The sequence below is a fragment of the Prochlorococcus marinus str. MIT 9515 genome, from assembly GCF_000015665.1.
In the GTDB taxonomy this organism is placed as follows: domain Bacteria; phylum Cyanobacteriota; class Cyanobacteriia; order PCC-6307; family Cyanobiaceae; genus Prochlorococcus_A; species Prochlorococcus_A marinus_P.
Genome location: NC_008817.1, coordinates 57,672 through 286,308 on the forward strand (window position 1 = coordinate 57,672; position 228,637 = coordinate 286,308).

General features: G+C 31.3%; 258 protein-coding genes and 5 tRNA genes (2 of these 263 only partly in view). 123 read left to right on the forward strand and 140 right to left on the reverse strand.

What is annotated here, in order from left to right:
- Positions 1-836 carry the beginning of a biosynthetic arginine decarboxylase gene (gene speA, locus P9515_RS00255; protein ID WP_011819378.1) on the reverse strand. 1,111 nt of this gene lie to the left of the window's left edge, so the window shows 836 of its 1,947 coding nt (coding positions 1-836); the start codon lies at positions 834-836; the stop codon falls past the left edge of the window.
- 120 nt (positions 837-956) lie between these two features.
- Here speA and ndk point away from each other — a divergent pair, with 120 nt between their 5' ends.
- Positions 957-1,415 (forward strand): nucleoside-diphosphate kinase, encoded by a 459-nt coding sequence (gene ndk, locus P9515_RS00260; RefSeq protein WP_011819379.1) that lies wholly within the window; start codon positions 957-959, stop codon positions 1,413-1,415.
- Between the two features lie 12 nt (positions 1,416-1,427).
- Here the strand turns inward: ndk and thiO are convergent, their stop codons facing one another.
- Positions 1,428-2,531, reverse strand: coding sequence for a glycine oxidase ThiO (thiO, locus tag P9515_RS00265; RefSeq protein ID WP_011819380.1), 1,104 nt, complete (start codon positions 2,529-2,531; stop codon positions 1,428-1,430).
- An 82-nt stretch (positions 2,532-2,613) separates the two neighbouring features.
- On the opposite strand from thiO, the gene gatB reads away from it, so the two are divergent.
- A complete protein-coding gene (gatB, locus tag P9515_RS00270; RefSeq protein WP_011819381.1) occupies positions 2,614-4,086 on the forward strand; it encodes an Asp-tRNA(Asn)/Glu-tRNA(Gln) amidotransferase subunit GatB in 1,473 nt (490 codons plus the stop codon).
- Positions 4,087-4,089: 3 nt separating this feature from the next.
- Here gatB and coaE read toward each other — a convergent pair whose 3' ends face one another.
- Positions 4,090-4,704 carry a dephospho-CoA kinase gene (gene coaE / locus P9515_RS00275; protein WP_011819382.1) on the reverse strand — a complete coding sequence of 205 codons (615 nt, stop codon included), beginning with the start codon at positions 4,702-4,704 and terminating at the stop codon, positions 4,090-4,092.
- A 75-nt stretch (positions 4,705-4,779) separates the two neighbouring features.
- Here coaE and argJ point away from each other — a divergent pair, with 75 nt between their 5' ends.
- Positions 4,780-6,018 carry a bifunctional glutamate N-acetyltransferase/amino-acid acetyltransferase ArgJ gene (gene argJ, locus P9515_RS00280; RefSeq protein WP_041710671.1) on the forward strand — a complete coding sequence of 413 codons (1,239 nt, stop codon included), beginning with the start codon at positions 4,780-4,782 and terminating at the stop codon, positions 6,016-6,018.
- Between the two features lie 168 nt (positions 6,019-6,186).
- Here the strand turns inward: argJ and P9515_RS00285 are convergent, their stop codons facing one another.
- Positions 6,187-6,858, reverse strand: coding sequence for a nucleotide-binding protein (locus P9515_RS00285; RefSeq protein ID WP_011819384.1), 672 nt, complete (start codon positions 6,856-6,858; stop codon positions 6,187-6,189).
- Between the two features lie 153 nt (positions 6,859-7,011).
- Between P9515_RS00285 and P9515_RS00290 the strand changes: the two genes are divergently transcribed.
- Entirely contained in the window at positions 7,012-7,974 is a 963-nt protein-coding gene (locus tag P9515_RS00290) for an aldo/keto reductase (RefSeq protein ID WP_011819385.1), read from the forward strand.
- Between the two features lie 19 nt (positions 7,975-7,993).
- Here the strand turns inward: P9515_RS00290 and P9515_RS10010 are convergent, their stop codons facing one another.
- A complete protein-coding gene (locus tag P9515_RS10010; protein WP_263969687.1) occupies positions 7,994-8,128 on the reverse strand; it encodes a hypothetical protein in 135 nt (44 codons plus the stop codon).
- 482 nt (positions 8,129-8,610) lie between these two features.
- Here P9515_RS10010 and P9515_RS00295 point away from each other — a divergent pair, with 482 nt between their 5' ends.
- Positions 8,611-9,735 (forward strand): THUMP domain-containing class I SAM-dependent RNA methyltransferase, encoded by a 1,125-nt coding sequence (locus tag P9515_RS00295; RefSeq protein ID WP_011819387.1) that lies wholly within the window; start codon positions 8,611-8,613, stop codon positions 9,733-9,735.
- Between the two features lies 1 nt (position 9,736).
- Here the strand turns inward: P9515_RS00295 and P9515_RS00300 are convergent, their stop codons facing one another.
- From P9515_RS00300 to P9515_RS09560, 3 genes are all read right to left on the reverse strand, one after another.
- A complete protein-coding gene (locus tag P9515_RS00300; RefSeq protein ID WP_011819388.1) occupies positions 9,737-10,123 on the reverse strand; it encodes a phage holin family protein in 387 nt (128 codons plus the stop codon).
- Positions 10,124-10,585 carry a hypothetical protein gene (locus P9515_RS00305; protein WP_011819389.1) on the reverse strand — a complete coding sequence of 154 codons (462 nt, stop codon included), beginning with the start codon at positions 10,583-10,585 and terminating at the stop codon, positions 10,124-10,126.
- Positions 10,586-10,765: 180 nt separating this feature from the next.
- Complete coding sequence (locus P9515_RS09560) at positions 10,766-10,909, reverse strand: hypothetical protein (protein WP_187146031.1); 144 nt, start codon at positions 10,907-10,909, stop codon at positions 10,766-10,768.
- 91 nt (positions 10,910-11,000) lie between these two features.
- Between P9515_RS09560 and P9515_RS00310 the strand changes: the two genes are divergently transcribed.
- From P9515_RS00310 to P9515_RS00320, 3 genes are all read left to right on the forward strand, one after another.
- Positions 11,001-11,363, forward strand: a complete 363-nt coding sequence (locus P9515_RS00310; protein WP_011819391.1) for a hypothetical protein — start codon at positions 11,001-11,003, stop codon at positions 11,361-11,363.
- A gap of 76 nt (positions 11,364-11,439) precedes the next feature.
- Positions 11,440-15,030, forward strand: coding sequence for a chromosome segregation protein SMC (gene smc, locus P9515_RS00315; protein ID WP_041710531.1), 3,591 nt, complete (start codon positions 11,440-11,442; stop codon positions 15,028-15,030).
- Positions 15,031-15,075: 45 nt separating this feature from the next.
- Positions 15,076-16,095 carry a PRC-barrel domain-containing protein gene (locus P9515_RS00320; protein WP_011819393.1) on the forward strand — a complete coding sequence of 340 codons (1,020 nt, stop codon included), beginning with the start codon at positions 15,076-15,078 and terminating at the stop codon, positions 16,093-16,095.
- Between the two features lie 11 nt (positions 16,096-16,106).
- On the opposite strand, the gene P9515_RS00325 is transcribed toward P9515_RS00320, so the two are convergent.
- Entirely contained in the window at positions 16,107-17,384 is a 1,278-nt protein-coding gene (locus P9515_RS00325) for a glycosyltransferase family protein (protein WP_011819394.1), read from the reverse strand.
- Between the two features lie 16 nt (positions 17,385-17,400).
- Positions 17,401-17,482 (reverse strand) — tRNA-Leu (locus P9515_RS00330).
- Positions 17,483-17,790: 308 nt separating this feature from the next.
- On the opposite strand from P9515_RS00330, the gene accC reads away from it, so the two are divergent.
- Positions 17,791-19,140 (forward strand): acetyl-CoA carboxylase biotin carboxylase subunit, encoded by a 1,350-nt coding sequence (accC, locus tag P9515_RS00335; protein WP_011819395.1) that lies wholly within the window; start codon positions 17,791-17,793, stop codon positions 19,138-19,140.
- 18 nt (positions 19,141-19,158) lie between these two features.
- Here accC and P9515_RS00340 read toward each other — a convergent pair whose 3' ends face one another.
- On the reverse strand, positions 19,159-19,464 hold the full coding sequence (locus tag P9515_RS00340; protein WP_041710532.1) for a YggT family protein: 306 nt from the start codon (positions 19,462-19,464) through the stop codon (positions 19,159-19,161).
- 89 nt (positions 19,465-19,553) lie between these two features.
- On the opposite strand from P9515_RS00340, the gene psbX reads away from it, so the two are divergent.
- Both psbX and P9515_RS00350 read left to right on the forward strand, forming a co-directional pair.
- Entirely contained in the window at positions 19,554-19,742 is a 189-nt protein-coding gene (psbX, locus tag P9515_RS00345) for a photosystem II reaction center X protein (protein WP_011819397.1), read from the forward strand.
- 78 nt (positions 19,743-19,820) lie between these two features.
- Positions 19,821-20,747, forward strand: coding sequence for a Ycf66 family protein (locus P9515_RS00350; RefSeq protein WP_011819398.1), 927 nt, complete (start codon positions 19,821-19,823; stop codon positions 20,745-20,747).
- On the opposite strand, the gene P9515_RS00355 is transcribed toward P9515_RS00350, so the two are convergent.
- Genes P9515_RS00355 through def form a run of 5 tightly spaced genes read right to left on the reverse strand, consistent with a single transcriptional unit; the run spans position 20,748 to position 24,316 of the window.
- Positions 20,748-20,981, reverse strand: coding sequence for a chlorophyll a/b-binding protein (locus P9515_RS00355; RefSeq protein ID WP_011819399.1), 234 nt, complete (start codon positions 20,979-20,981; stop codon positions 20,748-20,750).
- 9 nt (positions 20,982-20,990) lie between these two features.
- Positions 20,991-22,973 (reverse strand): ABC transporter ATP-binding protein/permease, encoded by a 1,983-nt coding sequence (locus P9515_RS00360; protein ID WP_011819400.1) that lies wholly within the window; start codon positions 22,971-22,973, stop codon positions 20,991-20,993.
- Positions 22,974-23,012: 39 nt separating this feature from the next.
- Positions 23,013-23,300: a hypothetical protein gene (locus tag P9515_RS00365; RefSeq protein ID WP_011819401.1), complete on the reverse strand. Its 288-nt coding sequence runs from the start codon at positions 23,298-23,300 to the stop codon at positions 23,013-23,015.
- A gap of 47 nt (positions 23,301-23,347) precedes the next feature.
- On the reverse strand, positions 23,348-23,689 hold the full coding sequence (locus tag P9515_RS00370) for a histidine triad nucleotide-binding protein (RefSeq protein ID WP_011819402.1): 342 nt from the start codon (positions 23,687-23,689) through the stop codon (positions 23,348-23,350).
- Positions 23,690-23,704: 15 nt separating this feature from the next.
- The gene (gene def, locus P9515_RS00375; protein WP_011819403.1) at positions 23,705-24,316 is read right to left on the reverse strand and encodes a peptide deformylase; all 612 of its coding nucleotides are present in this window, start codon (positions 24,314-24,316) and stop codon (positions 23,705-23,707) included.
- Positions 24,317-24,396: 80 nt separating this feature from the next.
- Between def and P9515_RS00380 the strand changes: the two genes are divergently transcribed.
- The gene (locus tag P9515_RS00380) at positions 24,397-26,325 is read left to right on the forward strand and encodes an alpha/beta hydrolase family protein (protein ID WP_011819404.1); all 1,929 of its coding nucleotides are present in this window, start codon (positions 24,397-24,399) and stop codon (positions 26,323-26,325) included.
- Here P9515_RS00380 and P9515_RS00385 read toward each other — a convergent pair.
- The 4 genes from P9515_RS00385 to sufB are packed head-to-tail and all read right to left on the reverse strand — an operon-like array spanning position 26,322 to position 31,068.
- Positions 26,322-27,599 carry a SufS family cysteine desulfurase gene (locus P9515_RS00385; protein ID WP_011819405.1) on the reverse strand — a complete coding sequence of 426 codons (1,278 nt, stop codon included), beginning with the start codon at positions 27,597-27,599 and terminating at the stop codon, positions 26,322-26,324. The genes P9515_RS00380 and P9515_RS00385 overlap by 4 nt on opposite strands.
- On the reverse strand, positions 27,599-28,816 hold the full coding sequence (locus P9515_RS00390) for a SufD family Fe-S cluster assembly protein (RefSeq protein WP_011819406.1): 1,218 nt from the start codon (positions 28,814-28,816) through the stop codon (positions 27,599-27,601). Before P9515_RS00390 ends, P9515_RS00385 begins: the two co-directional genes overlap by 1 nt.
- Positions 28,817-28,823: 7 nt before the next feature.
- Positions 28,824-29,606, reverse strand: coding sequence for a Fe-S cluster assembly ATPase SufC (gene sufC, locus P9515_RS00395; protein WP_011819407.1), 783 nt, complete (start codon positions 29,604-29,606; stop codon positions 28,824-28,826).
- 19 nt (positions 29,607-29,625) lie between these two features.
- Positions 29,626-31,068 (reverse strand): Fe-S cluster assembly protein SufB, encoded by a 1,443-nt coding sequence (sufB, locus tag P9515_RS00400; RefSeq protein ID WP_011819408.1) that lies wholly within the window; start codon positions 31,066-31,068, stop codon positions 29,626-29,628.
- 99 nt (positions 31,069-31,167) lie between these two features.
- Between sufB and P9515_RS00405 the strand changes: the two genes are divergently transcribed.
- From P9515_RS00405 to P9515_RS00425, 5 genes are all read left to right on the forward strand, one after another.
- Positions 31,168-31,530, forward strand: coding sequence for a hypothetical protein (locus P9515_RS00405; RefSeq protein WP_011819409.1), 363 nt, complete (start codon positions 31,168-31,170; stop codon positions 31,528-31,530).
- Positions 31,531-31,795: 265 nt separating this feature from the next.
- Entirely contained in the window at positions 31,796-32,902 is a 1,107-nt protein-coding gene (locus P9515_RS00410; protein WP_011819410.1) for a DUF4912 domain-containing protein, read from the forward strand.
- Between the two features lie 12 nt (positions 32,903-32,914).
- Positions 32,915-33,085 (forward strand): hypothetical protein, encoded by a 171-nt coding sequence (locus tag P9515_RS09460; protein ID WP_011819411.1) that lies wholly within the window; start codon positions 32,915-32,917, stop codon positions 33,083-33,085.
- A gap of 33 nt (positions 33,086-33,118) precedes the next feature.
- Entirely contained in the window at positions 33,119-34,756 is a 1,638-nt protein-coding gene (locus P9515_RS00420; protein ID WP_011819412.1) for an alpha-D-glucose phosphate-specific phosphoglucomutase, read from the forward strand.
- A gap of 33 nt (positions 34,757-34,789) precedes the next feature.
- The gene (locus P9515_RS00425; RefSeq protein WP_011819413.1) at positions 34,790-36,076 is read left to right on the forward strand and encodes an AAA family ATPase; all 1,287 of its coding nucleotides are present in this window, start codon (positions 34,790-34,792) and stop codon (positions 36,074-36,076) included.
- On the opposite strand, the gene P9515_RS00430 is transcribed toward P9515_RS00425, so the two are convergent.
- Positions 36,073-36,729: a 4'-phosphopantetheinyl transferase family protein gene (locus tag P9515_RS00430; RefSeq protein WP_011819414.1), complete on the reverse strand. Its 657-nt coding sequence runs from the start codon at positions 36,727-36,729 to the stop codon at positions 36,073-36,075. The two genes, P9515_RS00425 and P9515_RS00430, sit on opposite strands and share 4 nt — an antisense overlap.
- Here P9515_RS00430 and bcp point away from each other — a divergent pair.
- Positions 36,729-37,196 (forward strand): thioredoxin-dependent thiol peroxidase, encoded by a 468-nt coding sequence (bcp, locus tag P9515_RS00435; RefSeq protein ID WP_011819415.1) that lies wholly within the window; start codon positions 36,729-36,731, stop codon positions 37,194-37,196. The genes P9515_RS00430 and bcp overlap by 1 nt on opposite strands.
- 5 nt (positions 37,197-37,201) lie before the next feature.
- Here the strand turns inward: bcp and P9515_RS00440 are convergent, their stop codons facing one another.
- Together P9515_RS00440 and P9515_RS00445 are read right to left on the reverse strand one after the other, a co-directional pair.
- Positions 37,202-37,882, reverse strand: a complete 681-nt coding sequence (locus P9515_RS00440) for a type III pantothenate kinase (RefSeq protein ID WP_011819416.1) — start codon at positions 37,880-37,882, stop codon at positions 37,202-37,204.
- Positions 37,883-37,899: 17 nt separating this feature from the next.
- Positions 37,900-38,622, reverse strand: a complete 723-nt coding sequence (locus P9515_RS00445; protein WP_041710533.1) for a phosphoadenylyl-sulfate reductase — start codon at positions 38,620-38,622, stop codon at positions 37,900-37,902.
- Positions 38,623-38,716: 94 nt separating this feature from the next.
- Between P9515_RS00445 and P9515_RS00450 the strand changes: the two genes are divergently transcribed.
- Genes P9515_RS00450 through P9515_RS00465 form a run of 4 tightly spaced genes read left to right on the forward strand, consistent with a single transcriptional unit; the run spans position 38,717 to position 43,905 of the window.
- Positions 38,717-39,904 (forward strand): NAD(P)/FAD-dependent oxidoreductase, encoded by a 1,188-nt coding sequence (locus P9515_RS00450; RefSeq protein ID WP_011819418.1) that lies wholly within the window; start codon positions 38,717-38,719, stop codon positions 39,902-39,904.
- A gap of 56 nt (positions 39,905-39,960) precedes the next feature.
- Positions 39,961-41,769: an SLC13 family permease gene (locus tag P9515_RS00455; RefSeq protein ID WP_011819419.1), complete on the forward strand. Its 1,809-nt coding sequence runs from the start codon at positions 39,961-39,963 to the stop codon at positions 41,767-41,769.
- 9 nt (positions 41,770-41,778) lie between these two features.
- Positions 41,779-43,182: a TrkH family potassium uptake protein gene (locus P9515_RS00460; RefSeq protein WP_011819420.1), complete on the forward strand. Its 1,404-nt coding sequence runs from the start codon at positions 41,779-41,781 to the stop codon at positions 43,180-43,182.
- A gap of 18 nt (positions 43,183-43,200) precedes the next feature.
- Positions 43,201-43,905 (forward strand): potassium channel family protein, encoded by a 705-nt coding sequence (locus P9515_RS00465; protein WP_011819421.1) that lies wholly within the window; start codon positions 43,201-43,203, stop codon positions 43,903-43,905.
- On the opposite strand, the gene P9515_RS00470 is transcribed toward P9515_RS00465, so the two are convergent.
- Positions 43,902-44,213 (reverse strand): ribbon-helix-helix domain-containing protein, encoded by a 312-nt coding sequence (locus P9515_RS00470; protein WP_011819422.1) that lies wholly within the window; start codon positions 44,211-44,213, stop codon positions 43,902-43,904. The two genes, P9515_RS00465 and P9515_RS00470, sit on opposite strands and share 4 nt — an antisense overlap.
- 117 nt (positions 44,214-44,330) lie before the next feature.
- On the opposite strand from P9515_RS00470, the gene P9515_RS00475 reads away from it, so the two are divergent.
- Both P9515_RS00475 and P9515_RS00480 read left to right on the forward strand, forming a co-directional pair.
- Positions 44,331-44,669 (forward strand): hypothetical protein, encoded by a 339-nt coding sequence (locus P9515_RS00475; protein WP_011819423.1) that lies wholly within the window; start codon positions 44,331-44,333, stop codon positions 44,667-44,669.
- A gap of 35 nt (positions 44,670-44,704) precedes the next feature.
- Entirely contained in the window at positions 44,705-44,935 is a 231-nt protein-coding gene (locus tag P9515_RS00480) for a hypothetical protein (protein ID WP_011819424.1), read from the forward strand.
- On the opposite strand, the gene P9515_RS00485 is transcribed toward P9515_RS00480, so the two are convergent.
- A complete protein-coding gene (locus P9515_RS00485; RefSeq protein ID WP_011819425.1) occupies positions 44,903-45,085 on the reverse strand; it encodes a hypothetical protein in 183 nt (60 codons plus the stop codon). The genes P9515_RS00480 and P9515_RS00485 overlap by 33 nt on opposite strands.
- 69 nt (positions 45,086-45,154) lie before the next feature.
- Here P9515_RS00485 and P9515_RS00490 point away from each other — a divergent pair, with 69 nt between their 5' ends.
- Positions 45,155-46,777 (forward strand): ABC-F family ATP-binding cassette domain-containing protein, encoded by a 1,623-nt coding sequence (locus P9515_RS00490; protein ID WP_011819426.1) that lies wholly within the window; start codon positions 45,155-45,157, stop codon positions 46,775-46,777.
- A 159-nt stretch (positions 46,778-46,936) separates the two neighbouring features.
- A complete protein-coding gene (locus P9515_RS09565; protein ID WP_187146032.1) occupies positions 46,937-47,080 on the forward strand; it encodes a hypothetical protein in 144 nt (47 codons plus the stop codon).
- 7 nt (positions 47,081-47,087) lie between these two features.
- Here P9515_RS09565 and P9515_RS00495 read toward each other — a convergent pair whose 3' ends face one another.
- The gene (locus P9515_RS00495) at positions 47,088-48,182 is read right to left on the reverse strand and encodes a trypsin-like peptidase domain-containing protein (protein WP_225867089.1); all 1,095 of its coding nucleotides are present in this window, start codon (positions 48,180-48,182) and stop codon (positions 47,088-47,090) included.
- Between the two features lie 195 nt (positions 48,183-48,377).
- Between P9515_RS00495 and P9515_RS00500 the strand changes: the two genes are divergently transcribed.
- The 3 genes from P9515_RS00500 to P9515_RS00510 all read left to right on the forward strand — a co-directional run bounded on the left by P9515_RS00500 (position 48,378) and on the right by P9515_RS00510 (position 49,274).
- Positions 48,378-48,641 (forward strand): DUF2973 domain-containing protein, encoded by a 264-nt coding sequence (locus P9515_RS00500; protein ID WP_011819429.1) that lies wholly within the window; start codon positions 48,378-48,380, stop codon positions 48,639-48,641.
- A 31-nt stretch (positions 48,642-48,672) separates the two neighbouring features.
- Entirely contained in the window at positions 48,673-49,056 is a 384-nt protein-coding gene (locus P9515_RS00505) for a hypothetical protein (RefSeq protein WP_011819430.1), read from the forward strand.
- Positions 49,057-49,127: 71 nt separating this feature from the next.
- Positions 49,128-49,274, forward strand: a complete 147-nt coding sequence (locus tag P9515_RS00510; protein WP_011131731.1) for a high light inducible protein — start codon at positions 49,128-49,130, stop codon at positions 49,272-49,274.
- Positions 49,275-49,302: 28 nt separating this feature from the next.
- On the opposite strand, the gene P9515_RS00515 is transcribed toward P9515_RS00510, so the two are convergent.
- The 5 genes from P9515_RS00515 to P9515_RS00535 form a co-directional block, all read right to left on the reverse strand.
- Positions 49,303-49,629: a hypothetical protein gene (locus tag P9515_RS00515; RefSeq protein ID WP_041710534.1), complete on the reverse strand. Its 327-nt coding sequence runs from the start codon at positions 49,627-49,629 to the stop codon at positions 49,303-49,305.
- Between the two features lie 32 nt (positions 49,630-49,661).
- Positions 49,662-50,573 (reverse strand): YihY/virulence factor BrkB family protein, encoded by a 912-nt coding sequence (locus tag P9515_RS00520; protein ID WP_041710672.1) that lies wholly within the window; start codon positions 50,571-50,573, stop codon positions 49,662-49,664.
- Positions 50,574-50,661: 88 nt separating this feature from the next.
- Positions 50,662-51,462: an inositol monophosphatase family protein gene (locus P9515_RS00525; RefSeq protein WP_011819433.1), complete on the reverse strand. Its 801-nt coding sequence runs from the start codon at positions 51,460-51,462 to the stop codon at positions 50,662-50,664.
- A gap of 2 nt (positions 51,463-51,464) precedes the next feature.
- The gene (locus tag P9515_RS00530) at positions 51,465-52,895 is read right to left on the reverse strand and encodes a TolC family protein (RefSeq protein WP_011819434.1); all 1,431 of its coding nucleotides are present in this window, start codon (positions 52,893-52,895) and stop codon (positions 51,465-51,467) included.
- The gene (locus P9515_RS00535) at positions 52,888-54,300 is read right to left on the reverse strand and encodes a TIGR03279 family radical SAM protein (RefSeq protein WP_011819435.1); all 1,413 of its coding nucleotides are present in this window, start codon (positions 54,298-54,300) and stop codon (positions 52,888-52,890) included. The genes P9515_RS00530 and P9515_RS00535 overlap by 8 nt, the downstream gene beginning before the upstream one ends.
- A 228-nt stretch (positions 54,301-54,528) precedes the next feature.
- Here P9515_RS00535 and P9515_RS00540 point away from each other — a divergent pair, with 228 nt between their 5' ends.
- Positions 54,529-55,254 carry a DUF3120 domain-containing protein gene (locus P9515_RS00540; protein WP_011819436.1) on the forward strand — a complete coding sequence of 242 codons (726 nt, stop codon included), beginning with the start codon at positions 54,529-54,531 and terminating at the stop codon, positions 55,252-55,254.
- Entirely contained in the window at positions 55,254-56,921 is a 1,668-nt protein-coding gene (gene nadB, locus P9515_RS00545; protein ID WP_011819437.1) for an L-aspartate oxidase, read from the forward strand. Before P9515_RS00540 ends, nadB begins: the two co-directional genes overlap by 1 nt.
- On the opposite strand, the gene P9515_RS00550 is transcribed toward nadB, so the two are convergent.
- Positions 56,911-57,846, reverse strand: a complete 936-nt coding sequence (locus P9515_RS00550; protein WP_011819438.1) for a vitamin K epoxide reductase family protein — start codon at positions 57,844-57,846, stop codon at positions 56,911-56,913. The two genes, nadB and P9515_RS00550, sit on opposite strands and share 11 nt — an antisense overlap.
- Before the next feature lie 107 nt (positions 57,847-57,953).
- Between P9515_RS00550 and rimO the strand changes: the two genes are divergently transcribed.
- Entirely contained in the window at positions 57,954-59,318 is a 1,365-nt protein-coding gene (rimO, locus tag P9515_RS00555) for a 30S ribosomal protein S12 methylthiotransferase RimO (RefSeq protein WP_011819439.1), read from the forward strand.
- An 8-nt stretch (positions 59,319-59,326) separates the two neighbouring features.
- Here rimO and petL read toward each other — a convergent pair whose 3' ends face one another.
- The 5 genes from petL to P9515_RS00580 form a co-directional block, all read right to left on the reverse strand.
- Positions 59,327-59,419: a cytochrome b6-f complex subunit PetL gene (gene petL / locus P9515_RS00560; RefSeq protein WP_011131741.1), complete on the reverse strand. Its 93-nt coding sequence runs from the start codon at positions 59,417-59,419 to the stop codon at positions 59,327-59,329.
- A 66-nt stretch (positions 59,420-59,485) separates the two neighbouring features.
- Positions 59,486-59,872 carry a DUF4346 domain-containing protein gene (locus P9515_RS00565; protein ID WP_011819440.1) on the reverse strand — a complete coding sequence of 129 codons (387 nt, stop codon included), beginning with the start codon at positions 59,870-59,872 and terminating at the stop codon, positions 59,486-59,488.
- 52 nt (positions 59,873-59,924) lie between these two features.
- Positions 59,925-61,091 carry a GNAT family N-acetyltransferase gene (locus P9515_RS00570; RefSeq protein WP_011819441.1) on the reverse strand — a complete coding sequence of 389 codons (1,167 nt, stop codon included), beginning with the start codon at positions 61,089-61,091 and terminating at the stop codon, positions 59,925-59,927.
- A 12-nt stretch (positions 61,092-61,103) separates the two neighbouring features.
- Positions 61,104-61,766 carry a RibD family protein gene (locus tag P9515_RS00575; protein WP_011819442.1) on the reverse strand — a complete coding sequence of 221 codons (663 nt, stop codon included), beginning with the start codon at positions 61,764-61,766 and terminating at the stop codon, positions 61,104-61,106.
- The gene (locus P9515_RS00580) at positions 61,763-62,689 is read right to left on the reverse strand and encodes a 6-pyruvoyl trahydropterin synthase family protein (protein WP_011819443.1); all 927 of its coding nucleotides are present in this window, start codon (positions 62,687-62,689) and stop codon (positions 61,763-61,765) included. Before P9515_RS00580 ends, P9515_RS00575 begins: the two co-directional genes overlap by 4 nt.
- A gap of 50 nt (positions 62,690-62,739) precedes the next feature.
- Between P9515_RS00580 and P9515_RS00585 the strand changes: the two genes are divergently transcribed.
- Positions 62,740-63,297 (forward strand): shikimate kinase, encoded by a 558-nt coding sequence (locus P9515_RS00585; protein WP_011819444.1) that lies wholly within the window; start codon positions 62,740-62,742, stop codon positions 63,295-63,297.
- Here the strand turns inward: P9515_RS00585 and P9515_RS00590 are convergent.
- Positions 63,294-63,551, reverse strand: coding sequence for a CRR7 family NDH-1 assembly protein (locus P9515_RS00590; RefSeq protein WP_011819445.1), 258 nt, complete (start codon positions 63,549-63,551; stop codon positions 63,294-63,296). The genes P9515_RS00585 and P9515_RS00590 overlap by 4 nt on opposite strands.
- Between P9515_RS00590 and P9515_RS00595 the strand changes: the two genes are divergently transcribed.
- A complete protein-coding gene (locus P9515_RS00595; protein WP_011819446.1) occupies positions 63,550-64,260 on the forward strand; it encodes a DUF6816 family protein in 711 nt (236 codons plus the stop codon). The genes P9515_RS00590 and P9515_RS00595 overlap by 2 nt on opposite strands.
- On the opposite strand, the gene P9515_RS00600 is transcribed toward P9515_RS00595, so the two are convergent.
- A complete protein-coding gene (locus P9515_RS00600) occupies positions 64,247-64,972 on the reverse strand; it encodes a glutathione S-transferase family protein (protein WP_011819447.1) in 726 nt (241 codons plus the stop codon). The genes P9515_RS00595 and P9515_RS00600 overlap by 14 nt on opposite strands.
- 54 nt (positions 64,973-65,026) lie before the next feature.
- Here P9515_RS00600 and P9515_RS09255 point away from each other — a divergent pair, with 54 nt between their 5' ends.
- The 3 genes from P9515_RS09255 to P9515_RS00615 are packed head-to-tail and all read left to right on the forward strand — an operon-like array spanning position 65,027 to position 66,418.
- On the forward strand, positions 65,027-65,230 hold the full coding sequence (locus P9515_RS09255; protein ID WP_011819449.1) for a DUF751 domain-containing protein: 204 nt from the start codon (positions 65,027-65,029) through the stop codon (positions 65,228-65,230).
- Between the two features lie 5 nt (positions 65,231-65,235).
- Positions 65,236-65,634 carry a 30S ribosome-binding factor RbfA gene (gene rbfA / locus P9515_RS00610; protein ID WP_011819450.1) on the forward strand — a complete coding sequence of 133 codons (399 nt, stop codon included), beginning with the start codon at positions 65,236-65,238 and terminating at the stop codon, positions 65,632-65,634.
- On the forward strand, positions 65,621-66,418 hold the full coding sequence (locus P9515_RS00615) for a uroporphyrinogen-III synthase (protein WP_011819451.1): 798 nt from the start codon (positions 65,621-65,623) through the stop codon (positions 66,416-66,418). The genes rbfA and P9515_RS00615 overlap by 14 nt, the downstream gene beginning before the upstream one ends.
- On the opposite strand, the gene P9515_RS00620 is transcribed toward P9515_RS00615, so the two are convergent.
- Positions 66,411-66,881, reverse strand: a complete 471-nt coding sequence (locus P9515_RS00620; RefSeq protein WP_011819452.1) for an SRPBCC family protein — start codon at positions 66,879-66,881, stop codon at positions 66,411-66,413. The genes P9515_RS00615 and P9515_RS00620 overlap by 8 nt on opposite strands.
- Positions 66,882-66,883: 2 nt before the next feature.
- Positions 66,884-68,338 carry a 9,9'-di-cis-zeta-carotene desaturase gene (gene zds / locus P9515_RS00625; RefSeq protein WP_011819453.1) on the reverse strand — a complete coding sequence of 485 codons (1,455 nt, stop codon included), beginning with the start codon at positions 68,336-68,338 and terminating at the stop codon, positions 66,884-66,886.
- A 98-nt stretch (positions 68,339-68,436) separates the two neighbouring features.
- Between zds and P9515_RS00630 the strand changes: the two genes are divergently transcribed.
- The 4 genes from P9515_RS00630 to P9515_RS09945 are packed head-to-tail and all read left to right on the forward strand — an operon-like array spanning position 68,437 to position 70,731.
- Positions 68,437-68,829, forward strand: coding sequence for a HesB/IscA family protein (locus tag P9515_RS00630; RefSeq protein ID WP_011819454.1), 393 nt, complete (start codon positions 68,437-68,439; stop codon positions 68,827-68,829).
- A gap of 9 nt (positions 68,830-68,838) precedes the next feature.
- Positions 68,839-69,267, forward strand: coding sequence for a tetratricopeptide repeat protein (locus P9515_RS00635; RefSeq protein WP_011819455.1), 429 nt, complete (start codon positions 68,839-68,841; stop codon positions 69,265-69,267).
- Positions 69,268-70,458: a lipid-A-disaccharide synthase-related protein gene (locus tag P9515_RS00640; protein WP_011819456.1), complete on the forward strand. Its 1,191-nt coding sequence runs from the start codon at positions 69,268-69,270 to the stop codon at positions 70,456-70,458. It abuts the gene before it with no gap.
- A gap of 3 nt (positions 70,459-70,461) precedes the next feature.
- The gene (locus P9515_RS09945; protein WP_011819457.1) at positions 70,462-70,731 is read left to right on the forward strand and encodes a hypothetical protein; all 270 of its coding nucleotides are present in this window, start codon (positions 70,462-70,464) and stop codon (positions 70,729-70,731) included.
- Here the strand turns inward: P9515_RS09945 and P9515_RS00650 are convergent.
- Positions 70,682-71,614: a TIGR01777 family oxidoreductase gene (locus P9515_RS00650; RefSeq protein ID WP_011819458.1), complete on the reverse strand. Its 933-nt coding sequence runs from the start codon at positions 71,612-71,614 to the stop codon at positions 70,682-70,684. The genes P9515_RS09945 and P9515_RS00650 overlap by 50 nt on opposite strands.
- A gap of 137 nt (positions 71,615-71,751) precedes the next feature.
- Between P9515_RS00650 and P9515_RS00655 the strand changes: the two genes are divergently transcribed.
- Positions 71,752-71,994: an NAD(P)H-quinone oxidoreductase subunit O gene (locus P9515_RS00655; protein WP_011819459.1), complete on the forward strand. Its 243-nt coding sequence runs from the start codon at positions 71,752-71,754 to the stop codon at positions 71,992-71,994.
- 4 nt (positions 71,995-71,998) lie between these two features.
- On the opposite strand, the gene P9515_RS00660 is transcribed toward P9515_RS00655, so the two are convergent.
- Positions 71,999-72,676 (reverse strand): J domain-containing protein, encoded by a 678-nt coding sequence (locus tag P9515_RS00660; protein ID WP_011819460.1) that lies wholly within the window; start codon positions 72,674-72,676, stop codon positions 71,999-72,001.
- A 16-nt stretch (positions 72,677-72,692) separates the two neighbouring features.
- Positions 72,693-73,661, reverse strand: a complete 969-nt coding sequence (gene cysK / locus P9515_RS00665; RefSeq protein ID WP_011819461.1) for a cysteine synthase A — start codon at positions 73,659-73,661, stop codon at positions 72,693-72,695.
- 158 nt (positions 73,662-73,819) lie between these two features.
- Here cysK and P9515_RS00670 point away from each other — a divergent pair, with 158 nt between their 5' ends.
- From P9515_RS00670 to P9515_RS00680, 3 genes are all read left to right on the forward strand, one after another.
- Entirely contained in the window at positions 73,820-74,089 is a 270-nt protein-coding gene (locus tag P9515_RS00670; RefSeq protein WP_011819462.1) for a UPF0367 protein family, read from the forward strand.
- 1 nt (position 74,090) lies between these two features.
- Entirely contained in the window at positions 74,091-74,774 is a 684-nt protein-coding gene (locus P9515_RS00675) for an ABC transporter ATP-binding protein (RefSeq protein WP_011819463.1), read from the forward strand.
- 48 nt (positions 74,775-74,822) lie between these two features.
- Positions 74,823-74,894 (forward strand) — tRNA-Asn (locus tag P9515_RS00680).
- A gap of 326 nt (positions 74,895-75,220) precedes the next feature.
- On the opposite strand, the gene P9515_RS00690 is transcribed toward P9515_RS00680, so the two are convergent.
- The 8 genes from P9515_RS00690 to P9515_RS00725 form a co-directional block, all read right to left on the reverse strand.
- Positions 75,221-75,628 (reverse strand): hypothetical protein, encoded by a 408-nt coding sequence (locus tag P9515_RS00690; protein ID WP_011819464.1) that lies wholly within the window; start codon positions 75,626-75,628, stop codon positions 75,221-75,223.
- Positions 75,628-75,861 (reverse strand): hypothetical protein, encoded by a 234-nt coding sequence (locus P9515_RS00695; protein WP_041710538.1) that lies wholly within the window; start codon positions 75,859-75,861, stop codon positions 75,628-75,630. Before P9515_RS00695 ends, P9515_RS00690 begins: the two co-directional genes overlap by 1 nt.
- Entirely contained in the window at positions 75,858-76,043 is a 186-nt protein-coding gene (locus P9515_RS00700; RefSeq protein WP_011819466.1) for a hypothetical protein, read from the reverse strand. The genes P9515_RS00695 and P9515_RS00700 overlap by 4 nt, the downstream gene beginning before the upstream one ends.
- The gene (locus tag P9515_RS00705; RefSeq protein ID WP_011819467.1) at positions 76,040-76,243 is read right to left on the reverse strand and encodes a hypothetical protein; all 204 of its coding nucleotides are present in this window, start codon (positions 76,241-76,243) and stop codon (positions 76,040-76,042) included. Before P9515_RS00705 ends, P9515_RS00700 begins: the two co-directional genes overlap by 4 nt.
- 39 nt (positions 76,244-76,282) lie before the next feature.
- Entirely contained in the window at positions 76,283-76,639 is a 357-nt protein-coding gene (locus P9515_RS00710) for a hypothetical protein (protein WP_011819468.1), read from the reverse strand.
- A 90-nt stretch (positions 76,640-76,729) separates the two neighbouring features.
- The gene (locus tag P9515_RS00715) at positions 76,730-77,047 is read right to left on the reverse strand and encodes a hypothetical protein (protein ID WP_011819469.1); all 318 of its coding nucleotides are present in this window, start codon (positions 77,045-77,047) and stop codon (positions 76,730-76,732) included.
- A 6-nt stretch (positions 77,048-77,053) separates the two neighbouring features.
- Positions 77,054-77,242 carry a hypothetical protein gene (locus P9515_RS00720; RefSeq protein WP_011819470.1) on the reverse strand — a complete coding sequence of 63 codons (189 nt, stop codon included), beginning with the start codon at positions 77,240-77,242 and terminating at the stop codon, positions 77,054-77,056.
- Between the two features lie 29 nt (positions 77,243-77,271).
- Positions 77,272-77,487, reverse strand: coding sequence for a hypothetical protein (locus P9515_RS00725; RefSeq protein ID WP_011819471.1), 216 nt, complete (start codon positions 77,485-77,487; stop codon positions 77,272-77,274).
- 84 nt (positions 77,488-77,571) lie between these two features.
- Between P9515_RS00725 and P9515_RS09570 the strand changes: the two genes are divergently transcribed.
- Entirely contained in the window at positions 77,572-77,730 is a 159-nt protein-coding gene (locus tag P9515_RS09570) for a hypothetical protein (protein ID WP_011819472.1), read from the forward strand.
- A 23-nt stretch (positions 77,731-77,753) separates the two neighbouring features.
- On the forward strand, positions 77,754-77,900 hold the full coding sequence (locus P9515_RS09575) for a hypothetical protein (RefSeq protein ID WP_011819473.1): 147 nt from the start codon (positions 77,754-77,756) through the stop codon (positions 77,898-77,900).
- Positions 77,901-78,096: 196 nt separating this feature from the next.
- Here the strand turns inward: P9515_RS09575 and P9515_RS00730 are convergent, their stop codons facing one another.
- Entirely contained in the window at positions 78,097-78,402 is a 306-nt protein-coding gene (locus P9515_RS00730) for a hypothetical protein (protein ID WP_041710676.1), read from the reverse strand.
- Between the two features lie 115 nt (positions 78,403-78,517).
- Here P9515_RS00730 and P9515_RS09470 point away from each other — a divergent pair, with 115 nt between their 5' ends.
- Positions 78,518-78,748: a hypothetical protein gene (locus tag P9515_RS09470; RefSeq protein ID WP_144038773.1), complete on the forward strand. Its 231-nt coding sequence runs from the start codon at positions 78,518-78,520 to the stop codon at positions 78,746-78,748.
- Between the two features lie 201 nt (positions 78,749-78,949).
- The gene (locus P9515_RS00735; protein WP_011819475.1) at positions 78,950-79,579 is read left to right on the forward strand and encodes a cation efflux transmembrane domain-containing protein; all 630 of its coding nucleotides are present in this window, start codon (positions 78,950-78,952) and stop codon (positions 79,577-79,579) included.
- 3 nt (positions 79,580-79,582) lie between these two features.
- Here P9515_RS00735 and rfbB read toward each other — a convergent pair whose 3' ends face one another.
- Entirely contained in the window at positions 79,583-80,656 is a 1,074-nt protein-coding gene (gene rfbB / locus P9515_RS00740) for a dTDP-glucose 4,6-dehydratase (RefSeq protein ID WP_011819476.1), read from the reverse strand.
- Between the two features lie 107 nt (positions 80,657-80,763).
- Between rfbB and P9515_RS00745 the strand changes: the two genes are divergently transcribed.
- Complete coding sequence (locus P9515_RS00745; RefSeq protein WP_011819477.1) at positions 80,764-81,906, forward strand: glycosyltransferase family 61 protein; 1,143 nt, start codon at positions 80,764-80,766, stop codon at positions 81,904-81,906.
- A 72-nt stretch (positions 81,907-81,978) separates the two neighbouring features.
- Here P9515_RS00745 and P9515_RS00750 read toward each other — a convergent pair whose 3' ends face one another.
- Both P9515_RS00750 and P9515_RS00755 read right to left on the reverse strand, forming a co-directional pair.
- Positions 81,979-83,637: an ATP-binding cassette domain-containing protein gene (locus P9515_RS00750; protein WP_011819478.1), complete on the reverse strand. Its 1,659-nt coding sequence runs from the start codon at positions 83,635-83,637 to the stop codon at positions 81,979-81,981.
- A gap of 600 nt (positions 83,638-84,237) precedes the next feature.
- Positions 84,238-84,597 (reverse strand): DUF7326 family protein, encoded by a 360-nt coding sequence (locus P9515_RS00755; RefSeq protein ID WP_011819479.1) that lies wholly within the window; start codon positions 84,595-84,597, stop codon positions 84,238-84,240.
- Positions 84,598-85,018: 421 nt separating this feature from the next.
- Here P9515_RS00755 and P9515_RS00760 point away from each other — a divergent pair, with 421 nt between their 5' ends.
- Positions 85,019-85,801, forward strand: coding sequence for a response regulator transcription factor (locus P9515_RS00760; protein WP_011819480.1), 783 nt, complete (start codon positions 85,019-85,021; stop codon positions 85,799-85,801).
- Between the two features lie 3 nt (positions 85,802-85,804).
- Here P9515_RS00760 and P9515_RS00765 read toward each other — a convergent pair whose 3' ends face one another.
- The 3 genes from P9515_RS00765 to P9515_RS00775 are packed head-to-tail and all read right to left on the reverse strand — an operon-like array spanning position 85,805 to position 89,698.
- Complete coding sequence (locus P9515_RS00765; protein ID WP_011819481.1) at positions 85,805-86,764, reverse strand: DNA polymerase III subunit delta'; 960 nt, start codon at positions 86,762-86,764, stop codon at positions 85,805-85,807.
- Between the two features lie 3 nt (positions 86,765-86,767).
- On the reverse strand, positions 86,768-87,400 hold the full coding sequence (tmk, locus tag P9515_RS00770) for a dTMP kinase (protein WP_011819482.1): 633 nt from the start codon (positions 87,398-87,400) through the stop codon (positions 86,768-86,770).
- The gene (locus P9515_RS00775) at positions 87,401-89,698 is read right to left on the reverse strand and encodes a heavy metal translocating P-type ATPase (RefSeq protein ID WP_011819483.1); all 2,298 of its coding nucleotides are present in this window, start codon (positions 89,696-89,698) and stop codon (positions 87,401-87,403) included.
- A 119-nt stretch (positions 89,699-89,817) separates the two neighbouring features.
- Between P9515_RS00775 and P9515_RS00780 the strand changes: the two genes are divergently transcribed.
- On the forward strand, positions 89,818-90,339 hold the full coding sequence (locus P9515_RS00780) for a photosystem I assembly protein Ycf3 (RefSeq protein ID WP_011819484.1): 522 nt from the start codon (positions 89,818-89,820) through the stop codon (positions 90,337-90,339).
- 10 nt (positions 90,340-90,349) lie between these two features.
- Here P9515_RS00780 and radA read toward each other — a convergent pair whose 3' ends face one another.
- Positions 90,350-91,702: a DNA repair protein RadA gene (gene radA, locus P9515_RS00785; protein WP_011819485.1), complete on the reverse strand. Its 1,353-nt coding sequence runs from the start codon at positions 91,700-91,702 to the stop codon at positions 90,350-90,352.
- Positions 91,703-91,807: 105 nt separating this feature from the next.
- Between radA and rpaB the strand changes: the two genes are divergently transcribed.
- The 5 genes from rpaB to P9515_RS00810 are packed head-to-tail and all read left to right on the forward strand — an operon-like array spanning position 91,808 to position 96,592.
- A complete protein-coding gene (gene rpaB, locus P9515_RS00790) occupies positions 91,808-92,554 on the forward strand; it encodes a response regulator transcription factor RpaB (protein ID WP_011131773.1) in 747 nt (248 codons plus the stop codon).
- On the forward strand, positions 92,555-94,009 hold the full coding sequence (plsX, locus tag P9515_RS00795; protein WP_011819486.1) for a phosphate acyltransferase PlsX: 1,455 nt from the start codon (positions 92,555-92,557) through the stop codon (positions 94,007-94,009). It begins immediately after the preceding gene.
- 53 nt (positions 94,010-94,062) lie between these two features.
- Positions 94,063-95,070 carry a beta-ketoacyl-ACP synthase III gene (locus tag P9515_RS00800; RefSeq protein ID WP_011819487.1) on the forward strand — a complete coding sequence of 336 codons (1,008 nt, stop codon included), beginning with the start codon at positions 94,063-94,065 and terminating at the stop codon, positions 95,068-95,070.
- Between the two features lie 18 nt (positions 95,071-95,088).
- Positions 95,089-95,967, forward strand: coding sequence for an ACP S-malonyltransferase (gene fabD / locus P9515_RS00805; protein WP_011819488.1), 879 nt, complete (start codon positions 95,089-95,091; stop codon positions 95,965-95,967).
- A 4-nt stretch (positions 95,968-95,971) separates the two neighbouring features.
- Positions 95,972-96,592, forward strand: coding sequence for a lysophospholipid acyltransferase family protein (locus P9515_RS00810; RefSeq protein WP_011819489.1), 621 nt, complete (start codon positions 95,972-95,974; stop codon positions 96,590-96,592).
- A gap of 4 nt (positions 96,593-96,596) precedes the next feature.
- Here the strand turns inward: P9515_RS00810 and P9515_RS00815 are convergent, their stop codons facing one another.
- Positions 96,597-97,247, reverse strand: coding sequence for a molecular chaperone (locus tag P9515_RS00815; protein ID WP_011819490.1), 651 nt, complete (start codon positions 97,245-97,247; stop codon positions 96,597-96,599).
- 6 nt (positions 97,248-97,253) lie between these two features.
- Complete coding sequence (locus tag P9515_RS00820) at positions 97,254-97,505, reverse strand: Ycf34 family protein (protein WP_011819491.1); 252 nt, start codon at positions 97,503-97,505, stop codon at positions 97,254-97,256.
- Between P9515_RS00820 and P9515_RS00825 the strand changes: the two genes are divergently transcribed.
- Positions 97,492-98,739, forward strand: a complete 1,248-nt coding sequence (locus P9515_RS00825; RefSeq protein WP_011819492.1) for a tRNA nucleotidyltransferase/poly(A) polymerase-related protein — start codon at positions 97,492-97,494, stop codon at positions 98,737-98,739. The two genes, P9515_RS00820 and P9515_RS00825, sit on opposite strands and share 14 nt — an antisense overlap.
- 60 nt (positions 98,740-98,799) lie before the next feature.
- Positions 98,800-99,219 carry an RNA recognition motif domain-containing protein gene (locus tag P9515_RS00830; RefSeq protein ID WP_011819493.1) on the forward strand — a complete coding sequence of 140 codons (420 nt, stop codon included), beginning with the start codon at positions 98,800-98,802 and terminating at the stop codon, positions 99,217-99,219.
- Here P9515_RS00830 and P9515_RS00835 read toward each other — a convergent pair whose 3' ends face one another.
- Positions 99,220-100,128: a phytoene synthase gene (locus P9515_RS00835; RefSeq protein ID WP_011819494.1), complete on the reverse strand. Its 909-nt coding sequence runs from the start codon at positions 100,126-100,128 to the stop codon at positions 99,220-99,222.
- A gap of 22 nt (positions 100,129-100,150) precedes the next feature.
- Positions 100,151-101,572, reverse strand: coding sequence for a 15-cis-phytoene desaturase (pds, locus tag P9515_RS00840; RefSeq protein WP_011819495.1), 1,422 nt, complete (start codon positions 101,570-101,572; stop codon positions 100,151-100,153).
- 88 nt (positions 101,573-101,660) lie between these two features.
- Between pds and ndhM the strand changes: the two genes are divergently transcribed.
- Both ndhM and P9515_RS00850 read left to right on the forward strand, forming a co-directional pair.
- Positions 101,661-102,008 (forward strand): NAD(P)H-quinone oxidoreductase subunit M, encoded by a 348-nt coding sequence (gene ndhM, locus P9515_RS00845; RefSeq protein WP_011819496.1) that lies wholly within the window; start codon positions 101,661-101,663, stop codon positions 102,006-102,008.
- Positions 102,005-102,625, forward strand: a complete 621-nt coding sequence (locus tag P9515_RS00850; RefSeq protein ID WP_011819497.1) for a DUF3172 domain-containing protein — start codon at positions 102,005-102,007, stop codon at positions 102,623-102,625. Before ndhM ends, P9515_RS00850 begins: the two co-directional genes overlap by 4 nt.
- Here P9515_RS00850 and P9515_RS00855 read toward each other — a convergent pair.
- On the reverse strand, positions 102,622-103,575 hold the full coding sequence (locus tag P9515_RS00855; protein ID WP_011819498.1) for a LysR family transcriptional regulator: 954 nt from the start codon (positions 103,573-103,575) through the stop codon (positions 102,622-102,624). The genes P9515_RS00850 and P9515_RS00855 overlap by 4 nt on opposite strands.
- A gap of 83 nt (positions 103,576-103,658) precedes the next feature.
- On the opposite strand from P9515_RS00855, the gene P9515_RS00860 reads away from it, so the two are divergent.
- From P9515_RS00860 to P9515_RS00880, 5 genes are all read left to right on the forward strand, one after another.
- A complete protein-coding gene (locus P9515_RS00860; RefSeq protein ID WP_011819499.1) occupies positions 103,659-104,387 on the forward strand; it encodes an NnrU family protein in 729 nt (242 codons plus the stop codon).
- A 33-nt stretch (positions 104,388-104,420) separates the two neighbouring features.
- Positions 104,421-106,457 (forward strand): NAD(P)H-quinone oxidoreductase subunit 5, encoded by a 2,037-nt coding sequence (locus P9515_RS00865; RefSeq protein ID WP_011819500.1) that lies wholly within the window; start codon positions 104,421-104,423, stop codon positions 106,455-106,457.
- An 84-nt stretch (positions 106,458-106,541) separates the two neighbouring features.
- Positions 106,542-108,182, forward strand: coding sequence for an NAD(P)H-quinone oxidoreductase subunit 4 (locus P9515_RS00870; protein WP_011819501.1), 1,641 nt, complete (start codon positions 106,542-106,544; stop codon positions 108,180-108,182).
- Between the two features lie 110 nt (positions 108,183-108,292).
- Positions 108,293-109,126, forward strand: coding sequence for a segregation/condensation protein A (locus P9515_RS00875; protein WP_011819502.1), 834 nt, complete (start codon positions 108,293-108,295; stop codon positions 109,124-109,126).
- Positions 109,127-109,174: 48 nt separating this feature from the next.
- Complete coding sequence (locus P9515_RS00880; protein WP_011819503.1) at positions 109,175-110,353, forward strand: nucleotidyltransferase family protein; 1,179 nt, start codon at positions 109,175-109,177, stop codon at positions 110,351-110,353.
- Here the strand turns inward: P9515_RS00880 and P9515_RS00885 are convergent.
- Complete coding sequence (locus tag P9515_RS00885) at positions 110,337-111,227, reverse strand: methylenetetrahydrofolate reductase (RefSeq protein WP_011819504.1); 891 nt, start codon at positions 111,225-111,227, stop codon at positions 110,337-110,339. The two genes, P9515_RS00880 and P9515_RS00885, sit on opposite strands and share 17 nt — an antisense overlap.
- Before the next feature lie 76 nt (positions 111,228-111,303).
- Here P9515_RS00885 and pedR point away from each other — a divergent pair, with 76 nt between their 5' ends.
- On the forward strand, positions 111,304-111,582 hold the full coding sequence (gene pedR / locus P9515_RS00890; protein WP_011819505.1) for a photosynthetic electron transport-dependent transcriptional regulator PedR: 279 nt from the start codon (positions 111,304-111,306) through the stop codon (positions 111,580-111,582).
- A gap of 222 nt (positions 111,583-111,804) precedes the next feature.
- Here pedR and P9515_RS00895 read toward each other — a convergent pair whose 3' ends face one another.
- The 8 genes from P9515_RS00895 to P9515_RS00930 all read right to left on the reverse strand — a co-directional run bounded on the left by P9515_RS00895 (position 111,805) and on the right by P9515_RS00930 (position 118,719).
- Positions 111,805-112,281: a CYTH domain-containing protein gene (locus P9515_RS00895; protein ID WP_011819507.1), complete on the reverse strand. Its 477-nt coding sequence runs from the start codon at positions 112,279-112,281 to the stop codon at positions 111,805-111,807.
- Positions 112,282-113,196, reverse strand: coding sequence for an NAD(+) kinase (locus P9515_RS00900; protein WP_041710540.1), 915 nt, complete (start codon positions 113,194-113,196; stop codon positions 112,282-112,284).
- Between the two features lie 10 nt (positions 113,197-113,206).
- Positions 113,207-113,527, reverse strand: coding sequence for an NADH-quinone oxidoreductase subunit NuoK (gene nuoK, locus P9515_RS00905; RefSeq protein WP_011819509.1), 321 nt, complete (start codon positions 113,525-113,527; stop codon positions 113,207-113,209).
- A 1-nt stretch (position 113,528) separates the two neighbouring features.
- Positions 113,529-114,128 carry an NADH-quinone oxidoreductase subunit J gene (locus tag P9515_RS00910; RefSeq protein WP_011819510.1) on the reverse strand — a complete coding sequence of 200 codons (600 nt, stop codon included), beginning with the start codon at positions 114,126-114,128 and terminating at the stop codon, positions 113,529-113,531.
- 12 nt (positions 114,129-114,140) lie between these two features.
- Positions 114,141-114,767 (reverse strand): NAD(P)H-quinone oxidoreductase subunit I, encoded by a 627-nt coding sequence (ndhI, locus tag P9515_RS00915; RefSeq protein ID WP_011819511.1) that lies wholly within the window; start codon positions 114,765-114,767, stop codon positions 114,141-114,143.
- Between the two features lie 69 nt (positions 114,768-114,836).
- Positions 114,837-115,955 (reverse strand): NADH-quinone oxidoreductase subunit NuoH, encoded by a 1,119-nt coding sequence (nuoH, locus tag P9515_RS00920; RefSeq protein WP_011819512.1) that lies wholly within the window; start codon positions 115,953-115,955, stop codon positions 114,837-114,839.
- 75 nt (positions 115,956-116,030) lie between these two features.
- Positions 116,031-117,176 carry a citrate synthase gene (locus P9515_RS00925; RefSeq protein WP_011819513.1) on the reverse strand — a complete coding sequence of 382 codons (1,146 nt, stop codon included), beginning with the start codon at positions 117,174-117,176 and terminating at the stop codon, positions 116,031-116,033.
- Between the two features lie 85 nt (positions 117,177-117,261).
- Positions 117,262-118,719, reverse strand: coding sequence for a hypothetical protein (locus tag P9515_RS00930; RefSeq protein ID WP_011819514.1), 1,458 nt, complete (start codon positions 118,717-118,719; stop codon positions 117,262-117,264).
- A gap of 82 nt (positions 118,720-118,801) precedes the next feature.
- On the opposite strand from P9515_RS00930, the gene P9515_RS00935 reads away from it, so the two are divergent.
- Complete coding sequence (locus P9515_RS00935; protein ID WP_011819515.1) at positions 118,802-119,152, forward strand: rhodanese-like domain-containing protein; 351 nt, start codon at positions 118,802-118,804, stop codon at positions 119,150-119,152.
- A 3-nt stretch (positions 119,153-119,155) separates the two neighbouring features.
- On the opposite strand, the gene trpB is transcribed toward P9515_RS00935, so the two are convergent.
- Positions 119,156-120,400, reverse strand: coding sequence for a tryptophan synthase subunit beta (trpB, locus tag P9515_RS00940; RefSeq protein WP_011819516.1), 1,245 nt, complete (start codon positions 120,398-120,400; stop codon positions 119,156-119,158).
- 47 nt (positions 120,401-120,447) lie between these two features.
- On the opposite strand from trpB, the gene P9515_RS00945 reads away from it, so the two are divergent.
- Both P9515_RS00945 and cysC read left to right on the forward strand, forming a co-directional pair.
- Positions 120,448-120,759 (forward strand): SUI1 family translation initiation factor, encoded by a 312-nt coding sequence (locus P9515_RS00945; RefSeq protein WP_011819517.1) that lies wholly within the window; start codon positions 120,448-120,450, stop codon positions 120,757-120,759.
- Between the two features lie 42 nt (positions 120,760-120,801).
- Complete coding sequence (gene cysC, locus P9515_RS00950; protein ID WP_011819518.1) at positions 120,802-121,428, forward strand: adenylyl-sulfate kinase; 627 nt, start codon at positions 120,802-120,804, stop codon at positions 121,426-121,428.
- Positions 121,429-121,442: 14 nt separating this feature from the next.
- On the opposite strand, the gene purE is transcribed toward cysC, so the two are convergent.
- A complete protein-coding gene (gene purE, locus P9515_RS00955; RefSeq protein WP_041710541.1) occupies positions 121,443-121,979 on the reverse strand; it encodes a 5-(carboxyamino)imidazole ribonucleotide mutase in 537 nt (178 codons plus the stop codon).
- Positions 121,980-122,070: 91 nt separating this feature from the next.
- On the opposite strand from purE, the gene bchM reads away from it, so the two are divergent.
- Positions 122,071-122,769 (forward strand): magnesium protoporphyrin IX methyltransferase, encoded by a 699-nt coding sequence (gene bchM / locus P9515_RS00960; RefSeq protein ID WP_011819520.1) that lies wholly within the window; start codon positions 122,071-122,073, stop codon positions 122,767-122,769.
- Between the two features lie 4 nt (positions 122,770-122,773).
- Here the strand turns inward: bchM and P9515_RS00965 are convergent, their stop codons facing one another.
- Positions 122,774-123,502, reverse strand: coding sequence for a response regulator transcription factor (locus P9515_RS00965; protein ID WP_011819521.1), 729 nt, complete (start codon positions 123,500-123,502; stop codon positions 122,774-122,776).
- A 58-nt stretch (positions 123,503-123,560) separates the two neighbouring features.
- Here P9515_RS00965 and P9515_RS00970 point away from each other — a divergent pair, with 58 nt between their 5' ends.
- Entirely contained in the window at positions 123,561-124,706 is a 1,146-nt protein-coding gene (locus tag P9515_RS00970; RefSeq protein WP_011819522.1) for a cysteine desulfurase family protein, read from the forward strand.
- Positions 124,707-124,713: 7 nt separating this feature from the next.
- On the opposite strand, the gene rsmH is transcribed toward P9515_RS00970, so the two are convergent.
- On the reverse strand, positions 124,714-125,616 hold the full coding sequence (gene rsmH / locus P9515_RS00975) for a 16S rRNA (cytosine(1402)-N(4))-methyltransferase RsmH (protein ID WP_011819523.1): 903 nt from the start codon (positions 125,614-125,616) through the stop codon (positions 124,714-124,716).
- 38 nt (positions 125,617-125,654) lie between these two features.
- Between rsmH and P9515_RS00980 the strand changes: the two genes are divergently transcribed.
- Together P9515_RS00980 and P9515_RS00985 are read left to right on the forward strand one after the other, a co-directional pair.
- Positions 125,655-126,842 (forward strand): NAD(P)H-quinone oxidoreductase subunit H, encoded by a 1,188-nt coding sequence (locus tag P9515_RS00980; protein ID WP_011819524.1) that lies wholly within the window; start codon positions 125,655-125,657, stop codon positions 126,840-126,842.
- Positions 126,843-126,850: 8 nt separating this feature from the next.
- Positions 126,851-127,303 carry an acyl-CoA thioesterase gene (locus tag P9515_RS00985; RefSeq protein WP_011819525.1) on the forward strand — a complete coding sequence of 151 codons (453 nt, stop codon included), beginning with the start codon at positions 126,851-126,853 and terminating at the stop codon, positions 127,301-127,303.
- Positions 127,304-127,310: 7 nt separating this feature from the next.
- Here the strand turns inward: P9515_RS00985 and P9515_RS00990 are convergent, their stop codons facing one another.
- From P9515_RS00990 to menA, 3 genes are read right to left on the reverse strand one after another with little or no spacing between them, the layout of a single operon-like run.
- On the reverse strand, positions 127,311-128,519 hold the full coding sequence (locus P9515_RS00990; protein ID WP_011819526.1) for an AMP-binding protein: 1,209 nt from the start codon (positions 128,517-128,519) through the stop codon (positions 127,311-127,313).
- Positions 128,516-129,481, reverse strand: a complete 966-nt coding sequence (locus P9515_RS00995) for an o-succinylbenzoate synthase (RefSeq protein WP_011819527.1) — start codon at positions 129,479-129,481, stop codon at positions 128,516-128,518. Before P9515_RS00995 ends, P9515_RS00990 begins: the two co-directional genes overlap by 4 nt.
- The gene (gene menA, locus P9515_RS01000; protein WP_011819528.1) at positions 129,478-130,395 is read right to left on the reverse strand and encodes a 2-carboxy-1,4-naphthoquinone phytyltransferase; all 918 of its coding nucleotides are present in this window, start codon (positions 130,393-130,395) and stop codon (positions 129,478-129,480) included. Before menA ends, P9515_RS00995 begins: the two co-directional genes overlap by 4 nt.
- A 101-nt stretch (positions 130,396-130,496) precedes the next feature.
- Between menA and P9515_RS01005 the strand changes: the two genes are divergently transcribed.
- Positions 130,497-131,894: an isochorismate synthase gene (locus P9515_RS01005; protein WP_011819529.1), complete on the forward strand. Its 1,398-nt coding sequence runs from the start codon at positions 130,497-130,499 to the stop codon at positions 131,892-131,894.
- Here P9515_RS01005 and gshB read toward each other — a convergent pair.
- Together gshB and grxC are read right to left on the reverse strand one after the other, a co-directional pair.
- Entirely contained in the window at positions 131,887-132,810 is a 924-nt protein-coding gene (gene gshB, locus P9515_RS01010; RefSeq protein WP_011819530.1) for a glutathione synthase, read from the reverse strand. The two genes, P9515_RS01005 and gshB, sit on opposite strands and share 8 nt — an antisense overlap.
- A gap of 5 nt (positions 132,811-132,815) precedes the next feature.
- Positions 132,816-133,070, reverse strand: a complete 255-nt coding sequence (gene grxC / locus P9515_RS01015; RefSeq protein ID WP_011819531.1) for a glutaredoxin 3 — start codon at positions 133,068-133,070, stop codon at positions 132,816-132,818.
- Positions 133,071-133,145: 75 nt separating this feature from the next.
- On the opposite strand from grxC, the gene prfB reads away from it, so the two are divergent.
- The 6 genes from prfB to P9515_RS01045 all read left to right on the forward strand — a co-directional run bounded on the left by prfB (position 133,146) and on the right by P9515_RS01045 (position 136,799).
- Positions 133,146-134,268, forward strand: a protein-coding gene (gene prfB, locus P9515_RS01020) for a peptide chain release factor 2 (RefSeq protein WP_144038774.1) whose coding sequence is annotated in 2 segments (ribosomal slippage) — positions 133,146-133,220 and positions 133,222-134,268 — 1,122 coding nt in all. Because the reading frame shifts where the segments join, the coding sequence is not laid out codon by codon here.
- 4 nt (positions 134,269-134,272) lie between these two features.
- Complete coding sequence (locus tag P9515_RS01025) at positions 134,273-134,455, forward strand: DUF3285 domain-containing protein (protein WP_011819533.1); 183 nt, start codon at positions 134,273-134,275, stop codon at positions 134,453-134,455.
- Positions 134,456-134,461: 6 nt separating this feature from the next.
- Positions 134,462-135,004: an rRNA maturation RNase YbeY gene (ybeY, locus tag P9515_RS01030; protein WP_041710542.1), complete on the forward strand. Its 543-nt coding sequence runs from the start codon at positions 134,462-134,464 to the stop codon at positions 135,002-135,004.
- A gap of 24 nt (positions 135,005-135,028) precedes the next feature.
- Positions 135,029-135,439 (forward strand): diacylglycerol kinase family protein, encoded by a 411-nt coding sequence (locus P9515_RS01035; RefSeq protein ID WP_011819535.1) that lies wholly within the window; start codon positions 135,029-135,031, stop codon positions 135,437-135,439.
- 12 nt (positions 135,440-135,451) lie between these two features.
- Complete coding sequence (locus tag P9515_RS01040) at positions 135,452-136,048, forward strand: anthranilate synthase component II (RefSeq protein ID WP_011819536.1); 597 nt, start codon at positions 135,452-135,454, stop codon at positions 136,046-136,048.
- A 22-nt stretch (positions 136,049-136,070) separates the two neighbouring features.
- Entirely contained in the window at positions 136,071-136,799 is a 729-nt protein-coding gene (locus P9515_RS01045) for an MBL fold metallo-hydrolase (protein WP_011819537.1), read from the forward strand.
- On the opposite strand, the gene P9515_RS01050 is transcribed toward P9515_RS01045, so the two are convergent.
- The 4 genes from P9515_RS01050 to mnmE all read right to left on the reverse strand — a co-directional run bounded on the left by P9515_RS01050 (position 136,796) and on the right by mnmE (position 142,070).
- Positions 136,796-137,905 carry a pyridoxal phosphate-dependent aminotransferase gene (locus P9515_RS01050; RefSeq protein ID WP_011819538.1) on the reverse strand — a complete coding sequence of 370 codons (1,110 nt, stop codon included), beginning with the start codon at positions 137,903-137,905 and terminating at the stop codon, positions 136,796-136,798. The two genes, P9515_RS01045 and P9515_RS01050, sit on opposite strands and share 4 nt — an antisense overlap.
- Positions 137,905-139,713 carry an arginine--tRNA ligase gene (gene argS / locus P9515_RS01055; protein ID WP_011819539.1) on the reverse strand — a complete coding sequence of 603 codons (1,809 nt, stop codon included), beginning with the start codon at positions 139,711-139,713 and terminating at the stop codon, positions 137,905-137,907. The genes P9515_RS01050 and argS overlap by 1 nt, the downstream gene beginning before the upstream one ends.
- Before the next feature lie 27 nt (positions 139,714-139,740).
- Entirely contained in the window at positions 139,741-140,607 is an 867-nt protein-coding gene (gene nadC / locus P9515_RS01060; RefSeq protein WP_011819540.1) for a carboxylating nicotinate-nucleotide diphosphorylase, read from the reverse strand.
- 77 nt (positions 140,608-140,684) lie between these two features.
- Entirely contained in the window at positions 140,685-142,070 is a 1,386-nt protein-coding gene (mnmE, locus tag P9515_RS01065) for a tRNA uridine-5-carboxymethylaminomethyl(34) synthesis GTPase MnmE (RefSeq protein WP_011819541.1), read from the reverse strand.
- Positions 142,071-142,136: 66 nt separating this feature from the next.
- Between mnmE and P9515_RS01070 the strand changes: the two genes are divergently transcribed.
- Positions 142,137-142,589 (forward strand): DUF2062 domain-containing protein, encoded by a 453-nt coding sequence (locus P9515_RS01070; RefSeq protein WP_011819542.1) that lies wholly within the window; start codon positions 142,137-142,139, stop codon positions 142,587-142,589.
- Positions 142,590-142,607: 18 nt separating this feature from the next.
- Here the strand turns inward: P9515_RS01070 and P9515_RS01075 are convergent, their stop codons facing one another.
- Positions 142,608-144,917 (reverse strand): RelA/SpoT family protein, encoded by a 2,310-nt coding sequence (locus tag P9515_RS01075; RefSeq protein WP_011819543.1) that lies wholly within the window; start codon positions 144,915-144,917, stop codon positions 142,608-142,610.
- 55 nt (positions 144,918-144,972) lie between these two features.
- Between P9515_RS01075 and P9515_RS01080 the strand changes: the two genes are divergently transcribed.
- Positions 144,973-146,568, forward strand: a complete 1,596-nt coding sequence (locus P9515_RS01080) for an ABC transporter ATP-binding protein (protein ID WP_011819544.1) — start codon at positions 144,973-144,975, stop codon at positions 146,566-146,568.
- On the opposite strand, the gene P9515_RS01085 is transcribed toward P9515_RS01080, so the two are convergent.
- Both P9515_RS01085 and ylqF read right to left on the reverse strand, forming a co-directional pair.
- Positions 146,561-147,523 (reverse strand): RluA family pseudouridine synthase, encoded by a 963-nt coding sequence (locus tag P9515_RS01085; protein WP_011819545.1) that lies wholly within the window; start codon positions 147,521-147,523, stop codon positions 146,561-146,563. The two genes, P9515_RS01080 and P9515_RS01085, sit on opposite strands and share 8 nt — an antisense overlap.
- Complete coding sequence (gene ylqF / locus P9515_RS01090) at positions 147,520-148,386, reverse strand: ribosome biogenesis GTPase YlqF (RefSeq protein WP_011819546.1); 867 nt, start codon at positions 148,384-148,386, stop codon at positions 147,520-147,522. The genes P9515_RS01085 and ylqF overlap by 4 nt, the downstream gene beginning before the upstream one ends.
- A gap of 227 nt (positions 148,387-148,613) precedes the next feature.
- Here ylqF and P9515_RS01095 point away from each other — a divergent pair, with 227 nt between their 5' ends.
- A complete protein-coding gene (locus tag P9515_RS01095) occupies positions 148,614-149,822 on the forward strand; it encodes a phosphoglycerate kinase (protein ID WP_011819547.1) in 1,209 nt (402 codons plus the stop codon).
- A 1-nt stretch (position 149,823) separates the two neighbouring features.
- Here the strand turns inward: P9515_RS01095 and P9515_RS01100 are convergent, their stop codons facing one another.
- A complete protein-coding gene (locus tag P9515_RS01100; protein WP_011819548.1) occupies positions 149,824-150,555 on the reverse strand; it encodes a hypothetical protein in 732 nt (243 codons plus the stop codon).
- 35 nt (positions 150,556-150,590) lie between these two features.
- Between P9515_RS01100 and P9515_RS01105 the strand changes: the two genes are divergently transcribed.
- Positions 150,591-151,685, forward strand: a complete 1,095-nt coding sequence (locus tag P9515_RS01105; RefSeq protein ID WP_011819549.1) for a UDP-N-acetylglucosamine--N-acetylmuramyl-(pentapeptide) pyrophosphoryl-undecaprenol N-acetylglucosamine transferase — start codon at positions 150,591-150,593, stop codon at positions 151,683-151,685.
- Here P9515_RS01105 and P9515_RS01110 read toward each other — a convergent pair.
- The 10 genes from P9515_RS01110 to P9515_RS01155 form a co-directional block, all read right to left on the reverse strand.
- Positions 151,664-152,749, reverse strand: a complete 1,086-nt coding sequence (locus tag P9515_RS01110) for a pyridoxal phosphate-dependent aminotransferase (RefSeq protein WP_011819550.1) — start codon at positions 152,747-152,749, stop codon at positions 151,664-151,666. The two genes, P9515_RS01105 and P9515_RS01110, sit on opposite strands and share 22 nt — an antisense overlap.
- Positions 152,750-152,799: 50 nt before the next feature.
- Entirely contained in the window at positions 152,800-153,969 is a 1,170-nt protein-coding gene (locus P9515_RS01115) for a quinone-dependent dihydroorotate dehydrogenase (protein WP_011819551.1), read from the reverse strand.
- A gap of 14 nt (positions 153,970-153,983) precedes the next feature.
- Positions 153,984-154,703, reverse strand: coding sequence for a ribonuclease HI (rnhA, locus tag P9515_RS01120; protein ID WP_011819552.1), 720 nt, complete (start codon positions 154,701-154,703; stop codon positions 153,984-153,986).
- 47 nt (positions 154,704-154,750) lie between these two features.
- Positions 154,751-155,146, reverse strand: a complete 396-nt coding sequence (gene rplL, locus P9515_RS01125) for a 50S ribosomal protein L7/L12 (protein ID WP_011819553.1) — start codon at positions 155,144-155,146, stop codon at positions 154,751-154,753.
- A 28-nt stretch (positions 155,147-155,174) separates the two neighbouring features.
- Positions 155,175-155,702 carry a 50S ribosomal protein L10 gene (gene rplJ, locus P9515_RS01130; RefSeq protein ID WP_011819554.1) on the reverse strand — a complete coding sequence of 176 codons (528 nt, stop codon included), beginning with the start codon at positions 155,700-155,702 and terminating at the stop codon, positions 155,175-155,177.
- 191 nt (positions 155,703-155,893) lie between these two features.
- Positions 155,894-156,601, reverse strand: a complete 708-nt coding sequence (gene rplA, locus P9515_RS01135) for a 50S ribosomal protein L1 (RefSeq protein ID WP_011819555.1) — start codon at positions 156,599-156,601, stop codon at positions 155,894-155,896.
- Positions 156,602-156,667: 66 nt separating this feature from the next.
- Positions 156,668-157,093, reverse strand: a complete 426-nt coding sequence (gene rplK, locus P9515_RS01140; protein ID WP_011819556.1) for a 50S ribosomal protein L11 — start codon at positions 157,091-157,093, stop codon at positions 156,668-156,670.
- 63 nt (positions 157,094-157,156) lie between these two features.
- Entirely contained in the window at positions 157,157-157,768 is a 612-nt protein-coding gene (gene nusG, locus P9515_RS01145) for a transcription termination/antitermination protein NusG (protein WP_011819557.1), read from the reverse strand.
- 77 nt (positions 157,769-157,845) lie between these two features.
- Positions 157,846-158,055 carry a preprotein translocase subunit SecE gene (secE, locus tag P9515_RS01150; RefSeq protein WP_225867111.1) on the reverse strand — a complete coding sequence of 70 codons (210 nt, stop codon included), beginning with the start codon at positions 158,053-158,055 and terminating at the stop codon, positions 157,846-157,848.
- Between the two features lie 110 nt (positions 158,056-158,165).
- Complete coding sequence (locus tag P9515_RS01155; protein ID WP_011819559.1) at positions 158,166-160,913, reverse strand: ATP-dependent Clp protease ATP-binding subunit; 2,748 nt, start codon at positions 160,911-160,913, stop codon at positions 158,166-158,168.
- 286 nt (positions 160,914-161,199) lie between these two features.
- On the opposite strand from P9515_RS01155, the gene eno reads away from it, so the two are divergent.
- Complete coding sequence (gene eno, locus P9515_RS01160) at positions 161,200-162,492, forward strand: phosphopyruvate hydratase (protein WP_011819560.1); 1,293 nt, start codon at positions 161,200-161,202, stop codon at positions 162,490-162,492.
- A 13-nt stretch (positions 162,493-162,505) separates the two neighbouring features.
- Here the strand turns inward: eno and P9515_RS01165 are convergent, their stop codons facing one another.
- On the reverse strand, positions 162,506-164,173 hold the full coding sequence (locus P9515_RS01165) for an ABC1 kinase family protein (RefSeq protein ID WP_011819561.1): 1,668 nt from the start codon (positions 164,171-164,173) through the stop codon (positions 162,506-162,508).
- The gene (locus P9515_RS01170; RefSeq protein WP_011819562.1) at positions 164,173-164,490 is read right to left on the reverse strand and encodes a hypothetical protein; all 318 of its coding nucleotides are present in this window, start codon (positions 164,488-164,490) and stop codon (positions 164,173-164,175) included. Before P9515_RS01170 ends, P9515_RS01165 begins: the two co-directional genes overlap by 1 nt.
- Before the next feature lie 253 nt (positions 164,491-164,743).
- Here P9515_RS01170 and P9515_RS01175 point away from each other — a divergent pair, with 253 nt between their 5' ends.
- Positions 164,744-165,700 carry an NAD(P)/FAD-dependent oxidoreductase gene (locus P9515_RS01175; protein WP_011819563.1) on the forward strand — a complete coding sequence of 319 codons (957 nt, stop codon included), beginning with the start codon at positions 164,744-164,746 and terminating at the stop codon, positions 165,698-165,700.
- Positions 165,701-165,720: 20 nt separating this feature from the next.
- Here P9515_RS01175 and P9515_RS01180 read toward each other — a convergent pair whose 3' ends face one another.
- The 3 genes from P9515_RS01180 to P9515_RS01190 are packed head-to-tail and all read right to left on the reverse strand — an operon-like array spanning position 165,721 to position 168,666.
- Complete coding sequence (locus P9515_RS01180) at positions 165,721-166,002, reverse strand: DUF3240 family protein (RefSeq protein WP_011819564.1); 282 nt, start codon at positions 166,000-166,002, stop codon at positions 165,721-165,723.
- Positions 166,003-166,005: 3 nt separating this feature from the next.
- Entirely contained in the window at positions 166,006-167,004 is a 999-nt protein-coding gene (locus tag P9515_RS01185) for a sodium-dependent bicarbonate transport family permease (protein ID WP_011819565.1), read from the reverse strand.
- A gap of 6 nt (positions 167,005-167,010) precedes the next feature.
- Complete coding sequence (locus P9515_RS01190; RefSeq protein WP_011819567.1) at positions 167,011-168,666, reverse strand: SulP family inorganic anion transporter; 1,656 nt, start codon at positions 168,664-168,666, stop codon at positions 167,011-167,013.
- Positions 168,667-168,893: 227 nt separating this feature from the next.
- Here P9515_RS01190 and hemB point away from each other — a divergent pair, with 227 nt between their 5' ends.
- From hemB to P9515_RS01215, 5 genes are all read left to right on the forward strand, one after another.
- Positions 168,894-169,895: a porphobilinogen synthase gene (gene hemB, locus P9515_RS01195; RefSeq protein ID WP_011819568.1), complete on the forward strand. Its 1,002-nt coding sequence runs from the start codon at positions 168,894-168,896 to the stop codon at positions 169,893-169,895.
- Between the two features lie 55 nt (positions 169,896-169,950).
- Entirely contained in the window at positions 169,951-170,343 is a 393-nt protein-coding gene (locus P9515_RS01200) for a VOC family protein (RefSeq protein WP_011819569.1), read from the forward strand.
- Between the two features lie 14 nt (positions 170,344-170,357).
- A complete protein-coding gene (locus tag P9515_RS01205; protein ID WP_011819570.1) occupies positions 170,358-172,769 on the forward strand; it encodes an endonuclease MutS2 in 2,412 nt (803 codons plus the stop codon).
- Positions 172,770-172,809: 40 nt separating this feature from the next.
- The gene (gene cgtA / locus P9515_RS01210; RefSeq protein WP_011819571.1) at positions 172,810-173,793 is read left to right on the forward strand and encodes an Obg family GTPase CgtA; all 984 of its coding nucleotides are present in this window, start codon (positions 172,810-172,812) and stop codon (positions 173,791-173,793) included.
- Positions 173,794-173,880: 87 nt separating this feature from the next.
- Positions 173,881-174,063 carry a hypothetical protein gene (locus tag P9515_RS01215; RefSeq protein ID WP_011819572.1) on the forward strand — a complete coding sequence of 61 codons (183 nt, stop codon included), beginning with the start codon at positions 173,881-173,883 and terminating at the stop codon, positions 174,061-174,063.
- A gap of 50 nt (positions 174,064-174,113) precedes the next feature.
- Here the strand turns inward: P9515_RS01215 and P9515_RS01220 are convergent, their stop codons facing one another.
- The gene (locus P9515_RS01220) at positions 174,114-174,332 is read right to left on the reverse strand and encodes a CP12 domain-containing protein (RefSeq protein WP_011819573.1); all 219 of its coding nucleotides are present in this window, start codon (positions 174,330-174,332) and stop codon (positions 174,114-174,116) included.
- 132 nt (positions 174,333-174,464) lie between these two features.
- Complete coding sequence (locus tag P9515_RS01225; protein ID WP_338048800.1) at positions 174,465-175,346, reverse strand: glutathione S-transferase family protein; 882 nt, start codon at positions 175,344-175,346, stop codon at positions 174,465-174,467.
- A gap of 87 nt (positions 175,347-175,433) precedes the next feature.
- Between P9515_RS01225 and P9515_RS01230 the strand changes: the two genes are divergently transcribed.
- Entirely contained in the window at positions 175,434-176,330 is an 897-nt protein-coding gene (locus tag P9515_RS01230; RefSeq protein ID WP_011819575.1) for an aspartoacylase, read from the forward strand.
- Positions 176,331-176,493: 163 nt separating this feature from the next.
- On the forward strand, positions 176,494-177,576 hold the full coding sequence (psbA, locus tag P9515_RS01235; protein ID WP_011131862.1) for a photosystem II q(b) protein: 1,083 nt from the start codon (positions 176,494-176,496) through the stop codon (positions 177,574-177,576).
- A gap of 553 nt (positions 177,577-178,129) precedes the next feature.
- Here the strand turns inward: psbA (P9515_RS01235) and P9515_RS10015 are convergent.
- Complete coding sequence (locus P9515_RS10015) at positions 178,130-178,258, reverse strand: hypothetical protein (protein ID WP_011819576.1); 129 nt, start codon at positions 178,256-178,258, stop codon at positions 178,130-178,132.
- A gap of 188 nt (positions 178,259-178,446) precedes the next feature.
- Between P9515_RS10015 and psbA (P9515_RS01240) the strand changes: the two genes are divergently transcribed.
- Positions 178,447-179,529, forward strand: coding sequence for a photosystem II q(b) protein (psbA, locus tag P9515_RS01240; RefSeq protein ID WP_011131862.1), 1,083 nt, complete (start codon positions 178,447-178,449; stop codon positions 179,527-179,529).
- Between the two features lie 111 nt (positions 179,530-179,640).
- Complete coding sequence (gene aroC, locus P9515_RS01245) at positions 179,641-180,735, forward strand: chorismate synthase (protein WP_011819577.1); 1,095 nt, start codon at positions 179,641-179,643, stop codon at positions 180,733-180,735.
- A gap of 10 nt (positions 180,736-180,745) precedes the next feature.
- Here aroC and P9515_RS01250 read toward each other — a convergent pair whose 3' ends face one another.
- The 6 genes from P9515_RS01250 to P9515_RS01275 all read right to left on the reverse strand — a co-directional run bounded on the left by P9515_RS01250 (position 180,746) and on the right by P9515_RS01275 (position 187,036).
- The gene (locus P9515_RS01250) at positions 180,746-181,417 is read right to left on the reverse strand and encodes a bifunctional 4-hydroxy-2-oxoglutarate aldolase/2-dehydro-3-deoxy-phosphogluconate aldolase (protein ID WP_011819578.1); all 672 of its coding nucleotides are present in this window, start codon (positions 181,415-181,417) and stop codon (positions 180,746-180,748) included.
- The gene (ftsH, locus tag P9515_RS01255) at positions 181,401-183,260 is read right to left on the reverse strand and encodes an ATP-dependent zinc metalloprotease FtsH (RefSeq protein WP_011819579.1); all 1,860 of its coding nucleotides are present in this window, start codon (positions 183,258-183,260) and stop codon (positions 181,401-181,403) included. Before ftsH ends, P9515_RS01250 begins: the two co-directional genes overlap by 17 nt.
- Positions 183,261-183,306: 46 nt before the next feature.
- Positions 183,307-184,482: a sulfate adenylyltransferase gene (gene sat, locus P9515_RS01260; RefSeq protein WP_011819580.1), complete on the reverse strand. Its 1,176-nt coding sequence runs from the start codon at positions 184,480-184,482 to the stop codon at positions 183,307-183,309.
- Positions 184,483-184,556: 74 nt separating this feature from the next.
- Positions 184,557-185,351 carry a photosystem II manganese-stabilizing polypeptide gene (locus tag P9515_RS01265; protein WP_011819581.1) on the reverse strand — a complete coding sequence of 265 codons (795 nt, stop codon included), beginning with the start codon at positions 185,349-185,351 and terminating at the stop codon, positions 184,557-184,559.
- A gap of 217 nt (positions 185,352-185,568) precedes the next feature.
- The gene (coaBC, locus tag P9515_RS01270) at positions 185,569-186,825 is read right to left on the reverse strand and encodes a bifunctional phosphopantothenoylcysteine decarboxylase/phosphopantothenate--cysteine ligase CoaBC (RefSeq protein ID WP_011819582.1); all 1,257 of its coding nucleotides are present in this window, start codon (positions 186,823-186,825) and stop codon (positions 185,569-185,571) included.
- 10 nt (positions 186,826-186,835) lie between these two features.
- Positions 186,836-187,036 carry a DUF2555 domain-containing protein gene (locus P9515_RS01275; protein ID WP_011819583.1) on the reverse strand — a complete coding sequence of 67 codons (201 nt, stop codon included), beginning with the start codon at positions 187,034-187,036 and terminating at the stop codon, positions 186,836-186,838.
- 132 nt (positions 187,037-187,168) lie between these two features.
- Between P9515_RS01275 and P9515_RS01280 the strand changes: the two genes are divergently transcribed.
- Both P9515_RS01280 and P9515_RS01285 read left to right on the forward strand, forming a co-directional pair.
- On the forward strand, positions 187,169-187,360 hold the full coding sequence (locus tag P9515_RS01280) for a hypothetical protein (protein ID WP_011819584.1): 192 nt from the start codon (positions 187,169-187,171) through the stop codon (positions 187,358-187,360).
- Between the two features lie 28 nt (positions 187,361-187,388).
- The gene (locus tag P9515_RS01285) at positions 187,389-187,730 is read left to right on the forward strand and encodes a DUF565 domain-containing protein (protein ID WP_011819585.1); all 342 of its coding nucleotides are present in this window, start codon (positions 187,389-187,391) and stop codon (positions 187,728-187,730) included.
- 2 nt (positions 187,731-187,732) lie between these two features.
- Here the strand turns inward: P9515_RS01285 and P9515_RS01290 are convergent, their stop codons facing one another.
- A complete protein-coding gene (locus P9515_RS01290) occupies positions 187,733-188,749 on the reverse strand; it encodes an aspartate carbamoyltransferase catalytic subunit (RefSeq protein ID WP_011819586.1) in 1,017 nt (338 codons plus the stop codon).
- Positions 188,749-189,387 (reverse strand): DNA-3-methyladenine glycosylase, encoded by a 639-nt coding sequence (locus P9515_RS01295; protein ID WP_225867112.1) that lies wholly within the window; start codon positions 189,385-189,387, stop codon positions 188,749-188,751. Before P9515_RS01295 ends, P9515_RS01290 begins: the two co-directional genes overlap by 1 nt.
- Before the next feature lie 181 nt (positions 189,388-189,568).
- On the opposite strand from P9515_RS01295, the gene gatC reads away from it, so the two are divergent.
- Positions 189,569-189,862, forward strand: coding sequence for an Asp-tRNA(Asn)/Glu-tRNA(Gln) amidotransferase subunit GatC (gatC, locus tag P9515_RS01300; protein WP_011819588.1), 294 nt, complete (start codon positions 189,569-189,571; stop codon positions 189,860-189,862).
- On the opposite strand, the gene P9515_RS01305 is transcribed toward gatC, so the two are convergent.
- The gene (locus P9515_RS01305; protein ID WP_011819589.1) at positions 189,863-190,762 is read right to left on the reverse strand and encodes a fatty acid desaturase; all 900 of its coding nucleotides are present in this window, start codon (positions 190,760-190,762) and stop codon (positions 189,863-189,865) included.
- Positions 190,763-191,055: 293 nt separating this feature from the next.
- On the opposite strand from P9515_RS01305, the gene P9515_RS01310 reads away from it, so the two are divergent.
- From P9515_RS01310 to ileS, 3 genes are all read left to right on the forward strand, one after another.
- A tRNA-Leu gene (locus tag P9515_RS01310) sits at positions 191,056-191,137 on the forward strand.
- 83 nt (positions 191,138-191,220) lie between these two features.
- Positions 191,221-191,748: a hypothetical protein gene (locus P9515_RS01315; RefSeq protein ID WP_011819590.1), complete on the forward strand. Its 528-nt coding sequence runs from the start codon at positions 191,221-191,223 to the stop codon at positions 191,746-191,748.
- A 43-nt stretch (positions 191,749-191,791) separates the two neighbouring features.
- The gene (ileS, locus tag P9515_RS01320) at positions 191,792-194,689 is read left to right on the forward strand and encodes an isoleucine--tRNA ligase (RefSeq protein ID WP_011819591.1); all 2,898 of its coding nucleotides are present in this window, start codon (positions 191,792-191,794) and stop codon (positions 194,687-194,689) included.
- Positions 194,690-194,698: 9 nt separating this feature from the next.
- On the opposite strand, the gene P9515_RS01325 is transcribed toward ileS, so the two are convergent.
- Both P9515_RS01325 and P9515_RS01330 read right to left on the reverse strand, forming a co-directional pair.
- Entirely contained in the window at positions 194,699-195,007 is a 309-nt protein-coding gene (locus P9515_RS01325; RefSeq protein ID WP_041710544.1) for a hypothetical protein, read from the reverse strand.
- Positions 194,994-195,617: a DUF3177 family protein gene (locus P9515_RS01330; RefSeq protein ID WP_011819593.1), complete on the reverse strand. Its 624-nt coding sequence runs from the start codon at positions 195,615-195,617 to the stop codon at positions 194,994-194,996. Before P9515_RS01330 ends, P9515_RS01325 begins: the two co-directional genes overlap by 14 nt.
- 126 nt (positions 195,618-195,743) lie before the next feature.
- Between P9515_RS01330 and trmB the strand changes: the two genes are divergently transcribed.
- Positions 195,744-196,373: a tRNA (guanosine(46)-N7)-methyltransferase TrmB gene (trmB, locus tag P9515_RS01335; RefSeq protein WP_011819594.1), complete on the forward strand. Its 630-nt coding sequence runs from the start codon at positions 195,744-195,746 to the stop codon at positions 196,371-196,373.
- 1 nt (position 196,374) lies between these two features.
- Here trmB and P9515_RS01340 read toward each other — a convergent pair whose 3' ends face one another.
- On the reverse strand, positions 196,375-197,733 hold the full coding sequence (locus P9515_RS01340) for a phosphohexomutase domain-containing protein (RefSeq protein WP_011819595.1): 1,359 nt from the start codon (positions 197,731-197,733) through the stop codon (positions 196,375-196,377).
- Positions 197,734-197,869: 136 nt separating this feature from the next.
- Here P9515_RS01340 and P9515_RS01345 point away from each other — a divergent pair, with 136 nt between their 5' ends.
- Entirely contained in the window at positions 197,870-198,415 is a 546-nt protein-coding gene (locus P9515_RS01345) for a thioredoxin domain-containing protein (RefSeq protein ID WP_041710683.1), read from the forward strand.
- 2 nt (positions 198,416-198,417) lie between these two features.
- Here the strand turns inward: P9515_RS01345 and thyX are convergent, their stop codons facing one another.
- From thyX to P9515_RS01360, 3 genes are read right to left on the reverse strand one after another with little or no spacing between them, the layout of a single operon-like run.
- Positions 198,418-199,056, reverse strand: coding sequence for an FAD-dependent thymidylate synthase (thyX, locus tag P9515_RS01350; RefSeq protein WP_011819597.1), 639 nt, complete (start codon positions 199,054-199,056; stop codon positions 198,418-198,420).
- A gap of 1 nt (position 199,057) precedes the next feature.
- Positions 199,058-199,651 carry a dCTP deaminase gene (gene dcd, locus P9515_RS01355; protein ID WP_011819598.1) on the reverse strand — a complete coding sequence of 198 codons (594 nt, stop codon included), beginning with the start codon at positions 199,649-199,651 and terminating at the stop codon, positions 199,058-199,060.
- Positions 199,652-199,656: 5 nt separating this feature from the next.
- On the reverse strand, positions 199,657-200,235 hold the full coding sequence (locus P9515_RS01360; RefSeq protein WP_011819599.1) for a cob(I)yrinic acid a,c-diamide adenosyltransferase: 579 nt from the start codon (positions 200,233-200,235) through the stop codon (positions 199,657-199,659).
- Positions 200,236-200,421: 186 nt separating this feature from the next.
- Between P9515_RS01360 and ntcA the strand changes: the two genes are divergently transcribed.
- Genes ntcA through P9515_RS01375 form a run of 3 tightly spaced genes read left to right on the forward strand, consistent with a single transcriptional unit; the run spans position 200,422 to position 202,618 of the window.
- The gene (gene ntcA, locus P9515_RS01365) at positions 200,422-201,156 is read left to right on the forward strand and encodes a global nitrogen regulator NtcA (RefSeq protein ID WP_011819600.1); all 735 of its coding nucleotides are present in this window, start codon (positions 200,422-200,424) and stop codon (positions 201,154-201,156) included.
- A 52-nt stretch (positions 201,157-201,208) separates the two neighbouring features.
- A complete protein-coding gene (locus P9515_RS01370) occupies positions 201,209-202,180 on the forward strand; it encodes a DUF3084 domain-containing protein (protein ID WP_011819601.1) in 972 nt (323 codons plus the stop codon).
- Complete coding sequence (locus tag P9515_RS01375) at positions 202,181-202,618, forward strand: hypothetical protein (RefSeq protein WP_011819602.1); 438 nt, start codon at positions 202,181-202,183, stop codon at positions 202,616-202,618.
- Here P9515_RS01375 and P9515_RS01380 read toward each other — a convergent pair.
- From P9515_RS01380 to psbH, 3 genes are all read right to left on the reverse strand, one after another.
- On the reverse strand, positions 202,599-202,856 hold the full coding sequence (locus P9515_RS01380) for a DUF3146 family protein (RefSeq protein ID WP_011819603.1): 258 nt from the start codon (positions 202,854-202,856) through the stop codon (positions 202,599-202,601). The two genes, P9515_RS01375 and P9515_RS01380, sit on opposite strands and share 20 nt — an antisense overlap.
- 13 nt (positions 202,857-202,869) lie before the next feature.
- Positions 202,870-203,469, reverse strand: a complete 600-nt coding sequence (pth, locus tag P9515_RS01385) for an aminoacyl-tRNA hydrolase (RefSeq protein WP_011819604.1) — start codon at positions 203,467-203,469, stop codon at positions 202,870-202,872.
- 167 nt (positions 203,470-203,636) lie between these two features.
- Complete coding sequence (gene psbH / locus P9515_RS01390; RefSeq protein WP_011131889.1) at positions 203,637-203,837, reverse strand: photosystem II reaction center phosphoprotein PsbH; 201 nt, start codon at positions 203,835-203,837, stop codon at positions 203,637-203,639.
- 79 nt (positions 203,838-203,916) lie between these two features.
- On the opposite strand from psbH, the gene psbN reads away from it, so the two are divergent.
- From psbN to P9515_RS10020, 4 genes are all read left to right on the forward strand, one after another.
- Entirely contained in the window at positions 203,917-204,069 is a 153-nt protein-coding gene (gene psbN, locus P9515_RS01395) for a photosystem II reaction center protein PsbN (protein WP_011819605.1), read from the forward strand.
- A gap of 131 nt (positions 204,070-204,200) precedes the next feature.
- Positions 204,201-204,329 (forward strand): photosystem II reaction center protein I, encoded by a 129-nt coding sequence (locus P9515_RS01400; RefSeq protein WP_002805124.1) that lies wholly within the window; start codon positions 204,201-204,203, stop codon positions 204,327-204,329.
- A 22-nt stretch (positions 204,330-204,351) separates the two neighbouring features.
- Positions 204,352-206,136, forward strand: a complete 1,785-nt coding sequence (locus tag P9515_RS01405; protein ID WP_011819606.1) for a DUF3769 domain-containing protein — start codon at positions 204,352-204,354, stop codon at positions 206,134-206,136.
- The gene (locus P9515_RS10020) at positions 206,097-206,345 is read left to right on the forward strand and encodes a DUF3769 domain-containing protein (RefSeq protein ID WP_080513407.1); all 249 of its coding nucleotides are present in this window, start codon (positions 206,097-206,099) and stop codon (positions 206,343-206,345) included. The genes P9515_RS01405 and P9515_RS10020 overlap by 40 nt, the downstream gene beginning before the upstream one ends.
- 3 nt (positions 206,346-206,348) lie before the next feature.
- On the opposite strand, the gene leuD is transcribed toward P9515_RS10020, so the two are convergent.
- From leuD to P9515_RS01430, 5 genes are all read right to left on the reverse strand, one after another.
- Positions 206,349-206,969, reverse strand: a complete 621-nt coding sequence (gene leuD, locus P9515_RS01410) for a 3-isopropylmalate dehydratase small subunit (RefSeq protein WP_011819607.1) — start codon at positions 206,967-206,969, stop codon at positions 206,349-206,351.
- A complete protein-coding gene (leuC, locus tag P9515_RS01415) occupies positions 206,966-208,375 on the reverse strand; it encodes a 3-isopropylmalate dehydratase large subunit (protein WP_011819608.1) in 1,410 nt (469 codons plus the stop codon). Before leuC ends, leuD begins: the two co-directional genes overlap by 4 nt.
- A 12-nt stretch (positions 208,376-208,387) precedes the next feature.
- Complete coding sequence (locus tag P9515_RS01420; RefSeq protein WP_011819609.1) at positions 208,388-209,689, reverse strand: competence/damage-inducible protein A; 1,302 nt, start codon at positions 209,687-209,689, stop codon at positions 208,388-208,390.
- A complete protein-coding gene (gene glyA, locus P9515_RS01425) occupies positions 209,658-210,929 on the reverse strand; it encodes a serine hydroxymethyltransferase (protein ID WP_011819610.1) in 1,272 nt (423 codons plus the stop codon). Before glyA ends, P9515_RS01420 begins: the two co-directional genes overlap by 32 nt.
- A gap of 77 nt (positions 210,930-211,006) precedes the next feature.
- Positions 211,007-211,080: transfer RNA gene (locus tag P9515_RS01430), tRNA-Arg, on the reverse strand.
- An 89-nt stretch (positions 211,081-211,169) separates the two neighbouring features.
- Here P9515_RS01430 and P9515_RS01435 point away from each other — a divergent pair.
- Positions 211,170-211,421 (forward strand): hypothetical protein, encoded by a 252-nt coding sequence (locus P9515_RS01435; protein WP_011819611.1) that lies wholly within the window; start codon positions 211,170-211,172, stop codon positions 211,419-211,421.
- A 9-nt stretch (positions 211,422-211,430) separates the two neighbouring features.
- Positions 211,431-211,712 (forward strand): DUF3181 family protein, encoded by a 282-nt coding sequence (locus P9515_RS01440; protein ID WP_011819612.1) that lies wholly within the window; start codon positions 211,431-211,433, stop codon positions 211,710-211,712.
- Between the two features lie 7 nt (positions 211,713-211,719).
- On the opposite strand, the gene murJ is transcribed toward P9515_RS01440, so the two are convergent.
- Positions 211,720-213,300, reverse strand: coding sequence for a murein biosynthesis integral membrane protein MurJ (gene murJ / locus P9515_RS01445; protein WP_011819613.1), 1,581 nt, complete (start codon positions 213,298-213,300; stop codon positions 211,720-211,722).
- Between the two features lie 72 nt (positions 213,301-213,372).
- On the opposite strand from murJ, the gene sfsA reads away from it, so the two are divergent.
- The 4 genes from sfsA (at position 213,373) to P9515_RS01465 (ending at position 217,691) form a co-directional block, all read left to right on the forward strand.
- Positions 213,373-214,122, forward strand: coding sequence for a DNA/RNA nuclease SfsA (gene sfsA, locus P9515_RS01450; protein ID WP_011819614.1), 750 nt, complete (start codon positions 213,373-213,375; stop codon positions 214,120-214,122).
- Positions 214,123-214,287: 165 nt separating this feature from the next.
- A complete protein-coding gene (locus P9515_RS01455; protein ID WP_011819615.1) occupies positions 214,288-215,748 on the forward strand; it encodes an ammonium transporter in 1,461 nt (486 codons plus the stop codon).
- Between the two features lie 93 nt (positions 215,749-215,841).
- Positions 215,842-217,038 (forward strand): 4-hydroxy-3-methylbut-2-enyl diphosphate reductase, encoded by a 1,197-nt coding sequence (locus P9515_RS01460; protein WP_011819616.1) that lies wholly within the window; start codon positions 215,842-215,844, stop codon positions 217,036-217,038.
- 92 nt (positions 217,039-217,130) lie between these two features.
- Positions 217,131-217,691, forward strand: coding sequence for a DoxX family protein (locus tag P9515_RS01465; RefSeq protein WP_011819617.1), 561 nt, complete (start codon positions 217,131-217,133; stop codon positions 217,689-217,691).
- Position 217,692: 1 nt separating this feature from the next.
- Here P9515_RS01465 and purH read toward each other — a convergent pair whose 3' ends face one another.
- Positions 217,693-219,246, reverse strand: a complete 1,554-nt coding sequence (gene purH, locus P9515_RS01470; protein WP_011819618.1) for a bifunctional phosphoribosylaminoimidazolecarboxamide formyltransferase/IMP cyclohydrolase — start codon at positions 219,244-219,246, stop codon at positions 217,693-217,695.
- A 33-nt stretch (positions 219,247-219,279) separates the two neighbouring features.
- On the opposite strand from purH, the gene P9515_RS01475 reads away from it, so the two are divergent.
- Positions 219,280-219,897, forward strand: coding sequence for an alpha/beta hydrolase (locus P9515_RS01475; protein ID WP_011819619.1), 618 nt, complete (start codon positions 219,280-219,282; stop codon positions 219,895-219,897).
- Here the strand turns inward: P9515_RS01475 and P9515_RS01480 are convergent.
- The gene (locus P9515_RS01480; protein ID WP_011819620.1) at positions 219,894-220,262 is read right to left on the reverse strand and encodes a DUF3155 domain-containing protein; all 369 of its coding nucleotides are present in this window, start codon (positions 220,260-220,262) and stop codon (positions 219,894-219,896) included. The two genes, P9515_RS01475 and P9515_RS01480, sit on opposite strands and share 4 nt — an antisense overlap.
- Before the next feature lie 255 nt (positions 220,263-220,517).
- On the opposite strand from P9515_RS01480, the gene P9515_RS01485 reads away from it, so the two are divergent.
- A complete protein-coding gene (locus P9515_RS01485; RefSeq protein ID WP_011819621.1) occupies positions 220,518-221,654 on the forward strand; it encodes a sensor histidine kinase in 1,137 nt (378 codons plus the stop codon).
- On the opposite strand, the gene P9515_RS01490 is transcribed toward P9515_RS01485, so the two are convergent.
- Positions 221,632-222,381 carry an adenosylcobinamide-GDP ribazoletransferase gene (locus P9515_RS01490; protein ID WP_041710545.1) on the reverse strand — a complete coding sequence of 250 codons (750 nt, stop codon included), beginning with the start codon at positions 222,379-222,381 and terminating at the stop codon, positions 221,632-221,634. The genes P9515_RS01485 and P9515_RS01490 overlap by 23 nt on opposite strands.
- An 89-nt stretch (positions 222,382-222,470) precedes the next feature.
- On the opposite strand from P9515_RS01490, the gene tgt reads away from it, so the two are divergent.
- Positions 222,471-223,589 carry a tRNA guanosine(34) transglycosylase Tgt gene (gene tgt / locus P9515_RS01495; protein WP_011819623.1) on the forward strand — a complete coding sequence of 373 codons (1,119 nt, stop codon included), beginning with the start codon at positions 222,471-222,473 and terminating at the stop codon, positions 223,587-223,589.
- Between the two features lie 33 nt (positions 223,590-223,622).
- Positions 223,623-223,763, forward strand: coding sequence for a photosystem II reaction center protein K (locus P9515_RS01500; RefSeq protein WP_011131909.1), 141 nt, complete (start codon positions 223,623-223,625; stop codon positions 223,761-223,763).
- Positions 223,764-223,778: 15 nt separating this feature from the next.
- Here P9515_RS01500 and P9515_RS01505 read toward each other — a convergent pair whose 3' ends face one another.
- The 3 genes from P9515_RS01505 to P9515_RS01515 all read right to left on the reverse strand — a co-directional run bounded on the left by P9515_RS01505 (position 223,779) and on the right by P9515_RS01515 (position 226,193).
- On the reverse strand, positions 223,779-224,783 hold the full coding sequence (locus P9515_RS01505) for a Gfo/Idh/MocA family protein (RefSeq protein WP_011819624.1): 1,005 nt from the start codon (positions 224,781-224,783) through the stop codon (positions 223,779-223,781).
- A 50-nt stretch (positions 224,784-224,833) separates the two neighbouring features.
- On the reverse strand, positions 224,834-226,102 hold the full coding sequence (locus tag P9515_RS01510) for a hemolysin family protein (protein WP_011819625.1): 1,269 nt from the start codon (positions 226,100-226,102) through the stop codon (positions 224,834-224,836).
- A gap of 18 nt (positions 226,103-226,120) precedes the next feature.
- Positions 226,121-226,193: transfer RNA gene (locus P9515_RS01515), tRNA-Ile, on the reverse strand.
- A gap of 138 nt (positions 226,194-226,331) precedes the next feature.
- Here P9515_RS01515 and pyrE point away from each other — a divergent pair.
- The gene (gene pyrE / locus P9515_RS01520; RefSeq protein ID WP_011819626.1) at positions 226,332-226,910 is read left to right on the forward strand and encodes an orotate phosphoribosyltransferase; all 579 of its coding nucleotides are present in this window, start codon (positions 226,332-226,334) and stop codon (positions 226,908-226,910) included.
- Positions 226,897-227,745 carry a CAF17-like 4Fe-4S cluster assembly/insertion protein YgfZ gene (ygfZ, locus tag P9515_RS01525; protein ID WP_011819627.1) on the forward strand — a complete coding sequence of 283 codons (849 nt, stop codon included), beginning with the start codon at positions 226,897-226,899 and terminating at the stop codon, positions 227,743-227,745. Before pyrE ends, ygfZ begins: the two co-directional genes overlap by 14 nt.
- Here the strand turns inward: ygfZ and P9515_RS01530 are convergent, their stop codons facing one another.
- On the reverse strand, positions 227,746-228,637 hold the 3' portion of the coding sequence (locus P9515_RS01530; protein ID WP_041710685.1) for a TM0106 family RecB-like putative nuclease. 521 nt of this gene lie beyond the right edge of the window; the window shows 892 of its 1,413 coding nt (coding positions 522-1,413); its start codon lies off the right edge, out of view; the stop codon is at positions 227,746-227,748. It lies immediately after the preceding gene.

Below are 228,637 nucleotides of genomic sequence, written 5' to 3' on the forward strand. Positions count from 1 at the left end.
ACAAATATTTGACTCGCTTCTTGCAATGCGTCTTTTATTACTGAAATATCACTTATTTGGCTTCCAATATGGAAATGCAGCAACTTCATTTCATTAATTAAGCTTGCTTCTTTAAGTTCTTTTATGGTTAACATTATTTCCGGAATTGATAATCCAAATTTGGAGTTATCTCCAACTGATTTACCCCATCTCCCACTACTTTTGCTTGATAACTTTGATCTGATGCCAAGTATAGGTGTTGATCTGAGATTTTTGACAGCTTCAATAATTCTTTGAACTTCATCTATTTGCTCAATAACTATAATTGGCTGTTTACCAAGTTTTCTGGCTAGTATTGCGATCTCAATATACTTTTTATCTTTATATCCATTACAAATTAAAAGTGATTTTTTATTTTCTAGCAATGATAATCCAATTAATAATTCTGACTTGCTTCCTACCTCTAAACCAAAGTCCCAATAATCTCCATATTCAATGATTTTTTCTAATACATTTTTTTGCTGATTACATTTGATAGGAAAAACTCCTTGAAAAATATTTTTATAGTTATAAGTTTCTATTGCTTGGGAGAAGGCATTATTTAATTCTGTGATTCGGTCTTTTAAAATGTCGTTAAATCTTAATATTAAAGGAGTATTTATTTCTCTACTTTTAATTTCATTAACAAGTTTAAAAAGATCAATTGTTTTTTTAGAGTTTCTATTTGGGGTTATCGATATATTGCCTAATGAATTTATTGAAAAATACTGATCTCCCCATTTATCAATACCATATGTAGAAATACTATCTTCTATGGTCCAATGTTTATTTAATTTTTTTGAGTCAAAATTTGTCAAATCTGTCTCTGTGAGTTATAAAAGTTTTGAAAATTAATCAAGACAATATCTATTATTTTAATGATTACTTGCCAAGTTAGCACCTAAAAGAAGAATATACATAGAGAGATTACTAATTAAATGATCAAAGAGAGAACGTTTCTTGCAATTAAACCAGATGGTGTTCAAAGAGGATATATTGCTGAGATTATTGGAAGGTTTGAAAAAAAAGGCTTTAAATTGGTAGGCTTAAAACAATTAATTCCATCAAAGCAACTTGCTCAAGATCACTATGGGGTTCATAGAGAGAGACCTTTTTTTAAGGATTTAGTTAACTTTATTTCGAGTGGCCCTGTTGTTGCGATGATTTGGGAAGGAGAGGGAGTAATTCTAAGTGCAAGAAAAATAATTGGTGCGACAAAACCTCTTGAGGCGGAACCTGGAACTATTAGAGGGGATTTAGCTATAGATATAGGGAGAAACATAATTCATGGTTCAGATGGAGAAGAAACTGCTAAATTTGAAATTAATTTATGGTTTGATCAACATGAAATATGTGATTGGGAGACTTCAGATTCTGAATGGCGAGTAGAAAGTTAAAGCAATTTATAATTAAAATCTGTTGAAACTAAATTTTTCTAGAAAATTAGTTTCAATTTTGTCTAGTGTTTTGTCTTGAATTAATTTGAACATAATATCGCTTGTAATTGCTGAAAAGAGTACTCCATTTCGATAGTGTCCGGTAGCTAAATAAAGATTACAGATGTCAGATTTTCCAATAATTGGCTTAAAATCTGGTGTACAAGGCCTAAATCCCCACCAATGTTCCATTTGTGGCCAGTTTAATGCTTCTGGTAATAAAGACTTTATACCTTCTTGAAGTTGTTTTATTCCCGTGGGAGTATTCCCTTGATTAAATTCAGCTTTATCCTCAACAGTTGCACCAACCACTATAAGACCATCATCTCTTGGAACTAAGTAGGTATTAGGACCAAATAGAACCCTTTTAATAGAATTTTCTGGACCTTGTATTGACAACATTTGTCCCTTAACAGGAAAGATTGGTAAATTATTTAAAAGTTTTTTACTCCAAGCACCGCAGCATAGAATTACTTTTTCCCCAAAAATATTTTTAATTTTTCCTGTAGCATTTAAAACTTTTGCACCAAGAATTGTATTTCTTTCTAATATCAATTCTTTTACATCTGCTCCCTCTTGAAATTTGACTCCATGCAAAGAACATGCACGTTCAAGAGCGCGCATAAGCCTCCTTCTATTATCTATTTGGCCATCTTGTTCAAAAAGTAATCCATGCTCCCAATTTCCATTGATTCCTCTAATTTCTTTCCTTAGGGTTTGCTGATTCAAATATTTTCCATACTTATAAGTTTTGAATTTCTTCAAATTTTTAATATTTTTAAACGGCACTATTATCCCACATTTTTTTAAACCACAATCAATACCACTATCTTGTTCGATATTTCTAATCCATTCTGGAATTAAATTTTGACTTTGTTGTCCAAATACAAATAATTCATCTTCAAGTCCCTCAGCATGGGTGGCTAGCATTCCTGCTGCAACGAAACCAGCAGATTCTCCTCTGTTTTTGCTTAAAACTTCAACTTTGAATTTGTTACGTGCAAATTCATAAGCAATAGATAAACCTATTAGTCCTCCACCAATAATTAAAATTGAATTTTCAGGTTCTGATTTCATTTAATTATTTTTATGATTTAAAGACGTAGTCTTATCATCTTTTACCTTATATCTAATAATATTAAGTGAAGAACATTTCATAATGAAAAATTTAGACCCTTGGGAAGCTGTGATTGGTTTGGAAACCCATGTCCAGCTTAATACTAAAAGTAAAATATTTACATCAGCATCAACTGCTTTTGGTGATGAACCTAATACTCATGTAGATCCTGTCGTTTGTGGATTACCAGGTACTTTACCAGTTTTAAATGAAACTGTTCTTGAGTATGCAGTTAAAACTTCTTTAGCTTTAAATTTGAATGTCGCAGAGCATTGTAAATTTGATAGAAAACAATATTTTTACCCTGACCTGCCTAAAAATTATCAAATTTCACAATTTGATGAACCTTTAGCAGAAAATGGTTGGCTTGAAGTTGAAATAGCAGAAAAAGATAAAGAAACGTATTTAAAAAAAATTGGGATAGAGAGACTTCATATGGAAGAAGATGCTGGTAAATTAGTACATGCAGGAAGCGATAGATTGGCTGGCTCTAAATATTCATTGGTTGATTACAACCGCGCAGGTATAGCACTAGTTGAGATTGTAAGTAAACCAGATATTAGAACAGGTAGAGAGGCATCAGAATATGCTTCAGAAATAAGAAGAACCGTTAGATATCTTGGTGTTTCAGATGGAAATATGCAAGAGGGTTCACTGAGGTGTGATGTGAATATTTCAGTAAGGAGAGGACCTGATAGCCCTTTCGGTACTAAAGTTGAAATTAAGAATATGAACTCTTTCTCTGCTATCCAAAAGGCTTGTGAGTATGAGATTAAAAGACAAATTGATGTATATGAGAATGGAGGAGAAATTTTTCAAGAAACTAGGTTATGGGACGAAGCTAAGCAATTAACAAAAAGTATGAGATTAAAGGAGGGTAGTAGTGATTACAGATATTTCCCGGATCCCGATCTTGGTCCCATTGAAATATCAAAAGAACAAAAAGATCAATGGCTTAATGAATTACCTGAACTACCTTCTAAGAAAAGACACAAATATGTCAAAGAATTTGGCTTGTCACCATATGATTCAAGAGTGATTTCTGATGAAGTTTTTATGGCTAATTTCTTTGAGGAAACTGTAGCAAACGGAGCCGACCCTAAACTTGCCTCAAATTGGATAACAAGTGATATTGTTGGTTATTTGAAATCAAATAAACAAATATTTGCTGACTTAAAGCTTAGCCCTATTTACCTTGCAGAGATGATTAATTTGATTTCTGAAAAAGTTATTAGTGGAAAAATTGCAAAAGATATATTACCAGAATTAATCAAGAAAAATATTTCTCCTCAAAAACTAGTTAAAGAAAAAGGCTTGGCGATGATATCTGATTCTGATAGTATTCTGCCAATTATTGAAGATCTTATTAATGAATTTCCTAAAGAAGTTGCCTCTTTTAAGGAGGGAAAAACTAAACTTCTTGGTTTTTTTGTAGGACAGCTTATGAAAAAAACTAAAGGTAAAGTAGATCCCAAACTTGCTAATAAACTTCTTGCGGAAAAATTAAATAGTTAATTTCTAGAGAAGCTTTTGTATTGTCTTTATCCACAACTTTTGATCTTTTGAATTGTCTAAAATTACATTTGATAGTTTGGATTTATCTTCAAAATTAAATTGAAGATTTATAATTTTTTCAGCCTCATTATTTTCTATATTATCCCTCTTCATAAGTCTTTTCTTTTGGATTTCTCTTGGACAACTTACTAACCATATTTCACTACATAAATCCGTAAATTTCGCCTCAAATAGTAAAGGGATAACTAAAAGTAAAATTTTATTCTTTCCAAATTGATTACATTTTTCTATCATTTTTTCTTTAATCAGTGGATGAAGAAGATTCTGAATCCATTTCCTATGTATAGAATCGTTGAAAATGATTTTTTTTAATAATTGCCTGTTTATTTCTTTCTCAGAAGAATAATTATCAACTATTTGATGTCCAAAATATTCTAAAATTTTTTTATAGCTGTTACTTGTAGGCTTGATTAGTTCTTTTGAATATTCATCAGCATCCAATATTGGAATACCTTTATAGTTTTTTATGTAGTTAGCTATTGTAGATTTTCCACTTGCAATTCCTCCAGTAAGACCTATCCTTCTCTGATTCTTTATTAATTTTTGTTGGATGCTCATAAATTTAATAAGAATCTGTATTGCTGTGTTTTATATCTACAGAATAGTTAGTATAGGTTTAATTTATTGAGAAAATTGAGTCAGTTTGACACTAATTGGTCATTGGTAAGTGATGGGAAAGAAACTCCTAATGGTTTTTCTTTTGCAGGAATCTCTGCAGGGTTAAAGGATTCTAAGAAGAAAGACTTGGCATTAATAGTAGCCCCAAAAAATAGCATTTGTAGTGGTTTGTTTACACAATCACGTGTCCGAGCATCCTGTGTAGATATTTGTGAACAAAGGATTAAAAACTCATCGGGTCAGATAAGAGCAATATTAATAAATTCAGGACAAGCAAATGCATGTACAGGAGATTTTGGTATAAAACATACTTTAATTGCTACTAAGGAGGTTTCTCAATTACTAGGAATAAAAGATGAAGAGGTTTTAATGTGCTCAACTGGTGTAATTGGGATACCTATACAAATAAAAAAATTAGTTGATAATTTATCTGGTTTGGTCAAGGATCTAAAAATAAATAATTTGCAGAATGCTGCAGAAGCTATTTTGACTACTGATTTAGTTGAAAAAAAAATAACTCTAGAAACATTGATTGAAGGTAGAAAGATTAAGATATCAGGTTTTGCGAAAGGATCAGGAATGATTTATCCAAATATGGCTACGATGCTTGCTTTTCTCACATGTGATGTTGGTGTTGAGAAAAAAGAATGGGACAAGATGATTTCTCTTGCTGTTAAAAAATCTTTTAATGCTATTTCGGTGGATGGAGAGACAAGTACTAATGATTCATTTATTGGAATAAATGCAGGAAAAAAAATTGATAAGAAATATTTGTCAAAGATTCAATTAGGAGTTGATATAGCTTGCCAACATTTGGCAAAAAACATCGCTAGAGATGGAGAAGGAGCAAATTGTTTGTTAGAGGTATTGGTTGAGGGGGCAAAAAATAATTCAGATGCAATTAAAATGGCCAAATCGATATGTAATTCTTCACTAGTGAAAACTGCAATACATGGTTGCGATCCAAATTGGGGCAGAATTATTTCAGCCGCAGGCAACTCTGGAATTGATTTTAAATTAGATGTCGTTGATTTATATATTGGAAATTTTCAGATTTTAAAAAAGGGTAAGTTAAATCAATTTGATTCTGATAAAGTTGAAAATTACATGCGAACAAAAATGAATGGGAAATATTTAGTTGAGGATATAATATCAATAGTTCTTAAACTTAATTTAGGCAAAGCAAAAGGAACCGCTTGGGGTTGTGATTTATCTAAAAAGTACGTTGAAATAAATAGCGAATATACTACCTGATTTTAAGCAGCTCAATTGGTAAATATTCGTTTACATAAAGAAAGAGTATTGAAATAGTTCCTATTACTGAACCAATAAAACTTCCAATAAAATAATTAAATATTTTGGGTTGAATAATTTGTGAATTTTCTCCATTTTCTATATCGAAATCAGGGGAATCAACTACTTTTAGGCGCTGATTAGTTTTTGGTTGTTTAAGTTGTTGGTGTCGGATGAGTGCTTCGAAATCAGGCATGGAATTTGAGATGCAATGGAACAGTAGGCAGACCAGCCCGCCATTCGACGAGGATCTGATCTTCCTAAATCGTCTACAGCTTCAAATACTGCATTTCCCGAGGCCTCTGCCTTATCAAAGGCTGAAAGTAAAGGAATGAATGTATCAAAAACGTGTAAACCGAAATTTTCTAACGCGGCCTTGGCCTGTTTTGCTGCTTTTTGTTGTCTGAAATCTACTTTTACAATAGTGACTGCATGGTTAACTTTGAGACTATTCAACAAGCTAGCTAATTCAACTGTTAATTCAACAGACCTTGCTTTGGCAGTAGTTGGGAGAATCACTAAATCTGATCCGTAAGCAAGATGTTTAAGTTCTTCTTTATCACTGCTTGCTTGTCCGTCAGTTATTACAATTTCGGAAGATCTTGAAGCTTTTGCGGCTGAACTAACTGGAAAAACAGGAAATGGAAGGTTGCCTCTGGATGAGTAGGCTAATGCAGATCTATTTTTATCAGCATCGACTATACATACTTTTTTGCCTTGAGAATGCCAAACACTTGCAAGGTGAATACTTGTACAAGTTTTAGCAACTCCTCCTTTTTGCCCGCAAACAGTAATAAACAATTTTTTACTAATATTTACTTTACTTTGGAGAATAATTTCTTAATGTCAATAGGTAATTATTTGAAAAGTTTTAAAACTTATATTTCATAAATATTCTTTTATTGAATATATACTTTCAAGTAATCTTAAAAAGTATATTTTTAAGAAGATTAAGTGAACAAAAGAATTGGATTAGGAACATGGTCTTGGGGGAATAAAGTTTTTTGGGACTATCAAGCTTGTAATGATAATTCTTTACGGGAGACTTATAACGAAGCCTTACAAAGGGGGTTTAAGTTAATTGATACTGCAGATTCTTATGGGACTGGAAAACTTAATGGCAGAAGTGAGGAACTTTTAGGAAAATTTCTATTAGATACTTCTTCTTATCAAAAAAGAAGAATTAAGATAGCAACAAAACTCGCTCCTTATCCATGGAGAGTTGGGAATAAAGGTTTTACGAGACCGTTTCTTAATAGCTTAGAAAGATTAAATAATAAATTAGATATAGTTCAAATCCATTGGTCAACTGCAAAATATAATCCTTGGCAAGAATTGCAATTATTAAATAACCTTTGTGATTTAATTGATCAAGGTTTTAATTTTGAAATTGGATTATCTAATATTGGACCTCAAAGATTAGAGACAATTATTAAATATTTATCTAAAAGAGGTAAGAAGGTTAAAAGTGTTCAGGTTCAGTTTTCTTTATTATCTCCGGATTACCTCAAACAGATCAATGTAAAAAAAATTTGTGAAAATAATGATATTGATTTCTTGGCTTATAGTCCTTTATCTTTTGGGATATTATGTATAGATCCTGAAAAAAATGAAGACAATCAAAGTTCTTTTATACGTAATTTGATTTTTAAAAACTATAAAAAATCAACTATCCAATTAAGGAAATGCCTAAAAAATATTGCTGTCTCTAGATCAGTTTCACAAGCTCAAGTGGCAATTAATTGGTGTTGTTATCAAGGCGCCATACCACTTGTAGGAATGAGAAAAAAATCTCAAGTTATAGATATTTCGAATGTATTTAAATGGAACTTAAATAAAAAAGAATTTGACAAACTTCAAAAAGCCTCTAAACATTGTTTAAGAAAAATGCCTAGAAATCCATTTTCAAGTTTATAAAAGAGAAATTATTAGATATTTATGCAGAAATTTTTTTATTTTTTTTAAAATGATTATTGCCCCAAAGTTCTGTAGGAAAATTGGAACCTGTAAACCTTAAAACTTTTGGTTTAAAGTTTATCAATAAGTCATTAATGTTATTTTTTGTACTCATTTTCAAAATTAACTCTAAACAGACTAAAATATTTTTTCTCTAATCTTCTCGGTATTTATACTTAATAATATTTTGCAAATAATTTCTTATACGTCTTATTGAGCTAAATTTTACAAATTAATAAATTATCTAATACTAAATTTTAGTCAATTTAAAAAAGGTGGAGCCCTTCCAGGCTCCTTGGATCATTTGGTTGATAAGGCTGATATCACCCCATCTCCTTTGAAATCAAGCAGCAACTGGTGCTGTTTGACGGGAGAAACTAACGATTTTGTTAGCGTTTGTGTTTTTGCTCTAACCGAGCAGGCTTCAGTCATCTTCCTTACGCCCCGTCGAAACCATTACAACCCCAAAAAAATGGAGTTGAGCGGAATCGAACCGCTGTCCGAAACATCGGTTGAGATCACCTAGTCCAATTGGACATTTATATTCTGGCAGGCAAAATGGGTATTGAATAGTTATTTCATTAATTTTTTAAATATATGAAAGTAATTGCATCATCTCCTGAAGGTTTAGAGAAATATCTAGCAAGTGAAATTAATGATTTGGGTGGATTCAATATTAAAACTTATAAAAGATCAGTTTCGTTTGAATGTGATGATGCCACTTTTTATCGAATTCATTTTTTTTCAAGACTCGCCTTTCGTTTTTATCGAGAAGTTGCATGTTTTGCCTGCTATGACAGGCTTTCTTTATATGAAGGAGTGAGAGATTCATTTGATTGGTTGGCATGGTTACCTTTTGAAAAAACATTCAATGTTCAAGTCACTGGCAGAACTTCATCTTTAAGTCATTCACATTTCACTGCTCTAGAGGTCAAAAATTCAATAATAGATCTTCAACAATCGGCTTGGAATAAGAGATCAAATATTGCTTTAGATAATCCTGATTTGATAATTCATTTACATTTGAACAATGATCGAGGAGTGCTTAGCTTGCAGAGTAGTTTTGAAAGTCTTCATAAAAGAGGTTATAGACCTGCTATTGGAAATGCTCCACTTAAAGAAAATTTAGCTTCCGGATTATTAAAGATGACTGAGTGGAAAGGAACTAAACCTCTAATTGATCTTATGTGTGGTTCAGGAACGTTTCTGATAGAGGCCATTAACCAAACTCTTCAAGTTCCACTTAAATCTCAGCACTTTTATCTCTTTGAAAATTGGCTCGATTTTAATAAAGATATTTATCTAAAGGAGAAAACCAAGGCTCAGCAAAAAGTTTTTAGCTTTGACAAATTATCAAAAGTAATTGGCTGTGAGATTAATAAAGATGTCTTTAACCAAGCAAAAGCGAATATATCACTTGCAGGACTTGAAAATTATATTGAATTGCAAAATGATAACTTTACAAACATTAAATTTAAATCTTCAGAAGGATTAATTGTATGTAATCCACCTTATGGAAAAAAATTAGGTCAGGAAAACGAATTAATTACTTTATACGAGAATATTGGTGACTTTTTGAAGGGCAATTATTCTGGTTGGGAATTCTGGTTACTAAGCGGGAATCCAAAACTTACAAGATATTTAAAAATGAAATCTTCTTTGAAGATCCCTGTAAGTAATGGAGGTATTGATTGTAGATGGATTAAATATTTAATAAGATGATTTATTTTTTACCTAATACTGCTTTCGTTGTTTTACCTAAACCTTCTAGTGTTTGGGGTAAATAAGGTCCTTTAGCTAGTTTTCCTCCAAGTTTTAGACTTAAACCTGCAAGAAATAGATCAACAAAGATTATTAAAAGTAAATTATATTCGGTGGCCCAATTATTAAACTTACTAAGAGTTAGATAAAAAATAATGTGCATACAAATTAAAACTAATAATAGTAATATTCCACCAATAGCAATAAATATCCCTCCGCTTATCAGTCTTCTTTTTTCTCTGTCAACTTCTTGAAGTGCTATCCTTACATGCAAATCCATAACAGAACTCGCAATTGCAGAGATTCTTGAAGCGGTATTAGCAAAGTTTTTGCTTTTGGGTTTATCCATTTATTTTCTTCCGCTATTTATTAAAGTACCTATAAATAATCCTATACCAGCAGCAATAGCAATAGATAAAATTGGTTTTCTTCTTATTGGATTTTCTATTTTTGGCCTCAATGTATTATTCAATTCATCTAGTAACTCTTCCAATTGGCCTTCGATTGGTTCAATTTTCTCTGCAATTTCCCAATTATTTTCTTGAATTGAATCAATGATGTCAAATAATTGATTTTTAATACCACTAGCAGACGATCCAGTATGACTTGCTATTACTCCTACCAAGTCATCAAGGCTTCCTTTCGCAGTTTCAAGAGTTTGTTGTGCAATGGTAGGCCATTTCTCTTGAATTATGGGAATTAAACTATCGATTTTCTCACGTAACCATTTTTCTGACATTGCTTCTGCCCCTCGTGGTGCAGAAGAATTAACTGTTTCTTTAACTTCTTTTGGAGGATGAAAAGCTTCCATTGATCCACCTTCATTTCTTCTAGAGTAGTCTGTATTTTCTTAATTTGAAACCCTTCTCGTTAGATTTGTTTTTGATAATAAAATAATAGACATATAAAATTTTATTTACATTTCATTTATCTCCCATGTTCTGTAATAAGGTTTTGTTAAGCTTTTACTGACTTTATTAAATTAAGTTTTTTATTTCATCATGGATATCACACATACAGCAATTATTTTTGCATCTCGTACAATCCCAACTGATTTTGGATTGGTAGCAGCAGCTATTGCAGGAGCTGGCAGTTTGCTATTTATTGCTTTGAGATTTGTTCCTGATGCGGGCAATTAGGTTTTTCCTTTTTTAATTTGAATTACCTTGGCAATTCATTTTTATAACTGATCATAGAAATACAATAATTTATTGATGTACTAGATAATGAATCGATGGGTTTTACTCGAACATAAGATTCTAGGTAGTAAATTAATTGATGTTCACTATGATTTCCTCGTTGAAGATCAATTAGATTGTTTAACCTGGAAGTTTCATGAAATTCCATTACTCAATAAAGGTTTTATTAAAATAGGGAAACAACCAAATCATAGATTGATATGGCTTTCTAGAGTCGAATATCAGCTTTCTAATAATAGAGGTCTAGTAAAAAGAATTGATCATGGTACTTTTTCTTCTGTTCTTAATCAACAAAACTCTCAAGAGCTTAAATACTTATTGAATGGAACGTTATTAAAAGGTTTGTTAATAATAGATGGTAACTTTTGTCAATTAATAAATAATAATTAATTTGTTTTTATAAATAATCTTAATAATTCTCTTGAGATTTTTTGAAAAGTAGCTATTCTTACTTAGCTGTTGTGACTTGAGATTGGTACACATCAATCAGGTCGAGTTTGAAAATTTTAAATCTTTCGGAGGATGCGTAAAAATTCCTCTTGAAGAAGGTTTTACAGTGGTTACAGGTCCAAATGGATCTGGTAAAAGTAATATTTTGGACGGAATTTTGTTCTGTTTAGGTTTGGCAAATAGCAGAGGAATGAGAGCAGATAGATTACCAGATTTAATAAATAATTCGAAAGTAAAAGAAGGTAAAGCCTCCGAGACCTTTGTTTCTGTCAGATTTAATATTGAAGATTGGTCGCCAAGGGAAGATATTCCACCTTTGGAGTTAGAGGAAGATGATATTTCACTTAATAAAAATCAAAAAGAATGGGTTGTGACAAGAAAATTGAGGCTAATGCCTGGCGGATCTTACTCATCAACTTATACCTCCGATGGACGCCAGTGTACTTTACAACAAATACAGAGAGTTCTTAGAGATATAAGTGTAGATCCAGAAGGCAGCAATGTTGTGATGCAGGGAGATGTCACAAGAATAGTATCTATGAATAATAAGGAAAGAAGAACACTGATTGATGAATTAGCAGGTGTAGCTCTTTTTGATAGCAGAATTGAACAAACGCATTCAAAACTGAATGATGTGTTTGAGAGGCAAGAACGATGCGAAATTTTAGAAAATGAGTTGCAATCTAGCAAGATAAAGCTTGAAAAGGAATGTGAAAAAGCAAAAAAATATAAAGAGTTAAAGGCAAAACTATTTCATATTAAGGAGATTGAAAAAGTACTTTTATTCGATAAACAAGTTCAGAATATTCAATTAATTAAGCAAAAAAATACTAACTTACTCAACAGTAAGATTTTACTTAATCAACAAAAAGAATCTCTTAGTAAAGAAATAAACGTTTTGCTAGATGCAATGAAAGTAATGATTGCAGAATTAAAAGAGAAAGGAGAAGATACTTTAATCAAAGTAAATTCTGATATTGGCAGTATTAATTCAAATTTAAGAGAATTAGAAAGAGTAGCTATTGTTAACAAAGAGGAAGGAATTAAATTACAAGAGCAACGGGATAATATTGCAATTTCTAAAAAAAATACTGAGTTAGAAAAGAATCAGCAAGAAAAATTTAATGATAATTTTCTAGAAAAATTAAACTTGAAGATTCAAGATTTAACGCTAAAGCATAAGTTATCAAGAAAAAAACTTTCTGATGCGGCAGGAGAATCAGGTGAATTTTCGAAGCAAAGCATAAAGTTGAATAATGAATTAGATTATCTAAAATCTTTAATCCAACCTCTCGAATCTAGTAAAAGAAATATTGAAGAGGAGATCATACAAATTAATATTCAAAGAGACGAAATATCATCTCAAATAGAAGGTTTCAAGTTAGAAACAAAAAAACTATCAGAATTTAATCAAATCAATGGAAAATCAACTGATGCAAAAAATCGTATTTTGAGCAGTATTAGATCTGAAATTGATACTTTAAAACTTGAAATAGAAGTGTTAAATAAAACTAAAGTAAGGCTAAACAATGAACAATTAAGGCTTGAAAAGGATCTATCAAGATGTGAAAGTAGAAAAGAAGCTCTTAATGAAACAAGAGGATCATATGCATTAAGAGTACTTTTAGAGGCGGGTTTAGAGGGTATACATGGATATGTTGCTCAATTGGCCGCAGTTAATGAAAAGCATAGGTATGCCTTGGAAATTGCAGCTGGGAATAGACTGGGACAAATAGTTGTGGATAATGACACTATTGCTTCAAGATCAATTGAAATTCTTAAAAAAAAGAAAGCTGGAAGATTAACCTTTCTCCCACTTAATAGAATCAAAATTCATAGAAAAAATTTTGCACTGACAAGATTTGAAAATTCTAAAGAAAATGGATTTGTTGATAAGGCTTTTAATTTAATTGATTGTGATGATGTTTATACTGATGTTTTTAGATATGTTTTTGGGGAAACAGTAGTCTTTTCCGATTTAGAGTCAGCGAAATTATCTAATCAAAAAATTAGAATTGTTACTTTAAGCGGAGAACTCTTGGAAGTTAGTGGTGCAATTACTGGAGGTAGTAAAGTTAATAAAGATCTAGCTTATAGGTTTGGAACTAATAATGATATTGATGAGGCGCACCCCATTAAACAAAGGCTTTCACTAATTGATGAAGCTTTGAGAAAATCAGATAATGATGTTGTAAATAAAACTAATAAGTTGAATAAATTAAATTTTAATCAAAGGGAAATATTAGAAGATTGCGTATCCTCTAATAAAGAAATCGAAGTAAATAATAATTCCTTAAAAGTTTCGATGCAAAGAATCGATGATAATACTCTGAGGCTAAAAAAGCTTACTAGTCAAAATAATTTACTAAACGAGAAATTGGATCATATTCAGAGCGAAATAAAACCATTAAAAAGTAAGTTGAATGAATTGGAGATAGTTCTAAAAAAGAATTATGAAGATAATCAAAGATCTTCTTTAATGACTCATAATAATGATTTTGAAAAACTAGATAAAGAACTTGAATTATTAACTCAAGAGAAAGATGAATTATTAAATAAAAAGAACCAATTTGTGTTAAATCAAGAACGTATTAAAAATCAATTAAATCTAATATCTTTACAAGAAAAGAATCTTCAAGAATCAATTAAAGAGCTTTCAAATGCACATAATGAATGGATAAAGAAAAGAGATGGTTATAAAAAAGAGCTTGCAAGTCTTGATGATCAAAAATCATTACTTGAAAAGGATCTTGGAATATTAAGAAGAAAAAGGGATGAGTTGAATTCATCTATTTCTAATAAAAGACAAGAAATCAATGAGTTCACTCTTAAGTTGGAATATCTCGAAAGAGATATAAGTTCTCTAAATGAGGAAATGCGTAGCGAAACTATAAAGTTAGAAAACTATAAAAAAGAGCTACCAGATCCTTTGCCCAGCTTTGGAGAATATGAAAGTATAACTCTTGATTCGTTACAGTCAGAGATCGTAATTCTTAATACGAAATTGGAAAGTTTAGAACCGGTTAATATGTTGGCCTTAGATGAATTAGAGGAATTGACAGAAAGATTAAATAATTTAATAGAGAGACTGGAAGTGTTATCTAATGAAAGATCCGAGTTGTTATTAAGAATAGAAACTGTTTCAACCATGCGACAAGAAGCCTTTATGCAGGCATTTAAGGAAGTTGATAAGCATTTTAGAGAGATCTTTGCCAATTTATCTGATGGAGATGGCTTCCTTCAGCTTGAAAACTCCGATGCTCCTTTGGAGGGAGGTTTAACTTTAGTGGCTCATCCTAAAGGAAAAAATGTTAGAAGATTAGCTTCAATGTCAGGTGGTGAAAAATCGTTAACGGCTTTGAGTTTTTTATTCGCTTTGCAAAAATACAAACCTTCTCCATTTTATGCATTAGATGAAGTAGATAGTTTTTTGGATGGTATTAACGTTGAAAGGTTATCAAAATTAATAACAAGTCAGTCATCAAATGCTCAATTTATAGTCGTAAGCCATAGAAGACCTATGATAAGTGCATCTGAACGAACAATTGGTGTTGCTCAAGCAAGAGGTGCTAATACTCAAGTTGTTGGATTACCAAATGCTGCATAATCACACTTTTGCAAAATTTTACGTCAGAATAGCAGAAAGATATTAATGAGTTTGTCGAACACATCCACAAATAATAATGGTCGTAATTCCGTACCTAGCGAACGTCTATGGTTAAGATCGGAACTTATGGGGACGCAGGTTATTACTACTGATACTGGTAGGAGATTAGGTGTTGTAGGTGAAGTAGTCGTTGATATTGATAGAAGAGAGGTAGTTGCTTTAGGCCTTAGAGATAATCCTCTTACAAGATTTTTACCTGGTTTACCTAAATGGATGCCTCTTGAAAGCATAAAGCAGGTTGGCGATGTAATTTTGGTAGATTCTTTAGATTCATTAAGTGATGGGTTTTCTCCTGAAAGATATGGGAAAGTTATAAATTGTCAGGTAATTACGGAATCTGGCCAGCTTCTTGGAAGAGTTCTCGGATTTTCTTTCGATATTGAGACTGGAGATTTGATTTCTCTAGTTACGGGTGCTGTGGGAGTCCCCATTCTCGGTGAGGGTGTTTTAAGTACTTGGGAAATCCTTGTGGATGAAATAGTCAGTAGCGGTACTGACAGAATAATTGTTTATGAAGGGGCAGAAGAAAAACTGAAGCAACTCAGTAGTGGATTACTCGATAAACTTGGAGTAGGTGGTTCTTCTTGGGATGAAAGGGAATCGAATAGATATTCAGCAAATCTTGTTCCAGTAGAGAACCAACTACTATCGGGTTCTGAATCAGAAGAACAAAACAATTTAATAGAAGAATTTAAAGAAGAAGATATAGAAGAGGAAGAGTATGAAGAAGAACTTGAATATGTAGAAATTGAGACAGCAAAAGAAAAAATCAATAATAAGAAACAACTTTATTTAGATAATGACTCCTCTGAACAATTAGGTAATCAAATTAAAAAAGAGAATATGAAAGAATTTGTTGTTCAAAGACAATCTATATCAAATCGGGCTTCAAAGAGACCAATTCAAAGATCTCAAGAACCTTTAGATATTGAACCTGTTGAAGACAAAAAAATAGTCATAGATAATGATCAATCAGAGTCTTTTGAAATTGATGATCCTTGGTAATTACTTTTTATTTAACTGAGTTTTTTGATTGAATTAAAAATAATATAAGCTAATTTTTTAACTGCACCAGTTTTGCCTCGATGTTTTGTTAAATTATTTTTTTGCTCTTTTAAATATTTTTTATTTTTTATTAGAAATAGAGCTTCATTTGCGATTTGTCTGGGTGAAATGTTCCCGATCCTTTCTGGAATAATTAACTTATTAGCTTTTATATTTGGCCATGCAAAAAATTTTTTTTTCTTTAAATACCAATTTTTAATTATAAATGTAAAGAATTTATTGATGAAAGAGATTTTCCCAATTATTCCTAAGATACCGTCCCAAGCATTCATTACATTTAAATGTTGAGTAGGGAGAATAACTATCATAGGTAAAGCAAGTGAAGCTAATTCAGCAGTATTTGCTCCAACTGTGGTAATTGCGAGATCACATTTTTTTAGTACTTCATAGCAAGGGTGTTTATTAATTAAATAAATTTTTGTATTATTTGAGGTTTCAATGACAGAATCAAAAATAGAATTTTTAATATTCCTAATTCGTTTTATTCTCGATGAATAATGTTTTGTAATAGGATTCTTGTAACTTTGAAAGTATAAATATTCGCTTGTACTTGTAGTTGGTGCGATAGGAATAATTAAATTAATATTTTTATTATTTTTATGAATATGATCAGCTATTTCAAGAAAGTACGGAATACCAACAGATAGCTTTGGTTTTTTAGAACCTGGTAATAATGCAATCCAATCCTTTTTTTCAGTATTCAAAGAATCTGATTTGTTTTTTTTGATGTCTGCCATTAAATCGCCAACTACTTTACATTTATATCTATGGTTTGAAGGAATATTTTTCTTAACGTTTTTATTCATTGCTGCAATTATGTTGTTCCAACGTGGCCATCTTGAAATCCATTCGGCATATGTGATATTCATATAACCTAATCTTTTTGCTAGTAAAACACTCCAAAACTGATCACCTCCAAGAAAAATAACTATCCCTTTTTGAGGCCATTTTGCAAATTTTGAGGGCCTGATTAATAATTTCCAAAAACTCTTTGATTTTGTAATTAATTCAAATATTTTCCATGATTTGGCAACTGAATATTCTTTCCCAGTAGCATTAGGACAAGGTACAAGAACTAATCTTAAGGAGAAATTCAATTTTTCAATATCTTTAGAACAATTATTTATCTGATTTAGATAATCAACTACTGGCTTTACCCAAGTTGATAATTCTCCTGGCCCATTGGATATAATTACGACTGCAATTGATTTTTTTTTCATTGCAGTCATTCCTAATCACATGAAATGCGGACGGCGAGACTTGAACTCGCAAGGCCTAAGCCACACGCTCCTTAGACGTGCGCGTCTACCAATTCCGCCACGTCCGCAAAGGGTTTTCGAGAACAGGGGTGTTCTTAAACCATTAGGTCATCATACATTAATCGCATTAATTTGTGATAGTGTTTTTGTTAATAAGCTAGGATAAACTCTTTAAAAGATTTATTTTTAATTAATTAGGTTTTAAATACTTATAAATACTGCTTTTTCTTTTGCATAATTAAATAATTATCCATATATAACGTTCTAGGTTGTATTGTTAATCAATGCATTCTTGAAATTCAAAAAGATTTATTGAATACTTGTTAAAGTATTTTCAATTTAAATTCATTTTTCATTTCTTCAATTTAATTTTGTAATGGTTGAAAAAGTTTTAATTGCTAATCGTGGAGAAATAGCTTTACGAATTATCAGAAGTTGTAGAGAGCTTGATATTGCAACTGTTGCTGTTTATAGCACCATAGATAAAAAGGCGTTACATGTGCAATTAGCAGATGAAGCAGTTTGTGTTGGGGACTCACTCAGTAATAAGAGTTATTTAAATATTCCTAATATTTTGGCTGCTGCCACATCAAGAGGTGTTGATGCTATCCATCCAGGTTATGGTTTTCTTGCTGAGAATGATAAATTTGCGGAAATGTGCAACGATCATGGCATAACTTTTATTGGGCCATCTCCTAATGCAATTAGATCAATGGGAGATAAATCTACTGCTAAAGAAACAATGGAGAGAGTAGGAGTTCCCACTGTTCCAGGAAGTAAAGGTTTATTATCCAGCGTTGAGGAGGCCTATCAAATGGCTAAAGAGATTGGATATCCAGTCATCATCAAAGCTACTGCTGGAGGAGGAGGTAGAGGAATGAGATTGGTTGAAAATAAGGCCAATTTAGAAAAAATGTTTAAGGCAGCACAAGGTGAAGCAGAAGCTGCATTTGGTAATGATGGATTATATATGGAGAAATTTATAAAAAAGCCAAGACATGTAGAGATTCAAATCCTTGCTGATAGGTCAGGTAATGTAGTTCATCTTGGAGAGAGAGATTGTTCTGTACAGAGGAGACACCAAAAATTATTGGAAGAGTCTCCTAGTCCAGCCATTAACCGTTCTCTTAGAGAAAAAATGGGTAATGCAGCAATTGCTGCTGCAAAAAGTATTTCTTATGAAGGAGCGGGAACAGTTGAATTTCTAGTTGATGATGAGAATAATTTTTACTTTATGGAGATGAATACTAGAATTCAGGTAGAACACCCTGTAACTGAAATGGTCACTGGGGTTGATTTGATTGCAGAACAAATCAAAATAGCTGGAGGTGATAATTTAGGATTTACTCAAGACGATATTCAATTAAATGGTCATGCTATTGAATGCAGAATTAATGCTGAGGATCCCTCACATAATTTTCGTCCATCGCCAGGGAAAATAACCGGATGGCTACCCCCCGGGGGCCCTGGAGTAAGAGTTGATAGTCATGTTTATACTGGTTATGAAATTCCTCCATTTTATGATTCACTTATTGGTAAATTAATAGTTTGGGGGAAAGACCGTAATACTGCTATAAAAAGAATGAATAGAGCTTTAAATGAATGTGCCGTAACAGGAATTCCAACAACAATAAACTTTCATTTAAACCTTCTAAATAAAACGAAATTTATGGAAGGAAAAATTCATACAAAATACGTTGAAGAAGAATTATTACCTAACTATTAAATATAATATAGTGCTTTCTTAACTAATACTTTTTTGTATCGCTAATTTGATTAGACCTTGTTGCCCAACAAGTATTTCACGTAAAAAACTTATTATTCCTATCCAAATGACGGGACCTACATCGACTCCCCCAATAGGAGGGATTAGTTTTCTAGTAAAATTTAAAATAGAACTTGTTGGGATTGCGACCAATAACCAAAAACCCTTATTTAAATCAATTTTCGGGTACCAAGTTAGTATTAATCTTATTAAAAAAATCAGCGTTAGAAATGATAGAAGAATTCCTAGCGTTAAATCTAAAACGGTTAAATAGTTTTGAGACAATGAAATGACAATTATTTAATCCATCTTAATAAACATCCCATAAGTTAGGATTTAATTCGTATTATAAATTCAGAATTTAATTTAAAAAAGTGATTCAAATTTCAGACCTATTACTAATCGCTAATGTTTCGCCAGAAGTGGCAGGTAGTTCCGGTTTTAATATGATAGCGAGTTTTTTCGCTGCAGCCTTGCTTATAGTAATACCAGCAGCAACATTTTTGATATTTGTTAGTCAAAACGATTCACTAGATCGTACTTCAGCTACACGTAGACGCTAGTTTTTATAAAAGTTTTAAGTAAACTATATATAGAGGTGTTTTAATTCACCTTAAAAAATAATTTTTTGGAGAAAAAAAGTGGTCAATGCTAGTCTAAATTGGGCGAGTATTGTAGGCATCGTACTAGCTGTATGTGGGGGTGGCCTATATTTTTTGAGATCCTTTAAACCTGCCCTGGCTAGGGATTATGATGTTTTCTTTGCAGCAATAGGACTCTTGTGTGGAGGGATTTTATTTTTTCAAGGATGGCGGTTAGATCCTATTTTGCAATTTGGGCAGTTTTTATTAGCAGGAACGACTGTATTCTTTGCATATGAAAGTGTTCGATTAAGAGGTGTTGCAACTGATCAAGCAAGAAGATCCTCTTATTTTGAAGATGATCAGATTCCTGACATGCCTAGGAATTCTTCTAGAAATAGATTTAATGATGATTATGATCGATTTGATGATTCCGATAGAATAGCCAGAAGATTTAAACCTCAAGAAGATGATATAGAAGAAGATTATATAGAAGGTAGATCGCAAAGGAGAAATATATCAAGAGCTATTCCGGAGTCTGCAGTAAGCAGAAGGCGTCCTCCTCTAAGAGAATCTAATAAATTTGAGAATGAGGAACCAAAGAGAAGAAGAAATCGGTCTGAAGATAGGATGCCTAATGAGGAAAGAAGAGCTAGTTTTGGAGAAAGGCGAGCATCAAGAAGTGATGTTAAAAGAGGTTCGCGACCATTACCAAATAAAGAAGTTTCGAGAAAATTAAATAATTCCTCTCTTAAAGATTCTTTCTCCTCTACAAAAACGACAAGGCAATCTATAAGATCTCAAATTCCAAGAGAAAAAGTAGAAGATGCATCATTTTCTCAGAATATTAATGAAGAAAAGAAAACTCGGCAAGCACGAAGATCCTCATCTAATGACAGATCAACTTCCAAAAATCAAGCTGGAAGATATACAGTTGGCACCAAAAAAAATAAATCCAGAGATAACAGTTCTAGATTTGATGATTAATTAAAATATCCCAACCCAGTTAAAAAATGATTTCTGACTAATTAGTTCAATTAATATTATTGCTAAAAATCCAAGCATTGCGAATCTTCCATTTGTTATTTCTGAATAATTGCTCCATCCAAACTTATAGGTATCTTCAATTTCAGTTGATTGCTCGTCAACTTTAATTTCTTCAGAATTTATTTTTTCTACATCCATAGATTCTTTATTATATTGTTCTTGATTTGATGTCATGATTTTAAACTAATTTTTAAAATTATACTTATCTGTAGTAAATAATTTCCAGTCTCCTTTTCCATTTAACTCTAGAATGTTCTCATGAAATTCCTTTAAACTAGGTCTATGTCCAACACTTATTAATGATAATTCTCTATTTCTTAATAAGTTATATAATCTTCTTTCGGTTTTAATATCGAGTGCACTAGTTGCTTCATCCAATACAGCAAATCTCGGAGAATTTAGTAATAATCGCGCAAAAGCTAATCTTTGCTGCTCTCCTAGTGAAAGTATTCTTGGCCAATCTTGTTTAACGTCAAGATTGGGATATCTATCAACCATTGATTCTAAATTTACTTCATTAAGAACAGAAATTAAGTGGTCATCACTAAATTTATCAACTTCTGTTGGGTAACATAATTGTTCCCTTAAAGAACCTAGTAACATATAAGGTTTTTGAGGAATAAATAGTAAATCTCCTGTACTTGGCTTTTTAATCGATCCTTGATTAGGTTCCCATAAGCCACTTATCATTCTTAATAAAGATGTTTTGCCACAACCAGAGGGCCCTACCACTAATAATGATTGATTTGTTTCAATACTTAGATTTAAGTTTTTTATAACAGCTTTATTAGATCCAGGAGGAAATAGGTCAGCATTATTGATAAGGATAGAAGAATAATTAGAAATGATATTTTGATTATCTATTGGCTTGGTTTGACTGATACTTTCAACTTTTGACTGGAATCCTTCTAATCTCCCAATTCCAGCGGTGAACTTTGCTAGTTCCTCTATTTGATTAACAATAAAAAACAACGAACCTTCCACCATTCCAAATGCGAAGCTTGCTTGAATAAAACGGCCATAATCAATATCTCCTCGAAAGTAAGGGATTGCCATTATTAGATACGGAAAGAAGTTACCAGCATAATTAATAGAGCGTCTCATAACATCAATGATCACCCTCCAAATTATTAATAAGTTGAAGTTTTTAACTACTGCCCCCAATCTTCTCTCTGTTTCACTTTTTTCTGGTTTTTCACCTGCATAAAAAGCTATTGATTCAGCATTGTCTCTAATATGCACTAATCCATATCTGAAATCTGCTTCATATCTAAGTTGATCAAAATCAATTTTTACAAGATTTTTTCCAGCAATCAACAGGATAGTAGTTGCAAATAAAGCGTATCCGAATAATGAAAAGGTTAATGTTGTACTAATGCTCCATAATATAAGAATATTCAGAGAAAAAGTAAGTAGTGCATCAAAAACTCCTAAAGTAAATGATAAACTTTGACCAGTGAAAGCTCTGGTATCATCAGTTATTCGTTGGTCAGGATTATCTACGTCAGTTTGTTCCTCATCATTTGGATTTAGTTGGTAATATGCTTTATTTGTCATGTAGTCTTTAACTAAGCTTTTCGAAAGCCAATCTCTCCAAATTATTCCTAATTTATAGGTAAAGAATATTTGAGAAACTCGAATTGGCAGAGCGACAGCAAAACAACAAGCATAGATTCCCAGGATTCTATAAAATCCATCTTGTTGTTTTTCTACTAAAGCATTGGTTAAGTCCCTAGCAATAAATCCTATTCCTGCATTAATTCCATTTACAGCTAAAAGCATTAATACTATTACTGCGAGGAATAACCAATGTAACCATCTACGGTTCTTTAGTTGACGTCTTAAACTAAAAAAACTTCCTGAACCAATCAGAAATAATCCTGAAAATAATAAGCCCCATAAACCAGACCATATTGTATTAACAGTATTGACCACTCCTCCAAAGTATTTTTCAAGAAAAACAGGTTGAATGCTTTCAAAAAAACTAATGATGCCTGTAAGGCCGACCAGAACAATTCCTCCAACACAGAACAAAAGGGATATTAAAAGCCATATAAATTGAAATCCATTACATTGATCAATAGGGAGAAAAAATGGCTGAGCTAACCTTCTTAACTTCTGTAATTGATTTATTATTTTAGATTTATTTTGTACTACATTATTCATATTTATTAATATACCTTTTATTAAATTAGATTATATCTTTTATGAAGATGATTGCCCAAAACCTATTAGCGATAGTGCCCAATCTGGAAGGTTAAGGTATGACAATAACCTTAAATCAAATTCATGAACTTTTAGAATCGAAATATCCATTAACCACCATATTAAAAAAGGTAAATTGAACAGAATTTGCAATTGCCATTTGTAAGTTAAAACTTTCCAAATTTTGATTAATACTGATTTCTGAGAATCTTCTAATCCTTCCCAATTTTCGATGATTAGATTTAAGAAATTATTAGGCTTACTATTTAAAGATTCAGGAGTCTTCATATTCTTTTATTCTTACTTATAGCTAAAAATTAACTTTTTTGAGAGTTTTATCCTGGCGGCCAACTCATTTTTCTGCCGGCTAAAAAATGTATATGTAAATGAAATACTGTTTGTCCGGATTCTTCCCCAGTATTAATCACTGTTCTCCAATTCTTTAATTTCTTCGATCTAGCAATATTTTTTCCTACCAAAAGAAGATGACCTAATAAATCTTTATCCTCTTCTAAACATTCATATAAACTAACTAGCGGTTTTTTAGGAATTACTAAAAAATGAACTGGAGCTTGAGCGGCAATGTCATCAAATGCTATACAAAGCTCGTCTTCATAAAGCTTTTCACAGGGAATTTCACCATTGATTATTTTGCTGAAGATTGTGGTTTGAGTCATTAATAATTTTGATTATTAAGATTGACTTATTGGAAACACATCTTTCATTTGGAATCCTTCTTTTTTTAGTTCAGTTTTTAAATCTTCTTTGGATGTAACTCTGTCTACAAAAAGAACCCCCCTTAAATGGTCCACTTCATGTTGAATGCATCTTGCTAAAAGTCCATCAGCATTCATCTTTCTTGGTCTTCCCATCTCATCACTAAATCTTAATTTAATTGTTGATGGCCTGACTACATTTAAATATACACCAGGTATACTCAAACAACCTTCTTCATAAGAATTAAGAGTGTTACCAAAAGCTGTTATTTCTGGATTTATCAAAATAAGAGGCTCTGCTGCAGAGTCTTCAAAATTTATATCAATTACAAGTAATTCTTTACTAATACCAACTTGTGGAGCGGCTAAACCTATTCCTTTCGCAGAATACATACTTTTTAGCATGTCTTTTGCTAAATTTCTTGTATCTAAATCAACCTTTCCAATTCTTTTGGCATTAGTTCTTAAGACATCATTACCTAATTTAAATATTTCTAATGGAGGGTTTTCTATGACCTCCTTCTTAACTTTTGAGGAAGAAAGTTCATTGCGAGATTTTTTTGCTAACTGTGAAAAATTATTTGCCACGATATCTATTAGGGTGTTATTAAAAAGTTAGAATATAAAAATATTAACACTTATTTGAAACTTTGAATGCAATAAAGTAAATGATAAATCACAAAACTTTGCCCATTAATAATGTTTTTAAGAAAAAGCCAGTTTTTAATCAAATATCATTTTGTAAAAATATTATTTTTTGGATAGATATAGTTAAAAAAGGAAAAACATATAGCAACTCTATTTTTGCAAGACCATTTAATCAAGAAGAGGCAGGTATTCAAAAATTAACTGGAGATGAGTTTAATATTAAAAGTCATTTTCATGGTTATGGAGGTAAATCTTATCAATGTATAGAGGTTGATGAAAAATTATATTTAGTTTGGATAGATGAGATTTCTGAATCACTTTGGATTCAAGTTTTTACAGTTAATAAATCAGAAACTATAAATAATAATCAATATCTTTTATGTAAAAATAAACCAAGGCAATTAGTGGAATCATTAAAGGGTAATTTTGATTCTTCTTTTGCGATAACTAATCAAAACATTTTACTTGGATTATATGAGTTAAATAATAAGGACTATTTATTCTCTGTTGATATACGAAAAAGTAAACAAGAAATACGAATATTGAGAGAGTTTGATGATTTTGCTGGAAATTTATCTTTAAGTAAAAATGGAAAAAATTTGTCTTGGTTGGAATGGAAAACACCATTTATGCCTTGGGAAAAAAATGAATTATTTTTCGCAGTAATTAATCAAAATGGAGTATTGGATAAGATCAAAAAGTTTAAAAATGATAGTATTAACTTAAATAAAAATGTATCTTTTTTCCAACCTTATTGGATACATGAGGACATCATCGTTTGTTCTGAAGACAGCTCAGGATGGTGGAATTTATTATTTATAGATGTAAGTGATATTAACAATATAGTTATCAAAAAAAGAATTTTAAAAGAGTTTTTTGAATATGGAATTCCTCAATGGATTTCTGGCTTGTCATTATTTTCTGGATCTTTTAATAATTTATTTTGTTTAGCTAAAAATAAATGTTCTTGGGTATTGGAACAATATATCGATTTTTCATTAGTGAGAACAATAGATTTACCTTATGATTTATTGAGAGATTTACATGCTGTAGATGATAACTTAATTTTAATAGGTTCTAGTAATACTTGTAATGAAAGATTATTGGAACTGGAATGTAATAATAAAAGGCTTATTAAGCTCTCTAAAAAGTCGTTTTTTTTATCTCAAAATAATTGTTCAAAACCAGAATCTTTTTGGTTCAAAGGTTTTAATAATCAATCCACACATGCATTTATCTATAAGCCACTTTATGAAAGATTTGTAAACTCACCATTAATCGTTAAAGCACATAGTGGGCCCACTTCTTGTTTTGATGGATCTTTAAATTCGGAAGTTCAATATTGGACTTCCAAAGGATTTATGGTTGCAGAACTTAATTATGGTGGTTCCTCTGGTTTTGGTAGAGAATATAGAGAAAGATTAAATTATAAATGGGGAATCCTTGATTCTTTTGACTGTAAAGCATTGGTACTCGATTTAATTAGATTACATCTTGTTGATAGTTCTAAAGTCGCAATCTTAGGTAATAGCGCTGGAGGTTTAACTGCAATTAATGCTTTATGTGAAGGTGATCTTTTTAAAGTGGCAATTTGCAAATACCCTGTTATTGATTTAAATGATATGCATCATAAAACTCATAGATTTGAGAAAGGGTATTTAAATTCTCTCATAGGTGAATATTCAACTTGTCTTGAAAAGTATCAAATTCGATCACCAATTAATAAAATAAATCAATTGAAAAAGCCAGTTTTATTATTTCATGGGAAGAAAGATTCAGTGATTTCATATAAAAAAACATCACAAATAAAAGATTTACTTATCGGAAATAATAAAAATTCAGAAGTTATATTTTTTGATAATGAAGGGCATGGTTTTAAAAATTTAGATAATAAGCAACAGGTTCTTATAAAAACTCAGAAATTTTTAGAGAGAACTTTAAATATTTAAGAATTAAGTCTTAAAAAACTAATAGTTTCTTTCAGTTTTTCGATAAAAGCATTTATATCGTCTTTCGTAGTTGTGAAGTTCATGCTAACTCTTGCTGTTGAATTAACTCCGATATGTCTATGCAATGGTTGACAACAGTGATGTCCGCTTCTTATACAAATACCTTTTGAATCCAGAATCTCAGCGATATCGTTTGAATGTATTCCCTTTATATAAAACGTTGCTAGTGAAGCTCTATTAGGGTCTATCTTTGGTGGAGGTCCTATTATTACAAGATCTTTAATTTGACTTAGTTGTTCAAATAAATATTTTGTAATTTGCTTTTCGTATTCACTGATACGATCTAAGCCAATATTGTTGATATATTTAATTGCTTCCGCTAATCCTATAGCCTCTGCAATAGCAGGAGTACCTGCTTCAAATTTGTGAGGAAGCTCTGCCCAAGTACTTGTATCTTCAAAAACATCTTGAATCATTTCACCTCCACCAAAAAAAGGAGGAATTTCCTCTAATATCTCTTTCTTTGCCCATAAGAAACCTATACCTGTTGGTCCACATAATTTATGTCCTGAACCTGCTAAAAAATCTATACCTAATTCATCAATATCTAACTTTTGATGAGCTAAACTTTGACAAGCATCAAGCAGAACTAAAGAACCCTTAACCTTAGCTAATTTGGTTATTTCTTTTATTGGATTACAGCAACCTAAGGTATTGCTTATGTGCAATAAACTGACTAGTTTTGTTTTATTTGTTAATTTGGACTTGAAATCATTTATATCTAATTTTCCGTCTTGATCAATTCCGACAAATTTCAGTTTGCATTGGTTTTTAGCAGCTACCATTTGCCAAGGAACAATATTACTATGATGCTCCATTACTGACAAAATAATTTCATCATTCTCTTTTAACGTGAATTCTCCCCATGATCTTGCAACTAGATTGATAGCTTCAGTTGCATTTCTTGTAAAGATTATTTCTTGCGTTGAATTTGCATTAATGTATTTAGCAACTAAAGATCTTGAATTCTCAAATTCTTCTGTTGCTTTCGCACTTAATTGATGAGCACCCCTATGAACGTTTGCATTGAATTTTTTATAATATTCTTCAATTTTTTCTAGAACTTGGCTTGGCTTTTGTGTTGTTGCAGCGTGATCTAGATAAATAATTTTATTTTTGCTTTTAAAATTATTCTCTAATAAAGGAAAATCTTTTTTATCTACCAAATTAAAGTTTTTTTTGACTATTTGCGGGAAATTTTTAATTGTTTCCATTAATTTTCTTTTAAAAGTTTATCAAGTAAATCCCATCTATCTTTAGAAATAGGAATACTTGAGATTATTTCTTGAATGTAAGAACTTAATTGTAGTTTACTGGCTTCTGCGAGTGTGAGTCCTCTTGATCTCATATAGAAAATTTCTTCTTCGTTTAATTGTGAAATAGTTGCACCATGTTTGCATTTTACGTCGTCAGCGATTATTTCTAACTGAGGTTTAGTATCTATTTTTGCGAATCTTGATAAAAGTAAATTTCTGCTTAATTGGGACGCATCTGTTTTTTGGGCAATTTTCGGAACAATGATTGACCCTTCAAAGACAGCATGTGATTTATCATCTGCTAAGGATTTATTAATTTGATCTAAGAAACCATTGGGGCCGTTAAAATTCATGTTTGTATAAGTTGCTATTTGGTCGTTGTTTTTCGTTATTTGTATTCCTTTTATGTTTGTTTTAGCATTCCCATCTAATTGATTAATATTGATTTCAAATCTTGCATAATTAAATTTGAAATGTAATGATCCTAGGCTGTATTCACTTTTTGCTTTTTGAATTACATTTAAAGAATTCAATAAATTAGATTTGCTTTCTCCATAGGAAACCACACCATGATTTACCGAAGTATTTTCCTCTAAACAGAAATAAGTTGATTGAGATAATGAAGAATTTTCGTTCCCTAGATTAATTTGTAATAAATCGATTTTAGAATTTTTATCAAAGAATAAAATAAGTGTTTTAGCGTTAAAAGATTCCGGTGATGAAGCACTAAATATTTCAATAGGAGGAATTTTATTCCCAGATATACTTAAACCTAAGATATTTTTTTTAGAACTTAAACAATGATTTAGGAGGTCACTCCAATGATTATTTTGATCAAAATTAGAGATGTTTTTTTTGATGTAATCAGCTATTTCGGTTTCTCGTAATTGTTTTATTGAAAAGTTTTCTTCTTCATAATTGATTGAACTATCTTCACCTATTATTAGTCTAATTATGTTTTGAGATGTATTCGTATATGGGAGATTAATTTTAGATTCTTTATTTTTATGAATATGATCTAACAAGCTTGAAAATTTCGATTTATTGGAAAGTCTCCAATATTCACTTTTGACATTTGGTAATGGATTTAATTTTAATTTGTTGAGACAAAATTTTTGAATCTCAGATGGGTTACTAAATAATTCATTTTTTTTGATCTCTTCAATAATTTGCATTTATCTATCACTCTTTTATAAATTTATCAGTCCATTCATAACCATATTTTTCCAGTTCTAAGGCCAGATCGCTTCCTCCGGTTTTTATTATTTGACCATCTGACATGACGTGAACATAATCGGGTTGAATTTCATCTAATAATCTTTGGTAGTGTGTGATTAATATGATTCCTGTTTTTTCATTAGATATCTTTTTAATACCTGAAGCAACGATTCTAAGAGCATCAATATCTAAACCTGAGTCAGTTTCATCCAATATTGCTATTTTGGGTTCTAATAATGCCATTTGCAATATTTCATTCCTTTTCTTTTCCCCACCTGAAAAACCTTGATTAATACTCCTTGATAAAAACGCAGAATCCATTTTTACTAAGTCAAGTTTTTCTTTTACTAAGTCCTCAAAATCAAAGGTATCGAGTTCCTCTTTATTCAGAAATTTTCTTCTTGCATTTGTTGCAACTCTTAGAAATTCCAGATTACTTACTCCTGGAATTTCAATTGGATATTGAAAACCGAGAAAGATACCAGATTGAGCCCTCTCTTCTGGTTCTAAAGATTGAATATCATTTCCGTTGAATTTTATTTCTCCTTTAGTTACTTGGTATGACGGATGACCGGCAATAATCTTGGAAAGAGTACTTTTGCCACATCCATTTCTTCCCATTATTGCGTGAATTTCTCCAGGTTTTACTGAAATTGTCACCCCTTTTAAAATTGGAAGATTCTCTATAGATGCAAATAGACTATTGACTTCTAATATTGGATCTAATGCTTTTGATTTGATTTGCATCACAATTTAATAAATTAATTTAACCTACCGACCCTTCCAATTTGAGGGCAAGTAGCTTGTCGGCTTCAGCTGCAAATTCCATTGGTAGTTGATTAAATACATCTCTACAAAAGCCACTTACCATCATTGATACAGCCTCTTCAAATTCAATCCCTCTGCTTTGTAAATAAAAAAGTTGGTCTTCAGAAATTCTACAAGTACTTGCTTCATGTTCAATTTCTGAATTTGGTTGTTGAGATTGAATATAAGGAAAAGTATTTGCAGCAGCTTGATCTCCTATCAACATTGAGTCACATTGACTGTAATTTCTTGATCCAACAGCTTTTGAACCCATTTTCACAAGACCTCTGTAACTATTTGCCGACTTACCAGCGCTAATTCCTTTACTAACTATTGTTGATTTAGTTTTAGGACCAATGTGAATCATTTTTGTGCCAGTATCGGCTTTTTGAAGATTATTAGTAAGTGCTACAGAATAAAATTCTCCTACAGATTCTTCTCCTAAAAGAAGACAGCTAGGATATTTCCATGTTATTGCAGAACCTGTTTCAACTTGAGACCAACTTATTTTACTTCTTTTTCCTAAACATTTACCCCTTTTGGTGACAAAATTAAAAATTCCGCCAACTCCGTCTTCATTGCCAGCATACCAATTTTGTACCGTAGAATATTTAATTGAAGCATCGTCTAGGGCTACAAGTTCAACTACGGCTGCGTGCAAAGTATTAGTATCAAACATTGGAGCTGTACATCCTTCTAGGTAGCTAACTGAGCTGGCTTCTTCTGCGATAATTAGAGTTCTCTCAAACTGACCGGAATCCCCGCTATTAATTCTGAAATAAGATGAGAGATCCATAGGACATTTAATTCCTTTTGGTATATAAACGAATGAACCATCACTAAAAACAGCAGAATTTAATGCTGCAAAGTAATTATCATTAGCTGGAACTACAGAACCTAAATATTTTTCTATTAAATCCGAGTGATCTTTAACTGCCTCACTTATAGAACAAAATATTACTCCATGCTCTGCAAGTTCTTTTCTGAACGTTGTTGCTATAGAAACACTATCAAAAACTGCATCTACAGCAACATTTGTGAGCTTTTTTTGTTCAGTAAGAGGGATGCCTAGTTTGTCAAAGGTTTCTAATAGTTTAGGATCGACTTCATCCAAGCTTGAAATTTTTTCTTTTTGTTTTGGTGCAGAATAATAAATTATATCTTGATAATCAATTTTTTTATAACCTAGCTCTGCCCAATTAGGCTCTACCATTTTTTGCCATTTTTTAAAAGCATTTAATCTGAAATTAAGTAAATATTCAGGCTCTTCTTTTTTGACTGAAATTAATCGAATAATATCTTCATTTAGACCTTTGGAAATCTTTTCAGTTTCAATATCTGTAACAAAACCATATTTGTATGGTTCTGAAACGACATCTTTAACTAGATTCTCGCTTACCATGATCGTATAAAGTTAATCTATTTCGATTTATCCTTCTATACTTTAACTAAATATGTGACAAATATTGCGTTTTGATCCTTAAATTAAATTAAAAAATTAATGCCTAATCAAACTAATTCTTTTTCAAGCCCTTTAAGTTATGAGATTGTTGAAGATATAGAACAATTGAATTTATCAATAATCCAAAAACACCATATAAGATTACTTGCTCATTGTCTTGCGATTTTAAAAGAGATAGTAAAAGAAGATATATCTCCGCTGGAAGAAGATGAGCGCCTTAGAGAATGGTGTGAAAAACAATCCAAGAAATTTAATGATGAAAATTTTAATCAACTTTTTTACGAACAAATGTCTTCTGCTTCTCAAAAATTAAACGCTTATTCCCAGAGCATTGAAAAAAACCTCAAAGAATTGGATCTCGAGGATTTAATTCTATTAGTCGCACAAAATCAAGAATATTAATTATGAAGTGATCCCGAAGAAAAAATATATTTTTGTTGAGTTCTTAACAATTCAAGGTAATAAAATTTAAAAAATAAGAAAATTAATTTAGAACGTATAATTTCCAAGATTTGTCTAAAACTCTTTTGTAGCAACTATTTATAAAGAAGTTGTAAATTTTAAAAAATTGAAAGTAGTCAGAAGATCCTGACGACTGCCTCTAATAACCCGCAATCAGCCCAAAAAAAGAACATACTTACTCCATGCAATTTATGGAGTTTTAAAAGTGGTTGATGGGATCAAGAATAAAGAAAATTTACTTAGTTTAACCCTCAGACAACTGCGTAAAGAAGCAAGTAAATTATCTGTCCCCTTATATAGTAGAAAAACAAAAGCCGTATTAGTTGATCTTATAATCAAATATCAAAAGAAAGTTGATGATAAATCTAATCAAACCAAAGATAATAAAATTTTTAAAAAAATATCAAATCCTATTGATCAACCATCAAAAGAATCAGTTGATACAAAAGTTGTATTTTTGCCTAGAGACCCTGAATGGGCTTATGTTTTTTGGCAAATCTCAGAAAGTGATCGAGAAAAAGCTCAGTCTTTGGGTGCTAGTAAAATATGTCTTCGCTTGTATGATGCTACTGGTCTCGGAGAAGGGGAATTTAATCAAGGAACTCTAAGAGAAATTAATGTCGATAGTCATAGCACTGAATGGTACTTGCCAATTCCTCTGGCAGATAGAGACTACAAAGTCGAATTGGGCTATAAGTATGGGTTTAAGTGGATGTCTCTAGCTTTTTCTTCAGTTAGTCATGTACCAGGCTCTCTTCCTTCAGAACAGATTTTAGATAAATTTGTTCCTTTTAACCTTGATTCACCAGCGGTATCCGACTCTTCTCCAGGGATACAAAGTCCCATGGGACAAGAAGCTAATGCATTACATGAACGCTTATATCAGGCAGCTACAAGTTTTTCTACTAGAAGAAAAGTAGGATCTGAGGAATTCATGGAAGATTTAAATTCTACAAATTTAAATTCAAACCTTTCCGATTCTGGAGCAGGACAATGGTCTTCAGGTTTAAATGAATCTGGTAGTGGAATAGTTAAAAATAGATCTTTTTGGTTGGTTGCTGATGCGGAGTTAATTGTTTATGGAGCGACAGATCCAACTGCCAAGCTTACAATTGGCGAGGAAGAGGTTCCTTTAGCTGCTGATGGCACGTTTAGACTTCAAGTTCCTTTTAGAGATGGCTCTCAAAAATATGAAATTAAAGCTGTTGACTTTTCTGGTGAACAAGAAAAAAATATAACTATGAAATTTGATAGGGCTACGCCACATGATGATACAAATGAAAAAGATAATGCAGAGACTGAATGGTTTTAAATAATTAAATCAATGTTGAAAAAAATTGTTGCTTTTACGCCTTTATTTGGAGCTTTAACTTTTCCTCTTATAGTCCCTATTACAATTTCTAAGTTTGGAGTTAATTATGGCATTCTCAGTGCATTAGTAATTTCTTCCTTATGGTTTATCGCTATGTTAAGAACATCCGAAATGCCTCATTAATTTAGTTAGATTTTTTTAAGTTTTATAAAAATCATGACTGAAGTAAAAGTAATTCATATAAATAACCCTTTTCAAGATCAAAAGCCAGGTACCTCAGGTTTGAGAAAAAGTACTATAAGGTTTCAAGAAGAGCATTACTTAGAAATATTTATAGAAGCAATTTTTAAATCACTTAAATCTTTGCAAGGTTCAACTTTGGTTGTCGGCGGTGATGGTAGGTATGGAAATATCGCAGCAATTAAAAAGATCATTCAAATTTGTGTCGCTCATAAAGTCAGAAAAGTTATTATCCCCAAAAATGGTTTATTATCAACACCTGCGACCTCTCATTTGATTAGAAAAGAAGGAGCTATTGGAGGTATTATTCTTTCAGCAAGTCATAATCCTGGAGGACTTCAAGGTGATTTCGGAGTGAAATTAAATATTTCGAATGGTGGACCTGCACCTGAGTCGCTAACTAATCAGATATATCAATGTTCTCAATCACTCAAAAGTTATAAAATTAGCAAAATTCAAATACCAGACTTAGATAAGTTTGGTGTGTTTTCATTTGGTGAAACCTCATTAGCAATAATTGATGGATTAAAGGATTATTCAGATTTAATGGAGAGTATTTTTGATTTTGATCAAATAAGTGATTTTTTAAAAAGAGATTTCTCGTTAATTTTTGATGCTATGAATGCAGTTACTGGTCCATATGCAAAAAATATTTTTGTCGAAAAAATGGGTCTTGGTGATGATTGTTTAATGAACGGAGTTCCATTAGAGGATTTTGGAGGGTTACACCCTGATCCCAATCTTACTTATGCCTCTAAGTTAGCGGACTTATTATTAGTTCAAAAATCTTATAGTTTTGGAGCTGCCTGTGATGGTGATGGTGATAGAAATATGATTTTAGGTCAGGGATGTTTCGTAAACCCAAGTGACAGTCTTGCAGTTATAACTGCTAATTCAAATTGTATCCCCGGATATAAAGATGGGATCTCAGGTGTTGCAAGATCTATGCCTACGAGTTCAGCTGTTGACTTTGTGGCTAGTGCTTTAAATATTCCTTGCTTTGAAACACCAACAGGATGGAAATTTTTTGGAAATCTCTTGGATTCTAATTTAATTACAATTTGTGGAGAAGAAAGCTTCGGAACTGGTAGTAATCATGTTAGAGAAAAGGATGGCTTATGGGCGGTTTTATATTGGCTGCAAATTTTAGCTGTGAAAAATTGTTCAGTAAGTGAATTAATGCAAAACCACTGGAAACAATATGGAAGAAATTATTATTCAAGGCATGATTACGAGGCTATCCCTTCTAATGTTGCGAATCAAATATTTAATAATCTATCTTCTATGCTTCCAAATTTAAAAGAAAATAGGTTTGCTGGAAATTTGGTAAAACGAGCTGATAACTTTTCGTATTTAGATCCAGTAGATAATTCTATTAGTAAAAATCAAGGATTAAGAATCATACTTGAGGATAATTCTAGAGTAATCTTACGTTTGTCAGGGACTGGTACTAAAGGTTCAACTTTAAGATTATATTTCGAAAAATTTGCAAGCTCTGAACAAAATTTAGATTTAAATCCTCAAATAGCTCTAAAAACTTTAATTAATGATTTAGATCATTTATTGAATATTTCAAAACTTACCAAAATGGAAAAACCTACTGTCATTACGTAGATTTTAAAAATGATTTATTCTTAGGTAAAAAAGATGTCCGATAATTTATTTAGTAATGCTTTTCAAATTCAAAGTAACGCTCCATTAGCGGACAGATTGAGGCCGAAGACTCTGGATGACTTTTTCGGTCAAGAATCAATCTTAGGAAATAATTCTTTATTGAGAAATGCAATATTGAACGATAAGGTTGGAAATATAATTTTTTCTGGTCCACCTGGAGTAGGTAAAACAACTTTAATTGAGATAATATCTTCTAATACTCGTTCCGCATTAATAAAGTTGAATGCTGTTTTGTCTAGTATTAAGGAGTTACGAACTGAAATAGCTAACGCAAAGGAAAGGTTACTTAGTTCAAATAGAAAAACAATTTTATTTATTGATGAGGTTCATAGATTTACTTCAATACAGCAAGATGCTCTGCTTCCCTCAATTGAGAACGGGACCATTACTTTTATTGGTGCTACGACAGAAAATCCTTTCTTTGCTGTAAATAAAGCTTTAATAAGTAGAGCTCGTGTTTTTTCATTAATTCCTTTGAATACTAATGATTTGAGGAAAATAATTGAAAAAGTAGTAAATTATTACGCTTGTCTTGAAGATCCAAAAGCTATCGAAATAACCGAAGAGGCAATTAGTCATTTAATAAAATATTCTGGAGGCGATGCGAGGAATCTCATAAACGCTTTAGAATCAGGTATAAGCATTACGAAGGAAAATAAAGATAAATTAGTTTTTATTGATCTCTCTATAGCTGAAGATTCAATTCAAAAGAAAAATATTGTTTATGACAAAAATGGACAAAATCATTTTGATGTCATTAGTGCATTTATAAAATCTATTAGGGGTTCAGACCCAGATGCGACCTTATATTGGCTTGCTAATATGGTTGAAGCAGGTGAAGATCCAAATTTTATTTTTAGAAGACTTTTGATTTCTGCTAGCGAGGATATTGGTCTCGCAGATCCTAATGCAATAGTTGTTGTACAGTCGTGTTGTGATGCTTTTGATCGAGTTGGTTTGCCTGAAGGATTATTTTTTCTTTCTCAAGCCTCTTTATACCTAGCAATTTCTCCAAAGAGTAATAGTACTAAATCAATTTTTAAAGCAGTAGAAGCAATTAAGACTACTAATGTATCGTTGGTTCCCAATCATCTTAAAAATAATGCTAGTAATTACTTAAATCCGCATAATTATCATGAGAACTTGTTATCACAAGAATATCTTCCAACTGAGTTAAAAGGAATAAAATTTTGGCAACATAAAAATTCTGGATGGGAAAAAAATAAATATGATGATTTAGTTAAAAAACGAAAAAGTTAGATTATCTTCGAGCTGCAAATAATATTAGATATTAATTGAGATATATCTTTATACGCTAAGGAGATAGTCCATTTGTAAAAAGTAATTTGGGTGAATTTTAACTTCAGTTTCTTCGCATTATGAAAAAGTGTTTTTTCATTTTCATAATATTGCCATTCTTTTAGGTCTTCAGATAATTTGCCATGATTCCATTTTATAGCGGCTTCAATTGCACACCATTGATTTAATATTGATTTTTTGTATGATTCGCTCGTTTGATTGGATTTTTTTGAGGTTAAGAAATATTTTTTTGCTAATTTCATATAACTAAAATCTCTATCTACTCTTTCGATATCAATTCCGATTTTTTTTTCATGCCAAACTAATATAATCGCATCACAGCAATGACTAAAACTCAAATAGCCCATCCCTTTCGGTAATTTAGGAGGCTCTCCAGGATCTGCAATTATGGGTATTTCTAATGGATTTATATTAAAAAGAGTTCCTAAAGACTGTCTTATGTAAGCTCTGCTTTCTAAAAAAATATTTGCTCGTTGCTTCGAAAGCTTATTTGCGATTTCTAGTTCTTTCAGTGTTGCGACATCTTGTACACCTTTTATCTTATGAAACCAGATTTTTGGTATTTTAGAATCATAGTTATTTAATAATGTCAATGGCTCTTAGGGTTGGTGATGTGGCACCAGAATTTAAATTAAAAGACTCTTTTGAAAAAGATGTATCTTTAAAAGATTTTAAAGGTAAAAGAATAATACTATATTTTTATCCAAAAGATAATACTCCAGGCTGTACTAAAGAAGCTTGTAATTTTAAGGAAAATTGGGATTTACTTAAGCAAAATAATTTTGTAGTTATTGGAATTAGTAAGGACAGCTCTGCTTCACATCTTAAATTTATTGAGAAATTTGACTTGCCTTTTGTTCTTTTGACTGACCCTGAACCTTTTAAAGTTTCTTCTGATTATGACAGTTACGGTCTTAAAAAATTTATGGGAAAGGAATACATGGGAATGATGAGAAATACTTTTTTAATTGATGCTGATGGTAAAGTTGAAAAAATTTACTTAAAGGTTAAAGCAGCTATCATGGCAGACCATATTATTTCAGATTTAGGATTAAGATAAATATTTCAGTGATTGAAATGTGTAATCATACCTTGCATAACTAAATTCGGGGCGATAACAATATCTTTATTCTTTTGCTTTAATCTACTTCCAATTAATTCAGAGTCACCTCCGCATATAATCAAAATGTCTTTTGCGGGTTCAAATGATGAATTAATTACACCCATTAGAGAATTAGATACACCTTTTAACATTGCATCTTCTGTATTAATTAAAAAATCTTGAATAGGGATATCATATTTTTTAGGAGCTTTGAGATTCTTGGTAAATTTTTCCATAGATCTCAGTTGCGTAAGAAAACCAGGTGCAATTTGCCCACCGATAATAGAGCCCTCCGCAGTTAACTTCGTAAGTGATAAAGTCGTCCCACAATCTGCTACTAATAGGTTTTTCTTGGAGGGATTTTCAATTATTTTTGAAGCTTCCAAACAACCAAGAGCTCTATCAACTCCAAAATAATGCGGAAGGTTTTGTAATTTAATATCTTTAGTAGTTATTTCATTTTCTTGTTTAAGAGACAAATCAGTCAGTTCCCCAACTGATGCCCAAACTAAACTCTTTAAATTGATATTTTGCGGTATTTTACTATTCTTTTGTGTGTGAAAGAACCTATACTGATTTTTTAAATTTTCTGCCCAGTGAAGTCTGCTATTGCCAACTAATAAAAAATGATTTCTTTCGAACATGATCCTGAAAGAAAATTTTAATTTTCAGTATGAATTCCACACTCTTGCTTCATCCCCCTAAATCTTGTTGACCTGCCTTCATTCTCTATACTATCAGGAGAGCTAGAATGCCAATCACCTACAGTTGAATAACCTTTTGAAAAAAGTGGGTGAGAAGGTAATTGATTTTCTTTCATGTAATAATAAATATCTTTGTTTTTCCAGTTCAGTAATGGCCTTAAAGAAAGTCGGTTTCGTATTACATCAACAAATTTCATTTTATTTCTATTATTCGTTTGTTCTGATCTCACACCACTAGCCCAGCAATTAATGTTATGACTATCTAAAGCCTTTTCTAAAGGTTTGACTTTTCTTATGTCATGGTATTTATCTAAGTCACTAGATTTATTAGTTTCCCAAAGTTTGCCATATAGCGATTCCATTCTTGCCGGCGATATTTCACTTTGTAAAACCTCAATCTCTAAAGATAAATCATTAATAAGTCTCTCTGCATATTTATATGTCTCTGAGGGTAAGTAACCTGTATCTATCCAAAAGATTTTAATTTTCTTTTGTAATGAGCATTCATTCACCATATGCAATATCACTGATGACTGTATCCCAAAGCTTGTAGTAATAGCAAAGTGATTATCAAAGTTTCTATAACCCCATAACATTATTTCTTTTGAGGTCATATCTTTTAATTTTTTATTTTGCTCTTCTAAATTAAGTTTTATACTTTCTAGAGTTTTCTCAATCATCATCAAAGGTAGTTAGGATTTTGAGGTTATACGCTCAGTTTGAAGATTATTCGTTTAATTTAATAATACATTTAGTATTAACAATATAGCCTTCATGAAATCAATAAAAAAACCAATAGTAATAGTTGGCGCAGGCTTTGGAGGTATGACAGTTGCCTCAAATTTAAAGCGACTTAATCCCTCTTTGCCAATTCTAGTCGTTGATTCTGAAGCTAGGTTTTTATTTAAACCTCTAATGTATGAGGTTATAAGCGAAGAATTGTCAATGTGGGAGACTACTCCTGAATTTTCAAAAATATTTTCAGACTTAGGTATTACTTTTTTGAGAAATTGTTTAACCAAAATTAGATTTGATGAAAAAATTCTTGAATTTAATGATGACTTACATATAGGTTATGAATTTTTAATTCTTTGTACAGGCTCAGTATCTAGTAATTTCTCGGTGAAAGGTGTTGATGAAAACTGTTATTTTTTTAATAACTTAAAGGACCTTACAAAGTTAAAGTCTTTTTTGAAACAATTTCAAAATAACAAAATAAAGAAGAACTTATTTGTAATTGGAGCGGGTCCTTCAGGAGTAGAGATTGCTTGTAAAATTCATGATACGTATAAAGATAAATTTGATATTTCTATTGTTGAAAGATCTAATGAAATTTTAGGTCAAAATAAGATTTTTAATCGTGAAGAGGCTGAAAAAGCTTTAGAGAGAAGAAAAATAAATATTCTGTTAAATTCAACTGTTCAAGAGATTTCAGAAAAAAAAATTAGTATTTTGAATGATTCTGAGATTAAAAAGTTAGAACAAGATGTTGTAATTTGGACTGCTGGTATTAAACCTAACCTGCCTTATATTGACGAACAAGTAAAACAAATAAAGGGAAGAATTTTAGTAAATAACAAATTTCAGATAGAAAATTATTTGAATTCTTTTGCTATTGGAGATATTTCAATCATTCAAGGCATGGAGGAATTGCCTTTGACAGCTCAAGTTGCAATGCAACAAGGAGACCATCTCGCTAAAAATATCGAACGAATCTTTCTAGAACAAGATCTTTTGCCTTTTGATTTTCAAGATAATGGTGAAATGATTAGTTTAGGAATGGGTGAAGCCTCTATCTCCGCTTTGGGTGTAACTTTATCCGGGAAGTTAGCATTCGAGGCAAGAAGGTTGATATACGCTTCAAAAATGCCTGACATTAGCAGAAGTTTAAAATCTACCGCTTCTTGGTTATTTCAAAAAAAATCTATTATCAATAAATTTGTTAACAAAAGACCAAAATAAAGGTTTAACTTTTTTGACATATTGTTTATAGGTATATTTAGTTAAATAAGTTTGATATGAATCTATTTTCTTTATTTAGTAATAATTTTGATGCTCTCATAACAGTATTAGTTTTGTTGCTTTCATTAATTTTATTTATAAGAAACACAATAGCCCCAGAATTGACTGGTTTATTATGCGTTGGAATATTTATTGTAACTGGAGTTTTAACTCCTGAAAAAGCCCTAGCTGGATTTGGAAGTCCATCGCTAATTACTTTGATGGGTTTATTTGCAGTTTCATCTGCATTATTTAAAAGTGGCGCATTAGATAGAGTCAGGGAACTTATATCCTCTGAAAATATAAAAACGCCTAGAAGATTAATTACGCTTATAACTTTTTTAATAGCGCCAATATCTGGAATAGTTCCTAATACGCCAGTTGTAGCATCCCTTTTACCCTTAATTGAAGGCTGGTGCGAAAGGCGAAATATTTCTCCTTCCAAAGTCCTTTTACCTTTATCTTTTGCGACTCTGTTGGGAGGAACACTCACATTATTAGGGAGCTCAGTAAATCTTTTAGTAAGTGATATTAGTCAGCAATTAGGCTATGGCTCTCTTGAATTATTTAGCTTGACTTCAATAGGTATTCCAGTGTGGTTAATAGGTACAACATATATGATCATGGTTTCTGATGTTCTTTTGCCTGATAGAGGAAGAAATAAAGATTTTATTAAAAAAGGTAATATGAATATTTATTTTACAGAAGTCACCATTCCTTCCTCTTCTGAATTAGTTGGTCAATCAGTAAGGAATAGTAGATTACAAAGAAGATTTGATGTTGATGTTCTTGAGTTGCAAAGAAACGGAGAAGTCATACTACCTCCGCTTGCAGATCGGAAATTTGAGCCTGAAGATAGATTGATAGTCCGTGTTACGAGGGCGGATTTATTACGTTTACAACAAGAACATACAATTTTATTAGCTGAAAATAGGAGATCTTTAAGCGGTACTAATCTTCTTTCTACTGAAGAAGGTACGAAAACTTTTGAAGCTTTGCTGCCTGCAGGATCTACTTTGGCAGGAGCAAGCTTGAGAGAATTAAGATTTAGGCAACGCCATAACGCGACAGTTTTAGCCCTTAGAAGAGGACAACAAACTGTCCAGGAAAGATTAGGTCAAGCCGTTTTAAGAGCTGGAGATGTTTTACTACTTCAGGCACCTCTTGACTCAATAAGAGGTTTGCAATCAAGTAATGATTTATTGATTTTGGATCAATTTGAAGATGATTTACCAGTTTTAATTAGAAAACCAATTGCAATTGCAATTGCAATTGGTATGGTTATTTTGCCTTCTTTAACTAATATTCCATTAGTGGGAGCAGTTCTATTGGCAGTTATCGCGATGGTTGCTTTTGGATGTTTACGCCCAGCTGAAATTCAAAGATCAATTAGGCTCGATATTATTCTATTATTAGGTTCACTTTCAAGTTTTAGTGTGGCTATGCAAGTCACTGGGTTGGCTGATCTAATAGCTATAAATTTGGATTTTATTTTAAATGGTATGCCACTATATTTTGCTTTAATGGTAATTTTTGTGGCGACTGTAATACTTACTCAATTTATAAGTAATGCCGCTTCTGTTGCGTTAATATTGCCTGTAGCTATTCAGTTTTCAATTGTTTTAGGGATATCACCAAATGCCCTAATAATGCTTGTTTTGTTCGGTGCAAGTCAATCTTTCTTAACTCCAATGGGTTATCAAACAAATTTAATGGTGTACGGACCTGGACGATATAGATTCTTTGATATTGCAAAATATGGTGCTGGTTTAACACTTATAATGTCACTGACTGTCCCAGCATTGATAATCTTAAATTTCAAATAAATAATTAAAGTGAATATAAATAAAACTGTTTATAAATTCAAGGAAGTATATAGAAAGTTATCTGTACCTCAATTCACAATTGTCACAGGATTAATTATTGTTTTTTTTGGGACCTTAATTTTAAGTTCTCCATTATGTTCTTCATCAGATGTGGGCTTGTGGGAAGCATTCTTTACATCTACTTCTGCCATAACTGTTACAGGTTTAACTATTATTGATATAGGGGTTGATTTAAATATTTTTGGGCAGATATTCTTGGCGTTTATGCTTTTATCAGGTGGTTTAGGTTTAATGGCTATTACTACTTTCTTACAAGGATTTGTTGTCAAAGGAACTCAGCTTAGAACCAGATTAGACAAAGGTAAGACTCTAGATGAATTTGGGGTAGGTGGTATTGGAAGGACTTTTCAAAGTATTGCTATAACTGCTACGACTATTATTTCTTTTGGGGCAATTATTTTATATTTCTTTGGATTTTTAGAAATTCAAAATAATTGGGAAAGACTTTGGTCCGCAATTTTTCACAGTATTTCTGCTTATAACAATGCAGGTTTTTCTTTAAGGTCTAATAGTCTCCAAGAGTATAGATCTAATTTTGTTGTCAATATTGTATTTATCTTTTTAATTGTTATGGGAGGACTAGGTTGGAGAGTAATTGATGATCTGTGGAGGAATAGAAAAAATCTTTCATATAAGAAATTGAATCTTCATTCTAAATTAGTTATAAGGACAAGTTTTTCCTTAATATTTTTTGGATCATTAGGTTTTTTTATTACAGAGACATTATTGAATAGTCAATTTTTTAGTGACTTAAACTTCTTTGAGAAAATTTTATCCTCTATTTTTGAAACTGTTAGTGCAAGAACTGCTGGATTTACAAATTTTCCAATATCTTTAAATTCAATCTCAGATACTGGTCTTTTGTTATTAATGACTTTGATGTTTATTGGAGCAAGTCCTGGTGGTACTGGTGGAGGAATAAAAACTACAACTTTTATTGCTTTAATGGCAGCAACTAGATCAACATTAAGAGGACAAAAAGATGTAATTATAAGTAACAGATTAATTTCAGATAAAGTTATTTTGAAAGCAGTTGGAATAACTGTTGCTTCATTACTTTTTGTTCTTTTGATGGCGATGTTATTAAGTACTACGAATACTTTTATTAAAAAAGAATCATTTACGTTTCTAGAAATTCTTTTCACTTGTATTTCGGCATTTGCAACAGTAGGTTTTGATATCGGTTTGACAGCTAAATTAAATCATTTTGGTCAATTTATTCTAATAATTGGTATGTTCGTAGGAAGACTTGGGATTCTATTGCTTTTAAGTGCACTTTGGCAGGCACTATATAAGAGTAGAATAGAAAAACAAAAAAGAATTGGCTTTCCGAAAGCTGATCTTTATGTATAGCTTTTACTTACATTAATTATGGCTGATTGGTGGCAATGGTCTCCACACAAAGAAGAGGAAGCTTTAACTTTTGCAGTTGTAGGAGTTGGCCGATTTGGTACGGCTGTTTGTAGAGAACTGATTAGTAATGGCGCAGATGTATTAGCTGCAGATTCTTCTGAGAAGGCTATTGATGATTTAAGACAATTAGAACCTTCTATTGAGGCAAGAGTTATAGATTGTACTGATGAAGAGTCAATGAAGGAATCTGGTATTTTAGAGATGAATACAGTTGTGGTTGGCATTAGTGAGCCTATAGAAGCAAGTATTACTACTACTCTTATTGCTAAGGATAGTGATGGAACAAAAGTAAAAAGAGTAATTGCAAGAGCTACGAGTGATTTACATGAAAAGATGTTGAAAAGAGTAGGAGCGGATAAAGTTGTTTTCCCTTCTAGAATGCAAGGGGAAAGATTAGGCTTAGAACTTGTCAGACCCAATTTGATTGAAAGATTAGAATTGGATAATCAAACTGGTATAGATGAAATTACTGTTCCAGAGGAATTTATTGGTAGATCTTTAAGAGATTTAAATTTAAGAAAAAATTATTTAGTTAACGTTCTTGCTGCTGGTCCTCAAGAGCAATTAACAGTAAATCCTCCTGCCAAATATATTCTTGAGAGAGGAAATATTTTGGTGGTTATGGGAAAAACGGTAGATTTACAGAAATTACCTCAAAATTAATCATTTTGGGTCTGGTTTTTTGAATATCTAATCCTTTGGGGAGCTCCTTTTAATCTTTTAATACTGTGTCTTTCTAATGTATCTCTAAAGTTATCGGTATTTATTTTCGTATCTGATATCAGAGATTGAGCTTCTTTCTCAAAATAATTTTTTATACCTTCCTGAATCAACACTTTTGCCATATTACTTACAGTTCTTGATTCACTCTCAGCTAAAGTAGTTAGCTTTTCACAAATCGATTCTGGAAGAACCACTTGTATCCTAGGAGATTTTGGCCTCCCGTTAGTAGAGTTTTGGCGGGTTGCCATGAGTCTAACTGCATAACTGTTACTTCTAAGTATACACAGTTAGTCAAGGGTAGTATCTTTGTGTATATTATTAAGTAGGGTTATATGCCTTTGATCAATTAGTTCCTTGCTCACATCATGAAAAATTCAAGAAAACTTGATTCGTCTCAAAGACCAATAATTGATAAAAAGAAAAAAAAATTTATACAGTCTGAGTCTCTAAACAATGAAAATAGTGATGTATTAGTATCTGCAGTGATCAGTCCGTATTTATTGACACATCTTCATCAAATTCTTCAGCGTTCTGAATATTATGCTCAGAAAGATGGAAGGATATCGCATGCAGCAAATTTTGCGAAGCTAAGAAAAGTTCTTTGTTTAGATGCTAGAAGTATGGCAGATGCCTCCGCTAAAGAAATCAAGGATACTGATCATGATTTATCTATAAATAAATATAATGAACAAAATGTAGCTTGAGGTAATACTCTATTGATATCGACAAACAAAAACTTATGACTAGAAATGTTGAAAAACTCTATAATTTGATTGCAAATGACTCTAAAAAAAAACAAAGTTTATTTTTGATGGCTCTAAATAATCCAAAATCAGCACTTGAAAAAATTTGCGAGATTGGTAGAGAATTAGATATACACGTTACTAAAGAGGAGGTGATTGAATACTTGGAAACAGTTGATGATGAAGCAACAAAATTATGGTTGATTAAGGCTCGAGGAGGACTTTAGTAGAGGTTTTATGACAGCTTCTTCAGTTGTTATTGGTTTTGATCTTTTGTTATATCCACCACCACCAGCTAAAGTCCAAAAAAACCAATAACTGGGTATTGCTAATGCTGCAGCTATGAAAATTACTACAATTTGTTCTATTCTTTTCATATCATAATTTTATTCCACATTTCTTTTTTTTGTATAAAGTCTCTATTTTTGTAAATTCAATTTTTTAAAGTGATTAGATTTGATAACGTAAGCAAAATTTATTCTACCGATACTGTTCTCAAAAATATCAATTGGGAGATTAAGAGGGGAGAAAAGATAGGCTTAGTTGGTTCTAATGGGGCAGGCAAATCGACCCAATTTAAAATCTTAATTGGAGAGGTAGATCAAACCAGTGGAGTAGTTCTTAAAGAAGGCAGTCCAAAAATTTCTCACTTAAAACAGGAATTGGATTGTAATTTAAGTCGAACAGTTAGAGAGGAATTAGAAAGTTCTTTTAAAGATATTCAATTAGTTTCAAATAAACTTCTAGAAATTGAAAATGAAATGAAACTTTTAGAGTCTAGAAAAGACACTGCAAAACTTAATCATCTTGTACATCAACTATCAAAATATCAAGAAAAATTTGAAGTTTTAGGTGGCTATCAAATGCAAGCAGAAGTGGAGAAGATACTACCAAAACTAGGATTTTCTCAGGAAGATGCAGATAAATTAGTAGGTAATTTTTCAGGTGGTTGGCAAATGAAAGTAGCTCTTGGCAAAATTATTTTGCAAAAACCTGATTTGCTTTTACTCGATGAGCCAACTAATCATTTAGATTTGGATACAATTTTTTGGCTAGAGGAATATTTGATATCTCTGAAAATAGCAATAATATTAATTAGTCATGACAGATATTTCCTAGATAAATTATGTAAGAAGATTATTTTTATAGAAAGAGGTATTTCTGAAACATACAATGGTAATTATTCTTTTTTTGTTGAGCAAAAGTCTTTAAATGAAGAATCTCAAAACAAAGCTTTTGCGTTGCAGCAAAAAGAGATTGCAACACAAAGAAAGTATATTGAAAGATTTCGCGCTAGTGCTACAAGGAGTACTCAAGCTAAAAGTAGGGAGAAGCAATTAAAAAAGATTACAAAAATTGATGCGCCTATTTCAAGATTAAAAACTCCTTCTTTTAGTTTTCCTGAGTGTCCTCGTTCCGGTAAATCAGTTCTCCAAATTAAGAATTTATCTCATAGCTTTGAGGATAAAATACTACTTTTTGATGTTAATCTAAAGGTTTCTGCGGGAGAAAAAATAGCAATTTTAGGCCCTAATGGATGTGGTAAATCTACTTTGCTTAAGTTGATTATGAAAAAAATAGAACCTGAGATTGGAGAAGTTAATCTAGGTAAACACAATATAATTACAAGTTACTATGAGCAAAATCAGGCTGAAGCCCTTGCTATTGAAAAACAAGTTATTGATTTAATATATTCAAAAGCACCAGATTGGACTCAACAAAAAGTAAGAACATTCTTAGGAAGTTTTGGTTTTCATAATAACGCGGTTTTTAAATATGTTCAACAACTTAGTGGTGGCGAAAAAGCCAGATTAGCATTGGCTTTGATGATTATGAATCCAAGTAATTTTTTACTTCTTGATGAACCTACAAATCATTTAGATTTACAATCTAAAGAAAATCTAGAACTTGCAATTAATAATTATAAAGGTACAGTATTTGTGATTTCTCATGATAGATATTTTATTTCCAGAGTTGCAAATAGAATTATTGAAATTAAAGAATCTAAATTATTATCTTTTAACGGTAATTATGAATATTTTTTAGAGAAAAAAAGGATTAAAAAATAGTTATTCGTAATTACGATTAAGTATTTTTTCTTATTTTGGAAGCAATTAATCTTTTTAGAAAACTTTACAATCCTCTAGGCAAGATCACTTATTTATCTTTACATATTTCTAGTCATTGTTTAATGTAATAATTATCAATTTATGTTATTTAAAATACTTATGAAAAAGTATGATTATAAAGAAAATAATTATGTTACAAGTGATCCTGTAGAAAGTTATTTTGAATGTATTTCTAGCTGTGATATTACTGATGGTATTTGCATCTCAAAATGTGTAGAAATACTAAGAGATGATGAAAGTTAAAAACTTTTTATTTTCCTGATAAATTACTTATATCAGTTGGTTTAACTTTTAATTTAATAAGTTTATTTTTTCTTTTGATGATTATATTTAAATAATTATTAATTCCATTATTAGTTATTTCATTTATAACATCTGAAGAATTTTGAACATCTTTTTTACCCACTTTAATAATTACGTCATTAATATAGAATCCACTTTTATCGGCAGGACTATTTGGGACAACATATCCTACTTTCACAATATTTTTTTTAATCTCAAAAGAATTTTGATCTATTAAATTAATTCCAATCATAGGATGAATTACTCGCCCATTGTTGATTAGTTGTGAAGCGATATCTTTAGCTTTATTTATTGGAATGGCAAAACTGAGACCTGCTCCAGGTCCTGATCTAATCAAAGTATTAATTCCAATGACCTCTCCAGCACTATTTAATAATGGTCCTCCAGAATTGCCGGGGTTAATTGCAGCATCTGTCTGGATTAATTCAAATTTTTTATCGTATATTCCTAATTCTGAGACATTTCTATTTAAATTACTAATTATTCCTAGAGTGACTGTATTTTCGAGTCCAAAAGGGTTTCCCACAGCTATGGCCCAATCACCGACTTCTATTTTTGAAGAGTCACCTAATTTTGCTTTTGGCCAAGGACCTCGACCTTGGAGCTTAATCACAGCTAGATCAGTAAGTGAATCTTGTCCTATTAACTTCCCTTCATATTTTGTCCCATTTGATAAGCCAACTATTACTTTTTTAGAGCCATTAACAACATGCGCATTTGTCATTACTAGACCATCTTCGAATATAAATCCACTTCCCTGACTCTGTTCTATTCTTGGTTGATATTCGCGAGGTAATTGTAATCCAAAAAATCTTTCGAAATATGGGTCAATGAAAATTCCTGAATCTCTGGAAAATTGTTTATTTTTTACTAATCTTTGAGTGTCAATAGTTACTACAGATGCCCCTGTTTTCTTAATTGCTTTTGTTATGAACGATATATTTGCAATTTTAGATTTTTCATCAAGAGTTTGATTTCTTATCGGCTGTGATATTACTTGCGGTTTATTTAGTAAACCAAAAGTTAAATAGGATATAAACATTAGTCTATTAAAAGAGTATTTCCTTGTTTTTATTTTTCTTAATGCCTTAAAAAACATTCTTTGTATTTTTATATTGATTGTTAATCATAATTATATAAATAGGCATAATTATTTGGAATAAAGAAGATATTGTTGCATAAAAATAACTAAATTTATTTTTTTCGAGCTATTATAGTTTCTATATAGCATAGATAAATGTCTCTTTTGTTCCCAATTATTTATTCAGCTGCTCTTACGTATCTCGTATGGAAAGCTTTTAGAGTGATGTCAAATGGTTGGGGATTATTCGATAAAGAACAAAACAGATCTTATAATACTAAAATTAGACAAAATAAATATACTATTCATCCAGAGCTTCTCGATAAATCTGGAAATATAACTCAGGAAGAATTACTAACTGTAAGGTTTTCTAACGATACAGACTCTACTCTTGAAGAAAAAGGAACTACAACTGACTAAATTCATTTTATAAATTTATAAGGAAAAAAAATTGGAATCAAGAACTAAAATTGTTTCGGGAGTTATAAGATCATTAAAACTGCCACCTAGATTTCTTCTTAAAATGGTTAAAGATGATCCCGTGAGATTAGAGTTAAGCTTAACTCCTTCTTATGGTAAAAACCCGGTGATAGTAGGTTTAGTCGAGTCTCTAGATCTAGTTGCGAGAAGAGATAGAGAAGGCAGAATGCCTAGAGATCTACAAGGCACTTGGGATTGGACTGTTAGGCATGGAAAAGTAAGCACTGGAGGTTGGAACCCAATGCTCAAAGAAGCACTTCAAACAATGTTTGAAACAGGATTGCCTGCCATAATATACGAAGAATTAACTGGAGATGAATATAAACCAGTCGATGGAATCAGACATGTTAGATAATTAACAATTAATTTTTCCATAAATCCAACCGCCAAACGCTAAAATAATAAAGATACTCACAATTATTTATTATGAATGAGGATAATCAACCAAGATTTGGTTTTGTAAATTTTGCAGAAACATGGAATGGCAGAATGGCCATGATGGGTATATTAATAGGTTTAGGAACAGAATTGATTACAGGTCAAAGTATTTTAAGACAAATTGGGATTGGTTAAATTTTACTAAGGAAAAATCAAAATTCAGTCAGTTAATTTCTTCTGCTTTTACTTCAATAGTAGCTTCACTTGGTTTTTTAAATTTTTCGAAATTTTTTGAATTTATATCACTTAAATCTGCTCCACATCTTGAGCAATCATTATTTATTCCTAATGATATATTCCCACATTGATCACAAATATTAATTTTAGACTTCAAGGAATTAAAGCTTATTAATGTAGTTAACAATATTAAAAGAGGTACTAAAAATATAAGCAGTAAGATATTTCCTAATAAATTAAATAAAAAATTAAATCCAAAAACTGGAATAACTATTAGAAACATAAGAAAATAAATTACTAATTGTTTATTCATTTTATTAAGCAAATCATATCACTATTGTTCATTTACTTATTTCTCCTTCTATTTATTAAACTCATACTTGCTATAACAACGCTCCAGCATTGTCCAAAATATAAAATAACTCCTAATAGCCATACCCATAAAGTTAGTACTAAAAATCCTCCAATAAAACCATATGCCTGAAATCTCACTCCAAGGGAAAGAATACTTTTACTAACTGCAAGATTAAGAGTTGTCAGACCAATTCCAATTAGTATGGAACCAGGAATTAATGGTTTTAAAGGAACTTTTCTACTTGGTAAAAGAGCTTGAAGTAACAGAGCCATTAATGAAAATCCTATAAGTGGAAAAGCAAATTTGCCAACTTGTAAGAGTGGTAATTTCATAAATAAATCAGAAAAAATATTACTAGACTTTGATAAGTTTTCTAAAACTGTTGTGGGAATCATTCTGAGATTTGCACTTATTTGATCTAATACCATTAAAAAACCTACAAAAAACACTATCAAGAAAGCTTCAATTCTATTTCTAAGAAATCTTGAGGCTTGCTCTTGCCACGCAGAGTTTACTCGCCTAGAAGGCAGTTCGTCTTCCCATAGCCTATCTGAACCTCGTTGAAGTGATAAGTAAGCGTTGCCTGCAGTGAATAGTAAAAACATTGCTCCTAAAATTCCTGCTCCAAAACCTTGATCAATTAATTTGAATAATGTTGTTTCAACTAATTCAACAACGGATGGAGGTAAAATTTGAGCGGCAATAGATATAATTTCTTGATCTAAGCCTTCTTGTTTGCCTAGAAACCAAGAAGCTATTGAAAGAGAAATAAGAAGTATAGGAAAGAATGACTGAAGTGTGTAATATGCAAAAGCAGCGCTTAAATCAATACAATCTGATTTACTCCATCTTTCACAGGCTCCCCATAAACTTTTAATAATCCATGTTGAGCTGCGCTGCATATCAATTCTCTTCAAATACTCCTCCAATATCATATTTATTGTATCTAATAGGGATATTTTTCAAGTCTTTTATATATTTATGATTCAACTATTTTTCAATTAATAAATCACCCCATGGCCTTAAAACTTTAATTTTTTCTTGGTTCCAAGAAGCAATTAAGGGGAAATTAGTATCTTTTAAGTCTTGTTCTGCAGACAAATGCATTGGATTCGTTTCTAACCATTCGATAGAACAGTTAAGCTCCTCGAGTATTAGCCATGCTGCAGCAATATCCCATATTTTTGGAGTTGATTCTATGGCTCCAAAAGTCTGTCCCATTGCTACGCTCGTTAAATTTAAACTAGACACACCAAGAAGTCTTATTTTTCCGGGAAATATAGAATCAGGTTTCTTTTGTAAAATCTTGATAGATCTACTGCATAAGGATACACATTCACTGTTTTGCTTATGGCTGTTAACTTCTATTTTCTTGTTATTGAGCCAAACACCCCTTCCTTTGATTGCTACAAATTTTTTCTTTAATGTAGGAATAATTAGAAAAGAGGATTGAGGGTTGCCATTTACAAATCTTGCTATTGATATAGACCAATATGGTATTCCTGCAGCGAAATTTGTCGTACCATCTAAAGGATCTACTATCCAATAAGCATTTGTTTTAGGAACTAACTTACCTCCCTCTTCACTGAGCACTCCCTCATCAGGAGCAATTATAGATAGAGCCTTTACAATCGTTTTATCGCTCCATAAATCACAACTTGTAACTAATGAACCGTCTGACTTGTTACTTGCACTAATGTTCCCAAAGTCTTTTAATTGGCGATCACTCACCAGTTCAAATAATGAATCTAAATCTTTTAACTGTTGATCGGTTAAATTATTTTTATTCATATTCAAATATTGCAAATAGATTTAATATCATTATTTATGAAACCATTGCTTTCATCACAAATATTACTTATCTCAAGATAAGTCAATCTCTCTAATTCATCCAAATTTAAATTGTAATTATAAATTGCATCAATATTTTTTGAATTAGCATTACTCAATTCTTTTTGTCTTACAAGAACATCTTTCAATGTCGATATTCCTACCTCATATCTTAATCTTGCTAGTCTTAGAGATTCTTCTGTAGAAGATATTTCTTCTAGAGAGGATATAATTTTTTCTTCATTTAATTTTAAATTCAAATAAGCTTTACTAATTTTGGATTTAATAACATTTTCAAGATTTCTATAAGAGTAATCTTCTGATTGAGCATCGGCTATGCTTGATTTATATAAATTTTTATTTTGCCCACCATCAAAAATATTCCAACCAAAGTTTAAGCTGACAGTATTTGTATAGGCAGATCCAGATTTTCCAGAATCTATTTGGACTGCTAAAGAATCACCCTTTGAAAATGAAGTAGTTAATACATTACTTATATAAACATTTGGTTTATAAGTGTTTAGATAATTTTTTGCTTGATTTTCTTTGATTGCTTTTTGAAGAGTAATATTTTTCAGAGAAAGACTCTTAAGTAAACCTTCATTTATGTTCTTATTTAATTTGTGGTTCCAGAAACCTATTAATTTTTGCTTTTTATTTATGTCGAAATCACCATTTATATTTAAGATTTCTTTAAGTGCAATTTTGTTGATCTGATTTTGAATTTTTTTTTCATTTAGTGTTTGCCTATCTCTAGATAATTGTGCATTAGCTTCTAGAACTTCAAATTTAGTGCCTATACCCGCATCAAATTTAGACTTAGCATCTTTCAAACTAGTAACTGATAAATCAAGAGAGGATTTTTTGTTTTTAATATCTTGATAAGATTTTTGTAGTTTGTGGTATCTAGATTTTGCTTCTTGAATGAGGTCTTTCTTTTTAATCTCATAATTATTTCTTGCTATCGCATAATTATTTTTAGCTATTTGAATTTCAGATCCTCTTAAAGGATCTATTAAGTCTAATCTAATATTAAGGGATGGATTTGCAGAGAATTGAGAGGTCTTCGTAGTTGATGAGGTACTGTTATAGTTTTTTCCTGAAACATATTTTGGAAATCCACTGGCTTGCAAATCTAATGAAGGATATCTTTTAGCAATTTTACTCGAAAGAGTAAAAGTCGATGAATCGACTAGATTTTCTAATGCCTTAAGTTCTTGATTATTTTTTAAAGTAATATTTTTTATTTCTGAATAATTAAGGAATATTTGGGTTTCGTTTTCTTCTAGGATTGCTTCAATATTATTGTTAGAGCCACTTAATACTGCTTTTTGAGAATTAATAAATAAAAAAAGTGGAAAAAATAAGACTGGATGTATAAGTTTTCTAAGCATAATCAAGTATTTTATAAGTATTAGATATACCAATTAGATTATTAATAATATCATTTGTATCATCAAGAACGTGAATATTAGTTTTCAGTTTATTTGAAACTTCAGTTATATTTTTGTCATCTAAAAACAAATCACTATTAAGTTTTAGCATGATTGATGGTATGAAAATACTTTCTCCTAAATCCTTATTCTGTAGTCCAGCAATTAAATCTTCACCAGTTAAAAGCCCTGTCACAACTTGATCTTGACCCCAATAAATACTTGGTAAGCCATATAGATTTATTGTTAGTCCATTAATTTTATTAAGTTTTCGTACTGTTGGAAGTAGTGCTTCGTAAACTAATTTCCCAACAATCCAACTGACTTTTCTTTGTTTATCTATTTTTTCAGGCAGAGATTTTGTTTTAGTTTCTAATATTTTAAGAAAGCTTCGTATTGAGCCTACTCCATTAGATTCTTGGGGCATATTTTCATATGTTGTATAACTTGGTAATTTGCGACCAGCTATTAAGTACCATTCGTCTGCAAGCCAACAAAAGCGAGTACCAATTCTTTGTTGAAGAGAGGTTTGAATTTTTTCCACTTGTTTAATAATTTCTTTTGCATATTCTTTTCCTATTGGTAATAAGCCATCATTTTCAGGCCTGAACTTAGTAAGACCTACTGGAACTATTGCTGTAGAAAGTACTGTTTTAAAACTTTTTTTATGAAATTTTGCAAGATCATAAATAGATTTTTCTAAGATCTTACCATCGTTAATTTTGGGACATACAACTATTTGAGCATGTATTTGAATTGAATTTTCCTCTAACCATTCAATTTGATTTAGAATTTGACTTGCTTTTTTATTTTTTAATAATTGTTCTCGGGTTTTTGGGTCGGTAGCATGTATTGAAATAAAAAGCGGGGATAGTTTTTGAGTAGATATTCTGTTCCAGTCATCTTTGTTTAGATTTGTAAGTGTTAGATATGAACCATACAAAAAACTCAATCTATAGTCATCATCTTTTACATAGAGACTTTTTCTTTTGCCATTTGGTTGTTGATCGATAAAGCAAAACGGACACTTATTATTACACTGTTTTATTGAATCAAACAATGCTTCTTTAAAATTAATGCCTAAATTATCGTCTTGATCTTTTTCAATACTAATATTGTGGATTTTCTTATATTTATCTAATACCGATATATCTAAAATTTCTTCACTAATTAGGATTTGGTAATCAATCAAATCTCTTGGTTTCTTCCCATTAATACTAATAATTGAATCACCTGATTCGAAGCCTATTTCTTCAGCAATAGAATTATTCTCAACACTTTCTATTTCTGCTGGATTAATTTGGGATTTAATTTCTGGAATCAAAAAATCATTAGAATTTTCCTTAGAATTAATTTCTTTCCACACAATTAAAGGCCAAACTTTTAACTTTATACTTATTGTAAACTCATATAAGACTCAAAGTATATTAAATACTCTTAAAATACTAAATATGTTTAATTTATTTCAACTATTAAATTAATAAAATATGTCATCTGCAGTTTTATTAAAATAGATCGAAACTAGTTTACGAATTTTAAAAGCTTTAATGCATTGGAAGAATTAATTACTAAAAATTCAGATGTGAAAACCAATATGAAACCCAGCTTTCATGATGAATTTGATACCCCTAAAAGTACTTTTTTATCTAGACCAATTGCTTTGAGGCTATGGGCGTCTTTTTTTGTGATTTTACCAATTTTTGTTCAGGCACCATGGGTCAGATTCGAACCTATTAGTGCTCTTTGTGCTACTTTTATTATCCTTTTTGTATCTTTTTTATTATCCAGAAAAGAGGCAGATAAATGGTTTATTGTAGGCTCTTTATTACTGGGAGTGTCTGGGAGTTGGCTTGGAGGTTGCTTATTTTGGGGATGGCTGAGTGCTTATCCTATTCTCCATATCCCAGTTGAGGCTGTAGCATTGCCTCTTGCGATGGTGGGACTTGGAACAAAATGGAAAATCGGTTCAAGTTTTTATATATCGTCTTTATTCGGAACAGCGATTACAGATTTATCAATTTTTTTGACAGGAATAATGGATCAATGGAAGGAGGTTATTACTGCGGACTCAGATAATGCTCCATTAATACTTCAGAAAACTTCCGAAAATCTAATTCAGTTAAAATCTTTGTCCATTATAATTTTGGCGGCATTTATATTGTGGTTCATATCAAAAGAAATTTTTAATGCTGCTATACCTAATTCGAAAAATGAGAAAGCTCTTTTAGTATCAAGTTATGTAATTCAAACCACTTTGATTGTTGATGGTATTTTTATTATTCTCGCAATTATTCAACCAACATTTAGTGGTTTAGTTTAATGTTAAGGCAACCATTTTCGCAAGAAGCAATATCTATTGATAAGTGGGACGTGATCGTTATTGGTGCAGGAGCAGCGGGTTTAATGACTTGTTTGGAATTGCCAGAAAATTTAAATGTTCTTCTTTTAAATAGAAATACAAGTAAAAGATCTTCGAGCAGATGGGCCCAAGGAGGGATTGCATCAGTAGTAAGACCTGAAGATTCTTTTGCTCTTCATGTAGAAGATACCTTAAAAGCTGGAGATGATTTGTGTGATAAATCTGCAGTTGAAATGCTTGTTAGTGAAGCTCCCGGCTGCGTTGATAGGTTGCAAAATTTAGGTATGATTTTTGATCAGAGCTCTGATCAATTGGCAACAACTTTAGAAGCTGCCCACTCTTGTAGAAGAGTTTTACATGTTAAAGATCGAACAGGTAGAGCACTTGTAGAGGTATTAGAAGATCATATCGAAAACAAAGAGAATATTTTGCATTGTAGAGGTGTGAGAGTAACAGAATTGCTTATTGAAAACCAAGTATGTACTGGAGTTCAAGTATTAGATGGATCTAATTTATATTGGATTACTTCTAAAGCTGTTGTTTTAGCTACGGGCGGAGGCGGACACTTATTTACCAATACTACAAATCCTGCCCAATCTTCAGGAGAAGGAATTGCTCTCTCATGGAAAGCTGGAGCTGCAATTGAGGATTTAGAATTTATACAATTTCATCCTACAGCTTTAAAGTTTTATGGCTCTCCTTGCTTTTTAATATCTGAAGCCCTTCGAGGAGAGGGCGCAGTTCTTGTTGATAAGAATGGCGAAAGCCCAGTAAGGCATTTACAAAATGGCGATTTGGCAACAAGAGACCAAGTTAGTAGAGCAATTATGAATAGTATGCAAGAAAATGATATTGATCATGTTGGCCTAGATTTAAGATTTATTGATCCAAAAAAAATTGTAGAAAGATTTCCTACAATCATTAGTAGATGTCAAGATTATGGAGTTAATCCTTTGACGGAGGTCATTCCTGTTGCGCCGGCGGCTCATTATTGGATGGGAGGCGTTCATACTGATTTGGATGCATCTTCTACAGTCAAAGGCTTATATGCCGTAGGAGAAGTAGCCTCTACAGGCGTGCATGGTGCAAACAGACTAGCTAGTAATTCGCTGATGGAATGCCTTGTATTCGCACGAAAATTGTCTTCAATTGAGTTGAATTCTCCTTTCAACTTGAGAAGGCTAGATAGACATAATAAGGAAATTTATATGGATAGTCCAAAGGAGGATTTTATCTCAAGTATTTCAGAGAAAATTAATAGTTTAAGAAAATCATGCTGGTCTCATTTAGGGGTCTCCCGCAATAAAAAAAGTATGATCGAACTATTAAAAATTCTTCAAGAAGAGAAAGATGAAATACAAAAAAATCCGTTGCTTGAGTGTCTTAAGAAAATAGAAATTGATCAGAAATTGAAATTAAGTGAACCAAATAGGCGAGCTCTTAATCTATTGCTTGATTTGAATAATAGACAAATTACGACATTATTATTATTAAAAGCTTGTCTTTTTCGAGAGGAAAGTCGAGGTGGGCATTATAGGGACGATTATCCTTCTAAAGAAAAAATTTGGGAATGTCATACTAGGCAGCAATTAAATCACAAAATAATTAAAAGGTTTATTAAAAATTAGAATCTCCTTCATATCCAGTAATGGTTGCCAATTCATTTAAATCTTTAACACCACTATATATCTCACCGTTAATTTCCCATGATGGAAACCCTTCAATCTGTTTTTCTCTGCAAAGTTTATATTGATTATCTTTTCCATCTTTGGCGCACTCTATAACTGTTAATTCTTTAACTGCTTTTTTGCCAAATAATTTTTTTTGATCAAGGCAATGAGGACACCAATATGCACTAAACATTTTAATGTTATTATCACTAAGAAATTTAGCAAACTTTACTTTTTGGGGAGAGCTTAATGTGGTGATTGCAGGGGATACTTTTTCTGAGCTATTAGAAATATCAATTGCATTAGAAGGGTCAACATTATTAGACCATATCAATCCACCTATAAGAACTGTTAAAAAAACAATAAATCCACGAAAAAACATAGGTTCCCGACTTTCAAACTTTGCACCAATCATAGAGAAAATAAAAATGGAAATAGATATAATTGCCGAAAGTATACAAAAAAAACAATAAGCCTTGATTTTAAAAAACATTATATTTATCAATAGGATGCTAAAAACAGAAGAAGCACAAGAGATTAAAAATATTAACCACCATAGAAGCTTGTTTAATTTTTCTTTGTGAGAAATTATATTCAGTGATAAAAATATTGAAAATCCTAGTATCAAACTATAAGTAATAACCCCTGCTAATGAGAGGGGAATATTAAATTGACTATTCTCAAATAATGTACCCCAAGGGCTATTTAAAACTTTTTCACAACCATTATTAATTCCAGGACATGAAAGAGATTTCAATACTCCCCAATTTTTTAATGTAATTGAACCTGTATCAACTAATCCAATGGTGCTAATAACAGCAATTATAATTTTTGGCCATTTTAAATCTTTTTTATTTCTACTTTTTAAAGTCTTAATAGCCATAGATTTTAAATGTTTGTATTTTTCAGAATCTGTCCTAATATTATCTTTGAACGGGACTTATAAACAAATTTCTTTGTTAATTATTTCTTATATAATATCTAAATTACGTGAAGCAAAGTAATAAAAATGTAAAGGATAAAAATATTACAAAGGTTGCTTTTAGTCATGTGGGGTGTGAAAAAAATCTTGTTGATACTGAACATATGCAAGGTTTATTAGACAAAGAGGGATATGAGGTAGGTAATAATTTAGAGGATGCGAAAGTGGTAGTTGTTAATACTTGCAGTTTTATAGAAACAGCTAGAGAAGAATCTATAAGGAAGATACTTGAATTTACTGATCAAGGCAAACAGGTAATAGTAGCTGGTTGTATGGCGCAGCATTTTAAAGAAGAACTTTTAAAAGAAATTCCTGAAATCAAGGCTTTAGTAGGAACAGGTGATTATCAGAAAATTGCAAAGGTTATGAATCGAGTAGAAAAAGGTGAAATTGTTAATGAAGTTTCAAAGGTACCTGAATTTATTGCAGATGAAAAAATCCCACGTTTGATAGATCAAAAAAAATTTGTTGCTTATCTTCGTATCGCTGAAGGTTGCGATTATAACTGTGCATTTTGCATCATTCCCAAATTGAGAGGACCTCAACGAAGTAGGACTATTGAATCTATAATCTTAGAAGCAACAAATCTTGCAAATCAAGGGATTCAAGAAATAATACTTATTAGTCAAATTACAACAAATTATGGTCAAGATATTTATGGTAAACCCTCTTTAGCAAGACTCTTGAAAGAACTTTCTAAAGTTTCAGTTCCTTGGATACGAATTCATTATGCATATCCAACTGGATTAACTGATGAAGTGATAAAAGCTTTTAAAGATTCAAATAATATAGTCCCCTATTTTGATCTACCTTTACAACACAGTCATTCAGATGTTCTTAAGAGTATGAATAGACCTTGGCAGGCCTCTTTAAATGAATCAATTTTAAGTAAAATAAGAGATCAAATACCATCCGCTGTATTAAGAACAAGCTTAATTGTGGGTTTTCCTGGAGAAGAACAAAAACATTTTCTACATCTTTTAGATTTTCTGCATAAGCATAAGTTTGATCATGTTGGAGTTTTTATTTTTTCTCCGGAAGAAGGAACAAGTGCGTTTGATTTGCCAAATAGAGTACCATCGGAAATAGCTGATGCAAGAAAAGATAATATAATGTCAATCCAACAAAATATTTCAAAGAAAAAAAATCAATTATATGTAGGTACTAAAGTCAAAGTATTGGTAGAAAAAATATCTAAGAATAACGAACTAATAGGACGCTCTTATCACTTCGCACCGGAAATAGATGGAAATGTAATTTTATCTATTAAAAAAAATGTGATTGAGAACAATTATGTCGGTAAATTTGTTGAAGCAAATATTTGCTTTGCAGATGAATATGATTTATATGGGGAAGTAATAAATATCTTATAAATTTTCCTCTAAATTAATTTAACTGCTCTTAAAAGTTTATCTAATAAAAAAGCGGCACCGAATCCGAAACCAAGAAATGCAAAATAGAAAATAATGTTCATTTATCTCTTTATGTTTTTATTTAATTTAGCATCCCAATAAAAATTAGAATTTTTTCGTTTAATTTCTTAATCTTGGACATAGGTTAACTGTTTGTACAAACATTCTTCGGCTTTTTGTAATTCTCGTCCTAAATATAAAGCATGATCAAATCTAGATATTAGATCATTACGCTTTTCGGTTATTGCTATCCCAATCTCTTTAGCACTTATTCCTGTAAAGGTCTCATTACAAGTTTTGATTTCTCTTGAGTCACATTTAATAGGTTCATTAGTTTTTGGATCTAGTGCATACCCCTCTTCATTAATAGTATTCAAATAATGTTCCAAGATAATATGTTTTTTCTCTATATCTATCTTTATTATGAAATATCCATTTGGGTCTAGCTCAATATATCTATTAGATAAATTATTATCTATTTCTATTTTTTTCTCCAATATTTTAATAAAATCCATCTTCACATTTTTAATAAAGTTACATTATTAATATAGGCAAAGATCTAGTCATTTAATTTTTATTTTCTTTAAAAGGGATAGAATTATTTTCCAATTTAATTTCTTGCATAGTTTGAAAATTAACTTTATCTAACCAAGGGGTAATTATATCTTCCATATTTTTATTGAACCATTTGTGAAAACTTTTAGTACCTTTTGCATAAAAACCTCTTCTTCTTTTGTGTTTACCCCCTGCACCAGGATCAAAACTTTCAATCTTATTTGTTATGGCCCACTCAATAGGTTGGTAATAGCATAATTCAAAATGTAAGTTAAGTATTTCTTCTTGACTACCCCAATATCTACCCCAAATATTTTTTTTATTTTTCACACACATTGACATTGCAATTGTTCTTTCAGAATCATTTCTTGAAGCACTAAAAAATAATAGATTTTGTTTGTTTTCAAGAATTTTTTCGAAAAACTCGGATGTGAGATATTTGCTGCCCCATACTCCCCATCTCAAACAATGTTGTTCGTAGAAATTATGCATTTTTTGAACTATTTCAAGATTTATACTCTCTTCTGTATGAATTTTAATCTCGAGATTTTGTTTTGAAATTGATTTTCTTTCTTTTTTGATATTTTTTCTTTGATTAGAGTTGAACCTTAATAAGAAATCATCAAATGATTTTTCTCCATTAGTTTTCCATTCACTACTTGTATTGATCCATTCTTTATATCCTAAGGATTTGAGATGTTTGCCCCAATTTTCGTTTACGTATAAAAAATTGCAACTTAAGATATTATTTTTTAAAGCAAAGTTATCAATATGTTTGATTAATGAATTTGTAATCGGCGCTTTGTTTTTAGTCTCTTTGTATAGAAATTCATATCCATTAATAGGACTATAAGGACTCATCCCAATTAGCTTAGGATAATAATTCAAATTTAAATCTTGAGCTAATCTTGCAAAGGATTGATCAAAAATAAATTCTCCGTAACTATGATTTTTAAGAAAAAGTGGAGCTATTCCGCAAATTTGTTCATTTTGATAAGCAACAAAATATAAAGGTTGCCATCCAGTTTCTCTTGAAACACTTTTCGATAATTCAAGGTTATAGAGCCATTCCCATTCATAAAATGGGTTATTAATTTCTTTTCTTAATTCATTCCAAGTTTTTTTATTTATTTCTTGAATAGATAGTTTAATTTCAACTTTGTGCTCAATATGATTCATATTTTCTTTACTTTAATCATCTTTAATGTTTCTTGTGTAATGAATATATATTTCATTTTTATCCAATTCTTGAATTGATTTTATTTTCCAAAATTGCTTCAAATTAAAAATTTTACTTGTTTGTTCAGCAGGTATCCATGTAAATTTTCCTCCGATTATTCTTGGAGCTATTGTAATTTTAATTTCATCAATCAAATCTTCTTTTATAAAAGAATTTATCAGCTTTGCTCCACCAAGAAGTGCCAGACGATTGATTCCAGCTTTTTTAATACTTAACAAAGTTTCACTCCAAGAATTATTGTAGAAAATTTCTTTTTCAAAATCTATATTTTTAAGTACATCTTTTTTATTAGAGCTGATTAACCATCTTTTAATTGGTTGTTGAAAATAACTCCAATCTTTTTCAAATGTTTTGCTATTAGAAGCGACTATAGAAATAGGCTGAGTTTTTGAAATTTTTATTTCGCCATTTTTACAATAATTTTTTACTAAATATGTACTTTGGTGAGCTTTTAATGTTCCCAAACCAAAAATTGTAGCGTCAACTTTTGATAAGTGTTCGTCTAGCATTTTTTTATCTTCTTTACTTCCAAGATGAGATTCACCTCCAGTTGGGAAGGCAATTCTTCCATCTAAACTAGAAGCGATAATGATCGCTACGCTTGGAGTGTTCAAGCTTGAGCAACTAAAGCGTTCGCAATATTTTTTTGCAAAGAATTTGGTAAGCTTTGCTCAACATAAATTTCGGCGGCATTATTCGGACTCTCTTGCAGTTTTATCTTGTGTAGATTTGCTCCAATGTTTTTAATCGGAGATGAAAGAATATCAGAAATGTGTAGTGCAATATTTTCACATGTTGGGACGCAAGTTTTAAAATATTCGATATCTTTGTTTAAAAAAGTGTGGTCAAACTGTTCAACTACAAGATCATCAATAATTGTTTGTAATGAGGGTAAATCACAAATCATCCCCGTTCTTGGATCAATTTGCCCTCGTACAGTAACATCGAGAAAATAATTATGTCCATGTCCATTAACTCTGGCACATTTACCATATATTTTCTTGTTTTCATCAAGAGAAATCTCATCTTTAGCTAATCTGTGAGCAGCATTAAAGTGACTTTGAATTGTTAATAAAGCTTCCATGTTTTTTCCAGAATAATCTGCCCATAAAGTTGGGCTTTCATAAAGTCTTATATTTGTGAGAGGTAGGTCATCTTTTAAACGATTCCAAATAACTTTAACTAGAGCCTCAGTAGTTGGAAGAATGCCATCGTGACTATGAATATTAAATTCAGGCCATACATCATTTAAAAAACGAAAATCTAATTGTTCAGTAACCTTATTCTTAATAGAATGTTTTACATCAGAAAGATTAAGGACCATTCCATACGAGTCAAGTTCCCCACCCATTGATACAATGAGTTCATAATTATGGCCATGTCCTGGAGCTATACTACATTTCCCAAAAAGAGAGAAATTATCCTCTAAGCTTTTTTCAGGAAGCCAATAACGATGACTCGAACTAAAACAGGCACGTCGAGTTATAACGCATTCACGTCCCTGGCCATGTAATGGTTTGGTATGTGTAAAAGTCATAAATGTCTGTAATAATACTATCTTAAGGTTTTATATACGCTTTTGTCTGTATGGAAAAATCGATTATTGATAAAACAAACAAAATAATTAAAGGAAGAAGTATATTTTTGATAGGTATGATGGCTAGTGGTAAATCTCAAACTGGCCCAGTATTAGCTAAATTTTTGAGGTACAAATATATTGATTTAGATAAATTAATAGAGAAAATCGTAAAAAAAACAATTATTGAAATGTTCCACGAAGATGGTGAAGAAAAATTTCGAGAACTAGAGACAAATTGCTTAAAAGAAACAATCAAAATTCCCTCTTTAGTAATATCTACTGGTGGAGGTGTTATTGCTAAACCAGAAAACTGGGGAATATTAAGGCAAGGTATTATAATTTGGATTGATACAAAGCAAGAGATTGCTCTTGAGAGACTGCAAAATGATATTGATAATAGACCTTTACTTCAAGGAAAAGATTTAAAAGAATTATATAGTCGTATTTTTCAATCAAGAAAAAATTTATATTCGCAGGCTGACTTAAGAGTTGAGGTTGATAACGAAAACGTTGAAGAAGTTGCAAAAAAAATAATTTATCAAATTCATAACAAAATTATTAATTAATCAGGTTCAACTCGTACAGCAAACCATTTAATAATAAATCCAAATTTTATTTCTAATTCATAAGTGCTTTCTAATAATTCTTCGAGAAATTTCTCATTGGAAAAATCTTTTTTTTGATATATTGTGGATGAATCAATCTGAGTAAGCCAATTTTTCAACCATAAGATTGCTTCTTTTTTAGTTACTATTTTTTCTTTTGAATCTGGTTCAAGTAATACAAAATGGTCTTCAGATCTTATTAATGGATTTGACATGATTAAAAATTTTTTGGGATTAATTATTTTTCTAATTATTCAAGTGCTTTGTGTAAATAATGCATACGCTTTAAATGATAATAATGTAAGAGGATTTTTGGAGGAAAGAGAAAATTCATGGCCAGAGCTATACTTGCCCATTTTTAAATATTCAAATACTTCTAAAGATTTAATTTATCCTAAATGGTTTGAGGGCAATTGGCTTGTAACTTCTCAGGATTTAGAAGATGAATCTCAAGCACCAGTAATATATAAAGTAAATTTTTTTAAAAATAATTTAAATGAAGTTGTTGGCAATCGTTCCAAAAATTCTGAGTCAATTGGAAAGGCAATATTTGGTGAAAATTTGATCAAAGTTGTTAATGATCCTAAATCAATTAATAAACAAATAACTTATTTGAAGGATGATTTATACATTGATTCAAGGATTACAGGAAGAAATCAAATTCAAGATGATGATAAGTTTTTTGCAGATGAATTAGTTATTCAAACTGTTCATAAACCTGGGGCCTCTAGGGTGAATCAGGTCGAAACAATTAGTAAATTTCAAAAATGTAATTCAGGTAATATGAATTCACAAGATCCTCTTAAACCTTATATCTGTGGTGTTCAATATATTGCTACATATGGTTCTAAAGTTGGAGATAGGTCAGTGCATGCAATTAAAACTGGTAAATATAAATTATCGTTTAAATTTATTGAGAGTTAGCACTAAAAATATATTCTTCTATATTATTCCTCCAGATAAATATATTTTCTAAATACGGATTATTTATATATTCTTGACAACCTTCTCCTGAAAGAATGGGTCCTGATGATTTTGGAAATTTAAGAAGAGATAATTGTGCAGCAATTGCAATATCAGCTATTGAGAAGTTATCACCTATTAAATATTTTTTGTTAATTAGGGATTTTGATATTGCCTCTAATATTTTCTGCAGTTCTAAATTGTCTTTAGAAGATAAAACAACATTAGAAATTTTACTAAGATTTTTAAAAGGTAATTTATCAACTAATCCTTTTAATGAGGATGGGATTTCATCTGGAAGTAAAGCAGTACGCAGTTTTGGATTCTCTATTGCTGATTTAATAAGAGCTTTTTTACAAGTTGAGGCCATTGTAGTATCAGCCCAATTTTCTACTAATTTGCATTGTGCAAACAGTAAAGGATCTTCGGGGAAAAGTGGATTGTGATCATTTTTCTTATTAATATATTCGCAAATAAGTGAAGAATCACTAATAATTTGATCGTTATCATCAATGATTACAGGGACTTGTTTTTGACCTGATAACTTAAAGATTTCAAACTGGCCTATGCCTGGTGTAACTTCTTCAACTCTATATTGTAATTTCTTGGCGTGAAGAGCCATTCTTGTCTTTAAGCAAAAAGGGCTATGTCTAAATTGATATAATGTAATCATGCTGTTTAATGTTTGTTAAAACTTAGCTAAAAAAGTAATCTAATTGTGGAGCTAATGGGCCAATTCTTCTCTAATGTTGCAAGATATCCTAAGTATTTAATTTCTATTATTGCAGGAGGATTAGTTGCGCTACTTGAACCTTTGTTTAAAAACAGGTCAAATCCATTTATATTGATCGGTTTAATATCTTCAGTAATAAGTGCCTTCATAACAGTATATTTCGTCTTGCAAGCAATGACTAATCCAATCAACTTATAACTATAATGCCAAATAATTATCGGATTGCAAAAGTTTCTTCTCTGCTGAAAAAGGAGATAACTCTTATTTTACAGAATGACTTGGAAAATGATTTATTAAGGAGTAATTTCATTAGTATTTCAAAAATAGAAGTAACAGGAGATTTGCAATTTTGTAAGATTTATATATCATCAGCTGCTGAAGGAAACATAAGAAAAGAAATTATTGAAAATTTAAATCTTGCTAAGAACTATATAAAACATATTTTAGGTCAAAGAATTGAGATGAGAAGAGTGCCGGAATTAACTTTTAAGGACGATACAGCATTGGCAAAAGGATTGTCAGTTCTAAAGCTCCTCGAGGAATTAAACAATAAAACTCACAATCAAAATTCACAAGTTGAGGAAAATAATGATAACGTCTGAGTTCTCTTTGAAGCAAAAAAATATGATCATTACTCGATCAAAAGATAAGATATCTGATATAAAAAAATTATTCACTAATGAAGGTGCTCAAATATTTGATTTTCCTGCAATTGAGGTTGGATATCCTGATGATTTTAATCCTCTAGATGATGCATTAAGCGAAATTAATGATTTTCATTGGATTATTTTTTCTAGTAGTAATGGAATAAAATTCGTAGATGAGAGATTAAGAAATTTCAATACTTCTCTAAAAGAATGTTCGAAGAAAATTAAAATTGCTGTAGTAGGGGAGAAAACTTCTTTAACTCTAATCGAGTTAGGTATTGAGGCTGATTTTGTGCCCCCAGAATTTGTAGCAGAAAGTTTAATTGAAAATTTTCCTATATCAGGATATGGACTCAGAGTTCTTTTGCCAAGAGTTCAAACAGGAGGAAGGAATTTAATTGCAGATCAATTTAGGAATTCCGGTTCACGTGTTGTGGAAGTTGCTGCTTATGAAACAAGATGTCCTGCTTCAATTCCTAAAGAAACAATCAATGTTATTACTAAAAGAAAGGTTGATGCAATGCTTTTTTCTAGTGGTAAAACAGTATCAAATTCTTCTTTCTTGCTTGAAAAAGAATTTGGAAAAGAATGGTTAACTTTCCTTGATGATGCGAAATTATTAACTATTGGTCCTCAAACTTCAAAAATATGTGAAAAATTTTTTGGCAGAGTTGACGGAGAGGCAGTGAAATATACCTTTGAAGGATTATTAGATGCTGCTATTGATATTTTTAGTTAGTTAATTCATTTTTGTAATTTTTTTCTACCAGATCTCGAAATCTATCAATATTTGCTTGTAATTCATTAGTTACCATTTTGCCTAAGATTTTTTCTTCCATAAAGCGAGCAAGCATTTTAGGTAATTCATAGGTAACAGCTAAGTTTACTGAGGTAAATTTGTCTCCTTTTGATTCGAAAATAACAGATCCTTGAGTTGGTAATCCTCCTATAGATTTCCATTTTAATTTATTTTTCTCTATCCTTTCTGTTATCTGTGCTTTCCATTTAAATTTGAATCCATTAGCAGCTAAAGTCCATTCAGTTAAATCAGGTAAAGTAGATGTTTCTTGATCAACTGTTTTCACGGATTCAATCCAGCTCATCCAGAGTGACATGGAGTCTAAATCACTCCATGTATTCCAAACGTTATCTAATGGCGCATTTACAGTTGTAATTACATCATGCTTAAGCCAAGTACCCATAGTTAACTAACCGCACGATTTTTTGCCAATTCGACTTTCTTATCTAGAATTGCTGCTGCTGCTAGATGACCGCTCATAGTAGCCCCCTCCATTGAATCTATATAGTCTTGTTTTGTATAACTACCTGCCATAAAGAAATTTGATATTGAAGTCCTTTGATCAGGTCTATATGGTTCCATACCTGGACTTTCTCTATAAAGTGATTGTGGAATCTGTACTATATTACTCCAAAGTAATTTAAGATTTTTTGAAGAAGGAAATAGGCGACGGACTTCAGCATCAATTTCTTTTGTGACTTTTTCTTTTGATCTACCCATCCATCGATCACCAGGAGTTAAAACACATTGGAGTAAAGATCCCATTCCTTCCTTTCTATAATCGATGGGACTTGCTAAAGCTAAATCGGCGAAACAGCTGAAAGATGCATCTGCTGAATATAAAAGATTATCCAAACCAGAAGGGTTCTGACTTTTGTTATCATTATTTAGTTCAGTAACCCACCCATCATATCTTAATTGTATTGTTGCAACTGCAACTGCTCTGAGTTTTTTTAAACCTTTAAACTCTTTGAATTGATACCACTCTTTAGGAACTATTTTTTTAATTCCAGGTACATCACAAGCAGCGAGAAATGTATCAGCGAAAACTACCTTATCCCCTTCAGGAGAGGAAATTTTTAGCTGCTTAACCGAATAGGCGGAAGATTCCTTTTCAAAAATAATTTCATCTACCTTATGATTTAGGTGAATTAGGCAACCTTTTTTTGTAATGTAATCAACGATAGGTTGCGTTAGCCATTTATGAGGCGATCCCTTTAAAAGATTAAGTTTAGAGGCTTCAGTCTTAGATGCAAACATCATAAAAATAGTTAACATGCATCTTGCCGAAATGTCTTGACAATTTATAAAACCTAAAGCGTAAGCAATTGGATCCCACATCCTTTCAAGACTTCTAATGCTTCCTCCATGATTTAAAAACCATTCTTTAAAACTTATTTTATCCAAGTCTCTAATAATTTTCATCGCACCTTCATAGTCGATTAACCCTCTTACTATCGGGCTAGTTCCTAAAGCTAATGCATTTCTTAACTTGTCTACCCAAGTCAGTTGTTCTGTTGTGAAAAAAGCCTTCAGTCCGTTAAATGGAGCTCCCAAAGGGAATCTGAAATCTAAAGATTTTAAATTACCACCATTATTGATAAATAAATGAGTATGTTCTTTAGGAAGCAAATTATTTAATGCCCCAACTTTATTCATTAGTTTGAAGAGATTTGCATAGTTATAAAAAAATACATGTAGACCCATCTCTATGTGGTTACCGTCTTTATCTTCCCAACTTCCAACTTTTCCGCCCCAAAATGATCTACTTTCGTAAATCTCGACTTCGTGGCCTGCATCAACTAAATCAACTGCTGCTGTCAATCCTGCTAATCCTGAGCCAACTATTGCAATTTTCACTTTTTTCTGAATTATAACAAATCAACTTTGTATATCGTTTGATATATGCATGATGTATCTATATTTTTTATAGTATATGTAGAGGATTGAATGAATTTATGGAAAATTTAGAAGTAGATGAAAAAATCAAGACATCAGATGATGGTAAAGGGATTTTAATTACGAATGCAGCTATAGAGCAAGTCTCTTTTTTATTAAAGAATCAAACTGACAAAAAAGCTCTCAGAGTGGGAGTAAGGTCAGGAGGTTGTAGTGGTATGAGTTATACGATGGATTTCATTGGTGGGGATCAAATAAATGCAGATGATAAAGTATATGATTATTCACTAAGTTCAGAACAGAGTTTTAAAGTAGTATGTGACCCAAAAAGTTTATTATATATTTACGGTATGCAGTTAGATTTTAGTAAGGATTTAATTGGAGGAGGATTTAACTTTGTTAATCCTAATGCTTCACAAACTTGTGGCTGCGGTAGCTCATTTGCAGTTTAGAATAAAATTATGTTAGATGAAATTAATCCAATTGAATCCGATTTCAATGCTGCTTTATCTAGATATAAAGATGGGAAAGAATTAATACCAATTCTTGAAGATTTTCAAAAAATCATTCAACAAATACCTAATCACTTTGCTGCTTGGACTTGTTTATCTTGGTTGCATCTTCTCTTGAAAAATAATGAAGAAGCATTAGCTGCTGCAAGACAAGCTGTTCGTTTAAATCAACAAGACCCACAAGCAAGGATGAATTTATCTTTAGCTCTTTTGGCTACAAATAATAAAGGTGTTCGAGAGAATGTTGAATTAATTAAAAAAATGTCAATCATGATGCCTGATGTAAAGACTGAGTTGAAAGATTCAGTTGCAGACGGCTTTAATAGATATCCAAATTGGCCAGAGTTAACCAAAATCAATAAATGGCTTGAATTTTGAATGTCCAGAATTTTACTATTAAGTAATGGACATGGAGAAGATTTATCTGGTAGTTTGTTAGCTAAATATTTTGCAAAGCAAGGTGATCTTGTAAATGCTCTTCCTATTGTTGGCGATGGAGAGAATTATAAAAAAGCAAATATAAGGATAATTGGTAAAACCAAAAAATTTAGAACAGGTGGCCTTGGTTATAATTCTTTTAAAGGAAGAATTGCTGAAATATTTGGAGGACAAATCATTTACTTTTTAAAAAAATTATATTTGTCTTATAAAGTAAGAAATAACTATGATTTTTATATTGTTGTTGGAGATATAGTTCCTGTTTTTTTTTCATGGTTTGCAAAAAAAGATTTTTTTACATATTTAGTCGCATATTCAAGCCATTATGAGGGCAAATTGAAATTACCTTGGCCCTGTAAATTTTTTTTATTATCAAAATATTCAAAAAAAATATATGCTCGTGATTTGTTAACAGCAAATGATTTAACTCAACAATTCGGAAAAAAAGTTCTTTTTTTGGGTAATCCATTTATGGATAAATTTTCTGTTTTTTCAAATAAATCAAATATTTCCCCTTCTATTATTGGATTATTTCCTGGAAGTAGATGTCCTGAACTTGTTGAAAATTTAAAAACTATTTTAGAGGTTCTTGAGACAATGTCTGACTTGAAATATTTTGAGAATATTTCTTTCAAATTTGCCATAGTAAAAGCTCTTTCTATAGAAGAAATAACGTATATATTAAATCAAAGAAAATGGATTTTTATAGAAAAAAAAGAAAATACTAATTCTTTAGTATATAAATTCGGATTTATTACACTTTATTTTAATTGGAATTTGTTTGAGGAAATACTATTTAATAGTAAGTTTGTGATAAGTATGGCTGGAACCGCATCAGAGCAAGCCATTGGGTTGGCAAAGCCAGTTATTCAAATTGAAGGTAAAGGTCCGCAGTTTACAAAATCTTTTGCAGAAGCACAAAGAAGATTACTCGGGAGATATGTTTTTTGTTCTACTAATTACATTAATAAAGAAGATCAAATAAATCAGACAATAAATCTTATCCTTCAAGTGATTTATCGGATAAAGCTAGACAAAAATTTTTTGAGTTCTTGCCTTCATAATGCAAATCAAAGAATCGGAGAGTTTAATTCATGTATTGATATCATAAATGATATTAAACGGTCATGAAAAATGACTAATGAGAAATCTCAATCTAAATTAAAAGATATTATTGATAATTTTTTATTGATAAATTTATTTGTTGTAATTTTTTTTGCAATATTTTTTATTTTTGCAGTAATTATGGAAATAAATGGTGTATTCATTTTCCTTGATTTTTTTCAGAATCTTTGGAACCCTCTTATAGTGCCACTTATCACTATCTTAATTCTAAGTACATTAATAAGTGGAATTAATTCTTGGTGGAGGCGTAAATGGCTTTCTCAAGAAGAGGATATTTGAATTTATACATTTTTTCTTTTAATTTAATACTTATTACTTTCTGTCCCTCTAAAACTAATTTTGCTCCATCACCTAATAGTAATTTCAATATTGTTCCTGGTACTGGGAGTAAATCTGGTCTATTGAGACATCTCCCTAAACTTTTAGAGAAATCTTTCATTAGTACTGGTTCGGGCGCAACAGCATTAAAAACGCCAGTAAATTGTTGATCTACTAATGCTTTACTAATTAATCCACATAAGTCACTTCTGTGAATCCAACTCATCCATTGCTTTCCATCTCCGATTGGGCCTCCCAATCCAATTTTAAAAACAGGAAGCATTTTTCCTAATGCTCCTCCTTCTGCTTCTAAGACTATTCCAATTCTAAAAATGACTAATCTTGAGAAGAATGGTTTTTCGTTAGCAACATCTTCCCATTTTTTGCAAAGGTTTGCTAGAAAATCATTGCCACATCTACTATTTTCATTAAATTCATTAGTGAGACTTGTTCCATAAAAACCTATTGCGGAAGCATTAATGATGACTTTTGGGATAATTCTGGATTTTTTTAATGTTTCCATCAAAAACTTAGTTGAATTAATCCTACTTTTTTCAATCTCTTCTTTTTGAAGCTCGTTCCATTTTTTATCTGCTATTGGTTCACCTATTAAATTAATTATCCCTTCACAATTTTTTAAATTATTTAAAAGATGTTCATCTTCCCAGTTTTGTTTTTTTGATAAATCGATCTTAAGAAATTTAAATTTATCCAGTGGAATATTTAATTTCAAGTTATTAATATTTTTTCTGCTAATAATACAAAGTTCGTGGCCCTCTTTGAGCAAAGCTGGTACTAATTCTTTTCCCACAAAGCCTGTACATCCTAGGAGTAAAAGACGCATTTTATTAATTAAGTAATCATCTAAGACTATTAAATTTTTATTGTAATTGTAATTATTATGATGTAATCAGTTTAAAAAAAAATTAAAGAAAAAAGTTTTTGTATAATAGTTTTGGAAATTAATAAATAAATCTTCTTATGAGTGAGACTATACCCAAAAAGCCTCTAAAGAAAGGTAGCTTAGTTTTTGTAGATAAAAATATTTATGATAAGAGTATCGAAGCTTTAGCTAGCGATTCAGATTTGCCTGCTTATATATTCGAAGGTCCAGGAGAAATATTAGGAATTAAGGAAGAGTATGCTCAGGTACGATGGCGTCGACCTGTTCCTGATGTCTGGTTTAAACTAGATCAACTGAAAGAATATTTAGCCTCAGAATAATTATTCAGGAAATTATAGATTTTTTATCAAAACCCATTTTTAATTGAATTCTTTTTGCCTCTTGCATCATCTCTTTACCATCAAATAAATAATCATCTACATATCCTTGTGTATATTTGTCTAGTTCTGATAAAGCATCTTTAACTTGAGAAAAACAATGATAAAGATCTAAACCAAAAGAAGATATTGTATGTGGCACAGATTTTGACTTATAAAGTTCATCAACTTTTTCAATTTTTTTTTGGGAAAGGTTAATATAACTACAAAATTTATCCATTAATTCTTCATCATAAGGATCAGCAGATAGCTCTTTTATTTCTTGATTCAAAGGTTTTATTATTTGGCTAATAAATCTATTCGAGGGATAATAAATATTCTTTATCCAATTTTTAACTTCGATATCCTTTACTGCTGAACTATATTTTGTAGTATTAACTTTCTCTGCCCAATTCTCATTATTGAAATTAGATGATTGGTTTAAAGACAAGAGTGTTTTATCATATTGTTCTTTTTTAATAGGATCATTAAGAGTTTCCCATGCATCTTGTATTGCCAGAAATCTATCTTTTTCCCCTCCTGTATCAGGATGATGTTGTTTTACTAAGCGACGATAAGAAGATTTTATTTCGCTTTTAGTCGCATTTTTTTTTAAGCCTAACTCTTCATAAAAATTTTTGATCATATCTAAATACCTCTTTTTATAAATAACCGTCTTGTCTAGCCTGAACGACAGTATTAGATTCAAACATTGCTGTTGATAAATATCTTTCACCGAAACTTGGAAGGATTACTATTAATCTTTTTTTAATAAATTCTTTCCTTTTACCAATTTTTATTGCTGCGGCTAAAGCAGCCCCACTACTAATTCCTGATAAAAGACCCTCAAGTCGAGCTAATAATCTCCCATAATAAAATGCATCATCATCATCTATCTTGATTATTTCGTCTATTAACTGGGTATTGAGGACTTTAGGAATGAAGCCTGCACCTATTCCTTGGATCGAGTGAGAACTTGGCTTTTCTCCAGATATAACTGCACTTTTTGCAGGCTCAACTGCGTAAATTTTGCAATTTGGATTCACTTTTTTTAAAAATCTAGCGCACCCAGTTATTGTTCCTCCAGTACCAACCCCAGATACTAATCCATCAATATTTTGATTAGATTGATCCCAAATTTCTTTTGCTGTTGTTCTTTCATGAATCTCAGGATTCGCGAGATTTTCAAACTGGTTAAATTGAAAGCTATTTGGAATACTTGAAGATAATTCATTCGCTAATTCTAATGCCCCTCTCATTCCCTCTGTGCCTGGAGTAAGTTGCAATTCTGCACCATAAGCTCGAAGCATTGCCCTTCTCTCAATACTCATGGTGTCTGGCATGGTTAGTATCAATCTATAGCCTTTAGCTGCTGCAACCATTGCTAAAGCTATGCCAGTATTCCCACTTGTTGCTTCAATTAAGGTCGTTTTTCCTGGAAGTATTAAACCATCTTCTTCGGCTGAATTTAACATAGAATACGCTATGCGATCTTTAACAGATGCTGATGGATTGAAACTTTCAAGTTTAGCTATAATTTCAGTATGACACTTACAGTAATCTTTAATACGATCTAATTTAACTAAAGGTGTGTTACCAACTAAGGAGGTGATATCGCTTGCGATTTCCATGGAGAAAAAGTCTACAAAAAATGAATTTGTTTATCTTAATGATAATTGCATGTATAGATCTTTTAAAAAAAAATTTTTTAATTGAAGTTAATTTAAAAACAATTTTTTATAAAAGATTGTTCTATAGTTTGTTTATAATAATGTAATCACAATTTTTTATGTATTCTCTTGAAATAAGTCTCAGATATTCCCCTTTCCCCCTTTCGATTCAGAAGAAGGATTATGAGGATGTTAAAAGAATCTATGATGAAATTAAAGATTTTATGCAAGGTAAAAACACCAATTCTGACTTAATTGAAATAAGCTGTGAAAAGGTTCAGGATAAATTAATTACGGTTCTTGCTAAAGAGGTTATTTCCGTTCAGATATATGAAAAGTCCTCAGTCGCAGGGGGTTCAAAAAGACCGGGATTTTCTCTAGATATTTGATATGAGCGAGCTGCAGGATACTTTTAAAAATAAAGTACCCAAAATAACTTTTCAGAATGTGAGTTTTTCATGGCCAGGAAAAAAAGAGCACATAATCAATAACTGTAGCTTCTCTATTAATAAAACAGGGTTATGGATGATTGTTGGTAAGAATGGGAGTGGTAAGAGTACCTTGCTAAAGTTAATTAATGGGCTTCTTAAACCAAGTAATGGAGTTATAAACAATTTAGCTAATGTTGGGATGGTTTTTCAAAATCCTGACCATCAAATTTTAATGCCAAATTGTAGGAGCGAACTTCTTCTCAATATAAGTAAAAAATTAAGTAGAACAGATATTACTAAAAAAATTGATTTTGCACTCAACACAGTTGGATTACCTGGATTTGAAAAAAGACCAATTCATACTTTAAGTGGTGGTCAAAAACAGCGATTGACAATTGCCTGTTCCTTGATAAGCGATAAGAATTTTGTTCTTTTGGACGAGCCCACATCGCTATTGGATAGTTCTAGTCAATTAAAAGTTTTAGAAATAATTAAAGATCTTACAAATAATAAAAGAAATCCTTTTACCGCTTTATGGATTACGCATCGTTTAGAGGAATTAAGTTACTCAGATGCGGTTGCAGAGATGAAGAATGGAAATTTATCAGATTGGCAAAAACCATTAAACTTTCAATATAATTAATACTTAGCCCTTGTCATAAGGGACATGAAAGGGTTAAATTTTATATGTTCCTCGGTAGCTCAGCGGTAGAGCGATCGACTGTTAATCGATTGGTCGCAGGTTCGAATCCCGCCCGGGGAGTTCAATTTCACAAGACCTCAAGTGATTTCATTCGAGGTCTTTTTTATTTCCCTGACTGATTTTTATGAAGAAATAGAAGATCAGACATGCTCAGGATACACCAGATTCACCATTCTGGTGGTGGCGATATGGTGGCGAAATAGGAATTTTCATGGTGGCGAAAAATTAAATCAAATTTATAAATTTTCTCAAAAAATTAAACATAAAAAAAAGACCAGAGAAAGGTGTCTCTGGTATGTAAATTAAATCTTAAAAGTTAATTCTTTTTCTTAGAGCGAATATCTATTTTCCCCATATCTATTTATTTGATTATTGAAAAGATGATTTTATTTTGATGAATTCGCTTTCATTCTCATTTTATAGAAACTCTCTTCGCATCTCATTATCATTCCTTTGTATCCCTCAGGAAAACTAGGCATATAGTTTTTCAATATAAAATCTTCTGGGAAAACGCCTTTAATTAGAAAGACCACTTTTTTATCTTTTTTAATTAGGAAATGTGGAGGGAAATCCTTCATTAATTTTTCCCAAGTTTCATCTGAGGCAATCATTCCTTTGTAATCATCAGGGAAATGCTCTCTCATGATTGGTTTAACTGCAAGGGAAGCAGGAAATCCAGTGAGGATACGAAAGTAAACTACTTTCTTTTGCTCTAAAACAAAATATGGAAATGGTATGGGTTTTTTCCCGTATTTCTTTGCATATTCATCTGTATATTGCGATTTTCTTATCATTATTTTTTGATTTTCTTCTCAAACTCTTTAAACGATGATTTCAATTGTCCTTTATTTTCAACTGGATCATCTTTATCCAACCCTCTGATTTTTCTCCATCTGGAGTACATATAACCCAGATAGATCCCTTGCATAAAATTCTTTGCTCCATTCTCTAAAAGATTCTTCTGAAATTTATCGTTAAATCTTCCACTTTCTAATAATTCTTTTTTCCAATCTATTTCTTTCTTCATTGCTGTTGCTGCTCCTCTTGTCTTTTCTTCAATTTTTCGTATTCCACATGCAGAACACCTAAACGCCAAGCACCTTTTAATCCTTTTACACCTCCCATTAGGAGTTTTGCGTCAGAAGGCGAGTGAGATTTCATGTTTAAGAAATCTTTTTGCCAAGAAGTGTCGTCCCATTTATTGCTCATACTTTCCCCCCATACTTTTTGAACTCATCCAAAGAATTTACAACTATGCTCTTGTAATCACTTGGAAACCTTTGCTTCATTATATCTGGGATTTCTAAGCAATCTGGATAGGGATTATGCAAATAAAAGATCACTTCCTTCTTTCCCTTCAAAACGATGTAATTAGATAGTCCCCCTGCATAATTATTCTCTTTTTTCATACTGCCACCTCTTGTCTAACAATTCTTTGAACCATTGATCTAATATTCCATATCATCATTGAAATCATATCCATATCCATTTTCAGTATTTGTAAGTTCTTCCAAAACTAATCTTTCAATACTCTCCTCAAATGGGACATTTTCTTCCTGAAGCATTGCAACTCCATCACCGTGTTCAATGATATTAGTGAATGCTTTTGTGATATCCATTTTAATATCAACATCAGAGTAATCCTTATCAATTCCTTTGAATTGGTTGAGAGCACCAATTCGTTTTAACTTAACTAAATCAGGATCTCTATCTACTTTTTCTGGATACATTCCATCAAAAAATTTTATAAAGAAAGCGTTTACGCTCTCTTGAAGAATCGAAAGTTTATCAACAGCACTATCCATAATAATTCTTTGGATTTCCTAAACCATTTTTATCATTTTAAAGAACTTGTCAATTAATTTTGTAAGGGTGGATTCGATAACTTTAATAAATTAGTTAATTATTTTTTTAATTTTTTCTAAATTCCATTTATCAAATATTAATTTCATTTCCCTTTCGTAGTTTCTTACTTTCTTTGAGAAAGGTAGTTGTTGAATAATTATCCCAAAGGGCAATCTAATAAAAGAAGAAATATAAACTATATAAAACTCAACGAAAGATGGTTTTTTTGGAAGCGGTAAATTTTTTACATATGCCCAATCAATGCATGGTTTTAGTTGCTCATCACTAGCAGCAATATTTTTTCTACATCTCCACCAAGAGAATAGATAAATGCAAATAAAAATCGGTAGTGGAAGAAGTCGCAACATTAAATATCAAGGAGAATTTTTCTTTTTGATTGAATCAAAGGTTTCTTTATTACATATCCTCATTTTGTAAGTGGGGTAACGTGTATGCCACCACTTATTGACCGCCATCGCAATCTGACTTTTAGGATTGCCACAAATATGAACCCATAGAGTTTTATCAGATTCCCTTTTGAAGTGTTCCCATGAGGTACTCATAGATTCATATTAGAGTGATAGTTTAGTTTTTATGAAAACTCTTTAAAGTCAAAAGAAAAATGAGGAGAATCAAGAGGTTCTTCCTGAATATCTGAATATCTTATGCCGTGCGCTTCCGCAATATCTTCATCTTCAAATAACTCATCGTATCTTATGCACTCATTATCTACAAAGTCGGTGAGTGCTTTTGACTCCTGAATTATTTCTACTCCTATTGAATGTGAAAAGATAGTCTTAACAACCACAAAGCACTTCTACTCGGGTATTATTACCCTATGAATTTAAAGTAAATAGGGGGATAATAAAGGGGTAGAGATATAGGAGGTTTTATGAGACTCACCACTCCATTCACTGCCTTCAGAAATGCAACTTCAGATATTTGGAGAATGCATGACTTTAACTATCAATTACCAAAAGATCAAAGGCAAGGATATTGGGAAAAAGAATGCATAGATCATCCAACCAGTGCTCATTGCAAAGTTTACTAATTAACAATTAATAAGGAGGTTTTATGAAACTCATTACTCCATTCACTATCCTCAATCAAAAATTTCATGAAATGGATTTGATTAGAGATGCAATGAAGAACAGAAGATTAGCAACAGAAAGATTGCATGATGATCTCAGGAAAATGTACAAAAAGCATCAATTTGCTTAAATCTTTAATCCTTGTTTAATCAAAGTCTTAGACCACCATTCCATTAATTTGCTTCTCTTATCTAAAAGAGTCGAGCGATCATAATGACCTCTAGTGCTATTTAGATGTCCCATTCTTCCTAATTGACGATCAATAATTTCATAATCAAAATTATGTTCTTGACTTGCTGTTATGGGTAATTTTTAATCTCTTATTGCTATGACTTTCCTATTTTTGAACCCATACCTTTCTTGAGTTCCTTTTGATATGCCTCTTTGCTTGAGATTATGATATCTTCAATCGATAATTTATTAAATAATGACTTTCCTATTTTTGAACCCATACCTTTCTTGAGTTCCTTTTGATATGCCTCTTTGCTTGAGATTATGATATCTTCAATCGATAATTTATTAAATAATGACTTTCCTATTTTTGAACCCATACCTTTCTTAAGTTCCTTTTGATATGCCTCTTTGCTTGAGAGTGTGATATCTTCAATCGATAATTTATTAAATAATGACATTTTTATTTGTAAAATTGCTTTGTAGATGATCACTTAAGTTCTCAATTCTTTTATAACCCATAGCAATTTGCACTTCAATTGTGTGAGATCTTTTTTTACAAATTTTCCTATTTTGATGAAACGATCAATTGTTGATACTGAAATACCAAGTAGATCTGATACTTCTTTCATGCTTAAAAATGGACGATTTGGTGCGTTCATGTGGTGGCGATATGGTGGCGAAAATGCCCAAATCTTCTATTTTTTTATTTCATATTCTGTCAGGGACTATCAGGAAATATTAATTCGATTTCCGCTCGGGGAGTTATATTTTCAAGTTCCAAAGACTTCAAGTTATTCCACTTGAGGTCTTTTTCTCTCTCAAGAAAAGTTAGTAGATACCAATAACATCTAAAATTTTAATATATCTTCCATTATTAAAAAAAATTTTGGTTAATGATTTCATATGTGGATTGAAATTTATATTTAGTTTCAGGCGTATTTAATAGAAATAGTAAATTTCAGGTTAGAGTTAAATGTCAAAGTCTTTTCTCTCTATAAAAATTTAATGAGTAATAATTGTTGTCAAAATAAAACCAAAGATATAAAAAAAATTCAAAAACAACACTCTAATGTTTTATGGATTGTTCTTTTTATAAATCTTATAATGTTCGTTATCGAACTTGTGGGCGGGTTGAATGCAAAATCTTTAGCACTCAATGGGGATTCGCTTGATATGCTTGGTGATTCTCTAGTCTATGGAAGTAGCTTATTCGTAATTTATAAATCCAAATATGCGCAAGCAAGAGTGGCATTGCTAAAAGGTTTTATTATGTTTGGATTTGGATTGATAATTCTTATTAGAGGTTTATATAAATTATATATATGGTCAATACCCTTTACTCAAACAATGCAAAGTCTTGGAATTCTCGCTTTAGCAGCAAATTTATCTTGCTTATTTCTTTTGACGAAGTATAGAAAAGATAATCTAAATTTGTCTTCAGTTTGGTTGTGTTCAAGAAACGATATTACTGCAAACGTATCAATTCTGATTTCTGCATGGATAACAAATATCTATTCCTCTCCCGTACCAGATATTATGGTTGGTTTTCTACTGACATTCGTTTTTATCAAATCTTCTTTGAAAGTCATTAAAGCATCTCAAAAGGAATTATCTTTAGGTATGAATCAACTTTAATATTTATTTCTTATTTCCAATTCTATTGCCTGCGTAACCTGATTTTTGCATCATTGAATGAATCCACTTAGAGTGATTCAGATACCAATAAATAGTTTTTTTTAACCCATCTTCAAAAGTTACTTTAGGAGTCCAACCTAACTTTTCTTTGATTAAATTTGAATTTATGGCGTATCTAATATCATGCCCCGGTCTGTCTGTAACATTTTTAATAAGAGATTCATGAGGAAATTCTTTGGGAGCAACCGCATCAAGAATTTTACATATTTGAAGTTGAACTTCTTTATTAGTTCTCTCACCAAATCCCCCTATACAGTAACTCTTTCCAACTTCTCCCTTTTCAGCGATAAGTAATAAAGCTTCTACATGATCTTCTACATATAACCAATCTCTTACATTTAAACCATTTCCATAAAGAGGTATTTTTTCCCCTTTAATTCCTTTTAAAATACTTAAAGGGATAAGTTTTTCTGGGAATTGATATGGCCCAAAGTTGTTACTACAATTCGAAATTATAGTAGGTAAACCATATGTATGGTACCAACTTTGTGCCAAATGATCACTAGAGGCTTTACTAGCAGAATATGGACTTCGAGGAGAATATTTAGTATTCTCATCAAATTTTCCATCTAATCCCAATGATCCGAAGACTTCATCTGTGCTTATGTGAATAAATCTAAATAATTGTTTTTTATTATCACTTAATTTTTTCCAATAAGCTCTTGAGGCCTCAAGTAAATTAAAAGTTCCTATGATGTTGCTCTCTATAAATTTTAATGGGTTATCAATTGATCGATCAACATGACTTTCAGCTGCAAGATGTATTATCAAATTAGGATTTATCTCTTTGACTAAATTTTCTAATATTTCTTTGTTCCTTAAATCAATTTTCAAGAAGAAATGTCTAAATTTATAGTCCTCTGAATTTTTTATCCACGATAAGTCACTTGCATAGCCCATTTGATCCAAGTTATAAACAACCCAGTCTTTTTTTTCTTGCAATATCTTTCTTATTAAAGTCCCTCCAATAAAGCCTGCTCCTCCCGTAACAATTATCTTATATTTGTTTTTTATCATGAAATATGTAAAATAAATAAATTTTTCTTTATAAAAGAAACTTTAAATAATGATAGGATATTCCTAAATTAGCTCTTATTTATTAATAGCAATAATTATATTTTTTAATGTATTCAAAAATAAAAAACAAACTTAGGTTTAATAGAGTTACAAGAATAATCAGGTTTAAAAATAGGATATCTGCTAATGAAGCATGTACCTATTGGCTGAAAAATAATAAAAACAAATTCACATATGAAGATAATAATATTAATTCCTTTAATTTGGATATCACACCAATAGATCAAAAACCTATTCCCTTGTATTTCCTCTGGGCAAACCCTGTAATATCAAGAGCAAGGTTTATCTATTCTTTCAACAATGTAGTAGTTTCACCTTATGAATCTCATATCTATTTTTATGATATTGATAAATCGACATCAGATCTTGGAACTAAATTTGATAATGACAAATTATCCTTATTTGATTTTTATAAAAAGAATGAACTCTTCGCAGCTAAAGAGCTAAAAGGGAATGTTTTACATTTAGGTATTTCATCAAATCCTTCAAATTTTTATCATTGGATACATGAAATATATGCAAGGATATTAAGAATTAAAAAAAAATATGATCTTAACAAATTTGATTTTGTGATTATGCCTAAATTAAATAATAAATTTCAGAAGGAAGCTTTAGAGTTATTAGAATTTGATACAAGTAAAATTTTAAGTAGTGAAAAATTTTATAAATGTACTGGTAATTTAGTAACTGCCAATATAGATATTATTGCTTCAGGGTTAGATCTAAGAAACTTTTTTGCTAACAATCATGAACTAAAGAGCAATAAACTTAAAAAATATTTTTTAGATAGAGACTCTAATAGCGGAATACAAAAAAGAGAACTTATAAATTTTGATAGATTTAAATCTAAATATAAAGATGCAGGATTCGAATTTGTAAAACCTGAACAATTGTCTTTTAAAGAACAACTGAAAATATTTCTTTCTGCTAAATCTCTTGTTGGTGTAAGCGGATCTGCTTTCTGTCTTGTTTCATTAATGAATGAAGGTTCAAAAGTTGTAGAGATATTCTCCAAAAGTTTCGTTGATCCTGCTATTTCTAACATATGTGCAGCATCTAATTTAAAATATGGATTTTATATTGAAGATTCATATAGACCTAAAATTGAAAATAATTGGGTTAGAGATCTAAATTCAAAAATAAATGCGGATTTAATTGATCATGAAAAAATTATTAAATTCTTTATTTAGATCAATTAATCAAATCTAAATATTTTCTAAATAAATTTTTATTATATTTTTCAAATGTCGATTAATATTCTTTTAATTGGAGTCATATTTATATTTGTATTCTTTTATATTTTGGTACTTAATTAATTTTTTATTTTTTATTTCAAGTATATAATCGCAATTTTTCAATGTTTGTAATCTATGGGCAATCATTAAAACAGTTATCTCTGGATTATCAGTAATTATATTATCAAGGATGCTTTTTTCAGTTTCCGAATCTACAGAACTTGTCGCTTCATCAAGTATTAACAGAGAATGTTTCTTATAAAGTGCTCTTGCTATTGCTAATCGTTGCTTTTGGCCTCCACTTAACCTAATGCCATTCTCTCCGACAAAGGTCTGAAGCCCATAACTAAGAGAATTTACAAGATCTTGTAACATTGAAATTTTCACTACTTTATTTAGTAGTTTGTAGTCAATTTTAGATTTAGATTTCCCAAAAACTATATTTTCTTCAATAGTTCTATCTAATAAAAAATAATCTTGAGGGACACTGGATACTGATAATCTAAATCGACGAAATAGATTAGGGTCCATTTTTTTTTCATCTATATAGATATAACCAGAATTGGGTTTTATTAAGCCTAAAAGTATATCTATAAAAGTGGACTTCCCAGTTCCAGTTTTACCAACAATACCAATTACTTCTCCTCTCTTGATAACTAAGTTTATATTTTCTAGTACTGTATTTTCTTTATAAGAAAAACTAATATTTTCAAATCTAATTTTATTTTTTATTTCGAAATTATTTACTAATTTATCTCTTGAATTGTGTTTGTGCTTTTTGGTCTCCTTCAATAGTTGAACTACTGAATTTACACTTAATTTTTCTTGCCTTATAAAGAATACAGATCGAAATGTTTTTTGAAAAAGAGGCAATAATTTTTGCAATCCTAATATGAATGCCCCGCCTTTTGTAAGGTAGTTATAAAAATCAATTCCAGATAAATAAATAAATATGATCGATATTACAAGCCCAGACAATATTAATGACTCCATTAAGTATCTCGGGATTTGAGAAATAGTATTAGAGTTTGTGTTGGCTAAGGTATTTTGAATATTATTTTTATCATATTCTTGAATAAAAAAACTATGCGAATCATCTAAAATGATTTGTCTTATAAAACCTAATGATTCCTGAACTATTCTTATAATATTTTTCCTAGTTTCAAATATTATTTTCCCATAGACATCAACATATTTTTTTGTCGATTTAGATGCAATCACATAGAATAATAATGAAAAAGTAAAAATACAAATTATAATTTTAGAATCAATAATAAATAAAGAGATAGTAATACCTAAAATATTAAGAACTGAAAGACCTAGTAATAAGCTCTCAGAAATAACAGCTAAAGAGGACTCAAGCTGCTGTATCTGTGTACTAATTAATTGACTAGAATTTGTATTTAAATGATATTCATAGTCTTGATATAAAATTTCTTTATATAATTTTTTGCCTAATTCAATATTAAGAGTGCCCCCAAAATCATTTATTTTTTTTATACAAAAAATCTTTATTAATCCAGAAAATAATATTATTATTAAAAATGAAAAAGATATAAATATAAATAATTGATCAGTTTGTTGAAAATTAAAAAAATCTGAAATTCTTCTTAAGAACTCTATTTCTAATATCTTATTTGGATTGCTGACAAAAGATATGAAAGGAACCATTGTTCCTATTGTCATAAACTCTAAAAATGAATTTAAAAAAATAATAAATATTATAAAAATAAATTTTCTTTTTGTATGTTTACTTAAATATGAAACTAATTCAAAAATTTTAATCAAATAATTAGACTAGAGAATTTATACATATTTTAAGTTAACTGACATAAATAGCAATATTTGAAAATAAAAAGGCAATAATAATTTCAATTTAAGTATCTTGATTTTACGATTTTAAACTACCTCCTTGATCTGAGAGAGGATTCATTAGTTGACATTCCATCGATGCCCAATAGATAAGTTATTTACTCCACCCATTCATGAATTTTCTTTTTAAGAGAAAAAATTTGGATATATCTAAACAATTTATATGATATTTAGGCTTTTATTTTGGAATTTTTTTCAAGAATTAAACAATAATACAACTTAAATTAAAGATTAATATTTATTCTTTTTGTATAAGGAAAAATTTAGATAAAAAATCCCCTTTTAATAAATGGGGAAAGTTTTTTAAAGTATTTTATTAATTAATTTAGTAAGTAAAATCCTTTTATCTGTTGAAACGATATCAATATTATTATTGAAATTTAAATTCATCCCACACAAAATTTCAAAATTTAATTAGTCATCCCACATATCTTGTTTTGCCTTGTCAAGATTATTTTTCTCAAGCAATTCTAATCTTCGCTCTTGTGTATCTTCTTCAATATTTTGAATACTCTCGTTATTGATATATTTTTGTTGAATTTCAAGAATGATAATCTCAAATTGATCTCCATAAAAATCAGACATTTCCTGCCAAGCTTCCATTTCCTCCTCTTTACCTATTGTGTTATTTATTTGATGGCTAATAATTTCTAAAACAAATTCCGTTAATTCTTTATGACTCATGCTGTTAACTTTTTTTTGAATATAGTGTTCTTTTAGATGATGAAGCTGTTTTTTTGATAAATCAGCATATGTAATAGATTTCTTTTTCATAAATATTAGGTTTGTTTTTTAACTCAGTTAAACATTAGGATCTTAAAAAATATTTTAAGTTACTCAATTTTGTCATAATTATTTCAGGGAAACTTTAATTTAAAAATAAAAGCTTTCAATTGGAAGGTTAATAGTTATCTAATAAATTACTATCTTAAATATTTCCTTACTAGATTATTGTTTAAGTTACTGCAGTACAGCTCATGAATTTACATTCAATTATTAAGCAATTATTAAAATAATCGAAAGAAATTATAAAATTTATATCATCCTTTAGGCTGGTTTTTCCTTCTAATACCTTAGAGTCATTAGTTTTTTTTATTGTAATTACTCATTAAAGTTTTTATCTTAGGTCTGCAATCAATGTAAATTATTGAGAGAATATTACAAATTAACATTCAAGTTAAATAAATAGATAAATATGAAAATTTCAATCCTTTTGATAGAAGACGATCGTGATATGCGTGAATTAGTAGCTGGACATCTCGAGCATTCCGGTTTTGATGTGCAAAAAGCTGAAGATGGTATAAAAGGTCAAGCTTTAGCACTACAGTATTCACCTGACCTAATTCTTTTGGATCTAATGTTACCCAGTGTTGATGGCTTAACACTATGTCAAAGGTTAAGGAGGGATGAGAGAACATCAAATATTCCGATCTTAATGATTACAGCCTTGGGCGGGCTAAAAGATAAAGTAACTGGATTTAATTCAGGTGCTGATGATTACATAACAAAACCATTTGATCTTGAAGAATTACATGTCCGCATCAAAGCATTATTAAGAAGAACTAATAGAGCTCAATTGAATTCAACAAATCAACAAGAAATTTTAAATTACGGTCCTCTTACTCTTGTCCCAGAAAGATTTGAGGCTATTTGGTTTGAATCACCTGTAAGACTTACGCATTTAGAATTTGAACTGCTACATTGCTTGTTACAAAGGCATGGTCAAACAGTTTCACCGGCACTTATTTTAAAAGAAGTCTGGGGTTATGAGCCAGATGATGATATAGAGACAATTCGGGTTCATGTAAGACACTTAAGAACAAAATTAGAACCTGATCCTCGCAAGCCAACATATATTAAAACTGTTTACGGAGCAGGATATTGCCTTGAATTACCTGATGAAGCAAAAGTTGACGTTGCAAGTCAAAAATTTACAGAATCTAGAAATTCAAGTTTAATTAATACAGTGATTGAGTAATTTTTATAAATCTTCATTAGCTATTTTTAATAAGCTCACTTCCCAAGCTAGCCTTGGTTGGGTAAAATTCATGAGATGAATTTTCAATTTTTCTAATGTTTTAATTATCTTTTTATTTTTAGCTGTTTCCCAACATTTTTTTTGCATAAGGTTTACTAAGAATATCTGTTGATCTAACACTAGTTCCTCAGCAATTATTTTTGAAACTTTTAGTATTTCTAGATTATTCATCAATGGGAAGCTTAAATTATCTTTTATCTCGTTAGGTAATTCGTTCCACATTTTTATATTTTTCAGTATTTTCCCTGGAGAGCCATTCGCTGAATAAATTAAATCTTCTAAATTCACTTTTTCTTCATTGTTTAATATTGAATCATCTGTATTATTTTTTATAAAAATCTCAAGTTGTTTGTATGAAAAAGATTTAAATCTAATGAGTTGACATCTTGAGATAATAGTACCTAAAAGTGAACTTAATCTTGATGTTAAAAGAATAAACAGACCATTAGTGGGCTCTTCAAGTGTTTTTAAAAGGCAATTGGATGCAGCTTCATTTAAAAGGTCTGCATCAATAATTAAGACAATCTTTTTTCCTGATTCAATAGATTTTTGAGCCAAAAAATTTTTTATATTCCTTATTTGCTCAATTCTTATTGTTGCTTTTTTGTTTTTTGAAGAATCGGCTTCTGAACTATTTATAAGATTACCCTTGAAAACATATGTTGGCTCTATTAATAAAAAATCTGGATGGTTATTATCTATAATTTTTTCTTGAATATTTGAATTAGAAGAATCTTGAATAAAAATTTCTTTAATAAATTCAATAGCTGTTTGTTTTTTTCCAATACCTTCAGGGCCATAAAAAATATAACCGTTAGAAAATACTTTTGTTTGAAGTATATTTTCTAAAATTTGATTGACTTCTTTATTAATCAAAAGATTATCATTTTCAAGATTAATCATTCTTTAGTTACGAAAAGTTTTTAGTAACGTTTCTTTAATTTCATTAGAAATAGCAGTAATATTTTGGGTCGCAGATATTACTTTCCACTTTTTTTCTTTAGCGATCAACTTGAATCCTTCATTGACTTTTTGTAAAAAATTGATACCTTCGGATTCCATTCTGTCAGGGACAAAATTTTTTCTTCGTAAAATACTCTCCTCTGCTGAAATTTCCAGAAAAATAGTAAGGTCTGGATATTCTCCTTGACAAACAATTGATTCGATATTTTTTATTATTTCTAGATTGATATGTCTCCCATAGCCTTGATAAGCAAGTGTAGAGTCAGAAAATCTATCGCTAATTACCCAGTCCTCTTTTTTTAATGCAGGAGAAATTATTTTAGAAACATGTTCTGCTCTATCTGCAGAATAAAGTAACAACTCAGCAAGTGATGAAGGCTTATTATTTTTATTGTTGTCAAGTATTAAATTTCTAAGTTTTTTACCTAATAAGCTTCCCCCAGGTTCCCTAGTTTTTATTAATTTTGAATTCTTTCCCATTAGACCACTAGTAGGTAGCCATCTTGAAATCTCATCAATTTGGGTTGTTTTCCCACAACCATCTATTCCTTCAATAACAATAAATTTACCTTTCATTTATTCTAAAGATAAAGCATTGATTACAACGGTTATGGAACTTGTTGCCATTAATAATGCTGCGATAGAAGGTGTTAGAAGAATGCCATATTTAGGAAAAAGAATACCAGCAGCTAAAGGAATAGCAATCAAGTTGTAGCCAAAAGCCCAAAATATATTTTGCTTGATTTTTCTAATTGTTCTTTTTGCAAGACTAAGTGCATAAGGTAATCCAGATAAATGATCTCCCATTAAAACAACATCTGCATTTGCTTTTGCAATTTGAGTCCCTGAGCCAACCGCTATTCCTAAATTTGATGCGGCTAACGCTGGTGCGTCATTTATTCCATCTCCAATCATTGCTACTTTATAATTTTCTTTTAGATTTTCAATAATTTTCAATTTCATTTCTGGTAGAAGATCCCATTTTATTTCATCTTCTGGGCTACCTATTTTTTTTGCCAACTCAACTACAGTTTCTTTTCTATCTCCGCTTAAAATATTAATTTTGTAATTATCTTTTCTCAATTTTTGAACAGAACTTATCGAATCTTCTCTTAATAAATCACCTAATAAAATAAATCCAAGTAATTCATTATTAATACTCACACCAATAACTGAATGGGATTTATTTTCTTGTGTTTCGAGCATTTTTTGAGATTCACTATCAATTATTACTCCTTTGCTTATTAACCATTCAATGCTTCCAATATTAATTACTCCATCAATTGATTCAAGATCTCCTGAAATACCTCTTCCCGATTCTGTATGGATACTTTTGATTGGTAGTAAACTAAGATTTTGTTTGTTGGCTTCTTTGACTAATGCTTTAGCTATGGGATGTCTACTTTGACTTTCTAAACTTGCAGATACTTTTAACAGATATAAATTATCATCACTATTTATGTAGTTAATAATAAAAGGCTCTCCTTTTGTTAAAGTTCCTGTTTTATCAAAAATAATATGATTAATTTTTGAGGCCATTTCTATTTTGTCTCCTCCTTTAAATAAAATTCCTTTTTTTGCCGCTTTCCCTGAAGCAACAGTTATAACAGTGGGGGTAGCAAGACCTAAAGCGCAAGGGCATGCTATTACTAAAACTGCAATTGAAAGTTGTATGGCTAAACTTAAAAAATTTTCAGCATTACTTCCTAAAGAATTATGTAATGTATGGTTGGAGGCATCTATCAATCCATGATGATCATGTATTAACAAATCCGGCCAAATTTGTTTTGCTCCTTTCCACCAAAAAAAGAAACTTGATGTTGCAATGAAGAGTACAAAGTATGTGAATTTACCTGCAATTTGATCAGCAATTCTTTGAATAGGAGGTTTATTAAACTGTACTGATTCAATAAGATTAACCAGTTTTGCTAAAGAAGTATCATCTCCGACTTTTATGACTTTTAGTCTTAGTGTGGAATTTAGATTTAACGATCCATTAAGTAAATGCTCACCAGGGCGTACGTTTATAGGTTTAGATTCCCCAGTAATGTGAGAAACATCTAAAGATGAATTTCCTTCAATAACAGTACAGTCAGCAGGCACTCTATCTCCAGCTAACAATTGAATTTCATCTCCAGGTTTTAAAGAATGTACTCTGACTGATTTGACTTTATTTTCTTCTAAATAAATATTTGCCATTTCTGGTTGTAGATCTAACAATTCTCCAATTGAAGAACCTGTATGGTACTTGGCTCTTTCTTCTAAAAAACGTCCAATGAGGATAAATCCTAATAACATTACTGGTTCATTAAAAAAACAAGGAAAACCAGTTGATGGAAATATTAATGATAAAAGACTTGTTATATAGGCACTAGTTACTCCAAGAGCTACTAAAGAATCCATATCTGGTCGATTTCTTAAAAATGATTTAAATCCTTTAATTAATATCTCCCTACCAGGAAATAATAAAGCTGTTGTTGCGAGTAGAGCATGAAAAAACAAATTTCCTAATATTGGTAAATTTAAATAGCCTCCCTCTGCTAAATGCCCTAGACCTGAAAGTAATAAAAGTAAAAGTGCAAAAGTGAGTTTTTTCCATTGATTAACCCACTTCTTTTTTTTTTCTAATTGAACTTTATTTACTTTTTTTGAAAAGTCATTAATGTATATCTTTGAAGGGAATCCGCTTTGATTAAGGTTTTCTAAAACCTGATCAATATTTTGAAAAGTTTTATTAACTTCTATATAGGCGCTCTCAGTTAGTAAGTTTACAGAGACATTTTCGATTCCATCGGAATTTTTCAATATATTTTCTACCGTGTTAACACATCCCCCACATTTCATGCCGTTTATATTTAATTGAATACTCTTCATGTTTGTTGCAATGAAAGCAAATTAATGCTTAGTTTTATTCATAATAATAATAATAAATGTTATAGACTTTTTAAATAGTTAATTCTTAATTGACTAATTTAATTTTATTACAAAAAAAAGTGCCAAATAATCAAAACAGAGACAATTTTATAGATAAAGCTTTTACTGTAATTGCTGAATCTATTGTCAAAATCATGCCAATTGCTGATAAAGAAAAAAAAGCTTACATCTATTATCGAGATGGTTTAGCTGCGCAAAATAATGGCGATTATTCAGAAGCATTGGAATACTATAAAGAGAGCTTATTATTAGAAGAAAATAAAATTGATAGAGGAGAAACTTTAAAAAATATGGCAATAATATATATGAGTAATGGAGAAGAGGATTTATCCATAGAAACTTATCAAAAAGCTTTAGTTGAAAATCCTAAACAGCCATCTTGTCTTAAAAACATAGGATTGATTTATGAAAAAAGGGGAAGATATGCTGAACAGAATGGTGACTTAGATCAAAGAGATATGTGGTTTGATAAAGCTGCTCAAGTTTGGTCTAAAGCTGTGAGGCTTTATCCTGGTGGATATTTAGATATTGAAAATTGGTTAAAAACTTCTGGAAGAAGTTCAATTGATATTTATCTTTAGATTTTTTGATTCACTCTTTTAGAACATAATTCATAGCTTCATTAATATTTGAAATTTCTTTAATCTTTATGAGAGTTTGAAAATTATCTTTAATTTCACAAGTTGTTTTAGGTATCAAAATATTTTTGAAACCAAGTCTAATAGCTTCATCAATTTTGGTTCGAAGATTATTTGCCTGCCTTACCTGACCACTTAAACCTAATTCGCCTACAAATGAACAATTTATTAAGGGGGGAATATTTTTCAAGCTTGATAAGATTGATATTGCAACCCCCAAATCTGAAGATGGGTCATTTATTTCAAACCCGCCTCCTGTTGCTATATAACAGTCATAATCTGATAATTTAATCCCAACATGTTTTTCAATGACTGCTAATATTTGATGTAGTCTGTTGATACTGATTCCTGTAGTTGTTCGTCTTGGGTTAGTGTAAAAAGTTTTATTCACCAAAGCTTGAATATCTACTGCAAATGGTCTAGATCCCTCATTAGTTATCGTAGTTGTGACGCCGGATATATTTTCTTTATTTGTGAAAATTGAACTAGGGTTCCCAACTTCTTTTAACCCATTTTCTAACATTTCGAAAATTCCAATTTCAAAAGTAGATCCAAACCTATTTTTTACACTTCTGAGTAATCTATGTGAGGCAATATTATCTCCCTCAAAGTTAAGAACAACATCTACTAAATGTTCTAAAGTTTTTGGACCTGCAAGAGCCCCCTCTTTAGTGACATGACCAATTATCAAGAGCGCTATATTATTTTCTTTTGCCAGGTTTTGAAGTTCAGATGAGCAAGCCCGAACCTGGGAAACAGAGCCCGGGGAACTTTCCATTTCATCATTATTAATAGCTTGGATACTATCAATAATCGCAAAACTAGGCTTAATTTTTTTTATCTCTTCAATAATTAAAGATAAGTTTGTTTCTGCATAGATTTTTAAATCTAGGCTGCTTTGATTTAATCGTTCCCATCTTATTTTTACTTGTTCTAAAGATTCCTCTGCGGTGATGTATAAAACTTTTTCATTCAGAGAGATTATCCCTGCAGATTGCAGCACTATTGTACTTTTACCAATTCCTGGTTCTCCCCCAAGTAAAACTAAAGATCCTGGTACTATTCCACCCCCTAGAACTCTGTCAAATTCCTTAAAACCACTCGTAAATCTTGATATTGTATTTAGTTCAATTTCATGAAATAGCTTTGATTTTTTACTTTTGGTAATATTTGTTGTTTTGGATCTTGAAATTTTCCTTTCTTCAACGATTGTATTCCATTCATTACAATTTACGCACCTACCAAAGTATTGAGAAGTTTCAGATCCGCAATTTTGACAAATAAAAGTCGAAAATTTACTAGACATTAAATTTTTTTTAGATTGACGAACTGAGATGTTTGGGAATATGCCCCTCTACAAGTTAGATTGGGTTAAACATAAATTCTCTTCCAGATTAGCTAATAGAAACAAATGGCTGTATCTAGTCAAACTAAAGAAACAATTCTTGTCGCTGATGACGAGGCAAGCATTAGAAGAATTCTCGAGACTCGTCTCTCAATGATTGGTTACAAAGTGGTAACTGCTTGTGATGGTAAGGAAGCATTAAAATTATTCAAAGATTATGACCCTGATTTGGTTGTCCTTGATGTGATGATGCCAAAATTAGACGGATATGGAGTCTGTCAAGAATTAAGGAAAGATTCAGATGTACCCATAGTTATGTTGACTGCATTAGGTGATGTTGCAGATAGAATTACAGGATTAGAATTAGGTGCTGATGATTATGTTGTCAAACCATTTAGTCCGAAAGAGTTAGAAGCTAGAATTCGATGTGTATTAAGACGAATAGATAAAGAACAACTTCCTGGAATGCCAAATTCAGGGTTGATTTTGGTTACGGATATTAAAATTGATACAAATCGAAGACAAGTTTTTAAAAGTGATGAAAGGATAAGATTAACTGGCATGGAATTTAGTCTCTTAGAGCTTTTAGTCAGTCGCTCAGGAGAGCCATTTAGTCGCGGAGAGATTTTGAAAGAAGTTTGGGGCTATACACCTGAAAGACATGTAGATACGAGAGTAGTGGATGTTCACATATCGCGATTAAGGTCAAAATTAGAAGCTGATCCTGCAAATCCAGAATTAATTCTTACAGCAAGAGGAACAGGATATCTTTTTCAGAGAATAGTTGATATATCTCCATTTGACGGTAAATAGATGGAAAAAGATTCTTCTAATAAAAAGTCTAGAGCTATAAGAAGATTAGTTATTTGGTACAAAAGAAATTCTGCTGTAACATCAATAGTTGATACTGCTGCTAATTCTGCTGTTACTGCAGGCAATGTTGCAGGTAATGTGGTTTCGGGTGCGGGTTCTGTAGTAAATACTGCAAGTAATGTTGCAGGTAATGTGGTATCGGGTGCGGGTTCTGTAGTAAATACTGCAAGTAATGTTGCAGGTAATGTTGCAGGTAATGTAGTCTCTAGTGCTGAATCAGTTGTTAACACTGCTAGTAGTGTTGTTTCAAATGCTAGTTCAATTGCAAAAAATACCTTGCAGCCATTAGTATTTGACCCTTTAAAACGGTTACAAAATAATGATAATTATATAAATAAAGAAGAGATATCAAATCCCAAAAGGATTTGGATAGCAGTTGATGGTATGGGTGGTGATTATGCACCTGTGCCTATTTTGGAGGGCTGCCTAGATGCTATTAGCAGATTTCCAATCAATATAAAGTTTGTAGGAAAAATTGAAAAAGTTAGATGTGAAGCAGAAAAAGCTGGTCTAATAGATTTATTAGAAAAAGAAATTGATAATAATCGTCTTGAATTAATAGATAGCGGGGATCCAATAGGCATGAATGAAGAAGCAACAGCAGTGAGAAAAAGAAAAGATGCAAGTATAAATGTTGCTATGGATTTGGTTAAAAATAATAAGGCAGAAGCTGTTTACTCGGCAGGTAACTCAGGTGCTCTTATGGCCTCTGCAATATTTAGAATAGGGAGATTAAAGGGGATCGAACGCCCTGCCATAGGAGCATTGTTTCCAACTAGAGATCAAACTCGACCTGTATTAGTATTAGACGTGGGCGCAAATACTGATTGTAAGCCCTCTTATCTTCATCAATTTGCACTTCTAGGGAATGTTTATGCCAAAGATGTTTTACAAATAGAAAAACCACGAATTGGCTTATTGAATATTGGAGAAGAAGAATGCAAAGGAAATGATTTATCTTTAAAAACATTTAAATTATTGTCCCAAGAAAAAAGTTTTAATTTTGGGGGTAATTGTGAAGGTAGAGATGTTTTGTCTGGCAATTTTGATGTAGTCGTTTGCGATGGCTTTACAGGTAATGTATTACTTAAATTTCTTGAGTCAGTTGGAGGGGTTCTATTAGATATTTTAAGATCCGAATTACCAAGAGGAAGAAGGGGTAAGGTTGGTTCTGCGTTTTTAAAAAGTAATTTAATAAGAATTAAAAAAAGGTTAGACCATGCTGAACATGGAGGAGCATTATTGCTTGGGGTTAATGGTATTTGTGTGATTGGCCATGGTAGTAGTAAATCTTTATCTGTAGTAAGTGCTTTGCGGTTGGCTCATTCTGCTGTAAATCATAATGTAATGGAAAATTTAAATCAACTTCAAAAGCTTCAAGTTTTAAATTCATAAAACATATTTTGACAGATTTATGTTTGACTTATATAAGTAATTAGATAATTCTTTTGGAAGTAATAAATTCAAATCAAATTGGAGTTTCATTTAAAGGCAGTGGAAGTTATGTACCTCATCAAATCCTAACGAATCATGAAATTAGCAAAAAAGTAGATACTAGTGATGAATGGATAAAATCTAGAACAGGTATCTCTCAGAGAAGAATCTCTGGATTATCCGAAAATGTTAGTGAGATGGGTTATAAAGCAGGATTGGCCGCAATTGAGATGGCTAAATGGGATATTGAAACAATTGATCTGATAATTTTAGCTACATCAACTCCACATGATTTATTTGGTTCTGCTCCAGAAATTCAATCAAAACTCGGCGCAAATAATGCTGTGGCTTTTGATTTGACAGCTGCTTGCAGCGGTTTTTTATTTGCTGTAATAACGGCTACTCAATTTTTAAAAGCAGGAAGTTACAGGAGAGCTATAGTAATAGGCTCTGATCAACTTTCAAGTTATGTAGATTGGAATGATAGGAGAAGTTGTATCTTATTTGGAGATGGAGCGGGTGCATTAGCAATTGAAGCTACAAATGAATTTGATAATTTAATTGGTTTTAGTATGAGAACTGATGGTCAGAGAGGTTCTTTCTTAAATCTTCCATCTCAAAAAAATAATGATCAAATTATTGATAATATTAATTTCTCAAGTGGGGGTTTTTCTACAATTGCGATGAATGGACAAGAAGTATATAAATTTGCAGTTAGAGAGGTACCATTAATTATTGATAATTTATTTAAAAAAACAAATTTTAATTCTGAGAAAATTAATTGGCTTCTATTACATCAAGCAAATCAAAGAATACTAGATTCTGTTGGAGACAGATTAAATATTTCATCAGAAAAGATTCTCAGTAATTTAAGTAACTATGGAAACACTTCAGCAGCAACAATTCCTTTAATGCTAGATGAGGCTATAAGAAATAAGAAAATTAAAGAAAATGATATTATTGCCACTAGTGGTTTTGGTGCTGGGTTAAGTTGGGGTGCAGCCCTGATTCGATGGGGTTAAAAATAAAAAAGGTTTATTATGACAGTAGCTTGGGTATTCCCTGGTCAGGGTTCGCAAAAAATTGGAATGGCAAATGAAATTATAGATTTGCCAAATGCAAAAAATAGGTTTAATTATGCCTCTGAATTATTCGGCAAGAATTTATTACAAATTTGTGAACTAGATTCTGCTGGTTTAAGTAATACAAAGAACACTCAAATTTGCCTTTTTTTGGTAGAGTCAGTTTTATTAGATGCTTTAAAAGAAAATGGTTTTAAACCAAACTATATCGCTGGACATAGTTTAGGAGAAATTACGGCTTTGTATTGTGCCGATGTTTTATCTTTTGAAGATTGTGTATCACTTATAAAAGTTAGATCTGGATTAATGGGAGATGCTGCCAAGGGATCTATGGCAGCATTAATTAGTTTTGATAGAGATCAATTGGATTTACTGGTAAAGGAGATTGATGATCTCGTCATAGCAAACGATAATAGCTCCACTCAAGTTGTTTTATCAGGAAGCGAACAGGCTTTAGATAATATTTCAAAACGAATTACGGCTAAAAGATTCCTTAAATTAAATGTTTCAGGTGCTTTTCATTCACCATTCATGAAAGAACCATCATTTCAGTTTTCGAAATATCTAGACACTCTTGAATTTAATCAGCCTTCTTTTTCTGTTATAAGTAATTCCAATCCATCACTATGTAATGATCCAAATGAGCTTAAGGTTAGGTTAAAAAATCAAATGTGTAACGGTGTCAGATGGCGGGAAACTATGGATTTAATGAGAGAAAATGGTATTCTCCAAATGGTTGAAATTGGCCCATCTAATGTTTTAGGTGGTTTAGCAAAAAGGCATTTAAAGGATATAAAAATTTCTCAAATCTCATCTTCAGATCAAATTAAATACTAATTATATGAAGAGTAATTTTTATCAAAAATTAATTTATCAATTAGTGAGTAATGTAATTATTTACCCGATTTATAAATTGATATTTAGAGGTAAATTACTTGGGAGAGAACATATTCCTCAAAAAGGTTCTTTTATCTTGGTATCTAATCATGGCTCCCTTCTTGATCCTCCTATTTTAGGTCATGCTGTTGGTCGAAATATATCTTTTATGGCAAAGTCAGAACTTTTTAGAATCCCCTTGCTAGGTTTCATAATAAGGTCTTGTGGCGCTTATCCTGTTAAGAGAGGCATAGTTGATAAAACAACTATAAAAATTGCGTGTGAAAAATTATCAAATAATAATAGTATTGGTATTTTTATTGATGGGACTCGCCAAAAGGATGGTCGTGTAAATAAGCCAAAACAAGGGGCAGCACTTTTATCTTTTAAAAATCAAAAAATGTTATTACCAGTCGCAATTATTAATTCACATAGATTAATGAGATTAAAGTTTTTTATTCCATTTTTCACAAAAATAGTTATTAAAGTTGGTAGACCGATTCCCCCTCCTAAAAGTTCATCAAAAAAAGATTTAATGGAGGTAACAAATTGTTTGCAGGAGTCAATAAATAATATGCTTGAGTGAATGATTAGTTAATTGGCGATAATGGATATAATGGAAGTACCTTCTTCCAAGTACTAGATTTGGAATTTTGTACATTGTTGTCAGATAAATTTAACAGTTCTTTTAAATCTTCTATATCAGAATATTCAGCTTGATAAGAAGAATCTATATTTATTAATTCTTCAAAAATTTTTGGAATAATTTTTTCTTTGATAGAAATTTTATTGTTTGTTTTTTCAGAAATACAAATTTGATATTTGCCTGCAATATATCCTCTCCTTTTTAATTTTTTGAAAATCCAAAATGAATTTTTATTGGAATTGATATTATTTTTTAAAGCAATTCTTTTTGCCATCAATTCAAAAGAACTAAAACTATCTATCGAGCAATTTATTTGCTGAGCGAGAGTTCTAGCTAATACAATTATCTGTCTGGATGCATTAAAATTTGATGGTCCTGTACTTACGGATATTTTATCAATTCTTTTTAAATTTTCTTTTGTTATGAAATTGGAAAAATCAACAATTAAATTATTACATAAATCTTTCTCAAACTTTTTTGTAAAAAAGTTGTCAGAAATAGATTGATTATTTTCCCTATACGCAAAGGCAAAAGAATTATCTGTACTATGAATTGCTAGAGTTAGTTTATTAAAATTTTTTTTATCGTAAGGCATTTACCTTTAAACTGGTAATTCTTGGCCAGGCTTACACTTAGACCACTTCCCAGCTTCTTCTAAAAAACTTGAACAAGATTTGACATCCCAATCAGTTTTAAAATCCCCATCTAAATCTTTGATTATGCTTACGTGAATATAGGGTTTTTTAGGTTTAAAGTTGGGGAAGTCACTAATGTGTTCAACACCATGATTTTTTTCGACATCATGATATGTCATACATCTATCAACTAATTTACAGTTAATGCAAATGCACATAATCAAAGAAGAGAATCTTAAAAATCATATTTTCATTGATCATACACTAATAATTAATGAAATAGAAAGAAGTATAAAATTTTATAATTGGGAATTTATTTTATCTTTTTTACCTTCAGGATCTTATCTGGTCGGGGGATATATAAGAGATTTAATTTTAGGGAGATTAAACTCATTGATTGATGTTGATATTGTAGTTCCAAAAAATGCTATTAAGATTGGAAAAAAAATTGCGGATAAATTTGAAGGTAAATTTATTATTCTTGATGAAGCACGTGATGTCGTAAGACTTATTTTTAAACATGTTTCAGTTGATATTGCATCTCAAATTTCTCCTTCTATTGAAATTGATTTATTCAGTCGAGATTTTTCTATAAACGCTATTGCTTTTTCTTTTGATAAGAAATTACTAATTGATCCATCAAATGGAATTAAAGATCTACAGCTCTCTTTATTAAGAACTCACTCAAAACAGAATTTATTGGAGGATCCATTAAGAATTTTAAGATGCTTTCGTTTTGTTTCTGAGTTGAATTTTAATGTTGATGTGAATTTAATAAATGTTATTAAAACTTGTAAAAATAAATTAAGTCTGATTGCTTCTGAAAGGATTAATTATGAAATCCAGCGAATAATAATAGGTAGTGAGGCAGCTTATGCAATTAAATTAATAAATAAATTTAAAATTTTTGATTACCTACAGTCTGAAAAAAATTTGATATTTATTGATTTACAAAAAATTAATTTTGAAGCATTTTCTAAAATTGAAAAAGATAAATTCTTTCCTTTATTTTTTCTTTCCCAGATTTTAGATGAATTTTCTCTAAAAATTTTAAAATTTAGAAAATCTGAAATTGCAAAAATTAGGTTATTAAGAAAATGGAATCTATTATTAAAGAGAAAAACTATTTATGAATTAGATGAAAGAGAAAGATTTAATTTACATCAAGAATTAGAGAACATTCTTCCTTCTTTTATTCTTTTCTTGCAAGAATCATTTTATATAGATTGGCTCGAAAGATGGAGAAATAAAGATGATAAATTATTTCATCCATCAAACTTAATAAAAGGGACAGTTTTGAAAAAATATTTAAAAATCCAGGAGGGACCTGTTTTAGGAAAGGTCATGAATTATCTTTCTATGGAGCTTGCATTTAATAGATTGAATAATTTTGATGAAGCAATTTATAAAGGAAAGCAATGGATTCAACAAAATGCGCCAAAATGTGATTAAATACACATAGCTTAGTTTTGTTTAAAATTTTAGACTTCAAAATTATTTATTAAAAAATTTATGAGTATTCGTATTTACATTGGCAATTTACCTCAAGGATTTAATCCAAAAGATTTTGATAGTATTTTAAAATCAGTATCCGATTCAATCAGATTTAAAGCTGTTTTAGATAAAGAAACAAAAGAATGTAGAGGATTTGGTTTCGCTACAACAAATAATGAACAAAATGCAAATTTAATAATCGAAAAGCTTAATGGTTTTGAATTTAATGGTTCAAAATTACGTGTCGAACTTTCAGAGAAAAAAGATTCTTCATCACACAAGAGAAATAGTTTAGGTTCTAATAAAAATAAAAAGAGGAAAGATTTCAAAAAGATAGTTCATAGTGATGCACCTAATCTTGAAGCTCCAGATCCTAGATGGGCTGGGGAACTTTCAAAATTAAAAGATTTGTTAGCTAATCAAAAAACTCCTGCTTAGCTATTTTATTCTTGAGATCAAAAAGGATATTGGTATTTCAAATGCTTTTACTGAATTTTTTACAAAAGCTCTATTATTGAATACATCATAATCTAGTTTTTCAATAGAATCTAATATCCCTCTATAGAGCCGCAAAGATGTCCAAACAGGCCATCTTGCATCTGCCGATAGCCATTTAATACCATCTTCAGATTTTTTAAACCAATCCCGTGCTCTTGTTAATTGAAAATTCATAAGCATCTTCCATTGGGTATTAATTACTCCTTTCAATAACTCTTCTTCAGAGTAATTAAAGTTATTCATATCTTCTTGGGGTAAATAAATCCGACCTCTTTGTCTGTCTTCTCCAACATCTCTTAAAATATTAGTGAGTTGATTTGCAATCCCTAGTGCTATTGCTGCTTCTGAGGGGTCAGGCATATTGCTCCAAGGGGCAGATGTATAAGCACTATCAATGCCCATTACATTCTGAGTCATCAACCCAACCGTCCCTGCGACGCGATAACAGTAAAGCTTTAATTCAGAAAAATTTTCGTATCTGTATTTTTTAAGATCCATTCTCTGACCCTCAATCATATCTAGATAAGGTTCTATGTTCTGTGGAAATTTTTCTATTGTGTCGAACAGAACAGCATCTAAGTCTGATTTTATATTTCCTTTAAAAACATTTATTGTATTGGCCTCCCACTCATCTAAGTTATCGGAAAGCTCTTCTGTAGTCTTGCTTGAAGCTTCAACGCTGTCCATTATTTCATCAGTTCTTCTACACCAAACGTAAATAGCCCAAATCGCTTTTCTTTTTTCGTACGGTAATAAAAGTGTTCCTAAATAAAAAGTTTTAGCCCATTGTTGAGTTTCTTTTCGGCATATTTCATATGCTTTGTTAAGTTGAGATAATGAATTTTTCAAAAAGAGTTATTAAATGGAGGTTTTAGTTTATTTTAGATGATTCCTGAGAAACATTATTGGTAGTTTTTGAATATTCTTTATTGATACTTTCTGCGCATAATTTACCACTTAGAACAGCTCCTTCCATAGATGCAAGATATTTTTGCATTGTATAATCACCCGCTAAGAAAAAGTTTTTTATCGGAGATCTTTGACTAGGTCTGAATTCTTGACATCCAGGGACTGCCTTATATACAGATCTTGGGGTTTTTACAACTTTATATTTTCTTAGTTGAGTTTTTTCATCTCCAATAAAATGAGTTGGGAATAATTTTTTAAGTTCTTCCATTGTTGCGTCTACAATATCTTGATCACTTCTGTTAATCCAATCTTTCGCAGGAGCAAAAACTAATTCAAGCATGGATCTATTGGGATCTTCATATTCCTTACAAGTGATACTCATGTCTGCATAAACACTCAGAAGAGGAGATCTACTAAATAAAAGGTGATCAATATCCGTTAATTTTTTATCAAACCATAAATGGATATTGATTACCGGTACTCCAATTAAACCATCAAGTTTTGAGAAAGCATTGATACCTTTCCATTGATCCGGAATCATCAGTTTAAAGAGATCTACAGGCATTGCACTAACATAGGCATCTGCTGTAATAACCTTTTTCTTTTCATCCTTATCTGGAGAAGCAATTGTAAAACTTTTTACTGTACTGTCTTGATTAAGGTCTATCTTTCTTAAAGGACTATTCATATGTACCTCTCCCCCCCTTGCTTTTATGTAATCAACTATTGGTTGACAAAGCCTTTCTGGTGGAGCCCCATCAAGGAAAGCCATTTTTGAGCCGTTTTTTTCTTGCAAAAATCTATTAAGTGCTGTCAATAAAACTGTTGATGAGATTTCATCAGGTCCAATAAAATTGAGCGCTTTGCTCATAGCAATAAATACTTCATCATTAACTCTCTCAGGAATATTGTGTTCTTTTAACCATTCTGACCATGATTTTGAATCACACTTATCAAGATATTTCTGTCCTCTCAACATCGCAGGAACTAAACCTAAGCCAAATAAAATTTTTTCATTCCATGAGAGCATATCATTGTTACTTAAAATTGCTGTTACACCATTCGCAGGTGCAGGTAAGTCCGGGAAATCGAATCTACTGTAAGTACCAGGCTCAGAAGGCTGATTAAAAATCATAGAGTGGCTCTTCCACTGTAGTCTGTCTTCTATATCTAGTTCTTTGAAAAGTTGAAGCATATTTGGATAAGCACCGAAAAATATATGTAAACCGGTCTCATACCAATCTCCATCTTCGTCTTTCCAAGCAGCAACTTTCCCACCAAGCACATCTCTGGCTTCTAAAACTATGGGAATGTGACCATTATCAACAAGGTATTTTGCGCAGGATAAGCCCGCTAAACCTGCACCAGCAATTACAACACGCATTATTAAATCAAAAAATAAATTAACACTTACAAAGAAGCTATCCTAAAGTTAAGACATAATTGTTTTTTTTGTTGATTATTTTCAGATTATGGAAAAAATGCTTTTAAAGTCAACCACTAGGCATGTAAGAATATTTACTGCTGAGGTGGTCAATAATGATTTAAAATACCATCCTAATAAATTAACACTTGACTTAGATCCTGATAATGAATTCATCTGGAATGAAGAATCATTAAAAAAAGTAAATCAAAAATTTACTGAACTTGTTGAAGAAAGAGCTGGTAAAAGTTTAGATGATTATGAACTTCGTAAAATAGGATCAGAAGTAGAAGGTTTAATAAAATATTTGCTTCAAAATAGCTTATTAAGTTATAACCCAGAGTGTAGAGTTATGAATTATTCGATGGGTTTACCTAAAACAAAAGAAGTATTGTGAGTAGATACTCTAACAGGGGTTCAAGAAGAGGTCCCAGTAACAATTCTTACTCCTCAACCTCAATAGATGGAGATAATTACACTCCACGGAGAAGAATATCTCCCCCTAATTCTGAACAAAAAAATAATTTCAACACCGCAACAATTGCTGTACTTGCTGGAGTTTTGATATTAGGCGTAGGGATAGGAAGCGCTATAACTAGTACAACCGATGGTGGTCAGGGGAATATAGCTAGTCAACAGCAATTAGACATGGCTGTTCCAGACCCTGAATTTTGTAGGCAATGGGGAGCAAGTGCTTTTGTAATTGATGTTGAGATGTATACAACACTTAACCCTTCAACTAGTTTTGTGACACAACCAGCACTCCAACCCGGTTGTGTTATTAGAAGAGAGAATTGGACAGTGTTACAAAAACAAGGAGCTATAAGTAATGAGGACGTTAGGGAATGTAAGCAAAGAATGAATACTTTTGCTTACATAGGTTCAATAAGAGATAAGCCTATAGTTAAATGTGTTTATCAGACTGATGTTAATGAGAACAAATTTATTATTAAGGGAGAAGGACAGGCTGAAGATGGAGGGGTGGGAATAAATAAGGAAGCTATTCAATTTTAGATTGAATTAATTTGCCTTAATGGACTTTCAGAGCTTGCAAATTGAGGTAATATATTTTTTTTAAACGCTTCTGAGGCTCTAGAAGTGTATCTTGATGGATTTGTAATTAATTTAAGCTCTCTTTTTACCTCTAAATCGGCTAAGTAAGATTTATGTATTGATCCACCTGCTAATTCTCTCTCAATAGAAACAACAGGTAAAAAAGAAACACCAAGACCAGATTGAACTGCGTTTTTAATTGCCTCAAGAGAATTTAACTCCATTTCGATTTTTAATCTTTGAATATCAAGACCTGAATCCTTCAAAAGTTTATCAACAACTTTCCTTGTTGTTGATTGAGAATCTAAAGTGACGAAATTCAATTTGTATAAATCTTCTTTCATAAGTTCTCTCTTATTGGCAAGTGGGTGTTTTGTTGGCAATACAAGAGCTAATTCATCAGTTGCATATGGGATTACTTGTAATAAGTTTTCTAGATCGCTTGGTAACTGACCTCCAATAATAGCAAGATCAATTTGACCATTAGCAACGCTCCAACCTGTTCTTCTAGTACTGTGAACCTGCAGTTGAACAGATACATCAGGATATTTTTGACGAAAAAGTCCTATCATCCGCGGCATTAGGTAGGTCCCTGTAGTTTGACTAGCTCCAATTATGAGTGTTCCACCTTTTAAGCTATTTAAGTCCTCAATAGCTTTGCATGCCTCATCGCATTGATTCAGTATTCTTTCGCAATATTCAAGTAATAGCTTACCTCCTTCAGTTAGAAGTGCTTTCCTACCACCCCTATCAAAAATTGTGATCTCAAGTTGTTTTTCTAAATTTTGAATTTGTAAACTGACAGCTGGTTGAGTGACGTAAAGTAAATCTGCAGCCTTTTTAAAACTTCCTTGAGCTGCAATAGCTTTTAATATTCTTAATTGGTCAAGTGTAAAAGGTAATTCGGGCATTTATTGATGCCTACTATTTGATAGTAATTCTAATACCTAAGGGTATTATTGTTAATAATAAATAACTTGTATTTAAAAATTATATGGAGACTCATAAAACTTCTTTTTTAATTTTGGTATTAATATTTATTTTCGCAGTGATTCATAGCGGAGGAGCGGCTTTGAGAAGTAGAGCAGAGGCTGTTATGGGGCCAAGATTATGGAGATTGTGCTTTGTTTCTTTAAGTTTGCCCTCTGCGGTAATTCTAATTAGTTATTTTCTAGCTCATAGATATGATGGAATTAGGTTATGGAATTTTCAAGGAAATAACTATGTATTTTTGTTAGTTTGGATTTTAACTGCTATTAGTTTCTTATTCCTATATCCTGCAACATATAATTTGTTAGAAATTCCTTCAGTTTTAAAACCACAAGTTAGGATCTATGGCACAGGAATAATGCGCATCACAAGACATCCGCAAGCATTTGGTCAAATAATTTGGTGTTTAGCTCATACATTATGGATAGGAACATCGTTTACATTTATAACTTCACTAGGGCTCATTTTTCATCACCTTTTTGCAATATGGCATGGTGATAGGAGATTAGAAATAAAATTTGGTAAAGAATTTTATAAGTTCAAAGAAAGTACTTCAATAATTCCATTTGTTGCAATATTTGATGGAAGACAGCAAATAAAAATAAAAGAATTTTTTAAATTATCACAACTTGGGATATTGATAGCAATTGCAGTAATATGGTGGTCCCATAAATATATAAATATTGCTGTTATAACATTTAATTCATCTTTTATGTCTAAAATTTTCAGTTAGCAGTTTAGTATTAGTGTATAAATATTCTTAGAAATGCCTCAAGCTTCAGAAATTGCCTGGTTAATTCCTGTCTTTCCGCTTATTGGAGCGGTACTTTCCGGCTTGGGTTTAATTTGTGCAAATAAAAAAATCAATAATTCTAGAGAAATTGTTGCCATCAGTCTTTTGTCATTCGTAGGTGTTTCTGCGGTAATTAGTTATAAAACATTAATTGAGCAAATAAAAGGTTACCACTCAGTAGAAAAATTATTTGTTTGGGCAAGTGCCGGAGACTTCACAATACCAATGGGATTTGTTCTAGACCCATTAGGTAGCGTAATGCTTACTTTGGTAACCACTATCACTTTATTAGTCATGATTTACTCTCATGGTTATATGGCGCATGATAAAGGTTACGTAAGATTTTTCACGTATTTAGCCCTCTTCAGTAGTTCGATGATGGGTTTAATTATTAGCCCAAACTTGTTAGAAATATATGTTTTTTGGGAATTAGTAGGAATGTGTTCTTATTTATTAGTTGGTTTTTGGTACGACAGAGATGGCGCAGCTAATGCTGCTCAAAAAGCATTTGTCGTAAATAGAGTTGGAGACTTTGGATTATTACTAGGAATTTTGGGTCTTTTTTGGGCTACTAAAAGCTTTGATTTTACTGAAATTGCCCTAGGAGTATCACAATCAGTTTCAGAGAATTCATTACCTGTCTGGGCTGCATTATTACTATGCTTTTTAGTCTTTTTAGGACCTATGGCAAAATCTGCTCAGTTTCCTCTTCATGTATGGCTTCCTGATGCTATGGAGGGACCAACTCCTATTTCAGCGCTTATTCATGCGGCGACGATGGTTGCTGCTGGAATATTCTTAGTAGCTAGGCTTCAACCTCTCTACTCATTATTCCCCTCAATTCAATTCATTATTGCTTTAGTTGGCACTATTACATGTTTCTTAGGGGCATCTATTGCTTTAACTCAAATGGATCTAAAAAAGGGTTTGGCATACAGTACTGTTTCTCAACTAGGGTATATGATGCTTGCGATGGGTTGTGGTGCACCAGTAGCCGGTATTTTTCACTTGATAACACATGCTTGCTTCAAAGCAATGTTATTTTTGGGGTCTGGTTCAGTAATTCATGCTATGGAAGAAGTGGTTGGTCATCAACCTGTACTGGCCCAAGATATGAGGTTGATGGGAGGTTTAAGAAAGAAAATGCCTTTTACTTCTACAACTTTCTTAATAGGTTGTGTAGCAATAAGTGGTATTCCTCCATTAGCTGGATTTTGGAGTAAAGATGAAATATTGGGAAACGCTTTTATCTCATTTCCAGCTTTTTGGTTTGTTGGATTTTTAACAGCAGGAATGACAGCTTTCTATATGTTTAGACTTTATTTCTTAACTTTTGAAGGCGAATTCAGAGGGGAAAATAAGGAATTACAAAAAGAACTTTTACTCGCTGCTGAAATCAATATAGAAGAAGAACAACAACATGAAGAAGAACAACAACATGAAGAAGAACATGGTTCACTACATGAGTCTCCTTGGTCTATGACTTTTCCACTGGTTTTTCTGGCAGTACCCTCAGTAATAATTGGGTTTATGGGATTCCCTTGGGATAGTAAATTTGCAAATTTACTAGATCCCGAAGAGGCATTGATGGCTATAGAGTCTTTTGAATTAAAAGAATTTTTACCTCTTGCTCTTGCGTCTGTTTTTATTGCCTCGATAGGAATTACTATCGCTTATCAAGCATATTTTGCTAAGAAGATTAATTTATCAATATTATTTGCACAGAGATTTCCCTCTGTTAATAAGTTTTTAGCAAAAAAATGGTATTTGGACGATATTAATGAAAAACTTTTTGTCAAAGGTAGTAGAAAACTTGCAAAAGAAGTTTTAGAAGTTGATTCCAAAGTTGTTGATGGAGTTGTAAATCTTACTGGACTTGTAACATTGGGAAGTGGAGAGGGCCTCAAGTATTTTGAAACAGGAAGAGCTCAATTTTATGCCTTGATAGTTTTTGGAGGAGTAATTTTGTTAGTAGCAATATTTGGTTTCCAATCACCCCAAATAACTTAATAACAAATGTGTGTCTTCACTGTTCATGGGATGAAAAAATCTAGATAATTTCTAGACTCTATTTAGGATCAATTTCTTATTCATTTGAGCAGCCTTTTTTTTACACATTTTGCACTAAAGACGATAGGAACATTAGGTGGAGGTTTATCTGATTTCCCTTGGCTATCTATATCTATTCTTTTCCCCATTGCAAGTGCATTTTTGATACCTTTTTTCCCTGATAAAGGAGAGGGTAAAGAAGTAAGGTGGTTTGCTTTAAGTGTCGCTTTAATTACTTTTCTTGTGACTGTAGGAGCGTATATAAACGGTTTTGATATTAATAATGAAAATGTTCAACTTAAAGAAAGTATAAGTTGGCTTCCAAAGCTAGGACTGACTTGGTCAGTCGGCGCTGATGGAATTTCAATGCCACTAATATTGTTAACTAGTTTTATAACAGCGCTAGCTGTCTTAGCAGCATGGCCAGTAAAGTTTAAACCAAAATTATTTTTCTTTTTAATACTCATAATGGATGGAGGGCAAATAGCTGTTTTTGCTGTTCAAGATATGCTCTTATTCTTTTTAACTTGGGAACTTGAACTTTTGCCAGTATATTTACTTTTAGCTATCTGGGGAGGTAAAAATAGACAATATGCAGCTACAAAATTTATTATCTATACAGCTGGTAGTTCTATATTTATCCTTTTAGCTGCATTGGCGATGGGTTTTTATGGAACTGAAGTTCCAAATTTTGAGTTTGCTCATTTGGCTAATCAAAATTTTAGCCAAAACTTTCAAATTCTTTGTTATATAGGCCTATTAATTGCTTTTGGGGTAAAACTCCCAATTGTTCCTTTACATACTTGGCTCCCTGATGCTCATGGGGAGGCTACGGCTCCTGTGCATATGTTATTGGCAGGTATCTTATTGAAGATGGGCGGATATGCTCTTTTAAGATTTAATGCTCAATTATTACCTGTAGCACATGCTCAATTCGCGCCATTATTAATAGTTCTTGGAGTAGTTAATATAATTTATGCCGCATTAACTTCCTTCGCGCAAAGAAATCTTAAAAGAAAAATTGCATATAGTTCAATCAGTCACATGGGGTTTGTTCTTATTGGAATAGGAAGTTTTAGTAGCCTAGGTACAAGTGGAGCAATGTTGCAAATGGTTAGTCATGGATTAATAGGAGCAAGTTTATTCTTTCTTGTTGGAGCCACTTATGACAGGACAAAGACTTTAAAACTTGATGAAATGGGTGGAGTTGGACAGAAAATGCGTATTATGTTTGCATTGTGGACTGCTTGCTCTCTCGCTTCTCTTGCTTTACCAGGCATGAGTGGATTTGTTTCTGAATTAATGGTATTTACTGGATTTGTAACTGATGAAGTTTATACGTTGCCTTTTAGAGTAGTAATGGCTTCTTTGGCGGCAGTAGGAGTTATACTTACTCCGATTTATTTATTGTCAATGTTGCGTGAGATTTTCTTTGGTAAAGAAAATCCAAAGTTAACTGAAGATAGGAATTTAATTGATGCAGAGCCAAGAGAGGTATATATCATTGCATGTTTACTCTTACCAATAATTGGTATTGGTTTATATCCAAGATTAGTTACAGAAAGTTATTTGGCTACAATAAGCAACTTGGTTGATAGGGATTTAAATGCAGTGAAAAGTGTTCCAAAGACAAATATCTTTGCAGGAAACAAAAAAAGTCAAATATTAAAAGCACCAACTATATAATTTTCTAAATTTTTTCATTATTGTTTTGCATAAAAAATGATAAACAGATATCTTGAAAAAAGATTTGATTGACTAAAGTAACTATTTCTAAATCTATTGATAGGTACCAGTTGGGACCTAGATTATTAATAAAATTCCTTCAAGATGCTGCTGGGAGAGGAGATCTTGATCCTTGGGATATTGATGTAATAAGTGTTATCGATAGTTTTTTAGAACAATTTAAGCAAAATTTGAAATATTCCTCAAATGATCAAATGTCATATGAAAAGGACTTATCCGAAACAAGCGAAGCGTTTTTCGCTGCCTCAGTATTAGTTAATTTAAAAGCTCAAGTTTTAGAATCTGATGTTTTCCCAGAAGAAATATTAGGTTTTGAAGATGAAATTGATATGGATAACCAAGAATGGATTAATCAAGGATTTGACATTCCAAAATATCCTGAAAAATATCTTAGAAGAAGATCTGTCGCTCAACCCGTTATTAAACGAACATCGACATTAGGAGAACTTGTTAGTCAACTTGAATCGATTGCCGAAATTATTGAGACGCAAGATCTTTTGCTGATGAAAAGGAAAAGAAATAAAAAATATTCTGATAAGATCTTAATATCTAAGGTTCAATCTTTAGCACATCGTGAAAAACTTCCTGAAACAACTAAAGCGCTTGGTAAGTTTATTGATGGATGGGAGAAAGCTTTGCAATGGACTGACTTTGAATATTTAGTTAATAAGTGGCAGAATGTAGTGAAAAGTGATTTAGATAAAGATAGGCTTGGTGTCTTTTGGGCTTTATTATTTCTATCATCAGAAAATAAAATTGAGATAAAACAAAAAAATTCTCTTTATGGTCCAATACAAATAAAAAGAATTCTTCCAGATGGAGAATTAGCTCAGTTACCTATAGACAATCTTGAGGTTGCAGAGACTTCTTCGACTGCTGCTTAAAGATATGAGAGTAATAACGTATAATCTGTTAAAAGAGGTTTAAAGCTGATGAAGGCAATGATACTTGCAGCAGGTAAAGGAACGCGCATACAGCCAATTACGCATATTATTCCAAAACCAATGATTCCTATTTTACAAAAACCTGTAATGGAATTTTTATTGGAACTTTTAAAAGAACATGGTTTTAAAGAAATAATGGTTAATGTTTCCCATCTTGCTGAGGAAATTGAAAACTACTTTAGAGATGGACAAAGATTTGGTGTAGAGATAGCTTATAGCTTTGAAGGAAGAATTGAGGATGGGGAAATGATTGGTGATGCTTTGGGCTCGGCTGGAGGATTAAAAAAAATTCAAGATTTCCAAAATTTTTTTGATGAAACTTTTGTTGTACTTTGCGGTGATGCATTAGTTGATTTGGATTTGACTGAAGCCGTTAGAAATCATAAGCAAAAAGGAGCATTAGCAAGTTTAATAACAAAGAAGGTAACGCGAGAACAGGTATCTAGTTATGGAGTTGTGGTTTCTGATGAGAATGGCAGAGTCAAAGCTTTTCAAGAAAAACCAACAGTAGATACTGCTTTGAGTGATTCAATTAATACAGGTATTTATCTTTTTGAACCTGAGATTTTTGACTATATCCCGTCTGGAGAAAAATTTGATATTGGAGCTGATCTCTTTCCTAAACTTGTTGAAATGGATTTGCCATTTTTCGCTTTGCCGATGGATTTTGAGTGGGTTGATATTGGAAAAGTTCCTGATTATTGGAGTGCCATTAGAAATGTATTACTTGGTAAAGTGAGGCAAGTAGAAATTCCAGGTAAAGAAATTAAACCTGGAGTCTTTACGGGTCTTAATGTCGCTGCAAACTGGGATCAAGTCGATATAAAAGGGCCAGTTTATATTGGAGGGATGACAAGAATTGAAGATGGAGCCACTATTATTGGCCCCTCAATGATTGGACCAAGTTGTTGTATTTGTGAGGGTGCAACTATAGATAACTCTATAATTTTTGATTATTCAAAAATTGGAAAAGGAGTTCAACTAGTAGATAAATTAGTATTTGGTAGATATTGTGTAGGTAAAAATGGCGATCATTTTGATTTGAAAGATGCTTCTTTGGACTGGTTAATAACAGATTCAAGAAGATTAGATTTAACTGAGCCATCACCTCAGCAAAAAGCCATGGCAGAATTATTAGGATCTGATTTAATTAACATTCCAGATTAAGACCAGCTTTTTCAAGTATTTCTGGGATAAGATTTTCTGCCTTGACTGCCATTATATGAATACCTTCAGCGATGTTAATAAAATCTTTAGCTTGTTCAGCAGCAATTAATATTCCTTCTTTCAGGGGGTCTTTTGCTTCTTTGAGACGATTTAAAATATTTTCAGGAATATTCGCGCCAGGTACAAATTTATTTATGAAGAGGGCATTTTTATATGATTTCAAAAGAAATACTCCTGCTATAACTGGTATCTCAAGTGGATTACTGATTTCTTGGCAAAAATCTATCAAATAATTTCTATCCATAACTATTTGAGTTTGTAAAAAATTTGCTCCTGCCTCCTTCTTCTTTCTTGTTCGATTTTTTAAACTTCTTTGATTCCGACAACTGGGATCTACTGCAGCACCAGCAAATATGTTAGTTCTATTGTCAGCAAGTTTTTCAAAAGTAGGATCAATACCTTGATTGAAATATTGAATTTGTTTTAATAGTCGAACTGCTTCAAATTCATGAACTGCTTTTGTTTCTTGCTGATCACCAGCTTTTACTGAATCTCCTGTAATGCATAAAATATTTTTAATACCTAATGCATTTGCTCCAAGAATATCTGATTGTAAAGCAATTTTATTACGATCTCTGCAAGAAATTTGCATTATCGGTTCTATCCCATTTTCCAGTAATAGTTTAGACATTGCTAAACTACACATCCTCATTATTGCTCTACTTCCGTCTGTTATGTTAACAGCATGTACCTTATTTTTCAGAAGTTGTGCTATTTTAAGAGATCTTATGGGGTCCCCTCCTCTTGGCGGCATTAATTCTGCTGTAATTACTTTTGAATTTTTTTCTAAAGTTTGCTGAAGTTTTGATTTCAATTGCTTTTTTCCCTACTTGGTTAAGAAGTTTACTGATACTGCTAAACTCAATTAATATATAAAAGGAACTGTTTAAATGCAAATGGTTGAAGAAGGTATTAACGACATTGATATGATGGGTCTCTCGTCTAGAGAGATGGAAATCATAGATTTAGTGGCTGATGGGCTTACAAATCAAGAAATTGCAGTAAAGCTTACTATTAGTAAAAGAACTGTTGATAATCATGTAAGTAATATGTTCACCAAAACAGGCTCTAAAAATAGAGTAGCACTATTAAATTGGGCAATGGATCACGGAAAAATCTGCAGAGATGGATTTAATTGTTGCTCTCTACCTGATTCAGATCAAGATTAATATTATTTTCAGTATCGATAGTTTCTATTAAATTCATTAAGCAATAATGCGATGAATTCAATTCAAAAAGTTCTGCATAATCAAGACATGCTTTTCTATCAGAATTGACAAATCTTAATACCCCATCCCTGTCATAAAGACCATACATATTAATGTTGAGTAAACTATTGCTAAACTATAAAAAAAATATAAAAGAAAAGTGAACTTTTTGGATATTTTTTTTTAATCTTTGTTTCCCCATTTTGAAAAAGGATTTTTTGTCAGATTTAAATTGGTATATATTTTGAGGCCAGTAATTTCTTTTGCTAAAAAAGGCGGAAGAATAATTTGTTCTTTTTCTTCAGCAAGCTCAATTTCGGCAATTTCCAAAGGAAAATTTCTATCTTTAAAGCAATCTATAATCCAATCTTTTTGGTCAATTTTTAAAAAAAATCTTTCTTTTTTAATTGTATTCGTAAGAGTTGCCATGATTTGTTCGCCTTCACTATTTGGTATTGAGTATTCATATTCGTAATTAGTAAAATTCTTAATATGTTTTTTAAGTGCTATTTTAAAGTTTTTGCCATTAAATCTAATTCTGATGATCCAATCTTCTAAATCATATGAAAGGTAGCCCTGCTCTATAAAAGTTTTATGAGTAATAAATGCTTTCCATTGATCATTTTTGATAAGAAATCGCCTTTCAATCTCTAATGTCATCTAATTGAGTTGATTATTTTTTAAAGATAAATTCCCTTTCCAATCAAGCTTTTTGATCAAAGTAATGTAATAAGAAATGCTTTTATTGAACTTAATCATTTTACAGGGCTTTGTTCCTTTATTTATTTCGCAATAATCATTTTCTTTTACAGTCATGCACTTTGATCCATCTTTCCATAGTTTTATTTCTCTTTTATTCTTTTGAACTGCTCTAATGATTACTTTACTTGTATCAGGAATAATAATTGGACGGCTGGCTAAGCTCATAGGACATATTGGATTGATTACAAATGCGTTTATTGAAGGGTGAACTATTGGCCCCCCTGCGGCCATAGAGTATGCTGTAGAACCAGTTGAGGAAGAAATAATTAAACCATCACCTTTATATTCGTTTACTTTTTCATTATCTATTTCTATTTGAATTTGATTTGTTGGAGAAATATCTTCTTCAACGGATTTAAAATAAAAATCATTTAATGCATCATAGCTCTTGATTATTTTTCGTACTCCAAGATTTTCTTTACTATAAACTTCACAATGCAACCTGTTTCTTAAATCAATTGTGAATTCTTCCTTTTCCAAAATTTTGATAAATGATTTGTCAAATAAAAAATCTTTTTCTTGAGTTAAGAATCCTAAATTGCCTCCAATATTAAAACTTAGTAATGGGATATCATAATGAACTAATGCATTAGCAGATTTAAGAACAGTCCCATCACCTCCAAGAACAATTAATAAGTCAGGTAATGAAGGAAGATTAAAAAGATATTGCTCTATTTTTTTTGTATCAAAATCACTTCCTATACTCTTTGATTTAATATTTCTATCTTTGAGAGCCTTCTCACAAAATATAGATGCTTCTTTAGCAACTGAGCTGTTAGATCTATAAATGATAAGCACCAATGCAAGTTTCACTTGATGCTTTTTACCACTTTAATAAATTAAAACTTTCCATATCGACAGTAACTCGATTTCTATAAAGAGATAACAATATAGCTAAACCTACCGCGGCTTCTGCGGCTGCAACTGTGATGACAAAAATCGTAAAAACTTGTCCTTGAATTAGGTTGTTATCTATATAAGAAGAGAAAGCCATCAAATTTATATTTACAGCATTCAACATTAATTCAATGCTCATTAGAACTCTTACTGCATTTCTACTATTTAATAAACCCCAAATACCAATACAAAATAATATGGAGGAGACTATTAAAAAAGCTTGAAGAGGTATAGATTCTAAATTCATTTTAATTTTTTTTAATTAGCAATGGCTCACTTGGCTTCTCTATTAACTCTTGATCAACTGGTAATCCTGTCGAGATATCTTTGTTAAATACATCTCTTCTAGCTAATACTATAGCTCCAATCATCGCCATTAAAAGCAATACAGACGCCACTTCGAAGGGAAGCAAATAATCACTAAATAAATGTTCTCCAATTCTAATTGTAGATTCCTCGCCTATGGAGGAATTAGGATCTGCCAAACTCCAAACATTTGATAAGTCAACTCTAATTAATAGACTTAGGAGAGTTAAACAAATTGATGTTGATATGATTCTTCTTGAATTGATGTTATTAATAGGTTTTAAATCTTCTTTTTTATTGACTAGCATTATTGCAAAAATAATCAGAACATTAACTGCTCCTACATAAACTAGTACTTGAGCTGCCGCAACAAAACTAGCATTTAATAAAAGATATAAGCCTGCAACACTCATGAAGACTCCACCAAGTAAGAATGCAGAGTAAACAATACTATCAAGAAGAATTACCCCTAGTGCTCCAACTATTACAACTAAAGACAATACTGAAAAACAAATAATTTGTGTTGTGACTGCTATAGACATTTATGTAGTTAATTATTTATTTAGTTTGACGGCGGGATCACTCATTTCATTCGTTTTTGGTTTCATCCAATCATAAACTTCTTCAGGTAATTTACCAACACGAGCATCGGAAGAAGAGACTTCATGAGGATCCATAACTCCTTTAGGTAAATATGCAAGTTCTCTAAGAGGTTTTACAGAAGGATCAGTCGTAACGTTTGTAGGAAGTCTGCCTAAAGCCACATTATCAAAATTTAAATTATGTCTATCGAATGTCGCTAATTCATATTCTTCAGTCATGGATAAGCAATTTGTTGGACAATATTCAACACAATTCCCACAAAAAATACATACTCCAAAGTCTATAGAGTAATTTCTAAGTTCCTTTTTTTTAGTTTCTTTATTCATTACCCAATCTACTACTGGCAGATTTATGGGACAAACACGTACGCATACTTCACAGGCTATACATTTATCAAATTCATAATGGATTCTTCCTCTATATCTTTCAGATGGTATTAACTTCTCGTAAGGGTATTGAACAGTAACTGGCCTTCTTCGGAGATGATCAAAAGTTACAGAAAGTCCATCATATAAATATTTACCAGCTCCAAAGGCTTCTTTAATATAGCTATTTACTTTTTGAAGAAAGTCTTTCATTTTAAAGTGATAACTTAGTGTCTTTAGTGTAGTGGATTAATTTAGTATTTAAGTACATTTACTTAAATATTATCCACCAAAAAATTGAGGGAGAGCTAGTTTTAGGCCAGCTGTTAAAAGGAGATTAGCAAGAGAAATAGGTAAAAGAAACTTCCAACCTAAATCTAATAATTGATCTATTCTTACTCTTGGAGTTGTCCAGCGTAATAGTATGGCTATAAAAACTAAGAGATATGCTTTAAGAACTGTCATTATAATTCCTATAGAAGCTGTAAATACTTGAATTACAGGGGCGTTTATTGGAAGATTTAAAACTTTAGCTATTATCTCAACAGGGATAGGAAAACCCCATCCTCCTAAATAAAGTATGGATACTAATAATGCAGATAGAATCAAATTTATGTAACTGCCTAAATAAAATAAAGCAAATTTCATTCCAGCATATTCAGTTTGATAACCTGCAACTAATTCTTCCTCAGCTTCAGGCAAGTCAAAAGGAAGTCTTTCACATTCAGCAAGAGCACATATCCAAAAGATGATGAATCCAACAGGTTGCCGCCATATATTCCAACTTAGTATTCCAGCCCCACTTTGTTGATTAACAATATCAATAGTACTAAGAGAGTTTGTCATTAATACGACAGCTAATACAGATAGAGCTAGAGGTATTTCATAGCTTATAGATTGAGCAGCCGCTCTTAATCCGCCTAATAATGAATATTTATTATTAGAGGCATATCCACTCATAAGAAGACCAATTGGTTGAATACTACTTAGAGCAATCCAAAGAAAAATCCCAATGCCAACATTACTGATAAGTAAGTTTTGACCAAAAGGTACAATTAACCACGAAAGAATAACTGGTACTAATACTAATATTGGTCCAGTTGTAAAAAGAATTGAATCTGCTTTTGCAGGAATAATATCTTCTTTAACAAGTAATTTAAGTCCATCTGCAATTGGTTGCAGAACTCCTAAAGCACCTGCATATTCTGGACCTATTCTTTGTTGAGCAGCTGCAGAAATCTTTCTTTCTAACCATACTGTGACTAATACTCCGACAACTGCTGAGACTAAAACTATTAGCATTGGTAGAGGAAGCCAAATTATATGAGCAATTTCACTAGACAGTCCGAAACCTTTTAAGATTTCATTAAAACTATATTCGAGATCTAATCCGGTGTTCAAAGTTTTGTTGTTATTTACCCTATAGGTTACCTCGCCATAAACGATATGTGTGTGTTTTTTGAAAAGCTGAAAATATTATTTTCGGTTTTCTAAACTAATCCAATCTCTTGGAGCTGATCCAGTATAAATTTGCGATGGTCTAAAAATCCTGTTTGCTCCTAATTGTTCCCTCCAGTGAGCTAACCATCCTGCTACTCTGGATATTGCGAAAATTGGAGTAAAAAGGTCTCGTGGTATTCCAAGTTTTCGATAAACAAGACCAGAATAGAAATCAACATTTGGGAAAATGCCTTTTGGCCCTAGTCTTGGTATGGCTTCTAACTCTAAATTTTTAGCAACTTCATACATCTCATCTTTACCAAATCTGATAAAAAGCTCTTCCGCTAACTTTTGAAGAATAATTGCTCTAGGATCTTTAACCTTATATTCCCTGTGACCGAAACCCATTATTTTCTTTTTATTTTTTATAGCATCATCCAAAAAACAACCGGCTTTTTCGGGCGTTTTAATATCTTCTAGCATTGCAATCACATCTTCATTTGCTCCTCCATGAAGAGGACCAGCGAGTGTCCCCACCGCAGATGCAATTACTGCGTATGGATCAGTAAGAGTACTTGCTGTAACTCTCGCACTGAAGGTGCTTGCATTTAAGCTGTGTTCTGCATGAAGAATTAAGCATCTATCAAAAACTTTCGCTGCGATTGGATCTTGTTCTTTCTCTGTGAGCATATAAAGGAAATTTGATGAGTAAGATAAATCATCTCTCGGTTGGATTGGATCCTGCCCTTTTCTAATTAGTTGGAAAGCGGCAATCATAGTAGGAATTTTGGCTATAAGTCTAATTACAGCGTTGTATATATATTTCGGGTCATCTATGGCTCTCCTTGAATAAAAAAGGCCAAGAGACGCAGCACTCGATTGAAGAGCATCCATAGGATGTCCAGTCGCAGGAAAACATTTCATCATATCTCTAACTCTGAAACTTAATCTCCTATGCATCTGTACTTCTTGTTCAAAATCCCTCAGTTCTATTGCTGATGGCAATTCTCCCCAAATTAATAAAAAAGCAGTTTCTAAGAAAGTACTTTTCTGTGCTAATTCTTCAATTGCATAGCCTCTATATAACAATTTCCCATTTTGTCCATCAATATCGCATATTGATGAATTAGTTACTGGGACACCCTCTAATCCTGGTTTTAAAATTAGTTTGTTAGGGTCCAAATTTTAATAAGATATAAATTCTTTATAGATCTAAGATAGTCAAATAATTTTTAGTTAACCATAAGATATCAATCAAATTTAATTATTAAAATATTTTCAAATTGATTTCTTCATAATATAAAGGGGTTGTTTCCGGGATAGGTTGTTTTATTATTTCAGTAAATTTTTGACTTGATACGTTTGTCACATTTTTAAAAAAGAAATTAATTTTTTCTAAATAAGAGATATTTTTAGCTTGGATAGAGTAAGGATGATTTAGATCAATTTTTTTATTTAAAAAATATTTTGCTTGACTATCTCCTCTGAAATTAAAAAATTCCTTTGAAATTAAATCTATCTCAGCTTCATTAACCAAATTGTTACCAATAAAGGTTAAATTTTCAGATTGAATTAAAAAAATTTTTTTGTAATTAGATTCTTTTATAATGTCTTTTTCTTTTTTGAGTATGTCTTTCGAATATATTGTATAAACATTATTATTATTTGTTAGGCTATTTTTATTTAAATCTTCTAATAATTTTAACTTCTCAAAAGAAAAATTATTCTTATCAAGAATTATCAACCAATTATTATCAGTAATTAAAAGTAGTATATTTTGTTTTAATTCTTTATTTAATTCTCTAAAAATATCTTTTTCAAAATCACTTATTTTGATTTGATTAAGATATTTATTAGAATCAAATAAACTATTATAAGTAGAAATTTGATAGTTTCTTTTTACAATATTTTCTTTATTAATTTTTTTATAAGACTGAAAATCTAAATTCTTATTATTATTTACTAAGTAAGATTTTAATATAATTTCTTTATCTTTAAATTTAAATAATGTTACTAAATAGTCGTCTTTTGTTATATTATAATTTTCATTGTTTAATAGTTCAGTCTGCTTAAAATTGTTAGTTAATAAAATATTCTGTTCATTTTTATAATTATTTAATACCTCTTTAAAAGAGTATTTTCTTATAATATTTTTATCAATTTTACTTGATTCTAAGGCTTTGAGGATTAAGTTTTCATTAGAGGAAGTAATTATATAATTATCATTAGTGCGATAAATATACTTTAAATAATTTAATTTATTATCTCTATATATTTTTATCAATTTATCAGGCTCATCAATTTTATTAGAAAGATTTAAAATATCATCTATATCTTTTTTTTCTTTAATTTTGAATATTATTAAAATATCATCAAAATCTTTTTCTTTATTATCATATGTAGTTAAAGCAAATTCATTACTATAAATATCTTTTAAATTGTTTATACCTAAATCTATACCTAGGTACGCAAAAATACTATCTTTTATTAAAACAAATTGATCTTGCTCCCTTGCTTCATAGTGATTGCTTATGTTATTTGTGATTTTTGAAATTTTAGAATTTGAAATAAATAATGCTTTATTGTCTGTAGGTAAGTACGTTAAAATTTTTAATTCTGAAATATTTTCGTGGTTTTCTTTACTTAAGCTATGAGATATTTTTTCAAATCCAAAAATTAGGAATAATGATAATATTGTTAATACAGCTAATAATTTAATATTCATTTTTATTTTTATTTTTAACAATAAGCATATTCTTGCAACCTTACTTATTAAATTGTTAATAAGAATTAGTTAATTCAAGGAATTGAGAAATTATCCGAAAATAATAAATGCTCTTGATCTTAATAAATGGTTTAATTCTGAAGATGAGAATCCTATTATTATTGATGTTAGAGAGAATTCCGAACTGGAAATAGCTTGTTTCCCTCGAGAGTTTTTACATTTACCAATAAGTAAAATTTCGCTTGATTACGTTAAAACAAAAATTAGTAATGTAAAAGACAAAAAGTTTGTTGTTCTTTGTCATGCGGGTATCAGAAGTTATAATTTTGGACAATGGTCATTAGATAATAATCTCGTAAATGAGATTTGGAATCTAGAAGAAGGTATAGATGGATGGAGTAGGTATATTGATCAAACAATACCTAGATATTAGTTACTAAATATCCAAAGATGATGCAACAGTATTAACATCTTTATCTCCTCTGCCTGAACAATTAATTACTATTTCTGTATTTTTTTCTAGAGTAGGACATAATTTCTCCAGCCAAGCAAAGGCATGAGCTGTTTCGAGTGCAGGAATAATCCCTTCTAGTTCACTAACAAGTTTCAAAGCATTTAAAGCTTCTGTATCAGTAACAGAGCCATATTCTGCTCTTCCTATATCTTTTAAGTAACTATGTTCAGGACCTACCCCGGGATAATCAAGACCTGCGCTTATAGAATGTGCTTCTTGAACTTGACCGTTCTTATCTTGTAAAAGAAGGCTCATTGATCCATGTAAAATTCCAACTGATCCTTTAGTAATAGTAGCGGCATGTTTGTCAGTGTTGACTCCGCTTCCTGCAGCTTCAACTCCAATTAGTCGGACTGATTTTTCTTTTACAAAGGGATGAAAAAGACCCATTGCATTTGATCCTCCACCCACACAAGCAAGCAATATATCAGGTAGTGATCCAAACGATTCTACACATTGTTTTTTCGCTTCTTCTCCTATGACTGCATGAAAATCCCTAACAATCATTGGGAATGGATGTGGTCCCGCAACAGAACCTAAAATATAGTGTGTAGTTTCTACATTGGATACCCAATCTCTAATAGCTTCACTAGTCGCATCTTTGAGAGTTGCAGTACCTGAAGTGACAACTTTAACTTCTGCTCCTAAAAGTTTCATGCGAAAGACGTTTAATGATTGTCTTTTTATATCTTCCGCTCCCATGTAGATAATGCATTTCAAACCGAATCTCGCGCATACAGTAGCAGTTGCTACTCCGTGTTGCCCAGCACCTGTTTCCGCAATTATTCTTTCCTTGCCCATTCTTATGGCTAATAAAGCTTGTCCTAATGCGTTATTGATTTTGTGAGCACCAGTATGATTAAGGTCCTCTCTTTTTAGCCATATTCTACTAGTACAGGTTTTCGTTTGGTAATGTTCAGTAAGTCTTTTGGCTTCATATAGTGGTGTCTCTCTCCCGACATAAGTTTTCAATAAATGATTTAATTCATCAACAAATTGTTTATCTTTCCAGGCATCAGATGCGGCTTTTTCGAGTTCAAAAAGAGCTGGCATTAAAGTTTCAGGGACATATTGACCTCCATACTTTCCAAACCTGCCTTCCTTCGAAGGTTGATTCAAATAATCGTTATTCTTATTTTGATCATGACGGGAAATTGTACTTACCAATTTTCTATAGTATAAGTATTAACTAACTATAGAATATATAAAAAATAATGGGAAAAAAAAATTGGATTGAGTTTGTTAATGAGGAAAATAGTTACCAAGAAAAGCCTAAAGAAGATAGTTTTAGAAATATATCAAAAATAAATATCTCAAAACAAAAAAAAGGTAAAAAAGGTAAAACCGTAACTTTGATCAAAGGTTTAGGAATTAGAAATGAAAAAGAAGTTAAAGAATTTCTAAAAAAAATCAAAGTGTTTTGTGGTACTGGAGGAACTGTAATAGGAGAAGATATTCAATTACAGGGAGATATGGTATCCAAATCAATTGAGTTTCTTCGCAATGAAGGATTTCAAAATTTATAAGTGAAGAGTTAAAATAGTTTTCTACATTTGAAAACTTACAAGATGAAGGAACTAAATCAGAGAAATTCAGGAAAAAATATAAAATGGCATAACTTAACCATTGATAGAAATAAGTTAGAAAAAATGAGAGGTCATAGAGGAATAGTTATTTGGTTCACAGGGTTATCAGGGTCTGGGAAAAGTACCTTAGCCAATGCAGTAAACGAGATTTTACACTTTGATCGTTTGTCAACTTATGTACTAGATGGAGATAATATCAGACATGGTTTATGTAAGGATCTCGGATTTTCTGACAAAGATAGAGAAGAAAATATAAGAAGAATCGGTGAAGTTGCTAATTTATTTATGGATGCCGGAATCATAACCATTACAGCATTCGTCTCACCTTTCATTAGTGATAGAAATAAGGTTAGAGAAATTATTGGTTCAAAGGATTTTATTGAAGTATATTGTTCTGCAAACATTGATATTTGTGAGAGTAGAGATACTAAAGGTTTGTATAAAAAGGCACGCTCAGGAGAAATTAAAGAATTTACAGGTATATCTAGTCCATACGAGCCCCCTATTAATCCAGAAATAAGTGTTGATACAGGTTCTTTAGATTTAAATGATTCTGTTGAAACAGTTATAAATTATCTTAGAGAAAAGAATTTACTTGCAAATGTTTAATTTATAAAAATTTTTTAGTAAGTTTTTAGATAATTATCAGTCCCTAAAGTAAATAATTTACTGTTTTTAGTTCTTACTTGTGCATGCAGATTATCTCTAAATTTTTTCATTTTTATCCTTAAACCTTCGTCAAATAAACAAAGGATTTGAATTGCTAAAAGCCCAGCATTTTTTGCTCCGTTTATGGCTACTGTTGCTACTGGAATTCCTGCAGGCATTTGAACAATTGATAATAGGGAGTCGATTCCTTTCAGAGTTTTACTTTCTACGGGCACCCCTATAACGGGAATACATGTTAGTGAAGCTAACATCCCAGGCAAGTGAGCAGCCCCACCAGCTCCAGCTACAATAACCTTTATATTTTTTGATTCTGCCTTTTTTGCATATTCCATCATTTCAATTGGGGTTCGATGTGCTGAAAGTATACAAACTTCTGTTTCTATTCCAAATTCATGCAATATATCAACTGAAGGTTTCAAAGTTTTTAGATCTGAATCACTTCCCATTACTACCGCAACTTTAGAAATATTGCTGGAATTCAAGTCTGACAAAATAACAAATCAATTCTTTTCTTATAATGACGTGCAATTACCTGCGCGCTAGTTAGTTAGTATTAAAAAGACTAATTTTGTATGAATTGTTATGACGTCTAATAAAAATCTTGAAAAAAACGAAGTTAAGGAGTATTTCAACGGGACTGGTTTTGATCGATGGAGAAAAATTTATAGTAAATCAGAAGAAATCAATACGGTACAGAAAAACATTAGAAAAGGTCATCAAAAGACAGTTGATGACGTTATCTCATATGTAAAAAACTACCCTGATTTAAAAAGTAAGACTTTTTGCGATGCTGGTTGCGGTGTTGGGAGTTTAGCTATACCTCTACTAAGACTTGGGATAAAAGATTTGCAGGTCAGTGATATATCTTCTGAAATGATAAAAGAAACAAAGTCACGTATTAATGAATTAGGGCTAAGTCAAAGAAAAATAAAGTTTTTAACGAGTGATCTTGAAAAGTTAAAAGGGTTGTTTGATGTTGTTATTTGTTTGGATGTATTTATTCATTATCCTCAACCAGTTGCTGAAGAAATGGTCAGACATTTATGTGACTTGAGCAAAGAAAAGCTAATAGTTAGTTTTGCTCCTTATACACCAATTTTAGCTCTATTAAAGAATATCGGGAAGTTGTTCCCTGGGCCAAGTAAAACCACTAGAGCCTATACATTAAGTGAAAAAGGAATCATTAATGCTGCTAATGAGAAAGGTTTTACTGTCGTTCAAAAAAAATTGAATCAAGCCCCATTTTATTTTTCTAAATTAATTGAATTTAAGAAGTTGTAATAAATTATTTTACTAAATGATTTTCAAGCGCATAACGGACTAATTCGGTTCTGCTAGATGTACTTGTTTTAATAAACAGCCTGCTTACGTATTTCTCAACATTTCTGATAGAGGTTTCAAGTTTTCTGGCAATTTCTTTGTTCATGAGACCCTCTGCCACAAGCTGGAGTACACTTGCTTCTCTTGGAGTAAAGTTGGGGATATCTATTGAATTTTCTTGATTTAGTGGATTCTGATCTGTAAGCATAGATTTAATTTCAGTGATTTGTTTTGCCATTTTGCTTACATCAATATCGGCAAATCTTGCTGCTTCTTTGAGTAATCTCTCTTGCCTATTAATTACATTTTTAACTCTTGCAGATAATTCATCTGGATCAAAGGGTTTAGCAATATAATCATCAATGCCAGCGAGGTATCCCTGAGTTCTATCCAAAGTCATTCCCTTCGCTGTCAGAAAAATCACTGGCGTGCCTCCTAGCTTTTCATCTTCTCTTATTTTTTCTAATAGGGCGTAACCATTTGATCTAGGCATCATAATATCGCTAATAATGAGGTCTGGAAAAATTGTTTGTGCTTTTTCCCATCCATCCTCTCCGTCTACCGCAATAGAGATTTCAAATCCTTCGTCTTCGAGAAATGTTTTTACAGCTGTTCTTAAACCTGGCTCATCATCTACCAATAAAATTTTTGATTTTCGAATTGTGTCATTATTGATTTGATTAGTATCGTTCATTTTTAAATTTTGAATTAAATTTTCTTTAGCCTAATAATAATTTTATATAATAAATATCATGTTTTCTTCTCCTATACTACTAGATTATCAATCCTCAACACCTTGTTTAGAGGATGTTGTAAATTCTATGTCACCCTATTGGAGAGAAATATTTGCAAATACCTCAAGTAAATCGAATTTAGCAGGCATTAATGCAAGTGCCATATTAGAAGTTTCAAGAGAAAAAATACAAGAATATTTGTGTTTAAAAAAAAAGAAAGTAATTTTTACTAGTGGAGCAACCGAATCTAATAATTTAGCTTTGCTAGGTTTTGCAAGAAATTTTTATAAAGAAACAAAGAGCTATGGCCATATTATTACTCTAAAAACTGAACATAAAGCTGTATTAGAGCCTCTAGATCAATTAAGAAAAGAAGGATTTCATATTACTGCAATTACTCCAGAAAAAGATGGTTTAATTTCAAAGGAAAAATTTATGAGCTTTATAAGAGATGACACATTTTTGGTAAGTATCATGATGGCTAATAATGAAATAGGAGTTATTCAGCCTTTGAAAGAAATTTCAGAAATTTGCAAATCAAGAGAGATAATTCTCCATTCTGATTATGCACAATGTTTAGGTAGTCTCGAGTTAGATAATCTTGATTCAGTAGCGAATATGTTAACGATAAGCTCCCATAAAATATATGGCCCAAAAGGTGTAGGTTTACTTTTGATAGATAGGGATATTGAGCTCCAACCTTTATTTTTTGGAGGAGGGCAAGAATTTGGATTGAGATCTGGAACATTACCATTAGCTTTGATTGTAGGTTTTACTAAAGCAATCGAAATAGCTGTTTTTAATCAAAAAAAGAATGCCGAAAAATTTCTTTTTTATAGAGATAAACTTTTACATGGCTTGTTAGTTAATAATTCTGGCGTGGAAATTAATGGTTCAATGAAAGAAAGGCTCCCTCATAATTTGAATCTGACAGTTCTTGATGTAAACGGTTCAAAATTGCATAAAACTCTGAAATCTAAAATAATTTGTTCTAGTGGATCAGCTTGTGGTAATGGTGAACCTTCGCATGTATTACTAGCTCTAGGAAGATCTTTTAAAGAAGCAGAAGCCTCATTAAGATTAAGTATTGGATTGATGACTACTTCAGAAGATATAGAAAATTCAATTCAGATAATTACAGATACTATTAATTTATTGCGATAGGGCTTAATTATTTCAATTGAGCAATTCTTAATTTTGCACTTCGAGATCTTTTATTATTTTCAATTTCTTTTTTATTAGGTGTAATTGGTTTTTTTGTAAGATTTTTTAATCTGTAATCACCTTTAAAAGAATTTTTCACCAACCGATCCTCTATTGAATGAAAGCTAATAATTGAAATTATTCCCCCAGTCAATAGCCAATCAGGAGCAATCTTTAGAAATTTTTCTAATGCTTCAATCTCGTTATTTACAGCTATTCTAAGTGCTTGGAATGTTCTAGTTGCAGGATGAATTTTTCGATATCTTTGTTTGGGCGGGAAACAACCAGCAATTGAATATGCTAAATCTTTTGTTCCTGAATATTTACCTTTTTCTTTTAAATCTTTTTTAATTTTCCTCGAAATCTTTCGTGATAATCTTTCATCACCAAATTTAAAAATTAAATCAGCCAGATCTTTTTCACTTAAAGTCTCAATTAAGTTCTCCGCATTCATCTTAATTAAAGGATTCATTCGCATATCTAAAGGACCATCTTTTTGAAAACTAAATCCTCTTTCCGGGCTATCTATTTGATTACTATTTACTCCAAGATCTGCTATCACAAAAGAAACTTTTTCTTTTGGCTCAAAGTTAGAAAAATTTGAAGGAATTATTTCAATCCTCGATTTGAATTCTTCAAGTTTATTAAGTGCTGATTCCCTTGCGATTGGATCGTGGTCTAATCCAATTATTTTTAAATCAGGATATTTTTTTAATAATTGATATGAGTGCCCACCACCGCCTAAAGTCGCATCTATAGCTGTTAGTTTATTGTCTGATATAAATGGATATTGATCTATAGAATATAAAATTTCATCTGTCATCACTGACTTATGATTGAACAAAGATGAATTAGAAAGGTCAGTTTGCATAACTTTCTACTAAGATTTAAATAGAGGTTAAATTATTAATGGCTCAACTAGAGACTAGAACAGAACCGATGGTGGTCAACTTTGGCCCTCATCATCCATCTATGCATGGAGTTTTGAGGTTAGTCGTAACCCTCGATGGAGAGAATGTAATAGATTGTGAACCCGTAATTGGTTATTTGCATAGGGGGATGGAAAAAATAGCTGAAAACAGGACAAACGTTATGTATGTTCCTTATGTCAGCAGAATGGATTATGCAGCTGGAATGTTTTATGAAGCTATTGTAGTAAATGCCCCTGAAAGATTAGCAAATATTTCTGTCCCAAAAAGAGCGAGCTACATAAGAGTACTAATGTTGGAGCTTAACAGAATTGCAAATCATCTTTTATGGCTTGGACCATTTTTAGCAGATGTGGGAGCTCAAACTCCATTCTTTTATATATTTAGAGAAAGAGAGATGATTTATGACCTTTGGGAAGCTGCTACGGGACAAAGATTAATAAATAATAATTTTTTCAGAATAGGAGGTGTGGCATGTGATTTGCCTTACGGGTGGTTAGAAAAATGCATTGACTTTTGTGACTGGTTCGCGCCAAAGATTGACGAATACGAAAAATTAATAACAAATAATCCTATATTCAAAAAAAGAATAGAAGGTCTTGGCACTATAGAAAGAGATCAAGCAATTAATTGGTCACTTTCTGGACCAATGCTTAGGGCCTCTGGAGTCTCTTGGGATTTAAGAAAAGTTGATAATTACGAATGTTATGACGATTTTGACTGGAAAATCGCTTCAGAAAAAGAAGGCGATTGTTATGCCAGATACCGAGTAAGAGTTGAAGAAATGAGGCAATCATTAAAAATTATTCGTCAAGCCTGCGAAATGATTCCTGGTGGTCCAACGGAAAATTTAGAAGCTAAACGTATGGCTACAGATGATAAAAAAAGTGATATTTTTGGCATTGACTATCAATATGTAGCTAAGAAAGTAGCACCAACTTTTAAGATTCCTAATGGAGAATTATATACAAGATTAGAATCTGGGAAAGGTGAAATAGGCGTTTTTATTCAGGGAAATAATGAAGTTACACCTTGGAGATTCAAAATTAGAGCTGCTGATTTAAATAATCTGCAAATATTACCTCACATTCTAAAGGGAGCTAAAATAGCAGATATTATGGCAATACTTGGCTCAATCGATGTGATCATGGGTTCTGTAGATAGGTAAATCTTTTAATGAACCCTCATAGTTGGTTAATATTGAAAAGAAAAGTAAGGTTTGGAGATTGTGACTCGGCTGGAGTAATACATTTTCATAACCTTTTAAGATGGGCCCATGAAAGCTGGGAAGAAAGTATAGATATTTATGGTATCTCGCATCAAGTGATTTTTCCTTCTTGTCATTCTCATGAAAATCAAAATATATTACCCATAGTTAATTGTGAAGCTAACTTTTTATTACCCATAAAGCTTGGGGATTTACTTACAGTTAAGATCTTTCCAAAAAAAATTAGCAACCATTTGTTTCAAGTAAATACATTATTTCTTAAGGATGAAATTAAAGTTGCAGAGGGAAAAATTATCCATTGCTCTTTAGATATGAATTCAAAATTGAAGGTTAAATTACCTGATCAACTCGAGAGATGGATAGAGGCTTCGAATATAAATACTCATTTAAAAGAGTGCTAATTATTATTTATAATTTTGTAAACATGTAATTTGAATTTTTAATATCATCTTTTTTAGGTTTACCAATAATCCAATTTTTCGGCCTCTCATGTTTAGGCCAATTTTTAGAAAAGTTTTTTAATAGTTTTAATGAATATTCAATATTTGTTTTATCAGTTTGTTTTTTGAAATTAATAATGATTACCATTTTATTTCCCCATTCTTTATTAGGTATGTTGGAAATTATGAAATTTTCTATTGGAATTTTTTTATTTAGGATAAATTCATTTAATCGTAATTTAATGACTTCTGGAAAAACTATTTCCCCTCCAGAATTAAAAGCATTATCTGTTCTTCGAATAAATTTCAAATACAGAGAATTATTCAATTTTTGGATTTCTCCGGAATCACTGCTTTCCCACCACCCATTTTTATCTTTGAAATTTTTAGTTTGATATGATTCCAGCAATTCAATTCCTATTCTGTCTGATTGAATTTGGATTAAACCATTTTTACTAATTCTTAATTTTATATCAGTTAATATTTCCCCAACATTATCAAGCCCTTCTAAAAATTCTTTAGGTTTTAAGCTTGTCACCATAGCGGCAGTTTCAGTTGATCCGTAACAGGGTGCTAAATTTATTTTTTCGAATCTGCACTTTCGAGAAGTTTCAATAGATAGAGATGCACCACCAATCCATATTAAATCAAAAATTTTTAACCAATCAATTCCATTTTTTTCAGATAAAAGTCTTTTTAATTGTATTGGAACTAATGAAGTTATAAGATGATGTTTATCTTTTTTTATCTTATTAGTGAAGACTACTAATTCCTTGGGGTTTTTAATTAATGCTGGGGAAATATTGATATGTTCACAATCCCAAATTTGACTTCTAAAAAGCGGCATCAATCCACTGATATGATTTAACGGCAAAGTATTAAAAACTAAACAGTGTTTTAATTTAAATCCTTGTCGTTCAAGCCAAATTCCAGATGCCTTAGCAGACGAATAGAGATTTTCTAATTTATGAATACATTTTCTAGGCTTTCCACTACTGCCACTGCTATTTAAGATAACTGCTGGTCCTCTTATATTAATAGCCTTATATATTTCTTCATATTCGTGAGATCTATTTTTTATGTAAATTATTTTCTTTTCCTTAATGTTTTTAAGAATTTTCTTCGTAGATTCTTTTTCATTATTTTCAACTTCAATAATATGAATTTTGTTTTTCATAGTTGATCCCATATCTTTTGTGCCTTATTTAGAAAAAGAAAAGAATTGGGATTTTTTTTTAAAGCCAAACCAGGAACTTTTGGAGTTGGTCCCAATAACTGTAAAGAGGATAAATGAAAAAGCCATCTATTACCTATTCCTGTTTCAAAAGAAGTACTTAAGGATCTAAAACCTTTTTTATTTTTTAACTCTTCTAAAAGATGCATCGGATTCTTTTCTTGGGAAGGTCTTCTAATCTGCCAACCATCCCATTCATTAATCAAATGTGGATATTTTAATAGTGATTCATCCAAAGCTATGGGCATCCTTTTATTAATTTCCCTTAAACCCTCAATATCATCTTTAGAAAGAGGTTGTTCCAACCAATCTATGTTTTTAATATCTTTAAGAATATCTACCCATCTATTCGCTATTCCCCTCTCCCAAGAGCCATTTGCATCTATTCTTAATTTAATATTACTTGTTAATTGATTTAATATCTGAATTAGAGTTTTTTCTTCAGAGGCATTGTCATATATAGCTACTTTCCATTTTATTGTAAGTAATTTCCCTTTTAATAGTTTATTCTCTTTCAATTTTTTTAATTCTTGCAAAGCGTTATTAGGATTTAAAAGTATAGCTGTTTGATCAATTGCATTAAAGAAATAATTTTCTTTGAAAATTATTTTTCTTTCGATTTCAGCTAACGCAGAATTAATTGCTGATTGAATACATGGGTGAAAGGTATTTATCAGTTCCGATATATTTTTTGAATTAATATATTTAGGAATCTTATTTAATTCTATTTGACATTTAACTAAATCTTTATTACTTAAAGGATTTACTTCCCCAAAACCAACACCTTTCTCAACATTTTTTAATTTAATTATCCACCCAGATTTATTTTTAAATGTTGTCTTTGAATTTTCTACCTTAGAAGATAATTTAAATAAAAAAGATTTTTTTTTAAAAGTTAAGTTCATTTATTAATCAAGTAATCAATAATTAATCCTGCTATTAATCCAATTCCATTTAGAGTTTGAAATTTGACCGCAATAAATTTACAATTTTTTATTACTTCAGGTTTGTTATATGAAGATTTCAATAAAGTTATAAGCTTTATTGATTGTGGCAAACTAATAAGAAAAAGAATACAAAGTATGGGAATAAATCCATTAATAATTATAAAAAGTTGGAAAAAATAAACTATAAAAACTATCCATGGTATTAGTTTGGCTCCTTTTTTTGGGCCTAAACGTACTAAAGGTGAATTTTTACCATGTTTTTTATCTTCTTCGATTTGATGAAAATGAGAGCAAAATAGTATTAGAGTTGTTGCTAATGAAGATCCTGAACCAAGTAAAAATGAATCTTTCCAAGGGATAGTAATCGTATATATATCTGATGGGTTGAGTGCAATTAAAGCAGCGGAGTAAGTTAAGGGCCCAAAAGCTAACCAGCATAATGGCTCTCCCAAACCTTGGTATCCCAAACGAAAAGGTGGTCCTTGATATAAATATCCTAAGAAGCAGCATGAGACTACCAATATCATGACATTTATGCTTGTCGATATTGAAATTATGGCAATTACCAATAACCCAATCAATAGAGATGTATATGCGATAGTTGAAATTATTTTTTTACTTCGAACAAGGTTGACTATGGAATGGAATTTAAATTCATCAATTCCTGTTTCTGAATCAAATAAATCATTAGTTAGATTTTCCCAAATGAGTATTAATATTGCAGCTATTGTGAATGCTATTAAGTTAGATATTTTGATATTTTTAAAAGAGTTGAGGGTATAAGCTCCTGAAATAAAAACTGGTAAAATTGCAACGGAATAAAGTGGCCATTTTATTGCTTGTTTCCATAAACTTTTATTTCTTTCATTCATTTTTAATGGAGTTAATAAAAACTATAATTATTAAATATAGTTTATAAATTGAGTTACATTTTTTACTTTAATACATGTTTTTTAGTTATTTTCAATAAGTGATGAAAAATAATTTAAACTTTTCAGATTTTTTAAAGGGTGTTTTTTCCAATTTCGATAAGAAAGGGATAAATTCAGGCTTGGTAAGTGTTTGTATTGAGATACCTTGTGTTGATTTATTTGATGTATATGAATTTTTTATAGATAAATATTCTTTTTCTTCTTTTTGGGAAGAGGATAATAAAATGTCATATATTGCTATTGATAAATGTAAATATCTAACTTTAGAAGGCCCTAAAAAATTTCAAGTAGCGAAAGAATTTAATTTTGAGAACTTTAATAATTTAATTAATTTGACTGATGAATCTAACACCTCTGCACTTTCAAAAATAATTTATTTTTTTTCTTTCTCAGAAAATTTAAATAAAAAATATTCGTTATTTGATGTTCCTAGTTTAGAGGCTATTTTACCTAAGATTTTGATTATTAAAAACAAAAATAATTGTTGGTTAAGAATAAACTCTTCTGTAGAGGGTAAATCTTCCTTGAGGACGTTAATTGAAGAACTTTGGTCAATAAGGGATCAAATTTTATATTCCAAAGATCAAAAAAGTAAGAATATTTTTGATTATCACAAGATTAATCATTTTATGAATTCTTTAGAATTAACTAATAGTAATCTTAAGCAATTAGTAAATAAGGGAATTGAATTAGTAGAGGAAGGTATCCTTGAAAAGATTGTTTTAGCTTCAAGAGTCAAAATAGAACTTAAAACAAAATTAAATTTATTAGAAATTTTAAAAAAATTAAAAACTAATCAGCCAAATACTTGTAGATATGTTTGGAGAAGAAACAGTAAAGATATTATGTTTGGAGCATCACCAGAAAAATTATTTTCTCTTAATAAGCCTAATTTAATTTTAGAAGCTATTGCTGGTACATCATCAAATGATTTAAATCCGGATTCTCTTTTAGAAAGCCCTAAAGATATAAAAGAACATAATTATGTAATAAATTATTTGATTCAATGTTTGGAGGTTTTGAGGATTAATAACTACAAAAAAAGTTCATTAAAGGTAGCTTCTTTTGGTGATATTTCGCATTTACAAACTTTGATTTATTCAAAAATTGATAACGTATGCCCTTTTGATTTGCTGAGAATTTTGCATCCATCTCCTGCCGTCTGTGGGTCTCCTAAAAAGAAAGCGATGAATTGGATAAATACACTTGAATCATTTTCTAGGGGAAATTATGCTTCGCCAATGGGTTGGGTAGATTCTGAAGGAAATTCAGAATTCAGAGTAGCCATTAGAGGAGCACGTTATATTGATCAAAGTCTAGAATTTACTGCAGGTTCTGGTATAGTAAAAGGTTCTATCGCGAGCAAAGAAATTGAAGAGATTAAACTTAAATTTACATCTTTAGTAAAGCAAATATTTATTGCCAAAACCACTAAATAATCTCTAATAGTTTTTCAATAACTTGATCTGAAACTTTTTTATTAGATAAATTTTCTATCTCTCTTAATCCTGTTGGACTTGTTACATTAATTTCACTAAGCATCTCATTGATTACATCTATACCAACAAAGAATAACCCTTCATCTTTGAAGTGTTGAGATAACTCAGTACAAATTTTTTTTTCTTTAGCTGTTAGATTTGTTTTTTCTGCTTTACCTCCCATAGCTAAATTACTCCTAAAATCACCCCCTTGAGGAATTCTATTAATGGATCCAATTGGCTCGCCGTTAACAATAATTATTCTTTTATCCCCTTTGTTTACTTCGGGAATAAATTTTTGCATCATTACTGGTAATTCTTCTTGTGATGTTATTAATTCAATCATTGCTTTAATACCTGGAGAATCCTTATTTAGACGAATTACGCCTTGACCTCCTTTCCCCCCAAGTGGTTTCACAACAACATCATCATTAATTTGTGCAAAATTAATAAGATCTTTTACTTTACTTGCAACTATTGTTGGGGCCATCAAATGGCTGTATCTCAATGCTCCTAGTTTTTCGTTCCAAGCACGTAATGAGGAAGGTTTATTTATAACTTTTACTCCTTTTCTTTCGGCAACTTCTAAAAGATGTGTTGCATATAAATATCCCTCATTTACAGGGGGATCTTTTCTCATCCAAATACAATTAAATTCAGCAAGGGGGATACATTTATTTTCCTTAAACGAAACCCACGGAATCACTTCAGCTCTAAAAGAAGATGCCCATACTTCATCCCCTCTTGCCTCTAAATCTTGAGGAGTGCAAGTCCAAACTTTTATCTTTTTCTTAGAAGAAGCCTGCATTAATGCGGCAGATGAATCTTTTAAAGGATTTATATTTTTTATTGGGTCGACTACAAATAGAAATTTCATATTATCTAATTCAGTAATAAGTCTAGTTTCTCTTCTTTTTCTAATTCATAAAGTTCGTCACAACCACCAATACTTTTATTATTAATAAAGATTTGAGGAACTGTTCTTTTACCATTAGCTCTCTTCGTCATAAGTTCCCTTGCATCATCATCGCCATCTATTTTATGTTCTGTAAAAGTAATATTTTTTTTCTCTAGTAAGGATTTTGCCCTTATGCAGAATGGGCAAAATCGCCAAGTATAAATTTCAACTGTAGACATTTTTTTAAATATTATTTACTTTATACTATTAAATAAAAGTGCTTGTTAGATTATAAATAACAATTAAATTCTATTTTGATAGATATTACAGAATTTAAGAAAGATCTTTCAGAGTTAACTGAGCGCCTGGGCAATGCTCAGGATTGTCTTTGACGTCCCCAGTTTAGTAGCCAAGAGAAAAGAGTTAGAGCAAATTGCGGCAGAACCAGATTTCTGGATTAATCAGGCGGCAGCAAAGAAACATATGCTTAATCTTGATGATGTTAGAGATCAACTTCAATTATTAGATAAATGGAAAATTTTGATTGCTGATGCTGAAGCTTCTCTTGAGCTTTATTCCTTAGATCCTGAAGAAGAAATGATTGTTGAATCGCATTTAGGTTTGGTAACTTTAAGAGAGAATTTAGACAAGTGGGAATTCCAAAGATTGTTATCTGGTGAATATGATAAAGAGTCTGCTATTGTCTCTATTAATGCTGGAGCAGGTGGTACTGATGCACAAGATTGGGTAGAAATATTATTAAGAATGTATTCAAGGTGGGCGGATAATAATGGTATGAGTTTAGAAATTACTGACTTATCTAATGGAGAAGAAGCAGGTATTAAAAGCGTTACTTTTGAAGTTAATGGTAAATATGCTTATGGTTATCTTCAAAATGAAAAAGGTACTCATAGATTAGTAAGGATTTCACCATTTAATGCTAATGGTAAAAGACAAACTAGTTTTGCTGGAGTTGAGGTAATGCCTAAATTAGATCAAAGTATTTCACTAGAGATTCCTGATAAAGATTTAGAAATTACAACTAGCAGATCAGGTGGGGCTGGAGGACAAAACGTGAATAAAGTAGAAACAGCAGTAAGGATTTTACATTTACCCTCGGGAATCGCTGTAAGATGTACTCAAGAAAGATCTCAGTTACAAAACAAAGAGAAAGCAATGTTATTGCTTAAAGCTAAATTATTAGTAATAGCTAAAGAACAAAGAGCAGCTGAAATATCTGATATTAAAGGTGATATTGTTGAAGCTGCATGGGGTAATCAAATTAGGAATTATGTTTTTCATCCTTACCAAATGGTTAAAGATTTAAGAACTATGAAAGAGACTAATGATTTAGATGGTGTTCTTAATGGGGGATTAGATCAATTTATTCATGAATTATTACGCATGAATATTTCTTCTAAAGAATCTGTTCAATAAATTCATGCCAAATAAAAACGATAATTTAGAAAAAAAAGTTTCTCCTCCTAGCTTTATAAAACTAGCCATGAGAAATATGGTGAGGAAGGGTTCTAAAAGTATTTCTCATTTTTCAATTACTTTCTTAATTTTGATGGGACTTTTAATTTTAATAGCTACTTTAGGTAAACCTCATATGCCTGTTTAAAAAAGTATGTATCAAAAAGATAATGCTTCCTTACAAATAGATTTGGTTTTTAAATGTAATGATTTTTCCAACTTATCGGATCCTTTTCTATATCAGCCAGGTAATCTTATTTTTGAATCTTCTTTTTGGGAAGAAGTCTTATTGTGTTGGATAAATATAATTTTAAGCGAAAAAAATACTTCTTTCCCAAACTTTATTTTTGATAAAAAAATTTTTTCTTTGAGTTTACAAATTATAAATAATAATGAAATTTCTTCTATTAATCAAAAGTGGATGGATAAATCGGGACCTACTGATGTTTTGTCTTTCCCAATGATATCGGATGAAGATACTACTAAAAATTTAAATTTTATTGAGTTGGGAGATTTATTTATATCATTAGAAATGGCTTTTCAACAATCTCTAGAATTTGATCATTCTATTAAAAAAGAAATGCTTTGGTTAGCAAGTCATGGTTTCTTACATCTTTTGGGATGGGAACATAACGATGATAATGAATTAGATAATATGTTAAATTTTCAAGAATACTTAATTTCAAAATTAGATTAACAAATTTTTATCAATAAATAATAAATGAAAAGTAAAGCAAAACTTTCAAAAAATATTAGAGAGTCATACAGAATATCTAGAAATGTATTCATAAGTTTTAGATATGCATTTAATGGGATCAAATATACATTTAGAAATTCAAGAAATTTTCAAATTCAAGTTATTTTTGCTCTTTTTAGTGCACTCCTAGGGTCTATTCTTCAAATTAATAAAACCGATTATTTAATTTTACTCTTGACTGTGTTTTCTGTATTAGCTTTAGAAATATTAAATACATCAATAGAATCTTTAGTTGATCTAGTTGTTAAAAAAAAATTTAGCAATCTAGCTAAAATTGCAAAGGACTGTTCAGCCGGTGCTGTATTATTAGCTTCGATTAATTCTGTTATTATTGGTCTAAGCTTATTTATTCCTAAAATAAAGTTATTATTTTAAATTGAAAAAGATATGTTTCTAGTTATTGATAATTACGATAGTTTCACTTATAACTTAGTTCAATACTTAGGTGAGCTTTCTGTAGATCATAATATAACTAAAGAATTATTAGTAAAAAGAAATGATGAAATCACTTTAGAAGAAATAAGTCAAATTAATCCGGATGGTATTTTGTTATCTCCTGGTCCTGGGAATCCAGATCAATCTGGTATCTGTTTGCCAATTCTCCAAAACTTATCAAAGGAAATTCCAACATTAGGGGTTTGTTTAGGCCATCAAGCATTAGCTCAAGCTTATGGCGGTAAAGTAATAGTTGGTAAAGAATTAATGCATGGAAAGACCTCAAAAATTATTCATAATAAAAAAGGATTATTCAAAGATATTGCAAGTCCATTTGTCGCTACTAGATATCATAGTCTTATAGTAGATTCAGATTCTCTCCCTTCTTGTTTTGAAATAACTGCAACTCTAGAGGATTCAACTATTATGGCAATTTCTCATAAAAAATATAAAAATTTACATGGCGTGCAGTTTCATCCAGAAAGTGTTTTAACACAATTTGGTCATAAATTAATTAGTAATTTTCTAAAGATGGCCGAACAGAAGTAAAATCAAATTATAAATTTTCCTCATGAATATTATCAAACTAAAAAAATTTTTTCTTTTTATATTATTTTTATTTTTAATACCACCATCTGCTTTGGCAGGTGATTTATTATTAAAAAGTTTTGGTCATGGTAGTTTTTTAATTAAAGGTAGAGAAAAATCAATTCTTTTAAATCCCTTTAAGGCTATTGGTTGTGCTCGTGATTTAAATGAGCCAAAAGGAGTAAACGCTGATTTTATTTTAGCTAGTTCAAAATTAGCTGATGAAGGATATAATCCAAAAGATCAATTGATGTTCTCAAAGCCTGGAGTTTATCAATTCGAAAATATATTATTGAATGGAATTGAGGTTCCTCATGATAGAGTTGGTGGAAGAAGATTAGGGATGGCTACGGTATGGACTTGGGAACAGAATAATTTAAAAATTGTTCATATGGGTGGAGCTGCTGGTGAAATGAGTATAAATAGTCAAATTATTTTGTCCCGTCCAGATATTTTATTTATTTCAATAGGAGGAGGATTTAAATCTTATAATGGGAGAGAGGCCGCTGATATAGTCAAAACCTTAAAACCTTCTATTGTTATTCCTGTTCATTTTATTAGAGATAAAAAAAATATTGATGATTGCGATTTTTCTAATTCTGATTTGTTTCTTGAAAATATGCAAGATTTTAAAGTTAAATATCTTGGTAAAAACTTTGAAATAAATTCAAAAAGAATTGATAAAAATACTATTTATATTTTCAAAGATTAATTATTAAGATCTAGTTCTTTATAAGTACTCCAGAAACGAAGCATTTGTTCTTGAGTTCCTATGCTAACCCTTACAGAATTCTCAATATCTTTTTTATTTTTCATCTCTCTTATTAAGATACCTCTTTCTCTCATTTTTCTTGTCAAAATTTCGGGATTTTGATTTGGCCAAATTAAAAAATAATTTCCCGCACCAAAATGTGTCCTTATTGATAAGGATTCAAACTTTTTCTCAATAAATAATCTTGCTTTGTTTACTTCTGTAACATAATTATCTATATAAGATTTATCATTTAAAGCAGCTAATGCAGCAGTAACTGCAAAACTGTTCACATCGTATGGCCCCGTGACTTTATTGATATATTGGATTATGCTTTTATTTCCAAATGCAAAGCCAATTCGTAAACCAGCTAAACCAGCAGTTTTTGAAAGTGATTGAATAATTACTATATTTTTAATTTCTTGAAAATCTATTTTAGGAAGAAGACTATCGCCGTTAAATTTCTCATAAAGTTCGTCAACGACGATTAATGAACTTTTGTTCAGATTTGCTAATTTAATTATTTCTTGAGCACTTAAAACAGTACCAGTAGGATTATTCGGATTACAAATAAATATTAATTTAGGTTTATGTTTAATAATTTTTTCTTCAAATCTCTTGATTGGGAAAAGAAAGTGTTCTCCTTCGTAGGAACAAGTTATTTTTTTCATTCCTTGTATTTCCGAGCAAGGTGAATAATATCCAAAAGTCGGATTTGTGGTTAGGAATATTTCATCTCTATCGCCAAAAGAATGAAATATCGCATTTATTACAGCATCAGCTCCATTAAATAAACCTATTTCTTCAGAATCAAATTGCCTTGATTCATAGTAGTTATGAGATAGAAAATTTTTTAATAAGTTATATTCTGGATAGATTGAAATTTGATTTAACTTTATATCTTTGATGGCTTCATATACTTTTTGACTTGGTCCTAAAGTATTTTCATTAAAATCTAAACGCAATAAATTTCTTCTGTTTTCTAATGGTGCAGAATAAGATTGCATATTTATTATTTCCTTTCTTGGAGTAGGGGGAAGATTATTTATTTTATTAAATTCACTCATTACATTCTCTCTAAGGAATCAATTCCAAGAAGTTCTAAACTTAATTTTAAAGTCTTTTCAGTCAAAGCACATAATGTAAGTCTTGAAATCTTTGTATTCATTTCAACCTTCAGAATAGATACTTGATCATAAAATCGATTAAACGACTGACATAATTCAAAAAGATAATTACAGAGTCTATTTGGCATCAAATCTTTTTCTATAGAAACTATAACCTCATCAAATTTAAGTAATTTTCTTATTAGTTTCCACTCTAGATCATGGCTATATGCAATAGATTCCGAATTCACAGCATCTTCATTCATATTATTTTTTCTATTAATTCCTGAAATTCTTACAAGCGTATATAAAAGATATGGCGCCGTATTGCCATTTAAAGAAAGCATCTTTTCAAAACTAAATTGATAATTTGTTATTCTATTTTGGCTTAAATCAGCATATTTAACTGCTCCAATTCCAATAACTTTTGAAGTATTTAAAATAAACTCTTCAGTTTCAAAACGACTTTCCTTCTCTAATCTTTTCAAGAGATCTTCTTTGGCTCTTTTAATTGACTCTGATAATAAATCTTTTAGTTTTATGATGTCTCCTTCTCTTGTTTTTAATTTTTTACCATCAATTCCTTGTACTAGTCCAAATGGTACGTGATTCACTTCACAGTCTTCAGGGATCCAATTAGCTCTTTTAGCTACTTGAAAAACTCCTGCAAAATGATTCGATTGACCATGATCTGTTACATAAATAATTCTAGTTGCATTATCCCCATGAGGTTCCTTCCTAAATCGATATCTTAGAGCAGCAAGATCAGTAGTAGCATAATTGAATCCACCGTCTTTTTTTTTAATAATTAGTGGTAATGGATTACCTTCTTTATTGGTCATGCCATGAAGAAAAACACATTTAGCTCCTTGATCTTCTACTAAAATCTTCTTAAAAGTTAAATCTTCAATAATTGATTTTAGAAAGGGATTATAAAAAGATTCTCCTCTTTCCTTAATTTTTATATTCAATATTTTATAGATTTCATCGAACTCTTTTCTTGATTGGTTACATAATAATTTCCAAGCTTTAATTGATTTTTTATCCCCACTTTGTAATTTAACTACCTCTTCTCTTGATCTTTTTTTAAATTCTGTTTCATTATCAAATCTTTTTTTTGAAGCTTTATAAAATTCAACTAAATCACTAATTGTGATCTTATCTATTTCTCTAAGATCACTTGAATATAAATCTTTAAGCTGAGTAATAAGCATTCCAAATTGAGTACCCCAATCTCCAACATGATTTAACCTGAGTACGGTGTATCCTCTTAATTCAAAAATTTTTGCAATCGAATCGCCTATAATTGTTGATCTTAAATGACCTACATGCATTTCTTTAGCGATATTAGGACTTGAAAAATCTACGATAACTTTTTTTTGGGAATGACTATTATTATTTGATAATGGAACACCAGCTCTAGGGCATTTAATGTTCGATTTTATTTTTGCAATTAAAAGATTATTTTTTAATTTTATATTTATAAAACCTGGCCCCGCAATTTCTAAAGCTTCACATAAATTAGATATCTCTTTGTTTTCTTTTAGTTTCTGAACAAATTCAATTGCAATTTCTCGTGGATTCCTTTTATAAATTTTAGATAAAACTAGACATATATTGCATTGATAATCACCAAATTCTTCTTTTGATGCTTGATTTATTAGATTTTTACGAATGTTTTCAAATTCTTCTTTCTTCTCATTTTTTATAAGACTTTCTAGAAGGGTTTCTTCAAATCTTTTAGTTAATTCTTGATAAATTACCTGCATGAATTATTAAAGTACAATTCGATTCATTTAATTAATATAACGCATACTAAAATCAATCCAATTACTTTTAGTAATTGAAGAACTTGTCGATATGAAATCAACTCCATCAATTAAATAGTTACTAATGTCTCTTGGATTAATCCCAGAGACCTCTATGATCAAGTTATTTCTCTTTGTTCTTTTAGAGCTATTTATTGATAACTCTCTTAATTCTTTAATACATTTTTCGAGCAATTCAGGATTAAATTCATCTAATAAAATACTATCTGCACCTGCTAGAACTGCATCTTTTGCTTGCTTCATATTTTCAGCTTCAATAATAATATGTGTTGTAAATGGAGTATTCAATCTAATTTTTTTTACTGCATTGTTTAAGTTATCAGTCCATGCAATATGGTTTTCTTTAATCATTGCAGCATCGTACAGTCCCATTCTATGATTAATACCTCCACCACATTTAAAAGCATACTTTTCAAATATTCTCAAACCAGGAGTAGTTTTTCTTGTATCTGCTAACTTTATATTTGTACCTTTTAAAACATCTACAATATTTTTTGTATAAGTCGATATTCCTGATAAATGCATAGATATATTGAGACTTATTCTTTCACTTGCCAATAGGCTTCTTGAGGGTCCACATAGTTCCAGAAGTTTTTGATCTTTCAAAAATGTTTCGCCATCCTTAATAAAAAATCTACAATCTATGTTTTCATCAATTTTATTTAAAATTGTCTTTATTATTTCAACGCCACAAAATATTCCTTTTTCCTTTGCTAACCAATGGGCTTTTCCAATATTTTCTGTAATTGCCGAAGATGTAAGATCACCTTTTCCGATATCTTCTTCAATCCAATAATCAATAATTCTAGATATGTTTGGAGAGTAAAAGTCCACAAAACTTGTAATAGATAATGAATTTTATTTTAACTTTTAAAGTTTACTTTATATATTTATGTCATTTAATTAAAAATTTATTTACCTATGCAAAATTTAGAAAAAATATTATTTAGTAGATCTTCAGTTAATTCTTGACCTGTAATTCTAGATAAGTTTTTTATCCCATCTCTAACTTCAATCGATAATAAATCGAAAGGTAATTGATTAGCAATTATTGGATCAGTATCATTTAAATTTTTTAGGCAATCCCTCAGGTTTGATATTTGTCTTTCATTTAAAAATATATCTATATTTTCAAATTCTTTTGATCCACATTTTTTAACTATTTTGTCGACTAAATCTTTTTCACCTTCATTATTTTTGATACTCATTAAAACGATGTCTGATGAAAAAGTTTTTTGATCATTTTTTTTTGAATCAATTAAATCTTTTTTATTTCCCAAAATAGTTATTAATTTTTCTCGTGGAATTTTGCTTATAATTTCCTCATCATCTTTATTAAATCCATCTTCTAGGCTGTATAAATAAATAATATAATCTGATTTTTGAATCATTTCAAAGGTTTTCTCTATTCCAATATTTTCTATATATTCATCTGTGTCTCTAATCCCAGCGGTATCTACTAATTTTATTGGGATATCTTTAATGGTCAAATTGACTTCAATCATATCTCTAGTTGTTCCTGGGATATTAGTAACTATAGCTTTTTCTTTTTTTGAGAGAAGATTTAAAAGAGAACTTTTCCCAACATTGGTTTTGCCTATAAGAGCAATCGATATCCCATTATGAATTGATGCCCCCCTTTTTGTATTTTCGATAAGAATTTCTATTTTTTCTTTTATATTTTTAATACTCCTAGAAAAATCATGATAATTAAAATCTGAAAAATCCTCTTCAAAATCGACTCTTGCTTCTATTTCTGATAATTGTTCGATTAAATCATTTTTAATAACATCAATCTTTTTCTTGATTTCCCCCTTTACTCCATTAAAAGCTATCTCTGCTGATTTAAGATTTTTTGCATTAATTAATTGATTAATTGATTCTGCTTGAGTTAAATCTATTTTGCCGTTAAGAAAAGCTCTTTGACTAAATTCTCCTGGATTCGCAATCCTCACTTTATTATTGTTTGATAATAATGTATCCATTACTTTATTCACAACAATTACTCCCCCATGACAATGTAACTCAACAACATCTTCTCCTGTGAAACTATTAGGAGAATGCATTACTGAAATTAAAATTTCGTCTATATATTTATTTTCTAAATTATCTTTAACGTAGCCATGAAAAACTCTATGAGACTCCCAAGCATATTTAGATTTTGTTTCGACGATATTTTTACAGGAATTTATTGCTTCTTCCCCTGTTACTCTTATAACTGCAATTCCTCCTTTACCTAGACTTATAGCCGAAGCTATTGCTGCTATTGTATCTTCAGTATCGACAATTGATTCCATCTCTCACTATGTTATGGATAATTAAGTAGGCTTATCAAAGAAAACTTTTTTGATTGAGATCTCAGAATGAAGTTGATAAAAAATCTTAACTTTAAAAAAATTCTATCATTATTTTTGAAACAAGAGGGGACTCCATTTTTTAATGCAAAGGGAGTCGCGGTTGGTGTCTTTTGCGGTTGCTTCCCTTTCTTTGGTTTTCAAACTTTATTAGGATTATTTTTAGCAAGAGTTGCTAAAGGAAATCTTTTTCTTGCTGCAATTGGCACTTGGATAAGTAATCCTTTTACTTATGTACCTCTCTATTTCTTCAATTATAAAGTTGGTTCATTCTTACTAAGAAATCCTACTGATATTGTTTTAGATAAAAATTTATTGATAGAAGAATTATGGGAACAAGGAAGGGTTTTTTCATTAAAATTAATTCTGGGTTCAGCTTTAGTTGGATTACTATTAGCTTCTATTTCTGGGATGATTATTTTTTTGCTATATAAATTAAAAATTAAAAAAAGAGTATTGTAAAGTTATTTTGAGTTTAAATTAACTTATTCCTACTCTCGCAATATCTAATACATCAGCCATTGATTTAATTTGATCAATAGTTTTGTGGAGTTGGCTATAACTTTCTAGACCAACACATAAATTAATTATGGCAGGTTTACCAAAAGCGGTTTTTACATTTGCATCACTAACATTTATTCCTTTATCAGATAATCTCATAAGAATATCTTTTAGGACACCTACTCTATCTATAACTTCTATTCTGAGTTGAATTGGAAACTTATTGTCAAGAACTTTATTCTCTTGGTTCCATGCAACAGGTAATCTTCTCTCAATTGGTATTGGGAGAACGTTCTCGCAATCTCTTCTATGTATAGTGATGCCATGATTACCTAAAGAGACAGTTCCAATTATTTCCTCCCCGGGAAGTGGACTGCAGCATTTTCCGATTCTATAATCTAGGCCTTCGACCCCAGAGATTGGTGATTTATTAGTTGCATGAGATTTAGTTGTTATTGAATTATTTTTATTGACAAGTGTTTTTGCTATTTCAGCATTGGATTCATTTTTAATTTCTTCTGTTTGTATTTTAATTTCTTCTCTTAGTCGATTTAATACTTGATGCAAAGTTAATCCACCAAATCCTAATGATGCGAGAAGATCTTCTGTTGTCTTTAAATTGCATCGATGAGCAACTTTTTGCATTGCATCACTTGAAAGTAAAGATTCAAATCCATTACGACCTATCTCTTTCTCAAGTAGGTCTTTCCCTCGCTTGATAGTCTCATCTCTATGGCTTTTCTTATACCACTGCCGAATTCTATTTTTGGCGGTTGGAGTAACTACAAAATTCAACCAGTCTAGGCTTGGAGTTGAATTATTATTAGTCAAAATTTCTATAAAGTCCCCATTTTGTAGTGATGTAGATAGAGGAGATAGCTTTTCATTGATTCTTATCCCATTACAATGGTTACCTATTTCTGAATGTATTCTGTAAGCAAAATCTATTGCAGTAGATCCTTTCCTTAGACCAACAACGTCACCTTTTGGTGTAATCACAAAAACTTCTTCATCGAATAAATCTTCTTTTATTGATGCTAAATAGTCATTATGATCTTTCTCATTTCCTTCTTGTTGCCATTCTACTAGTTGTCTAAGCCAATTAAATCTCTCTGCATTACTAGATGCAGGCGAACCACCTTCTTTATATTGCCAATGTGCAGCTATTCCAAATTCTGCAATTTGATGCATTGAAGTTGTTCTGATTTGAACTTCAATAGGCCTATGTTTGCCAATAACAGAAGTATGTAAGGACTGGTAGCCATTAGGTTTTGGTAAGCCTATGTAATCTTTAAATCTTCCAGGGATTGGTCTAAAAGTATCATGAACGACTGCTAAAGCTTTATAACAGCTATCTAAATTGCTAACAATAATTCTTAAAGCAGCAACGTCATAAATCTCGCTAAATTGTTTTTGCTGTCTTTCCATTTTGCTCCAGATACCGTAAAGATGTTTTGGTCTTCCTGTAATTTCAAAATTTTTTAAACCTGATGAGACTAAATTTTCTTTCATTAAATTTAGAGTATTATCTAATCTTTTTTCTCTATCACTTCTTTTAACTACAATTTGATCTTTTAAATTTTTATATTCATCTGGTTCAAGAAATTTAAATGCCAAATCTTCTAATTCCCATTTGAATCTATTTATTCCTAACCTGTTTGCTAAAGGTGCATATATTTCTCTCGTTTCTCTTGCAATTCTCTCTTTTCTCTCTTCATTAAGCCATTGAATTGTTCTCATATTATGAAGTCGATCTGCAAGTTTAACTAAAACAACTCTGATGTCACTTGCCATGGCTAAGAACATTTTTCTAAGATTTTCAGCTTGCGCTTCAGTTCTATTATTAAAGTGAATACCACCTAATTTAGTTACACCCTCTACAAGTACTTTTACTTCTAAGCCAAAATTAATTTCTATCTCCGAAAGAGCTATTCCTGTATCTTCAACTACATCATGTAATAATCCAGCAGCAATAACGGATGAACTTGCCCCTATTTCTTTAAGAAGATCTGCAACAGCAATTGGATGAATTATATATGGCTCACCACTTGCCCTAAGTTGTCCATTATGAGCTTGGTAAGCAAGCTTGAAAGCTTTGACTATAAGATCTTGATTAGAATCATTTTTATTATTTGATAGTTCATAGTTTTGAATATTTTCAAGCAGCCAATTTGGAATTTTTATCTCATACTTCAAAGATTCACTTTCATAATTTTTATTTTCAGGCACAATGATTGTTGATACTTCAATTTCTTTTCTCTCTTTTGAATCCGCAGTTGCCTCAGACATATAATATTGCTTTAGATTTATTTTATTTAGGACCAGAGAAATTTGCTATAAAATTATGAAAATAAATAAAAACAAAATTCTTGAAGTCAGGAATCTAAATGTAAAATATACCCCTAATCAGAAATCTACCATAAAAAATTTCACATTAGATCTTTGTGAAGGAGATCATTTAGCAATAATAGGCCCTTCTGGATGTGGTAAAAGTACAATTGCAAAAACAATTATAAATATGCTCCCCGAAGAGGCATTGATTAAAGGTCAAATAACAATATCTGGTGAAGATATCAAGAAAATTGATAAAAAAGAAATTGAATTATTTAGAAGGAAAAATTTTGGATTTATTTATCAAGATTCTTTAAATAAACTTAATCCTTTAATGACAGTAGGTGATCATGTATATGAACTATTCCAAGTACATTTCCCAAACAAGCCCTTTGAAAGTATTAAAGATCTAGTAGAAGAAACTTTTCGAAGAGTAGGGATAGAGAGGGACAGATTAGATTCATTTCCACATGAATTCAGTGGAGGAATGAGGCAAAGAGTTTCAATTGCAATGGCTTTAGCTTTGAAGCCAAAAATATTAATAGCAGATGAGCCTACAACTAGTCTGGATACTAAGACTAGTTTTGAAGTGATGAATGAAATTCTATATTTAAGTAAACAATCTCAAACTACTTTAATTTTGATTAGTCATGACATTAATTTGGCAGCTAAGTGGTGTAAAAAAGTCGCGATAATGGAACAAGGATGCATTCACGAACAAGGAGATATTCAAGAAGTTTTTAAATCGCCGATATCAAAAATAGGTAAAAAATTGATAAAAGCAACAAATATATCTTTGCAGCCAATAAAAAAAATTAGTTATAAAAATCATATTATTTTAGAGGCGAATAATTTAAGACATTGGTATAAATTAAATTCATCAATTTTTCGACCCAAATGGAATAAGGCCTTAAAAGAAGTAAGCTTCAAATTATATCGAAATGAAACTCTAGGAATTGTTGGATCCTCTGGTTCAGGGAAGAGTACTTTATGTAGAGCTTTAATAGGACTATTAAAAGTAAGAGGTGGTGAAATAAAAGTTTATGATAATGGTCTGAAATTTGGTAAAAAAAAGTCTAAAAATTATAAAAATATTCAAATAATTTTCCAAGATCCTTTTTCAAGTTTGAATCCAAAAATGAAAATTAAAAATATTTTGAAGGATATTTTTTTAATTCAAAAGATTTATAATAATGATCAAATTAAGAATGAGATTCAATTAATTTTGGAAAATTTAAATCTGCCTTCAGATTCTTTATTCTTAAACTCCTATCCCTGTCAATTATCTGGGGGCCAGCTACAAAGAATTTCTATTGCAAGATCTTTATTACTTAAACCAAAAATTCTTATCTGTGATGAAAGTGTAAATATGTTAGATGCATATATAAAAATTGAAATACTTGAGTTATTAAGAAAGATACAAGAAAAAATGGATTTCAGTATTATATTTATTACACATGACTTAGGAATTGCAAAAAATTTTTGTAACAGATTATTAGTTATGGATTATGGAAAGATTATAGAAGAGGGTGATTCTTCAACTATTTTTTCTAATCCCAAAAATAATATTACAAAAGCTTTAGTAGAGAGCTGCTTAAACCTTAATTAAATTTTTTTAAGATCCTCAATAATTTTACAAATTCTTGGGGTAAATCTGCTTCGAATTTCATTTCTTCTCCATTAATAGGATGAAAAAGTCCAAGCTCTATAGCGTGTAAAGCCTGACCATCTAATTTGCAAGGCAGTTTTTTACATCTTCCATATAAAGGATCACCAAGGATAGGGTGATTAATGTATGCGCAATGAACTCTTATTTGATGTGTTCTTCCAGTATCTAATTTGAAACTCATCAGCGAGTAATTACCAAATCTTTCTAATAATTTCCAGTAAGTACAGGCATATCTTCCGGAATTTTCATCAACTACTGCATACTTTAATCTATTTATTTTGTCCCTTCCTATGTGGCCAACGATTTTGCCTTCTGAAGTATTTGGTACGCCATGAATTACCGCAATATAATTTCGTGATGCTATTTTATCTCTTATCTGTATTTGAAGATTTACAAGTGATTCTTGGCTTTTTGCTACAACCATACAACCAGAAGTGTCTTTATCCAATCTATGCACGATCCCTGGTCTTAATTTTCCATTAATTCCTGGAAGGTCCTTACAATGAAAGAGTAGTCCGTTCACTAAGGTGCCTGATTTATGGCCTGGGGCTGGATGGACTATTAATCCTGATTGCTTGTTAATAACAATTATATGTTCATCTTCATAAAGAATATTTAAGTGCATCTTTTCTGGCTTCAAATAGACGAGAGGTTCTGGAGGAGGCATCCAAATTTGTATATTATCTCCAGTTTTTAGTGGTGTTTTAGCTTTTGCAGTTTTGTAGTTAATAAGAACTAATCCTGCGTTTATAAGATTTTGTATTCTGGCTCTACTTTGTTCGGGTCTTTTGCTTACTAGCCACCTATCGAGTCGCATAGGAAGTGGTAGCTCATAAATAATTTCTGTTAGTTCACCTTCTCCTACTCCAAATGAATTGGCATTGCTTGATTTCATCTCGGCACTTCCAAAGCAATTTTTCCAAGCATTTGATTACGATAATCCTCTAATAATTTGTAAGCCATTCTTCTTCTGTCGCCTGAGGTATGTTTTAATGCTACAAGATCAATCCATTCATGTGGACTATCAAAGCTTTTTAAAATATCAACCCCATATCTATTAGATATCTTTTTAAGTGAAATATTAGCATTTTTATCTTCTTTTAATTTAAAGATAATTTTTAAAAATTCAATAGCAACACTTTCTATTTCATAAGCAGCTTCTCCAATATCATCGCAAAGTGCAAGATTTAGAGCAGATTTTTGATTCTCTAAATTTGGCGGTATAACACCAGGAGCATCAAGTAAATCAATTCCACCGTCTAATCTGATCCATCTGAGATTACGAGTCACGCCAGCTTTTCTAGCGCTTTCTACAACTTTCTTTTTAGCGATTCTATTTATTAATGCAGATTTTCCTACATTAGGAAAACCGAGAGTAAGAGCTCTGATCGGTCTAACCTTCATTCCTCTGGATAACCTTCTTTTGTCAATTGACAAGCGAGATTCCTTCGCAGATTTGCAAATTTCTTTTATTCCCTTCCCATTTTTTGCATCACACCAAAGAGGATAAATATCATATTTTTTAAACCATGTGTTCCAATTAATAATAGTTTCAGGAGCTATCATATCAGCGCGATTAATTACAAGGATATGTTTTTTGTTTGTGATCCATTGATTTAGATGAGGATGACCTGTTGACAATGGAATTCTTGCATCTCTAACTTCTATAATTAAATCTACTCTGCTTATAACTGCAGATAGCTTTTTTTCGGCTTTGGCAATATGGCCTGGGTACCATTGTATTGTAGGTATTTCCACTTGATCAAATCCAATAGATTGTACGTATATACCTTTTGATTACTATCAGTATTAAAAGTAATTATATTCAATAGTAATGTAAAAATTAAAATTTTTTTTATTTTTATAAACTTTGTATTTCTACCTAATTTTTAAAATTTATTAAGGCATAAGTAACAGTTACAAATTTTTAACCCAATAAGCACAAATTAACGTTAGGGTTTCGAAGTAAAAAAAAGGATGTTTTAATGTCGAAGTTGTCTCTTTCCAGTCTAGATAAGTCTAAGTTAGAAGGAAAAAAAGTTCTTGTAAGGGTTGATTTTAATGTTCCATTAAATGATGATGGTCAAATTACTGATGATACTCGGATTAGAGCAGCAATTCCTACGATAAAATATCTTATCAATAACTCAGCAAAAGTAATATTAGCGGCTCATTTTGGAAGACCTAAAGGCAAAGTTAATGAGAGAATGAGATTAACCCCAATCGCTGCAAGATTAAGTGAAATTCTTGGAAAAAAGGTTAATCTTACTGAAAGCTGCATTGGTGAAGAAGCTTTAGAAAAATCTAATAATTTAAATAATGGAGATGTCTTATTGCTAGAAAATGTTCGTTTTTATGAGGAGGAAGAAAAAAACGATTTAAATTTTGCAAAAAATTTAGCTGCTCATGCAGATATGTATGTTAATGATGCATTTGGTGCTGCTCATAGAGCTCATGCTTCAACTCAAGGAGTAACAAAATTTTTAGAGCCTTCAGTCGCAGGATTTTTGTTAGAAAAAGAATTGAAATATTTACAAGGTGCAATTGATGCTCCAAATCGTCCTCTTGCAGCAATAGTTGGTGGATCAAAGGTAAGTAGTAAAATTGGAGTTTTAGATTCTCTTCTTGATAAGTGTGACAAAATTATTATCGGAGGCGGTATGATTTTTACTTTCTACAAGGCAAGAGGATTAGACGTTGGAAAGAGTCTTGTTGAGGAAGATAAACTTGAGCTAGCAAGAAACTTAGAAGAAAAAGCAAAAACTAAAGGAGTTGAGCTTCTGTTACCTTCTGACGTGGTACTTGCTAATGAATTCTCTCCTACTGCAGAGAGTAAAGTATCTCAAATAGATTCAATAAGTGGGGATTGGATGGGACTAGACATTGGGCCACAATCAATCAAAGTTTTCCAAAATGCTCTAGCTGAATGCAAAACAATTATTTGGAACGGTCCAATGGGAGTTTTTGAATTTGATAAATTTGCTGAAGGTACAAATTCAATAGCAACAACCCTAGCAGATTTAAGTTCTTTCTCAGAGGTTTGTACAATTATTGGAGGAGGAGATTCAGTAGCAGCAGTTGAGAAAGCTGGGCTGGCTGAAAAAATGTCTCATATATCAACTGGTGGAGGAGCTAGCTTAGAACTTTTAGAAGGTAAAAATTTACCAGGGGTAGCTGCTTTAAATGAAAATTAAATTATATTTTTTCAACAATTTCAACGCTTTTTGTGAATGATATTATCCCTTTTGGATGAGCAATAATACCTGACCATACTTGTGTAGTTGGTTTAGATGATGCTCTTGTGGTTTTAAAAATACCTCCAGAAGCTAAAGGTTCAATGTTGATATCTTGTTTTAAATAAGATCCATCTTGATGGGATATTATTCCTCCAGCTATAATTACATCGCCAAGTGGTTCATTTAAAATAATATCTATATCATATTTCGTACCAGTAAGAACTTTTTCTGGAATTTTAAAAATAATATCTATTTTGTTGTTGTCATTTCTAATGGTAGTTAATAAATTTTTGATATTTCCATTATTTATTTTGTTGTTATAGGTAGAAAATGAATATTTAAAATTAGATTCAAGAAAAAATGTTTCATCATTAACTATCTTCTTTCCATTAACTTTAATATCAAATAAGTTTTCTTTAGAAGTTTCCCTACTTATTTTTTTTATTTGCCATTTTGAATTAGGAAAATCTTGGATTATTTCTGTAAATTTTTCTTGAATTTTTAAGTTTTCTTCTTCTTTAAAAGCATCTTTTATCAACTTTAAGTTTCGAGTATTTAATCCATACTCAAGATTTTTTGGCATATTAACATTTGTATTTTGGGTGATTGCTATTTTTGGAAATATGGGATAAATAAATAAATATATAAATAATCCTAATTTTGTAAACAAATTTAAATTAAGCATTTTCATAATCTTCTAACTTTATTTTACTTATTTAATTTTTAATGTCTAAAGAAAGAAATAATTTATTAATTGCAGCAAGTGGAACTGGAGGCCATATTTTTCCTGCTTTAGCAGTTTCTAAAGAGGTTGAAAAGTATTGGAATATGCATTGGTTAGGAGTTGAAAAGAGGCTTGATTCTAAATTTGTGCCTAGAAAATATAATCTTTTGACTTTAAATCTGGAGACACCACAAAAAAGTATTTTTATACTATTTCAATATCTAAAAATTTTATATTCAACTTTTAATATTATTAAAATACTTAAAGAAAAAAAAATTAATTTAGTTTTTACGACTGGTGGGTTTATTTCAGCCCCTACAATTCTTGCAGCAAAGTTGCTTAATATACCTGTAATTATTCATGAATCAAATTTAATCCCAGGGACGGTTACGAAATATTTTGGTTTTTTATGTGAATTTGTTCTTATCGGATTTAAAGATACAAATGCTTATTTAAAAAACTGCAAAACTATTTTTACGGGAACTCCTCTTAGACCAGAATTTTATAAAACTAATCCTTTGCCTGAATGGGTTCCAAGAGGAAAAGGTCCTCTTTTAATTGTGATGGGAGGTAGTCAAGGTGCAAAGCGTATTAATGAAATTTTTTATGAATCTCTTGATTTATTAATAAAACAAAATTTTCGAATAGTTCATATTGTTGGTGAACATAATATAAATATTCCTAGAAAAATAAAATCTAATAATTATGTTCAAAAGAAATTTACTAATCAGATTGCTTCTCTTATGCAAAACTGTGATCTTGTAATATCAAGATCTGGGGCAGGAACAATAAATGAACTCATACAAACTAAAAAACCATCAATTTTAGTTCCATACCCAAATTCTAAAAACAACCACCAAGAAAAAAATGCAATTATTCTCTCCTCAATAGGGGGGGCGATTTTAATTAATCAAGATAAAATATCAAAGGTATTCTTTCAAGAGACTTTGAAAAGGATTTTCAAAGTCAAAAAAAACAAAGGTAAACCTACATATGAAATTTTAGATTTAATGAAAGAAAATATGAAAAATCTTACTTCCTTAAAATCTACAAATAAGATTAAAAATTTAATAAATTATTTTTTAAAAGAATTTTGAATTTCTCTACATAAAATTTTATTATTTTTTCTATTCTGCAAACTTATTCTTGCCCATTTTTCATTAAGACATCTAAATGAGGTACATTCTCTAATTAAGATCCCTTTGTTTTCTAAATACTTAATATTTGAGTTTAATGAGAATTTACTTTCTACTAAAAAAAAGTTAGTTGAAGAGTTATGTACTTTAAGATTTTTTATTTTCGACAATTCATGAGAAACCCAATCCTTCTCAGTTCTTACCCAATCATGAATCTTTTTTGTCCATTCCTTATAAAAAATTTTATTACTTAATAGCTCTATTCCAGCTTTAATAGCAAAACAATTTAATGGCCAAGGATCTCTCTTAATATTCCATTTATTTAGTTTTTCAGAGGATCCAACAACATAACCTAATCTTAAACCTGCTATGTTAAATAATTTTGTCAAACTCCTTATAACTAATAAATTATCATAAATTTTAGTGAGTGGGATTAAAGATTGTTTTTCACCATTTGGTGTTATTGCTAAAAAAGCTTCATCACAAATTACTAGCTTATATTTCTTTAAAATTATTTCAAGTGACTTTTTGTCCCATAATTGACCAGTAGGGTTATGTGGGTTTGTTATCCAAAGTACATCACAAATTGGTTTCAGTGGGAAGGGTTGAGGGAAACTATTACTCCAATTCCTTGGTAATTCTGAGTAATTGTATTTTGCATCCCAGCAATTTAGTGATCTTTCATAATCTACGAAGCCAGGACTAGGAATAGAACTTACTCCAAATTTGGAGGCTTCATGTCCTGCCCAAGTTATTAACTCAGAGGCCCCATTCCCAGGCAATATATTATCGGGATTTATTTGATGAAATTCTCCAATTATCTCTCTTAAATCATTTAGATTCCTTTCAGGATAATATTGAAATCCTAGTTTTTTAATTTCTAATCTTAAGGAGTCTAAAAGTATTTTAGGTGGCTTAAAAGCTACTAATGATGCACTTGAGTCAATTATTTTAGACGGCAATAGATTTAAATTTTTTGCCTGAGTCAATATATTTCCTCCATGCTTGAAGTTCACATCGTTCATACTTTCGTTTTCCAAATTATTGATTTTGAATCCATAATTTATCTTAGGTTTCATTCAATCCATTTTAAGTTTGATCCAATGGCTTCTTTTATATTTGATAATTGATGTTTATTAAGTTGTTTTATGATCCCATTAAGAATATTTGGAACTAGTTGAGGACCTTTATAAATCCATCCAGTATATATTTGTACTAAAGAAGCTCCAGCACATATCCTTTCCCAAGCAGATTCTGGGCTGTCTATTCCCCCTACTCCAATTAATTTAATACTTTGATCAATATTATTAATATGACGAATTATTTGATTTGCTTTTAGTTGAAGTGGTCTGCCACTTAATCCACCATTTTCTTCAGAGAGTAATAGCCCTGTTTGCTTTATTTTTCTTTGCTCAAGACCTAATCTATCTAGGCTGGTATTAGTAGCGATGATTCCATTAATATTTTCATCAATTATTAGTTGGCAGATATCTTCAATATCTTTATAACTTAAATCTGGTGCAATTTTCACGAATAAAGGTGGACAATTATCTAATTTTTTAACTTCTCTAAGCAGTTCTTGTAAAAGAATAGGATCTTGTAGCTTTCTAAGACCTTCAGTATTAGGTGAACTTACATTTATAGCAGCGTAGTCACAATAAGGAATCAAAAGTTTTAAAGAAGTTAAATAATCTTCTGTAGCCTTGGATAAACTTGTAATTTTTGATTTTCCAAAATTTATGCCCAAACAATTATTTTTTCTATTCTTTTTTAAAGGAATACCTTGTTTTAAAAAGTTTTTAAAAAGATTTTCAGCACCATTATTATTAAAACCCATTCTATTTAATGCCGCCTCCTCCTTAGCTAATCTAAATAATCTTGGTTTAGGATTTCCAGATTGAGCAAATTTGGTAACTGTTCCAATTTCAGCGAAACCAAATCCAAAATTTTCCCAAATATTTGCAGCATTACCATTTTTATCAAAACCAGCTGCTAAACCTACTGGATTACAAAAATCTATCCCACATATGTTTTGATGTAATCTTTTATCAACCACACAAAACTCATCATTTAAACGCTTTATTATGCCTTTAATTAAGGGCCAGTTTCTATTATTTGAAGTAAAAGCAAGAAGACTTAAAGAAAAATTTGTCAGGTACTCTGCATCTATGCCAGTATCTTTTTTAAGGATAGGAGTGACCAAATTCTTATAAATATTAATAAACATCCCTTTCTGTTCAAACATAAAAATATTAAAGATTAAGCGTGTTTATTCTCTATTATCCAATATTTTTGATTTTTAGGAATTAATCTCCAATTCCGCCATTCAAATAATTCATATTTTTTGATGAGAGGATAACTTTCCTCTCCAAGTAATTCATTTAACTCACTAGAATTTAAAAAATATTTTTTTTCAGCAAATTTTTCGAGTAATTCATTTTTTAAAAATAAGTTTTGGATTTTCGAAGATCCGGTTTCTTTTGAATCAATTTCTGAAGATAATTTTTTAACTTCACTATCTAGTGGAATTCCCTTACTATAGCTTGTGGCAATTAAATCAACTCTCTCATTCTGTTTATCCCCGCTATGACCTTTTACGAATTCCATCTCTAAGCCTTGTATTCTTAATTCATCTATTTTTTGCCATAAATCTAAGTTCTGTACAGATTTTCCTGCACTCGTTTTCCATCCATTTTTCTTCCAATTACTGATCCATTTTGTATAACCTTCAATAACATATTTACTATCTGTTCTTAATTTAAAGTTTTCTTTTAATTGATAATTTTTTAACTTTTCGAGAGTTTTTATTGCTGCAGTGAGTTCCATTCGATTATTAGTAGTATTCTGCTCTGAACCACCTATTTCTATTTCGCTATTGTCAATGAAGATTATTAAACCTCCCCATCCACCAGGTCCCGGGTTTCCACTGCAAGCACCATCTGTTGCAGCTTCAATAGCAATATTTGTTTTACTATTCATAATTTAAAAGCCGGTACAAGGAAATACCGGCTAGAAAAATTTTTACTTTATTTTAGTGTAACTTTACCGCCAGCTTCTTCAATCTCTTTCTTTAAAGTTTCAGCATCTGCTTTTGCGATACCTTCTTTAACTGTCTTTGGTGCTGATTCAACAAGAGCTTTTGCATCACCAAGACCAAGACCAGTTGCATTTCTAACAACTTTTAGAACTTTAATTTTTGCAGCTGCATCGAAGCTTTCTAGAATAACATCAAATTCAGTTTTCTCTTCAGCGGCCCCGCCGTCTCCATCGCCACCAGCAGCACCTGGAGCTGCCATTACCACACCAGCTGATGCTGCTGCAGAAACACCGAATGCCTCTTCAATTTGTTTAACAAGCTCAGATGCTTCTAAAAGTGAGAGGGATTTCAATGATTCAAGAATTTCTTCAGTTTTTGCAGTCATTGTCTTAATAGATAATTAATTGTGAAGTTTAAGATTCTGATTTTTCAGAATGTTGTTTAAGTGATCTAGCAAGTCCAGAAGGCACTTCATTGATAGAAATAGCAATTTTTGTAGCAACACCATTTAATGCGCCGGCAATTTTTGCCATTAATACTTCTCTCGAAGGCAGACTAGCTATCTCTTTAATTTCAGATTGGCTGAGAAGTCTACCTTCGAATAAAGCCCCTTTGGTTTCGGATTTTTTTGTCTCTTTTTGAAAAGATTGGATTGCTTTTACAGCTCCTCCAACATCTTCTTTGATTAAAACAAAAGCATTAGTCCCTGTGAGTAAGGATTCAAGATCAGTCCAGTTACTATTACCATCAATCGCTTTGCGCATTAATGAATTTTTTGTAACTTTGCAAATGCCTTTGTTTGTTTGCAACCTTGATCGCAAATCAGACATCTCCTTGATAGTTAACCCTTTATAGTCAAGAACTACAGCCATTTCCGAATCATCTAACAGAGATTTTAGTTCTGTGACGATTTTTTGCTTATTCTCTATTGTTCGGCCCATTGTTGTTTTTGGATCGTAATTTAGGAAGAGCAGGAAATGCGGCAAAGTTCATTTTGAAAGAGGCCGCATTTATTAGATCCAAAAAGAAAATAATTAAAATGAAACCTAGGCAGGATTTAAGAATTTAGATGAAACTAAATAAACCTACTTTCTTTGGCCGTATTATTGCTTCAAAATTATACTACAGAGCGTTAACTTTCAGGCTGGTAATCTTGTAATGCATTTATGTCGACTTGAACAGAAGGTCCCATAGTTGAAGTTACATAAAAAGTTTTCCAATACTTACCCTTCGCACCACTAGGCTTATTTTTATCGATAGATTCTTGTAACGTCTTTAAGTTTTCAAATAAGGCATTTTCGGTAAAACTAGCTTTTCCAAAACGAACATGTACGATTCCAGCTTTATCTGCTCTAAATTCTAGTTTACCCGCTTTAAATTCTTTTATTGCACTTGCTATATCGCTAGTTACAGTACCGGCTTTGGGATTTGGCATTAATCCCCTTGGGCCCAAAACCCTTCCAAGTTTTGCAACTTTTGGCATCATATCAGGTGTTGCAATCAGCAAATCAAAATCCATATTACCTTTATTAATGCTTTCAACCAAATCCTCTTCTCCAAAAAGATCTGCACCTGCAGATTTGGCTTTTGCTACATTTTCACCGCTGGTTATAACAGCAATTTTAATACTTTGGCCAGTGCCATGAGGAAGAGCTACGGTTGTTCTTAGCTGTTGATCTGTATATTTTGGATCAATGCCTAAACGAATATGAGCTTCAATAGTCTCATCAAATTTAGCGTTTGCATTTTCCTTGATAATGGCTAAAGCTTCAAGGGGAGCATATGTGCGATCCTCTATCTTTGTTGATAGAGCAGTCATTCTTTTGGATAGTTTTTTCATAATATATTTGGGTTCAAACGGTTAAAGAATTAACCTCCCCTAAAAAGTGAATGTTTAGAATTGAAATTATTCAGTAATTGAAATACCCATATTTCGAGCAGTTCCTTCAATCACTTTCATTGCTGATTCAATACTTGTACAGTTTAAATCAGGAAGCTTTGTTTTGGCTATCTCCTCTAATTGAGATTTACTTATATTGCCAACAGACCCTTTTGAAGATTCACCAGATCCTTTTTCAATTCCAGCGGCTTTAGTTATCAAGACTGAAGCAGGTGGAGTTTTAGTTATAAAAGTAAAGCTTCTGTCTTCAAAAACGGAAATTTCAACAGGAATAACAAAACCGGCTTTATCTTGTGTCCTTGCATTATATTCTTTGCAAAATGCCATTATATTTACACCGTGTTGACCTAAAGCTGGACCCACTGGTGGGGCGGGATTTGCTTTACCAGCTTGCAATGCTAGTTTAATAACCGCAACGATTTTTTTTGCCATTAGATTTCTTGAATTAAAACGATAGTTAAAATGATTATTTTACTCGATAAACAGAAATAATAATTAATTTTGTTTATTGATTTGCGAGAATTCTAATTCTACAGGAGTTTCGCGCCCAAATATTGAAAGTAATGCTTTTAATTTATTTCTTTCTCCCGAAACTTCTATTACTTCACCCTGAAAATCTTTAAAAGGTCCACTCGTAACAATAATTCTATCTTTTTCTTCAAGATCTAATTTTATTACAGCTTTCTTCTCTGAGGCGCGCTTAAATATTCTATTTACCTCTTGCCTAGATAATGGTCGAGGTTTGATATGCCCTCGTGATCTACCACTGCCTCTCCCATCTTCAGCTCCAACAAAATTAATAACATTTGGAGTACTTTTTACAGCCATCATGGTATCTTCATCCAAAATCATCCTAACCAACACGTAACCAGGGAAAACCTTCTCCTCTGTTGTTTGTCTGGATCCATCTTTCTTAAGTTTAATTCCGGGAGTTTGAGGAATCTCAATCTCTATAATTCTATTATTAACACCTAAAGTTACTGACCTTTGTTCGAGAGTAGCTTTTACTTTCTTTTCACAGCTGGAAGCAACTTGAACGGCATACCACCTAGCAATACTGGTATTGGCCTTTTGGGAACCAAGATTTGCTGTTAATTCATTACTCATTTTTCTTACTCTGGAAACTGGATAAATAATCTTTTTAAAATTATAGGATTAAATCTATATTTAAAAATTTTTTTAATTTAACGGAAAATTTGTGATGCGGCCCATCCATAAAATCTGCTCACAGATGCAATTGCAGCTGCAGAAAAGGATACCATAATGATAACAGCAACAGATTCGCTAAATAACTGTTGTTTGTTAGGCCACACAACTAGTTTAAGTTCATCGACTGTGGAAGTTAAAAAATTCTTCTTTTTCTTGGGCTCTTTTATTTCAGAGGGCTCTTTTATTTCAGAGGGCTCTTTTTTAAGAGGTTTTTGATTAGTAGGACTTGACACAAAATTTTATTTTAGTATAGGCTTCGAAAGCTTAAAACTATTTTAGCTCATTGATTTACTCATCAGCTAGGTTTAAATAAAATCTCATCTTTTTTTGAAGGATTAATCTTTACACTTATATTTTTTTTATTTTTAAAATTTTCCTCTAGTAATCTTGATGCTAGTGGGTTTTCTATTTGTCTTCTAAGCTCTCTACTTAAGGGCCTAGCACCATATTCAGGTTGATAAGAATCATTCGCAATTTTTAAGATAACTTTTTTATCAATATTAATGTTTATTCCCTGCTCAAGAAGTAATTTCTTTAATTCGTTTATTTGTAAAAGAATTATTTTTTGTAGTTGATCAATTGAGAGGAGATCAAACTTTACTACCTCATCGATTCTGTTTAGAAATTCTGGTCTAAAAATAGATGATAATGACTTATTAATAGACTCTTGTAAAGCATGTTCTCTTAATTCAGAGTTTTCTTTATTGTTTGGAATTTTTTTGGCATCTTCTAAGATTATTTTTCCAGCTAAATTACTTGTCATTATGATTACTGTATTTTTGAAGTCAACTGTTCTTCCTTGAGAATCAGTTAATCTTCCTTCATCTAAAACCTGTAGGAGGACGTTGAAAACTTCTGAATGAGCTTTTTCGATCTCATCAAGAAGAATTACGGAATAAGGTTTTCTCCTGACTGCTTCAGTTAACTGCCCCCCCTCTTCGTAACCGACATAACCTGGAGGTGCTCCTAAAAGCCTAGCGACAGCATTTTTTTCCATATATTCACTCATATCCAACCTTAATAAGGCTTCTTCTTCATCAAATAATGATGATGCTAGAGATTTTGCTAATTCCGTTTTCCCAACTCCTGTAGGACCCATAAATAAGAATGATCCAACAGGTCTTTTAGGATTTTTCATTCCAACTCTCGCTCTTCTTATTGCAGAAGAAACAGCTTCTATAGCTTTTTTCTGCCCAATAACTTTTTCGCTTATTTCTAACTCTAAATTAACTAATTTTTTTCGTTCATTAGAAACTACTTTAGCCATAGGAATACCAGTTATTTTTGATATAACATCAGCGATATCATCAGGTTCAACTTGATATTTAAAATTAAATTTCTTATCCCTTTGAGGATTTTTGAATCTGCTCTCAATGTTGTTTATTTCAAATTCGACCTCATTAAGTTCTTCCTCTAGGTTATTCAAACGCTCAAAATAATTTATTTCCTCGCTGTTCATATTTAATTCTTCGATTTCGAGAATAAGTCTGTCCTCTTCATGTAACAAAAAAGTTAATTGTTCCATTTTTTCCTGATCATTATTCCAATTATTGATAATTGCGTTCAATTTATCTGTAGCTAATTCTTTTCTCTCTAATAATTTTTCTCTATCTTCAATGTTTTCAGGTGAAAGATCTTTTAACTTATTTTCAATGTTATAAATTTTGCTTTCTTCATCTAGGATTATTTGAGGTTTTATATTAAATTCTATCTTTAATTGAGCTGCTGCTTCGTCAATCAAATCTATTGCTTTATCCGGAAGAAACTTATCGCTTATATATCGATCTGCAAGTCTTGCAGAAGAATTTATCGCTTCTTCGGTAATTCTAATACCATGGTGTAATTCATATTTCTTTTTTATACCTTTCAAAATTTGCGCAGTTAATTCTACTGAAGGCTCATTAACTAATATTTTTTGAAAACAGTTATTTAATGCTTGATCTCTTTCAATATTTTCTCTAAACTTTTCAGGAGTGGTTGTCCCTATACATCTCAGTTCCCCCTCAGTAAGTAAAGGTTTTAAGATATTGCTTATATCTGCTGTAGATCTATCAGAACTAATTATTGTATGAATTTCATCAATAAATAAAATTATGCCCTGATTTGAGTCTTTTATTTCGTTAAGTATTAAACTTAGTCTTTCTTCTAATTGACCTCTAAATTTTGTTCCGGAAACTAATGCTCCTAAGTCAAGAGAAATAATTTTTAAGTTTTTTAATGAATCAGGAACTTTTCTTTCCACTATCAGTTGAGCAAGTAATTTAGCAATTGAAGTTTTGCCAACTCCAGGATAACCAATGAGGATAGGGTTATTTTTACTACGCCTAGATAAAACTCTCATTAAATTATTAATTTCATTCTCTCGTCCGACAACTGGATCGAGCAAACCTTTTTTCGCTGAGTCAGTTAAATCTTTTCCATAAAGAGAGAGTGCATTCTGGCTACTATTATGTTGAGTTTCAATTTTCAGATTATTTTTCGGTGTGGTAATTATAGGTTTTGTTTTTTCTATTAGGGCTTTTTTATCAGTTTTATTTATTGATTTATTCTCTTTATTGGTAATATTTTTTTTATTCTCAAGGTAATTTTGCCTTGGATTAATATTGGGAAAAATTTTTAATTCTTCCTCTAATTGTTCTACTGAAAGGTCCCCTTCTTGAAAAACATAATTTCCTATTCTTGCATCTCTACCTAATGCAATTAACAAATGAGGAATCTCTATTAAATTAGATCCCCACTGAGTTTTTATTTGATTTGCATTATCTAGTAAAATCTCTAAATCTTCACCAATAGTAAAAATATCTGAATCATTTGTGGGTGTCTCCTCTAGAAAATCCTCAGTTATGTCTAAAACTGTATCTTGATCTATTGATAATTTTTCTATGAATGCAAAAAAATCACTTGAAGTAAACAGAGTATGAATAATGTGTTCAATATTGAATTCACTATGGTCCCATTTCTTTGCAGTTTCTTCTCCTAACAAAAGAAGATTCCAACTTATATCACTAAAAAGTTCTGGATTTGATGTAAGAGTTTCTCTCATGAACTATACAAAAGTATTACTTGACCATTCAATTTTTATCTTAATTAAGATAACCCTTAATGATCATTAGAGTTTTTTAATTATAAGATGAAATTAAAATTTTCTTATAAACTAAAGCGAATTTGATTTATTTAATAGATTATTTCAAAATTGGCTTATTTACTAAGAGATTCTTCAGGAACTTGTTTTGAAATCAAAAAAAAATTATTTGATTATCTTCTTTATATGTCAGATATTAGCCAAATACTTCAGCTATTTATAGGATTTAAATAGTATTAATTAAATTGTGAAAGAAACTATTGATTTTCTTATTGACACTATTGAAGCTAGGCAAGTGCTTGATTCAAGAGGAAACCCCACTGTAGAGGCTGAAGTGTTTTTGGAATGTGGTGCTATCGGCAGAGCAATAGTACCAAGCGGAGCAAGCACTGGTGCTCATGAAGCACATGAATTAAGAGATGGTGGGACAAAATATATGGGAAAGGGAGTCTTAGATGCGGTTAATAAAATTCATGAGACCATTTCTCCTGCGTTATGTGGATTATCAGCTTTAGATCAAACAATCATTGATAAGTTAATGATTGAAATTGATGGAACTCCTAATAAATCTAATTTAGGAGCTAATTCTATTCTTGCAGTGAGTCTAGCTAATGCTAGAGCTGCTTCAAAAGCCTTGGATATGCCGTTATATAGATATCTTGGAGATCCATTATCTAATCTTCTGCCAGTTCCATTGATGAATGTAATTAATGGTGGTGCTCATGCACCTAATGGTCTTGACTGCCAAGAATTTATGCTCGTACCTCACGGGGTGAAAACTTTTAGTGAAGCACTAAGAATGGGTACTGAAATATTTCATTCACTCAAATCTTTGCTTGATAAAAAAGGATTATCTACCGCTGTTGGAGATGAAGGTGGTTTTGCCCCAGAATTATCATCGTGTGAAGCAGCAGGAGATCTGCTTTTAGAAGCTATTCAGAAAGCCGGATTTATTCCTGGTAAACAAGTATCATTAGCTCTAGACGTTGCGAGCACTGAATTTTATAGAGATGGTTTTTATAAATATGAAGGGACAAATTTAACTAGTTCTCAAATGATTTCTTATCTTTCAAATTTAGTTTCAAATTATCCAATTGTCTCTATAGAAGATGGATTGGGAGAAGATGATTGGGAGGGTTGGGCAGCCTTAAATAAGGAGATTGGCCATAAAGTGCAGTTAGTAGGTGATGATTTATTCGTTACGAATACTGAAAGGTTAAGAAAAGGAATATTAGAAAAATCTGCTAATTCAATCTTAATAAAAGTAAATCAAATTGGAACATTAACTGAAACTTTAGAAGCTATGGATTTAGCTAAAAGTGCTGGTTTTACAAGTGTTATCAGTCATAGAAGCGGTGAGACTGAAGATACAACAATTGCTGATTTATCTGTAGCAACTAGAGCTGGTCAAATTAAAACGGGCTCTTTGAGCAGAAGTGAAAGAATTGCTAAATATAATAGACTCCTAAGGATTGAGGAAGAGTTAGGGAACCAAGCTAGATTTGCTGGGGATTTAGGATTAGGTCCAAAAAATATATAAGATTAGATTATTGCTACTTCTTGAGCTTGTCTATTCTTGAACCTTTTCTCATGTTTAGTTGACATTTTATCCAATCAATACTTATTGGTGCTGCAAATAATAAAGGTAAAATAGCTAAATTATTTTGGTTCTTAGTCACAAGTAAAGCTGATGCTATTGTAAGGCTTCCCATAAGAATTGAATGTCCTAATGATTTTTGTGCAGTAAACATTTTCTTAAATTGCCTGTCAGATTCTCCCATCCTTATTTGAAGTTGTAAATCACCCTGCTCTAATCTCTCTAAACTCTCATCAATTCTTTTTGGGATGCCTACAGCCTTTGAACCTAATTCACCAACTTGTCTCCCGAATTGGTTAATTAAATCGTTTGGTGATTGATTATTAGAAGTCATGAGGTCAATTAGATAAGGCTTAGTAATTGATACAAGGTTAAACCCTGGGTCTAACATTCTACCAACTCCTTCAAAAGTTGATAGTGCTCTCATCACAAAAATTAAATCCACTGGTAGTTGAAAAGGAGTTTCATAAACAAGTTCATATAAATCCCCAGATAGTTTTTCGATAATTTTTGGGCTGAATGGAGGAGTTAAAGCTTCTTTTAGCATTAATCTAACTAATCTTCTTACTGGTCCAACATCTATATCTTTGGAGATCAAGCCTGCTTGTTGTAGTTGAGTGACAAGTGAAGATGCATCTCTCAATGCTGCTGATTGAACCATAGATCCCAATCTGACTTGTAGGTTATTTGAAATATTGCCCATCATCCCAAAATCATAAAAGATTAATTTGCCTGAATTTGAAACGGCTAAATTCCCAGGATGAGGATCAGCATGAAAAAAACCATAATTTACTAGTTGTTTCAGATAGCTAATTGCACCTATTTCGGCAATCTTAGGTAAGTCAATGTTCTTAGACTTTAATTTTTCAATATCACTTATTTTTATACCTTCTAAATAACTAAGACAAAGGACTTTGTCACTACTCAAGTCCCAAATAACTTCAGGGACTTCTACATTATCATCATCAAGAAATTGTTGTCTAAATCTTGCGGCATACTGTGCTTCACATTTAAAATCTAGTTCTTTCATCAGAACTTTTCTGCACTCTTTTGCTATATCAACCCAATTTCTTCCACGACTCCAATTCCTATTCTTTTGCAGTACAAAAGCAATTTGTTGCATTATGTTCAAATCGATTATGAATAATTGCTTAAGATTGGGTCTTTGAACTTTAAATACAACTTCTTTCCCATTTCTCAAAGTCGCTCTATGAACTTGAGCTAAAGAAGCTGATCCAATTGGCAAATCATTAATTTTGTTAATTTCTGAGAATTTCTGCCCGAGTTCGGTTTTGATAATTTCCTCAACTTTTGTATATGAAAACTGAGGAACTTGATCTTGTAACTTTGATAATTCTTGTATCCAAGTATTAGGAATTAAATCAGGTCTTGCCGACAATAGCTGACCAATTTTGATAAAGGCAGAACCAAGATCAATTAATTGATTAGTAAACCACCTAGCTCTTTTTATTTGAACTTTTTTATTTTTATCTTTGTTAGTTTGAAAAATTTTAGTTTTTAAATTATCTATCCATAAATTGACTAAAAGTAAAATAAGTGTTTTCCAAATAAGAAAGCTTCTTTTGATTTTTTGTATTCTATTTTTTAATTTATGATTACTCATTAAATTGTATTATTCATTTTCATATTGAATTTTTCAATTTTTTCTTGTATTTCTTGTATCTCTTTTAAAACTTCATTTAAGTTTGGATCTTTATAAGATTCTGAATTATTAGTATTTCTTTTTTGACCCATTTCATTTTCCATTCTTGCAGCCTCTTCAATTATGGCTCCTTTAAGTGTATCTAATTCTTTTTTGATGATTTCAGGGGCCTCTTGAGCAATACTTGTAGCTTCTTCAAATTTTTCTACAACTATTTCGTTTAATTTTTCACTTACCTTTTTAATAGCCGCTTTTAAAAGATAATCAGAATTCGTCATAAATAATATTTAAAGCCTATTAGTGATTCATAATCATAACTTAATTGATAATAGATCAATTGAGAACAAATCAGGCAATTGATTTCCTTTTGCATTTGTCGATTTGTTTTTCCTATGTAAGTTTGTATCTATATTCTGCTTTTTTCTTTTTTTTCTCTTAACTTATATTTATGTAAAAAGGTTAGAAATTTAAAAAGTATATTTTTCTATCCAAAAACTCATCTAATTATTGATTAAAAGGAGTTTTCTTAAATTGGAAATTATTGAAACAGATGTAGCTATTGTTGGCGGAGGTCCAGCCGGATGTACCTGTGCATTGTATACATCTCGTTCTAATCTTAAGACAGTTATAATTGACAAAAATCCATCTGTTGGAGCTTTAGCAATAACTCATCAGATTGCAAATTATCCAGGGGTTCCTGTAGATATTAGTGGTGAAAAATTACTTACATTGATGAGAGAACAAGCTGTTCAATATGGGACTGATTATAGAAGAGCTCAAGTATTTGGTATTGATGTTGGTAAAGATTGGAAGACTGTTTATACACCTGAAGGAACTTTTAAGGCTAAAGCACTTGTATTAGCAAGCGGAGCAATGGGTAGACCTGCTTCTTTTAAAGGAGAAGCAGATTTCTTAGGTAAAGGTGTCAGCTACTGTGCCACATGTGATGGGGCTTTTTATAAAAATAGAGAGGTTGCAGTTGTTGGAGCTAATAAAGAGGCAATTGAGGAAGCAACTGTGCTCACAAAATTTGCTTCAACGGTACATTGGATTACATCAAGTGATCCAAAACAAGATAATGAGGAGGCGAAGGAATTGATGGATATTTCTAATATTAAACATTGGAGTAGGACGAGATTATTAGAGATATTAGGAAATGATATGGGTGTAAACAGGGTGATTGTAAAGAATAAACAGGAAGAAGGACCCATTAATATTGATTTAGACGGAGTCTTTGTTTATATGAGTGGTTCTAAGCCAATTACTGATTTTTTAGGAGATCAAATTGCCTTAAAGGAAGATGGAGGAGTAATTGTTGATGATTTTATGTCTACAAATTCTGATGGTGTATGGGCTATTGGAGATATAAGAAATACACCTTTTAAGCAAGCTGTAGTCGCAGCATCAGACGGATGCATAGCAGCAATGTCTATCGATCGATATTTAAATAGTAGAAAAAATATAAGAGTAGATTGGATACACTCTTGAAATATTGATAGAGTGAAAAATTATAGAGGTGTGGCTTCAGAGATATAAGCTACTCCGCCGTAATAACTTAAATCTGACTTGATATTGTCGCGCATTTGATCAATTAATTCTTGCTCACAGAAAACTATTACATGAGCGTTTGAACCTAATCCAGTAAATTCCATATCTTCTGTAACAAATCTTTCTGGCCCTCTTCCAGTTGCATGTTTCATAATTGTATATCCCGGGACATTAGCTTTCTCTAATGTATCGATAATTGCATCAAGTTCTCTTTCACTAAAAATTAAATCTAATCTTTTCATCTTTTACAAAGGGGTAATTGGAATGATTTTATTTACTAAACTCATATAAATAGGAATACCTAGAACTATATTAAACGGAAAAGTTAAGCCTAATGTAGTAGAAATATAATAACTTGATTTTGCTTCTGGAACTGTCATCCGCATGGCTGCCGGTACCGCTAAATATGAGGCACTTGCGCATAAAACTACAAATAAAAGAGCGTTCCCAGGTCCTAGAGATAAAAACTTTGCCACAAAAACCCCTATTAGAGAATTAAATAATGGCATAAAGATTGCAAATCCAATTAAAAATGAACCAGCGTTCTTTAGTCTGGGTAATCTTTGAGCTGCAACTATTCCCATATCTAAAAGGAAAAAGCACTCTGCACCATAAAATAACTGTCCAGTAAAAGGTTCCATTTTTGTAATGGCTGCGGGATTACTGAAAGCCGTAAGAAAACCGACAACTAAACTGGATAATAGTAAATAAACTGAACCATTCAAAAAAGACTCATGCAAGATTGAACTAAGATGCATTTTTCTTGCATTAGGTCTATCTTGAGGACCTGCAAATTTTACTATTAGTAAGCCTACAATTATGGCTGGAGATTCCATTAAAGCTAAAGCTCCTACCATAAACCCATCAAAATCTATACTTTGACTCTCTAAGAAACTTTCTGCTGAGATAAAAGTTACAGCACTAATAGATCCATATGCAGCTGCAATAGCTGCAGAGTTAAAAACATCAAACTTGTACCTTAATATAAAGAATCCAATTATTGGAATTATTAATGACATCAATATTGCTGCCCCTAATGTTGGTAAAACCTGATCGGTAAAACCACTTTTCTGTATTTCAATGCCTCCTTTAAAACCAATTGCTAAAAGCAAGTATAAGGAGAAAAGTTTTGGTAATGGAGCAGGTATTTCTAAATCGGATTTAAAGAATATAGAAATTGCTCCAATTAAAAAAAACAGTACTGGAGGTGCTAATACATTTTGTATTATGGGATTTACTTCCATAAATTATTAGGCTAATTCATTTAAGGCAGCTTCTAAAGCTTCTTTCCTCGTCTCTATTATGCCACTAACTCCAAATTTAGATAATCTTTCTTTAACTTTTTCATTTGCTCCAGCTACAAATGCTTTTCTAGAATTGTTTTTAGCTTCTTGCATCATATCTTCAATAGCAAGTGTTGCTGTTACTCCAAGTCTAGGGACATCAGTAATATCTAAAATTAAAATTTTATAGTTTCTCACTAACATCATTCTCTCGGAAATGCCTTTAGCTGCTCCAAAACTTAGTGGGCCTTTAAGTCTAAATAACATGACTTCTCCAGAACATCTATCTAGAAGAGCCTTTTCATCAGCAGGTAAAAGGTTTTGACTTTGCTGATCCTCATTGGATAAAGGATTATCCTTGTCCATCCCCTCCAATTGAGTTTCAGTAATTGAATCTATTGTTAGCATATTCGCAATAAATACTCCAACTAGTACTGCCCATATTAAATCCCAAAAAACCGTCATTAGTAATACTCCGTACATCACAACTGAAGTTTTAAGAGATAATTTGTGAGCTCTTCTCAGGAAACCCCAGTCAATAATATCTAAGCCTACTTTGATAAGAATACCTGCCAAGAGAGCAGTTGGGATTTGCTCTGCTAATGGGCCTGCACCCACTAAAACAATTAATAGAACAATAGAGTGAACCATCCCAGAGATAGGTGTAGAACCCCCAGATTTGACATTGATAACTGTTCTCATTGTCGCACCAGCACCTGGTAAACCTGAAAATAGTCCTGCTATAGCATTCCCTATTCCTTGTCCAATTAATTCTCTATCAGAATTATGTTTTGTTTGAGAAATATTATCTGCTACTAAAGATGTAAGTAAAGAGTCAATGGCTCCAAGGACCGCAAGTACTAAGCCTGCTTTAAAAATAATAGGAAAGTATTGATTAAAACTTGGGAAACTTAAAGATGGTACACCTCTAGGAATTTCACCAATTCTGTCTAATGCTCCATCTCCGAAAATAAGAATTGATATTGGTGTAACTATTAATAAAGCTAAAAGAGGAGATGGGACCCATTGACTAATTTTTCTGGGTGTTAGAAATACTATTCCTAATGTCATTATTGCCACTCCAACAGCTGCTCCATTAGGCTGGAAATTAGAAAATACAGTTGATAAAGATTCTATTACGCCTCCTCTAGTACTGATTCCTAATAATGGACCAATCTGAAGAGTAATTATTATGACGCCTATGCCAGACATGAATCCGGAGACAACAGAGTAAGGAACTAGCGTTATATACTTACCAAGCTTTAAGATTCCAAATAAAATTTGTAATAATCCGCCAATCACCACTGCGGCCATCACTAGAGGTAAAATTTGGCCTGCTGAAAGATCTCTTGGTACACCAACAGCAGCCAAACCTGCGACAACTCCCGCTACTGTAACGCTCATTGGACCAGTGGGACCACTTACTTGAGAAGGGGTACCTCCAAATAAAGCTGCTAAAAAGCCAACTACAACTGCACCATATAAACCGTAAATTGCCCCGCCAGGACCTAATGCGGCATTACCAAAAGCCAGTGCAAGAGGTAAGGCGACCACGGCAGCTGTGATGCCTCCTAAAATATCACCTCTAATATTTTTAAGATGAAATCCATTGATAATGTTCAAAGATACTCTCCTTAATAAATCTAATAAGTAATGATAATATCTCTTTTTGTCGTTAATTTGTTAAAAATATATAATTTGTGCAAGATTTTTCAATAACTTTCTAAAAATATCTTTGCCATTATTTAGGTTAATTTTCCTGAAGAAAAAAGGGTTTTGATTATTTTTTATGCAAGTTAAGAGACTATCGTATTATTTGAGTAATTATTTTACAACTTCAAAATATTCAAATGAATTTAATCATTCGCCCAAGAAGATTGAGAAGAACAGAAGCAATAAGAGAGATGGTAAGAGAAAATTACCTGCATCCTGAAGATTTTATATATCCATTATTTATTCATGAAAAGGATTTTCAAGAGGATATATCTGCAATGCCAGGAACCTATAGATGGGATATGAATGGATTGATAAAGGAAGTTGTTAGAGCCTGGGAATTAGGTGTTAGATGTATTGTGCTTTTCCCAAAAATTGATGACAGCTTGAAAACAGAAGATGGCTCAGAATGTTTCAATGAAGCTGGTTTAATACCTAAAGCAATACGAACATTAAAAAAGGAGATCCCTGAGATGGCAATAATGACTGACGTTGCACTAGATCCTTATTCATGTGATGGACATGATGGCTTGGTTGATGAGAATGGAAAAATATTAAATGATGAAACTATTGAAATTCTTAAAAAACAGGCCATAACCCAGGCAAGAGCAGGAGCAGATTTTATTGGTCCAAGTGACATGATGGATGGAAGAGTTGGAGCTATTAGAAGTGCTTTGGATATAGAGGGATTCAGTGATGTGGGAATTATTAGCTATACAGCAAAATTTTCATCCGCCTATTATGGACCTTTTAGAACAGCTTTAGATTCTGCTCCAAAAGAGAATAATAAGAAACTTATTCCAAACAATAAATCAACATATCAAATGGATCCTGCTAATTCAAAGGAGGCTTTAATTGAATCAGCGTTAGATCAATATGAGGGCGCAGACATTTTAATGGTTAAACCAGGTGTTTCTTATTTAGATATTGTTTACAGGCTAAGTAATTTTTCAAATAAACCAATAGCTGCTTATAACGTGAGTGGAGAATATTCAATGGTCAAGGCTGCGGCTATGAAAAATTGGATTAATGAAAAGGATATTGTTTTAGAAACATTACTTAGTTTTAAAAGAGCTGGGGCTAAATTGATACTCACATATCATGCTTGTGATGCATCAAAATGGTTGCAAGAGAGGTAGAAACTCATTAAATTCAAAAATTTTGTTTATTCTTAAATAAATAATATGAATTGTTTTGCTTTTAAAAGTTTCAAAAGGTGTTCATAGAATTGGACATATTGCACTTAGAGTCGAGAATCTCGATAGAGCCAAGTCTTTTTATTTGAACTTAGGTATGAAGTTGATTTGGGACGATAAAGATTGGTGCTATCTTGAAGCAGGTAATTTTAAGGATGGTCTTGCTCTTTTAGGACCAAGTTATAAAGCGGCAGGCCCACACTTTGCTTTCCATTTTGAAGAAAAGAAAGAAGTTGAAAATATTTATTCTGATTTACAAAGTTCTGGAGTAAAAGTTTTACCTATTCATGAACATCGAGATGGAACAGCTTCTTTTTATATGCAAGACCCCGAAGGTAACTGGCTAGAAATGCTTTATGTTCCGGCTGGCGGGATTAAATCAAATATTTGATTATCTACTAATCAATGAAAGAGAAAAGTCATTATAAAAATTTATTATCGCACAAATCACTTTCAGAAGAATCTATTGGTCTTTTAGAGTGGGATACTTTGAAGACTCAAATTGCCTCTTTTGCTTCTACAAAAATGGGCAAGAATGTAGTACTTCAGTTTGAAATTCCCACTGAATATGAAATTTCGAGGAGATTATTGAAAGAAACTATAGAGATAAATGAGCTAGAAAAAAACTTAGATAAATCGATTAGTTTTTCTGGGGTGTTTGATATTTGTAAAAATATCGAGATTTGTTCAAAAGGAGGAGTAATTAATTCTTCTGATTTATTAGAGATAGCTGAAACAATTTCAGCTTCAAGAAATTTAAAAAAAATCCTTTTGGATTTTGAACAAAGACCTTTTATTTCTGCTTTTTTAAAGGGTTTAATTGACCATAATCAGATTGAAAAAATTTTGAAAAATGGTATTGAATCCAACGGTAGAATTTCGGATCGAGCCAGTCAGAAATTAGCAAACCTTAGACAAGAATTATTATCTAAGAAATCAGAAAGGAGGGTATTAGTAAATAAATTTATTCAAAATAATCTACCTTATATCCAAGATACTATTGTTGGCGATAGATACGGAAGACCCGTTTTAGCAATAAAAGTGCAATATGCAGAGAAATTTAAAGGTATAATTCATGATTCCTCGGCATCAGGAAATACTATATATCTGGAGCCAGAATCTATAGTTTTAAAGGGTAATAAGATCGCTTCTATGGAAGCTAGAGTTGCAGGAGAAGAATTTAAATTATTAAAAGAGTGGTCACATATTATTCGTGATAACAATCAAAGTCTTCTTGAAATGTCAAATATACTTTTGAGAGCGGAGTTTTCCCTAACTCGTTCAAGATATTCAAATTGGATTGGAGGCAATGCTCCAATAGTTGAAAATAGTCCAATAGTTTCTTTAATGGGTTTTTCTCATCCTCTTTTGATTTGGGAAAATAAAAAAAAACAAGCTGCCAAACCAGTTTCTATTGATTTTCATATAGACAGAAATACTAAGGTGGTAGCTATCACAGGACCAAATACTGGAGGTAAAACTGTTGCATTAAAGGGCCTTGGAATAGCATTATTGATGGCTAGATCAGGATTATTTATTCCTTCAATTCAAAAACCAATAATTCCTTTTTGTCCAAATATATTTGTTGATATTGGGGATGATCAATCTTTAGAGGGAAATTTATCTACTTTTAGTGGACACATATTGCGCATTAAAAATATTTTGGAAGCTCTTAATAATAAAAAGGGGTTTTCAGTTGTTTTATTAGATGAGATTGGATCTGGAACCGATCCTTCTGAAGGTACTGCACTTGCAATAGCTTTACTGAAAGAGTTTGCAATTGTCTCTGATATTACCCTGGCTACAACTCATTATGGGGATATTAAAGCTTTGAAATACAGTGATAATAGATTTGAAAACGTTTCAGTTGCTTTTGACGAAGAATCATTCAAGCCTAAATATACTCTTAATTGGGGAATACCGGGAAGAAGTAATGCGTTATCAATTTCAAAGAGAATTGGCATTAATGAAAAAATACTGAATAATGCTTCCAACTATTTAAAACCGAAAGAAGTTGAAAATATAAATAATATTATTAAAGGATTAGAAGAGGAAAGGTTAAAGCAACAAAAATCGGCAGAAGAGGCCGCTGAACTTATAGCCAGAACAGAAATATTACATGATGAAATAAAGAATAAATATGAATTTCAAAAACTCAATGCTTTAAAAATTCAGGAGGCTGAAAAGCAAAAACTATCCAAACATATCAAAGAAGCTCAAAAAGAAGTTATTAATTTGATCAAAAAATTAAAAGACCAAAATGCAACTGGAGAAGATGCCAGATTAATTGGAATTAGGCTTAAAGAAATTGAGACGGATCATCTTACTCAATCAAATGTTGAAAGGACAACATCTTGGAGTCCCAAAATAGGAGATTTTATTAAAATTAAAAGTTTAAATAGCTCTGGTCAAATAATAGACATAGATGAAAAAGCCAAGTCTTACGAGGTTAAATGTGGATCATTTAGAAGCACATTATCAATTAATGATTTTGAAGGACTTAATGGCGAAAAACCTAAGTTTAAAGATTCTCAAATCCAAATTAGTTCAGTAAGAGAAGATTTTTCTTTTTCTAAAATAAGAACAAGTAAAAACACCATAGATGTTAGGGGAATGAGAGTTCATGAAGCAGAAATCATTATTGAAGAAAAATTTAAAAAGTTTCATGGACCGCTCTGGATAGTTCATGGTATCGGAACTGGGAAATTAAAAAAAGGATTACGTTTATGGTTATCAAGTTTGAATTATGTTGATAAAGTTGAAGATGCAGAAAATAATGAGGGAGGAGCTGGTTGCAGTATTGCGTGGATAAAATAAAATCTGTAAGTATCTAGAAAAACTATTCGTCAATTTTTAAGTGCAATTTATTGATCAAGCAAATATTATTCTCAAAGCTGGTAAAGGAGGCAATGGAATAGTTTCCTTTAGAAGAGAAAAATTTGTGCCTGCTGGAGGACCTTCAGGCGGTAATGGAGGAAAGGGTGGCTCAATTATCCTTGTAGCTGACAATAATCTGCAAACACTTTTGGATTTTAAATTTAATAGAGAAATATTTGCTAAAGATGGTTTCAAAGGAGGTCCAAACAAAAGATCTGGAGCATCAGGGGAGAATACAATCCTAAAAGTTCCTTGTGGAACTGAAGTTAGAGATGTTCATACTGGGATTATATTGGGAGATTTAACTATTGATAAGCAAAGTTTAACTATTGCTCATGGAGGTAGAGGAGGCCATGGCAATGCTTATTACTTAAGTAACCAAAACAGAGCTCCGGAATCTTTCACTGAGGGACAAGAAGGAGAGATTTGGGAGGTGCAATTAGAATTAAAACTCCTTGCAGAAGTTGGGATCATTGGTCTTCCTAATGCGGGGAAAAGTACTTTAATTTCTGTTCTATCATCAGCACGGCCAAAAATTGCAAACTATCCATTTACGACTTTGATACCTAATCTAGGAGTAGTGAGGAAGGCTGATGGAAATGGATGTCTTTTTGCGGATATTCCTGGTTTGATATCTGGTGCTGCTGAAGGAGTAGGTTTGGGACATGATTTTTTAAGGCATATTCAAAGAACAAAGATACTGATTCATGTGATCGATTCAATTGCAGAAAATCCTATTCATGATTTTGAGATAATTGAGAAAGAATTAAAACAATATGGTAATGGGCTTTTAGAGAAAGAAAGAATAATTGTACTTAATAAGAAGGAGCTTATAGATGAAAATTATTTGAAAATAATAATAAAAAAGTTAGAAAATTTATCTAAGAAAAAAGTTTTAGTTATTTCTTCAGCTTTACGAGAAGGTTTGCCTTCACTACTTTCTGAGGTTTGGAATCGAATTTAATTTTTGAGATATTATTTTTTTTTAATTAAAATGCTTGATTTAATTGTGTAAATTGGCCATAAATTATATGTTGCCTTTTATAAACTTATGAATTTTTATAGTTGCTTTGATCAACAAGGAAAAATAATTGCCAGGTGCCAGACTATCCAAGATATTGAAGTTTTAAAAAAAATGGGAAGACCGATAGTTGAAGTTAAAGAAATGAAGAACGAAGAATCTGTAGTCTGTTCCTTAACTGGCAGTCCCTCTGACTTTAATATGGATTATTAAAAAAAAAAGGGCCTCAAGAGCCCTTTTTTTGTTTTTTTTAAGTTTACGTATTAATCATCATAAACTAAACATTCAGGTTCATCTGGATTGGCATCACAGAATAGCTCTAATGCATTTGGATCATGTTTGTCTTCAGGATGATGATCCTTATATTCTTCAAGTTCCTTTAATTCTTCAGTTAAATGTCTGACCTTTGGAAGATTACCCTGTTCTTTTGCAGAGGCGATTTCCGATTGATCTTTTTGAATGTGTTCGTCAATGGATTTCATTTGCAGTTTTTCGTACTTAAGTAGACTCTTATAACATAGTTAATTTGAATTGATTTTGCATTATCTATTAATAAGCTTCGTGTTCATAACAACATGAAATTGATAAGTTAATAATTATCTAGGATTAATCTTTTAAGTAACCGATTCGATTATTTCCTGTAAAGAGGGCAAAACTGGGATAATTTGATTTGGATTTAAAGGGAATATTGCTTTGTAATAGTCTTTTTTCCATTCAGAGTCAAAACATGTCTCAGAAATATTAGACAATTCAAAAAATCTTGATCTCCATTTAATAATATTTTTAAAATCTGAAATTTCTTTTTCACTACATTTAAAAAGTTGCCTATAAATTAATTCCCAACGAATAATTGTTGGAAATAAATAAATATCCGCATAGGTTAGGTCTTCTCCACATATCCAATTACCCAAATTTTTATCAAACTCTTTTTCTACCTTGCTTAAAGATCTAAAAAGGGTTTTACTTGCTAGTTCATAAGATCTCTGATTTCTAGCAAATCCGCATTTATAGACTCCATCGTTTATGTCTGAATGAATCATTTTTAAAAAATTTTGATCGCAATTTTTTATTTGGAGTGTTTTGTTAGAGGATTCGACTTTTATTGAATTCAGTAACCTTACTATTTGGGAACTTTCACTAGATATAATATTAATATGATTATTTTGAAGATTAAATAGTAATGGTAATGTCGACCTGAATATATTCTGTTTTTGTGCTTTTTTATAAAATTGATTAAGAGTCTCGCATCCCTCAAACTTTTCTTTGAAAATCCATTGTCCAGAATTAATATCCGCTTTTAAAAAAATAACTTTAATTTTCTTTGATAAGTTTTTCAGTTTGTAAATGAGTAAAGTTCTATGGCACCAAGGACAAGAGTTTCCTACCAATAGATAAGAGTTTTTAGTATTGACTTCAAAATCATAAGTTTTATCAACTAAAATTCCCTTCGGCCTTTTATAATTTCCATGAGAGTCTGCAGGTGCAAAACCGTCCATTAATTTTGTCCAAAACCAAAACCACGATCTTTTGGCGAAATTAATTAGATACTTATTTTGCATAAATTTGTAATTTTATTTTTAAAAATGAACTCGGGCAAAATACTAATTGTTTCAAGCACTCATGGAAATGAAATTAATCCAGTTTGGTCCGTCAATCAATATAGTAAGCAGGGAAATATCATTGACAAAAATATTGAATATAAGTTCATCATAGGAAACCCTCTGGCTTATGAAAAGGGTTGCAGATATATAGATAAAGATTTGAACAGATCTTTTAATCTAATTAAAAATAATCATGATACTAGTATTTATGAAATTAGAAGGGCAAATTTTTTAGTTGAAAAGTTTGGTGTTAATGGTTCTGAACCTTGTGATATTGCTATTGACTTGCATACGACTACCGCAAATATGGGAACAAGCATTGTAATGTATGGTAGAAGAGAAAAAGATTTTTGTCTTGCGGCATTACTTCAGCATAAGTTTGGTTTACCCATTTATCTTCATGAAAAAGATGAAAAACAAACTGGATTTCTTGTGGAAGCATGGCCATGTGGATTAGTAATAGAAATAGGTCCTGTTGCTCAAAATTTTTACGATCCTAAAATCATAAATAGATTTTTAATAATTATTAGTTCTCTAAGAGAAGAGATAAATAAGTTAAAAAATAAGCAAAAACAACTTCCTAAACTTGTAATTGTTCATGTACACCAGGGAAGTATTGATTATCCAAGAGGCGAAGATGGAAATATTAATGCCCTAATTCATCCTAAAAGAATGAATCAAGATTGGAAGCCTATAAAAAAAGGAGACCCTTTGTTTATGGATATGGAAGGTTGTACTAAATCTTATAATGGAAAAAATACTCTTTGGCCTGTTTTCATTGGTGAGGTCGCTTATAAAGAAAAGAATATTGCAATGAGTTATACAAAAAAAGAAGTAATAAATCTTCCCACTCAAATTTGCGAAGATTTCTTTAATTAGGACTTTTTTTTCTCATAATTTTTCTTTAATATAAGTATTTTTTATATAAGTTATAAGACTTTTTGATACACATTGCTTGGGGTTTTGGATTATATTTATTAAAGCGAAATTAATTTTTCGTTTTTATTTACACGTCTCGATAAGAGACATACTTTACGAACTCATGACAACTATTCAGCAGCAGCGTACTTCGCTGTTAAAAGGCTGGCCTCAGTTTTGTGAGTGGGTAACATCAACTAACAACAGAATTTATGTTGGTTGGTTCGGCGTCTTAATGATTCCATGCCTACTTGCAGCCGCGGCTTGTTTCATCGTTGCTTTCATCGCAGCACCTCCAGTAGACATTGACGGAATTAGAGAACCAGTTGCTGGTTCATTCCTATACGGAAACAACATCATCTCAGGTGCAGTTGTTCCTTCTTCAAATGCTATTGGTCTACACTTCTACCCAATTTGGGAAGCAGCTACTGTAGATGAGTGGTTATACAACGGTGGTCCTTACCAGCTAGTAATTTTCCACTTCCTTATTGGTATCTCAGCTTACATGGGACGTCAGTGGGAGCTTTCATACCGTTTAGGTATGCGTCCTTGGATCTGTGTTGCATACTCTGCACCAGTTTCAGCAGCTTTCGCAGTATTCCTTGTATATCCATTTGGTCAAGGTTCATTCTCTGACGGAATGCCTTTAGGTATCTCTGGAACATTCAACTTCATGTTTGTTTTCCAGGCAGAGCACAACATTCTTATGCACCCATTCCATATGGCTGGTGTTGCAGGTATGTTCGGAGGATCATTATTCTCAGCAATGCATGGTTCACTTGTTACTTCATCTCTAATCAGAGAAACAACTGAGACAGAGTCTCAGAACTATGGTTACAAGTTCGGACAAGAAGAAGAAACATATAACATCGTTGCAGCTCATGGCTACTTCGGTCGTTTGATCTTCCAATATGCTTCATTCAACAACAGCAGAAGTCTTCACTTCTTCCTAGCTGTATTCCCAGTTGTATGTGTTTGGTTAACTTCAATGGGAATCTGCACAATGGCATTCAACCTTAACGGTTTCAACTTCAACCAGTCAGTTGTTGATGCAAACGGTAAGATTGTTCCTACATGGGGTGACGTTCTTAACAGAGCTAACTTAGGTATGGAAGTAATGCATGAGCGTAACGCTCACAACTTCCCACTTGATCTAGCAGCAGCTGAGTCTACAACAGTAGCTCTTACAGCTCCAGCTATCGGTTAAGCTTAAAGTTCTAAATTTAAAGCCTCCTTTTATAGGGGGCTTTTTTTTTATGTTTACTTTTCAATTGATTTCATATAATGGGTAATAGAACTTAAACAATTTGATATTTTTGATACCTCTTTCAGATTCAATTCTATTTGAAGTTATAAATATTATTCAGTTTTGTTTTCAATAATATTATCGATAGTCTTGACCTTTGTAATAATCCTTTTCTTCACTCCGAGATTGGTTTATCTTTTCCAAACTTAGTAAATATTAAATGAAGATGTCGATATCTATCTTCAGATATGAACCTCTTTACTTAGTTATGTATTTTTAATCATTATTGTTATTTTTTAAATTGATGCATTTAGTTGTTTGTGCAAACCAGTTATTTTTATTAATCAGAATTTACTAAAGTTATTTATTTGAGTAAATATCTCGATGCACTCTGTTATTTATAAAATTCCTCATATTTTAGATGATGTTTAATAAGTATTTTTTATCTAATAGATAATATTTTCTTATAATTAATTTAATCTAATTTAAATATTGTATGTATTAATTTTTTATTTTAAATTCTTTCACTCCAATAGATAATTGCTCCAAAAGCCTCTAGTTCCAGTCTCCTATGTTTTGCTCTTGATAAAGAAACCACTTCTTTAGATCTTTTGCCATTTAATAACCACTTTATTATTACCAAAATAATTCCTCAATAACAAAGAAAATATTAAGACATAGAGGCCAACTTCTTCTTGAATCAGGTGAAACCTTAACCTGAGATAATTGTCTTCTACACATTATTTATGATTTTGGATTATATTTATTAAAGCGAAATTAATTTTTCGTTTTTATTTACACGTCTCGATAAGAGACATACTTTACGAACTCATGACAACTATTCAGCAGCAGCGTACTTCGCTGTTAAAAGGCTGGCCTCAGTTTTGTGAGTGGGTAACATCAACTAACAACAGAATTTATGTTGGTTGGTTCGGCGTCTTAATGATTCCATGCCTACTTGCAGCCGCGGCTTGTTTCATCGTTGCTTTCATCGCAGCACCTCCAGTAGACATTGACGGAATTAGAGAACCAGTTGCTGGTTCATTCCTATACGGAAACAACATCATCTCAGGTGCAGTTGTTCCTTCTTCAAATGCTATTGGTCTACACTTCTACCCAATTTGGGAAGCAGCTACTGTAGATGAGTGGTTATACAACGGTGGTCCTTACCAGCTAGTAATTTTCCACTTCCTTATTGGTATCTCAGCTTACATGGGACGTCAGTGGGAGCTTTCATACCGTTTAGGTATGCGTCCTTGGATCTGTGTTGCATACTCTGCACCAGTTTCAGCAGCTTTCGCAGTATTCCTTGTATATCCATTTGGTCAAGGTTCATTCTCTGACGGAATGCCTTTAGGTATCTCTGGAACATTCAACTTCATGTTTGTTTTCCAGGCAGAGCACAACATTCTTATGCACCCATTCCATATGGCTGGTGTTGCAGGTATGTTCGGAGGATCATTATTCTCAGCAATGCATGGTTCACTTGTTACTTCATCTCTAATCAGAGAAACAACTGAGACAGAGTCTCAGAACTATGGTTACAAGTTCGGACAAGAAGAAGAAACATATAACATCGTTGCAGCTCATGGCTACTTCGGTCGTTTGATCTTCCAATATGCTTCATTCAACAACAGCAGAAGTCTTCACTTCTTCCTAGCTGTATTCCCAGTTGTATGTGTTTGGTTAACTTCAATGGGAATCTGCACAATGGCATTCAACCTTAACGGTTTCAACTTCAACCAGTCAGTTGTTGATGCAAACGGTAAGATTGTTCCTACATGGGGTGACGTTCTTAACAGAGCTAACTTAGGTATGGAAGTAATGCATGAGCGTAACGCTCACAACTTCCCACTTGATCTAGCAGCAGCTGAGTCTACAACAGTAGCTCTTACAGCTCCAGCTATCGGTTAAGCTTAAAGTTCTAAATTTAAAGCCTCCTTTTATAGGGGGCTTTTTTTTTATGTTTACTTTTCAATTGATTTCATATAATGGGTAATAGAACTTAAACAATTTGATATTTCTATGAGTAGCATTTTTGGTAAAATTTTCCGGGTCAGTACTTTTGGAGAATCTCATGGAGGTGCAGTTGGAGTTATTCTTGATGGATGTCCACCAAAGTTAAAAATAAATATTGATCTCATACAAAATGAATTAGATAGAAGGAGGCCTGGTCAGAGTAAAATTACTACCCCAAGAAAGGAAGATGACAAATTAGAGATATTAAGTGGTTTAAAGGAAGGAATAACACTTGGGACTCCTATAGCCATGTTGGTTCGAAATAAAGACCAAAGACCAGAAGACTATAATAATCTTGAGCAAGTATTTAGACCATCTCATGCAGATGGTACATATCATCTCAAATATGGGATTCAAGCTGGTTCAGGAGGTGGTAGGGCTTCGGCTAGAGAAACTATAGGAAGAGTTGCTGCAGGCGCTATTGCAAAACAATTATTAAAAACCTTATTCAATACTGAGATTCTTTCTTGGGTAAAACGTATACATGATATCGACTCTCAAGTTAATAAAAATAAACTTACTCTAAGTAAAATAGATTCAAATATTGTTAGATGTCCTGATGAAAAGGTGGCTACAAAAATGATTCAAAGAATAAAAGAATTACAGCAAGAGGGTGATTCTTGCGGAGGTGTTATTGAATGTTTAGTGAAAAATGTTCCCTCAGGATTAGGGATGCCTGTTTTTGATAAATTGGAGGCTGATTTAGCAAAGGCTCTGATGTCCTTGCCTGCGACTAAAGGTTTTGAAATAGGTTCAGGTTTCTTAGGAACTTATTTAAGAGGTAGTGAACATAATGATTCATTTGTTGAGTCTGATGACATCAATAAGCTTAAAACAAAATCAAATAATTCTGGAGGTATTCAAGGAGGTATAAGTAATGGAGAGAATATTGAGATGAAAATAGCTTTTAAACCGACAGCAACTATTGGAAAGGAACAGAAAACTGTTAACTCTGATGGTAAGGAAATTGTAATGAAGGCAAAAGGTCGACATGATCCATGTGTTTTACCAAGAGCAGTACCAATGGTTGATTCAATGGTTGCACTTGTTTTAGCAGACCATTTGCTTCTTCATCAAGCGCAATGTTCAATTATTAAATAGAAATGATTCTTTAATTAGATGTTTTTTGAATCCATTCATATATATTTGGGTCTATAACTTTATTTTTAAAGCCCTTATCACCAATTACGATAGCTTTATATCCTAAAGATTTATAAAGAGGCACATCAACTATTGATAAACCCCCGGCTGCGATAAAGTCTATATTTTTATATTGCGAAATCTTTATTAGTTTATTTTTATCTTTTACTGGATAAATTTTAATAATTTTACAATGCAAATCTATTGCTTCTTTAAGATCTTTTAAATTTTTAATGCCGGGAATCAATAGATGGTTTTTTGATCTTGAATAATTTAAAAGATCCTTATCCCATACTTTCATCATTGAATAATTTAATCCTAATCTAATAGAATCATCTATTGATTTTTTATTAATTATAGAAGCAGAGCCTAAATTAAGTTTTGGGAACTTTAATTTGAGATTGGAAACATAATCAAACCATTTTTCATTATCAGACCAACTAATTTCAATGTTCAAAAAACCAATTTTTATTAACTTTTCTAGTTGTTTTTCAACTAATTCTTTTTCTTCAGCATTTTTATATATATTTTTAGTAGGTTTTATCAATAAAAAAAAAGATTTTGACTCTAAATTTTTGGAGAAAAAATCTTTTTTATGTTTTATTAAATTATCAGATTTTTTAAAATCAGATATAGTTTGCAACTTTCACCTCAGAGCGGTTAAGTAAATCTTGAATATCTTCAGTGTCGATGGTTTCTCTCTCGATTAGCATCATAGCCATTTCATCAAGAACACTTCTATTATCAGTTAATACTTTCGTCGCTCTCTTGTAGGCTACATCAACAAGCTCTGAAACTTCAACATCAATAGTTGCTGCAGTATCTTCAGAGAAGTCTCTTGTAGAACTCATATCTCTTCCTAAAAACATTCCACCTTGTGATTGGCCCAATGCTACTGGACCTATTTTATCACTCATTCCAAATTTGGTAATCATTTGTCTTGCAACATTAGCGACTTGCTGTAAATCGTTAGAGGCTCCAGTAGTAACTTCCTCTTCTCCGTATACAATTTCCTCAGCAACCCTTCCACCCAAAGCCACAGCCATTTGGTTTTGTAAGTAAGAGCGAGAGTAAAGACCAGACTCCATTCTTTCTTCGCTAGGAGTGAAGAAGGTTAGTCCTCCTGCCTGACCCCTAGGTATTATGGATACTTTTGCTACAGCGTCATAATCGGGCATACAAGCACCAACTAAAGCATGGCCTGCTTCATGATATGCAACAAGTTCCTTTTTTTTGTCGCTTATGACTCTATCTTTCTTTTCTGGACCTGCCATTACTCTCTCGATAGCATCACCAACTTCATCATTGCTAACTGTGTCGAGGTCTTTTCGTGCAGCAAGGATAGCCGCTTCGTTTAAAAGATTGGCTAAATCAGCACCTGTAAATCCGGGAGTTCTCCTTGCAACTTTATCAAGGTCTACATCTTTGGAAAGAGTTTTATCCTTGGCATGAACATTTAAAATTTGCAGTCTTCCGGCGTAATCAGGACGATCTACAGTTACTTGTCTATCGAATCTTCCTGGCCTCATTAATGCTGAGTCCAAGACATCTGGTCTATTAGTTGCTGCAACGATAATTATTCCAGAATTACCTTCAAAACCATCCATTTCTGTTAGAAGTTGATTTAAAGTTTGTTCTCTCTCATCATTTCCCCCTCCCATTCCGGCACCTCTTTGTCTTCCAACAGCATCAATCTCATCAATAAAAACAATACAAGGAGCGTTCTTTTTAGCTTGTTCAAATAAATCTCTAACCCTGCTTGCACCTACTCCAACAAACATTTCAACAAACTCTGATCCAGATATTGAGAAAAAAGGAACACCCGCTTCTCCTGCAACTGCCTTTGCTAGCAAAGTTTTGCCTGTTCCTGGTGGTCCAACTAGAAGAACTCCTTTTGGGATTTTTGCTCCAACAGCAGTAAATCTGTCAGGACTTTTAAGAAAATCTACAACCTCAGTTAACTCTAATTTTGCTCCTTCAACACCAGCAACATCTGAAAAGGTTACTTGAGTAGAAGGTTCCATTTGAAGTCTGGCTTTACTTTTCCCAAAACTCATGGCAGGGTTACCACCACCACCACCACCGCTTCCGCTTTGTGATCTTCTGAATAGGAAAAATAAACCTCCTATTAGTAAAACAGGGAAAATTAGACTGCTTACAGCTTGCTGCCATGGATTAGCTAATTTTGTGGGCGTAACAGCTATATCTACATCATTTTCAGTAAGGATTTTAAGTAAATCTTTATCAGGAGCTAGATTAACTTCAGATCTACTGCCATCGTTTTCAACTACTTGAGCAGTTCCATTATCTGGAGATAATAAAACTCTGCTAACTTCTTTATCTTGAACAGCTTCAATGAAATCGCTATATCTGAGTGTTTTTGTTGCATTCTCAGTATTAGGTTTATCAAAAACAGAAGTTCCTATAAAAATAACTGTTATTACTGCTAGAACATAAAGTCCTACGTTTCTCCAACGTTTGTTCACGATAAAAAATCTTTAGTAAATATATAATACTAATAATAAAACAATATTAAGACTTTCTTAGAACATCTACTACACTTTTAAATGCGAACCATTCAGGTATTGAATCACCATTCCTCAATTTTTTTCTAAATTCTGTACCGCTAAGTTTCATTATCTGATAGTTTTTTTCTTTTGCTTCTTCTGCAGTTATATAACCTTTTTCTAATGTGTAAACTAGATTTCTAGAAGGGACAGTTTGCATCATTAACTCTTTCGAACATTTATTGGCAAAATTCTGTGCATCATAAGGACCGTAAAAATCTTCACCAGTGGAGGATGATTTGCATCCAGCCATATCCCTACCGATTATGAAATGTGTACAGCCATAATTTCTTCTGATAATCATGTGTTGAAGTGCCTCCCTAGGTCCTGCCATATGCATTGAGTATGGTAAAAATGCCCATTTGATATTCTCATTAGAAATTTCTTCTTCTAATTTTTTATATGTTAAGTATCTTACTTTTCCTGGAATGTCATCTTGTTGTGTTGGCCCGCATGTTGGGTGAACTAAAACTACTGAATTTGAGGAAACATTATCCGATTGTAAGGCATTAGTAAATAATTCATAATGAGCTCTATGAATGGGATTTCTGCATTGAAAAGCAACCACATCAAAATTAGCAGGTAATAAATCTCTTACTTCTTCTGGTGTTTTACATGGAAAATCTCTATTTGGGAGCTCCAACCCGTAAATCTTACCTCCTATGTAGTATCTACCTCTTTCATTAAAAATCATTTTTACTGCGGGATGATCCAATGAATTAGTGCCGTAACAAAATTCTGCTTCAACGGATTTATCTGGCTCCCATTTTGAACTAACTTCCAAAAATGCTAGTTTTTGTTTTTTGTATGTGAGCAATATCGTTTCGCCTTCTCTAATTTCTTCTTTATTAGTATCAAATACAATTGGCAATCCAAACAGTAAACCCTTTGTGTTTCGATGGCTTTTAATTACAGATTTGTAATCTTCTTTATCCATAAATCCCTCTAGAGGAGAAAAGCCTCCAACCATTAAAAGTTCTACATCGCATGCATTTCTATCACTGCATTCATGCTCATATGAAACTTGAGAAAAAAGTTTTGTTATAAGTTTTTTATCTTTGATAATTAAATCTTTTAGTTCTCCTCCATAAGGAAGGATGATACCTTTTGAATCTCTTATAGATTCTTTTTGTGAGTTCATTTTATGATTTTATAAGACAAATTATGAAAAAAAAAAAAGAGGGTTTTAACCCTCTTTTTTTTCTTTATTTAGAATTAAGCTTTTCTTCCGTAAAGCTCACCAATTATTTTTACATCAAGAGGTTCTTTTGAACCCATATCTGTATCAGAAGGTTGAATAGCTACAAATGTACCTGCAAATTCATCTGTATCAGAATCTACATTCTCAATTGATAGGGTAACTACTCCGGTCCCATTTACATCAACTTTGATATTTTCTTTAGCTAGTTCTTCATCATCACCACCAAGGGCAACTAAACCTTGAGCGTATTCAACACCAGTATTTTTAGCTCTTGCTTTAGGATCTAAAAAATCTCCAGTTCTATAATTAGGAGTGAATGTTGCACCACTAACTTCTGTACCGGGCTCAATTGATGATGGTATATCAGCTGTTAAATCTTTTGCAGAGAATGCAAATGGCACCTCTAATCCACCAGGAGTGAGAACAGTAATTAACTGAAAATCAATACCACCTTTTTCAGTGAACGTTCCGGAGTCAATATCTCCATATACTTCTGTAACTGTGGTGTTATTTCTGGGGCTAATGATTTTTGTTGCAACAAACTCTGCTTCTTTTCGTTTGGAGCCTGGAACTTTCACATAAACTTCTGTGGGATGCATGCATATCCCTTTTAAGGAATCTCCATTTCCTAAAGATATTGATCCAATCAAAGATGAATCTAATGAAGGGCAATCATTAGCTTTTCCTGTGTTTACAACATCAGTAAATTGCGCATTGCCTCTCTCTGAGAAAGCATATGTTTTATCTGGGACGAAAGCAAAAGTTAAACAAAGTGAAATAACAAAAGCTAATAAAGAACGAATTCTCATAATAAATTTCAATAAAGTTCTGTAACTGCTGGTAAAGGGTTACCTAAAAATGTTTAGTACGGATACTACAAGGTAAAGAACCATAAAAGTTAATTTTTTTGATCCTCGAAACAACCCGTAGCTTTTTTAATTATTTTAAAAACTTGAGTTATTTTAAGATATAAGATTATTTTTAAAGCTTAAGATTACAAAAAAACACAAATATAATTTTTATAAATTATTTATTCGCTGAAATAATTCGATTTATCAACTTATTAGCTAGTTCTAGTTTAGAAGTTTTTTCTATATGATGTTCCATATTTTTTGTATCAAAAAGCCAACCTTCATTTTTAGCTAATGGACCAAATCCTTGCTCTTCAATATCTATAGGATTTGCAAATATTAAATCACATCCCTTAAGCACTATTTTTTCTTTTATTGTTTTTCTTGCATTTTGAATAGAGCCTGTAAATGCACAAAAACCAACAAAAATTTGATTTTCTTTTTTCACTTTACTGAAATCTCTTAATATGTCAGGTATAAATTCAATACTATTTTTGAAAAAATTGCTAAATTTACTTTTTGGGATTTTTTTTAAGGTATCGCTTGAAATTTTGAAATCTGCAACTGCTGCGTTCATAATAAAATAATCGCACTTCGAAATCTCTTTTTCAATTTCTTGAATTAAATCAGTACTATTTTCTATTTCGACACTTTCTATCCCTTCAGTGATATCCAGTCTATTTTTTAAAGGACCATGTATATATTTGACATTTGCACCTCTAAATCTAGCTACTTGAGCAAGCATTAATCCCATTGTTCCCGAACTATTGTTTGTAATCTTTCTGGCTGCGTCAATTTTTTCTGATGTACATCCACCTGTAATTAAGATTTTTTTATTTGATAAATCTCTGTAATAGGTCTTTTTATTATGTGAAAGTATAAAAGTTAGAGCTAATTGTATTAGATCATTAGGAGGTATCTTACCAATTCCAATTTCATCGCAAGCTAGGATTCCTTTACTTGGTTCAAGGGTCAAAACATTAGAATAATTTAGAAGACATTGATAATTTTTTTGAACAGCTTGGTTAATCCACATATTAGAATTCATCGCAGGAGCAACAATAATAGGCTTATTGTTTGCGATTAAAATACTGGAGATTAATCCATCTGCATTACCCGTAACCCATTTAGAGAGAGTTGTAGCCGTCAAAGGAGCAATTATTAAAAAATCAGCCCAATTGCATAAATCTATATGTAAAGGTTTGGGTTGAATATATGACCATTGGTCCTTATCTAATACGCAAACATTCCTACTTAAAATAGAGAGTGAAGCTGGCTGTATTAATTTTTCCGCATTTTTAGACATAACACACTTAACATCATAATTATCCTTCACTAATTGGCTGACAAGCAATGGGATTCTTACTGCAGCAATACTTCCAGTAATTAATATGAGAAGCTTAATTTTTGATTCTTTAGAGTTATTCTTCATCAACTTATTACTAACATAGTAAATAAGAATAATCAGAAGGTAATTCGGTCTTATTAATTGCTAAGGGCCAAAGTAAATCCAGAGTTTTTGATTCATCAAATGATAAAGCATAATTTTCATCTTCTAATCCTTTAGCAAGATCAAAAGTAATCTCTTCATTAAAAACAACAAGAATATCTGCACTTATTGTGTTATGGTTTGTGGATTTCATATTAAATTCTTTTCAATATATTTTTAATATAGCTTCATGCAATTCATATTCACTAGATTATTAATTACTTTCAAAATTTTAAAATCTCAATAACAAAACAATTCATCTTATTATTATTGTCGGGAATTAATTATGTCACAAACCAAAAAAGAGCAGGTAGTTAGCCATTTGCGTTATTTAAGGCAGGAATTAAGGGAAATGCATTTAGGAATTCAAGATGATGGATTATTCCCCGAACCAGGAGAACTAAGAGGGGTTCTTGCACAAATGGAGGCTTTACTTGAATTAATTGAGGGTAATCCTAAAATTAAATCAGACTCTTAATAGATTTTTTACTCATTTATGATTGGTAATGGTTTTTAAACCCCAAAAGACTAAATTTCAACTTTTAGTTATTGATAATTTTGATAGTTTAAGCCAATGGGCAGCGAATCCATGGCGAAGGTATTCTTTAGCTTTAACTGTTGTTTTGACTGGTTACTTTTTTGGGAGTTCACTAGGAATGATTAGTGCTGTTGCAGAATTGATTGATCCCGTAGGAGCTTTTTTATCAGTTTTTTTTATTGAAGTTTTGATTCAATTTAGACGCAGATTACGGTTTGATAGGAGAAAAAAATTATTAGTATTGTTAATCGATTCATTAAGATTGGGATTGTTTTATGGTTTTTTTACCGAAAGCCTTAAATTACTTTGAATTTATTTATTGAATTTGCTTAATAAATAAAGTAAAGCCATTCTTGTAGGAATTCCATTAGAGACTTGATCATTTATTAAGCAATTTGGATATTCATCAACTATTCTGCTGCTAATTTCAATACCACGATTAATAGGCCCAGGATGCAGGATAGGAATATTTTTATCATTCATAGATAGCTTTTCTGGAGTTAAACAATAATTTTCACTATAAGATTTGATACTGCTTAATAAATTCTCCATCATTCTTTCTTTTTGTAATCTTAAAACAATCACCGCATCTGCATCTTTAATGGAGTCTTCTAATGACCTCGAAATTGTAATGGAACCCCTAGAAGAAATTGGGTCTCTTAATTGATTGGGAGGAGAACTACTTACAAAACTAGTAAATTCTTCAGGAATAAGTGTTGGAGGGCCACACAAGATTACGTTCGCACCAAATGCAGTCAATGCCCAAAGATTTGATCGGGCAACTCTTGAATGCAATACATCCCCCACTATTAAAATTTTTTTAGAATATAAGATCTCTGGTTTCATCAATTCAGGAGAAAAGAACTTTATTAATGTATAAAGATCTAGTAATCCTTGACTAGGATGGCTATGTAAACCATCACCAGCATTGAGCACCGAAGTTTTTGTATTAGTTGCATCTAGTTTTTTTGAAATTTCTAGAGGTACATGACTAGATGAATGTCTAATGATTAGTATATCTGATCCCATTGCGGCGTATGTTAATGCAGTATCTATAAGAGTTTCTCCTTTACTCAAAGAACTTGAAGAAGGAGAAAAGCTTTGAACGTCAGCAGAAAGCCTTTTGGCCGCGAGCTCAAAGCTGTTACGCGTTCTAGTGCTGGCCTCAAAAAATATTGAGGTTATTAAATTTCCTTGTAAAGCAGGTATTTTTTTTGTACCAGCATTAATTAGAGATTTGAATCTTTCAGTTAACTCAAAAACTGATTTATAATCATAGATTGAGAAATTTGAGAGTGTGAGGATATGTTTGTGAGGCCAATTTCCCATTATGTTATCCCAAGCAAATTATTAGTTGATTTTTTTAAATCAGGATTTCTATCTCCTTTTTCTCTTTTACTAATACTTCTACTCCTTTTAAGATACCAACGCCATTTTATATTTTTTGCTTTAGATATGCCAATTCTTGTTGTTTGAATTAAATCTTTTTTATCTAAAAATGACTCTCTTTTACTGATCCATAAACATTTATTATCCAAAATATCGAGGGAATTTAATTTATCATCTATTTCAAATGTTTTAGTTACTAATCCTGGACCAGAAGCTAATCTTTCGTTTTTATTTGATACGAAAACCGCTCTTATCAAGACACCACTTGCAAAATTATTTTTATCAGTGACAATGTTCAAACAATGATGAATCCCATAAGATCTATAAATATAAAATCTTCCAGGTTCACCAAAAAGTACTTCATTAGAAGGCGTCTTTTTTTTATGTCCATGACAAGCTTCTTCTTCTTGTGAATAAGCTTCAGTTTCAACTATCATACCTTTTAATAGCCCTTTACCAATTATATTTCTAATCAGGTAGCATCCAACTAAGTCAGGTGCTACAAACTTGGAATGCCGATAAAAAAAATTTTTTTTAAAAAATTGTGTTTCTATTTTTAAATACTTATCTAAGTTTATTTTTAGCGGTGAAATACATTTAAGTCTAGCTTTTGAATCATCAAAGAATAGTTATTCTAAATTATGAGAGCAGACAAATACTTTTTATCAATTTTGTTCAATTGATTGCCGATTTAAGTAATGTTTTGGAAAATCCTTTAAAATTTATAGTGAAATTGATTTTTTTGATAAGACAATCCAAATGAAACGAATCAGCAGTGATGAAGTAAAAAAAGTCGCAGAATTAGCCAGACTTGAATTAAATGAAAATGAAATTCATCAACACGCAGAACAGTTAGAAAAGATATTGGAATATATTAAACAACTAGAGAAAATTAATACTGAAAATATTGCATGTACGACTAGAGCGATAGAAGTGGTAAACGTATTGAGAAAAGATGAACGGAGAGATTATGAAAATTCCGATGAGCTTCTAGATTTGGCACCTTCAAGAGAAAATAAATTTTTTAAAGTGCCAAAAATTATTAATGAATAATTAATTACCGCCAATAAAATTTTTGTTAACTATCCTTAATAAAAATTTTTTTACTTTAAAAATTGGGAATGAATTTATGATTTTTCTAAGTTTTCCTTTTTTACTTTTGTGGCTTCTTATCCCTATAAGAAGATCATAAATAAAATTAAAAGTATCATGTTTAGTTTCAAAAATACCAACTCTTTGAGGTGAACCTTTCATCTCTAATAAAGGTTTGGTTTTTTCATAGGCTATTTTATATTCAAACCATGGAATTGAAGGCCATAGGTGATGAATTAAATGGTAATTCTGACCCATTATTAGGATATTTAAAAAATTACCGGGATAAACTCTTGAGTTTATCCATTTATTTCTGGATTGGAATGGTCGATGTGGGAGATAATCAAAGAAAATACCTAAAGTAACTCCAACCATAAGTGCAGGGCCAAACCATAAATTATAAATTAGATTCATAAAGTCAAATTTTAAGCCAGCTAAAATGATTGTTATAAATATGGATCTTTCTAAACCCCACTGCAGTAATTCATTTTTTCTCCAAAGTTTTCTTTGAAAGAAAAATATTTCATGATAAAAAAATCTGGGAGCAATAAGCCAAATTGGTCCAAAGGTACTAACAATATGATCAGGGTCATTTTTAGGATCATTTACATGAATATGATGTTGTAAGTGAACTCTAGTAAAAACTGGAAAACTGAATCCCAAAAGTATAGCTGATCCATGTCCCATTGCTTGATTTATCCAAGGTATGGGATGAGCAGCTTTGTGACATGCATCATGGATTACAGTGCCTTCAATATGAAGAGCAAGAAATGCAGTAGCAACTAATAGTGGAAGAGGCCAAACACCTCTATACCACTGCCAAATACTTAGAAAAGCAAGAAAATAACCACCAAAAAACAATCCTAATGTTGGGTTCCAAAAATTTGGAGGGTCGATATAATTTCTTATCTCCCTTTGCCAACCACTTATCTTAGAAGAATTAGTTTGAATATTTTTATTTTGACTAGTTAATTTTGAAATTGTCTATATGTAATCTATAGATAATATAACCAATTATTTATAGTGATTGCATAACTATCTCTAATATTTTTTAAGTTTCTAAAATTTTTAAAAATTCAATTATGTGTCAAATTGAGGATCTTAAGTAAAAATTATTTTTAAAATTTACCTTGCTAAACTAAAATTTCATTATTGCGGTCGTGGCGGAATTGGTAGACGCGCGAGTTTTAGGTACTCGTATCTTCGGGTGTGGGAGTTCAAGTCTCCCCGACCGCATTTCAAGAGAAAATTAATATAAATCAATTTAATGAGTTAATTATTTGAATTATTACTATACTCAAAGATAATAACGCAAGATTTTGGTAATTTATTTAGGTTGTTTTTATATATTTATTGGGATTACATTTTTGTTAATACCTCTTTTATATATCGAATTAGGCAGACCAAGAGATCTAATAAAAGCGGGTTTGAATTTAATGATTGGGATGTTATTACTTGTTAAGAGCAATATTTTTGTTAATTTTTACGCTTCAACTTTAATTGTAGTAACTTTATTATTTATTTTTTATTTAGTAGAAATTTTTTCTATAAGATGGAATCAATTAACTAACCAAGAGCAAAATAATTTAAAAACTTTCAAAGAATTGAAAAAAAACTTTTTAACATTCATAGAGGCTATCTCTCTAGCAAGGAAAGACTTTTTAAATTTCAATAGTATTTTTAAATTTGGAAGAAACAATGAAAATTTAAATAAAAAAAAGTGGGTTAGGAATGGTGAAAATGATAATATAAGTAATTCAAACAAAAATAATTTACTGACTTTAGAGATGCAAAAAAAAGCAACAATTCAATCTAAAAAAGATACAATTGATGTTGAAAATATATAAATAAAACAAATACATTCAATACTTATAAATCCCATAAATTCTAATGAAACCCAAAAATAATAAAGATAAAAAATCTAAGTTTTCCTATAAAGAGACATTAAATTTGCTGAAGACTGATTTTTCAATGCGAGCTAATTCAGTAAGTAGGGAACCTCAAATACAGGAATTCTGGTTGAAAAATAAGATTGATTTGGAATTGGGTTCATCGAATTTAGGTGAAAAATTTACTTTGCACGATGGGCCTCCTTATGCAAATGGTTCTCTTCATATGGGACATGCTTTAAATAAAGTTTTAAAGGATATTATTAATAAATATAAAACTCTTAAGGGATTCAAGGTTCATTTTGTCCCTGGTTGGGATTGTCATGGATTACCAATTGAATTAAAAGTCTTACAGAGTTTAAAATCTCATGAAAGAAAAGATTTAGATTCTTTAGGATTAAGAAAAAAAGCGACAGATTACGCAAAGATTCAGATAAAAAATCAACTAGAGGGTTTTAAGAGATGGGGTATATGGGGAGACTGGGATAATCCATATTTAACTCTTAAGAATAATTATGAATCTGCCCAAATTGGTGTTTTTGGAAAGATGTTCTTAAATGGCTATATATATAGAGGTTTAAAACCTGTTCATTGGAGTCCAAGTTCTAGAACAGCACTTGCAGAAGCAGAACTAGAATATCCAGAAGAGCATTATTCAAGTAGTGTTTATGTATCTTTAAATATTTCTAACTTATCAGATGAAATTCTCTTGAAGTTAGAAGAAAAGGATCTTAAGAATAAATTACTTTCTAATTTAAATAAACTATTTATAGCTATATGGACAACCACACCCTGGACTATTCCAGGTAATGAAGCAGTAGCTATTAATCCAAGAATAAATTATGTTTTTGCCGAAGATCAAAATGGTGATATATTTCTCTTTGCAAAAGATTTAATTTCTGAGATTTCTGAGAAATTAGAAAGAGAATTCAATACTTTAATAGATGTAAAAGGTTCAATGCTTACCGGCATCGAGTATAAACATCCTACAAAAAATAAGTTTTGCAATATTGTAATAGGAGGTGATTACATAACAACAGAATCTGGGACAGGAATTGTACATACTGCACCGGGTCATGGTATGGATGATTTTAATGTTGGCAAAAAATATCATTTACCTATAACTTGTATTGTTGATGAAAAAGGTAATTTAAATAATCATGCTGAAAAATTTTGCGGATTAAATGTTTTAAAAGATGCGAATGATTTGATTATTGAGGATTTAAAGAAAAATAATTTACTACTTTTAAAAGAAAAATATAAGCATAGATATCCATATGATTGGAGAACTAAAAAACCTACAATATTTAGAGCTACTGAACAATGGTTTGCATCTGTAGAAGGATTTAGATCCTCAGCTTTGAAAGCAATCGAGGATGTTGAATGGATGCCGAAAACAGGAAAAAAAAGAATTTATTCGATGGTTGTTGGAAGAGGAGATTGGTGTATTTCTAGGCAACGGTCTTGGGGCGTACCAATACCAGTTTTCTACGAAAAAAAGGGAAAGGAAATATTACTTAATAGTGAGACTATCAATCATATACAAAAGTTATTTAATGAGCATGGAGCAGATATATGGTGGGACTGGGATGAGAAAGATTTATTACCAAAACAATATAAAGAAGAATCTGATCGTTGGATAAAAGGTCTAGATACCATGGATGTGTGGTTTGATTCAGGATCTAGTTGGGCCGCTGTTTGTGAGCAAAGAGAAGAATTAGCATATCCTGCTGACTTATATTTAGAGGGCTCTGATCAACATCGAGGTTGGTTTCAATCTTCTTTGCTAACCTCGGTAGCAGTAAATAATAAGCCGCCATATAAAAAAGTTCTAACTCATGGATTTGCATTAGATGAAAATGGCAGAAAAATGAGTAAATCTTTAGGCAATGTTGTTGATCCAAATATTATTATTAATGGAGGTTCTAATCAGAAAATCCAACCCGCTTATGGAGCTGATGTCCTTCGGCTTTGGGTGAGTTCTGTAGATTATTCAGTTGACGTCCCGATTGGATCTAACATTTTAAAACAATTATCGGATGTTTATAGAAAAGTAAGAAATACAGCCAGATATCTTTTAGGTAATATTCATGATTATGATCCAATTGACGAGGAAATTGATATCGATCAGTTGCCGATATTAGATCAATGGATGTTAAATAGATTAGTTGATGTCTCGGATCAAATAACAATTGCATATGAAAATTACGAATTCTCGAAGTTTTTTCAAATATTGCAAAGTTTTTGTGTTGTTGATTTATCCAATTTTTACTTGGATATTGCAAAAGATAGGTTATATGTAAGTGCTAAATCTTCGATAAGGAGAAGAACTTGCCAATTTGTGATGTCTAAAATTGTAGAAAATTTAGCGGTTCTTATTTCGCCGGTACTTTGTCATATGGCTGAAGATATTTGGCAAAATATTCCATATTCAACTAATGAAAAATCTGTATTTGAACGAGGATGGCCAAATTTGCCAAAGTCATGGATTAATCCTGAACTTAATGAACGTATTTCTAATCTAAGAAAATTGAGAGTGGAAATTAATAAAGCTATAGAGGGATGTAGAACCCAGCAAATAATTGGAGCTGCTCTCGAAACAGAGGTTAATTATCTCCCTGAAAACGAAATAATTAAAAATTCTCTTTCTTGGCTTGAAAAATTTGGTAACAAGGAAGTTGATTTATATAGTGATTGGTTGATAGTTTCTAAGTTCAATGTCGTAAATAATTTATTTGAGGATTATTTAATTATCGATGATAACGAACTTGGAAAGATTCAAATTCTTAAAGCAAAAGGTCAGAAATGTGATAGATGTTGGCATTATCAAAGTAACACTGTGATGGGCATTGAAGATACCAAATTATGCAAGAGATGTGCAAATATTATTACCAGTTAAATAGTTAGTTTAATTCCAATTTCTTTGGTTAAGGAAAAAAAGAGAGTCAGTATTTTCTCTTACTATAACTTCTGATCCTTGGGTTAAAGGTGCCTCATATAAAATGAACTTTGTAAAGAAATGGTCAAATTCTATAACTTGTTTTTCTGAATCTATTTCAATTTGGTGGGTTGTAGAGCTACTAAAGCCTTTATAAATAATTATTTCTAGAAATTCTTTAGAGTATTCTCTTAAAAGATATCCCTGTAGTTTTAAAAGTCTATTAGGGATCATAAAACTAATTTTTTCTAAATTTCTTATTAAATCAATTTCTGCCATAATTAGAAAAACCAGAATTCCTCCCACTTTTAGGTAGTTTAATTATTGCCCATTGGAGTAAACCTAAAATATATATTAATAAAGCAAACAATCCTAAGAATTTTGCAATCGGTTGAGAAAAGCTAGCTCCAAATAAAAAGTTAAATAAATTTTTTAATATAAAATATAAATTTGTCGAGGGTTTAAGCCAAATTTGACATTCAGGAGAATTGATAAAAGAAATACAATTTATATTATTCATACTTTGAATTAAAAAATTTAAAGATATAAAAGTTAGGGACCATCTCCAAACTTTCGTTGTTGTGCTTAATGGATGTGAAATATCATACTCTTTTAATTCGTCATTAATATCATCCCAAAACCAAACTGATATAGCCATTATTACCGTTGAAATATTTGTAATTAAAAGAGCGTAGTTGTACTTTCCGATTAAAAGAATAAGGCTTATAAAGAATAAAAGGGATATTTTCCAATAATTAGTAAGAAGTTTTGAAATCGCTTTGCTTTTGTTTTTTATAGACCAGCAAAATAGAGTAAAAGGAATACCTACTATGAAGACTAATGAAAGTTGAAAAGATAGCCAAATTGAAAGCTGATTAAAAATGTTCAAACCTTTTTAATTTTTTATATACATAATTATTAAACCTCACTCACCTTCGTCTTAACTTATTATTGTCATAGTTGTGAATATTATGCATTATTTAATTTTCTAGTAAGAAATAATTAAACAAACTTTATGAGACAGCATGTAAATCCGCTCAGTAAAAATTTTTTTGAAATAGATCCAATACCTCCATTGAATGAAGTTTTTGAAAATCCACAATTACCTCTTCATTTAGATATTGGTTGTGCTTCTGGTGATTTTTTAATGGAATTGTCATTAAAAAATAAAAATTGGAATTATATAGGAATTGAAATTAGGGAGAAATTAGTTCTTAATGCAAATTTGAAAATCAAAAATAGAGAATATAAAAATGTATATTTTTCCTTTGGAAATGCGATTAATATTCTTAATAATACTAATAATAAAACTCTTATTGATGCGATTACTAGTATTTCTTTTTATTTTCCTGATCCATGGTTTAAAAAGAAACATCATAAAAGACGGGTAATTCAACCTGAATTTATTAATTTACTCTCAAATGCAATGCGAACAAGATCCTTGATTTTTATTAAAACTGATGTTCAAGAGCTTTTCGAATATATGGAACTCACAATATTAGAAAGTCTAAAGTTCAAGAAATTAGCTTATGAAGATTTTCGAGTTAATGAGAGTTTTAATCCAATCAAAACACAAACTAAAAGAGAGAAGTACGTGTTATTAAGTCAATTTGAAATTTATGAAAGTATTTATATTAGAATTTAATTTATAAATTATTAGATATTTTATTGATTTTTGAACGAAGTTCGGTTGTGATTTTTGTCGATAAAAAATCTACTTCTTTTTGATTTTGTGCTTCAACTAATATTCGTAAAACAGGTTCAGTTCCACTTGGGCGAATATAAACTCTACAGTCATTTTTTTTAATACTTGAAAAACTTTCTATACTTTCATTTATAAGATCCTTATTTGAGTTGTTTATGTTTTTAAAGTCAAAACTCAGAAGAATATTGGTAAGTTTTTGGGGGTATGGTAAGAAGCTGCTATTAAGCCAAGATTCTAAATTAATATTTTTTTTCTTACAGTATTTGGAAATTTGAAGTGCAGTTAATATACCATCTCCGCAAAAGTTATTAATTTTTGAGAGTATATGACCTGATTGTTCTCCGCCTAATAAGGCTTTTTTTTCCTTTAGTGCTGCAAATATGAACTTATCTCCAACTTCTGTTCTATATAAAATACCCCCAATATTATTCCAATTCCTTTCAAAACCTAAATTAGCCATTCTTGTTGAGATGATTGTGTTATTAGTAAGTACTTTTTCTTCCAGAAGTTCTCTGCCCCATAGAAAGAGTATATGATCTCCATCTAGGATATTGCCTTTTGAATCAACTCCAATCACTCTATCTGCATCACCATCAAAGCTAAAACCCATATCAGCATCATTTTCTTTTATGGCTTTATTTAGTGGATCTAAACATGTAGAACCGCAATTTAAATTTATTTTTAAACCATCTTTGTCATTATTAATAACTTTGACATTAGCACCAAGTTTCTTAAAAACACTCTCCGCACATGTGGTCGCTGATCCATAACACGCATCTAAGATTATTTTCATTCCTTCTAAATTTTCATTTTCCATACTATCGATAAGACCTTTGGTATAGATATTTAGTAGTTCATTATTTTTGCTGACCGATTTATATTTATTAGTGATTATTTTATTATTATCTACTCTTGCCATAATCAGTTCTATTCGTTTTTCAAAATCTCTTTTAATTTTTTCTCCATTTTTATCAAAGATTTTAATGCCATTAAATTCTGGAGGATTGTGGCTTGCTGAAATCATAATTCCACTACTGAATTTTTCTTTTTTTATTAAAAATGGGATGGCTGGTGTAGGACAGATTCCTAAATATATAAATTCTTTTCCGGCATCCTTAATACCTTTTGATATTGCCTCAAAAAGAATCTCTCCACTTATTCTTGTATCTCTTCCAATTAGTATTGGATTATTTGTTTTCACAATAAATCCCAAAGCATATCCAACTTTATAAGCTAAGGAATATGTTATTTCTTTATCAAATCTCCCCCTAATTCCATCTGTACCGAATATAGATTGCATATTATGATTTCAATGAATATTGTAGTGTTAGTATTTTGTATCTTTCATTAATACTATCAGTTGAATAAAAGTAAAAAAATTAATTTTCTCTTTATTTATTTTATTTATATAAAATATAAGAAGTTAAAGTTTGATGATGCAATCTGGAAATAAAGAATCATTTTTAAATCTCTCACAAAAGTCGATACTGATATTATCTTTTACTCTCATTATTGGATCTCTACTCTTATTCAAAAATCTAGTATTTCAACCTAACTTTCTTCTTAAAAAATTTGGAGAATTAACTATTGATCCTGAGATAGCTTTTACAAACAAAAAACCTACTTTTCTTGAATTTTATGCAGAGTGGTGTGAAGTTTGTAAAGAAATGGCGCCAAGTGTTGCTGACATTAAAGAAGAATACGAAAAAGATATTAATTTTGTTTTTTTAAATGTAGATAATCCTAAATGGGAAAAATACATAAGAAATTTTAATGTTAATGGAATTCCACAAGTAAATCTTTTTGATGAAGACGCTAACCTAGAAGTTACGTTTATTGGTAAACAGCAAGAAAAAACTATAAAAGAATCTCTTGATAATTTATATGAACATTCTCAAAGTAATCTACAAATTTTAAATACTGAATTTTCTAAGATCAGAGACAACAAAAATTATCAGACTTCTCCAAGAAGTCACGGATAATTTTATTCCCAATTCAGTGCTTCAGATACAGATGGAAAAGATTTGATAAATACTGTCTTACAATCTTCAGCTATTTCCATATGTTCTTTTTGCGTTCCTTCTTTTGATCTTAATTGTATATAGTGAATCCAAGACCTACAGGAACCTGTCATATAAATTCTGGTTGGAGTAGCCAATGGCATAATAAATCTTGCACATTCCTTTGCTATCCCTGCATTAAGCATTTCTTCATATAAATTATTTGCCTCTTGAAAATGTTTTTCAATTTTTTCTGAAAATTTGCTTTTAACTTCATTAGGTATATCATCCATACTATTTTGACGATTCTTTTTATCTTGTCTCCTTAATTCTGGGATAGGAATGTCATTTCCTAGTAAATTAGTTTCTGCATATCTTTGGGAGAATTCTTGAAAAGTAAATGATCTATGTCTAAGAATTTGAGCAGCTATACCTCTATTAGTCTCAATTTTTAATGTCATACATGATTGCTCAAAAACAGACCAGTGCTCATGTTGAATACAATATCTTAATAATCCTGCAAATTTATCATTATCTTGATTAGAAGGATTAGAAACTCTGGCTATAAAAGCCATTGTTTTTTCCGCATCTGGAGTTAGTGTAATAAGCTCAACTCTACTCATTTTAAATTTTGGCTAAAGTTACTTGTTCTGGTTGATTTTGATATTTACCTTTCCTATCTTCATACGTTGTAGAACAGGGATCACCCTCAAAAAACAATAGTTGACAAATACCTTCATTTGCATAAATTCTACAATCAGCACCAGAACTGTTACTGAATTCTAATGTAAGGTGCCCCTCCCATCCGGCTTCCGCTGGGGTTGTGTTTACTATTATTCCAAGACGGGCATAAGTACTTTTACCAATACATATAACAGTAATATTTTCTGGCACTTTCATTTTTTCTAGAGCGACACCCAAGCCATAAGAATGAGCAGGTAAAATAAAAAACTCACCATCTTTGTCTTTATGAAGAACAGTTTTTTCTAAATTATCAGGATTAAACTTCTTTGGATTCATAACAGTTCCCGGGACATGCTTAAATATTAAAAACTCTTTAGAAGAAAGTCTTAAATCATAGCCATATGATGAACAGCCATAACTTAAAACTGCGTTTTTTTTCAGAGTTGGATCAAGGTGTCTTACCAAGTTTGATTGGAAAGGGTTGATCATTCCTTCGGAAGCTTTTTGGTTTATCCAGAGATCATTTTTCAGCATAATTTTTATGAGCGAAGCTCTGTAATTTGGTCAGCCATTAATAAGAAATTTTTAGGAATGTTTGTACCAGTAAGGATTACATCTCCAGTTATGAATCGGTTTTGAAGTGTTGAAATCAAATCATCTTTACTTATGATATTTAATTCCAAAGCTAGAAAAATTTCATCTAGGATAATTTGATCATATTCTCCAGATAATAATTCTTTTTTACAGAAATCCCATAATTCATTAATGGAATGATTAATCGATTTTGCCAGGTTTTCATTACTTGCTATTTCTTCGGGTTCATATTGATCATAAGAATTTGATGATCTTATCCACGTTAGGTTCCCGCAAAGCTTTTGTGCATTGACAATACCTTGTTTTACACCTCCCTTCATTAATTGTACTAAAAGAACTTTTCTTCCTAAAGCTGCATTCCTTAGTGAATCTCGGATAATAGATGAATAACTTCCTCTGTAAGAAGATTGATAAATCTGAATTTGACCATTATGATTTGGCCTTCTTAATTTAGATTCTTTATTATTTATATTTACAACTTGCTGATTACTTGTTGAATAACTTTTTAATGAGCTGACTGACATTATTTAGATTAACTTTATCTACATTAAGTATAATTTGAATTTAAGTACGCTGCATATAGTGTAACCTTACTTAAGGTAGGCATCCAGAAAAGAGAATTTAAAAAAAACATAAGATATTAGAAACTGTTACTGTTGATACAAGATATTTTCATCTGTCTCCTTAAATTTTTATTAGTAAAGAGATTCATGTTGCCAACTTCTAGAGGATTTAATCGCTCCACTCAGCAACCATCCGGACAAAATACCATTAATACCGTTGGGGAAAGATTTCCAATTAATAAAACTTTAATGGAAGTAATAAAGGGCCTTGAAGGAGCCAGTACAGAAATGGTTGAAAGATCGAAAACAATATTTTCCCCTGGAGATCCTGCTGAGAGAGTTTACTTAATAAGAAGAGGAGCCGTCAGATTATCAAGAGTTTACGAATCTGGAGAAGAAATTACTGTTGCATTGTTAAGAGAAAATAGCCTGTTTGGCGTCTTATCTCTTTTAACAGGACATAGGTCTGATCGTTTTTATCATGCAATAGCTTTTACGAGAGTTGAAGTGATTACGGCTCCTGCCAATTCTGTTTTGAGAGCAATTGAAGCAGATGCATCTGTTGGTCTTTTACTATTGCAAGGCCTTTCAAGCAGGATTCTACAAACAGAAACAATGATTGAAACCCTCACACATAGAGATATGTCATCTCGCCTAGTAAGTTTTTTGATGGTTTTGTGTCGAGATTTTGGAGTGGCAAGTAAAAAGGGCATTACTATAGATTTGAAACTTTCTCATCAAGCAATAGCAGAGGCAATAGGTTCAACGAGAGTAACAATTACAAGATTATTAGGAGATTTGAAGGATTCAGGATTACTTACTATTGAAAAGAAAAAGATTACAGTTTTTGATCCAATAGCACTTGCAAAAAGATTTAATTGAAAATTAATCAATTAATTATCTATTATGTTATTAGTAAATAAATACAAATATTGTGTCTGGTTGGCTTTTTATTATTTTTTTATTATTACTTGGAGGTTTAATTTCAACATTAGGTGACTTGTTAGGTTCCAAGATTGGTAAAGCTAGATTTAGTGTTTTAAAATTAAGACCAAAAAAAACTGCAATTTTAATAACAATTTTGACTGGTAGCTTGATAAGCGCATCATCATTATTCCTAATGATATTAGTAAATAGACAGCTAAGAGTAGGCCTTTTCAAGTTAGGCGATCTACAGAAAAAACTTCAGGAAAGTAAACAAGTTTTGATACCTTTAAAAAAAGAAAGATCAATATTAGAAAATAAAATTAAAGCTAAAGAGACAGAATTCAAACAACTTGAAAGGAATATAATAGCTTTAAGGAGTGGCAAATTTGTTATTAGAAGTGGGCAATCTTTAATTATTTCCGAAATTACTTCCTCTAGCCAAGAGGATATTAAATCTCAAATAGAAAATATTATTATCAATGCCAATAAATACACTCACAAGATAGTAAAGCCAGAAAGTAAAAATATTAAAAATTTATTGTTATTAAGAAAAAATCATATTGAAGAGATGCAAAATACTATTTTAAAAGGTGGTAATTGGGTTATTAATATAAAATCTGTCAGGAATGTTTTAAAAGGTGAAAATTATGTTTATGCTTTTCCCGAGATAACAGAGAACAAAATAATAGTTAGAAAAGGTGAAAAAATCACGAAAATTGATTTCAAAGAAGAAAATTTTAATAAAAAAGATTTTGGTGATAAGGTCAATTTCTTACTTTCCTCTAGTTTGGCTGAAGTTAAGAGAAGAGGTTCTCTTACAAATGAAATAAAATTGCGAAGCGATTCTGTTAAAGAATTACGAGATTTCTTAAACAAAAATGATAAAATTAATTTTGAATTAGAAGCAGTATCTATTAGTAATAGCAAGACAGCGCAACCTGTAATTATTAAATTAAATATAAATTATCCACAATCTTAAATGTCTATAATTTTAGCTATTGATCCCGGTATATCGAAATGTGGAGTAATAGTAGCTGACCTAACAGAAAAAAAAGTTTATGAAGCAGTAGTTATAAATAGCTGTTTACTTTTAAAATACGTAAAAAAAAAATATCAAGACCAAAAAAATATTCAATGTCTCATTGGTAATGGAACAAGCAGTGAAATTTATATAAATGACTTGAATCAAATGGTACCTAATGTGATCATTGCTGAAGAAAAAAATTCAACTTTTAGAGCCAAGCAAAGATATTTTGAAATTTTCCCCTTATTGGGGATCAAATGTTTTTTGCCCAGAGAAATATTTATTTTGAATAAAAATTTAGATGCATTAGCTGCATTAATTATCATGGAGGATTATTTCCAAGTTAAATTTGATTTCAGTAAAAAAATTAAAACTAAAACTTGGCTGAAATAGTGAATTTGTATTCATTTCCAGCTTCGAGCTCATAATCTTTTTTTAAAAGGAATCTCAATAATGAGTCTTCAATTAATGCTCTTCCTAAAGGTGGTTTTACCATCAAGATTCCTTTACCAAATGACCATGTGAATTGCCACTTGAAATCGCTTGCTTCTACAACTCCTTTTAATTCTTTTTTAATGAAACAGTACTCTTTAACACTTACGTTTGCTGTAGTCTCAGGTTTAGATTTCATTATATTTAATCTTTTATTTGTGGAAAGAATTTAATTCGCTAATAATATAATCTTCATTTTTAATATCTAATTCTTCTAGTGATTCAATTACTTTTTGATAAACTTTTTCTAACGTAGAATTCTCTTGAGAAGAAATATTCCCTAAGACGTGGGAAATCGTGTTCAGTTGTTTCTTTGTTTCATTAATGGGAGGCGATCCTATACCTATTTTTATTCTATTGAAATTTTCAGTCTGTAATTTATTTATGATATCTTTCAGGCCATTATGTCCTCCAGAACTTCCTTTTTTTCTGAATCTAATCTTACCCAGAGGCAGATCGATATCATCAACTATTATAAAAACCTTATCCAAACTGATCTTGTACCAATCCACTATTGCCTTCACAGCATCTCCACTATTATTCATATAAGTGTGAGGCATAAATAACTTATAGATAGAATCATTTATTTTGAATTCTGTATATCTGCTTTTCAGCTTATTTTTTAGAGTAAATTGTGCATCATATTTTTTTGAAAAAGTTTCTAACAACAAAAATCCAATATTATGCCTGCTTTTGATATATTGTTTACCAGGATTACCTAAACCAATAATAAATACCTCATTATCCTTCATAATTTCAATTTATATCTAAAGTTTTTAAATTATAAATATAGGAAATTAGTGAAAGTTTTTCTAATGTGTATGACAACACAATTTATATAAGATTTGAATATGTATTTTTTGATATTCTAGAATTACCTATGCGATAAAGTAGTTCAATCTATAGAAATTCAATATATCTAATTGCCATTCCAATCAACTGAGAAACCTTGTAGGAGCAATGATTGATTATAAATTTGTAGGAGTATAACTAGGAAAACTAATAAAAGTAAACCTATGACAGTCATAATAGGAACAGCTCCCCATCCAGGAACAACTTTTCCTTGTCCTGAGTTTCCAATAGCTTTCAGAAGAGTACCTAATGCAGTTTTTTGGCCCATAGTAATTTCTCTAAATCGAATATATTTCGTTATTGTATAAGAACTAATACATAAATTGTTCACAAACTTATTAAAATTGATGCAAACTTTATCATCCGCACCAGATCCAGCTGTTTCTGTAGCCGTTACAATCCTTGCTGTGTTATTGGCTTTAACAGGTTTTGGACTATGGACAGCATTTGGTCCCAAGGCTACAAAGTTAACTGATCCTTGGGATGATCATGATGATTAACTATTTAATTTGAAATTTTATAAGCTTTATAAAGTATTTCAAAATTTACCAAAAATACAAAAAGTAAACCTTTTATCATAAATTAAATATAGATTTAATAGGATATAAATCTGTTAGCACTCGTAAATTCTATGCTTGCCCTTAAAATTTCTGTATACACAATTGTATTTTTCTTTGTTGGTATATTCCTTTTCGGATTTTTAGCAAGTGATCCGACTAGAACTCCAAATAGAAAAGATTTAGAAAGTCCTCAGGATTAATTTTTTTTAATCTAGTCACATTTTGAATATAAGGAATTTTATAAAAGCTATATCTCTTGTTTCTTCATTAATAAACTTTTCCTCACTTGGAAAAACTATTGAACTTATTGATATCGAAACCAAGAATACTTTTCAAACTAAGACATATTATTTTGACAATTCAAAGGAAACTCAGGAAGAATTATTAAAAAAAAATAATAACAATCTAATAATAAATTCTGAAGTTAATATTAATAAAATTTTTAGAAATAATTCTCCATTATTATTGGTAAATTCTAGTATTACCAAAAAAGAGTTAGAGATTCAATCTCAAATACAATCTGAAGAGAATAATATCCTGAATGCAGAAGGTAATGTTCTGGTTACTTATAAAGGGAACATTCTGAAAGCAGATAGCCTTATTTACGATAAAACGAATAAGATCATTATTGCCAATGGAAATGTGTCTTTGAATATTGGAGAACAATTATTCAAAATGGTTAGCTTAAAATATGATTTCAATAATAGAAAGGGTTATTTGTTAGATGTTAAGGGATTAATTAAGACAGATAATCTGATTGATGATTTGTTTTCTAATTTTGAAAATTCAGATGCTAAAAAAATTGAAATTTTAAAAGAAATCAAAAAAGATAAAGTTAGGCATACGCCAAAAAGTATTGAGAATTGGGTATTATTTACAGATAGAATTAATATTTCTGGAAATAAATGGACAAGTGTTAAAACTACATTAACTAATGATTTGCTTGAATTAAAGCAAGTCAAGATTGAAGTCAATGCTCTTGAAGCTATTGCAAGAAATGAAGAACTGAAATTTAAATCTTCTGTAAACTTTTTAGTTTTAGATGAAAAAATCAATATTCCTTTTTGGTTTGGAGACAGAACTTTAACTAAAGAAATTAGGTATGAAAATAGATGGAATATTGGATTTGATAACGTTGATAAGGATGGATTTTTTATTGGTAGAAAACTTAATTCAATCAATATATTTGATGATTTCATTTTAGATTTAGAACCACAATTTTTAATTCAACGATCACTTAAAGGATATACAAAAAGTTTTGTGAGCCAAGGAGATTCTATAACTGCAGATAAGGTTAAAAGAGATGTAACATTGAAAGATTATTTTGCTCTCAATTCTCAAATCAAAGGGAAAATTAATAAATGGACTTTAGAAATAGATCAGCAAAATAATTCGTTTGATCCTGAGAAGTTTTCAGACTCTATTAGATTTAAAGCTAATTTAAGTAAAGATATTTATTTTTTGAATTCAAAATGGAAAAAAAGTTTCTACGGTATCTATAGAGATAGGGTATGGAATGGTTCTATAGGTGAAACTGAAATTTACTCAGCCTATGGTTCTAAATTAGAAAAACAAAATTCTTGGGTTTCTAATGGAATTAGTAAAACTGAGATATTGTCTTTAGGATTGGCAAGTTTTAAGGGAGAAGCCTTAAATAGTAAAAATTTGGTTAGATCTACAAAAGGTAATTTCTTTTATTTGTTAGATCAAAAATTCCCAATAATTGTTGATGAATCTACAAATGAATTTATTGATAGTTCATATAATTACATTCCAAAACCAATCAAGAAAGGACTTAGCCTTAATACTAAATTAGAATTATTGTATTCTTTTTACGATAGTGGCAATAATCAACAGTACGTGGGTTTCGGTGCTGGTCCGGAATTTGTGTTTGGGGATTTCAAAAAAAATCTTTCGACTATACCAAAATTAGCTTATTACCTTTTTATAAATAAAAGCGGAGAAGTATGTTTAAGTTTGATCAAATTTCTGATAAATTTACTTTAGATATTGCCTTTGACCAACAGTTGTTTGGACCGCTTATTCTAAAAAATTCTGCAACTCTAAATTTAGATAGTGATTCAAAAGATTATGGAGATTTCATAAATTCTAGAATCTCGTTAAATTGGAAAAAAAGATCCTATGAATTTGGCATCTTTTATCAAGCGCATAATGAAGCAGGGGGTATAGCTTTTACTTTATTTGGCTTCCAATAGGTTTTAGAAATTAGAATTGAATTTAATATAAGGTAATTCATTCAATTTTTTTTCAATTAAATCATTATTTTCAATTAATTTTGATGTGGTATCCCATTCGCCCGATAAAAACATTTTTCTTGATGTTTCTTTTATTTCAAGATCAAATTTTAAATCTTTTGATAATGCAACTGATTTTAAAAGGTCAACCTCAAAAAATAAAGCTTTATTATTGATATATTTTTGGATAATTTGTATTGATTTCTTAGAAAGAGTAAAACATGGAACACCAATCGCAATGCAATTGCTATAAAAAATATCCGCGAAACTTTCGCCAATGATTGCCTTAATGCCCCATCTCATTAATGCTTGGGGAGCATGTTCTCTGCTTGAACCACATCCAAAATTACTGTTAACAATGAGTATCGAGGCACCTTTATTAGCCTCTAAATCAAAAGGATGTTTTCCTTTAAGAGCTTTGCGATCGTCATCAAAAACAGATTTTCCTAAGGAATCAAAATTTACACATTTTAAAAAACGAGCGGGTATTATTCTATCAGTATCAATATCATCTCCAACTAATGAGATGCATTTACCATTTAATTGTGAAAATCTACCTATAGGGGGGGTGAATTTAACGTTCATTTATTTAGAAAATCTCTAACATCACTTACTTTTCCCTTTATAGCAGCAGCAGCTACCATCGCAGGGCTCATTAAAAGCGTTCTACCGCTCGGAGATCCTTGTCTCCCTTTGAAATTTCTATTGCTCGAGCTTGCACTTACTTGGTTACCTATTAATTTGTCAGAATTCATTGCTAAACACATCGAACATCCTGGCTCTCTCCACTGAAAACCTGCATCTATGAAAACTTTATCAAGACCCTCCTCTTTCGCTTCTTTTGCAACCCTCTCTGATCCTGGAACCACAAAAGCTTTGATATTTTTTGCTATTTTATGATTCCCTAATACTCGAGCAGCAACTCTTAGATCACTGATTCTTCCATTAGTGCAACTACCTATAAAACAAACATCGATAGGAGTATCTTTTATTGGTTGTCCAGGTTTGAAACCCATATATTCATAAGCCTCCCCAGCAATAAACTGATCATTTGGATGTATTTCTCCCAATGAAGGGATTTTCTGGCTAATGCCTATACTTTGTCCAGGAGTAATACCCCATGTAACAGTAGGTTCCACTCTTGAGGCATCTATTTTGATAACGTCATCAAAAATAGAATTCTCATTACTTTGTAATGATTTCCACCACTTAATAGCCTTATCCCAATTTTCATTTTGAGGCGAGCATAATTTATCCTTGATGTAACTAAAGGTTTTTTCATCAGGATTTATATAACCGCATCTTGCTCCTCCTTCAATAGACATATTGCATATTGTCATCCTCTCTTCCATTGATAATGCACTTATAGCTGGGCCCGCAAATTCATAGGCATAACCTACTCCAGCTTTTACTCCAAGATGATTAATTATATGTAGTACTAAATCTTTAGCATAAATTCCATTGGATAATTTATTCTCACACCAAATTTGCCTAACTTTTAGCTTATTCATAGCAATCGTTTGACTAGCAAGGACATCTCTTACTTGACTAGTACCAATGCCAAAAGCTATTGATCCAAAGGCTCCATGTGTTGATGTATGAGAATCTCCACAGGCTATAGTCATGCCTGGCTGTGTTAATCCAAGTTCTGGAGCTACTACATGTACAATTCCTTGCTTACCACTACCAATATTAAAAAATTTAATTTTGTGTTCGAAACAATTCTTTTCTAGAGTATCAATCATTTGTTCAGCCAGATTATCTCTAAAAGGCCTGTTTTGATTATCTGTTGGGACGATATGATCAACTGTTGCAACAGTCCTATTTGGAAATTTGACTTTTAAATTTTTATCTTTTAAAGCTCCAAACGCTTGGGGGCTAGTAACTTCATGAATAAGGTGAAGACCGATAAAGATTTGATCCGAGCCACCAGGAAGATTTGCAACTTTGTGTAATTCCCAGACTTTATCAAATAAGGTATCTTGACTCAATTTGAAAAAAAGTTACTTACTTTTAGATAATAAGATTAATCGAAGACTGTTTAAACACACATTTACACTTAGTCTTTGAATTTCAACTCTATTTCTAGTGGAGCTAAATATTTTTTTGATATTAGTTATGTGATTATTTGGTCCTGCTATTGAGATATAAACTATTCCAACGGGCTTTTCTTTACTACCTCCACTGGGTCCTGCAATACCACTAATTGCTATTGACCAATCAGAATTTAGTTTCTCTCTTGCATTAATCGTCATATCTTGAGCAATCTCTTCAGATACAGCACCGTATTTTTTTATCCTATCTTCAGGAATATTTAATAATGATTGTTTAAGTTCATTACTGTAAGAAATAATACTACCTTTGAAAACTTGAGAGGATCCTGATACTTTTGTAATAGTTGAAGAGAGAAGACCTCCAGTACAGGATTCTGCAAAACCTAAAGATTCTTTTCTTTTGAGTAATTCCTTAATTAACACGCTTGATAAAGTCTCATTATCTTCACCAAATATAAACTTTGAAAACTCTTTTTTTAACTCCTCTTTCACTGGTTTAATTAAATTTTTTGCTTGAAGTTCATTTGTAGCTCTTGCGGTTATTCTAAGCTTCAGCTCTCCTAAATTGGCATATGGTGCAACTGTTGGGTTTTTAAGTTTCAAAAGGTTATCTATCTTTTCTGAGACTTTAGATTCTCCTATTCCAGAAAAATTAAGAGTATTTGAGAAAAATATATAACCATCTGAAAAGTTTTTTTGAATATAGTCAATTGCTGTTTCTTTCCACATTACTTTCATTTCACTTGGTACTCCAGGAAAAGTTAATATAGTAAATCCCTTTTTTGGTTTCCAAATCATCCCAGGAGCAGTGCCTCTAGGATTATGAATTATTTGAGCATCTTTTGGGAAGAAACATTGTTTTTTTAAGCTGGAGTTATTTTGAATTGAACTTGAAAGTGATAGCTTTTTTTTGATTTCGTCCCATAAAGATTCTCTTTCATATAGTGTGACATTAAAAGATTTAGCGATTGCTTCAGTAGTTAAGTCGTCTGGAGTAGGTCCTAGACCTCCTGTAGTAATCAATAGATCACTTCTTAAAGATATTTCTTTAATTAAATTACTGATCCTTTTGGAATTATCTCCAATAGTTGACTGCCTGAAATGATTAAGTCCCAATGCTGATAGTTCCTCAGAAATCCACTGAGCATTAGTGTTGACTATATTTCCTAAAAGTAATTCAGTTCCTATTGAAAGAATTTCAACCCCTTTACAATTAGGTTCATTTGATCGATGATTCAAGTTTGGCTTCATAAAGAGGAAAACTATTACATAAACTTAATACCCTTTCCTTACATTCTTTTTCAATTAATAAATCATCTGGATTTAGTAATCTATCAGCAATAATTTCACCAACTTCAATAAAAGCTTCATCATTAAAACCTCGAGTAGTTAATGCTGCAGTTCCTAATCTCAACCCACTTGTGACAAAAGGAGATTCAGGATCAAACGGAACAGTATTTTTATTTGCTGTAATATTTACTTCACTTACAAGTAAATCAGCAACTTTTCCTGTCATATTAATACTTCTTAAGTCAAGCAAAACAATATGATTATCCGTACCTCCACTAACAATATCTATTCCTCTGTTGATTAAGGTTGAAGAAAGAACTTTTGCATTTTTGATAACCTGTTTTGAGTAATTAACAAAGTTGGGCTGTAAAGCTTCTCCAAAGGCAACTGCCTTAGCTGCGATAATATGTTCTAAAGGCCCACCTTGAGTTCCTGGGAAAACAGATTTATCAAACTTTTTCCCAAATTCTTTATCTTTACATAAAATCAATCCTCCTCTTGGACCTCTCAAGGTCTTATGAGTTGTAGTAGTTACCACATCGCAATATGGAATTGGATTCGGATGAAGTTTACTAGCTACTAGTCCTGCAATATGAGCGATGTCAGCCATTAAAAAAGCTCCAACTTCATCAGCAATACTTCTGAAAGATTTGAAATCAATTGTTCTTGGATAAGCAGAATATCCACAGATAATGAGTTTCGGTTTTGTAGCTAAAGCAATATCTCTTATTACATTAAAATTTAATTTATTAGTTTCTTTATCAACTCCATAGTGCACAGCATTGAACCACTTTCCACTCATATTCACAGGAGATCCGTGGGTTAAATGTCCACCATGAGATAAATCCATTCCTAAAATTGTGTCTCCTGGATTAAGTAAACTTAAAAACACAGCTGCATTTGCTTGTGCTCCACTATGGGGTTGAACATTCGCCCAGTCTGCATCAAAAAGTTGCTTGGCTCTCTCGATTGCTAGTTCTTCGATTTCATCAACAAATTCACAACCACCGTAATATCTTTTTTGAGGAAGACCTTCAGCGTATTTATTTGTTAAGACTGATCCCTGAGCTTGCATTACGGCCATTGATGCGAAATTCTCACTAGCTATTAATTCAAGATGAGTTTCTTGTCTATTTTTTTCGGAATTAATTAAGTTTGATATGATTGGATCACTTTTTTTGAGATTTTGAAGAATATTCATTCAAACAGGGAAACTATAGATTAAATATAGACGATTTTTTAAAACAAAATATAAAAAAAATATTTCATAATTTTTTACGCGCCTGGAGAGATTCGAACTCCCGACACCCTGATCCGTAGTCAGGTGCTCTAATCCACTGAGCTACAGGCGCATATTTATGTAATATCTCTGGTTTTGGGTCTCTTAGTCAACTAGATTTCAGTTAAACTGTCTATTATTAACAATCTAATTTTTATAATTATGCCGATTAAATGGTATGGCAATGGTGATTCCGAAGATCCAACTTATAAACATTTCTCTCGAATAGTAAACTTTGTAATTCATTGCATGGTATTTACTGCTGTTGTAAGCGGAACTTGGCTTTTTAAAGAAATTAAACATGACTTGCTATTTTTTAATAATTTTGCAATTGCCTGGACAGTTATTCTCGTATCACATTTGCTATTTGTTTTTATAAAAAAACCTAAAGATTTTCAAAATCAATCAACTTAGGCTTTAGTTATGAATTCACAGATTCAAATTAGTGATTTAGAAAATATCATTTCAGAAAAAATTTTTATTAAAATAGAGAAATGGAACCTTTATCTGGGAGATGCGGGTTTAGCTAGAAATCTTGCTCTTGAATGCATTAGTAATTTGGACAAAGGCAGCAAAAATGCCGCAATAACTAGCTTAGAAGCAATTAACGTAAAAATAGGGGATGGAGATCAAACAATTCAATTATCTAAGTTGATAACTTCATCTCAAATTTGTGATTTAGAGGAAATACTTGATAATTTATGAATGTTAATCACATTTTAATTGGTAGTTTTAATTTATTAACCCCTAATAATCTGGTTATCGAAAAATAAATTATCGAAAAAGCTAAAAATCCAATAATTAATATTATTAAACTCAAAATGTTCGAGTTTAATTCATCGAAATCTTTGATTATGGCGTAGCAAGTTGTGCTGGTAATTAAGCAAGCTAATGAAATAAGAAAAATCCTCTTTAATAAAATAGGTATAGATATTTTGATTTTATAAACATTAAAATTTGCAGAAAGAAAAATACAAATAATTAAATTAACTAGTCCTGAAGAAAGGATTATCCCAATTACACCAAAATTATAAGGTAATAAATTTCCAAAATTATGTATTGGAGCTCCAAGTAAAAACCAATCAAAAAAAACATTCAGTATTATTCCTCCTAAAGATAATTGAAAGGGTAACTTGGGTTTCTCAATAGAGTAGTAAGTTCTTACCAATAAATCTCTGTAAAGATAAAACGGAATTCCAACAGCATAGGCAATTAAAATATTTTTTACTAAAGAAACTGCCTCAGAATTAAAAGCACCTCTTTGAAAAACAAACTGCACTATCTGATTATTAAATGTGATGAAAAAACCCGTTAAAAAAAGAGTTGTTAAAAAACAGTATTCTATTCCTGAGATTAAACTTTTTTCTAGAGCTCTAATTTCTTGATTACTCTGGAATCTTGAAAACTTTGGGAGTAGTGGCAAAATTAAAACGTTTGATAAGATTCCAAGTGGCGCTTGTATAAGAAAGTTACCGTAGGCTAAACCTGATGCAGCTCCTTGAAAACTTGAAGCGAAAAACATATCGATAAAAACATTTATTTGTCCTAAACCTGATGAAATTGATGCAGGCGCGATCAATTTTAAGATTCTTTTCTCTTCACTGTTAACTGATTGGACTCCTAATTTAAATCTTAATAAGCCGATCTTATTTATTTCCCAGAGTTGTATAACGAATTGAATGCAAGTACCTGTCAAGGTTGCTGAAGCTAGTAATCCTGTATAAAAAAAATTATTGGAAGTTGTATTTTGAGAATTTATAATCCAACTGATTGTAATAAATAAAATTGTTGTAAGACTTGTAAAAGCTGGACTTATACTGGATAAGAAAAATTTATTTCTTGAATTGAGAGCTCCAAAACTTAAACCTATAAAAGCTGATAAAGGGATGCAAGGAGTTAGTAATTTTAGTTGGTAACTTGCAATTGATTTGGATTCGATACTTAAATTTGGACCTATAAAATTTATAAAAAAATCGGAATTAAAAAATATAATTATTCCTAATAAAAAAAATAAAAAAGTTAATTTAATACTTACTTTTGTTAGAACAATAGCCCCATCGCGCTTATTAAGAGGGGTTATTACGGCTACAACAGCATTATGTAATGGACCGTTAATACCTCCAATAAGAATAAGTAAAAACCCAGGAATTATGTAAGCATAATTGAACGCATCATATGTTGTTCCAACCCCAAAGGCCGCAGCTATAAATATTTGTCTAATACAACCCGCAGCTTTACTTAGGGATGTGGCAAAGGAAATTGATACTATATTGTTTTTTAAATATGAATTCATTAGATATTGATTAAAATTTTTTCTAAGAAGATATATAGTCAATTATATTTTATTTTATTTTATAGAATATCTATGGATGATCGGATCATTAATTTTGAACCATTAATTGAAGGTGTTTTAATTAAAAGATACAAAAGATTTCTTTCAGATATTAAGCTTGATAATGGTGAGATTGTTACAGCCCATTGCGCTAATACAGGTCCAATGAAAGGGCTTTTAAATGAAGGAGCCAAAGTGCGAATTAGCTATTCTTCCTCTCCTAAAAGAAAGCTATCTTGGACTTGGGAACAAGTAGAAGTAACAGGAATCAATAATGAAAAGGTTTGGGTTGGAATAAATACATTATTTGCAAACAAATTAATTAAAACAGTTATTGAAAAAAACTTACTAAAAGATAAGCTTGGTGATATTGCTACAATCCAATCAGAAGTGGTTTATGGGCAAGATAAAAAAAGTAGAATAGATTTTCTTTTGACTCCAAAAATTTCAAATCCAGATAATCGTAAAATTTTTATTGAGGTTAAAAATACTACCTGGAAAAAAAATAAAATAGCTCTTTTCCCTGATACAGAAACAAAAAGGGGACAAAAACATTTAATAGAATTAAAGGGTGTAATGCCTGAAAGTAAAAGTGTTTTAGTTCCTTGTATTACTAGAAAAGATGTAGATTTTTTTGGTCCAGGGGATGAAGCAGATCCTATTTATGGAGATCTTTTTAGGGATTCAATCGATGCAGGAATGCTTTTAATCCCATGTTGTTTTGAATTTCATAAAGACCACATAACTTGGAAAGGATTTAAACCCTTGAAATTAGATGGCTAATCTGGTGATTTTTGATTTTATTGTAAAAATTTTAATTAAATGAAAATTATTTAATGAGTAACTATCAAATTGGTATAAATGAATACTCGACATAGACAGTTTTCAGAGCAAAATTATGAATGAAAGGAAACAGCATTTGCTGTTTTTTGTAGACTAATTTTTTTTATGACCAATGCTTTGCAAACGCCTCATAGGCGCTCGAGTTCCAAGCTACAAGATGCGAGTCTTGTTAATGGACCCATGCTCCTTTTGAGAAGTATTCGTGGATTCAGTTCAAACCGTTCAATGTTATGGCTTGCAACTGTTCCTCTCTCTTTGTTTGGTTTAGGTATTTTTAATCTTTCAGCTCATGCAGCTGATTTGCCCGAGCTAAATGCAGCTTTTCTTGCTAACAATTTATGGCTTTTGATCGCTACCATTTTAGTGATCTTTATGAATGCTGGCTTCGCTATGGTTGAAGCAGGTATGTGTCGGTCTAAAAACGCCGTTAACATTCTTACTAAAAATCTTTTTGTATTTGCTTTGGCTGTAACCTCTTATTGGTTTATTGGTTATTCACTAATGTACGGGGGAAGTATTGCTGACGGATGGCTTTATTTTGGAGGCCTATTTTTTGATCCAACAGTTACTGCGGATATGGTTACTGATGCTGGATTAGTTCCAACAGTCGATTTCTTATTCCAGTCTGCTTTTGCAGGTACTGCAGCAACTATCGTTTCTGGTCTTGTTGCTGAAAGAGTTAAATTTGGTGAGTTTGTTGTTTTTGCGATTGTTTTAACAGCATTTATTTATCCAATTGCTGGTAGTTGGAAATGGAATGGAGGTTGGCTTGACTCTCTTGGTTTCGTTGACTTTGCTGGTTCTTCAATTGTTCATTCAGTTGGAGCATGGGCAGGTTTGGTAGGAGCTATGCTTCTCGGGCCAAGAATTGGTAAATTTAGAGATGGAAAGCCTCAAGCTATGCCAGGACACAATATGGCTATTGCCACATTGGGTGCTTTGGTTCTATGGATAGGTTGGTATGGATTTAATCCGGGTTCTCAACTTGCTATGGATCAATGGGTCCCATATGTTGCTGTAACAACAACTCTTGCAGCTGCAGCCGGTGCGATAGGAGCAACTATTGTGTCCACTTTAACTTCAGGAAAGCCTGATCTTACAATGATCATTAATGGTATTCTTGCGGGTCTGGTAAGTATTACTGCAGGTTGTGGTGATATGACTCTTGCAGGTGCTTGGTTCGCTGGGCTAGTCGGAGGCATTATCGTTGTATTCTCTGTTGCAGCTGTTGATGCAGCCGAAATTGATGATCCTGTTGGAGCATTCTCTGTTCATGGTGTATGTGGTGTATGGGGTACCCTCGTTATTGGTCTTTGGGGAACTGCAGTTCAAGCAGATGGAGCAGGTTTGGGTTTGTTCAATGGTGGTGGAATTAAACTACTTCTTGTTCAAGCTTTAGGTGCAGCAGCTTATGCTATCTGGACATTAGTTACTTGCTGGATCGCTTGGTCTGTTATCGGAGGTATATTCGGTGGAATTCGAGTATCTGAAGAAGAAGAGACTCAAGGTTTAGATATTGGAGAGCATGGGATGGAAGCATATCCAGACTTTGCCTCTGCAAAATAAGTTAAAACTTAAATATAAAATTAGAAACTTGACTTTTGTCAGGTTTCTTTTTTTTTCTCAAAAAATTAATTTAAATGATGTAATATTGAAAACATGGATACTCAAGCGATAAAACACTCAGTACAACATTCGGGAAGATATAACCGCAAAGGTTTTGAATCCCCTACTCAACGTGCTAAGGCTTTAGGAGAATCATATCAAAGTGATTTAATTGCATCAATAAGAGAAAATAATTTTAGTTTTGAAAAAGGTAGGTTAAAGATAAAACTTGCTAAATCCTTTGGTTTTTGTTGGGGAGTTGAGAGAGCAGTTGCAATGGCCTATGAAACGAGAAGACATTATCCTAATGAGGATATTTGGATGACGAATGAAATTATTCATAATCCATCAGTTAATAATCATCTCAGCAGAATGAATGTAAAAATAATTTCTGCAAAAAATGGGATAAAAGACTTTTCCTCAGTCTCAACTGGGGATGTTGTAATTCTTCCTGCATTTGGAGCAACAGTTCAAGAGATGCAATTACTTCATGAAAAAAAATGTCAGATAATTGATACTACTTGTCCTTGGGTTTCTAAAGTTTGGCATACTGTTGAGAAGCATAAAAAACACACTTTTACTTCTATAATCCACGGGAAATATAAACACGAAGAAACTCTTGCGACTAGATCCTTTGCAGGAAATTATTTAGTTGTTTTTGATTTAGATGAAGCTGAATATGTATCTAACTATATTCAAGGACATGGTGATAAAAATAAATTCATGAATAAGTTTGCAAAAGCTTGTTCAGATGGATTTGATCCAGATGTTCATCTTGAGAGAATAGGAGTTGCCAATCAAACAACAATGCTAAAAAGTGAAACAGAGGAAATTGGTAAATTTTTTGAAAAAACCATGTTAATGAAATATGGCCCAGCAAATATAAATGATCATTTTTTAGCTTTTAATACTATTTGTGATGCTACAGAAGAAAGGCAAGATGCGATGTTTTCTTTAGTTAATGAAGACTTGGATATACTTGTAGTCATAGGAGGTTTTAACTCCTCGAATACGACTCATTTGCAAGAAATCGCAATAAGTAATAATATCGAATCTTTTCATATTGATATTTCAGATAGGATTTCTGTTGAGAATAACTCTATTTGTCATAAACCTCTCGAATCTGAATTGATTTTGAAAAAGAATTTTATTCCAGACGGTAAAATTAAGGTAGGAATTACCTCGGGAGCTTCTACTCCTGACAAGATAGTTGCTGATGTTATTGAAAAATTAATTGCTATTACTCAATAAATATTAATTTTTCCGCCTAATTTTTAACTTTATCAAGTACATTTATCCTAAATATCTACGTTATTATTTAGAATAATAATAAAAAATGAAGTATGGAAGACACAACACAATCTAATCAAGAAAAAACAGCTAAAATGAATGCTTCAAAGGCCCCTCAAAAAGTTGAGGTCGTTGTTGCTAATCCTTCATCAAATTCTGAAGTAAATATCTTAGGGGAATTATCCATTTTTATTTTAAGGATCGGCTTTAGTGTATTGATGATTCATCACGGTTTAGAAAAACTTCAAGACCCTCAAGGATTTGCAGAATTTGTTGTAGGAAAATATTTTCCTTTTTTACCGGGTGATCCAGTAATTTGGACCTTTGGAGCTGCTATTACTCAATTAATATGTCCATTAGGTTTGGCTTTAGGAGTTTTTGCAAGACTTTGCTCACTTGGTCTATTTTCAACTATGGCATTCGCTGTTTATTTTCACCTATTAGATACAGGTTTAGAAGGATTTCCATTGGCAGTAGTTGAAGGTCATAATTATGCTTTTGAGCTTTCTTTTGTCTATGGAATTATTTCTCTTTATTTTTTATGTGCCGGGCCTGGAAGGTTGGCTTTACTTCGTAAGACTAATAAAATAACTTATTATCCAAAAACAAATTAACTTAATGTAAAAAGTGTCTTTTGTGGGTAAATATCATGGAAATACCCCTTGAATCACACATTTTTATGCTTTCTTCATCTCTTATACTACCTCCCGGCTGAATAATAGAACTTATTCCATACTTATCTGCAAGTCGCACTGTATCTGCGAACGGGAAAAAACCATCGCTTGCTAAAACCCCTCCAGAATCAATTTCTTTAGCTGCTTCTAAAGCTATTTTTGAAGCCCCAACTCTATTCATTTGCCCAGCTCCTATGCCAAGAGTTTGTTGATCTTTTGCAACTACAATAGCGTTCGACTTAACATGTTTACAAATTTTCCAAGCAAATTTCAAATCTAAATATTCCTGTTCAGTTGGATTCTTTTTGGTTACTGAAATCCAAGAATCTTCTGAATTTTCCTGATTATCAGAATCTTGTATGAGTATTCCTCCCATAATTGATTTGGAACAAGTTTGGTTTTCTTTAGGCAGCATTTCTTTTGTTAACTTTAAAACTCTCAAATTCTTTTTGGTTTTAAATATTTCTAAAGCTTCTTTATCAAAGGATGGTGCTACTACGCACTCTAAAAAAATGTCTTTCAGAATAAGGGCAGTTTCTTTATCAACATTGGCATTAAATGCTACTATGCCCCCAAAGGCACTAACTGAATCGCACTTTAACGCATTCTTAAAAGAACTAGATGCTGAGTTGCTAATCGAAGCCCCACAAGGATTATTATGTTTGAGAATAACTGCAGCTATTGATTCGGTCTTAATGTTAGGCTTTGTTTCATATCCAAATTCTAATACAGTTAATAGAGCTGATTCAAGATCGAGTATGTTGTTATAGCTTAACTCTTTGCCTTGTAATTGTTCTGCTGAATTCCATCCAATATTATTTAATCCATACCATAATGCTTTTTGATGGGGATTTTCTCCATACCTTAATTGCTTTATAAGCGGGTATGATTCTATAAAATTCGAAGGTCTTAAATCCTTTTCTTTACTAATCCAATTTGATATTGCAGAGTCATAACTTGCGGTATGTTGAAACGCCTCAAATGCTAATTTCGTTTTAAAGTCTTTGCTAAGTGGTCCTTTTTTGATCTCTTCAATATAATTTTGATATTGATTAGGATCTACTAAAACTGCAACATCAGCATGATTTTTAGCTGCAGAGCGTATCATAGATGGACCTCCTATATCAATATTCTCAATTGCTTCTTCCCAAGGACATTGCTCTTCCACTTTTTTCTTAAAGGGATACAAATTAACAACTACCAAATCAATCAATTCTAGTTTGTTTTCTAATATTTCCCTTTGATGCTCTTCATTAGATCTTTTAGCAAGAATTCCTCCATGAATCTTTGGATGTAAAGTTTTAACTCTCCCGTCAAGAATCTCTGGAGATTCAGTAAAATCTGCTACTTTAAGAACAGGAACTTTTGCCTCTGTCAAGTACTCAGCGGTCCCTCCGCTGGATAAAATATTATAACCAAATTTTTCAACTAAATCCTTACAAAATGGAATGATATTTGTTTTATCAGAGACACTTACTAGGGCTAATGGTGACATTACAAAAAAACTTGATTACTTAAGAATATAAACATGAAATACGATATCAATCATGAATATGTTTCCATTAGCTCTCAAACAGCGAAGCACAGAATCATTTTGATTCATGGTTGGGGGGCTGATGCAGAGGACCTTTTGCCAATAGGACAAGAAATTATTGAAATATCTAATGTTGATTTTGAAGTCTTGTCTCTAAAAGCCCCTAGTTTGCATCCTAATAATGTTGGGAGGCAATGGTATGGTTTATATCCTCCTGATTGGAATAAGGCAGATGATGAAGTAGATCAGCTTCTTCGATCACTTAGGATGTTGGGTACTTGCAACATTCCACTCGAGAAAACAATTCTGTTGGGTTTTTCTCAAGGGGGAGCAATGGCAATAGATGTAGGTTGTAAGCTAAATGTAGGTTTGATTGTTGCTTGTAGTGGATATGCTCATCCTAATTGGGAGCCGAATGAAAAATGCCCTCCAATATTAATAAGTCATGGATTAATGGATGAAGTAGTACCAATATCAGCTTCAAAATATATTTATCAAAAAATTAAAAATGTATCCCATAAATTTTGTGAATTAAATGAATTTGATGGCTATCACCAAATTGATCCCAACTTAATTCATTCTATAAATTTAAAAATCAAAGAATTATTTTAAACGAAGGCATATTCATATTCTTCAATTTCTTCCCAATCATCTGCAGTAAGTTCTAAACCTTCAAATATTTTTTCTTCTCCTATACCTTCAACTACAACTTTAAGTGAAGGAAATAAAAAATGATTTTCTTCTGCGTATTGTGCACTAAATAATCCTTTTTCTCCCCAGAAGAACCTATCAGTGGTATGTTCATTTCTTCGAACATTGAAAACAGATGGAGCAGATAACGCATTTTCTGCTATGAATCTTCTTGCAGCTGTTACTGGTTTATGTTTACCTGTTTCGATATGATAAATAGGGACGTGCGCCATAACTCTTTGACCCGCAAGTCTCCTTCTACTGATCCTCTTTCTTTTTTTAGACATTGATTAGTACTCCGAAAATTCTTTATAACTTAGATTAGCCTTATTTGATTTTACTAATCTTATAATTGTGACTTTGAATTCACATCAAATGACATAGAGGACCCATCAACCTCTGATGTAGCATATAAATATGGACAATAGTTCATATTTAAGGCTGAAATAAGTCAAACCTCTATTAATATCTTAATACTTTTTTCAGATTTTACAAGTTTTTTTTAAATTTTCTCCAAAATCTTATCTAATAAATTATTTATCATGAAGATTTCCCAAAAATTTGAAGATCTAACTTTAAAACAACTAGAGAGTTTTGGCTGCTTAATGGGCGTTACTCAACTAGTTTTATACATTGCTTCAGCCAAAGAAGGCTCTAAAGCAACATTTGAAATGATTGCTCAATGGCCAAAAGTTGATAAATTATTAGTATCAATAGATGATGATCCAACATTAAAAGTTTCATCACCTAACAGAAGGTGGTATCCCTTACAAGAAAAAGAAATTTTACTCGGCGTTCTTCGAGTTGAAACTGATTTAAACAATGGTAATTGGCCATTAATACTTGATTCTAGATTGAAAGCTCTCTCAATATCTTTGGCAAAATGCGTATCCATTGAAATAGAACGACAAAATAATAATAAAGAAATAAATGTTTTAAAAAATCAAGTTGACATTGTGATCCATCAGTTGAGAAATCCATTAGCTGCTATAAGAACATATGCAAAATTATTAGTTAAAAGACTTGGATCTGACCTCGGCTCTATAGAAATTGTTGAAAGTATGATGGTAGAGCAAAACCAAATTAACCAATATGTTGACTCTTTTGAACAATTAAATAAACCCATCAAACTTCTTTTAGATATTGGAGAAGAAAGGTTATTATTACCCCCTAATTTAGATAACGGAAAAAAAATAAGTATTCAAGATCTTCTTCTTCCAATTTTGGAAAGAGGAAATGCTAATGCAAAATTAGAAAATAGAGCTTGGATTCAACCTGAGATTTGGCCTGAATGGACTTTATTAGCTGTTAAACCAAGATTTATGGTGATTTCTGAGATTGTCGCTAATTTATTAGAAAATGCTTTTAAGTATGCTAATAAGGATGCAGAAATTGGAATCTTTATTACTAAAAGAGGACTTTGCATTTTTGATGATGGCAAAAAAATAACAAAAAATGAAAACGAGAAAATTTTTCAAAAAGGTTTTAGAGGCGCAGCTTCAAAGAAAAAAGAAGGAACTGGCGTAGGACTTTTTTTGGCGAGAAAATTAGCAAAACAAATTGGAGGAGATTTAAACATAGTAGATAATTCTATGAAAGATAATAATGAAGAATTAAATGCTCTTAAAAAGAAAAACATATTTTATTTAGAACTTCCTATAAAAGAACTGCATTTATAAACAACATTGTTGTTTCAACAAGCACCACGCTTGCTCCGCAGGCATCTCCATTGAATCCACCAATTTTACTACCTAAAAATTTGGGAATTGCATAACTTATAAAAAATCCTATCAATAATAGAAAAATTTGTTTAATTATAAAGTCAGCTGATTTATCTAAAAATAAAAAATAAAAAATAAAAATAAAAATAAAAGTTAAAGAAACTAAAGATTCTTTTTTAAAACCATTCCAGTATTTTTTGTGCTGTATTGACTTTGTCTCAAGAGTTATATATTGAAATTTATCTATAAAGATTAATGTTGAAAACCTTCCCCAAAATAGGCAAATAGGTAATATTGAAATTATTTGGCTTTGAATTTTTAGTAGACATGCAATTTGCATTAAAGTTATAAAAAATAATGATTGAACTCCAAATGCACCAACTTGACTATCTTTCATAGCTTTTAAACATTTATTTTTGCCTGCAAAAATACCATCAAAAGTATCCATTAAGCCATCTAGATGAAGACCCCCAGTAATTAAATACCCAGAAGCCACACAAATTGGAACGGATGCATAAGCAGACCAAGAATTGTTTCTTAAAATCAGATAAATAAGACTTTGTATTAACCCTATGAAAAATCCTATTATTGGGGAAAATTGAGCAATATTTTTAAATTTTGGAGTAATAAAGGGCAACTTTGGAAAAGTAGTATAAAAAATCCAAGCTCCTGCAAGATTATTAATGAAATTGTTTTTGATGAGACTACTGATACTTAGTTATTGAATAATAGAGTAGATTAATAAAAAAAATCAGAAATTCTTTAAAATTTATCGTGTTTAATTTTGAAGTTATATCAAGTTGTAGTAATACAGAAGCTAGAACTGGGATATTCCATACTCCTCATGGTCAAGTTAGAACTCCTAGATTCATGCCAGTGGGCACGTTAGCAACAGTTAAAGGTATCTCCTCACAACAGTTGAAATCTACTGGTTCGGAAATGATTCTTTCTAATACATTTCATCTTCATCTTCAGCCTGGCGAAAAACTTATCAAAGAGGCAGGCGGAATTCATGAATTCATGAATTGGGACAAACCTGTTCTTACCGATTCAGGGGGGTATCAAGTTTTTAGCCTGGCTAAACTAAACAATATTACAAATGAAGGGGTGGAATTTAAAAATCCCAGAGATGGGAGCCCCGTTTTTTTATCTCCTGATAAAGTAATGCGTATTCAAATGGATCTTGGCTCTGATATTGCAATGGCTTTTGATCATTGTCCTCCTCATACTGCGACTGAAAATGATATTCAAGACTCGTTAAATCGTACACATTTATGGTTAGAAAATTGTGTTGAAACTCATAAGAAATCTAATCAAGCATTATTTGGAATTGTGCAAGGGGGGCGGTATCCCAAACTAAGAGAAATTAGTGCCAAATTTACCAGTTCTTTTGGTTTGCCTGGAATTGCTGTAGGGGGAGTTAGTGTTGGAGAGTCAGTTGAGCAAATTCACAACGTTATAAATTTTGTACCAAAATTCTTACCTAAAGATAAACCGAGATACTTAATGGGTATAGGTTCCCTAAAGGAGATAACACTAGCGATTGCAAAAGGATTTGATCTGTTTGATTGTGTTTTGCCAACAAGGTTAGGACGACACGGTACAGCTTTTTTTAATGATGAAAGATGGAATATTCGAAATGCCCGTTTTAAAAATGATTTTTCTCCAATAGATAAAACTTGCAAATGTGAGACTTGTAAATCTTATTCTCGTGCTTATTTGCATCATTTAGTTAGAAATGATGAAATATTAGGTCTAACTCTTATTAGTCTTCATAATATTGCGCATCTGCTTCGATTTACAAATGCAATTTCTGCGGCAATCAAAGATAATTGTTTTACAATAGATTTCGCTCCGTGGAAAAGATCCTCTATTGCTCACCATACGTGGTAACGTTCTAAGATAATTAATTAATTTATTAAGAAGGTGCTCACTCTTTTAAATACATTCGCTGAATTGCCTGAAGCATACAAGGCTTTCGCTCCAACCGTTGATGTTCTTCCTTTAATACCTTTATTTTTCTTTTTACTAGTTTTTGTTTGGCAAGCTGCAGTTGGATTTAAATAAAATATTATTTATTGATTAGAAAGGTATTTCAAGTGATATTGCATCACCTGAGTTTTCTACTGCACACTCAATAAAATCTGCAATTTTTAATGCCCTTGAGGCTTGTTCTCCATCCACCTCGGGAGATTCTTTACCTTGTACGCACTTAAGAAAGTGCTCTAACTCTGCATACAAAGGTTCAATAGAGGTTGTGCTTACTTCCTCAACATAACCATCATTTCTATAAACTAATTCTCCATGCTCTGCTGTATAGGATTCATGAGCCTTTCTATGGATTTGTAATGAATGGTTTAAGAAGTCCGTTTCCACAAGACCATTCTGGCAATGTGCACTTAAACTCCTGATTTTTTTATGACTCATTTTGCTGGCAGTCAAACTCGCAATAATATTATTGTTGAAAACTAAAGTAGCATTTACATAATCTATTAAGCCCTCACTGTTTCTTCCTCCTACAGCCGCTAATTTCTGTATTTTTGAATTTACTAATTCAAGAACTAGATCAATATCATGAATCATTAAATCCATTACAACTGATACATCATTTGCTCTATCTGCATGAGGACTGTGCCTTCTTGCTTCTAAAACAACAATTTCTTCATTTTGAACTATTTTATTTAACTCTCTAAAAGCAGGATTAAATCTTTCAATATGCCCAACTTGTAGAAGACAATTACTAACTTTAGAGGCATTGATTAAAGATTTTGCTTCCAACTCATTAGCTGCAATAGGTTTCTCTATAAGAACATTAATACCGGCCTTAAGACAATCTAGACCTACTTTGTGGTGAAGAAGCGTAGGGACAGCTATACAAATCGCATCAACTTTTGAAAGAAGCTCATGATAATCTTTAAACCACTCACATTGAAATTGCTCTACCGCCAATTTACCTCTGTTTTCGTTTGGATCTGCAACTCCTACTAAATCTGCATCTTTCAGCAAACTAAGCACACGAGCATGATGCCATCCCATATTTCCTATCCCGATTACTCCAACCTTTACTGAAGATGAGGTTGGTTTCATATCTTATAGTCCATGTATATTAAGTTATTATCCTTCATTGGATGTCAATTTTAACTTTTTGGCAGAAATATTTTTACACGATCAATTTTGGGACCTGACATTGAAATTATTTCAAATTTAATATTTTTGAAATCTAAACTATCTCCAATTTTGGGAACCATTTGAAATTTTTCAAGAAGAAATCCTGCTAGTGTATGGTAATCAGCTCCTTCTGGAAGAAAACATCCCAACTTTTTATTGATTTCTATTATTTCTGCTTTTCCTGCAATTGACCACTTTCTGGAGAAATTATCTAACATTTTCATATCAGAATATATCCTGCTACTCAGTCTTTCTTCTCCAACAATTTCTCCAGTAAGATCAGCGGCAGTTATGAGCCCCTCAGTTCCACCATGTTCATCAACAACAAGCAAAAATGGATTATAGTCTCTAACGAGAGGCAATATCTCTGCTAACGAGCATGTCTCAATGACTTTTGTCACAGGTAAAAGGAAAGGTTCTAATAATGTATTTGCTTCCATTTCGCTTTTGGATATTGGTTTTGCTAAGTAACGTAAATCTAAAACCCCTAAAACATCATCTAGTGATTCACCAATCACAAAAAAACGAGCATGCCTTGTTTTATCAACTTGTTTCATAAGTTCAGCAAACGTAATATTTTTTGGCAAAGTTACCATTTCAGATCTTGGAATCATTACTTCTTTGACTTGAGTATCTTTTAAAGCAAAAACACCTTCTAAGATATTTTTCTCATCAGGTTTTAATCCTGTGACATTATCTGTTTCTATTAAAGTTTCTAATTCACCCGCTGATAATACTGAATTTAATGAATCCCATTTGTTGTTTAGATGAAATAACCTTAAACAAGCGCTTGCAAAAAATTCAATTACAGAAACAATAGGTTGCATTCCTTTACGAACAGCATCAAAAATTGTAGTTAATCTCAAAGCAGCTGACTCTGGATTATTAATTACTAATGCTTTAGGAATAAGACCTGATATGAGGGTGACGATAAGTACTATAAATAAAAACATTAAGAGATCATATATTCGATTTGAAAATTTATTTTCGTTCCAAAAATCATTAGCTAAACCTTTACTTAACCAACCAATAGCTATTAGAGAAATTGTTACTCCAAATTGAGAAGCTATTAAGGAAGATATGAATCTTTTTTGAATTTTTAAAATTGAAAATGCCCCTTTTCTTTTCTCTTCTATCAGTCTTAAAACTTTACTTGGTCTTATTAATAAAAATGAAAGTTCACTTGCAGCAAAAAAAGCTGGAAACATCAAAAGTAAAAAAAGTAAAGTTATTTTCATTCGTTAACAAATTAGTGATGGGGGTGGCGAGGATCGAACTCGCCTTAGCCAAATTATGAGTTTGGTGCATTCACCAGATTGCTACACCCCCGGATTTTGCAGTAATGATTAATTACATTCAATTTACTTACAATATAAAAATAATATTTCAAAAAGCACCAACTTAGTAAGTTTTTGTGAGATTTCTTTTTTTTCTCCTAATCTTGAAATATTAGCTGACCTTCTATAAATGAACAATTTTTCTCAGGAGAACAATTTAAATAAGAAGAATTTGTTAAAACTATTAATTGAAAAATCTTATAAGAAAGGAAACTTTATTTTGGCATCCGGTAAAGAAAGTGCTCATTATCTCAATTGTAAACCTGTATCATTAAATGGAAAAGGGTTGCAATTAATTAGTAATTTGTTTTTAGAGTTAATGGATCCAAGTTCAAAAGCTGTGGCTGGTTTAACTTTAGGAGCCGATCCTTTAGTTAGTGGTGTAATCTTAACGGCTGCTTCTAAAGGATTATTATTAGATGCTTTAATTATTAGGAAAGAAACAAAGGAATATGGAACAAAAGCTGGATTAGAGGGCCCTACATTAAAGGAAGAAACTGTAGTGACTGTTTTGGAAGATGTTGTCACTACGGCTGGATCAGCTATTAAAGCAATTAAAAAATTACGAGAAAATAATTTTATAGTTAAAGAAGTTTTGTCTATTGTTGATAGGAAAGAGGGAGGATATGAGGCCTTAAAAGAACACAATATACAATTAAAAAGCTTATTCTCAATAGAAGACTTTCTTATGAATAATGTCCAAAATTAATGTAAAGAAAGACCAAATTTGGCTTGAGAAATTTGATTGCTTTTCTATTACTGGAAAAGATAGTAAAAGATTTTTAAATGGAATAACGACTGGAAATATTGTTAATTTAAATAATAATGTTTTACAAACTTGCTGGTTATCACCAAATGGAATTTTAAAGTCATTACTGGAGATTAATTGCTTAGAGAATAAATTAGACGTAATTGTCTTTGTAGGAAATACTAGTGAAATTAGAAAATACTTTAATGAGATTATTTTCCCCTCCGATGATGTTTTATTAAGTGATACTTTTTCAATTAATAGACTTCAGCACGTTGATGATATTAATTCATGGAGAGTCACACAACCTATCTTTTTTCATAATAAAGATAAAGAATATGCTTTTTACAACAACAATCCAAATTTAATGAATACTAACGATTTACAATCGTGGAAGATTAATCAGGCTATACCATCCTTAGATAGTGAAATTAATGGCAAAAATAATCCACTTGAATTAGGACTTGCAGATCTTGTAGATTTCAATAAAGGTTGTTATTTGGGGCAAGAAACGATGTCAAAAATCAGAAATGTTTCTTCTTTAAAGCAGGAAATCAGAGTATGGACTGCTAAGGATAGAGTTATAAATATAGAGTCTGATAGTAAGAAAATTTATAATAATCAGAATAAAGAAAAAACAGTCGGTTACATTACATCTATTTATAAATCAGATTCTCTAACTACAAAAGGTTTGGCATTGATAAAGAGGAAATACTTGGATAAGGAAAACTCTTTTTTTTCTGATAAATTTGGCCAAATTTCAATAGATAAATCTGTAGGTTCAACTTTTCTTTAATCAATAATTGCGTTTTTTGATTAACCACTTTGCGATTTGAAGTGTAGCCATACAGTCATCTCTATTGTATTGAATAATCTTTTTTAAAAAAAGATCATTCAAAGTATTTTTGTATTGTATCCACCAATATAAAGCTTTTGATCCACTTACATTTTTTTGTCTCCATTTGAATCCCATCCAATTGGCAACTGTTTTTAAACTATAGTTTCTAATCGGTAATATCCATGAACCTCTAACTATTAAGTGCAAGTCTATGAATCGGGACTTAAGGATCTCAATTTCTTTTACATCAAGATTTAATTGCCTTGCTAATTTTAATATTGCTATTTTCTCAGTTTCTCCATAATGTAAAACTGGCCAGGATTTTTCAGACAAAAGTTTCTGAATAATTTCTTGATTTGATTTTTTGCAATTTTTTTTGAGGTTTAATATTGGATCATAAAAATCATCTTTAACATTTTCAAATAAATTATTTACTTTTAAAAATCCATATAAAAAATCATGCTTCTCATCCGGATTTGACTCAATATCAAACATAAAGAATCCTGAATCTTTTTTTGATAAAAGAGAAGATAAGTTATCACTTTCAAAAATTCGAATTGGTGTTCCTGATAAATATGCTTTTGATTGATTTATAAACTTTGAAGCTTTTTCAAACTTTTGATCTTTGAATTGATTCAGTTTTTCTCCTAAATCTATTTCTCGAGCAGTAGCAAGTTCTTTAATATTAGAGATCCCACTTTTATGGAGAAGGAAAGCAGTTTTAGAACCGATACCGTCTATATCAGTTAAATATCCATTATCTTTTGCTTCGGTATCGCAAAACTTCTGCCATGAACATATCGTACATTTTTTTCTGTCTTCAGTAATATCCGGAATAGATCTTTTTAGA

What these genes read in the sequence shown, in the direction of transcription:
- P9515_RS00650 (WP_011819458.1), bottom strand. Translation starts at nt 71,614, where the DNA reads ATGCGTCTTTTACTCCTAGGATGTACAGGCTTTGTGGGAAAAGAATTA.
- P9515_RS01220 (WP_011819573.1), bottom strand. Translation starts at nt 174,332, where the DNA reads ATGAAATCCATTGACGAACACATTCAAAAAGATCAATCGGAAATCGCC.
- P9515_RS01510 (WP_011819625.1), bottom strand. Translation starts at nt 226,102, where the DNA reads ATGAAAATAACTTTACTTTTTTTACTTTTGATGTTTCCAGCTTTTTTT.
- thyX (WP_011819597.1), bottom strand. Translation starts at nt 199,056, where the DNA reads ATGAGTAGAGTTGAGCTTATTACACTAACTCCAGATGCGGAAAAAACA.
- P9515_RS01035 (WP_011819535.1), top strand. Translation starts at nt 135,029, where the DNA reads ATGAAAAGTAAAGCAAAACTTTCAAAAAATATTAGAGAGTCATACAGA.
- psbA (WP_011131862.1), top strand. Translation starts at nt 178,447, where the DNA reads ATGACAACTATTCAGCAGCAGCGTACTTCGCTGTTAAAAGGCTGGCCT.
- P9515_RS01170 (WP_011819562.1), bottom strand. Translation starts at nt 164,490, where the DNA reads ATGACGAATTCTGATTATCTTTTAAAAGCGGCTATTAAAAAGGTAAGT.
- bcp (WP_011819415.1), top strand. Translation starts at nt 36,729, where the DNA reads ATGGCTCTTAGGGTTGGTGATGTGGCACCAGAATTTAAATTAAAAGAC.
- P9515_RS00985 (WP_011819525.1), top strand. Translation starts at nt 126,851, where the DNA reads ATGAACCCTCATAGTTGGTTAATATTGAAAAGAAAAGTAAGGTTTGGA.
- P9515_RS00385 (WP_011819405.1), bottom strand. Translation starts at nt 27,599, where the DNA reads ATGGAAACAATTAAAAATTTCCCGCAAATAGTCAAAAAAAACTTTAAT.
- P9515_RS00730 (WP_041710676.1), bottom strand. Translation starts at nt 78,402, where the DNA reads ATGTCATTATTTAATAAATTATCGATTGAAGATATCACACTCTCAAGC.
- ndk (WP_011819379.1), top strand. Translation starts at nt 957, where the DNA reads ATGATCAAAGAGAGAACGTTTCTTGCAATTAAACCAGATGGTGTTCAA.
- P9515_RS00705 (WP_011819467.1), bottom strand. Translation starts at nt 76,243, where the DNA reads ATGAAAAAAGAGAATAATTATGCAGGGGGACTATCTAATTACATCGTT.
- psbA (WP_011131862.1), top strand. Translation starts at nt 176,494, where the DNA reads ATGACAACTATTCAGCAGCAGCGTACTTCGCTGTTAAAAGGCTGGCCT.
- P9515_RS00450 (WP_011819418.1), top strand. Translation starts at nt 38,717, where the DNA reads ATGAAATCAATAAAAAAACCAATAGTAATAGTTGGCGCAGGCTTTGGA.
- sufC (WP_011819407.1), bottom strand. Translation starts at nt 29,606, where the DNA reads ATGCAAATCAAATCAAAAGCATTAGATCCAATATTAGAAGTCAATAGT.
- P9515_RS00420 (WP_011819412.1), top strand. Translation starts at nt 33,119, where the DNA reads ATGACTGAAGTAAAAGTAATTCATATAAATAACCCTTTTCAAGATCAA.
- P9515_RS01505 (WP_011819624.1), bottom strand. Translation starts at nt 224,783, where the DNA reads ATGAAACCAACCTCATCTTCAGTAAAGGTTGGAGTAATCGGGATAGGA.
- P9515_RS00515 (WP_041710534.1), bottom strand. Translation starts at nt 49,629, where the DNA reads ATGAATAAACAATTAGTAATTTATTTTCTTATGTTTCTAATAGTTATT.
- petL (WP_011131741.1), bottom strand. Translation starts at nt 59,419, where the DNA reads ATGAACATTATTTTCTATTTTGCATTTCTTGGTTTCGGATTCGGTGCC.
- P9515_RS01375 (WP_011819602.1), top strand. Translation starts at nt 202,181, where the DNA reads ATGTCTATAATTTTAGCTATTGATCCCGGTATATCGAAATGTGGAGTA.
- P9515_RS01070 (WP_011819542.1), top strand. Translation starts at nt 142,137, where the DNA reads ATGAAGTTGATAAAAAATCTTAACTTTAAAAAAATTCTATCATTATTT.
- P9515_RS00380 (WP_011819404.1), top strand. Translation starts at nt 24,397, where the DNA reads ATGATAAATCACAAAACTTTGCCCATTAATAATGTTTTTAAGAAAAAG.
- P9515_RS01280 (WP_011819584.1), top strand. Translation starts at nt 187,169, where the DNA reads ATGTCACAAACCAAAAAAGAGCAGGTAGTTAGCCATTTGCGTTATTTA.
- P9515_RS01100 (WP_011819548.1), bottom strand. Translation starts at nt 150,555, where the DNA reads ATGAAAATGCTTAATTTAAATTTGTTTACAAAATTAGGATTATTTATA.
- P9515_RS09945 (WP_011819457.1), top strand. Translation starts at nt 70,462, where the DNA reads ATGACTAATGAGAAATCTCAATCTAAATTAAAAGATATTATTGATAAT.
- P9515_RS00305 (WP_011819389.1), bottom strand. Translation starts at nt 10,585, where the DNA reads ATGGAAGCTTTTCATCCTCCAAAAGAAGTTAAAGAAACAGTTAATTCT.
- P9515_RS00945 (WP_011819517.1), top strand. Translation starts at nt 120,448, where the DNA reads ATGGGAAAAAAAAATTGGATTGAGTTTGTTAATGAGGAAAATAGTTAC.
- P9515_RS01420 (WP_011819609.1), bottom strand. Translation starts at nt 209,689, where the DNA reads ATGAAGCCAAACTTGAATCATCGATCAAATGAACCTAATTGTAAAGGG.
- P9515_RS00485 (WP_011819425.1), bottom strand. Translation starts at nt 45,085, where the DNA reads ATGAAAAGAATAGAACAAATTGTAGTAATTTTCATAGCTGCAGCATTA.
- ntcA (WP_011819600.1), top strand. Translation starts at nt 200,422, where the DNA reads ATGTTGCCAACTTCTAGAGGATTTAATCGCTCCACTCAGCAACCATCC.
- P9515_RS00880 (WP_011819503.1), top strand. Translation starts at nt 109,175, where the DNA reads ATGAAGGCAATGATACTTGCAGCAGGTAAAGGAACGCGCATACAGCCA.
- P9515_RS01050 (WP_011819538.1), bottom strand. Translation starts at nt 137,905, where the DNA reads ATGAGTGAATTTAATAAAATAAATAATCTTCCCCCTACTCCAAGAAAG.
- P9515_RS00500 (WP_011819429.1), top strand. Translation starts at nt 48,378, where the DNA reads ATGTCTCTTTTGTTCCCAATTATTTATTCAGCTGCTCTTACGTATCTC.
- P9515_RS00715 (WP_011819469.1), bottom strand. Translation starts at nt 77,047, where the DNA reads ATGTTGCGACTTCTTCCACTACCGATTTTTATTTGCATTTATCTATTC.
- P9515_RS00495 (WP_225867089.1), bottom strand. Translation starts at nt 48,182, where the DNA reads ATGTTTATATCCTATTTAACTTTTGGTTTACTAAATAAACCGCAAGTA.
- P9515_RS01115 (WP_011819551.1), bottom strand. Translation starts at nt 153,969, where the DNA reads ATGTTTGAACAGAAAGGGATGTTTATTAATATTTATAAGAATTTGGTC.
- P9515_RS01485 (WP_011819621.1), top strand. Translation starts at nt 220,518, where the DNA reads ATGAAGATTTCCCAAAAATTTGAAGATCTAACTTTAAAACAACTAGAG.
- P9515_RS01025 (WP_011819533.1), top strand. Translation starts at nt 134,273, where the DNA reads ATGCCAAATAAAAACGATAATTTAGAAAAAAAAGTTTCTCCTCCTAGC.
- P9515_RS01265 (WP_011819581.1), bottom strand. Translation starts at nt 185,351, where the DNA reads ATGAGAATTCGTTCTTTATTAGCTTTTGTTATTTCACTTTGTTTAACT.
- P9515_RS01290 (WP_011819586.1), bottom strand. Translation starts at nt 188,749, where the DNA reads ATGGGAAATTGGCCTCACAAACATATCCTCACACTCTCAAATTTCTCA.
- P9515_RS10020 (WP_080513407.1), top strand. Translation starts at nt 206,097, where the DNA reads ATGTTTAAGTTTGATCAAATTTCTGATAAATTTACTTTAGATATTGCC.
- nuoK (WP_011819509.1), bottom strand. Translation starts at nt 113,527, where the DNA reads ATGAATTTAGAATCTATACCTCTTCAAGCTTTTTTAATAGTCTCCTCC.
- P9515_RS01225 (WP_338048800.1), bottom strand. Translation starts at nt 175,346, where the DNA reads ATGGACGGTTTTGCACCTGCAGACTCTCATGGAAATTATAAAAGGCCG.
- P9515_RS01345 (WP_041710683.1), top strand. Translation starts at nt 197,870, where the DNA reads ATGCAATCTGGAAATAAAGAATCATTTTTAAATCTCTCACAAAAGTCG.
- rplK (WP_011819556.1), bottom strand. Translation starts at nt 157,093, where the DNA reads ATGGCAAAAAAAATCGTTGCGGTTATTAAACTAGCATTGCAAGCTGGT.
- radA (WP_011819485.1), bottom strand. Translation starts at nt 91,702, where the DNA reads ATGTCTAGTAAATTTTCGACTTTTATTTGTCAAAATTGCGGATCTGAA.
- ndhM (WP_011819496.1), top strand. Translation starts at nt 101,661, where the DNA reads ATGGAAAAAATGCTTTTAAAGTCAACCACTAGGCATGTAAGAATATTT.
- P9515_RS00360 (WP_011819400.1), bottom strand. Translation starts at nt 22,973, where the DNA reads ATGAATAATGTAGTACAAAATAAATCTAAAATAATAAATCAATTACAG.
- P9515_RS01340 (WP_011819595.1), bottom strand. Translation starts at nt 197,733, where the DNA reads ATGCAATCTATATTCGGTACAGATGGAATTAGGGGGAGATTTGATAAA.
- grxC (WP_011819531.1), bottom strand. Translation starts at nt 133,070, where the DNA reads ATGTCTACAGTTGAAATTTATACTTGGCGATTTTGCCCATTCTGCATA.
- P9515_RS01185 (WP_011819565.1), bottom strand. Translation starts at nt 167,004, where the DNA reads ATGGAAGTAAATCCCATAATACAAAATGTATTAGCACCTCCAGTACTG.
- ndhI (WP_011819511.1), bottom strand. Translation starts at nt 114,767, where the DNA reads ATGAAAGACTTTCTTCAAAAAGTAAATAGCTATATTAAAGAAGCCTTT.
- P9515_RS09565 (WP_187146032.1), top strand. Translation starts at nt 46,937, where the DNA reads ATGAAAAAGTATGATTATAAAGAAAATAATTATGTTACAAGTGATCCT.
- P9515_RS00630 (WP_011819454.1), top strand. Translation starts at nt 68,437, where the DNA reads ATGGAAAATTTAGAAGTAGATGAAAAAATCAAGACATCAGATGATGGT.
- accC (WP_011819395.1), top strand. Translation starts at nt 17,791, where the DNA reads ATGGTTGAAAAAGTTTTAATTGCTAATCGTGGAGAAATAGCTTTACGA.
- P9515_RS01155 (WP_011819559.1), bottom strand. Translation starts at nt 160,913, where the DNA reads ATGAGAGAAACTCTTACATCAAATCCAGAACTTTTTAGTGATATAAGT.
- aroC (WP_011819577.1), top strand. Translation starts at nt 179,641, where the DNA reads ATGAGTAGCATTTTTGGTAAAATTTTCCGGGTCAGTACTTTTGGAGAA.
- P9515_RS01205 (WP_011819570.1), top strand. Translation starts at nt 170,358, where the DNA reads ATGAAAGAGAAAAGTCATTATAAAAATTTATTATCGCACAAATCACTT.
- P9515_RS00325 (WP_011819394.1), bottom strand. Translation starts at nt 17,384, where the DNA reads ATGACTGCAATGAAAAAAAAATCAATTGCAGTCGTAATTATATCCAAT.
- P9515_RS00510 (WP_011131731.1), top strand. Translation starts at nt 49,128, where the DNA reads ATGAATGAGGATAATCAACCAAGATTTGGTTTTGTAAATTTTGCAGAA.
- P9515_RS00365 (WP_011819401.1), bottom strand. Translation starts at nt 23,300, where the DNA reads ATGAAGACTCCTGAATCTTTAAATAGTAAGCCTAATAATTTCTTAAAT.
- leuD (WP_011819607.1), bottom strand. Translation starts at nt 206,969, where the DNA reads ATGAACGTTAAATTCACCCCCCCTATAGGTAGATTTTCACAATTAAAT.
- gatB (WP_011819381.1), top strand. Translation starts at nt 2,614, where the DNA reads ATGAAAAATTTAGACCCTTGGGAAGCTGTGATTGGTTTGGAAACCCAT.
- P9515_RS00815 (WP_011819490.1), bottom strand. Translation starts at nt 97,247, where the DNA reads ATGCCTTACGATAAAAAAAATTTTAATAAACTAACTCTAGCAATTCAT.
- P9515_RS00570 (WP_011819441.1), bottom strand. Translation starts at nt 61,091, where the DNA reads ATGAATCATATTGAGCACAAAGTTGAAATTAAACTATCTATTCAAGAA.
- P9515_RS00855 (WP_011819498.1), bottom strand. Translation starts at nt 103,575, where the DNA reads ATGCCCGAATTACCTTTTACACTTGACCAATTAAGAATATTAAAAGCT.
- nadB (WP_011819437.1), top strand. Translation starts at nt 55,254, where the DNA reads ATGTTAAGGCAACCATTTTCGCAAGAAGCAATATCTATTGATAAGTGG.
- P9515_RS01440 (WP_011819612.1), top strand. Translation starts at nt 211,431, where the DNA reads ATGAATTCACAGATTCAAATTAGTGATTTAGAAAATATCATTTCAGAA.
- P9515_RS01230 (WP_011819575.1), top strand. Translation starts at nt 175,434, where the DNA reads ATGAACTCGGGCAAAATACTAATTGTTTCAAGCACTCATGGAAATGAA.
- P9515_RS00910 (WP_011819510.1), bottom strand. Translation starts at nt 114,128, where the DNA reads ATGTCTATAGCAGTCACAACACAAATTATTTGTTTTTCAGTATTGTCT.
- gshB (WP_011819530.1), bottom strand. Translation starts at nt 132,810, where the DNA reads ATGAAATTTCTATTTGTAGTCGACCCAATAAAAAATATAAATCCTTTA.
- psbH (WP_011131889.1), bottom strand. Translation starts at nt 203,837, where the DNA reads ATGGGCCAAAAAACTGCATTAGGTACTCTTCTGAAAGCTATTGGAAAC.
- P9515_RS01075 (WP_011819543.1), bottom strand. Translation starts at nt 144,917, where the DNA reads ATGTCTGAGGCAACTGCGGATTCAAAAGAGAGAAAAGAAATTGAAGTA.
- P9515_RS00690 (WP_011819464.1), bottom strand. Translation starts at nt 75,628, where the DNA reads ATGATAAGAAAATCGCAATATACAGATGAATATGCAAAGAAATACGGG.
- dcd (WP_011819598.1), bottom strand. Translation starts at nt 199,651, where the DNA reads ATGCTGAAAAATGATCTCTGGATAAACCAAAAAGCTTCCGAAGGAATG.
- P9515_RS00830 (WP_011819493.1), top strand. Translation starts at nt 98,800, where the DNA reads ATGAGTATTCGTATTTACATTGGCAATTTACCTCAAGGATTTAATCCA.
- glyA (WP_011819610.1), bottom strand. Translation starts at nt 210,929, where the DNA reads ATGAATATTCTTCAAAATCTCAAAAAAAGTGATCCAATCATATCAAAC.
- P9515_RS00865 (WP_011819500.1), top strand. Translation starts at nt 104,421, where the DNA reads ATGCCTCAAGCTTCAGAAATTGCCTGGTTAATTCCTGTCTTTCCGCTT.
- P9515_RS00930 (WP_011819514.1), bottom strand. Translation starts at nt 118,719, where the DNA reads ATGAATATTAAATTATTAGCTGTATTAACAATATTATCATTATTCCTA.
- P9515_RS00425 (WP_011819413.1), top strand. Translation starts at nt 34,790, where the DNA reads ATGTCCGATAATTTATTTAGTAATGCTTTTCAAATTCAAAGTAACGCT.
- P9515_RS00755 (WP_011819479.1), bottom strand. Translation starts at nt 84,597, where the DNA reads ATGAAAAAGAAATCTATTACATATGCTGATTTATCAAAAAAACAGCTT.
- cysC (WP_011819518.1), top strand. Translation starts at nt 120,802, where the DNA reads ATGAAGGAACTAAATCAGAGAAATTCAGGAAAAAATATAAAATGGCAT.
- pyrE (WP_011819626.1), top strand. Translation starts at nt 226,332, where the DNA reads ATGAACAATTTTTCTCAGGAGAACAATTTAAATAAGAAGAATTTGTTA.
- P9515_RS00635 (WP_011819455.1), top strand. Translation starts at nt 68,839, where the DNA reads ATGTTAGATGAAATTAATCCAATTGAATCCGATTTCAATGCTGCTTTA.
- P9515_RS00745 (WP_011819477.1), top strand. Translation starts at nt 80,764, where the DNA reads ATGTATTCAAAAATAAAAAACAAACTTAGGTTTAATAGAGTTACAAGA.
- P9515_RS00480 (WP_011819424.1), top strand. Translation starts at nt 44,705, where the DNA reads ATGACTAGAAATGTTGAAAAACTCTATAATTTGATTGCAAATGACTCT.
- rsmH (WP_011819523.1), bottom strand. Translation starts at nt 125,616, where the DNA reads ATGCAAACTGACCTTTCTAATTCATCTTTGTTCAATCATAAGTCAGTG.
- ybeY (WP_041710542.1), top strand. Translation starts at nt 134,462, where the DNA reads ATGTATCAAAAAGATAATGCTTCCTTACAAATAGATTTGGTTTTTAAA.
- P9515_RS00760 (WP_011819480.1), top strand. Translation starts at nt 85,019, where the DNA reads ATGAAAATTTCAATCCTTTTGATAGAAGACGATCGTGATATGCGTGAA.
- P9515_RS00595 (WP_011819446.1), top strand. Translation starts at nt 63,550, where the DNA reads ATGATTAAAAATTTTTTGGGATTAATTATTTTTCTAATTATTCAAGTG.
- P9515_RS00660 (WP_011819460.1), bottom strand. Translation starts at nt 72,676, where the DNA reads ATGATCAAAAATTTTTATGAAGAGTTAGGCTTAAAAAAAAATGCGACT.
- P9515_RS09575 (WP_011819473.1), top strand. Translation starts at nt 77,754, where the DNA reads ATGAAACTCATTACTCCATTCACTATCCTCAATCAAAAATTTCATGAA.
- rplA (WP_011819555.1), bottom strand. Translation starts at nt 156,601, where the DNA reads ATGAAAAAACTATCCAAAAGAATGACTGCTCTATCAACAAAGATAGAG.
- P9515_RS00735 (WP_011819475.1), top strand. Translation starts at nt 78,950, where the DNA reads ATGAGTAATAATTGTTGTCAAAATAAAACCAAAGATATAAAAAAAATT.
- bchM (WP_011819520.1), top strand. Translation starts at nt 122,071, where the DNA reads ATGACGTCTAATAAAAATCTTGAAAAAAACGAAGTTAAGGAGTATTTC.
- nusG (WP_011819557.1), bottom strand. Translation starts at nt 157,768, where the DNA reads ATGAGTAATGAATTAACAGCAAATCTTGGTTCCCAAAAGGCCAATACC.
- rbfA (WP_011819450.1), top strand. Translation starts at nt 65,236, where the DNA reads ATGCCAAATAATTATCGGATTGCAAAAGTTTCTTCTCTGCTGAAAAAG.
- P9515_RS00590 (WP_011819445.1), bottom strand. Translation starts at nt 63,551, where the DNA reads ATGTCAAATCCATTAATAAGATCTGAAGACCATTTTGTATTACTTGAA.
- P9515_RS00475 (WP_011819423.1), top strand. Translation starts at nt 44,331, where the DNA reads ATGAAAAATTCAAGAAAACTTGATTCGTCTCAAAGACCAATAATTGAT.
- P9515_RS00980 (WP_011819524.1), top strand. Translation starts at nt 125,655, where the DNA reads ATGGCTCAACTAGAGACTAGAACAGAACCGATGGTGGTCAACTTTGGC.
- P9515_RS01380 (WP_011819603.1), bottom strand. Translation starts at nt 202,856, where the DNA reads ATGAAATCTAAACCTGAGACTACAGCAAACGTAAGTGTTAAAGAGTAC.
- P9515_RS00640 (WP_011819456.1), top strand. Translation starts at nt 69,268, where the DNA reads ATGTCCAGAATTTTACTATTAAGTAATGGACATGGAGAAGATTTATCT.
- P9515_RS00970 (WP_011819522.1), top strand. Translation starts at nt 123,561, where the DNA reads ATGTTTTCTTCTCCTATACTACTAGATTATCAATCCTCAACACCTTGT.
- P9515_RS00585 (WP_011819444.1), top strand. Translation starts at nt 62,740, where the DNA reads ATGGAAAAATCGATTATTGATAAAACAAACAAAATAATTAAAGGAAGA.
- P9515_RS00750 (WP_011819478.1), bottom strand. Translation starts at nt 83,637, where the DNA reads ATGACAATAGGAACAATGGTTCCTTTCATATCTTTTGTCAGCAATCCA.
- purH (WP_011819618.1), bottom strand. Translation starts at nt 219,246, where the DNA reads ATGTCACCATTAGCCCTAGTAAGTGTCTCTGATAAAACAAATATCATT.
- mnmE (WP_011819541.1), bottom strand. Translation starts at nt 142,070, where the DNA reads ATGGAATCAATTGTCGATACTGAAGATACAATAGCAGCAATAGCTTCG.
- argS (WP_011819539.1), bottom strand. Translation starts at nt 139,713, where the DNA reads ATGCAGGTAATTTATCAAGAATTAACTAAAAGATTTGAAGAAACCCTT.
- P9515_RS01455 (WP_011819615.1), top strand. Translation starts at nt 214,288, where the DNA reads ATGACCAATGCTTTGCAAACGCCTCATAGGCGCTCGAGTTCCAAGCTA.
- P9515_RS00655 (WP_011819459.1), top strand. Translation starts at nt 71,752, where the DNA reads ATGAGTGAGACTATACCCAAAAAGCCTCTAAAGAAAGGTAGCTTAGTT.
- P9515_RS00580 (WP_011819443.1), bottom strand. Translation starts at nt 62,689, where the DNA reads ATGACTTTTACACATACCAAACCATTACATGGCCAGGGACGTGAATGC.
- P9515_RS01475 (WP_011819619.1), top strand. Translation starts at nt 219,280, where the DNA reads ATGAAATACGATATCAATCATGAATATGTTTCCATTAGCTCTCAAACA.
- P9515_RS00445 (WP_041710533.1), bottom strand. Translation starts at nt 38,622, where the DNA reads ATGATTGAGAAAACTCTAGAAAGTATAAAACTTAATTTAGAAGAGCAA.
- P9515_RS01285 (WP_011819585.1), top strand. Translation starts at nt 187,389, where the DNA reads ATGGTTTTTAAACCCCAAAAGACTAAATTTCAACTTTTAGTTATTGAT.
- P9515_RS00320 (WP_011819393.1), top strand. Translation starts at nt 15,076, where the DNA reads ATGAGTTTGTCGAACACATCCACAAATAATAATGGTCGTAATTCCGTA.
- P9515_RS00550 (WP_011819438.1), bottom strand. Translation starts at nt 57,846, where the DNA reads ATGGCTATTAAGACTTTAAAAAGTAGAAATAAAAAAGATTTAAAATGG.
- P9515_RS01275 (WP_011819583.1), bottom strand. Translation starts at nt 187,036, where the DNA reads ATGAAATCCACAAACCATAACACAATAAGTGCAGATATTCTTGTTGTT.
- P9515_RS00530 (WP_011819434.1), bottom strand. Translation starts at nt 52,895, where the DNA reads ATGCTTAGAAAACTTATACATCCAGTCTTATTTTTTCCACTTTTTTTA.
- P9515_RS00710 (WP_011819468.1), bottom strand. Translation starts at nt 76,639, where the DNA reads ATGGATAGTGCTGTTGATAAACTTTCGATTCTTCAAGAGAGCGTAAAC.
- P9515_RS09460 (WP_011819411.1), top strand. Translation starts at nt 32,915, where the DNA reads ATGTTGAAAAAAATTGTTGCTTTTACGCCTTTATTTGGAGCTTTAACT.
- P9515_RS00405 (WP_011819409.1), top strand. Translation starts at nt 31,168, where the DNA reads ATGCCTAATCAAACTAATTCTTTTTCAAGCCCTTTAAGTTATGAGATT.
- P9515_RS00695 (WP_041710538.1), bottom strand. Translation starts at nt 75,861, where the DNA reads ATGAAGAAAGAAATAGATTGGAAAAAAGAATTATTAGAAAGTGGAAGA.
- rplJ (WP_011819554.1), bottom strand. Translation starts at nt 155,702, where the DNA reads ATGGGCCGAACAATAGAGAATAAGCAAAAAATCGTCACAGAACTAAAA.
- menA (WP_011819528.1), bottom strand. Translation starts at nt 130,395, where the DNA reads ATGAATGAAAGAAATAAAAGTTTATGGAAACAAGCAATAAAATGGCCA.
- gatC (WP_011819588.1), top strand. Translation starts at nt 189,569, where the DNA reads ATGAAACGAATCAGCAGTGATGAAGTAAAAAAAGTCGCAGAATTAGCC.
- cysK (WP_011819461.1), bottom strand. Translation starts at nt 73,661, where the DNA reads ATGGAAATCGCAAGCGATATCACCTCCTTAGTTGGTAACACACCTTTA.
- P9515_RS00370 (WP_011819402.1), bottom strand. Translation starts at nt 23,689, where the DNA reads ATGACTCAAACCACAATCTTCAGCAAAATAATCAATGGTGAAATTCCC.
- P9515_RS00540 (WP_011819436.1), top strand. Translation starts at nt 54,529, where the DNA reads ATGAAACCCAGCTTTCATGATGAATTTGATACCCCTAAAAGTACTTTT.
- thiO (WP_011819380.1), bottom strand. Translation starts at nt 2,531, where the DNA reads ATGAAATCAGAACCTGAAAATTCAATTTTAATTATTGGTGGAGGACTA.
- rnhA (WP_011819552.1), bottom strand. Translation starts at nt 154,703, where the DNA reads ATGAATAGTAAAACAAATATTGCTATTGAAGCTGCAACAGATGGTGCT.
- P9515_RS00470 (WP_011819422.1), bottom strand. Translation starts at nt 44,213, where the DNA reads ATGGCAACCCGCCAAAACTCTACTAACGGGAGGCCAAAATCTCCTAGG.
- P9515_RS01105 (WP_011819549.1), top strand. Translation starts at nt 150,591, where the DNA reads ATGTCTAAAGAAAGAAATAATTTATTAATTGCAGCAAGTGGAACTGGA.
- sfsA (WP_011819614.1), top strand. Translation starts at nt 213,373, where the DNA reads ATGGATGATCGGATCATTAATTTTGAACCATTAATTGAAGGTGTTTTA.
- P9515_RS00670 (WP_011819462.1), top strand. Translation starts at nt 73,820, where the DNA reads ATGTATTCTCTTGAAATAAGTCTCAGATATTCCCCTTTCCCCCTTTCG.
- P9515_RS00620 (WP_011819452.1), bottom strand. Translation starts at nt 66,881, where the DNA reads ATGGGTACTTGGCTTAAGCATGATGTAATTACAACTGTAAATGCGCCA.
- P9515_RS00675 (WP_011819463.1), top strand. Translation starts at nt 74,091, where the DNA reads ATGAGCGAGCTGCAGGATACTTTTAAAAATAAAGTACCCAAAATAACT.
- P9515_RS00860 (WP_011819499.1), top strand. Translation starts at nt 103,659, where the DNA reads ATGGAGACTCATAAAACTTCTTTTTTAATTTTGGTATTAATATTTATT.
- P9515_RS00440 (WP_011819416.1), bottom strand. Translation starts at nt 37,882, where the DNA reads ATGTTCGAAAGAAATCATTTTTTATTAGTTGGCAATAGCAGACTTCAC.
- P9515_RS01085 (WP_011819545.1), bottom strand. Translation starts at nt 147,523, where the DNA reads ATGAAATCAAGCAATGCCAATTCATTTGGAGTAGGAGAAGGTGAACTA.
- P9515_RS00825 (WP_011819492.1), top strand. Translation starts at nt 97,492, where the DNA reads ATGCAAATGCACATAATCAAAGAAGAGAATCTTAAAAATCATATTTTC.
- P9515_RS00565 (WP_011819440.1), bottom strand. Translation starts at nt 59,872, where the DNA reads ATGGATTTTATTAAAATATTGGAGAAAAAAATAGAAATAGATAATAAT.
- P9515_RS00520 (WP_041710672.1), bottom strand. Translation starts at nt 50,573, where the DNA reads ATGCAGCGCAGCTCAACATGGATTATTAAAAGTTTATGGGGAGCCTGT.
- P9515_RS01215 (WP_011819572.1), top strand. Translation starts at nt 173,881, where the DNA reads ATGAATTTTTATAGTTGCTTTGATCAACAAGGAAAAATAATTGCCAGG.
- P9515_RS01465 (WP_011819617.1), top strand. Translation starts at nt 217,131, where the DNA reads ATGGAAGACACAACACAATCTAATCAAGAAAAAACAGCTAAAATGAAT.
- P9515_RS01095 (WP_011819547.1), top strand. Translation starts at nt 148,614, where the DNA reads ATGTCGAAGTTGTCTCTTTCCAGTCTAGATAAGTCTAAGTTAGAAGGA.
- rpaB (WP_011131773.1), top strand. Translation starts at nt 91,808, where the DNA reads ATGGCTGTATCTAGTCAAACTAAAGAAACAATTCTTGTCGCTGATGAC.
- pds (WP_011819495.1), bottom strand. Translation starts at nt 101,572, where the DNA reads ATGCGTGTTGTAATTGCTGGTGCAGGTTTAGCGGGCTTATCCTGCGCA.
- P9515_RS00995 (WP_011819527.1), bottom strand. Translation starts at nt 129,481, where the DNA reads ATGAACTTAACTTTTAAAAAAAAATCTTTTTTATTTAAATTATCTTCT.
- sufB (WP_011819408.1), bottom strand. Translation starts at nt 31,068, where the DNA reads ATGGTAAGCGAGAATCTAGTTAAAGATGTCGTTTCAGAACCATACAAA.
- fabD (WP_011819488.1), top strand. Translation starts at nt 95,089, where the DNA reads ATGACAGTAGCTTGGGTATTCCCTGGTCAGGGTTCGCAAAAAATTGGA.
- psbN (WP_011819605.1), top strand. Translation starts at nt 203,917, where the DNA reads ATGCAAACTTTATCATCCGCACCAGATCCAGCTGTTTCTGTAGCCGTT.
- P9515_RS00965 (WP_011819521.1), bottom strand. Translation starts at nt 123,502, where the DNA reads ATGAACGATACTAATCAAATCAATAATGACACAATTCGAAAATCAAAA.
- P9515_RS00765 (WP_011819481.1), bottom strand. Translation starts at nt 86,764, where the DNA reads ATGATTAATCTTGAAAATGATAATCTTTTGATTAATAAAGAAGTCAAT.
- P9515_RS01005 (WP_011819529.1), top strand. Translation starts at nt 130,497, where the DNA reads ATGAAAAATAATTTAAACTTTTCAGATTTTTTAAAGGGTGTTTTTTCC.
- P9515_RS01045 (WP_011819537.1), top strand. Translation starts at nt 136,071, where the DNA reads ATGAATATTATCAAACTAAAAAAATTTTTTCTTTTTATATTATTTTTA.
- P9515_RS00720 (WP_011819470.1), bottom strand. Translation starts at nt 77,242, where the DNA reads ATGAGTACCTCATGGGAACACTTCAAAAGGGAATCTGATAAAACTCTA.
- P9515_RS01080 (WP_011819544.1), top strand. Translation starts at nt 144,973, where the DNA reads ATGAAAATAAATAAAAACAAAATTCTTGAAGTCAGGAATCTAAATGTA.
- sat (WP_011819580.1), bottom strand. Translation starts at nt 184,482, where the DNA reads ATGAACTCACAAAAAGAATCTATAAGAGATTCAAAAGGTATCATCCTT.
- P9515_RS01165 (WP_011819561.1), bottom strand. Translation starts at nt 164,173, where the DNA reads ATGAGTAATCATAAATTAAAAAATAGAATACAAAAAATCAAAAGAAGC.
- P9515_RS00820 (WP_011819491.1), bottom strand. Translation starts at nt 97,505, where the DNA reads ATGTGCATTTGCATTAACTGTAAATTAGTTGATAGATGTATGACATAT.
- P9515_RS00310 (WP_011819391.1), top strand. Translation starts at nt 11,001, where the DNA reads ATGAATCGATGGGTTTTACTCGAACATAAGATTCTAGGTAGTAAATTA.
- P9515_RS00990 (WP_011819526.1), bottom strand. Translation starts at nt 128,519, where the DNA reads ATGAAAAACAAAATTCATATTATTGAAGTTGAAAATAATGAAAAAGAA.
- tmk (WP_011819482.1), bottom strand. Translation starts at nt 87,400, where the DNA reads ATGAAAGGTAAATTTATTGTTATTGAAGGAATAGATGGTTGTGGGAAA.
- P9515_RS00775 (WP_011819483.1), bottom strand. Translation starts at nt 89,698, where the DNA reads ATGAAGAGTATTCAATTAAATATAAACGGCATGAAATGTGGGGGATGT.
- coaE (WP_011819382.1), bottom strand. Translation starts at nt 4,704, where the DNA reads ATGAGCATCCAACAAAAATTAATAAAGAATCAGAGAAGGATAGGTCTT.
- murJ (WP_011819613.1), bottom strand. Translation starts at nt 213,300, where the DNA reads ATGAATTCATATTTAAAAAACAATATAGTATCAATTTCCTTTGCCACA.
- P9515_RS00600 (WP_011819447.1), bottom strand. Translation starts at nt 64,972, where the DNA reads ATGATTACATTATATCAATTTAGACATAGCCCTTTTTGCTTAAAGACA.
- ileS (WP_011819591.1), top strand. Translation starts at nt 191,792, where the DNA reads ATGAAACCCAAAAATAATAAAGATAAAAAATCTAAGTTTTCCTATAAA.
- P9515_RS09570 (WP_011819472.1), top strand. Translation starts at nt 77,572, where the DNA reads ATGAGACTCACCACTCCATTCACTGCCTTCAGAAATGCAACTTCAGAT.
- P9515_RS01460 (WP_011819616.1), top strand. Translation starts at nt 215,842, where the DNA reads ATGGATACTCAAGCGATAAAACACTCAGTACAACATTCGGGAAGATAT.
- P9515_RS00355 (WP_011819399.1), bottom strand. Translation starts at nt 20,981, where the DNA reads ATGACATCAAATCAAGAACAATATAATAAAGAATCTATGGATGTAGAA.
- P9515_RS01325 (WP_041710544.1), bottom strand. Translation starts at nt 195,007, where the DNA reads ATGGCAGAAATTGATTTAATAAGAAATTTAGAAAAAATTAGTTTTATG.
- P9515_RS01180 (WP_011819564.1), bottom strand. Translation starts at nt 166,002, where the DNA reads ATGAAAAGATTAGATTTAATTTTTAGTGAAAGAGAACTTGATGCAATT.
- P9515_RS00390 (WP_011819406.1), bottom strand. Translation starts at nt 28,816, where the DNA reads ATGCAAATTATTGAAGAGATCAAAAAAAATGAATTATTTAGTAACCCA.
- rplL (WP_011819553.1), bottom strand. Translation starts at nt 155,146, where the DNA reads ATGACTGCAAAAACTGAAGAAATTCTTGAATCATTGAAATCCCTCTCA.
- P9515_RS01360 (WP_011819599.1), bottom strand. Translation starts at nt 200,235, where the DNA reads ATGTCAGTCAGCTCATTAAAAAGTTATTCAACAAGTAATCAGCAAGTT.
- trmB (WP_011819594.1), top strand. Translation starts at nt 195,744, where the DNA reads ATGAGACAGCATGTAAATCCGCTCAGTAAAAATTTTTTTGAAATAGAT.
- plsX (WP_011819486.1), top strand. Translation starts at nt 92,555, where the DNA reads ATGGAAAAAGATTCTTCTAATAAAAAGTCTAGAGCTATAAGAAGATTA.
- P9515_RS00895 (WP_011819507.1), bottom strand. Translation starts at nt 112,281, where the DNA reads ATGACATTAGAGATTGAAAGGCGATTTCTTATCAAAAATGATCAATGG.
- P9515_RS00810 (WP_011819489.1), top strand. Translation starts at nt 95,972, where the DNA reads ATGAAGAGTAATTTTTATCAAAAATTAATTTATCAATTAGTGAGTAAT.
- P9515_RS09255 (WP_011819449.1), top strand. Translation starts at nt 65,027, where the DNA reads ATGGGCCAATTCTTCTCTAATGTTGCAAGATATCCTAAGTATTTAATT.
- P9515_RS00465 (WP_011819421.1), top strand. Translation starts at nt 43,201, where the DNA reads ATGGCTGATTGGTGGCAATGGTCTCCACACAAAGAAGAGGAAGCTTTA.
- P9515_RS01480 (WP_011819620.1), bottom strand. Translation starts at nt 220,262, where the DNA reads ATGTCTAAAAAAAGAAAGAGGATCAGTAGAAGGAGACTTGCGGGTCAA.
- P9515_RS01435 (WP_011819611.1), top strand. Translation starts at nt 211,170, where the DNA reads ATGCCGATTAAATGGTATGGCAATGGTGATTCCGAAGATCCAACTTAT.
- P9515_RS00300 (WP_011819388.1), bottom strand. Translation starts at nt 10,123, where the DNA reads ATGGATAAACCCAAAAGCAAAAACTTTGCTAATACCGCTTCAAGAATC.
- coaBC (WP_011819582.1), bottom strand. Translation starts at nt 186,825, where the DNA reads ATGAAGAATAACTCTAAAGAATCAAAAATTAAGCTTCTCATATTAATT.
- rfbB (WP_011819476.1), bottom strand. Translation starts at nt 80,656, where the DNA reads ATGATAAAAAACAAATATAAGATAATTGTTACGGGAGGAGCAGGCTTT.
- P9515_RS01040 (WP_011819536.1), top strand. Translation starts at nt 135,452, where the DNA reads ATGTTTCTAGTTATTGATAATTACGATAGTTTCACTTATAACTTAGTT.
- P9515_RS00615 (WP_011819451.1), top strand. Translation starts at nt 65,621, where the DNA reads ATGATAACGTCTGAGTTCTCTTTGAAGCAAAAAAATATGATCATTACT.
- P9515_RS00525 (WP_011819433.1), bottom strand. Translation starts at nt 51,462, where the DNA reads ATGAATAAAAATAATTTAACCGATCAACAGTTAAAAGATTTAGATTCA.
- pedR (WP_011819505.1), top strand. Translation starts at nt 111,304, where the DNA reads ATGCAAATGGTTGAAGAAGGTATTAACGACATTGATATGATGGGTCTC.
- pth (WP_011819604.1), bottom strand. Translation starts at nt 203,469, where the DNA reads ATGAAGGATAATGAGGTATTTATTATTGGTTTAGGTAATCCTGGTAAA.
- P9515_RS01400 (WP_002805124.1), top strand. Translation starts at nt 204,201, where the DNA reads ATGCTTGCCCTTAAAATTTCTGTATACACAATTGTATTTTTCTTTGTT.
- P9515_RS10010 (WP_263969687.1), bottom strand. Translation starts at nt 8,128, where the DNA reads ATGAGTACAAAAAATAACATTAATGACTTATTGATAAACTTTAAACCA.
- P9515_RS01110 (WP_011819550.1), bottom strand. Translation starts at nt 152,749, where the DNA reads ATGAACGATGTGAACTTCAAGCATGGAGGAAATATATTGACTCAGGCA.
- P9515_RS09470 (WP_144038773.1), top strand. Translation starts at nt 78,518, where the DNA reads ATGAAACGATCAATTGTTGATACTGAAATACCAAGTAGATCTGATACT.
- ygfZ (WP_011819627.1), top strand. Translation starts at nt 226,897, where the DNA reads ATGTCCAAAATTAATGTAAAGAAAGACCAAATTTGGCTTGAGAAATTT.
- P9515_RS00700 (WP_011819466.1), bottom strand. Translation starts at nt 76,043, where the DNA reads ATGAGCAATAAATGGGACGACACTTCTTGGCAAAAAGATTTCTTAAAC.
- P9515_RS00455 (WP_011819419.1), top strand. Translation starts at nt 39,961, where the DNA reads ATGAATCTATTTTCTTTATTTAGTAATAATTTTGATGCTCTCATAACA.
- hemB (WP_011819568.1), top strand. Translation starts at nt 168,894, where the DNA reads ATGAATTTAATCATTCGCCCAAGAAGATTGAGAAGAACAGAAGCAATA.
- P9515_RS00295 (WP_011819387.1), top strand. Translation starts at nt 8,611, where the DNA reads ATGAAAGTAATTGCATCATCTCCTGAAGGTTTAGAGAAATATCTAGCA.